Source organism: Arthrobacter sp. PvP023 (assembly GCF_017832975.1).
GTDB lineage: Bacteria > Actinomycetota > Actinomycetes > Actinomycetales > Micrococcaceae > Arthrobacter.
Genome location: NZ_JAFIBI010000001.1, coordinates 229509 through 456978, shown reverse-complemented (window position 1 = coordinate 456978; position 227470 = coordinate 229509). Strand labels below are relative to the sequence as shown.

Below are 227470 nucleotides of genomic sequence, written 5' to 3'. Positions count from 1 at the left end.
GCCCGGAAGGTCTTCGGGAACTAGGTCCGCGGCCGCCTAAATCCGTGGGCGTCCTGCCCAGCGGCGTGCCTTGAGCGCCGCATGGAGTTCCAGCCGGACCATGCCCTTCAGCGGATCCACGCCAAGGACCTGCCGGATGCGGCCCAGCCGGTTGTAGATACTGCTCCGGTGCAGATGCAGCCTAGTGGCGACGTCCTGCACTGAACCGTCATTGTCGTACAGGAGCTCCAGCACGGGCAGGAGCTCACCGTTCCGGTCGTGGTCCTCCAGGATGCGCCAGTAGACGGATCCGGCATCGGCCCAGGCGCCGGCGCCGCCGCCGGCCGAGGCCAGCAGCTGGTAAACACCGGTGGCCCGGCAATCCACCAGTTCGCCCAGCTGGGGATCCACGGCGGCGGCCTGCGCAGCCTGCCTGGACTGCCGGTAGGCGTCTGCCAGTTGGCGCGGCTTGGCGAAGCCTTCGCTTGTTCCGAGGATGATCCGGTGCACCGGCCGCCCGGACCGCTTGGCAAGTTCCAGCTGGTAGTGGACCAGGACCTGCGCATGGGCCGCGCGCCCGGTGGATTCCCGGAACAGGACCACCGCGTGGGTTTCCGTGCCGGCACTGAAGAGCGCCGCGTCCACCCCGATGGTCGCCTGCAGGGCCGAGGACCGGTGGATCAGGGTGGAGGCGATGGGGTCGGATCCCTCCGCCCAGCCGTCGGCGTCGAGCACTGTGACCAGCTGCCACGGGCCGCGACCCTGCACTTCCTTCCACCCGGCCACGGCGGCAACGGCATTGGCTTCACCCCGGCAGGCACTCAGGAACTCCTGCTCCCTGCGGCGCCGGAACTCCGATTCGGCCGTGTTCGACTCCAGGAGCAGCCCGGACAGAAGCTCGAGTTCATCCCGGACGCCGGGCAGCTGGGTGAGGATCGCCGTCGCGCTTTGGTCGTCAATGTCCTGCTGCACCCACAGGTAGCCGACCCGGAAACCGCGGACCAGCAGCGGGACGCAGACGCGTCCCAGCATGCCAAGGTCCTCGTTGGCGGGTACGACGACGGGACGCACCGCCGTCGCGATTCCGTGCGATAGCTGCCACGCCTTCACATCCGCTGGCACGCGTTTGCTGAGCAGGAAGTTCACCCGGACCCGGTCCGCGTGGGACTGGTTGGAGCTGTAGGCGAGCAGGACGCCGTCGAGATCCTCGAGCGACAGTCCACGGCCGAGCTTGACGGCTACCTGCTCCACGAGCTGTTCCACATCCTGCTGGTGCATGGTTGCCACCTTACTGCCCGCTGCCGCCGGAACGTGAACGGACAGCAGGCGACACCTGACGCTTCACGGCTCGACAGATGTCTAGCCGGCAATTTCGAAAAGCCCGGAAACAAGCGGAAGCCCGCCCGCCACCCTGGCGGCATCCTGTCAGCTACCTCACACGCGGATTTATTCTGGAAGTACCAGATTCCCCGCACGTCCGGCCCACAAAGGCCACCAACAATGGAGCCCAAGACATGATTATCGGCGTCCCCAAAGAGATCAAGAACAACGAATTCCGCGTGGCCATCACCGCCGCCGGGGTACACGAATTCCGCACCCACGGCCACACCGTCCTGGTGGAACGCGGCGCAGGCCTGGGCTCCGGCATCACGGACGAGGAATACGCCATCGCCGGCGCCGAGATCGTCACCGAAGCCGATGACGTCTGGGCCCGCGCCGACATGGTCATGAAGGTCAAGGAACCCATCGCCGCGGAATACCACCGCTTCCGCAAGGGCCTGATCCTCTTCACCTACCTGCACCTCGCCGCCGAGCCCGAGCTGACCCGGGAGCTCATCAACTCCGGCGTCACCGCGATCGCCTACGAAACGGTCCAGGAAGGCCGCACCCTGCCGCTGTTGGCCCCCATGTCAGAGGTTGCAGGCCGCCTGTCCGTCCAGGTCGGCGCCACCTCCCTGATGGCTCCGGCCGGCGGCAAGGGCGTCCTCCTCGGCGGCGTCCCGGGCGTCCGCCCGGCCAAGGTTGTTGTCCTCGGCGCCGGCGTCGCCGGCACCAACGCCGCAGCCATGGCCCTGGGCCTTGGCGCGGACGTCACCATCCTGGACATCAACATCAACCGCCTGCGCGAACTCGACGCGCAGTACCAGGGCCGGCTGAAGACGGTCGCGTCCAACAAGTACGAAATCGAAAAGTCCGTGGTGGACGCGGACCTGGTCATCGGCTCCGTGCTGATCCCCGGCGCCAAGGCCCCCAAGCTGGTCACCAACGAACTCGTCTCCCGGATGAAGCCCGGCTCCGTGCTCGTGGACATCGCCGTGGACCAGGGCGGCTGCTTCGAGGACACCCACCCCACGACGCACCAGGAACCCACGTACAAGGTCCACAACACGATCTTCTACTGCGTGGCCAACATGCCCGGCGCGGTCCCGAACACGTCCACCTACGCCCTGACCAACGTGACCCTGCGGTACGGCGTGGCCCTGGCCAACCTCGGCGTCAAGGCCGCGTTCGAGAAGGACCCCGCCCTCGCAGCCGGCCTCAACATCGCAGCCGGCCACGTGGCGCACCACTCGGTCTCCGAAGCGCACAACCTGCCGCTCGTAGCTGACTGGCACGAACTGGTCTCCGCGTAGTCCTTAGTTCGTCCCGCTGCGCTGGACGACACACATCCTCGGCGTGCTCGCTCCTTCGTCGCTTAGACGCACGCTGCCGGATGTCTGTCGTTCAGCGCAGTCTTGGTTAAGCCCTGTCCGTCGCCAGCTCCCGTGCTTTTTCTATTAATTTGAGGACCTCGACCGGGCCTGCCGGGTCTACCGGCAGGGGCAGCGGCGAGGCGGTGCCGCCGTCGTTGATCTTGTCCGCGAGGATCCGGTAGAACTCCGGGTACGCTCCCCGCTCGGTGGGCAGGCGGTCCAGGTGGCCGTCGCGCCCCAGCAGGCCGGCCCAGCCCTTGTCCTCGACGCCGTACTCGGGGTCCAGCGGGCTGCCGCCGGCCACAATGTACGGTTCCTGCGGATCGATGCCGTGCTTGGTGAAGCCGCCCGTCGAGCCCAGCAGCCGGTAGCGGGGTCCCTGCTGGGCGCAAAGCATGTTCATCCAGAGGTGGCTGACCACTCCGGACCCATGCCGCAGGGCCAGGAAGACATCGTCGTCGGTCTTTTCTCCTGGCCTCCGGGCCCTGAGTTCCGCATGAGCGACGGTGGCGGGCCCGAACAGCTGGATGGCCTGGTCGATAAGGTGCGTCCCGAGGTCGAAAAGCACACCGCCGCCGTCGTCCGCCGTGGCGTCCGCTTTCCATGCCTTGGAGACTTCCGGGGACCAGCGCTCAAACCGGGACTCGAACCTGGTCACGTCGCCCAGCACGCCGCTTTCCAGCAAACCCTTCACCGTGAGGTAGTCGCCGTCCCAGCGGCGGTTCTGGAAGACAGTCAGCACCCGGCCCAGTTGCGCGGCAAGCTCCAGAAGTTCCTGCCCTTCGGCGCTTCGCACCGCAAAAGGCTTGTCAACGACGACGTCGAGCCCCGCCTCCAGCGCGGCTTTCGCCAGCGGGTAGTGCGTGGCCGGCGGAGTCCCCAGGACCAGCAGGTCCAGCTCGCCGGCGATCGCCAGGATGTCGTCAGGAGTGTTTACCAGGCGCGCGCCCGGGTAGCTGCCGGCCGCGTCGGACTTCCTCCCGGCGTCGGACGTTGCAATGACGTCCAGGGAGTAGGCCTGATTGGCGGCGATCAACGGGGCGTGGAACACCCGGCCGGACAACCCAAAGCCGGCCACCGCCGTCCGGATCACGGGCTTGCCCTGGCCGGTGCCCGGAGTTGCTTCTGTGGTAATGGAACCAACGCTACCCCCGGAGAGGAGTTACGGGGACGGCGAAGGCCGGCACCCCCGTGTGAAGAGATCACGGAAATGCCGGCCCTGGCGTTAGCGCAGCGTTGCTTTGTTACTTCTTTTCCCAGCCGAGGCTGGTCCAGTCCGGAACCTGGGACAGGCTCTTGAACAGGGACGGGCCGTAGTTTGCCAGGCCCGTGCGGACGAACGAGATCTGCGGTCCGTTCATCACAACACCCATGGAGAAGTACTTGGCCATGTGCTTCCTTTCAACTTCCATGGCCGCCTTGTTGCGCTCGGCGTTGTCCTCGATGCTGCTGAGGGCCTTGATCTCGGCGTCCAGCTCCGCGTCGCCCAAGCCGTTCTCGTTGGTCTTGGAGTCGTAGAACTGCTTGACCGCGTCCGTCGCGTCAGCGCCGACGGTGTAGCCGGAGACGCTCAGGAAGAAGTCGCGGCTTCCCAAAACCTTGCCGAAGTCGGCGGAGGCGCGCTGGTCGATCCCTACGTCCATGCCGCCGGCCTGGAGCTGCTTCTGCAGGGTCTGCACGAACGCCAGGGTGGTGGGGTCGTCGCCGAAGTTGCTGATCTTGAAGGCGGCCGGGACGCCGTCCTTCTCCATGATGCCCGCTGCATTGGGCTTGTAACCGGCATCGGTCAGTACCTTCTTGGCTGCTTCGGCACCGGATTCCGTGGCCGGGTAGTTGTCCTGGTAGTACTTGGAGAACGGCAGCAGCATCATGGAGCCGGAGCTGGTCTCTTCCCAGTTCAGGCCGTTGAAGCGGACCTTGCGCAGCGCTTCGCGGTCCACGGCGGTGAAGATCGCCTTGCGGATGGCGACGTCGGTCATCGGAGCCTTCTGGGCGTTGAGGTTCAGGCCGCCCGCGAACAGCCGCTGGCCGCGGCGGACCTCTGAATCCTTGGTGCCGTCGAGCTGCTTGTACAGCGCGATGGTGTTGGCGGAGACGCCATCGATTTCACCGTTCTTGAACGCTGCAATCTGGGCGCTGGTCTCCAGCTGGCGGAAAACCACCTTGTCCAGCACCGGCTTGGTGCCCCACCACTTGTCGTTCTGCGCCAGGGTCACGGTCTTGGCGGCGCTGTCGTACTGGTCCAGCTTGAAGGGGCCGGCCATCCATTCCGGGTGCATGTCGCCGGTAAAGCCGGTGTTGAAGATTTCCGGCGTATTCACGGCCGGGTGGATCAGGCCCGTGAAAAGGGCATCCAGGGGGAATACCGGCTGGGTGGTGGTGACCACAACTTCCTTGTCGCTGGAACCAGCCTTCACGGAGTCAACGAACTCGTACGCGCCGGAGCTGACGATGTCGATGTCCTTGTTTTCACCCTTGAGCATGTTCCAGGTGTTCTGGAAGGCCTTGACGTCGATCGGCGTGCCGTCGTTGTAGGTGGCTTTCTCGTTCACCTTGATGGTGATGGTCTGCTTGCCGTCTTTGACCTCGCTCTTGACGTCTTCGCAGAAGTCCTTGTTCGGCGTGGCCGTGCCGTCGAAGTCGAAGTTCCAGCAGCCCCAGGTTCCCGCACCATCGATGGGGCGGTGCAGCGCTGTGTTGTCCGCACTGTTGCCGTTGTTGGAAAAGCCGTTGAAGTCCGGACCAATGTTGCCCAGCGGAAGCGTCACGGTGCCGCCCGGTTCAAGGTCCTTGGCGTCCTTGGCGTTGATGCTGATCAGCTTGGTGAGGTCGCTGCCGGCTTCCTGGCCTTTGCCTGCCTCGGGGCCGGAGGAGGTCCCGCCTCCGCCGCAGCCTGTGAGCGCAAGTGCAGCCGTTACGGCGGCCACCCCGCCAATCTTGGTCAGATTCTTCATGGTTTTCCCTTCATTTTTTTGGTGCGAGAGTTGGTGCTTTGGGGGATTCGGGCAAGTCATGGGCTTTCGTGGACAACAAGCATGTCCGCGTCGAGTTCGCCGTCCGGGAAGAAGCAGGCGAACTGCTGGTCCGTCGCCGGCCGGCCGGCGTCTTGGGCCGGCGCCGGGGCCGATCGCGGCGGGGCGACAGTTTCCAGGGGCGGCTCGAGCGTGAGGCATTTTTCCTGCTTCACGGCAGGAAGCGCGGCGAACACCGGGCAGCGGGTGGCGAAGTTGCAGCCCTTCGGCGCATCCAGCGGCGAGGGGAGGTCCCCCTGCAGGATGATGCGTTCGCGGGTCCGTTCCAGCTGCGGGTCCGGCACGGGGATCGCGGACAGGAGTGCCCGGGTGTAGGGGTGGCGCGGGTTGTCGAAGACGCTGTCCACGTTTCCGATTTCCACGATCTTGCCCAGGTACATCACGGCCACGCGGTTGGAGATGTGGCGCACCACGGAGAGGTCGTGCGCCACCATGAGGTAGCTCAGGCCGAGTTCTGCGCGTAGCTTGTCCAGCAGGTTGATGACGCCCGCCTGCACGGACACGTCCAGCGCTGACACGGGTTCGTCGAGGACCACCAGCTTGGGATTGACCGCGAGCGCACGGGCAATGCCGATGCGCTGCCGCTGGCCGCCGGAGAACTGGTTGGGGAAGCGGTTGACGTGATCCGGCTGGAGGCCAACCAGCTCCATCAGTTCCATGATGCGTTTCCGGATCGCGGGCTTGGCCAGGCCGGCGTTCTCGAGCGGCTCGGACAGGACTTCAAAGACCGTGAAGCGCGGATCGAGTGCACCGGTGGGATCCTGGAACACCATCTGGAGTTCCTTGCGCATGGCAGCCTTGGTCCGGGCATCGGACGCCGCCTTGTTGCTCAGCCCGCCGATGGTCACCTCGCCGTCCTGGTCCTTGTGGAACTCCATGATTTCCAGCAGGGTGGTGGTTTTACCGCAGCCGGACTCGCCCACGATTGAGAAGCACTCGCCTTCGCGGATATCGAAGCTCAGCCCGTCCACGGCCTTCACCGTGCCGATCCGACGTTTGATGAGCGAGCCCTTCAGCAGCGGGAAGTGCTTCCGGACATCCCGCAGTTCCAGGACTGTCCTGCGCTCCTGCCGCGGAACGGCATCGAAGCGGGAGACCGGAACGGCCGGGGCCTGGAAAATCTCGTGGACATCCACTTCCGCGCCAAGGGAGTCCGTCTTAATGCAGGCCGCCTTGTGGGCGCCGCTGCCGGCGGGGCCGTTCCCCGCTGCCCGCGGTCCGCTGACCGGCCACAGTTCCGGTTCGCCCTGCAGGCAGGCGTCACTCGCCAGGGGGCACCGGGGCGCGAAGGAACACCCGGTGGGGGTGTGGATCAGGTTGGGCGGAATGCCCTCGATGGGCACCAGCGAGGACTTTTCCGCGACGTCCACGCGGGGCACTGCGCCCAGCAGGCCCATGGTGTAGGGCATCCGTGGGCTGTAGTAGATGTCGTCCACGCTGCCGGTCTCCACCGGCTTTCCCGCGTACATCACCATAATGTCGTCCGCCATGCCGGCCACCACGCCGAGGTCGTGCGTGATCATCACGACGGCGGCTCCGGTCTCTTCCTGCGCGGTGTGGAGCACCTCCAGGACCTGCGCCTGGATGGTGACGTCCAGCGCCGTCGTCGGCTCATCCGCGATGAGCACCCGCGGGTTGTTGGCAATCGCGATGGCGATCATCACGCGCTGGCGCATGCCGCCGGAAAATTCGTGCGGAAACGCCTTCAGGCGGTCCTTCGGGCTGGGAATGCCCACCATGCGAAGGAGTTCGACGGCGCGGGCCTCCTTGGCCTGTTTGCTCATCTTGGGGTGGTGGACCGTCAGCGCCTCGATGATCTGGTGGCCCACCGTGTACACGGGCGTCAGGGAAGAGAGCGGGTCCTGGAAGACCATGGCGATGTCGTTACCGCGGTACCCGCACATGGCCTTGTCACTGAGGCCCAGCAGTTCCTTGCCGTTCAACCGCACCGAGCCGGTGACCTCGGCCGTCGCGGGGAGCAGGCCCATGATGGCCAGGGAGGTCACGGATTTACCTGAACCGGACTCCCCCACGATGCCCAGGGTCTTGCCCGGAAGGAGGTCGAAGTCCACGCCGCGGACCGCGTGGACAACGCCGTTCTCCGAGTTGAACCGGACGTTGAGGTCCCGGACGGACAGGACAGCATCCGCGGGGCCATCACCCGGCGCGTGCAGCCCTGCGACGTGCAGTCGTTCCGCAGTCGTTTCCCTGCTGGCGGTGGTTTCGCTGCTCATTTGATCTTCTTCGCTGTGGTCTTGGGTGTATTGCCCGTCCGGGCCCTGCCCTTTTTGGCGCTGTCCTTTTTGGCGCTGCCCACGGAGCTTGAGCTGGGATCGAACGCATCGCGCAGCCCGTCATTCATCATGGCCAGCGAACCCGTCAGCAGGAACATCACCACCAGCGGAACCCAGAACATCCAGGGAAAGGTGGACACCTGCGACGTGGCTTGGCCTATCAGCACGCCCAGGCTGACATCGGGGACCTTGATGCCGATGCCGATGAAGGAGAAGGCGACCTCAGCCAGGATGGCTCCGGTCACGCCGCGGGTGATGTCCAGGACCAGCAGGGATCCGATGTTGGGCACCAGGTGCCGCCAGACGATCCGGCGGGCGGGGATGCCCATGTACTGGGCGGCCTTGACGAAGTCGCGCTGCATCAGCGACATCGAGAGGGAACGGATGAGGCGCGCGGTACCCATCCAGCTGAAGACGAGCAGGACGATGATCAGCAACAGCCAGCTGGGAAGGTTTTCCTGCAGGCCGTTGCCGCCGCCGCTGGTGGCCACGGCCACCACCAGCAGGGCCGGCATCATGATCAGCGCTTCGAGGATGAACAGCATGACCTTGTCCACCTTGCCGCCAAAGTAGGCCATGGTGCAGCCGTACACAGCAGCGATCAGTACCGACACCAGTCCGACCACCAGGCCGATGAAAATGGAGATCCGGGTGCCTTCCACCGTGAGGGCGTAAAGGTCGATGCCGGCCTGGGACGTGCCCAGCAGGTGATCGGCAGACGGCGGCATGCCAATGTTGAAGGGGTCGATGGTTTCCTTGTCCCACGGGGTGAAATAGCCGCCCACGAAGGAAAACAGCGTCAGGGCGAGGAAGATCAGCAAGCCGGCCACGGCGGTCTTGTTGCGGAGGAAACGCCGCAGGATGATCGCGGATTTGGCGATTACGACGTCGTCGTTCTCGATCCTTGCTTCCTCGGCGACGGCGGCGGGGTCTATCGCGTTCAGGTTGGTCATGGCTACTGCACCCGCACTCTCGGGTCGACAAGGGTGGTGGCGAAGTCCGCGAGGATGGCTCCGATCGCGAAAATCACCGAGCCGTAGGCCAAGGTTGCCGTGGCCGCGTTCACGTCTTGCAGGGCGATCGCGTCGATGCTCCAGGAGCCGACGCCGTGCCAGGCGAAGATCTTCTCGGCAAAAAATCCGCCGGCGAAGATGGCCGGAATGGTGAACGCAATGCTTTGCGCCACCGGGATGAACGAGACCCGAAGGGCGTGGCGGGTGATGGCCTGGTTGCGGGTGAGGCCCTTGGCCCGGGCCGTCCGGACAAAGTCGGCGTTGACGTTGTCCAGCAGGTACTGGCGCTGGGCGATCTGGTAGGTCCCCCAGCCCACGATGGTGATGGCAAACGTGGGCACGGCGTAGTGGGCCAGCATGTCCACAAACTGGACCCAGCCGTTGCCCTCCAGCCCCGGGGTGGAGATGCCGGTGACGAACAGAATCCGCTCGCCGACCGTTTCGTTGATGTTGATGGCACCCAACTGGACCAGGAAGTAGGCGATCGGCGCGGGCACGATGTACACAAGGTAGCTGTACGAGGTGATTGCGCGGTCGGAAAACTTGTACTGCCGGGCGGCGGTGTACACGCCCAGAGCCACGCCGATGATCAGGGTGAGGACGATGGACGCCAGGAACAGCCGGGTGGAAATCCACACGCGGTCACCGAACTCGGCATTGATGAAAGCGCCGTTGGGGCTTCGGCCCCAGTCCCAGCGCGTGACCACTGCCGTCAGCCAGTCAACATAGCGCTCCCACGGGCTCAGCGTCGGGTCAAGGCCCTTAAGGCGGAAGGAGTTTGTCACCTGCTCGGGGGTCGGCCGCGGAATGCGTTCCTGTTCCAGCAGTGCGGGCTGAAGCGTGCTGACAGCGAGGAAGTACCCCGCCGTGGTGGTCAGGAAGATCATGAGCAGGTAGGTGGCTGCCCTTTTGGCGAGGTAACGGAACACGTCTGCCTAGCTCAGGATCGCCGGAGCCAGTTCCGCGCCGCGCAATGACGGCGGCGCTTCGGAGGCGTCGTTCCGGGCGGGTGTCATATCAGCATTCACAGCAGTCGATCCTTCCGTCATCCCCCAACCGGCAGGGGTTCCGCCGCCGATCCGGGATCATGGCCAGCGGGTGTCTGGCCGTCCGCGAGCCCTGGGGCTTTGTCCTTGTGGACTATGTTGCGGGTCACATTCCAGAGGAAACTACCACATATGCGGAGGCCTCCATGGTGCGCTGAAGCGGAAACACGGGCGTCCTGTATCAGATCGTTATGAATAAATCCGGATGATTGATTAGCCCCGTGCAATCCCGGGCGTCGGGTCAACTTTCGTCCGACGTCTTGCCTGTCCGCGGGACGGGGCCGCCGGGACAGCTCACCACGCGGGTGACGAGTTCGCGCCAGGACTCGGCGAGGCGCTCCGGGGCCACCTGGTGCACCCGCACGGCATACAGCAGCCGCTCCGGATCCAGGGTGGAGCTGAGTGACATTGCCATGAGCCAGGGATCCGCGGTCACTCCGGCCGCCCGCAGGAGCATTTCGATGTGCCGGTGCCAGAGCACAGCGGCCGGCACGTCGAAGCGGTTGTACGCGGACGAGTCTGCGGCGCGGGCCAGCTCCCCGTACTCCATGACATAGGCAATCCGCGCAGCACCGAACGCCGCAAGCCGGTCGAGGGGCGGGGCGCCCGGGCCGAGGGGCGGGGGCCCGAACATGAACCGGCCCTGGAACTCGGCCTCCGAGTCGCTGAGCAGCGTCATCATGAGGCCCGCCCGGGAGCCAAACCGCCGGAAGACAGTACCTTTGCCCACGCCGGCGCGCTCGGCCAGCCGGTCCATGGTGAGTCCGTCCGCCCCGCACTCTTCAATGAGTTCCCGGGCAGCCCTGAGCAGCAGTTCCCGGTTGCGGGCGGCGTCACTGCGTTCCGCTTCCCCGCCCCGGGGCGATCCGGAGCGGATTGGGATGAGGCTCACAGATTTTATTCTAGCCCGGGGAATAATATCCGGACCGTAGTCCGTTTAGCTTGAGTGAAGGCACTCACCAGCCTCCACGATCAATAAGCCTGCGGACCCCGCCCGCGGCCGGAAACTAGGAGTTCACATGTCCAAGAGCACCGTACTTACGCTGGTCGGCAGCCTGCGCGCCGAATCCACCAACCAGAAGCTCGCCGAGGCCATCCAGCTGAACGCGCCCGAGCAGGTTGAGGTTGTCATCCACGAAAGCCTGGGCAACATCCCGTTCTACAACGAGGACATCGACGTCGAGGGCCAGGTTCCGGCTGCAGCCGCCGCCCTGCGCGCCGCCGCCAACGACGCAGACGTCCTGCTGCTGGTCACGCCGGAGCACAACGGAACCGTGCCCGCTTCGCTCAAGAACGCCATCGACTGGCTGTCCCGCCCGTTCGGCGCCGGCGCCCTCAACGGCAAGCCCACCGCCGTCGTGGGCACCGCCTTCGGCCAGTACGGCGGAGTCTGGGCACAGGATGAGGCCCGCAAAGCCGTCGGCATCGCCGGCGCCCGCGTCCTTGAAGATGCCAAGCTGGCAGTCCCCGGCTCGATGGTCCGCTTCGCCGAAGTCCACCCCAAGGACGACGCCGAAGTTGTAGAGCAGATCAAGGGTGTCTTCGACGCCCTGGCCAACGCCGGAACAGCCGCCAAAGCTGCCTGACCCACAGCATTCAGCGCACCAGACGCCCTCGGCTGCCGCCGGGGGCGTTTTGCGTCACCATTCCGTGATGGAGCTGACGCAAAACCGTCACTTCGCACATATTCCGTACACAGTTGCACCGCCGTAACGTGGAGACGGGGACGTGCGAGAGCTGGAAGTGCGGTGCGTTCATGATGTTCACGCCTGGGATCCGGGCTTCTGCGGCAGCAGCCGCGTTTCTGCTTCCACTGTGGCTCGGCTCGTGCTCGCTGCCTGTGGCGGCGCCGGATAATACGGCGGTCCGGCCAGGCAGCAGGCCGGAACCACAACCGCTTCCGGCGCCATCTCCGGCCGCCGCCGGCCCGGATGCCACACTCCCGGCAGCCGCCGCCTCCGGACCGGACATCGCAGCGTCAATCCCGGCGGCTACACCCATGACGGGCGGCAGCATCAACCCCCAGGCAGGCACCAACGGCGCCGCGGCCATTGACGGTGCCACCGCCGTATCCACCACCGGCGGCACGGGGCCCGCCGCTCCCGCGCAAGGCGGCCCGGGCACCTCCGGTTCCGGCAGCCTGGCAGCTCCGAAGGAATCCGGCGCGGCAGGCCAGGCGGTGCCGCGAAGAGGGCTCGCCGGCGGGACGCCGGTGTACTTCGTGGCACTGGACGACGGCGGCAGCACCGGCGTGCGGTTCGGCTGCAACGACAGCCTGGTGGCCGTCTTCCACAGCACCGCCGCAGCGGAGGAACCGCTCCGGGCGGCCCTCGGTGTCCTGCTGGGGAGCGGCGACTCCCCGGAGGGGTTGTATAACTCGCTGCACAATTCCACCCTGGATTACGTTTCCGCCTACTTCGACGGCACCACGGTGGTGGTAAACCTGACCGGAACCATCCGGCCCGGCGGCACCTGCGACCTCCCCCGCCTGGAAGCCCAGCTCACGCACACGGCCGTGTCTGCCGTCGGCGCGGCGCGGGCGGAGATCTACGTGGACGGGCAACGGCTGGCGGACGTCCTGAACCTCCGGTGAGCCGGAGGCCGCGGCATCCCGGGCCGTGCCGGACGGGACCGGGCAGTTAGTTCCGCCGAAATAGTTCGTCCATGGCCTCGTGGCTGCGGGCACCGGCCAGTTCGGACCAGTTGCCGTCTCCGAGCACGTCTTCGGCCACCCTGGATACGGTGGCGTACGCAGCCTTCGCGGTGTTGCCGCCGATGCTGATCCGGCGGACGCCGGCGTCGTGCAGTTCCCCCACGGAGGGCGCACCCAGGCCGGCGAGCGCATTCAGGGGCCCGGCAATCCGTCGGGACAGGTCATGGAGCACGTGCAGGTCCTGCACTCCGGGCACGAATATTCCGTTGGCGCCGGCGGCCAGGTACGCGTCCGCACGGCGAATGGTCTCCGTATAGGCAGTGTCCGCAAACCGGCCGGACAGGTAGGTGTCGGTACGGGCGTTGATGAACAGGTCTACGCCCGCTTCCTCCGCCGCACGGCGGACGACGGCGATGCGGCGCGCTTGTTCTCCCACGTCAGTCAGCGGCTCATCGCCGGAGTCCTCGAAGTTGATACCGACCGCCCCGGCCGCCAGGACACTGAGGATGGTTTCCCGCAGCTCTCCGTCGTCGAACGTGCCCCCTGTTTGTGCATACCCGGATTCGATGTCCGCGGTAACCGGCAGCGCCGTGGAGGTAGCGATGCGGCGAAGGGCCGCAATGGCCAGTTCGCGCGGAAGATGGTTCCCGTCCGGAAAGCCGAGGCTCCATGACAGGGCCGAGCTGGAGGTGGCCAGCGCCGCCGCTCCAGCCTCCTCCACCAACCGGGCAGACGCCACGTCCCAGACATTCACCAGCACCAGCGGCGTCGCGCCGTCGTGGAGTGCGTGGAAGACGGCGGCAGGGGATCCCGGGTGACTGTGCGATGTCATGGGTCCATTCCATGCCTTGCGCGGCCCAAGGTAAAGCATTCCGTGACCGCGCCGGAAACTGATCCGGAATCCTTATCAACAAACGTTGCCTACTTGACAACATATGGCTGTATCCTGTGAATGTGACCCACGAAACACTTGATACCGCCGCCGAAGTCCTGCCGGCCGAAGCCATTGACGCAATCGAACGCGCGGCAACGTCCGCCCACCGCCACGATGAACTTTTCTCGGAGCGCGCAGCCAATATCAAGCAGTCCGCGGTCCGCGATGTCTTTGACATCTCCCTCCGCCCGGGCCTGGTGTCACTCGCCGGCGGCAGCCCATACCTGCAGTCCCTGCCGCTGGAACGGCTCGGCCAGACGGCAGCGAAGATCATCGCCGAACAGGGCCTGACTGCCCTCCAGTACGGCAACGGTCAGGGAACCGAAGAGCTCCGCACGCAGATCTGCGAGGTGATGGCGGCAGAGGGAATCCTCGACGCGGATCCTCGGAACGTGGTGATCACTGCCGGTTCCCAGTCGGCCCAGGACGTGGCCACGAAAGTGTTCTGCGACCCCGGAGACGTGGTGCTGGTGGAGGACCCCACCTACGTGGGCGCCCTGAACACCTTCGAGGCCTACCAGGTGGAGGTAGCCACCGTTCCGATGGACGAACACGGCCTGGTGCCGGACCTCCTGGAGGCCCGGATCGCCGCCCTGCAGACCGCCGGGAAGAACGTCAAGTTCCTCTACACCATCCCCAACTTCAACAACCCCTCGGGCATCACCCTGGCTGTGGAGCGGAGGCAGGAAATCGTCGATATATGCCGCAAGGCGAATATCCTGGTCCTGGAGGACAACCCCTACGGACTGCTCCGCTTCGATGGCAAGCCCCTTGCTCCGCTGCGGGCGGCCAATCCCGACGACGTAATTTACATGGGCTCGTTCTCCAAGATCTTCGCCCCGGGGCTGCGGATTGGCTGGGCGCTCGTGCCGGCACACCTCCAGCGCCGCTATTACCTGGCGTCCGAGGCCGTGACCCTCTGCCCTTCGACGCTGAACCAGATGCTGGTCTCGGCCTACCTGCGTGACTACGACTGGAAAGGGCAGATCGAAACCTATCGCGGGCTCTACGCCGAGCGCTGCCAGGCCATGCTCGCCGCCCTGGAAGAGTACATGCCGGAGGGGCTCAGCTGGACCCGGCCCGAGGGCGGCTTCTTCGTCTGGGTAACGCTGCCCGCGGGCGTGGACACGTACCCGCTACTGCGCAAGGCCATCGACGCCGGCGTAGTGTTCATCCCCGGAGCGGCCTTCACGCATTCGGACGAACCGTCCAACAAGCTGCGGCTCGCCTTTAGTGCCGTTCCTCCCGAGACCATCGCCGAGGGCGTGCGGCGGCTCGCGCCGGTCCTGCGGGACGCCATCGCGGCGCTGTAGCCTGAATCAGTACGGCACGCAGCTGGGCATTTTTCATTAGACTGACCGATCCCTTAGGAGCAGGACTATGACCGGAATTATTGTTGTCGGCGTTGACGGCAGTGAGACTGCCATGCGGGCCGCGGAGACAGCACAGGGGCTTGCCGCGTCCCTGGGGGCCACCCTTCACGTGGTGACGGCGTTCGACAGCGACCGCACCGAGGTTTACGGCAGCGGCAGCGACCGGTTCATCGTCTCTGATGCCGGTGAGGCCGAGAAAGTGGCCAAGGACGTTGCGGGACGGCTGAGCACGGAAGGCCTCAAGGTCACCTATTCCGCCGCCCGGGGCAAGCCGGCGGAAGCCCTGATCAAGGAAGCCGAGCGCTTCGAGGCCCGCATGATCGTGGTGGGCAACCGCCGGATGCGCGGGCTCGGCCGGGTTCTGGGCAGCGTCGCCAACAGCGTGGCGCACAACGCACCGTGCGACGTCTACATCGCCAAAACGGACGTGGCCGGCTAGCACTCCTCAGGCTGACCGGGCCGTCTTGAGCATCCTGCGCAGGATCTTCCCGGAGGCGGACTTGGGCACGGCGTCGATGAACTCCACCCGGCGGATCTTCTTGAAGGGCGCCACCCTGGCTGCCACGAAGTCCATGACGCCGTCTTCGTCGAGTGTTTCCCCTTGTCCGCCCGCCTGACGCACGACGAAAGCCATGGGGACTTCCTGGCCGTCGGCGTCGGGCGTTCCGATAACAGCGGCATCCGCGATGCCTGGGTGCGACAGCAGCAGCGCCTCAAGTTCGGCCGGGGCGATCTGGTAGCCCTTGTATTTGATGAGTTCCTTCAGCCTGTCCACAATGGTGACCACGCCGTCGGCCCGGACCGTCGCAATGTCGCCCGTGTGCAGGAAGCCGTCCGCGTCCAGGGTGTCCGCCGTTTCCTCGGGGCGGTTGAGATATCCCAGCATGACATTCGGTCCCCGGCACAGCAGGTGGCCCGGGGCGCTGGTTCCCTCCGCCGGGATGTCGATGTCCTCGCCGGTGGCGGGGTCCACCAGCCGGCATTCCATGTTGGGCACCGTGAACCCCACCGAGCTCACCGGAACGTCCGGGGCATCCACCGGGATCAGGTGCGACACCGGACTCATCTCTGTCATCCCGTACCCCTGCAGCACACGGCAACGGAGGCGTTCGCCGAGCGTCGCGCCGAGTTCCCCGTCGAGCGGCGCGGCACCTGACAGCGTGGTGTGGACGGAGCTGAGATCGTACTCGGCAACGAGCGGGTGTTTGGACAACGCCACTGCCACGGGCGGGGCGATGAACAGGTAGGTGCATTTGTGGTCCTGGATGGTGCGCAGGAACTCGGCGAGGTCGAACCGGGGCATGGTGACCAGGCAGGCCCGCTCCCGCAGCGCGAGGTTCAACAGGACGGTGAGGCCGTAGATGTGAAAGAACGGCAGCAGGGCAAGAAGCCGGTCCTGAGGCTTCACCTTCAGAAGCCCGCGGGACTGTTCCACGTTGGCCACGAGGTTTCGGTGGCTGAGCTTCACGCCTTTGGGCCGCCCGGTGGTACCGGAGGAGTACGGCAGCACGGCCACATGGGTGGCCGGGTCGAAGGAAACGGCAGGGGCCGGCACTCCGGCGGTGAGCAGGTCCTTCAGCGAAGGGTGGCCCGGGGCGCCGTCGAGCACCACGAGCCGGTCCGCCGGGATCCCGGCGCGCTCGGCGGCCTGCTCGGCACCCGGAAGCAGGGCGGACACCGTGAACAGCCACGTTGCAGCGGCATCCTGCAGCTGATGAGTGATTTCATCGGCGGTATAGAGCGAGTTGATGGTGGTGATGGTGGCGCCGGCACGGAGCAGTCCGTGGAAGACGGCAGCGAACGCCGGGACGTTGGGGCAGAGGATCGCGGCAACCCCGTGCGGGCCCAGCCCCTGCGCGGAGACTGCGCCCGCCACGGCGTCAATCTGTTCCAGCAGCTGGCGGTACGTGGTTTCCGCACCGCTGCTGCCGTCCACGACGGCGGTCCGGTCCAGGTCCGCTTCCGTGAGGCCCCCGAAGAGGTACTCATAGACGCTTTGGTCCGGGATAACAACATCCGAAAAGGGGCTCGAGAACACGCAACATCTCCTTTGATCCGCTTCAGCAGCTGGCGGCCATTGACGGCGGCAGCTGGTGCAACTCTAGTTCGGCGTGTCAAGGACGCAGCGTCCCCGGCTTGACCGACGTCACTGTCCCTGGTGGGCAGCCTCACCCGTTTTTCGGCGGAATCACGCGGTTAGCGACGATAAAATTGGAAGGTGCTCGATGGTGCGGACATCCGAGTACCGACGACTTCAGGGGAACATCATTCTTACGCTTCAGCGCCGCCAGCTGGTAGGCCACGACATCCTTCTTGCCCGCCACGGGAACCACATCAGCACCATGCGTGTGGACCGCGCCAATGACCGGGTGATCGCGTTCCTCGACGACGGTTCCACGGACACCGCCCCCAACCTGATCGCGCCCGGCCTGAATCTTCCGGAGACCATCCGAAGCGTCATGCGCGATGACTGGAAGTTCTTTGCGGTGGTTACTGCCTGCGTCACCGGCTTCTCCGGCGCGATGATCGCAGCGGCGGTCGCCCTGAGCGGAATGACGTCCGATCCGGCCCTGGCCCAGATGCTCGCGAACTACCCCGCCTACTAGGCCGCCCGGCACAAAGGAACCCCGCCGCTGCATTCCAGCGGCGGGGTTCCTTTGTTGTTGGCGGTCCCGGTCCGGTGCGGCCTCATCCAGTCCGGTTCGCCCTAATCCAGCAGGAGGGCGGGCTCCTCAAGGATTGCCGCGACGTCGGCCATGAAGCGCGCCGAGAGGTCCCCGTCCACCACACGGTGGTCGAATGAACCGCCCAGGGTGGTGATCCACCGCGGAATGACTTCCCCGTCCAGGACCCACGGCTTCTGCTTGATGGTACCGAACGCCACGATGGCCACCTCGCCGGGATTGATGATCGGGGTGCCGGTGTCGATGCCCAAGGCGCCGATGTTGGTGACCGTCAGGGTGCCGCCCTGCATCTGCGCGGGCTGGGTCTTGCCGGCGCGGGCAGTTGTGGCCAGGTCGTTGAGCGCCAGGGCCAGCTCCTTGAGCGAGAGGTCCTGGGCGTTCTTGATATTCGGCACCATCAGGCCTCGCGGGGTTGCCGCTGCGATGCCCAGGTTCATGAAGTGCTTGACGTGGATCTCGGCCGTGTCGCTGCCGTCAGGGTTGTCCACCCACGTGGCGTTGACGCTGGGGTTGCGGGCGGCGGCCCAGATCACGGCCTTGGCCAGGATCAGCAGCGGGGAGACCTTAATGCCTTCGAAGTCACGCGACACCTTGAGCCGCTTGACGAACTCCATGGTGCGGCTCGCGTCGACGTCCACGAAGATGCTCACATGCGGGGCGGCGAACGCGGACTCCACCATGGCCTTGGCCGTGGCCTTGCGGACGCCCTTGACGGGAATCCGCTCGATTCGCTGGTCCTGGGGCCGGCCCGACTTTCCCCAGAAGGTGTCCGCCTTGTCCACCTCGGCGTCGCGCTGGGCCTGGTAGCTCACCAGGTCTTCCCGGGTGACTTCGCCACGAGCACCGGTGGCGACGACGTCTGCGAGGTCGATCCCGAGGTCGCGGGCGATCTTGCGCACCGGAGGCTTGGCCAGGACCCGGTTGACCAGGCCGCTGATGGTGCCGCCGAGGGTGGGGCGCCCGGAGCTTCCTTCGGGAACCGCCGCGGCGTCGGGGGTCCCGGAGGCGGAAGATGCGCCGGCGTTGATCCAGATGCCCTGGGTCTCGACAGGCTCGGCCAGGGGGGCGGGCTCAACCAGCGCCGGGGCGGCTGCGGCCGGCGCCGGCCGCACCGCCGCGGACGGCGACGCCTTGCGCGGGCGGCGCTTGACGGCGTCGGCCTTGGGACCCGAGCCCACCAGGGGGCCTACGGCCTTGCCGGAGGCGGGTGCAGCCTGCTCGCCTGACGTGCCATTCTCTTGCTCGTCCTGGTCCCCGGAGAGTTTCCCGTACATCGGAGCGTCCGCGGTGGGAGCTGCGGGCGGCTGTGCAGCCGCAGCGGCGGGGGCCACTGGAACCGGCGCGTCCGCAGGCGTGGGGTCGCCGGACACGGCATCGCTCACGCTGATGATCGGAGTGCCGACGTCGACCGTAACCCCCACGGGAACGAGCAGTTCGGTGACCGTCCCCGCAAACGGGGAAGGCAGTTCCACGAGGGACTTGGCCGTTTCGATTTCGCACAGGATGTCATTGATCGCGACGCTGTCACCGGGCTTGACGTTCCACGAAACGATCTCGGCCTCGGTCAGCCCTTCGCCCACATCGGGGAGGTTGAACTTGTTTACGGTCATGGGGTCCTCGGTTTGGAAGGCGTCGTCAGCAGGCAGTCGTCAGTACGCGGTTGTCAGTAGGCAAGGGCGCGGTCCAGCGCCTCGAGGATGCGGTCGATGTCCGGCAGGTAGTCCTCTTCCACCTTGGCCACGGGGTAGGGCATGTGGAAGCCGCCCACACGGATCACCGGCGCTTCCAGGGACAGGAACGCACGCTCGCTCACGCGGGCCGCGATTTCGCCACCGATGCCACCGAACGTTGGTGCCTCATGGGCCACAACCAGACGGCCCGTCTTCTTGACGGACTCGGTGACGGTGTCGAAGTCGATGGGCGAGATGGACCGCAGGTCGATCACCTCCACGCTGTGGCCGTCCTCGGCAGCGGCACCGGCCGCAGCGAGTGCCACCGGAACCAGCGGACCGTAAGCGACCACGGTGGCGTCGGTGCCTTCACGCAGCACGTGGGCCGTGAACGGATCCGCCGACGCGCCGGGCGACTCAGTGTCTACGTCACCCTTGAGCCAGTAGCGCCGCTTCGGCTCAAAGACAATCACCGGATCCTGGCAGTCGACGGCCTGCTGGATCATCCAGTAGGCGTCATGCGGGTTGGAAGGGGTGATGATGCGCAGGCCGGCCGTGTGGGCGAACAGCGCTTCCGGGGACTCCGAGTGGTGTTCAATCGAGCCGATGCCGCCGCCGTACGGGATGCGGATGACCACCGGCACGGTGAGGTTTCCGTTGCTGCGGGCGTGCATCTTGGCCAGCTGGGTGGTGATCTGGTTGAAGCCCGGAAAAACGAAGCCGTCGAACTGGATCTCGCAGACCGGCAGGTAGCCGCTGAGGGCAAGTCCAATCGCGGTTCCGATGATTCCGGACTCGGCCAGCGGGGTGTCCACGACGCGGTCGGCGCCGAATTCACCGATCAGCCCGTCAGTCACGCGGTAGACGCCGCCGAGCGGGCCGATGTCCTCGCCCATGAGCAGCGTGCGCGGGTTGTTGTTCAGCGTCGCGCGGAGGCCCTCGTTGATGGCCTTGGCGATGGTCATGGTGGTCATCGGTTGGCTGCCCCGTCTGTATCTGCCTCGTCTGTACTTGCTTCGTCAGCGAAGCCCGCGCTGTACTCCTCAAACCAGGCCAGCTCTTCGGCTACCAGCGGGTGGGCCTCGGCGTAGGTGTTCGCGAATGCCGTCCGGATATCCGGGGTTTCGAGGTCATGGGTCGTCTTGCGGACGTAGGCGGCGAGCTCGTCGCCGTCGGCCTTGACCTTGGCGAAGAAGGCGTCATCAGCCATGCCCTCGGCGCGGAGGTACTTCTCCAGCCGTTCGAGGGGGTCCTTCGCCCGCCATTGCGCCTCTTCATCGGAGCCGCGGTATTTGGTGGGATCGTCCGCCGTGGTGTGGGCGCCGACCCGGTACGTGAAGGCCTCGATCAGCACCGGGCTCTTTCCTTCACGGGCTCGCTCCAAAGCCCACTCCGTGACGGCATGCACTGCGATAACGTCATTGCCGTCCACCCGGATGCCGGGGAAACCGTAGCCTTTGGCGCGGTCGGCCAGGGGGACACGGGTTTGCACGGTGCTGGGTACCGAGATGGCCCAATGGTTGTTCTGGCAGAAAAAGACCACCGGCGCGTTGTACGAAGAGGCGAAGACCATGGACTCGTGCACGTCACCTTCGGAGCTGGCGCCGTCGCCGAAGTAGACCATGACGGCGGCCTTCGGTTCCTGCGGCTGGCCCGGGGTGGCGTTGGCGGCCGCAAGCTTCTGGTCCCGCTGGATGCCCATGGCGTAGCCAACCGCATGCGGAGTCTGTGCCGCGAGGACCAGCGTGTAAAGGTGGAAGTTGGTGTCCTTGGGGTTCCAGCCGCCATTGGACACCCCGCGGAACTGGCGCAGCAGCTCGGCCAGGTCAACGTTGCGGGTCAGGGCGACCCCGTGTTCACGGTACGTGGGGAAGATGTAATCCTGCGGCTGGCTGGCCCGTCCCGACCCGATCTGGGCGGCCTCCTGGCCGGTCAGCGGCACCCACAGTGCCAGCTGGCCCTGGCGCTGGAGCGCGGTTGCCTCCTGGTCGAACCGCCGGATGGCTGCCATGTCCGCGTAGAACCCGCGCAGCTTTTCAGCGTCGAGTCGGTTTGCGTAGGCGGAGAAGACCGGGTCCTCGCCCAAGGTGCCGTCATGGCCCAGGAGCTGGACCATCCGGGTGGGAGGTTCGCCCAGTGCGGCCTCGGCTTCCGCCTCGAGCTGGTCGTCTACCCCGGTTCCGTCGAACTCGGTAGCGGGCAGATGTGTGGCGCCCATACCGTCTCCTTGCTTGCCGCACCTGAATGCGTCGCAATCTCGCTGGGATATATGCCGGATATGGAATACATTCCTGATCTGGCATATATATTGGCTTACTGTCCCTTACTTTATCCGCAGTAGGCGGACGGAGGTCGTTATGTTAAGCGCTAGGAACGCCGTGGCGGCTTTGTATAGTCTGCACAGAGTTTGAGGAAACGGGTGTTCGCTTCCTCCTCGCCGATGCTTACCCGGACGCCTTCGTTGCCGAACGCCCGCACGGACAAGGCGCGTTCTCCCGCCAGTGCTGCGAAGTCCGCACTGTTTTCTCCCAGATCGAGCCACACGAAGTTGCCCTGGGCATCCGGCACAAACCAGCCGAGCTCGCGCAGCCCGGCCGTGACGCGGTCGCGCTCATCCACCAGTCTTTGTACCCTTTCTACAACCTGGCTGAAGTTCTGCAGGGAAGTGACGGCTGCCCGCTCGGCGATCTGGGATACGGCGAAAGGTGTGGCGGCGACACGCAGATGCTGGGTGAGGTCCGGGTTGGAGACGCTATAGCCCACGCGAAGGCCGGCCAGCCCGTGCGCCTTGGAGAAGGTCCGCAGGACCACCACATTCGGGTACTTGCGGTACATCTCGATCCCGTCCACGGCGTGTTCCGCGCGAACAAACTCCTGGTAGGCCTCGTCGATGACGATGACCACGTCCGACGGGACCGAGCGGATGAACCGTTCGGTTTCTTCCGTTTCAAGGATGGGACCGGTGGGATTGTTGGGGGTGCACAGCAGGATGACTTTGGTGCGCGCGGTGACGGCTGCTGCCATGGCGTCGAGATCGTGGCGGCCGTCGGGCGTAAGCGGGATCCGCACGCTCTCAGCCCCGGCAAGGCCGACGCAGATGGGGTAGGCCTCAAAGGACCGCCAGGCGTAGATGACTTCATCGGCTTTGCCGTCGTCGTTCTGCCCGGCGAAGGTCACCAGGAGCTGGTTCAGGGCGCCGAGGCTGCCGGCACCGGTGACAATGTCCTCGGAAGGGACCTGCAGGAAGTCCGCGAGCGCCCCCCGGAGCTTGGTGCTGAGCGGATCCGGGTAGCGGTTGAAGTCCGTCTGGTCCGCGATGGCCTGCAGCACTGCAGGGATGGGCGGAAGCGGGTTCTCGTTCGAGGACAGTTTGTAGCTGGCAAGGCCCTCGACGGCGGCCGGGGGCTTGCCCGCGGCATATCGGGGAAGCCTGTCCACGACCGGACGTGGCCTGATTCCCCCCGCAGGGTTCTCTGGTGAAGTCATGCCAACTAGCCTACTTCTCCAGTCCTGCCGCTTTCCCGCGCCGTATGAAAGCATGGGGCCATGTTTTCATTCATCTTGCGGGTTCTCATCAACGGCCTGGCTCTCGGGATTGCGAGCTGGATCCTGCCCGGCCTGGACATCTCCACCACCGCAACGACGGAAGCCGTTGCCCAAGGTGGTGTCACGCAGGGAACGGATCCGCTTGGCGTAGTTCTTGCCTACCTTTTCATTGGCCTGATCTTCGGCCTGGTCAATGCGCTGGTACGGCCGATCGTCAGCCTGTTGTCCCTGCCGATCACCATCCTGACACTGGGCCTGTTCACGATCGTCATCAACGCCGCCATGCTGTTCCTGACGTCCTGGCTGAGCAGCTACACCCCCGTGCACTTCACCATTGACTCCTTCTTCTGGACTGCTGTGCTGGCGGCCATCATCATCACGGTGGTATCCCTCGTAGCGGGCAGGATCACCGGCGTCCGGCGCTAAGGTGCGCACGGCGCGCACCAGCACCTGCCCGCCTAGCGGCCGACCCATCTGGCTGCGCCCTGGAGCGGCCTGTCCTGCTGGCGCGCCGTGGGGGCCTTCGGTTCCCGGTTAACCGCAAAGCGGGTGGCTGTCCCCGCCCCTCCCGCGCCAACAACGCCGGCGAGGACCGCCGTGTTCGCGACCAGGGACGGGTTTTCGCTGGCCGACACTGCCCTGGCGCCTTCCTCATAGTTGCCAATGTTGTGACCCGGCCCCAGGTTGAGATCAAAACCCGGCGGCCTGAACACACGGTCAGTCAGCGTAACGGTGACCCTTTCCTTGGTGTCCGGGTTAGGAGTTCCGTCACTACCGGGAACCCAATCCTGGCGGTGTTCGAGGTGGAGGGACGTGATTCCCGGTGCCGGCGAAATCCCGCCCACCGGTGAACCGGCCGTCAGCACATACTTCAGGTCGAATTCGGCGAGGAAGGCCTTGTCACTGCTGAGGTTCATGGCATGTGCCCCGCCCTGGCTGTAGCCCACGGCCACTACCTGATCCCCTTTGGCTGCACCGGCCTGGTGCAACGCCGACAGCACGGCAGCATTCAGGTATTCCGAGCCATAGCCCAGGGCCTCAGCAATCCCGGCCTCATCCAGCGGGTTCGAACCCCCTGCCGGATCCCCGGGCTGGGTGCCGGGGATGATGACGATATACACTTTTCGGCCGTCGGTCTCCACTTGCACCACCTCGATCTTTCCGTGGCCCTCAGCGTCAAGTTCGCGAAGCCTGGCGAGGAGGCCGGCGGGCGAGGTGTCCACCACCACATCCCGGGTGAGTTCCTCGACGGCCGTAACGGGACGCGGCTTGAGGAAGGGAACGGTGCCCTCCGCCAGCCTGCGCATCAACGGGCCAATGGCCAGGAAACTCCGGCCTGCTGCAACCTCGGCCGCCAACGCGCGAGCCAGCTCCGCGGGGGAAATTCCTATCATCAGTGCGAGTGACAAAGGCGCCGCGAGCGCCTCGGCAGCGTCACGGCTCGGCACAAACGTTGTCTTCAGGTCCAGATAGAGCGCAGGCAGGAAGCCCCAGCCGTCGTCCGGCATGCGGATCCCCGCGGCGGCCAATGACTCTGCCGTTTCGTAGTCCCGGCGGCTCGCCCGGACCTGGCTGCTGAGGTGTTGGAGTTCTTCCCTGACGGCGCGGACTGCCTGGCCCCCTTCACCCACCGCAATCAGCGCGGCGGTGCCGCTTGTGCGGGGATCGTTCTCGTAGGGACACAGTTCTTCCCAGATCCGCCGGACCCCGATCTCAACCGCGGCGAGTTCGTCAGCCATGCCGTCAAGTTCAGCCACACCGGCCATGAGCTCTTCCAGTTGAAATCTGATTCCTCCGACTCCGCCGCGGATCCGCATGCTGCCGTCCGTTGCCGGCTCCAGCGGTGGTAGCTGTCCGCCGCTTCCTGAGGGCGCGGCCTCTGCCATCAGTACCCTCCGCCGGGCGTCCGCTGGGATGAGACAGAAACCTGCTGTGAGTGGCGGAGGACAGCTTCATAGGCCGCCATCAGCCGCTCCCGTGCGCGACTCAGCGCGGCCGCCTGCAGCGAGATGGCGGTGCGGTACGCCGCGCCGGCCGGCGACTGCCACTCCGAGAGTTGAACCCGGCGGAAGGCGAGCATCGACGTATCGAGGCGGTGCGCAAAGCCCGCGACGCGCCAGGCCAGCTGCTGCACCTCAAAGCTTCGCGAACCGCAGGTGTTGGCATCCGCTGCAGTGATGCTGCCGCTCATTCCCTTGTCCCCCTGACTTTTGTCGTTCCCCATGGTCGGTAATAACGACGCTACGGAGCGGTGCAGCGGCATGGAACTGCCGGCGTCGGTTATGTGGAAAACGGAGGGCACCCGAACCTGAGGCCCGGCGGGGAGAAGTCACACGGACAGCGCGCTTAAGGGGCAGCGCGACTTCGTGAAAGAATCAGCACATGCCTGAAACTGCCGCCACAGCTGAGACCCGTACGCCCTCCGGACGCCTGGCCCTTGCCGCCTCGCCGGACAAGATCGCCCTAGGCCCGCTGGACGGCCGGTACCAGTCCGCGGTCGCACCGTTGGTGGATTACCTGTCCGAGGCGGCCCTCAACCGGGATCGCGTGGCCGTGGAAGTCGAGTGGCTCATCCACCTGACCAGCAACAACGTCCTCCCGGGCGCCGGTCCGCTGACGTCCGAACAGCAGGACCAGCTCCGCGCCATCGTCACGGAATTCGACTCCGCGTCGGTCACCGAGCTGGCCGACATCGAGGCCGTCACGGTTCACGACGTCAAGGCAGTTGAGTACTACATCGGCCGCAGACTGCCGGCCATCGGCATTGAGCGGCTTACCGCCATGGTGCACTTCGGCTGCACCTCGGAAGACATCAACAACCTCTCCTACGCGCTGGGCGTCAAGGGCGCCGTGGAGGACGTGTGGCTGCCCGCCGCCAAGGCGCTGGTGGCCCAGATCAGCAGGATGGCTGATGACAACCGCAGCGTGCCCATGCTTTCCCGCACGCACGGCCAGCCGGCAACGCCCACCACTCTGGGCAAGGAGCTGGCCGTCATCGCGCACCGCCTGACCCGCCAGCTGGACCGGATCGCCAGGACGGAATACCTGGGCAAAATCAACGGCGCCACCGGCACCTACGCCGCCCACGTCGCTTCCGTTCCCGGCGCGGACTGGCAGCACGTGGCGAAGTCCTTCGTTGAGGGCCTGGGCCTGACCTGGAACCCGCTGACCACCCAGATCGAAAGCCACGACTGGCAGGCGGAGCTGTACGCCGACGTCGCGCGGTTCAACCGGATCCTGCACAACGTGTGCACCGACATCTGGAGCTACATCTCCATCGGCTATTTCGCGCAGATCCCGGTGGCGGGCGCCACGGGTTCCTCCACCATGCCGCACAAGGTCAACCCGATCCGCTTTGAGAACGCCGAAGCCAACCTGGAGATCTCCTCCGGCCTGCTGGACGTGCTGGGCTCCACGCTGGTCACCTCGCGCTGGCAGCGCGACCTCACCGACTCCTCCAGCCAGCGCAACATCGGCGTCGCCTTCGGGCACTCCCTGCTGGCCATCTCGAATGTGGTCAAGGGCCTGGAGCGCCTGGACGTGGCCGAGGACGTCCTGGCCGGCGACCTCGACACCAACTGGGAAGTCCTGGGCGAGGCCATCCAGATGGTGATGCGCGCTGAGGCGATTGCCGGCGTCGAGGGGATGGAAAACCCCTACGAGCGGCTCAAGGACCTGACCCGCGGACAGCGCGTGGATGCCGCCCGGATGCAGGAATTCGTCCAGGGCCTGGGCCTCTCCGCGGACGCCGAAGCCCGGCTGCTGGCCCTGACACCGGGCAAGTACACGGGCATCGCGGACCAGCTGGTGGACCACATCAAATGAGGCTCCTGCTCATTCGCCACGGCCAGACCCCCGGCAACGTCCTGGGGCAGCTGGACACCGCGCACCCGGGACCGGGGCTGACGGAACTCGGCGAACGCCAGGCCGAGGCTCTTTCCCGCGCTCTGGCGAATGAGCGGATCCACGCCCTCTACGCCTCCACCCTGGTCCGGACCCAGATCACGGCAGCGCCGCTGGCGCGGCTCCACGGGCTGGACACTGAGGTGATTGAGGGCATCCACGAGATCGAAGCCGGTGCGCTCGAAAAGCTGACGGACCATGAATCGCACAAGCGGTACCTGGGCACCATATTTTCCTGGGCCGACGGCGACCTGGACCGCCGGATGCCTGCAGGTCCCAGCGGCCGGGACTTCTTCGACCGCTATGACGCCGCGATCGCCGCAGTGGCGGAGCGGGCAAACGGAATCGGGGATTCCGGATCCGTTGCCGTGGTCAGCCACGGGGCGGCCATCCGGGTATGGGCAGGACTGCGGGCAGGCAACATTGAGCCGGACTTTGCCGCGAAGCATGTGCTGAACAACACCGGCATTGTGGCCCTGGAGGGCGATCCCAACGACGGCTGGAAGCTCATCCACTGGGACGACAGCCCCGTGGGCGGCCTGGCTCTGGCCGATCCGGCCGCGGAAGACCCCACCGGCAGAAAGGCCTAGCAGTAGCTCCCCGAGCGCGCCTCCACCCGCCGGCGCAGGGGATGCGGGCGCTGCAGGAGCATCGCGGCCTCTGCCGTGGCCTCCAGTGCTGTGGGGCGCACCGCCGCATGCCTGGCTGTCATCGATCCCAGCAGCGACGCCCATTGTGGACCGAGATGCTGCGGTATGCCGGGGCTCCTCAGCGTCCTTGCGACCAGGGACTCGACGGCCGTCCCGGGAAAGGCCTTGACTCCCGTCAGGCATTCAAGCAGCACCAGCCCCAAGGCATAAATGTCGTCAGCCGGCCGGACTGTCTCGCCGTTGGCCTGCTCCGGACTCATGTACTGAACGGTGCCGGAAGACGTCCCGGGCTCCGGCTCGGTTCCGGCAGGTGCAGCGATGCCGAAGTCGATGATCCGGACAGGACACTTGCGCAGGCGGCTGAGCAGCAGGTTCGCCGGCTTGATGTCACGGTGCACGATCCCGCGCGCATGCAGGTGCCGCAGTCCGGACAGGAGGCCCACCGCCCAAGGAGCTACCTCGCTCCCGGGCACTGGCCCCCAGCGGATTGTTTCCGCAAGGCTGCTGCCGTACACCAGTTCCTGAACCAGGAAGGGGCGGCCTGCCCAGCGGGAATCCGCTGCCCCGGTGCCCTTGTCAACAAATTTCACGAGCGCCGGATGGCGCAATCCCTCCATCAGGACAGCCTCAGCGGCGATACGTTCGCCATTCCGTTTGTCCGCCAGTGCAGCCACTTTAATGGCGACCGGACGGCCGTCACGGTGGTCGGTACCGCGGAACACCTGGGCGGTGGCACCGATGCCTACCCGTTCATGCAGCAGATAGCGTGTGTCCGAACCGGCATCCCATATTTCGGGAGGCTGGCAGCCGCAGTCGCCGGTCATGACCTGCGGATATCGGCCAGAAGGCTTGCGGCGGGTGCCGCGTTTACCCAGGAGTCGAGCTGGAAGCCGCATCGGCACCGCCACACTTCGGGCAGGTCGGCCAGGGCTTCGCCGGCATCGTAGGAGTAGGAGTAGGCCGACATGGTCTGCGCGGCCGGTGTGGACCATTCCATGGCCACGCCGCAGTGCTTGGGCGGGTATCCCGCCGGGCCGGACCCGTCCGAGATACGGGCCGGCTCGGTCATGGTGGCTGCTGGCCCCGTAGTCATTTCCGTCCGCTGGCCCGGTCCGTCAAATCGTGTGAACGTAACCAAGCGAACCCAACTCCCTATGCCAAGCGCCAAACTATCAACGGTCAACCCCCATTAATAGTAAGCATACATATAAGTAGTCAATATAACTAGCTTGTCTAACTACCTATCAGGGATTGCTGCCGTCTTCCGGTTCAATCGCCTCGCGCATGCGCTGGAGAAAAGCGATGACGACGCCGGCCTCCTCCGCGGTCAGCTCTTCCGCCACCGCCATCATCCGGCGGTGCATGGCTCCCAGAGTGGCCCGCACCTCCGTATCGGATTCGACAGTCGGCACTACGATCAACGATCGCCTGTCCGTGGGGTGCGGTTCGCGTCGCACGTGCCCACTGCCCACCAGACGGTCTATCAGCGAAGTGGTGGAGGCGCTGGTAATGCCAAGGAAAGTACTGAGATCCTTGGGAACAACGGCCCTGTTCGAGGCGCGCGCCCGCAGGAGGTAGCGCAGGGCGAGGATGTCCGTCTCCCCCATGCCCATCGAATCCCTGGTCGCCCGGCGCGTTGCCACTTCGGCATTGCGATAGTCACGCAGGGACTGCAATACGGCCGCGCCATGGTCGAACTGCCCGTCGGCGCCGTACCAATAGCCGGATCCGGCACTGCTGTTCAAAGCCATTGGGTAATACTAGCCGATCTGATATCTAGACGGGCTTGATAAATCCTGAAGGCCCGACACCCTGTTCTCCGGACGCTTACCCGCAGGAAACACCGCGGAAACGGCCCCCTCTTAGGCTTATTTTGCATAACCCTTCGGCGAATCGAGGCAGTGATGCAGACCAACCCCCGTCTCAACATCAGGCAGGTCACTTGGGCCAACCCCGTGGGCGCCGACCTGCGTGCGGCACAGCAGGCGGAACTGGACGCCCGCTTCGGCACGAAGGACCACGAACCCGGCCCGCCGCCGTCGGAAGCGGATACCGCCGTGTTCCTGGTGGCCTATGAGAAGAGCTCCGGCCAGCCCGTAGGATGCGGCGGGCTGAGGATGCTGGACTCCACGACGGCGGAAATCAAGCGGCTGTACGTACTGCCCTACACCCGCGGTTCGGGGGTGGCGAGCTCCATCCTCGCAGCACTGGAGGCGCACGCCTACGGCATGGGCGTCACCTCCATCACCGCCGAAGCCGGCTCCGCCCAGCCGGACGGCAGGAACTTCTACCAGAGCTGTGGCTTTGACGAAGTACCGAACTTCGGCCCCTACATCGGCGTTGAGCACTCCTACTGCTACGCCAAGAAGATTGATTCCCACAGCGCCGCCCACACTGCCATGGCCTGACGACGGCAGCGCCTGCCGCTGTCGCCACCTGGCAGACCGTCATACTGCGGCAGGCGGACCGCCGTCGGCTAATCTCGCCTTATGGAATCGGCAGACATTACCTTCCGCACGCGCAAATGGGTGCGACCTGAAGACCTCAATGCGAACGGCACGCTGTTCGGCGAGAGCCTGCTGAAATGGATCGACGAGGAAGCGGCCATCTACGCCATCCTGCAGCTCGGCAACGGCCGCGCAGTCACCAAGTACATTTCCGAAATCAACTTCGTCAGCTCCGCGGTACAGGGAGACCTCATCGAGATGGGGCTGACCGCCACGCGCTTCGGCCGGACATCGCTGACCATGCGCGCCGAAGTGCGGAACATGATCACGCGGCAGAGCATCCTCACCATCGAGGAAATCGTGTTCGTGAACCTCAGCCCGCACGGCAAGCCCGAACCCCACGGCTATACCGAGATCACCTACGACCGCGACCGCATCCCCACCCACCACCTGACCGAGACCCTGGATCAGGACTGACCATTCCGGGGTACCCCGGAAGTTCACGGTGCGTTAAAGCCACGGGCGAACGCTGTTGAGATGCCTGGACAAGACTCGAACGCCGGGGCCGGGTAGTTTATCGAATCGATAGCTATAAACGGCCCGAATCGGCGTTAGCCGCTATAGGCTTGCCGGACAATGCTCCGGTTCCAGTTCAGAAATGGGTCTCAATCGTGCACAAACTCAAAACAATGGTTGCCGCCGCTGTCGCCGTCACCCTTCTAGCCGGCTGCGGTGCCGGCACCGCAGCCCCCGAAACCTCCGGAAATTCCTCCGCCGCCGGGGCCTCGGGCGACACACTGGTGGTGTACACCAACTCCAACGGAGAGGGCCGCGGGGAGTGGCTGACGAAAAAGGCAGCGGACGCCGGCTTCAAGATTGAGATTGTGGGCGCCGGCGGCGCAGACGCGACCAACAAACTGATCGCCGAGAAGAACAACCCCATTGCGGACGTTGCCTTCGGCCTCAACAACATGTACTTCGCCCAGGTCAAAGCAGCCGGTGCGATCGAGGCCTATGAGCCTGCCTGGGCGGGCGAAGTGGATTCCTCGCTCGCAGACAGCGACGACGGCAAGGCCTACTGGCCGCTGGTCAAGCAGGCCATCCTGCTCGGCTACAACTCGGACAAGTTCACCCCGGAGCAGGCACCCAAGGATTGGACGGACCTATGGTCCAAAGACGAGTTCAAAACACGCTACGAGCGGGTCACCGGACTGGGAACCGCCACGGCACAGCTGGTATTCGCCGGTATTCTCTCCCGCTACAAGGACGATTCCGGCGACCTGGGCATCTCCGATGAAGGCTGGAAGCAGGTGGAGCAATACTTCAAGAACGGCAGCCCCGCCGAAGCGAAAACCGATCTCTTCGCCCGTATCGCATCAGGCGACGTGGACATGGGGCAGATGCCGTCGTCCATCGTGGCGGAACGCGAGAAGTCCTTCAAGGTGAACGTCGAAACGGTGGTGCCGTCCGTAGGCGTCCCCCTCGCGGTGGAGCAGGTCGCCCTGGTGAAGGGTACCGACAAGAAAGAACAGGCCCAAAAGTTCATCGACTGGTTCGGCAGTGCCGACGTCCAAGGTGAGTTCGCACAGCAGTTCAACTCCATGCCGGTGAACAAGAGCGCCGCCGCCAAGGCCAAGCCGGAGGTGGTGGAGTTCTTCAACGGACTCAAGCAGCAGGACATTGACTGGAACTTCGTCCAGGAAAACATGGGCTCGTGGGTGGAAAAGATCGAGCTCGAGTACATGACGTAACCCTGCCCTACCCACTTTCTGCAGTCCCACAAGACAGGTTTCCCATGATCCGCTTGGACAACATCGAAGTTGCCTTCGGCGACTTCATTGCCATCCCGCACCTGGACCTCCACGTCCGGCCCGGTGAATTCTTCACGCTGCTGGGCCCGTCGGGGTGCGGCAAAACGACGGCACTTCGGACGTTGGCAGGCTTCATTGAGCCGTCCGCGGGGACGGTCCATGTGGACGGCAAGAACGTCACGCGCCTGGCGAGCGACAAGCGCCAGGTGGGGATGGTCTTCCAGAATTACGCCCTGTTCCCGAGCATGAGCGTGTGGGAAAACATCGCGTTCGGCCTGCGTGTGCGGAAGGAAAAGTCCGCCGAGAGCGACCGCCTGGTGCGCGACATCGCGCGCCGGGTGGAGCTCAGCGATGAACAGCTGGACAAGAACGTGGCGGAGCTTTCGGGGGGCCAGCAGCAGCGGGTGGCCGTTGCCCGCGCCCTGGTGCTTCGCCCCAAGATCCTGCTCCTCGACGAACCGCTGTCCAATCTCGACGCCAAACTGCGCCACCAGCTACGGCAGCAACTCAAGGACCTGCAGAGCGAATTCGGCATCACCACCGTTTACGTGACCCACGACCAGGACGAAGCCCTTGCCATGAGCGACCGCGTGGCCGTCTTCAACAAGGGGGTGGTGGAGCAGGTGGGCACCCCGCAGGACATCTACGACCGGTCGGCCACCGAATTCGTGTGCAATTTCATCGGCGACAGCTCCGCCCTGACCGCGGAGTTCATCGCTGAACTGAACCGGCTCTCGGGCGCCGGGCTCGGCACGGCAGCGAATTCCTACCTGAGGGTGGAAAAAGCGTCGTTGACGCCGCCCGCAGCCGGAGGTTCAGCAGCCGGCAGCACCGCCGTAGGGCTTTCCGGAAAGGTGGTGTCCCGTACGTATCACGGGCTCCACAGCCGCTACGTGGTGCGGAGCCACGGCGCCGACATCCGGCTGCTGGTCAAGGAGGACGGCGGCGTGCATCCCGAGACGGGGGCGCAAACCACTGTGTATGTTCAACCGGGCCACGTGCTGCAGTACCACCCCGATACCGGCGCCGCGCTGGCCGGTCACGATCAGGCAGCGCAGGATCAGGCAGCACAGGACCAGGCAGCGTCCCTCCGATGAGCAGCGCCACACCGGCCAGGAGCATGCTCCGTTCCCCGTTCATCATCATTGTGGGAACGGTCCTGACATGGTTCATCGCGGCGTTCCTCGTCTGGCCCAACGCGAACGTCCTGCTCGAAACCTTCTTCCCCGAAGGAAACTTTTCAGGCCGGGCGGCCGAGAAGCTTTTTTCCTCCCAGCGCGCCATGAAATCCCTGGGCAACAGCTTCCTGCTGGCAGTGGCACTCTCCATCACGGTGAACGTTGTGGGCATCTTCATCGTCCTGGTCACCCATTACTTCAGGATCCGCGGTTCCAGGATCCTCTTCCTGGGCTACGCCACCACGTTCATCTACGGCGGCATCGTACTGGCGGCGGGCTACAAATTCATTTACGGCGACAAGGGAATCGTCACGGCATTCCTGCTGAACATCTTTCCCGGGATGGATTCGGGCTGGTTTTCGGGATTCTTCGCCGTGTTGGCGGTGATGACCTTCGCCACCACCACCAACCACATGCTGTTCGTCGCGAACGCCCTCAAAGGCGTTGACTACCAGACCATCGAAGCGGCCAGAAACCTTGGCGCCTCAACCTGGACCATCCTTCGCCGCATCGTGCTGCCGATGCTGAAGCCCACGCTCTTCGCCGTCACCATCCTGTCCTTCCTGACCGGCCTGGGAGCACTCAGCGCGCCCCAGGTCCTGGGCGGACGCGACTTCCAGACCATCACCCCGATGATCCTCACGTTCACGAACAGCCCCACGTCCCGTGACCTCGCGGCACTACTCGCCGTCATCCTCGGCGCGGCCACCATCCTGATGCTCGCGGTCATGTCGCGCCTGGAAAAGGGCGGCACCTACTTTTCCGTGTCCAAGGTTTCCTCGGCGCTCCAGAAGCAAAAAATCTCCAACCCGGCAGCCAACATTGCCGTCCACGCGGCCGCGTACCTGCTTTTTGCGGTGTACACCCTGCCTGTGGTCCTGATTGTGCTGTTCTCCTTCGCAGACGGCGCCGCCATCCAGACCGGACAGCTCTCACCGGGCAGCCTCACCTTCGACAACTATGTGCGCGTGCTGACCCAGCCCTCCGGCCTGCGGCCATTTGTCATCAGCGTTGTCTACAGCGCGCTTGCTGCGGTCATCGCCGTGGGCGGCCTGCTCTTCGTGGCGCGGATCCTGCAGAAACACAAGAACTGGGTAACGGCCATGTTCGAGTACTTGTTGCACATCCCGTGGATCCTGCCGTCGGCCCTGCTGGCCCTGGGGTTGATCATCAGCTACGACCACCCCAACCCGCTGGTGGGCGGCGCCGTCCTCACCGGGACTACAGTCATCCTCCTGATCGCCTTCGTCACGGTGAAGATCCCCTTCACGCTCAGGATGCTCAAGGCATCGTTTGCGTCGGTGAATTCATCCCTGGAGGAGGCGGCAACCATCATGGGGGCAAGAACGCTTTACGTTTTCCGGCGCATCCTGCTGCCGCTGGTCCTTCCCGCCGCGGCCGCCATCGCCGCCCTCAACTTCAACAGCATGCTGGACGACTACGACACCGCCATCTTCCTGGCCCATCCGCTGGTCCAGCCGCTGGGCCTTGTCATCAAGGCCAACACGGACGGTGCAGAAGGCGTGGACGGTGTTTCCAACACCTTTGTGTACACGGTGCTGCTGATGGTCATCACCGGTCTGACGATGTACCTCGTCTATGGAAGGTCGGGCGGTCGGTCCGGCAAGCGCCGAGGCTCGAAGAGCGGGAAAGGCGGCGGAACCGGCGCTGCTGTCGGCACTGCCGCTCCAGCGGCATCGCCCGTTGTGGAGATAGCGGACGCCAAGGCATCCGCGCCGAGTCCGGTGCCTTAAGCCCAACCCAAAAGACCGCGCCCGACGGCGGTGCGCAACCAGGCGGCCGGCGCCCGCTACGTGGAGCGGTTCAGCCGCCCGGCCACACTAAGGATCCTGTCCCGGAACGGCTGGGCCGATTCGGCCAGCACCAGCCGGGTCATGGCGGAGGACGCCACCCGTAAGGCCTGGCTGCGCAGCACGCGCCGTTTGTTGTACGCCGCGAGCGCCTCCGGAAGCGGCCGCGAGTTGAGCAGCCCGGCGAGGGCAACCGAATCAACCAGGGCCTCGCAGGCCCCGCGCCCAAGGTTGGGTGTCATGCCGTGCGCCGCGTCTCCCACCAGCGCGGCGCCCCCGCGCGCGTAGCTGCGCAGGGCGGGCACAGTCCAGATCCGCTGGGCGAGCGTCCGTTCGGGGGTGGCCGCGGCGAGAACGCGGACGATTCCCGGAGCCTTTCCCGTAAAGCGCCGGCGGGTGACATCCAGTGCCGCGGCAACATCGATGCCGCCGGGCCCCAGGTCCGAGCGGTAGGAGGCATACCAGTAGGTCCGTTGCCGGGAGGCCGGAGCGATCCCGAACAATTCGCCACGGCCCCAGTACTCGCCGCCCGCATCCCCCGCAAGGGGTTCATCGATGATCCCGCGCAAGGCGAGGTAGGGACTGAGCCGCTCCCGGGACCGCGAACCCCACCGTTGCCGGCGGACTCACTATGGACGCCGTCGGCGCCCACCAGGAGCCCGGAGTCGGGGAGCGAGGTCACAGCCGTAAACACCCGGGTGACGGATTCCGGCACAGCAGAGTCCAGGAGCCGAAGCAGGTCAGCACGTGAAACACACCGATCACGCCTGAAACCTCGGCCCGGAACCACACCTTCCCGGACACGTCCCGCAATGCCATGGCGTCAAAAGGGGAGCCTGCCGCCTGAATCTCCGGCAGGATCCCCACGGTTTCGAGCGCCTGCTGGGCCTCCGGCCACATGGCCAGGGACGTTTCCACTGTCGGCAGCGTGTTCCGCTGCTCGTGAACCGTGACGTGGAAGCGACCCGGGTCGAGCGTCGCGGCGAGGGCCAGGCCGGCGATGCCCCCGCCCACGATTGTTATGCCGTGCATTCCCCGAGTCTACGACCGGGGCTGCGTCCCGGGCCCGCTTAGCGGGCCCCGGGCCAGCCGGTGTAGGCCTCCGCCAGATAGGCCCTGCCGTGGCGGGAGGAGACCACTGAGTTGAGCTCACCCAGCTGCCGGGCCCGGGAGAAATCGTCCGCATCCGCCGGCGTGTGCAGCATCGAGGTCATCCAGTAGGAGAACTGCTGTGCCTTCCAGACGCGTTCTAGGGCGCGGTCGCTATAAGCGTCCAACAACACCGTGGAACCGTCCTTGTAGTAGCTTTCCAGGCCTTCGAAGAGGACCTTGACGTCGTGGATGGCCAGGTTCAGGCCCTTGGCGCCGGTGGGCGGGACGGTGTGGGCGGCGTCGCCGGCCAGGAAGAGCTTGCCGTGGCGCATGGGGGCGTGGACGAAGCTGCGGAACTTCAGCACCATCTTGTCGATGACCGGCCCTTCCTTGAGCTCGAAGCCGTTGCCGTTGACCCGGCTGCGGAAGGCGTCCCAGATGCGGTCCTCACTCCAGTTGTTCACGTCCTCGTTGGGATCGCACTGGAAATACATGCGCTGAACGGTTTCGGTCCGCTGGCTGATCAGGGCGAAGCCGTTGTCCGAGTTGGCGTAGATCAGTTCATCGGAGCTGCGGGGCGCCTCGGCCAGGATCCCGAACCAGGCGAAGGGGTACTCGTGGAAGTACCACTTGCGGTCGGCCTCCGGGATCTGGAAGCGGCAGTGGCTGCGGGAGCCGTCCGCGCCGGTGATGAAATCGGCCCGCAGCTCATACTCCACACCGTCGGCGTCCGTGAACCAGATCTTTGGGGATCCTTCGATGTCGTGGATGGTGGTGTCCGTAACGCTGTAGCGGACGTCTCCGCCGTCGGCCTCGCGGCGAGCGGCAAGGTCCATGAACACGTCAGTCTGCGGGTAGAGCCACACCGACTCCCCCACCAGGTCCTGGAAGTCGATCCGGTGGCTCTCGCCGTTGAAGCGCAGCTCGATGCCGTCGTGCCGGTCGCCGTCCCGCAGCACGCGGTCCGAGACGCCGCTGTCCACCAGCATCTTCACGGTGCCGTGCTCCAGGATGCCGGCGCGGACTGTCTCCTGGATTTCCTGGCGGCTCCGGATTTCGATGACGGTGGATTCTATGCCGGACTTGGCGAGCAGATGCGAGAGCATCAGGCCTGCCGGGCCTGCACCCAGGATGGCTACCTGGGTGGTGATGACTGTGCGGGCTGCCATGGTGTTTCCTCGCTTCGTTGCGGGGGCCGGCGGGAGTGCCCGGGGCCTGTTGGATCGTCTGGAAACAGTGTGCGCCCCGATGCGTGATCCGCGTTACAGTGATTCCGTTGAATGGAATCCGGGTCTACTCCCGCAGCTCTGCAGGGCCCTCCGATTCAGCGAGGCGGCGGCCGATGCCGCGGGCGGCTGTCTGCAGGGCCGGGACCAGCGCCTGCAGGCGCACCTCGCGCAAGGGAACCACGACGCCGATCGCGGCCACCGTCCGCTTCTTGCGGTCCATCACCGGAACGGCAATGCCCCAGGTGTCCGGGTCCACCACGCCGGCCAGCTGCGCGTATCCCTGGTGCGCAGCTTCGCCTAGCTGGATGCGCAGTTCTTCCACCGTCAACCTGCCGGCGGGATCCGTGAAACCCGCAAGGTAGTCCGCCTGGACCGCGTGCGGCTGGTTGGCCATCAGGACCAGCCCGGCCGAGGACACGTGCACGGGCATGCGGCCGGCGACCTGCGCCCGGTTCGCCACCGAGCCGCGCCGGGAAAGCCGCTCGACGAAAAGTGCCTCCCAGCCGTCCAGCACCGCAAGGTTCACGTTCTGATTGAGCACCTGCTGTATGTCCTCCATGAACGGCATGGCGGCCTGGCGCAGTTCCAGCGTGGGCGAATTGCGGTTAACGAGCTCCCAGAGCCGCAGCCCCAGTTGCACCGAACCGCCGGCGCCGACGTCGAGCAGCCCGTGTCCGGCCAGCTGGCGCACCAGCCGGTGGGCCGTAGTGAGCGGCAGCCCCGCCCGCGCGGCGAGTTCCGAAAGCGGAAGCACGTTCACACCCTCCGGAAAAGCGGCAATGACGCGGACCACGCGGTCCACCACAGAGTCCCCGGAAACCGAGTTGGCCACACTTCCCCTTCCATTGAATGGTTCGAAGTGTCCCACATAACACTGCCCAGTGGTACAAATCTCAGGGCGGGGAACCTTGGTCCCGGCTTGTTTCACACGGAAACAGAGCGCACTAATCAACTTTTGAGGTAGCAATGTCAACGACGTCGTTGGAAAACAAATCACGCTGGCCCGTCTGGCTCTGCTGGCTGGCCATGGTCCTGGACGGCTTTGACCTGGTGGTGCTTGGCACCGTCATCCCCACGCTCATCAAGACCCACGACCTTGGCTTCGACGCCGTGGGCGCCACCTTTGCTGCGACCATCTCCCTAGTGGGCGTGGGCCTCGGAGCACTGTTCATTGCGCCGCTTTCCGACCGGTTCGGCCGGCGGAACCTGCTGGTTGCCTGCGTTACGTGGTTCTCCATCTTCACCATTGCCGTGGTCTTTGCCCCCAACGTGGCAGTCTTCAGCGCCTTCAGGCTACTGGCCGGCCTGGGGCTGGGCGCCTGCCTTCCCGCCGCTTTGGCCTACATGAACGATTACGCCCCCGCAGGATCCGCCGGCAAGTCCACCACCCGGACCATGACCGGTTACCACGCAGGCGCGGTGGCTACAGCCTTCCTGGCGCTCATGGTCATCCCGGACTGGCGCATCATGTTCGTGGTTGGCGGCCTTGCGGGCTTCGCGCTGGTCCCGTTCCTGTGGTTCAAGCTGCCGGAAACGCTGCCCGCCGTCATCTCCCTTCCGGCACCCGGCAAGGCTGCCGCAAAAGAACCCGCTCCTGCGGTGGAAGACCGCGCCAGCTTCAAGGACCTCGGGCGGAAACCGTACCCGCTCGTGGCCGCCGGTGTGGCCGTGGCCTCGTTCATGGGCCTGCTGCTGGTGTACGGACTGAATACCTGGCTGCCGCAGCTCATGTCGTCCGCCGGCTACACGCTCAGCGCTGGGCTCTCCCTCCTGCTGGTCCTGAACGTGGGCGCCGTGGCCGGCCTGGTCGTGGCCGGCATCCTGGCGGACAAGCACGGAACCAAGAAGATCGTGCTTCTCTGGTTCGGACTCTCCGCCGTGTTCCTGGCAGTACTCAGCGTGAAAATCCAGAACGAGCTGCTCCTGAACGCGGCCGTCTTCGTCACAGGGGTCTTCGTCTTCAGCTCACAGGTGCTGGTGTACGCCTGGGTGAGCCAGCTGTTCCCGCCGCGGCTGCGCGGCACCGCGCTGGGCTTCGCCGCCGGCGTCGGACGCCTGGGGGCCATCCTCGGTCCGGCCGTGACCGGCACCCTCGTTGCGGCCGGAATCGCTTACCCCTGGGGCTTCTACGTCTTTGCCGGCGCGGCCGTTCTCGCCGTTGCAGCCCTCGTCCTGGTCCCGCAGGCGGTCACCGCAGCGGCGAGTAAGCGGACCGCCGTCGGGCCTTCCTAGCGGCTGCCGCGTAACCTACGCTGCCAGGCGCTGCGCGCCGCTCCGTGCCCGCATCCGCCGCCACACGGCGGGGGCAACCACCACGGCAATGCCGACGGCGGCGCCGATGACCGTCTCCACGATCCTGTCCCGCAGCAGCACCTGCGGGGCAGTGGGCGCAGCCAGCAATGTGGCGCTGAGGGCCAGCGGTGTAACGAAGATCTGCGCCAGGACGTACTGGCGTGCAATGAACATCTCGGCGCCGAACTGGCACGCGGCGATCACCAGCACCATCTGCCAGGGCGCAGGATTCAGCAGGAGCACACCGGCCAGCACCACCAGGCCCAGCACGGTGCCTATGATTCTCTGGATGCCCCTCGCCACCCGGTGGCGGGTGGTCCGGCCCACCACCGGAACAACGGCAGCCACCATGGCCCAGTAGTTGTGGCCGAAGCCCAGCCGCTGGCCCACAATGGTGGCCAGTGTGCCGGCCAGACCCGCAGCCACGATGTAGCCCACGGCTTCGAGCCAGGCGGCGCGCTTTTCATCGGGCGTCAGCCGGGCGGGTTCGGGCATGGACCACGGCGTCCGACGGCTCCGCACGAGGCGGGAGGAGATGCCGATCAACAGGCAGAACACGGTGGTGAGGATGGCGACAAGCATGCATTGCCAGAGCGGCGGCTGGTTGGGAATCGACGCGATGGCCGCGAAGGCAAAAATATGGAACAACGAGCCTGCCGGCCGGTGCCGCCACAAGGCAATCACTAGCGAACACGCCCCGGCTACCACCGTGGTGGCAGCCACCTGGGTCCAGGTGCTCGCGGCGTCCGAAAGCCCCAGGGCCCGGCCGGCGCGGGCGGACAGCGTTGCCAGCAGTATGACGAGCAGCATGAGCGAACCGGCGCGCATCTGGATGAAGAGCCGCTTCCGGTGCATCTCCCCGCGACCGTAGATTCCGGTGAAGGCGCCAAAGGAAGCGAAGATTGCCAGGTCGCTGCGGCCTACCAGGACCAGGATGATCAGCGGAACAAAGACACCCACTGCGCAGCGGATCGCGACCTGATGGTCTTTATTGCCGGGAGCAATTGTGAACATCTCGGCAAACAGCTTCACGGGGGTCGCGCCTTTCCATACGGTGCCAGTCTGATGGCGGCAGCGTTGGCGTCCACCCCAAATCCTACGCCCGGGGCATAGGTGACGACGGCGGGCGCGAACGCGCGGACTGGTATTATCATTCGGTTAAATCACCGACTGAACCGAATACCGGAGGACCCATGCTCAAAGGATTCAAGGATTTCATCCTTCGTGGCAACGTGATCGAACTGTCCATCGCCGTCGTCGTCGGCACGGCCTTCACGGCACTGGTCACAGCTTTCACCACCAACATCGTGAACCCGATCATCGCCGCGGCTGGCGGGGTCCACACCGAGGGCCTGGGCTTCCCCATCTGGCCCGGCAATGACAAGACGTTCGTCAACATCGGCGGTGCCATCACCGCTTTCGTGACCTTCCTCATTACCGCGGCCGTGGTCTATTTCATCTTCGTGGCGCCTATGAACAAGATCAACTCGCTGGTGAAGAGCCGGCTGGCCACGGCGGAGCCCGAGGAGGAGCCCATCCCGGCAGACACAGCGCTCCTGGCCGAGATCCGGGACCTGCTGACCCAGCTCGCGGGCAACGACCGGGAGCTCACCAGCGCCGGAACGTCGTCGAAAGAACCCGAAGGTTCACGCTGACGCCGGGGCAGTCAGGCGCTGGCGGCGTCCGCCCGACGGAACCCGCCGTTCCATTTGCCCCGCCGCACGGTGGTGGGAATTCCGGCCGCGGCGAGCCGGACGGAACGGAGCACCCGCGACTGCTCGCCGGGAGTCAGCTCGTGGTAGACCGGCAGGACCACCAGCCTGTCCGCCAGCCGTTCCGTGACTGAGAGGTCTGCGTCGCCGGTGTCCCGGTTCCTGTAGGCCGGCTCCCGGTGGACCGCCGCGATCCCGGTGCCGGCTGTAATGCCGTCGCGCGACAAGCGCTCCAGAAGCTCGTTGCGGGCAACGGCGAACGACGGCAGCACCTCAAGCCAGAAGGACTGGAAATTGCTGGTGCCGTAGTCGGGATCCTTGATGAACCGCAGCCCGCCGATCCGCGCGAGCGCCAGCTGGTAGCTGGCCACGATTTCCCGGCGATGTGCCACGGCTTCCTGCAGCCGCCCGAGCTGGACCAGGCCGATGGCAGCCTGCAGGTCAGTCATGCGGTGATCGGGTCCCGCGCCGCTCCCGGCGTTATCACGAAGGTGCCTGGCTGCGCTTGCCCACCCCTCATTCCGCGTGGTCAGCATTCCGCCCTCGCCGGTGGTCAGGACCTCAAACGAATCAAAGGACCACACGGTCAGTTCGGCGCCCGCTCCCACCGGCTGTCCCTGGTACGTGGAGCCCACACCGCAGGAGGCGTCCTCGATGACCGTGACGCCGAGCGGGTCACACAGCTCGCGGATGGGTTTCAGGTCAACTGGCATCCCTCCCTGGTCCGCCACGATCACCGCCCGGGTGGCCGGCGTGAGGGCCTCCTCGATGGTCCCCCGGGACACATTGCCGGTTCCCGCCTCGACATCGGCAAAGACCGTCCGGGCGCCCAGGCGACTGACGGCGTCTGCGTTCGCTGCTGAGCAGAACGAGGGCAACACGACGTCGTCCTGCGGTTCGACCCCGGCCACGCTGAGCGCCAGGTGGAGCGCGGCGGTGCCGCTGGATACGGCGACGGCGTGCGGCACCTGCTGGGCAGAGCCGAACGCCTCTTCGAACTGCCCCACGCGAGGCCCCTGAACCATGCGGCCCGACGAAAGCACTTGCACGACGGCGTCCGCTTCCTCCTGCCCGAGCCATGGCCTCATCACGCCGATGTGGCTAACCGCACGGTCTTCGCTGATGGTCACCGGGGCCTCCCGCTCGTCAAGAAGAAATAGGTATGCCCTTCCATTCAACGCGCCGCCCGGCGGTGCGGTCACGAGAGTGGCGTACGCGCATTTTTCCGCGGAACACCGCCTTTGCTGCGCGGAATACCCGCTTGGGAACCGCGGTACTGCCCGTGGAGCAGGGCAGTACTTGGTTCGCTTGGCGCCGGACACCCCCGTGTTACCTGCCGGGGGTCCCTGGGTGCCAGCGATCGTGACGCGGTCGCAACGCCATTGAAACAGGGCCCCGCCATGATGTGAGTATGAAGCGCAAGGCACCGTCCCCCGAACCGGCCGACCTGAGCTGCGAAGTTTGCGGCCAGATGCCGGAGCCCACAAAAGCACGGCTGACCCTGGCGAATATCGCCGTTATGCTGCCCATTGAGCTCCTGGTGCACGCGGCTGTAGTGGAGACCCACCTCCCTTACGTGGCCAAGGTCCTTGTCCTTACCCTGACGGCAACAGTGCTGGTGATCTGGGTGGCCGAGCCTTCCGCCGCCCGGATGCTGAGGAGCTGGCTGCACGCTCCCGCCCTGCGGCACCGCAGGCGGCTGAATACCGCACCTGCCCTCTGGCGGGCACGCACCGTGCTGCGCGACCAGCCCGGGTCGCTTCAGAAAATCACCCAGGCGCTGGCCCGGCTGGACACCAACATCCTCAGCATCCACATCCATCCGGTGGCGGGCGGCGTACTCGACGAGTTCGTCCTCTCCGCGCCCGGGAATCTCGGTGAACGTGAGCTCCTGGACGCCCTGCGCGACGGCGGCGGCAGGCATCCGCACGTCTGGCCCACCACGGCCCTGGCCATGGCGGACGGCCAGACCAGGGCACTAAGCCTCGCTGCCCGGATTGCGGGCAACCCGGATGAGCTTCCGCTGGCCGTCGCCGAGCTGCTTTCCGCCAGGATTGTCCCCTCCGCTGCTGAAGGGCGCCGGGAACTCCTGGCCACGGCCGACGCCGGGACGGTGCTGAAAATCCCGACGGCGTGGCACGGACCCGTCACCTTCCACCGTCCCGGCGAACCGTTCACTCCGGCGGAATCGGCGCGGGCCCACCGGCTGGCGGAGCTCGCGGAGATTCTGGCGCATAGCGACAGCCGGTAGTCACAATCGGTAAATAGGCTGCCCCGCGGGCAGCGCGGGGAAAACCCTTGACAGTGGCGGGGCTCACTTCTATCTTTAATTTTGGGATCCCAAAACGGGATCCCAAAACGGGATCCCAAAAGTGACCACCATCCCGGAACCTGGCGCCCCGAGCGGCGTACCCAGAGCCAGGCCTGGACAGTAAGGCCCCGCCGGATCCGGCCGTGGCCAGCCATAACACCAGAGTCTTTCCCCTGCCCGCAATCTTCCCCGTGAAGGAAAAGCTGTGTCTCTTCCAAGTACCGAAACTTCCAGCACCGATCCCACCGCAGTTCAATACCCTGAGGACCAGGCCGGCAAGGACGGCGTGCAACGGCGCACCAACGTCCGCTGGAAGCTCTTCCTGCTGCTCCTCGTCCTGGTGGCCGTCAATTACATCGACCGCGGCTCCATCTCGGTGGCGCTCCCCATCATCCAAAAGGAATTCAACCTCGCCCCCGAACTCGTGGGCCTGCTGCTCTCCGCCTTCTTCTGGACCTATGCCCTGATGCAGATCCCGGTCGGCCTGCTGATCGACAAGTTCGGCCCGCGCAAGGTCATGACCGCTTCCTGCGTGGGCTGGGGCGCCGCAACGGCGGCCTCCGGCATGGCCGGCGGCTTCCTCAGCATGTTCATCGCCCGGCTCGGCATCGGCGTCACCGAAGCCGGTGTCATGCCGGCCGGCGGCAAGCTCAACGCGATCTGGATGCACAAGTCGGAACGCGGCCGGGGCGCCACCATCCTGGACGCCGGCGCTCCGCTCGGCGCCGGGCTCGGCGGCATCCTGATCGCCGGCCTCATCGCCGCCACCGGCAGCTGGCGCAGTTCATTCGTCATCGCCGGCGCCGCCACGGTCCTGATGGGCCTGGCCGTCTGGTGGTACGTCCGGGACAACCCGCGCCAGCACCGCGGAGTCAACGCCGCCGAGGCCGAATACATCGAGGCCTCCCACGCGGCCGAGGACGCCGAGGCCGAGCTGGACGGCAGCAAAGGCAAGCGGGCCCTGCTACCCTACCTGAAATTCCGTTCCTTCTGGGCCATGTGCTTCGGCTGGCTGGGCTTCAACGGAGTCTTCTACGGCCTGCTCACCTGGGGCCCGCTGTACCTCGCCCAGGCCAAGGGCTTCGACCTGAAGACCATCGGCTGGTCCACGTTCGTGATCTTCGGTGCGGGCTTCGTCGGGGAGATCCTGGGCGGCACCCTTGCCGACAAATGGCGGGCAGCCGGCGCCTCCGCCAACCGCGTCATGCGCACGCTGCTGGGCATCTCCAGTGTTGTGGTGGTGGGCGGCCTCGTCGGGGTGACCGTCGTGGCAGACCCGACCACCGCCGTCGTACTCCTCTCCGTGGTGATGTTCTTCCTCCGCTGGGTTGGCCTGTTCTGGAGCATTCCCTCCATCCTGGGCGGCCGGACCAACGCCGGCGTCCTCGGCGGGGCGATGAACTTCAGCGGCAACATCTCCGGCTTCGTCACCCCGATCGCCGTCGGCCTGATCGTGGGCGCCACCGGCTCCTACACCTGGGCGCTGCTGTACTTCGTCGGGTCCGCGATCATCATGGGCGTGTCCGTCCTGGTGCTGGACTACAACAAGCGCCTCCCTGTCTAAGCTGGCAGCCCTAAGCTAGGCACCGCAGCACCCCTCCCGGCGCCGGGAGCGCACTACCCGTCAAGAAACCCGAATGGAGCACCATGCTTACCGCAGAAGAAACCCAGGACAAGGAACGCCCCCTCCGCGAGACCGTCCGGGACACGCTCCGCACCAGGATCTTCGAAGGGCACTACGCTCCCGGCACCCGGCTGGTGGAACGGGACCTGGCAGCCGAGTTCAACGTCTCGCGGCTGCCTGTCCGGGAAGCGCTGCGGATGCTGCGCCAGGAAGGCCTCCTCAGCGACCGGGGCGCCCGCGGTGCCGAGGTCAGCTCGCTCAGCCCCAAGGATGTGGAGGACCTGTTCGACGTCCGCCAGTCGCTGGAGGTACTGGCCTGCCGGCTGGCTGCCCTCCGCGCCACCGGCGAGGACCGTGAGTACCTGGCCGGGCTGCTGGACGAGGCCGAACGCTGCCTCGCCAAGGGCGCCGTCATGGAGGCCCACCGCGCCAACAGCGAATTCCACGATGCCATCACCCGGATCGCGGACAACGGCTTCCTCAGGTCCGCCCTGGAGCCGCTGCAGGGCCGCATGCACTGGCTGTTCCGGCACGTGAGCGACCTGCCCGAACTGATCCGGGAGCACCGGGAACTCTACGCCGCCATCGCCAGCGGCGACCCGGACCGCGCCGCGGCCCAGTCGGCGTCGCACATCGGCAAATACCGCGAACAGTTCCCCGACGACTTCCAGAAAACTGAACCCGCCCTGCACCGGAAGAAAAAATGAAACTCCTCGTCATCAACCCCAATATCAGCGACGACGTCACGGCGCTGATCGAATCGGAAGCCCTGCGCTCCGCCTCGCCGGACACTGAACTGGTGGTCCGCACCGCCGCGTACGGTGTCGAATACATCGAAACCCGCTTCGAGTCCCTCATCGCCGCCGGCGCGGTGGCAGAGGTGATCGCCGAATACGCCGGCGATGCCCCGGACAGTGCCCACGGCGACTCCGGCACGGACCGCATCGACGTGGCACCCATCGACGGGGTCGTCGTCGCGGCCTTCGGCGATCCAGGAATGCCCGCCCTGAAGGAGCTCACGGACGTCCCCGTCATCGGCATCACGGAGGCCGCGCTGTGCGCCGCCGCCCTGCAGGGCCACCGCTTCTCCATCATCGCCATCTCCGACCGGATCCGGCCCTGGTACCTCGACTGTGTGGAGCGCTTCGGCCTCGGCGGCCGGCTGGCCTCCATCCGCTCCATCAATGAGACGCTGAACGGCATCGGCTCCGTGCAGCAGGACTTCAAGGAAACGCTGCTGGCACTCAGCCGGCAGGCCGTCGCGGAGGACGGGGCCGACGTCGTGATCCTCGCCGGCGCGCCCCTCGCCGGCCTGGCCCGCGAACTTAGCGGCCAGATCCCGGTTCCGGTGGTGGACGGCATCTCCGCCGGCATCCGCATGGCGGAGGCCGTCGTCGGACTTCAATCCGGCCCGCACCGGGCTGGTGCCTTCGCGCCGCCGCCCGTCAAGGCCCGCAAGGGACTCTCCGCAAACCTTGACGCCGCCCTGGCCGCCGCACAGACAGAACGCACCGCTTCAAAGAACTAGGAGGACAAAGATGTCCCGCATTCCCGACCTCGTCATCGCCCACGGCACCGTGGTCAACAGCTCCGGCCGACGCAACGCCCACGTGGTGGTCCGCGACGGCCGCGTGGAGCAGCTCATCGACGCCGCGGAACCCGTCCCCGCCGCAGTCCGCACCATCGACGCCACCGGACAACTGGTGATTCCGGGCGGCGTGGACGGCCATTGCCATGTGGCCCAGGTAACCGGCCGCTTCCGCACCCTGGACGACTACCGAACCACCTCCACCGCGGCACTGTGGGGCGGCACCACCACCATCATCGACTTCGGCATTCCCCGCGACGCGCAGGAAACCCCCCTGGCTGCCGTGCTGCACAAGAAGGAGCTGGCGCTGGAATCCCGCTGCGACGTCGCCCTGCACGGCTCCGTGGTCAGCTGGGACGAGACCGTGCCTTGGCAGCTGGAGCAGCTCGCCGCTGAGGGTGTGCGCTCGGTGAAGATGTACACCACCAACCGCGGCACCACCATGGCGGACGGCGATACCATCCTGAAAGTGATGCGCGAGATGGTCCGGCTGGACGGCCTCACCTACATCCACGCCGAACACGACCCCATCATCAGCGACTGCACGCAGCAGCACGCCGACGACGGCAGGATCGGCATCGAACACCTGCACCGGACCCGTCCGGAGCTGGCCGAGGAAATCTCGGTCAAGGAAACCCTGGCCATGGCCGAATACACCAAGGCACCGGTGTACTTCGTGCACCAGTCCACGCCGGGCGCCGTGGACCTGGTCACCGGGGCGCGGGCCCGTGGCCAGGAAGCCTACTCCGAGACCTGCCCGCATTACCTCACCCTCGATGACACGGTGTACGGCTCCGCTTTCCCCGAGTGGTACGCCTGCTGCCCGCCCATGCGCAGCCCCGAAACCGTCGCCGCGCTCAAGGAACGGCTGGCCGACGGTGCCATCCACACTGTTTCCTCGGACCACTCCTGCTACGACCTGTCGCAGAAGCGCGAGCGCACGGACGACATCCGCGCCATGCCGCACGGCCTGCCCGGTGTGGAAACCCGGATGCCGGTCACGTTCACGGCCATGGCGTCCGCCGGCAGTTCGGTGGAGGACTTCGTGGAGGTCTTCGCCGCCGGCCCGGCCCGCATCAACGCCGTTCCCGGCAAGGGAACCATCGCCGAGGGCTTCGACGCCGACCTGGTGATCTTCGATCCCACCGAGGAACGGGTAGTGGACGGCGGGGCACTGCACATGGGCACTGACTTCTCGCCGTTCGACGGCCGGGCACTCACCGGCTGGCCCGCCGTTGTGGTCTCCGCAGGACGGGTGGTGCTCGACGGCGGCGGCTTCCACGATCCCGGCGCCGTGGGGCGTTTCGTAGCCCGGAACGGTTTCCGCGAGCATCTGTCCGCCGCGACAGCTCCCGCCGCAGCCGCCCCGTCCGCAGCAAAGTAGGAGCACCCATGCCTTCTGAAGTACGCAAGACCCGCATCGGCATGATCGTGCCGTCCTCCAACACCTGCCTGGAGCCGCAGAGCTACCGCATCCTGGGCGACCGGGACGACGTCACCATCCATTTCACCCGGATCCCGGTCACCCGGATCGCCCTGGACGATTCCTCGGACAAGCAGTTCGATCCCGCCGTCATGAGGGCTGCCGCCGAACTCCTAGCGACGGCGGACGTGGACGTCATCGCCTGGAACGGGACGTCAGGTTCGTGGCTCGGCGCCGGCCACGACCGCGAACTGGTCGGCGAGATCGTCGACGCGACGGGAATCCCGGCCACCACGTCCACGCTCGCCTATCTGGCGGCTTTCGAGTCCTTCAGCATGGAACGGATCGGGCTCTTCACGCCGTACACGGCGGACGTCAACCACGCCATCATGGCCTCCTACGAGCGAGACGGCATCAAAACCATCGGCCACCGGGCCCTGGGGCTGAGCGACAACGAGTCCTTCGCCCGGGTCACGGACGACGAAATGCGGCCGGGGTCGCTGGAGCTCGCGGCGGCACGGCCGGACGCCCTGGTCTACCTCTGCACCAACCTGTACGGCGCCAACATCGCAGCGGAAGTGGAATCAGAAACCGGCGTACCGGTGCTGGACTCCGTGGCCGTCACTTTGTGGCACTGCCTCAAACTTGCCGGGTCCCCCTTGCTCGCACCGAGGTGGGGCAGGCTGCTCACGGACTGATCCAGCCCGGGCAAGAACCGACGGCGGTCCGTCCACTGGGAGCGGGCCGCCGTCGAACCTTTTTGACTCTGTTGCGCGCTGCCTTCTAGGCGGCAGCCGGCGCGTTCATCCTGACCGCTAGCGCTCCGGGGAGCATGGTCATGCGGACGTGCTTGCCGTCGCCTTCATGGTCGCCGTCGAGCTGGTAGTCGTCGGCGTGTTCAAGGGTGATCTCCACGTCCTTGCCCTGGAAGTACTCCACGGACGTGTCCTTGCCTTTGCCCTTGCCGATCATGCCGGCCACAACGGAGAACCAGCCGAGCTTGCCCCGAGGCGCCAGGACCACCACGTCCAGGAGTCCGTCGTCCACCTTCGCGTCCGGGAAGATCTCCAGGCCGCCCTGGACCTTGCCGCAGTTTCCCACCATGACGCTTCGGACCCGGCGGTGGACCACTGACTTGCCGTCAATGACGATGCTTGCCTTCACGGGTTTGCCCGGAAGGTTCCTGATGCCCGCATCGACGTAGGCCAGCCAGCCCACCTTGTCTTTCAGGTCCTCATTCGTGTCCGCCATGATGGTGGCGTCGTAGCCCACACCGGCCATCACCAGGAAGTGCTGCTCCTTGTCCGGATCGCTCCGGACTGCACGGACCACGTCGATCTTGCGGTCCTCGCCCGTCAGGGCGCCCGCCATGGCGCCTTCAATATCGGTGACATCCATGCCAAGGTTGCGGGCCAGCAGGTTTCCCGTGCCCAGCGGCAGCAGACCCATTGGCGTGGAGGTGCCGGAAAGGACCTCAGCCACGCACCGTACGGTGCCGTCGCCGCCGGCGGCAATCACGACGTCGGCCCCGCGGCTCAGCGCTTCCTTCGCCTGTCCGACCCCCGGGTCGTCCTTGGTGGTTTCGATCCACATGGGCTCATCCCAGCCCGCATCTGCGCAGTGCTTGGCCATCAGGCCGCGAACATCGAAGTCGACGGGCTTGGCCGGGTTGATGATGACGGCGGCGCGCTTGGGGCCGGGACCGGCCTGGGGCGCGGCGTTGCCTTCCGGAGCGTTCGTATTCTCCGGCTCATTGTTGTGCTGGGTCATGGCATCCTTCACGGGCAAATGGTCGGGGGTTCTCCTCATGTGAAGCGTAACTGAAAACAGGGTCTTACTGCCTTGCCGCAACGCGGACCGGACGCCTAGGCTCAGCACCATGAATACCTCTGGGCCGGGGCCGGAAATAACAGAACTCACCGTCCGTGAATGCTGGCGGCACCTTCGCTCCGCCTCCGTGGGACGGCTGGCGGTCATCAGCAATGCCGCGCCGGAAATCTTCCCGGTGAACTACCTGCCGGATGAAGGCACGGTGATTTTCCGGACCGGCCCCGGGACCAAGCTGGACGCTGTTCTCGCCGGGGAGCCGGTGGTCCTTGAAGCCGACGGGCTGAACGTCTACGGAACCATCGCGTGGAGCGTGGTGGTCAAGGGGGTCGCCGAGGCCGTGCAGCCGGGCGAGGACGCTCCTGCCGAAACGCCGTCGCCGTGGCAGGAGGGTGCCAAGGACGTCCTGGTCCGGATCACGCCCAGCGAACTGACCGGGCGCCGCTTTGTCATCGGCCCGCCCACCAAATGGTGGCCGCCCGTGGAGCCGATCACTCCGGGGAACGACGGAATGACCTCAACGGGCTAATGCTTGGCTGAAAGGTCCGCGGAAATCAGCCGGGCCGTCTCAACAGTTTCCTTCCGGACCATCTCCAGGTAGGCCTTGGGATCCGGTTTCGCGGCCACCGACTGCGCCTGCAGGGACACGTTGATCGCCGCCACCACCTTCGTCGGGCCGTGGTACACCGGCGCCGCAACGGACATCAGGCCAAGTTCGAGCTCCTGGTCCAGAAGGCACCAGCCCTGCGCGCGGACCGTGTCCAGCGCGGCCACAAGGTCGTTCGTGGTACCGATGGCCCGGGGAGTGAGCGGCTTGATCTCAGCCTCCGCGAGGTACTGCTTCAGTGCGGCCGGCGGCAGCGCCGCGAGCAGCACGCGGCCCATGGAGGTGGCGTAGGCCGGGAAGCGGGTCCCCACCGTGATGCCCACGTTCATGATCCGACGGGTGGTGACCCGCGCGATGTAGGCGATGTCCTTCCCGTCCAGGACGGCGGCCGACGTCGACTCCCCCAGCCGCAGCGAAAGCTCCTCAAGGTGCGGCTGGGCGAGCTGGGGCAGCGACAGCCCGGACAGGTAGGCGTAGCCGAGCTGCAGCACCTGCGCGGTGAGCGCGAAGGTCTTCCCGTCCGTGCGCACGTACCCCAGCTCCACGAGGGTGTGCAGGAAGCGGCGCGCGGTGGCGCGGGTCAGGTCCGTCCGTGCAGCCACTTCGGTGAGCGTCATCACCGGGTGGTCGGTATCGAAGGCGCGGATCACTGCCAGCCCGCGGGCGAGGGACTGGACGTACTGGTCACTGGCCTGCGGCGCAGAGGAAGGCCTGGGCGCGGTCTCGGCTGCTGCGTCGGTCATGGTTACCAATCCTATTAGCCCGCACCCGCTCCCCCGGGCGCGAACCGGCAGCCAATGACCTCAGATCGGGGCTTTGGGGTCATTGGCTGCCAGTTCGCGCTGGTGGATTAGCGCTCGACGGCGGGGGCTGCCGTGAGGGGGACCGGCACCAGGGCCTGGAGCTCCTCGAGGGTGCAGCCGAACGTTTCGCGGACCTGGACGCCGTCCGGGCCGGTCAGGAACACGGCCTTGTCCGTGTACACGCGGGTCACGCAGCCGACGCCGGTGAGCGGGTAGGTGCAGGCCTCCACGATCTTGGACGCGCCGTCGCGGGTCAGGAGCGTCATCATCACGAACACGTCCTTCGCCCCGGTGGCAAGGTCCATGGCGCCGCCCACCGCGGGGATGGCGTCCGGCGCGCCGGTGTGCCAGTTGGCGAGGTCACCGGTGGCCGAGACCTGGAACGCGCCGAGGACGCAGATGTCCAGGTGCCCGCCGCGCATGATCGCGAAGGAGTCGGCGTGGTGGAAGTAGGACGCCCCCGGCAGTTCGGTCACAGGGATCTTGCCGGCGTTGATGAGGTCTTCATCAATCTCATCACCCTTGGCTTCCGGGCCCATGCCCAGCATCCCGTTCTCGGTGTGGAGCGTGATGTTCTGCTCCGGTTCGAGGTAGTTGGAGACCAAAGTGGGCTGGCCGATGCCAAGGTTCACGAAAGAGCCGGGCTTGATGTCCTTCGCCACCAGCCGGGCGAGGTCGTCGCGGCCCAGGGGCTGCTCGCTGCTCTGGATCGAGCCGGTCTCGCGGCTTGTCTGTGCGCTCATATCAGGCCGCCTTCACTGAGTTGACGCGAACAATGCTGTTCACGTAGATGCCGGGGGTCACGACGTTCTCCGGGTCGAGTCCGCCGGTGGGCACAATCTCGGAGACCTGGACGATGGTGTGTTTGGCGGCGGCGGCCATAATGGGGCCGAAGTTCCGGGCCGTCTTGCGGTACACGAGGTTGCCCATGCCGTCCGCCTTGAGCGCCTTGATCAGGGCGACGTCGGCGTGGATGGGCGTCTCGAAGACCTGGCCGCGGCCGTCCAGGATGCGGGTTTCCTTGCCCTCGGCCAGCATGGTTCCGTAGCCGGTGGGCGTGAAGAAGCCGCCGATGCCGGCTCCCGCGGCCCTGATGCGCTCGGCCAGGTTGCCCTGCGGAACGAGTTCCAGTTCGATCTCGCCGGCCTTGTATTTGGCGTCGAAGTGCCAGGAGTCGGACTGCCGCGGGAAGGAGCAGATCATCTTCTTGACCCGGCCTTCCTTGATGAGCAGCGCCAGGCCCTGGTCGCCCTGGCCGGCGTTGTTGTTCACCACGGTGAGCTCGCGGGCGCCGCAGTCCAGCAGCGCGTCGATCAGTTCAAACGGCTGCCCGGCGTTGCCGAAGCCGCCGATCATCACCGTGGAACCGTCCTTGATGCCGGCGACGGCCTCGCCGACAGTGTCAATGAAATTCAGCATGTTCTTAGCCCTTAGCTCCCGAGGTGACGTTTTCGAGGACGACGGCGAGGCCCTGGCCGACGCCGATGCAGATCGCGGCGACGCCCCAGCGTTCCCCGGAGGCCTGCAGGGACCGGGCCAGGGTGCCCAGGATGCGGCCGCCGGAGGCACCCAGCGGGTGGCCCATGGCGATCGCGCCGCCGTGCCGGTTCACAATTGCGTGGTCGATGCCCCAGGCGTTGATGCAGGCCAGGGACTGCGCGGCGAACGCTTCGTTCAGTTCGACGGCGCCCACCTGGTCCCAGCCGATGCCCGCTTTCGCGAGGGCCTTGTTCGCGGCCTCCACCGGCGCGTAGCCGAAGTACTGCGGATCGTTCGCGTGCGCCCCGCGGCCCGCGATCCGGGCCACGGGCTCCATGCCCAGGATCCCGGCGGCGTTCTCCGACCCGATCCAGGCCGCGGACGCCCCGTCAGAGAGCGGGGACGCGTTCCCGGCCGTGACGGTGCCGTTCTCGGTGCGGAACACGGTCTTCAAACCGGCGAGTTTCTCGGCTGAGGACCCGGCACGGATGCCCTCGTCGCGGACCAGGTCCGTGCCCGGCACCGGCGCCACCAGGTTGTCATAGAACCCTTCATCCCAGGCTGCGGCGGCGAGGTTGTGGGAGTTCGCGGAGAACTCGTCCTGCTGCTCGCGGGTGACGCCGTACTTCTCGCGCAGGCGTTCGGTGGCCTCACCCAGGGAGATGGTCCAGTCCTTGGGCATGGCCTTGTTCACCAGGCGCCAGCCCAGTGTGGTGGAGGCCAGGGTCAGGTCCCCGGCGGGGTAGGGCTTCTCGGTTTTCGGCAGCACCCAGGGTGCACGGGACATCGACTCCGCCCCGCCGATCAGCATCAGCTCCGCGTCCCCGGCGTTCACTTGGCGCGAAGCGATAATCGCCGCGTCCAGCGAGGATCCGCAGAGCCGGTTCACCGTGGTGCCCGGGATGGAAACGGGAAGCCCGGCCAGCAGGGTGCCCATCCGGGCGACGTTGCGGTTCTCCTCGCCGGCGCCGTTGGCGTTGCCGAACACCACCTCGTCGATCCGCTCGACGTCGAGCTTCGGAGCGCGCTTCACGATCTCTCCGATCACGTGCGCGGCAAGGTCGTCCGGGCGGACCCCGGCCAAACCGGAGCCGAACTTCCCAAAAGGCGTGCGCACGGCGTCGTACACAAAAGCTTCATTCATAACTATTCCTTTGATTCTGGCGGGCCCCAACTGGGTAGCAGTTAATGTCGTGAAACTCGTCTTTCACGACATTAACTGCGAGCTAGTTGGGCGAAGTGGGGGTGGTGGGGGTGTCTGCAGCGTTGTCCATTGCTGCGGCGTCCATTTCTTTAAAAACCTGTTGTGCTGTCTTGAAAGCGGTGTTGGCGGAGGGAACTCCGCAGTAAATGGCAGTCTGCAGCAGGATTTCCTTGATCTCGTCCCTGCTCAGGCCGTTGGTGATGGCTGCGCGGATATGCATGGCCAGTTCTTCCCAGTGCCCGTGCGCCACCATGGCGGTGATGGTGACGGCGGAGCGCATCTGCCGGGTCAGGCCCGGCCGGGTCCAAATGCCACCCCAGGCGATGCGGGTGATCATGTCCTGGAAGTCTTCGGTGAAGGAGTCCTTGTTGGCGTTGGCGCGGTCAACGTGCGCGGCACCCAGCACCTCGCGGCGGACCACCATGCCGCCGTCGTAGATTTCCTGGCTGGTGGCACCCGGCTGGACGACCCCGTGCCGTTCCGGGCCGGCGGATCCCCCGCCGGGGGTCCCCGGGCCGGTCACTTGGCCGCTCCGCTGGTTTCACTCCAGGTGATGAGGCTCCGCAGCAGTTCGGCAACATGAGCGGGGGCCTCGAACGGAGCCAGGTGTGCCACTCCCTCCAGTGTCACGGCGTTTGCGGTTCCGCCGCCGGCGGTGATTCCTTCGACGATCTCCTTGGCAAACGACGGCGGCACAACGGAGTCCTCCGCGCCGGCCACCGCCTGGGTGGGAACACGGATACTGCCCAGCTCGGCGCGGACGTCGAAGCCGGCAAGTGCTTCGCAGCAGAAGGCGTAGCTGAAACGGTCGGCATCGCGCAGGGAGTGCAGGAGCCGGCCGCTGAGCTCCGGCTCACGATCCATGAAGCCGGGCGCGAACCAGCGCTCGGCTGAGCCCTGGATCATCACGGGCGTGCCCTGGGTGCGGACGGTCTCCGCGCGCTCCAGCCAGCCTTCGGGCGTGCCGATCTTGGCGCCGGTGCACTGCACCGACAGGCTCTTGAGGCGTTCGCCGTGCTTGATTCCCAACTGCAGCCCGATGGCCCCGCCGAGCGACACCCCGGCGTAATGGAACCTCTCGCCCGGGGCAATCGAGTCAACGAGGTCGACGACGGCGTCAGCCAGTTCGGCGACGTCGAACGTTTCCGTCGCGGCCGGTGACACGCCGTGCCCGGGCAGGTCCCAGGCGACGACGTCGTAGTCGGTCCCGAGCAGGGCGCCGGCCTGGGTCCACAGCAGCGAGGACGTCCCCAGTGACGGGCCCACCACCAGCAGGGGCTTGTCCCCCAGCGGGCGCTGGGGGGAGAGCAGTACTGCCTTGACTGTTGGTCTAGCCACGGGGGTCTCCGTTCAGGTCTGTTTCGGTGGTTGTTCCGGCGGGAATGGCGTAGCCTGCGTCGGCCGGTGGTCCGCCGCTGCCGGCAAACTCGGGGAAAGCGGCCAGGATGCGGCGGGATATTTCAGCGGCCTGCCCCAGGTAGTTGGCAGGATCCAGGAGTTCTTCCAGCCGTTCGTCGGACACGGCGCTGGCGGGAACGGCCTCCCGCAGCAGCCGGCGGTATGTTTCGGACTGCTCGGCGGACGGGGCCTGGAGCGTCCGGTCCACCACGTCCTGGAGCTGCTGCTTGCCGTTTCGGCCGTTCCGCTCATCGAGCAGTGGCGCCACGGCGGCGGACACTCCTTCGCTGAGCAGCAGCGGCCCGGACAGTTCCAGGTTGCGGCGCATGGCATCCGGGAAGACCTGCAGGCCCTCCGCGAGTTCCCGCAGGTGCCCGGCTGCGCCGAGTGCCAGTCGAAGGAGTTGGCGGAAGGCCTGCCATTCGCTGTGCCAGGCGCCGTCGGGACGTTCATCGTTGAAGTTGGCCGCTGCCAGGTGCAGCTGCGCGGCCAGGTTCGGTGCCTGCAGTGCGGCGCTGCGGACCAGCACGGACAGCACGGGGTTCTGCTTTTGCGGCATGGCCGAGGATACTCCGCGCCCGGCGGCCCGGGGTTCGGCGAGCTCTCCCACTTCCGGCCGGCTGAGGAACAGCACATCGCCCGCGATCTTGCCCAGCGCGTCCGTCACCGCTGCCAGGGCATCGCCCAGGGAGGTGACGGCCAGCCGGTTGGTGTGCCACGGTCCCGGGGCTGACGCCAGCCCAAGGTGAGCGGCCAGGTTGCCCGAGAGGTCGAAGGTTGTGTCCACCGACCCCTTGGTCAGCACTGTCCCGGCGGCCAGCGTTCCGGCGGCGCCGCCCGTCTGCAGCGGCAGCTCGACGGCCTCGAGGCGCCGGGCCGCGGCGGCCAGTCCGTGGAACCACTGCGCCGCCTTGAGCCCGAACGTAAACGGCAACGAGTGCTGCGTCAGGCTCCTGCCGACGCACAACGTTTCCGCATGCTGCTCCGCAAGTGCCGCCAGCGCCGTCGTGATCCCGCGAAGGTCGGCGAGGAGCATGGCAACGGCGTTCCTGGCCAGCAGCATCAGCGCCGAGTCCAGCACGTCCTGGCTGGTCAGCGAGGTGTGCACGGCCCCCACAGCGCCCAGATTGTCCGTGTCTAGGGCCTTGACCTGGGCACGGAGGTCAGCCAGCAGCGGGATGACCGGGTTGGCGCCGCCCTGTGCGCGGACGGCGAGGCCGGCCACGTCATAGCGGTCCGCGTCCGCTGCGGAAGCCACCACGGCGGCAGAGCCGGCGGGCGCGAGGCCGGCCTTCTCCAAAACCGACGCCCAGCCGGCCTCAACGGCGAGAATCGCCGCCAGGACCGCCCGGTCCCCCGTCAGCGCCGCCACCAAAGGCGACGCCGACACGGGACTGAGGAGTCCGACGTCGCCGCCGAACACGTCAGGATCATTCACTTGGAGGCACCCTCGAAGTCGAGGAACACGGTTTCGCCCTCGCCCTGCAGCCGGATGTCCCAGGTGAGTCCGCCATCGGCGTCGCGGCGCGCAATCAGCGTGCTGCGGCGCTCCGGGTCCAGGGAGGACAGCAGCGGGTCGGCCGCAAGGGCTTCCTCGTTCTCCGGCAGGTACAACCGCGTGAAGAGCCGGTTCATCAGGCCGCGGGCAAACACGGCCACGGAGATGAAGGCGGCCGCGCCGGGCTCGGTGGGGCCGGGATTAACCGTGGTGAAGGTGTACACGCCGGTGTTGCCCACCGCGCTCCGGCCGAAGCCGGTGAACGTGTAGCCGTCCCGGACCAGCGAACCGGTCCGGTGTACAACCTTGCCCTCGGAATCCGGCTGCCAGATTTCCAGGATCGCGTCCGGGATCGGGTGGCCGGCACCGTCGTAGACAGTGCCTTGCAGGCGGATGGAGCCCGGTGAACCCGGAGCCAGCAGTTCACGGTCCTTTTCGTACGGCAGTGCGTAGCCGTAGAAGGGGCCAACGGTCTGTCCGGGGGTGGGGGTCAGCTTGGTGGGGGTGCTCATCCGACTACTCCTCTTCGCCATCTGTGCCAAACGCTTCGTTTTCGGTCCAGGTCCGCTTGGAGCCCGTCAGGACAATGTCCCACTTGTAGCCAATCGCCCACTCAGGCTTGGTGAGGTCATGATCATAGGTGGCCACCAGGCGGTCACGGGCGTCCTGGTCCACGATGGACTGGTAGATCGGGTCCAGCGGGAAGAGCTGGTCACCGGGGAAGTACATCTGGGTCACGATGCGCTGGGTGAATTCCTGCCCGAACAGCGAGAAGTGGATGTGCGCCGGACGCCAGGCGTTGAGGTGGTTCTTCCACGGGTACGCGCCGGGCTTGATGGTGGTGAAGCTGTAGGAGCCGTCGGCGCCGGTGATGCAGCGGCCCACGCCGGTGAAGTTGGGATCGAGCGGGGCGGGGTGCTGGTCCCGCTTGTGGATGTAGCGGCCGGCCGAGTTGGCCTGCCAGATCTCCACGAGCTGTCCGGCCACGGGACGGCCATCGCCGTCGAGCACGCGGCCTGAGACGAGGATGCGTTCGCCCAGGGGCTCACCGTTGTGCTGGATGGTCAGGTCCGATTCCAGCGCGTGCACGTCCATGTGTCCGAAGGCCGGTGAGAACAGTTCGATGGTTTCCGGATCCGCGTGGTGCAGGTCCTTGGTCGGGTGGCGCAGGACGCTGCTGCGGTACGGTGCGTAGTCCAGCCGGGGCTGGATTTCCGCTTTGGCCCCGTTCCTGAGTGCTTCCGCATATGCTTCGCCGATCGACTTCATCTCGGCGCTGAGGTCCGCCTGCGATTCCGCAGCGGCATCAAGCGGCGCGGAGGTCTTCGGTGCGGCTCCGGTTTCGGCCTGGGGCGCCGCATCCGACACGTCTTCGGTGATCGGGTCAGCGTTGAAAATTTCAAGGTTGATGTCTTCAGGCACAGCAGCCTCCTTTCAGTGGTTGATATTGTTGGTTGGAGATGGTTGGTCTTTTCAGGCGGTGCGGCCCAGCTGGTGCAGGTGGTCGTACTGGACGGCGTGCCGCACCGGCGCGTTGGGCGCACCGTAGCCGTCGTAACCGCCGCGGCGCTCCACCATTTCGAAGAACACGCTGCCCACGGTGGCGGTGTAGAAGTGCAGGAACTCGCCGTCGGCGTCGCGGTCGTACAGCAGGTTGAGGTCCCGGAGCGTGGCCAGGAAGGCGGGGTCGAGGTCGAACCGGGCGTCCAGGTCCTCGTAGTAGTTCGCCGGGATCTGCAGGAAATCCAGGCCCCGGTCCCGGGCCGCACGGGCCGTCTCCACGAGGTCGTCCACGGCGAAGGCGATGTGCTCCTGGTAGGTCTTCCGGTGCGCGGTGCCCGCAACCGCGCCGTCCTGCTGGATCACCGGGGCAAGGTTCAGCACCAGGCGCACGGCACGGTCCGCCGTCAGCATCACCTGGGAGCGCACCAGTCCGCTGGGACTGGGCACCTCCGCGAAAGGCTGCGGTTCCAGGGCCAGGGCGCTGGTGTAGAACAGCACGGCTTCGTCAAAGTGCTGCCACGGCTGGGCGAGGTTCACATGGTCGATCACCGCATTGCGTCCGCCGGCGGCCGGTACCTCCAGGCCTTCGCCAAACTCGCGGGTCCAGGCTGCGGTGCCGTCCGGGCTGCCCTGGCAAAGGAAGATCTCGGTGGAGTCCGGCGCAGCGAAGCCTTGGAACACTTCTTCGTCGGCCTGGCTCTTGCGGGGGACGGCGGGCGCCTTGAGCTGCTGGGCACGCGCCGCGGCGATCACGGGAGAGTCGACGTCGAAGCCGAGGGCGGCAATCGCCGGTGAGGAGTCCCCGGCATCGACCGAAGCCTCATTGATGATCACGCGTGCGTGGCCCATGCTCCACAATTGCACGTCCTTGGTGCGGTGTCTGCCGTTGAATTCGAATCCCAGCTGTCCCAGCACCTTTTCCAGGCCCGCGGTGTCGGCCGCTTTGACCTCGGCGAAGTTGAAGCCGGCCGGTTCTGCCACCTGCGGGAGGGTTGCCAGTTCCATGGGATAACGACGGCGGCCGGCCGCCTGGGTGCCTACGGCACCCGGACCCGCCGGGGTGTTGGCGTCCAGCCATTTGGCGCTCTGCTCCTCCAGCCAGATCAGCGACCGCATGGCGTCCACTGCCGTGCGTTCGACGTCGGACTGGCGGAAGACGTCGTTGAAGACCTCCAGCGAGACCGGTCCGGTGTATCCGGCGCGGACCACGTGGCCCATGAACTTGGCGAGCTCGAACTGGCCCTCGCCCGGGAAGACCCGGTAGTGGCGGCTCCAGGACAGGACATCCATGGACAGCTTCGGGGCGTCGGCCACCTGGACGAAGAAGATCTTGTCCGCACTGAACGCTTCGATGGGCGCCGTGTCCCAGTCCCGGGAAAGGATGTGGAAGGAGTCCAGGCAGGTGCCCAGGTTCGGGTGGTCCACGGTTTCCACCAGGCGGTGGGCGTGCTCGTAGTCGTTGACGTATTTGCCCCAGGCGAGTGCCTCGTAGGCCACTTTCACGCCGTGGTCCCCGGCGAGTCCGGCGAGCCGGGCCAGCTGTTCGGCGCGCAGGGAGTCGTCGTCGATGGTTGCCGTGCCCACGTTGGAGCAGACCAGGATGGTGTCCATGCCCAGGCGGGACATCAGCTTGAACTTGGCCTCGGCCCGGCGGAGGTTGGCGGCGAGGAGGTCCTCGGGAACGCTGTCGAAGTCGCGGAACGGCTGGTAGAGGTCCAGGGTCAGGCCCAGGTCCGCGGCCGTCTTCCGGACGTCCTCGGGGCTCAGGGAGGACGTCACCAGGTCCTGCTCGAAGATTTCGATTCCGTCGAAGCCTGCGATGGCGCATGCCTGCATTTTTTCCTTCAGCGTGCCGGACAGGCACACGGTGGCGATTCCGGTGCGCATCAGGCGGTCACCTCTTCGGCGGCAACGAGTTCCAGGAAATGGGCACGCATGCGGTCCGCGTCGGCCTCGAGGCCGGTGAAGATCCGGAAGGCGTCGGCTGCCTGGCCCACGGCCATGCGTCCGCCGTCCAGTACGTCGCAGCCTTTGGCACGGGCTTCGCGGACCAGTTCGGTGTCGATCGGGCGGTAGACAATGTCCGCCACCCAGTGCCGGGACTCCAGCAGCGACAGCTCCAGCGGCGCGCCCGGGTGGGCGGCCATGCCCACGGGCGTGCAGTGCACCAGGCCGTCGGCGAGCGGCATCAGCTGCGGCAGCTCCGCCGTCGTGCGGGCCGTAACCGTGCTGTCCGGGAAGAACCCGGCCAGTTCGGCGGCGCGTGCGGCGCAGCGGGCGGCGTCAGTGTCCACGAGGTCAAGGTGGCGGACGCCGGCGGTGAGCAGGGCGTACGCGACGGCGGACCCGGCGCCGCCAGCACCCAGCTGGACCACGCGGTCAAGCTTTGCATCGGGCAGTCCGGAGGCGAGGGCGGCCGCGAAGCCGGAGAAGTCGGTGTTGTGGCCGATAAAGCGGCCGTCCCGGAGGGTCACGGTGTTGACGGCCCCCAGGCGGCGGGCGTCCGGCGAAACCTCATCGAGGTGGTCCAGGACCAGCTGTTTGCAGGGGTGCGTGATGTTCAGGCCGTTGAAGCCCATGCGGTGGGCACTCTGCAGGAGTTCGCCCACCGATTCACCCGGGAGGCCCAGCTCCAGCAGGTCGATGGGGCGGTAGAGATACCGCAGGCCCTGCACGTCGCCTTCGCGCTCGTGCATGGGGGGCGTGAGCGACGGCATGACGCCATCACCTACGAGGCCCACCAGATAGGACTCTGCCCGATTGCTCATCCGTATAGCTCCTTTGACAACGGCACTCGGCTTGCCGGGACGCGCTGGGCGCCGGCCGCGGGCCGGGTGATAGGGATTACAGTACAGGAAATGTTCACATCTTGCACTGATGTTCTTATAGCGAACAAGTGGTGTCGCCGGCGACTGCCACTTCGGGCGGTGCGGCTCATCGCTGCGGCAGCCGTGCGGCCAGTTCCGCGGCGGCCTCCTGGAGCACGGGGACAAGGGCCACCAGCTCCTCCGGGCTGAGCCGGAACACGGGTACCGCCGTGGCCAGCGACGCGAAGGCGTAGCCCTGGGCATTGAAGACGGGAACGGCTATGGCGCGCATGCCGAGCTCGTTCTCCTCATCCATGACGGCGTAGCCGCGGCGGCGGACCTGCTCGATCTCGGACCGGAAGGCCTCACGGTCCGTGATGGAAAATTCCGTCAGCGGCTCAAGTTCCAGCTCCTCCACCAGGCGCTTCCGCTCGGCGTCCTCGGCAAAAGCCACCAGCGCCTTACCCACCGACGTGGTGTGGAGGGCGCCAAGGTGCCCGGGATCACTCGTGACGCGGAAGGTCTGCGGTCCGTCCACCTTGTTGACGGTGAGGTGATGGTTTCCGTCGCGGACAGAGAGGATGGTGGCCTCCCCGGTCTTCTCGGTGACCCGGCGAAGGATGGGCAGCGCCGTCCCGGCAAATCCATGGTGGTTAGACACGCGCTGACCCAGCTGGAAGACGCGCAGGCCCAGATGGTAGCGGCGGCCGTCCGGCTCGTAGTCCACAAAACCGTCGCGCGTGAGCGAGCCCAGCAGCCGGTACGTGGTGCTGAAGGGCAGCTCGGCCCGCCGGGACAGCTCCGCCGCACTGGCGCCTCGCGGCTCATCTCCCAGCAGGACCAGGAGGCCCAGGGCCTTGCCCACCATGTCCGTGCGGGAGTCATCCTTGGCTGCCTTGGGCGCCCTTGCCGCTTTAGCCGGCGCTTTCGCCGGCGCTTTCGCCGGCGTTTCCGACAGGGCCTCAGCGGGCGGGCCGGTCACAACGTCCGGCTCTGTGCTTTGATTCACACTCATAACCTGATGTTGCCACATTGTGAGAGCTATTTCTAGATGGTGATCATTTTTCTTGACAAGTGACAGCCCTCACAGCCATCATTGCTATATCGCACAAGTAGCTTCCACCATGTGGCTACTCGTCCGGGTCTTCACATGGACCACCGGCCGCCGCCAGCAGAGCCTCCATCCGGGTCTCCGGCTGGGTCTCCAGCAAGGAAGCGCGGCAGCCGCGAGAATCCTGATCCATCCGCGACAATGTCGTCACACAAAGGAACACCATGAGCCAGACACTCCCGTCCACGACGCCGGGCACCGCTGCACCGGCCGGGACCCCGAAGAAGGCAGCCCTCGCCAGCTTCCTGGGAAGCGCCGTCGAGTACTACGACTTCTTCATCTTCGGTTCCGCCGCCGCGCTGATCTTCCCGCACGTGTTTTTCCCCAGTGCTGATGCCAACGCCGCCATCATGTCCTTCGCCACCTTCGGCTTCGCCTACGTGGCACGCCCGGTTGGCGCCGTCATCCTGGGCCACTTCGGCGACCGTGTGGGACGGCAGAAGGTCCTGATGTTCACCCTGGTGCTGATGGGAGCCTCCACCTTCCTCATCGGCTGCCTCCCCGACTTCAACACGGTGGGCTGGTGGGCTCCCGCCCTGCTGGTGCTTGCCCGTCTCTGCCAGGGCCTCTCTGCAGCCGGCGAACAGGCCGGCGCGTCCTCCATGACTTTGGAGCATGCCCCGGACAACCGCCGTTCCTTCTTCACATCCTGGACCCTCACGGGCACCCAGGGCGGCCAGATCCTCGCGGCCCTCGTCTTCATCCCCGTGCTCGCCCTGCCTGACGAGGTCAAGTACGGCATCGGCTGGCGCATCCCGTTCTGGCTCAGCGCCTTGGTGGTCCTGGTGGCCTTCTTCATCCGCCGCACCCTGCACGAACCGCCGGCATTCGCCGAAGCCCAGAAGTCCGCTGCCATCTCCAAGCTGCCAGTGGCCGACCTGCTGAAGCACCACTGGCGCGATGTCCTCCGGGTTGTGGCCTGCGCCTTCATCGCAGCCGTGTCCACCGTGTTCGGCACCCTGGCCATCAGCTACGCCAAGACCGTGGCCGGCGTGGACGGCACCACCACCCTGTGGCTCGTGGTCGGCGCCAACTTCGTGGCCCTCGGCACCCAGCCGCTGTTCGGCATGCTGGCGGACAAGATCGGCCGCAAGCCGGTGTTCATCTACGGCGCCGTGGCCAGCGCGATCCTGACCCCGGTCTTCCTTCTGAGCCTCGAGTCGGGCAGCGTCCCGCTGATGTTCCTGGCCGCCATCGGCTTCTTCTCCTTCGGCTACGCAGCCTCCAACGCCGTCTGGCCGTCCTTCTACGCCGAGATGTTCAGCACCAAGGTCCGCTTCTCCGGCCTGGCCATCGGCACGCAGCTCGGCTTCCTGATGGCCGGCTTCGCCCCGGCGATCGTGGCTGCCATGGGCGGCATCAAGCCCGGCGGCTGGGTCCAGATCAGCATCTTCACGGCAGTCATCTGCGGTATCGCTGCCATCTCGGCCCTCACGGCCAAGGAATCCTTCAAGACCCCCACCCGGGAGCTCGGCCTGAAGTAGGCGCGTTCCTGCGGAAGCCGCCGTCGTGACCCTTTTTCGAAACGGGACGGGACGGGACACGGCGATTCCCTGAACTTCCGGCCAGTCTCGCGCAAAAGAAGGTCACGACGGCGGTCCGCCCCTCACGGGGGCGGGCCGCCGCAGTTTTACCAGCAGTTTTGAGGCGGTCAGGTGGCCAGCACCTCGGCGAGGTCATACTTGACGGGTTCCTCCAACTGGTCATAAGTGCAGGATTCCGGGTCCCGGTCGGGCCGCCAACGGACAAACTGGGCGGTATGGCGGAACCGTTCGCCTTCCATGTGGTCGTACTTCACTTCCAGCACCCGCTCGGGCCGGAGCGGCACGAAGGACAGGTCCTTGCCCGCGCTCCACCGGCTGCCTTCGGCGTTCCGCGGCGTCCGGCTGCCCTCCTCCTGCTTGGCCCAGGCCCAGGGGTGGCCGTCGAAGTCAGTCACCAGGGGCTGGAGTTCCTCAAAGAGGTCCTTGCGGCGCTGCATCGGGAAGGCTCCCACCACACCCACACTGGCCAGCTGGCCCTCGCCGTTGTAGAGCCCCAGCAGCAGGGAACCGATCCGGTCCGGACCGCTGGTGTGCACGCGGTACCCCGCCAGGACGCAGTCCGCCGTGCGTTCGTGCTTGATCTTGAGCATCACGCGTTTGTCCGGCTGGTAGCTGCCGTCCAGCGCTTTGGCAACAATCCCGTCGAGGCCGGCTCCCTCGAACTGGTGGAACCACTGCTGCGCCGTGCCGTTGTCCTGGGTGGTGGAGGTCAGGTGGACCGGTGCGGAACTGCCCGCGAGGGCCTTTTCCAGCATGCTGCGCCGCTCCGAGAACGGGCGGCCGGTGAGGTCCTCGTCGTCGAGCGCCAGCAGGTCGAATGCGACAAAGCTGGCAGGCGTCCGGGCTGCGAGGAGCTTCACCCGGCTGGCGGCGGGGTGGATCCGCTGCTGCAGGGCCTCGAAGTCCAGCCGGTCACCGGAGGCACCCACCAGGATGATTTCGCCGTCCAGAACGCAGCGGGGCGGCAGGTTCGCCTTCAGTGCCTCCACGAGCTCGGGGAAATAGCGGGTCATGGGCTTGCCGTTGCGGCTGCCGATCTCCACCTCGTCCCCGTCGCGGAAGATGATGGACCGGAAGCCGTCCCACTTGGGTTCAAAGCTCCACTTCGGACCTGAATCCGGGACTTCAGGCAGGGAGCTGACGGCTTTGGCGAGCATGGGCGCGATCGGGGGCATCACCGGCAGTTGCATAACGCCCATTCTTGCCCGGCCGTCCGCTCCGCACCACCCCCGGAGGGCCGGAACCTCCGCAGCAGCATTCCGGAGGCGGACCCCGCTGCTACAGGGCCTTGACCGCCCCCAGCACCTTCGTCAGCGAATCCTTCGCGTCGCCGAACAGGAGCGTGGTCTGCGGTTCGTAGAGCAGTTCGTTCTCGATGCCGGCGAAGCCCGGACGCATGGAACGCTTGAGGAACACCACCTGCCGGGCGTCCCCCACTTCCAGGATGGGCATCCCGTAGATCGGCGAACCGGAGGATGTCTTGGCCGCGGGATTCACCACGTCGTTGGCACCCACCACCAGGGCAACGTCGGCGGTCTTGAATTCCGAGTTGATCTCGGTCATTTCCTTGAGTTCCTCGTACGGCACGTTCGCTTCGGCCAGGAGCACGTTCATGTGCCCGGGCATCCGGCCGGCCACGGGATGGATCGCGAAGTCCACCTGGATTCCGCGCAGCTGCAGGGCCTTGGCCAGTTCCGCTGCGGTGTGTTGCCCCTGCGCCACGGCCAGGCCGTACCCGGGAACGATGATTACCCGCTGCGCGTAGCCCAGCAGCACGGCGACGTCCTCCGCGCTGGAGGAGCGCACCGGGCGCTCACTGACGGCGGTGGACCCCGCCGTCGAACCTCCCCTGAACGCCCCGAACAGGATGCCCGCCACACTGCGGCCCATGGCGGCGGCCATGGCCCGGGTCAGGATGGTGCCGGACGCTCCCACCAGCGTGCCGGCAACAAGCAGCAGCACGTTGCCCAGCACCAGGCCCGAGGCCGCGACGGCCAGGCCGGTGAAGGCGTTCAGCAGTGAAATCACGATCGGCACGTCCGCGCCGCCCACAGGCAGCACCAGGAAAATGCCCGCGGCGAGTCCCAGCACCAGCAGCACCAGGGCCAGAGGCAGCGAACCGGTCAGGACGACGGCGGTGCCGGCACCCACGGCGGCGAGCAGCACCGCGCCCATGATCACTGGCAGTCCGGGGAAGACCACCGGCCGGGTGGTCATGAGTTCCTGCAGCTTGGCGAACGTGACGGCCGAGCCTGCAAAGGACACAGCACCCACCAGCAGGGTGAACGCGATGGCCAGGCGGACCCACGCGTCCTCCGTGTGCGCCAGTTCAAGCAGCGCCACGAGGGCGGCCGCGCCGCCGCCCACTCCGTTGAACGCGGCAACGAGCTGCGGCATCTGGGTCATTTTCACGCGCCGTGCCACGGGGGCGGCCACAACGGAACCCACGGCAATCGCGCCGAGGATCCACGGGATGTTGTCCAGCCGGGCCGAAAGGAACACTGTGACGACGCCCAGAAGGGCTCCGGCGGCGCCCACGAGGTTGCCGCGGCGGGCGGTGCGGGGCGAGTTCAGGCCCATGAGGGCGAGGATGAACAACACGGCGGCCACCAGGTAGAGGAGCCCCGTCCAGGTCGGGTCCAGGATGCTCATCGCGGGCCCGTCCCGTCTTTGCGGCCGCGGAACATCTCCAGCATGCGGTCCGTCACCACGAAACCGCCCACCAGGTTGGTCGTGGCCAGCACGACGGCGAGCAGCGCGACGCCAAGGACCCACGGGTCCGCAGCCTGGCCGGCCACGATGATGGCCCCCACCAGGATGATCCCGTGGATGGCGTTGGCGCCTGACATCAGCGGTGTGTGCAGGGTACTGGATACTTTGGAGACCACTTCGAAGCCCACGAAAACCGCCAGCACGGTGATCGTGAGCAGGCTGATACCGTCCATCAGGCCACCCCTTCGTTGTCGGACCGGCGGTTCCCGGGATCAGCGGGAACCGGTTGGCCCGGAACTGGTTCGCCCGGAAGCGCGGCCAGCGCCTCCGCCGTGGGCCCGTGCCGCACCTCGCCGTCGTGCGTCAGGCACGTGCCGGCCACCACCTCATCACCGAAGTCCAGGGACAGGGTTCCGCCCCGGACCACCAGGGCGAGCAGGTTGGCCACGTTCTTCGCATAGAGCCGGGAGGCGTCGGCGGGCATGGCGGATGCGGCGTCCTTCAGGCCCACCAGCGTCACCGTGCCCTGGCCGTCGGCGGTGTCCACCTGGATATCCCGGCCGGGAACCGATCCCTCCACGTTGCCGCCGGACTCCGCGGCGAGGTCCACCACGACGGAGCCGGGCCGCATTCCCTGCACCATTTCCCGGCTCACCAGCAGCGGGGCCCTCCGGCCGGGGACGGCCGCCGTCGTAATCAGCACATCTGCCTGGGCCACATGCGGTGCCAGGAGCTGCCGTTGCAGGGCTCCGCGGTCCGCACTGAGCTCGCGGGCATAGCCGCCCGCGGCCTCGGCCGTCTCCAGGTCGAGCTTGATGAACGTGCCGCCCATCGAGGCGACCTCGTCTGCCGAGGCGGGCCGGATGTCGTTCGCGGAGACCCGCGCCCCCAGCCGTTTTGCGGTGCCGATGGCCTGCAGGCCGGCCACACCGACGCCGAGCACCAGCACGCGCGCCGGCGGAACGGTGCCCGCCGCGGTCATAAAGAGCGGAAAGAACCTCGGCAGCCGGATGGCCGCTTCCAGTACGCAGCGGTAGCCGGCCACGAGGGCCTGGGAGGACAGTGCGTCCATCGACTGCGCCCGGGATATCCGCGGCACCAGTTCCATCGCGAATGAGGTCACCCCTGCGGCAGCCAGCGCCCGGACCGTGGGCAGTTCGGACGACGGCGATGCGAGCCCGGCGGTGACGGCCCCGCGGCGCAAAGCCGCCGCCGTCGCCGGTTCCAGCGGCCGTACGTGCGCGAGGATGTCGAGTGATCCGGGATCGAGGCCGGGGACGATCCGGGCGCCGGCGCGGACGTACGCCTCGTCGCTGTAGCCTGCCGCGGCTCCCGCCCGGGATTCGACCAGGACCTCAAGGCCCAGGCCAATCAGTTGCTGCACCGTCTCCGGTGTTCCGGCAACCCGCCGCTCGCCCTCACGGTGTTCCCGCGCAATGCCTAGCTTCACCAGCCACTCCCTTTCCAGCGTCATCGCTGTCCCGAGTCATCGCTTCCCCGGGTCGGTACTGGCTAGAGTCTATGCAGAAAGACGCGGCTCCGCCGGTGCTTTCCTCGACACGCGTCTTCCCCGCCGGTAGACATTAACGATGGCTACTATCGGTTTTCACGCATCGCATGAACAGATCAGCCCGGGCCAACTGCTCCAGGACGTCCAACTGGCGGAGCAGGCGGGGTTCGACGCCGCCATGTGTTCGGACCACATTGAACCCTGGTCCGCCCGGCAGGGCCACTCCGGCTTCGCCTGGTCCTGGCTGGGGGCTGCGCTGGCCACCACCTCGCTGCGCTTCGGCGTGGTCACAGCTCCCGGCCAGCGCTACCACCCCGCGATCATCGCGCACGCCTCGGCCACCCTGGCGGACATGTTCCCCGGGCGGTTCTGGATGGCTCCGGGGAGCGGGGAGAACATGAATGAACACATCACCGGTGACGCGTGGCCGGCCAAGGAAACCCGCCAGCAGCGGCTCGAGGAATGCGTTGACGTCATCCGGCGCCTGCACAACGGCGAAGAAGTCACCCATCACGGGCTGGTCACCGTGGAACAGGCACGCCTCTGGGACGTTCCGGAAACCAAGCCGCCGCTGATCGCCCCCGCCATCAGCGTGCAGACAGCCCGGCGTGCGGCGGCCTGGGCGGACGGACTGGTCACCGTCAACCAGCCGCACGCGAAATTGCAGGAGATGCTGGCCGCCTACCGGGACAACGGCGGCAAGGGCAAGGCGGTGCTCCAGATCCACCTGTCCTGGGCGCCGCGGGAAGAGGACGCGGTTTCCACAGCCCTGGACCAGTGGCGGTCCAACGTCTTTGCGCCGCCCATCCCCTGGGACCTGCCCACAGCGGCCCACTTTGACGGCGTCAGCACCGACGTCGGCGAGGATCAGGTCCGCAAGGCCGTCAACATCTCCTCCAGCCTGGACCAGCACGCCACGTGGCTGCAGGAGTACGCGGACCTGGGCTTCGACGAGCTCTACCTGCACTTCGTGGGCCAGCAGCAGAAGCCCTTCATCGAGGCGTTCGCCGAACACGTCCTGCCTCAGCTGCGGGCCGGCAGCGGGACGCAGGCGGTGACGGCATGAGGATCGCCGAGACTTCGGATCTGTGGTGGAAGAATGCCGTGGTCTACTGCCTGGACCCTGAAACCTTTTTTGACGACGACGGAGACGGGACCGGGGATTTCGGCGGCCTGACCCAGCGTGTGGACTACCTTGCGGCCCTGGGGGTCACGTGCATCTGGCTCATGCCGTTCTACCCCTCGCCGGACCGGGACGACGGCTACGACATCACCGACATGTACGGCGTAGACCCGCGGCTCGGCACCCTGGGCGACGTTGTGGAGTTCATCCGGACGGCCAAGGACCGGGGAATGCGGGTGATCGCGGACTTCGTCATCAACCACACCTCGGACAAGCACCCCTGGTTCAGGGAATCCCGGAAGTCCGTGGACAACCCTTACCGCGACTATTACGTGTGGCGGAAGGACACTCCCCCGGACACGTCGGAGCAGGTGGTGTTCCCCGGCGAGGAAACGTCCATCTGGACCCGGGACAAGGCCACGGGCGAGTGGTACCTGCACATGTTCGCCAAGCACCAGCCGGACCTGAACGTCGCCAACCCGAAGGTCCGGGACGAGATCGCCAAGTCCATGGGTTTCTGGCTCCAGATGGGGCTGGACGGATTCCGGCTGGATGCCGTGCCGTTCTTCCTGGAGCTGCAGGGCGTGTCCAAGGAGGATGCGGCCAAGATCGATCCGCACGACTACCTGGCCGCACTGCGCAGCTTCCTGAACCGGCGCAACGGCAGTGCTGTGCTCCTGGGTGAGGTCAACCTCCCCTACAAGGAGCAGCTGAAATACTTCGGCGGGCCGGACGGCAACGAACTGAACATGCAGTTCGACTTCCTGAGCATGCAGAACCTCTATCTGTCCCTGGCCAGGGAGGATGCCCGGCCGCTGGCCAAAACCCTCGCCGCCAGGCCGGCCATCCATCCGGACAACCAGTGGGCCATGTTTGTCCGCAACCATGATGAACTGACGCTGGACAAGCTGAGCGACGAGGAGCGCGCCGAGGTTTTCGCCGCCTTCGGGCCCGACCCGGACATGCAGATGTACGGGCGGGGACTCCGGCGTCGCCTGCCAACGATGCTCGACGGCGATCCCGCCCGGATCCGCATGGTCTATTCGCTGATGTTCTCCCTCCCCGGAACCCCGGTCCTCTTCTACGGCGAGGAGCTCGGGATGGGTGAGGACCTACGGGCGAAGGGCCGCTCCGCCGTACGGTCCCCCATGCAGTGGACTGACACGGCAAACGGCGGGTTCTCCACCGCCCCGGCGGACAAGCTGGTGGCTCGGGTGGTTGACGGCTACTTCGGGCCGAAGAACATCAATGCCGCGCAGGCAAAGCGCGACCCGGACTCGCTGTGGAATTTCATCGCCGCACTCATCCGAAGCTACCGGGAAAGCCCGGAGCTTGCCTGGGGCGACTTCGAGCTCATCAAACAGTCCGATTCCGGCGTTCTCCTGCACAGCTGCACCCGCGCCGGTTCAACGCTGGTCCTGGCGCACAACATGGCCGCGCAGCCGGCCTCCGTCGCGGCCAGGGTTTCCTCGCCGGAAGATCCGGAGGAGACATTCGGCGGTGCCGTCCTGCTGGATCTGCTCGACGGCGACAATGTTCCGCTGGCGGACGACGGTGGCTTCGAACTGGAGCTGGAACGCTACGGCTACCGCTGGTTCCGGATCCAGCGACCCGCCGACAGGCGGATATAGCGCCGGCGGATCTGACGCGGCGTTAGGTTTCCTTCAGCTGGCACGGAGCGCGGAAACAGCCCGGGCGCGGAAAGCTAACGCGGCCATTACCGGGATGAAACGCGGCGGCAACAATGGCGCAGGACACTGGATATGCCGGCAATTGCAGGCAACAGCACAAGCTCCAGCTCAGGAGGCCCGCCATGTTGAAGGAAGCCAAAGCACATGTGACCCGCGTTCGCGCCCTGGACCAGCTGCACCGCGGCGACGAGATCGAAGCCCGCCTCTCGGTGGGCCCCAGCTATGACGACGTGGTGATCCGCCGGGGCCGGGTGCAGGAAACTGCGCCGGGCATCGGGGTCGTATGGATCATGGACCGTCAGACCGGGATGCGCAAGGCGATCAATTCGGACGAATGCAGCATTTGGCGAGTAGCCTGAGCCTCTCAGCCGCCGGCCACGGACTGGATGATCACCACTTCCTGGCCGGCAGCCACTTCAGTTTCCAGTCCCCGCAAGCGCCGGACCTCGTCCCCGTTCACGTAAATATTCACGTAGCGGCGGAGGGCACCGGTCTCGTCCCTCAACCGCCTCGCGAGCACCGGATAATCCCCGGCCAGCGAGTCCAGCAGGAACCCCACAGTCACCGCACCGTCGGCGGGCGTAGTCAGGATGGACTGCCCGCCGGCGAGCGGCTGGAGGACACTGGGCAGCACCACGCTGATGTCAGCCACAACGGACCCTCAAGCGGGTACCGGAGCGCCAGGCACCAGGGCCGCAGACACCACCGCAGCGCGGACGCACAGGACGTCAGGAAGATGTGACGCCACTTCGGTGAAGTGCTCGCCCTCGTCCGGGCTGGCGTAGACAGAGCCACCGCGCGTTCCGAAGTACACCCCGGCCGGTTCTGCGGAATCAACCGAGGCAGCGTCACGGAGCACCGCGTTGTATTCGCCCTGCGGCAGCCCGGAATCAAGGCGTTTCCAGGTCTTCCCGGCATCGTCCGTCCGGTGTACTGCCAGCTTCCCGTCAGGCGGTATGCGTTCGCCGTCGGCTTTAAGCGGGACAACCCACGCAGTGCCTGCGCGCCGCGGATGAGTGAGCATCACAAAGCCAAAATCCGCCGGAAGTCCTTCCGCTATCGACTCCCAGTTCTCGCCGCTGTCATCAGTGCGGTACACCCCGTGGTGGTTCTGGGCGTAAAGCCGGCCCTCGACGGCGGCATCCGCCGCGATCTTGTGCACGCACTGGCCGAACTCAGGGTTGGGATCAGGCATGAAGTACGCAGAGATTCCCTTGTTCCGCGGCTCCCAGGAGGAGCCGCCGTCGAGCGAGCGGTAAACGCCGCCGGTGCTCATGGCAACGTGCACGTTTTCCCCGGACGGATCGACGACGATTGAGTGGGCGGCCGCTCCGCCGTACCCTGCGCCCCATTCGCTGCGGTGCGGATGGTCCCAGAGTCCGCGGTTGAGCTCGAAGTGTTCGCCCCCGTCCGTGGATTTCCACACGGAAATGGGTTCGGCGCCGGCCCAGACCACTCCGGGGCGGGACTCGGCGTCCGGATAAATCTGCCAAATGCGCTCCACTGCGGCGTCAGTGCCGTTCGGGAACTTGATGGCGCCCTGTTCGGGCTCGGTCCACGTCGCCCCGAGGTCATCCGAGTGCGCCACAGTGGGCCCCCAGTGCTCGGAGCGGACACCCACCATGATGCGGGTACGCCCGTCACGGGTGTCGATGCCGATGCTGGGGACTTCGCTCATCAGGAAATGGGGGCCGGACATGGACCATGTCTGCCGGTCCTGGCTGGTCGCCAGCCACAGCCCTTTTTTGGTTCCGATTGCTAGGACATAACTCTGTTCGATGGCCATGCACCCCATGCAACCACTCAGCCCCGGAGGCCGCAATGGTTTTCGCGCGGCGTTATGCGCCCTGCAGGGTCAGTCCACGAATTCAGACTGCGTCTCGATGAAGTCCCAGTCCGCGTTCGTGAGGACTCCCGTAGCGGTGTCCGGGTGCGGTCCGCCCGCCTCGGCAATCCCTTGGAGCACAAACAACGGCATTTCGTCCGCGCGCAGATTCTCGCGCAGCCATTCCTTGCTGGCCAGGTCCAGATCAAGCCACCACATGTAGATTTCCACCGCGGACCACCTCTCCCTATGCGTCAACGTTATTCCGCGGCAAGGGGGTGTACAAGGGTCCAACGGCCGTGGCCGCGCTGTTCAATGAATGCAGGCGGGGCCACAATGGAGTATGTCTCCTGAACGCTTCAGCGGTCCGCCTCCCCTGCTTGTCGGAGTGCTGCCCGGCCAGCACGCAGAAGTGCTGCACTCGGCCACCGGCCTCGCAGAAAAACTGGGCGTTCCGCTGTTGTGCGCCTACGTGGACGAGGCAAGCTACCTGGTCGAGTGGGACCCGGCACGGTCGGCGCACCGGCTGTCCCTGCACCCGGACAAGGACGACGACGACGTCCGGGCCGTGAGCGAAGAGCTCCGCGGGGTCGTGGGGGCCGCATGCGCCACGAAATCGGTGGAGTGGACACTGCGGATACTGTCCGGCGACCCCGCCCGCGCCCTGGGGCGTGTGGCAGCGGAGGCCAACGCCTCCATGATCATTGTGGGAACACCCGAGCGGGGCCTGGGCCACCGCCTCTCGGCGGCCCTCAACGGTTCCGTGGCTGCGTGGCTGACCCACCACCAGGACCGCCCCGTCCTGGTGGTCCCGGCACATATGGGCGCCCACCGGGACACCCCCGAGTGACCGCCGCTCCGGGGAAGGTCCTGCACGGCTACGAGCGCAACTGCAGGGAACTCGAGCACTGGCTGGCCTCCGCGTCCGACGCGGACCTCCGCCGCAGCAGCGACGGCACCCGCTGGACCAATGAGGAGCTTCTGTTCCATATGGTTTTCGGCTACATGGTGGTGCAGGCCCTGCTGCCCCTGGTCCGGATTTTCGGGGTCCTCCCGGCGCCTTTGAGCCGGGGGTTTTCGCGGATGCTGAACGCGGGAACCGCACCGTTCGACGTCGTCAATTACCTCGGATCCAAGGCTGCGGCACGCGTGTACAACCGCAGGCGGATGGCCGCGAAGCTCCGGCGGGTAACGCGCTCCCTTGAGCGGCGGATGCGGCGCGAGACAGTTGCCGCGATGGCCCGCGGCATGTCCTTTCCGGACCGCTGGGACCCGTTCTTCACACCGTGGATGTCCTTGGCAGAGGTCTACGCCTATCCCATCGAACATTTCGACTTCCATGCCACCCAGCTCAGCCTGGGCGGCGGTCCGCCTGAAGAGATACGGGGCAGGAAGACAGGACGAAAGCCCCTGTGAAAGTAAAGCGAAAGTAGTTATTCAAGGTGGTGGCGCTCACCGCTACCGCCAAGTAAGCTGGAGTTCGCAGGAAGATGTTGGACCTGCCCCATAAGCTGCTCCGGAGTGCGTATCCCCCAATAACGCACTCCGGAGCTTTTTAATGTGCAGGCCGGATTCCGGGGATAATCAAGCGAAAAGCGGCGCCGGCCGCCTGCCAGGAGCAAAGCCGTGACCACAGCGCCAATTCCCACGCCGACCGCGGCTGTCACCGCGCCGCTGTATGCCGCAGGCTTTGTCACAGCCTTTGGTGCGCACAGCATCGCAGCCGGGATGGGCGCCCACAGCGGTGATATTGGACTGAGCCTGCTCAACCTGGGTATCCTCCTGGCTGTTTATGACCTCGCCGAAGTGGTGCTGAAACCGGTCTTCGGAGCTTTGAGCGACCGCATCGGCACGAAGCCGGTGGTCGTGGCAGGGCTTTTCGCTTTCGCACTGATGTCTCTGATCGGATTGTGGGGCTCAAACCCCTTGATGCTCGGGCTCGCCCGGATCGGCCAGGGCGCCGCTGCCTCGGCGTTTTCGCCGGCGTCCTCGGCAATGGTGGCGAGGCTTGCCGGCCGCAACGCAGGGACGTATTTCGGCCGCTACGGCTCGTGGAAGAGCCTGGGCTACGTCGCGGGCCCGCTGATCGGTGCCGGCCTGATCTTCCTGGGCGGCTTCACCCTCCTTTTTGCCGCCCTGGCCGTCCTCGCGGCGGCCACTGCCGTGTGGGCGATGGTGACGCTGCCGCAACTCGCTCCTCTACCCCGGCCGCGGTACACGCTGTTGGATCTTGCCCGCCAGATAACGCATCGGAGCTTCCTCGTCCCGACGCTCGTTCTTGCGTCAGCCACCGGAGCCCTTGGAACAGCCATTGGATTCCTTCCCGCGCTGGCAACGCGGCACGGCCTGGATCCCGTGGCGGCCGTGGCCGCCGTCAGCGTGCTGGCACTCGCCTCCGCTGCCACTCAACCCTGGATCGGCCGCCTGCGCGATCAGGGACGGCTCCATGACGGTCCCGGCATGACAGCCGGGCTGCTGCTGACGGCGGCCGGAATCGCCGCGGTGGCGCTGTTTCCGGGGCCGGTCACCATCTTTTGCGCAGCGGCTGCCATCGGCACGGGCATCGGTGTTGCCACGCCGCTGGGCTTCGCGCACCTGGCCTCCACCACGCCGCCCGAGCGTTTGGGACGGACCATGGGATCAGCCGAGCTGGGACGGGAGCTGGGCGACGCCGGTGGTCCCCTCCTGGTTGGTGCCGTGGCTACAGCTTCAGCACTGCCCCTGGGCCTCGGAGTCCTCGCCGCGGCCGTCGCCGCCGCATCCCTGCTCGGCATCGGCAGCATCGGCCGCGGGGCGCCGGCCCAGGAACCGGCCGCCGAACGGTGATATCCGGCCTGACAGCCGCATTTCATACCCCCGGGGGGTACTTGCAATATACCCCTCGGGGGTATATGTTGAGGACATGGACTCAGCAGAAGACGCCGGACCCCTGACTGCGGACGCGGAAACCGTCCCCCAGCATGGCTACACCTCGAACAAAGAGGCATATCTGCGCCGGCTCAAACGCATTGAAGGCCAGGTCCGCGGAATCGCACGGATGGTGGATGAGGACAAGTACTGCATCGACATCCTCACCCAGGTTGCGGCAGTGAACAAAGCCCTGCACGCAGTGAGCCTTGGCCTCGTTGAGGAGCATATCGGTCACTGCGTCGTGGGCGCCGCCTCCGAACCCGACCCGGAACTCCGCGCGGAAGCCATCGACTTCAAGGTCAAGGAGGCCACCGATGCCATCGGGCGCCTGCTGCGGTAGCGGCAATCCCACCCACCACACCATCCGGATGATCCGACCGGGTCAATCCGGTGCCGCCGGCACCACCGGCACCACCGGCACCACCGAGAAAGAGGAGCAAACCATGAGCCCCGTATCCACCACCGTGAACGTGTCCGGCATGACCTGCGGACACTGCGTGTCCTCCGTGAGCGAAGAACTGGAAGCACTGGAAGGCGTGGAAGCGGTGGACGTCGACCTCAACGCCGGCGGCATTTCCACCGTCACCATCACGTCCGAAAAGGCCCTTTCCCGTTCCGAGATCGGCGAAGCCGTAGCCGAGGCCGGTTACCTGGTGGTGGCCAACGAGGCCTGAACCGCACGAACCAATCCAACCCATAGTGAGGACACGCCGTGAGTAACGAGCAACTGCTGCACCAGCCGGGAACCCGGGTCATCGAACTCGATATCGAGGGCATGACCTGCGCTTCATGCGTCGGCCGGGTGGAACGCAAGCTCGGAAAGCTCGACGGCGTCGAAGCCTCGGTCAACCTCCCCCTTGAGTCGGCGCAGGTCACGGTCCCGGCCGGCATCACCGACGAACAGATCACGGCCACCGTAGAAGCCGCAGGCTACAAAGCCCGGGTGCGGCCCCCGCGCTACCCGAGCCGGGGTGGCGAGGCTGAGATTGCGACCGGCTCAACCACAACCGGTGGGACACCCTCGAGCGGCGACGCCGGGGGCATGCGGCAGCATGCGTCTAAGCGAGGCATGAGCGAGCATGCAGAGCATGTCTCCGGTGGTGCCTCGGCTGGTGACCACATGGCCCACGGTGGCGCCGCTGCCCAACTTAAACCGCGGCTCATCGTTGCCGCCGTCCTCACCGTCCCGGTGTTCGCGATTTCGATGCTCCCGGCGTTCCAGTTCGCCGACTGGGGCTGGGTGGCGGGGATCCTGGCATTGCCGGTGGTCACGTGGGCGGCTTGGCCGTTCCACCGCGCCGCGGCCGTCAACGCCCGGCACTTCGCATCCACCATGGACACCCTGGTCTCCCTCGGCGTCACGGCCGCGTACCTGTTCTCCGCCTGGCAGTTGCTGGCCGATCCCCGCATGACCGAACACCCCGGCATGGAGATGGGTACGGGCGGACTGTACTTCGAGGTGGCCTCCGTGGTCACCACTTTCCTGTTGCTGGGCCGCTTCCTGGAAGCCAACGCGAAGCAGAAAGCGGGCGACGCCCTGGAGGCGCTGCTGAACCTGGGCGCCAAGGATGCCACGGTCCTCGTTGACGGCGCCGAGCTCAGGATTCCCGCCGACCAACTCACGGTGGGCGACGTCGTGGTGGTCCGCCCCGGTGAGAAGATCGCGACGGACGGTGTGGTGCTTGACGGTGCCTCTGCCGTGGACGCCTCCCTGGTAACGGGCGAGTCCGTACCCGTCGAGGTGGCTCCGGGCAGTCCCGTCACCGGGGCCACGATCAACACCTCCGGCCGCCTGCTGGTCCGTGCCACCCGGGTCGGTTCCGAAACCACACTGGCCCAGATGGCCCGGCTGGTTGCCCAGGCGCAGACCGGAAAGGCTCCCATCGCCCGCCTGGCGGACCGCATCAGTGCGGTGTTCGTTCCGATTGTGCTGGTCATCGCCGTCCTCACGTTCGTGCTCTGGATCGTCTTCAGCGGACCGGTGATAGAGCCTGCCGAAATCCGCGCGGCGTTCACGGCGGCCGTAGCGGTCCTGGTCATCGCCTGCCCCTGCGCCCTGGGCCTGGCCACTCCGGTTGGTCTCCTCACCGGCACGGGCCGCGGCGCCCAGCTGGGGATCCTGATCAAAGGCCCGCAGGTGCTTGAAGATACCCGCACCGTTGACACGATCCTGCTGGACAAGACCGGCACCGTCACCACCGGCCACCTGGCCGTGTACGGCACGCGGGCCTTCGGCACGCACAGCAGCGCCGAAGTGCTGCGCCTGGCGGGCGCCGTTGAGGCCGCCTCCGAGCACCCTGTGGCCCAGGCCATTGCGGCCGCAGCGCTCTCCGCGGAGCGCAGGAACGACGGCGGCGGGCGGCTTCCCGCCGTCGAGCACTTCCGTTCAGCGCCGGGAGGCGGGGTGTCCGGAAGCGTGCAAGGCCGGCTGGTCATCGCCGGACGCACGGGCTGGCTTCAGGACAACGGCATCACGGTCACGACGGAACAGCAGGAGGCGCTCCGGGCCGCCGAAGAATCCGGTGCCACCGCCATCTGGGTTGCCGTGGACGGGGAACCTGCGGGCATAGTCTCGCTTCGCGACACCATCAAGCCCGGGTCGGCCGCAGCGATTTCCCGGCTAAAGCAGCTGGGCCTCCGGCCGATCCTGCTGACCGGGGACAATGGCGCAGTGGCTGCGCAGGTGGCCGCCGCCGTCGGCATCGCTCCCGAAGATGTGTTCGCCGGGGTGCTGCCGGAGGGCAAGGTCGATGCCGTGCGGAAACTGCAGGACGGCGGTGCAACCGTGGCCATGGCGGGAGACGGCGTGAATGACGCAGCGGCCCTGGCCCAGGCGGATCTGGGGATTGCTATGGGGTCCGGCACGGATGTAGCCATCGAGGCCGCGGATCTGACCGTGATGGGCAATGACCTGGGGCAGGTGGCACAGGCCATCGAACTGTCCCGCCGAACGCTGGCCACTATCAAGGCCAACCTGTTCTGGGCGTTTTTCTACAACGCCGTCGGCATACCCGTGGCGGCACTGGGGTTGCTCAACCCCATGATCGCCGGCGCGGCCATGGCCGCCAGTTCGGTGCTGGTGGTGGCCAACTCTCTCCGGCTTCGCAGCTTCGGCAAGACCGGCGGCCGCCTGGGCGCTTAGGCGGCGCCGAAGCGGACAGCCGCCTTGGCCCGTGCCTTGGCGGCTTCCTCGTCCCGGTCCTTGGCCGGGGCATGTGTCACCAGCGAATCGAGCAGGTGCTGGGTGGCGTGCGCGATCTCGTGCACGGCGCGGTTGAACGCCTCCTCGTTGGCTTTCGACGGCTTGGTGCTGCCACTGATCTTGCGCACGTACTGCAACGCAGCGGCTTCCACCTCGGCCGACGTGGCGTGGGGCTCAAAGTTATGCAGGGTCCGGATATTGCGGCACATAGTCCCATGCTAGGCTCTGGACCGCCTGGGATCGAGGCCCGAAGCCTGTCCGGATACCGCTGGCCCCGCAGCTGCCCTCACGGGTTGGACTGCATGGGGAGCGGTGCCCATCGACAGTGCCGGGGCCGCGGGATAGTTTCTAGGTAATGGATCTTCCGGATGAGCCGGGGGCCGCTGGGGATGCCGATCGGATCGGGTCCGTTGACTGAAGGAGAAAACTAATGGCTATTTGGGGTGCAGACATTGCTCAGCTCAAGGCGCTCGGGACCAAGCTTCAGGCTGGTTCGTCCGAGATCGAGAAGGCCAAGTCGCAGCTGACGAAGGCTCTTGACAGCACCGACTGGAAGGGCCCGGATGCGGAGAAGTTCCGCAGCGAATGGTCCGGCCGCCACGTAACGGACCTGGCCCGGGTGGCCCGGGCACTGGAAGAGGCCGGCAAGCAGGCCAGCAAGAACGCTGCCCAGCAGGAAGAGGCTTCCCGCTAGGGAACGCCTGCCGCCGGCAACGCCGAAACGGATGCCCCGGACGCATAAAGCGCCCGGGGCATCCGCCTCTTAACGCCAAGGCCACCGCCGCGTGGTGCGGTTACGGGACCGGTTCGACATCGTTAGCGTGGTCCAGCGGCGCCGGCACCGGCGCTGCATCGGATCCGCCTGCGGAGGCAGTCCCTGCCCGCGGTCCGCGGAGCTCGTCCACGCGGACCAGGACGACGCCGCCAACAATCAGCACACCGCCGAGGAGCTGGATGGGGCCGGGCAGTTCACCGAGCAGGAGCCACGCCCAGATGACGGCGAAGAGCACCTCGGTGAGCGACACGAACGATGCCACCTTTGAACCGAGCGCCCGCGCAGCCACAATCCCCGAAACGTAGGCGAGGACCGTGGCAAGGATGATCAAGCCGCCCAGCGACACCCACCACGGGGTAACCCACGGCCCCAGTTTGGTGTCCGCCGTGCTGAACGCCATGGGTAGAAGTCCGGTGGCAGCTGCCAGCCACATCACGACGGCGCCCACCATCAGGCCGCCGGATGCCAGGACGATCGGCGGGAGGGTGTCGTTCTCCCTGGCAGTGATGAAGAAGTAGATCGCCAGGCAGACGGCTGCGGCGATTCCCCACAGGACACCGACGACGTCGATCTTCACCGCACCGGTAAGGTCCAGCACCAGGATCAGTCCGCCCAGCGAAAGCAGCGTTCCCGCAATGGTGAGCGGGCGCGGACGCCGCCGGCTCGCGGCCCACAGCCAGAGGACGATGATCACCGGTGCCAGGTACTCCAGCAGCAGGGCAACGCCTACGGAAAGGCGCTCGACGGCGTTGAAGTAGAACAGCTGGCAGGCCGCGACCCCGATGAGCCCGAACAGCAGGATGGTCAACCAGTTGTCCCTCAGCTGGCTCCAGCGGCCGCGCAAAGCGGGCACGGCCGGGATCGCGAGGATGAGGGCTGCTCCGGTCAGGCGTGCGGTCACGGCAGCACCCGGAGTCCACCCGGTTTCAAGCAGGGCCTTGGCAAAAGATCCGGAAAGGCCGAAGACGGCTGAAGAAAACAGCGCAACGCCGAGCCCGGACGCCAGGAAGCCGGAAGCGGGCCGGCGGGCGGCGTCCGGCCGGGAAGCGGCGGCCTTGACGGACGCTTCGTCGCGTTTGCTTACGGCAGGCACGGCTGCCTCCTGTCAGGAGTAAAGTGGGGTAATGGTCATGACATTACGCCCGGTCCCTGTAAGGAGTCAAGATGGTTTTTGCCCCTGACACTGAAGTTGCGCTTCGCACCGTTGTGGGACTGATCAACAGCGCGGCAAACGGCGAAGAACATCTCGCCACGATCGCGGACCTGGACCGCTTCCTTCTGGCCGAAGGCTTCTCCGGCGCGAGGTCACGTGACGCGGCTGAACTGGCCAGCGTCCATAAGTTGCGGAGCCAACTCACCGAGCTGTGGACCATGGATGAGGACGCGGCCGTCGCGACGGTGAACCGCATACTCCGCGAAGCCAATGCCCTTCCGCAGCTGATCAAGCACGATGAATGGGACTGGCACCTGCACGCCACTACCCGCGAGGCACCGCTGGCGGACCGGATGGGCACCGAGGCCGCCATGGCGCTGGCGGACGTAATCCGCAGCAAGGAGATGGACCGGATGCTGGTGTGCGCCGCGGAGGATTGCGACGCCGTAGTGCTGGACCTCAGCCGGAACAGGTCCAAGCGCTATTGCGATACCGGGAATTGCGCCAACCGGGCGCACGTGGCCGCCTACCGCGCACGGAAAGCCGTGTCCTAGGGACGCGTGGCGGAAGGACCGCCGCTGGAGGGAACCGGTGCCGGGGGAAGCCCCGGGAGAATCTAGCGGGGGTCGGCGCCGGGGGCGGCATCCGGCGTACCGGGAGCCTGCGCGTCCGGGCGCGCGGAATAGCCGCCATGGCCGGAGGACTTCCTGGAACTCAGGTTGACGCCGGACCCCTTACCCAGGTGGTCGGCATTGTCCTTGTAGCTCATGGAAAGCATCGCCGCGATGACCAGGGTCACGATGAATGCGATCCCCGCACCCGTGAAGGCGAGATCGAAACGTGGGGACCGGGCGCTGCCGCCGGAGGCGAAGATCAGCACGGCAAAGAAGGCCAGGACAGCCCAGAATGCGGAGAACATGAGGGGTCCCTTGACCGAGGTCCGCAGATTGCGCGGTTCTCCTGGTTTCTGCTGTGCCAAGGTGTTTCCTCCCGTGCAGCACGGCCTGAGCCCTGCCGCTTAAGTCAAGCGATTGTTCTACGCGAAGTAGAACCGTTCCCTACTAGTTTACGGCCTCGCTGGAAACAGACCGCGCATCGTGCCGCAAGGTCAGGGCCGCCAGGATCCAGAGAACGCCCGAAATGATCGCTCCGCCACCCGCCACTCCCAGCAGGGCATGCGCTCCGAGGCTGATGAAGAACGGCAGGGCCGCGGCTGTCCCCAGCCCGATCACGCCGGAGGCAAGCCAGTCACGCGCCAGGACACTGCGTCCGCGGTAGAGGAAACCAAGGCAGAGTTCCGCAGCTCCCAGCAGGCCCAGGCCCAGCGCCGCCAGGACACCGAACACCAGTTCACTGCCAAGGAACGCCACGGCCACACCGGCACCGGTGAGTGCTGCCCCGGCAGCTGCCATGATCTTGCCGGCCGACTGCTTGGCCGCCAAGCCAAACTTCCCGATTCCGCGGATCAGTATTACGCCGGTCGCCAGAAGGTAGAGCCCGCCGGCCCAGCCCATTTCGGAGGCCGACGGCGACGCCCAGAAGACGGTCAGTGCACCGAAGGCAAGGGCAAGCAGGGCCCTGGTGAGCACCGGCTTCCACAGGTCCGCGGCGGGAGCGGTCAGGGCAGCGGGATCGGAAGGAGTTGCGGGGAGGGTCACGGGTCCAGTTTAGTGCGCAGCGGATTCGACCCAAGAACCATCCACTTGTCAGTCCTTGCCCGCAGGCCCAGCGTTACCGCCCGCGCGGACATGTAACCCAGCGAAAAGGCCACCCACAGCCAGGCTAGCCCGGCGGCGCCGTCGACATGGGCGAGCCTGACGGCTGCCAGCAGCGGCAGGTACACCGCGAGGTTCACGACGCCGGCAATCGCCAGGTACTTCGCATCGCCGGCGCCGATGAGGACACCGTCCAGCACAAAAACATAGCCCGCAACCGGCTGTCCGGCGGCGAGCACCCACAGGGCGAGCATCAGTGCGGACTGGACGCCGGCGTCGGACGTGAACAACGCCCCGGCCCACGGGGCCGCAACGGCCAGCAGCACTCCCGTGATCACCCCGAACCACGCACCCCAGCGGATCATGGTCCGGGTCAGGTCCCGCACCGTGGCCGGGTTCGCCGCCCCCAATTCCTTGCCGATCAGGGCCTGGGCGGCAATGGCCAGGGCATCCAGGGCGAAGGCCAGGAAGGTGAAGATGGTCATGGCCAACTGGTGCGCAGCCAGGTTTACCGGGCCCTGCGCCGTGACCACCAGCACGGTCGCGAGGATCGCGATCCTCAGGCTGAGCGTCCGAAGCATGAGCCAGGACCCCACTTTGGTCATGGCACGCAAGCCCCGCCAGTCCGGACGGAGTGAAACCCCGTGATCACGCGCATTCCGCCGGACGATCGCCAGGTACACCAAGGCCATGGCCCACTGGGCAATGCTGGTGCCCACGGCGGAACCGGTCACGGACCAGCCCAGGCCGTAAACCAACGCCAGGTTGAGGAGGACGTTCAGCGTGAACCCGGCAGAGGCCACAGCCAAGGGGGTCCGGGTGTCCTGGAGGCCACGCAGCACGCCGGTCCCTGCGAAAATCAGCAGCATGGCGACGAGTCCGGGCATGGACCAGCGGAGATAGTCCACGGCGAACCGGCGGACGTCGCCCGTCGCGCCCATCAGGTCGACGAGCATCTCGGCACCGGCGAACCCTGCCGCCGCCAGCACCAGGCCCAGGACAAGCGCCAGCCAGACGCCGTCCCGTCCTGCCGCGAGGGCCTTGGGAAGCTTGCCCTCGCCGATGGCCCGGGCAACTGCAGGAGTGGTGGAGTATGCCAGGAACACCATGAGGCCCACGGCCGTGTGCAGCACTGCCGAAGCCAGCCCCACCCCCGCGAGCTGTGACACGCCGAGGTGGCCCACTATGGCCGAGTCCGCCAACAGAAAGAGCGGTTCCGCGATGAGGGCGCCGAATGCCGGCACGGCGAGGCGGAGGATTTCCCGGCCGTTTCGGCTGACAGGAACAGTCCGGGCGGTGGCACGTGAGTCTGGCACGGAGCCAGCCTAGCTGGAGAGACCTGTCACATGTCGACCACATTAGTTGACTCTTCAACCAATCAACTGGCAGGGTTAAGGATTGAAGCTTCAACCGCGTCCAGACGGGCGCCCGGCAATGCCCCCGACCTCGAAATGGTGAGATTCCCATGAACCAGTCCACACTGACAACCACAGCACTTACTATCCTGCGCGTCATAGCGGGCTTCCTGTTCGCAGCCCACGGCTGGCAGAAGTTCAACGAATGGACCATCGCCGGCACCCAGGCTTCGTTCGCCAAGATGGGCGTGCCCGCCGCTGACCTGGCAGCCCCTGCCGTGGCCACGCTCGAGCTTGCGGGTGGAATCGCCCTGATCCTGGGCGTCCTGACGCGCGTCTTCGCAGCCCTTCTCGCCGTGGACATGCTTGGCGCCCTGTTCCTGGTGCACGCCCCCGCCGGCGTCTTTGCCGCAACGGGCGGTTATGAACTCGTACTGCTGCTTGCAGCCGGAGCCTTGGCTATTGCACTGACCGGCGCCGGCAAGCTGGCCGTCGACCGGGCACTGTTCGGCCGCAGCAACTCGAAGCTCCGCGTCCTCGCGTAAGGCGGGAAGCAGCCCAAAAACCATCCCCGCACGACGCCGGGCCAGCCACGCAAGCGGCAGGCCCGGCGTCGCTGTCTGCGAACCGTAAGAGGCAGTCCCCCGCGGGGGGAATACTAACCGGATACGCCTGTCAGCTCGTTGGGCACGTGCGCGAGTTCCGCCGATTTGGCTACCTTCCCCGAGGAAAGGTCCACGGCATGGATCGCGCTGCTTGCAGGCTCCGTGATGTAGGCGGTGGAGCCCTGCACAAACAGCGTGGGGCGCGGGTCCTGCCAGGTTTCCGATTCCTCCCAGGCATCAACTACGGGGATGGTGGACGTGATGCTTCCGGTCAACGGGTCAATGACGCGCAGGGCACCGTCGGTTCCCAGGACCAGGGCCTCGCCCGCGGGACCCCTGCCCAGCGAGCGGAACGAATAGCTCGTACCGAGTTCCACCAGCCGGAGGGCGCCCGTCTCCGTATTGACGAGCGAGACGCGCGTAGGCCGTTCCAGCGCGGCATCCTTATCCACCTTGTAGTCACCCAGGACTACCGGCGACTTGGGGGAACCCGCCTGGTTTCCCATCCGCCCGTAGACGTCGGGGCTGGCCACTTTGGAAATCCTTCCGTCCCGGTAGATCAGCATTCCGTCTTCGCAGCCCACCACGACGGCGTCCGGCCCGGCAACCGCTTCGCCGTGCACGCCGGGGCAGTCCTCGTTGCGTACCAGTTCCGCCCGGTCCTGGCCCGCTCCCGCTGCCAGCACGGCAACCCCCCGCCTCGACTCCTCGTCACCGAGCGTGACGAGGAGTTTGCCCGCCTCAAGCGGTACCGCTACGCCATGGTGGGCTTCCGGGGTCGTGTAGACATCGCTGTCCGGAAGGACACCCGCACCCTCTGCCAGTCCCGCCGGGTCGAAGAGCTCCACCCTTCCGGAACCGTCACTGAAGAGGGCGGTCGTGCCGGAGTGGAAGACGGCGTGGCCGGACTTGCTGGCTTCGAACGAGGCAGCCGTGAGTGACGGCTCAACTGCGTAGGAATGCCCATGATCGCCATGCTTCTCAGTCCACACGCCCGCATCGAACACCCTGAACGCGTTTCCCGTGGACACCAGGACATGCCTGCCGTCGCCCGCGGGGTTCAACCGGTTGAAGCCCGCAAGCTCCGCCTCCCCCACGACCTCCAGTGAGGTGGCGTCGAGCACCGTGATGCCGCCGGAATGGGTCAGTACCAGCCTTGGCGCGGGGCCCTGGACCTCCCGGCTTGCACTGGACGACCCGGCGGACTCCCCGGCGGATGACGCGCCGCCTCCCGCCTGCGCGCCGTCACCGCTCCGCCCCGGGTCCGCGGCGCAAGCGCTCAGGACGAGCGTGGCAACAGCAAGTCCGGCTGCTCCCGGCAAGCCGATCGGGGAAACCCTCGGACCGGACCGCCGCGCCAGGCGAAGCGAGGGAAACGAGGGTTTGGAGTGGCGGCGAATGACGCTATGTGGGCTCTTCATAAACTAAATGATAGTCATTCTCATTAGACTGGCAAATCGGACAGTCGCTTCCGGGTCCACCCACTAGTCCCGCGTGGCGCGCCGCCCCCGCCGCATGTGGCGGGTTCTGCGGCGTTTGTGTCATTCGGACCCGCCGGTATGCCGGGGTCATCAGTAAACTCTCAGCATGAGCGAGACTGCCGCCAATTCAGTGACCCTCCGCTTTCTGGCGGCCCCCATGGACGTCGGCCACAGCGGCTCGGTGGACGCCGGGACGGTACTGGAATGGGTGGACAAGGCGGCCTATGCCGCGGCAGTTGGCTGGGCCAAGTCGTACTGCGTAACGGCCTACGTGGGCAACATCCACTTTGCCGACCCGGTCAACAGCGGGGACATGGTGGAAGTCACCGCCACGATCGTCTATACCGGGCGGTCCTCCATGCATATCCGCACGGTGGTGTCCTCTGGCGATCCCAAAGGCGGGGCGGCCACAATGCGCAGCCAGTGCATGGTGATATTTGTGGCCGTGGGCCCGGACGGTAAACCGGTCCCCGTCCCGCAGTTCGAACCTTCCACTCCGGAGGAGACCGAGCAGCGCGACCACGCCCTGGCGCGGATCAAGGTCCGCGAGGACATCGTCCAGGCCATGAATGCGCAGGAGTACACGGACGCCGGCACGGCGGAACGGGTGGTCCTTCGGTTCATGGCCGCCCCGACGGATGTGAACTGGGGCGGCAAGGTGCACGGCGGCATCGTCATGAAGTGGATCGACGAGGCCGCCTATGTTTGCGCGTCCCGGTATTGCGGCAAAGACACCGTGGCGGTATTTTCCGGCGGGGTGCGTTTCTACCGGCCGCTGCTGATAGGCCACGTCGTGGAAGTGGAGGCGCGCCTTGTGTACACCGGCACCAAGGGAATGCACATTGCGGTGCACGTCCGGTCCGGAGATCCCAAAGGCCGGGAGATGAACCTGACCACCTACTGCCTGACCGTCATGGTGGCCAGGGACGCGGCCGGGAATTCGGTGCCGATTCCGCCTTGGGTGCCGGTCTCGGAGGAGGACAAGCGCCTGCACGCCCACGCCCGGGAACTGCTGGAAATCCGTGGCCGGGCGCCGGGCAACCGGCTGCCCAACCACCTGCTCTCCGCTGGCGGGGTGCAGGAAGGCGCATAGTCGCGCTGGCTAGAAGCCGCCGCCGCCTGCGTCCGCTGCCATGTTGGCGAACCGCGAGTAATGCCCCTGGAAGGCCACCACAATGTCCTTCGTAGGGCCGTTACGGTGCTTGGCAATGAGGATGTCCGCCTCGCCGGCACGCGGCGATTCCTTGTCGTAGACGTCCTCGCGGTGGAGCAGGATGACCATGTCGGCGTCCTGCTCGATGGAACCTGATTCGCGGAGGTCCGAGACCATGGGCCGTTTGTCCTGGCGCTGTTCGGAGCCACGGTTCAACTGTGACAGGGCAATCACGGGCACCTGGAGCTCCTTGGCCAGCAGCTTCAGCGCACGGGAGAACTCCGAAACTTCCTGCTGGCGCGATTCCACTTTCTTGCCGGAGCTCATGAGCTGCAGGTAGTCCAGGATGACCAGCTTCAGGTCGTGCTGCTGCTTGAGCCGGCGGCATTTGGCCCGGATTTCCATGAGCGACATGTTGGGGCTGTCATCGATGAACAGCGGCGCGTCATTCATCCGGCCCATGGTGGTGGCGATCTTGGACCATTGTTCGTCCTTGATGGTGCCCTTGCGGAGGTCCTGGAGGCCTATGGTGGCCTCCGCGGACAGGAGGCGCATGGCGATTTCGTTCCGGCCCATTTCCAAGGAGAACATCACGGTGGCGAGGTTGTTCTTGATGGCCGCGGACCGGGCAAAGTCCAGGGCGAACGTGGACTTACCGACGGCCGGGCGGGCGGCGATGACGATCATCTGCCCCGGGTGCAGGCCGTGTGTGAGCTCGTCCAGTTCGTAGAAGCCCGTGGGCACGCCTGTCATGCCTTCGTCGCGGTGGCCCGAAGCTTCGATCTCGTCCACCGTGGATTCCATGACGTCCTTGAGGACAACGTAGTCCTCAGCCGTCCGTCGTTCGGCCACGGCGTAAATCTCGGCCTGGGCCTGGTTGACGAGGTCTTCCACTTCACCGTCCGAGCCGTAACCCAGCTGGACGATCTTGGTGCCGGCATTGACCAGCCGCCGCAGGACGGCACGTTCGGCAACGATCTCCGCGTAGTATCCGGCGTTGGCGGCAGTGGGTACGGTCTGGATGAGTTCGTGCAGGTAGGCGGGTCCGCCGATCCGGTTGATCTCTCCGCGCTTGGTCAGCTCATCAGACACCGTCACGGCGTCGGCAGGCTCGCCGCGGCCGTAGAGGTCAATGACGGCCTCGTAGATTGTCTCGTGGGCGGGGCGGTAGAAGTCCTGGCCCCGCAGGATCTCAACGACGTCGGCGATTGCGTCCTTGGACAGCATCATCCCGCCGAGAACTGATTGCTCGGCGGGGATGTCCTGGGGCGGCTTGCGGTTGCCTTCGGAACTCCGGGTGCCCTCGATTGAGTCCAGGTGCGTAACTGACAAAGCTGCCGTCCTCCGTTGTGTACCGCGGCGCATCTCTCATTGCCGTCGGTGCTGTGTTGCGATCTGCCATTGGGCTGTCGTGGCGCAGCGGAAGCCCGCTGTGCGGCAGGACAAGTACTACCACCCGGCACTGACAGTCGCGGGACTGCGCCCGCGCCCGCTGTTCCGGCCGCAACCCGGTTATCCCCAACTTGCGGAGGTTATCCACAATTGGGGGTCCGAGTGGGCGTCGGGATCGCCTGCAATATGCTCTTGCGGACTCCCGAAACCAAGTACTAGTGCCCCAAAAACAGGTATCCCGCTACGTTAGTACCCCTTCTCCCGGGCACCAAGCCCACATACATGCACACCTGTGGATAAGTTGTGGACTACCGGCCGCTGCTTGTGCACAGCCTGTGTGGCAACCTGTGGAAAGCAAGAAACTTTGGGCCCCAATATGGCTCTGACGTGCGAAAACGTTGAAAATGGCCTGTGGACGAAAGATTCTTTTTAGGAACGTTCATCCACAGCTTGCAGGTTCCCATTGGGGATACCGGCCAGTAACTCAGGGACAAGTGACGGAGAATATACCCGTCCTGTGATTTAGGCCGCTCCGGGGGGTCGAATTGACGCTTTCCTCGAAGGGCTGTATGCGCAGCCGAGAATATGCTGTGGATAACAGCGAACTGGCATAAGCTCTATTCATGGGCGATGTATTGATAGTTATGCTGCCTGCCCTCATCCTTGTGGCAGTGATCTGGGCGGTTTCCACGGCACTGAAACCCCGGGACACAGGCATCTCGGACGCGGAGCGCTATCAGCTGGAACTGGCCATACGGTCGCAGGCCCACTATGCCGCCCAGGTGCAGGCAGCGACCGCCGCACGGGCACGGGTTGACGCCGCCACCCGGCCAAGCCAGAACGAGCAACAGCAGTCGCAGCAGGCAGACCACGCACGGGCGGCCTTGCGCGCCCAGGCCGGCTCCAGCCCCGGTGTTGGAATGCATGGCTACCAGGGACCGGTCCTCCCCGGCGGCCAATTGAACCCGCAGTTCGCCCTCCAGCTGCAGTCCCTGGCCCGCAACGGCCAGAAACTGCAAGCCATCAAGATGCTGCGGCAGGCAACACACTCAGATCTCCTGACCGCAAAAAATTATGTAGATCGGCTTTAGCAATGGAATCGCTAGTGATCCCCGTCCTGATCCTGCTCATCGTGGGGGCCGCCGTCCTGCTGGTGGCCCGTGCCGTAGGACGCCGCACCGCCGGCGCAACGGGTGCCGCCGCCAAGACAAGCCGCGGCACGCCGTCCGGTGATCCCGTGGAAACGGCCAAGGCCGCAGCAGCCAAACTCACCGAAGACCAGCACCGACGCCTGTACGCCCTGATCGCCCAAGGCCAGGCCATGGCGGCCATCAAGCTCTACTACGAAGCCTCAGGTGAGGGCCTACGGGCCTCCCGCGACGCCGTTGGCGCCCTGGCCGCCCACCCGCAGCCGTTCCGCTCAGCGGCCCCTGAGGCGCCGGAGCATGACGACGACGATGCCCCCGAGCGTTTCCCGTACCGCTACCGCGCGATCGCCAGTAAGGGCGATGTCACGCGGGAGGTCAGCAGCAACATGCTGAATGACGAGATCTACGGCCGCATCCGCACGCTGGCCAGGAGCGGTGACACCGAGGCAGCGGCAACGGCGCTGACCCGGCACTCGGACATTTCCATGAAACAGGCCAGGGAGTTCATTGCGCTGCTCGACGACTGAGCATCCAGCCTGACCACTCAGAAATCGAAGAGCTCGCCGAGCCAGCCTTCCTTCTTCTTGGGCCGCCGTCGGTCGTCGTAGCGGCGGTCGTCATGGCGGGGCTGATCGTATCGGGGCCGGTCCCGGCGGTCGTCATAGCGACGATCATCCGGCCGCCGGTCATCCCGGCGGGGGTCAAGGGTGTTGTAAAGCGGCGGCGGAACAAGTCCGGGAACGGGAGGGGCGGCCGGCGGCACGGGTGCGGCCGGCGTCCCCGGACCCATCAGCTCGGCGGCGCGGTCGATGATCTTGTCGAGCTCGCCGCGGTCAAGCCACACGCCCCGGCACTGCGGACAGTAATCGATCTCCACTCCGCTGCGCTCACTCATTACCAGGTCTACGGAATCCACAGGGCATTTCATGTCCCGCACAACGAGCGGACCCCCGGAAAAGTTCGGAGCAGGCCCGGGCCGGGCGCCCGGCGGCTGGTGCCTAGCGGCCGTTCGAGATGCCGGCCAGGAGCTGTTCAAACGGCAGGGAACCGGCGGCGTCCGGCCTCCGCCGCGGCCGCGAGGCTGTGACAAGCTCCGTAAACTCTTCCGCCGCCCTGTCGATCCGCACCGAAAGGGGCGAGCCGCCGTCGTCCGCGTTTCCCCAGTCCTGGGGCCCGGCGAAGACGCCGGTGGCAGCCGTGCGGGTCCGAAGGTAGCTGAACAAGGGCCGCATGGCATAGTCCAGAACCATCTGGTGGCGGTCGGTGCCGCCGGTTGCCCCAAGGAGGACGGCCTTGCCCTCCAGCGCCTTGGGGTCCAGGACATCGAAGAACGACTTGAACAGGCCGCTGTAGGAGGCGCTGAACACCGGCGTGACGGCGATGATGCCGTCGGAGTCCTCCACGCCGGCAATCACTTCGGCCAGCCGCGGTGGCGCGTAGCCGGTGACGAAGTTGTTGGCAATGTCCACGGCCAGATCACGGAGTTCCACCACATCGATGGACACCTCGTAGCCGGCGGCCCTGAGCCTGCGTTGGCCCGCGGCTGCGAGTTGATCGGCCAGCAGCCTGCTCGACGACGGTACGCCCAGTCCGGCGCTGAGGACGGTTATGCGGCGGGTTTCCACGGTTTACTCCTGAGGTCAACGGTAAATCAAGACTACATGCGTTTGCATCTATCGAGTCAACCTGTCCGCTCCCGCGTTTATTCCACGGCAACGGAACACTGCCGGCGAACCCTGCTGACAAGCGCAGCGGTGTCTGCCAGACTGCCGTCATGGTTGAAAACAAGACGCAGGCAACCGACGCTTCCGTGGAGGACTTCCTTGACGGCGTGGAGAATCCCGCCCGGCAGCGGGACGGCCTGCGGCTCCTGGCCCTCATGAAGGAACACACCGGCGAAACACCCGTGATGTGGGGCCCCGGCATCGTGGGGTTTGGCAGCTACCACTACCGGTATGAGAGCGGCCGCGAGGGGGACACGGTGGCCGTCGGCTTCTCCCCGCGGAAGGGGAGCCTCTCCCTCTATGGCCTGACCTACGCGCCCGAAGCCGCGGAGCTTCTGCCGCGCCTTGGCAAGCACAAGGTCGGCGCAGGGTGCCTCTACATCAACAAACTCGAGGACGTGGATGAAGGCGTGCTGGCCGAACTCATCCGGGCGGGGCACCGGCACTCCACAACCGTGATGCACCAGGAGTAGCCCCCGGCCGCGGCAGGCCGTTTGAACAGCCGGGAATTAAAGAACAAAGGCCCCCTCCTTCGGTTCCAAAAAAGGGAATCCGAGGCGGGGGCCTTCAGCAGTTCAGGACTGCGTAGCGCTCTGGCGGTTGGCCGGAGGGACTACTTGCCTGCGACTACGTCGAGTTCGATCACAGCGGCAACGTCGTCGTGCAGACGGACGTTGGCCTGGTAGGAACCGGTCGACTTGATGTGAGCCGGCAGTTCAACCTTGCGCTTGTCGATGCGGCCGAGGCCGGCGGCCTCAACAGCGTCGGCCACGTCGCCCTGCTTGACGGTGCCGAACAGACGTCCGGTCTCGCCAGCCTTGACAACGAGCTTGACCGGCTTGGCCTGCAGTGCAGCGGCCTGCTTCTGAGCGTCTTCCAGGGAAGCGTGCTCGCGGGCAGCGCGGGCAGCCTTGATGGACTCAACCTGCTTCTCGCCACCCTTGGACCAGGTCAGTGCGAAACCGCGGGGCAGCAGGAAGTTACGTGCGTAACCGTCCTTGACCTCGACAACATCGCCAGCAGCACCGAGACCGGTTACTTCGTGGGTCAGAATGAGCTTTGCCATTTTAGTTAATCCCTTCCTTAGCCGCGGCCAGCGCCGGAGTAAGGCAGCAGAGCAACTTCGCGGGCGTTCTTGATTGCCTGGGCGATTTTGCGCTGTTCCTGCACCGTGACGCCAGTGACGCGACGGGCGCGGATCTTTCCGCGGTCGGAGATGAACTTGCGCAGCAATGCTACGTCCTTGTAGTCGATGACGGTGATGTCAGCGGCCTTCAAGGGGTTGGACTTTGGTTTGGGCTTACGGAGTTCAGCCTTAGCCATCGTGGAGCTCCTATTCTATGGAGCCCGTGGATATTGATCCACGGGATGGTGGTGGTTCGACGGCGGCACTCACCCGGGAGCCGTAAGGCATCCCGGCGGGTTCCGGCACCGGACCTGAATTATTGGTTAGAAGGGAGGTTCGGAATCCGGGCCGTTGCCCCAGCCGCCGCCTGCATTGCTGACACCGGGCGTTGCCCAAGGGTCTTCCTGCGCTGCTGCGGGCTGGTTGCCGCCCCAGTTTCCTCCGGTAGTGCCACCCTGGCTTGCACCCTGGCCGCCACCGAACCCACCGCCGCTGTTGCCGCCGCCGAAGCCACCCTGGCCACCCTGACCGCCGGAGCGCTGGGTGCGGTTGACCTTGGCGTTGGCGTAGCGCAGGCTCGGGCCGATTTCATCGACTTCGAGCTCGATAACGGTGCGCTTTTCGCCTTCTTTGGTTTCGTAGGAACGGCTCTTCAAACGTCCGGAAACGATTACCCGCATACCCTTCGTGAGGGATTCTGCGACGTTTTCGGCTGCTTCACGCCAGACGGACGCGCGGAGGAACAGGGTTTCCCCGTCCTTCCACTCGTTTGACTGGCGATCGAAGGTGCGGGGCGTAGAAGCGATGGTGAAATTCGCTACTGCCGAACCTGACGGTGTGAACCTCAGTTCGGGGTCATTGGTGAGATTACCGATGACCGTAATAGTGGTTTCGCCTGCCATCTACTGCCTCCTTGTTCGTTCCTGCGGGGTAAAGATTGAATGCACGATGCTGAAATTACTCAGCAACGACCTTCTGCTCTTCGGGGCGGGTGATCTTGGTGCGCATGATGGTCTCGTTGAGACTCAGCTGGCGGTCAAGTTCCTTGGCGGTGTCCGGCTTGGCGGTGAAGTTCACCACGGCGTAGATACCTTCAGACTTCTTCTTGATTTCGTAAGCCAGTCGACGACGGCCCCAGATGTCAACCTTTTCGATGGTTCCACCATCGTTGGTGATGACGTTCAGGAACTTCTGAAGCGACGGCTCAACGGTACGCTCTTCGACCTCGGGGTCGATGATTACCATCAATTCGTAAGGACGCATATGTGAACCCACCTCCTTTGGGCTAAGCGGTTACGGCATTTCCGTAACAGGAGGTTCATTTGCGGTGCCGTGCGCATCCGTCCCCAAAACGGAGGCAGGACGCAGCACAGACTTCAATATCTTAGTGCATTTAGGCCGGTTTCGGCGATTCGTGACCGCTTCAGGCTAGTCCCGGGTCCGTGCCGGGCGGAAACGCTCCGGGCCCCTATGTGGAAAAACGAACCGGAACCGGGCGCAGCCTGTTTGTTTGGCTAGAGTATCGACACATGGACACCAGCCCGCTGCCCGCCAGGGTGAAACGAAGCCGGCTGCGGTTTCTTGCCATGGTTATGACCGGGCTGGCGGCCGCTGCGGCCACCGGACTGTCCGGATATTGGGTGGAGGCGCCGGCCGTCGGCTGGGGCAGCGCCGCACTGGTCTACGTGGCCTGGGTCTGGCTTGTAGTGGGACGCCTCGACCCCGCAGGGACCCGCGCCCACGCGACGTCTGAGGACCCGTCCCGCAGCACCACCGACCTGCTCATCCTGGTGGCCAACGTCGCCAGCCTGGCCGCAGTTGCCGCCGTGGTGGTGGACTCGCACAGGTCCGACGGCGGCTCGCGACTGAGCGGCGGCCTCCTGGCCCTGGCGTGCGTCGCGTTGTCGTGGATCCTGGTGCAGACCCTTTTCACCCTGCGCTACGCCGAGCTGTACTACAGTCCCGGGAAGCGCGGCGGATCGGACGCGGGCGGCATAGATTTCAACCAGGACCGGCCTCCGCAGTACACGGACTTCGCCTACCTGGCCACGAGCCTGGGCATGACATACCAGGTGTCCGACACCAATCTGCAGAACCACCTCATCAGGGCCGAAGCGCTCAAACACAGCCTGCTGTCCTATCTCTTCGGCACCGTCATCCTGGCCACCACCATCAACCTGGTGATCGGGCTCGCGTAAGAACCGGCCTGTTGCACGGGCACATACATCCCCGCCTAGGCAGCCGTCCGGAAGAACAGCTCGGTCACCCGGGCCAGCCGGAAGGGGTCTTCGACGCCGCAGAGTTCACGGGCGGAGTGCATGGACAGCAGCGGCACACCTACGTCCACGGTCCTGATACCCAGCCGCGTCGCCGTCAGCGGCCCGATCGTGGACCCGCACGGCATCACGTTGTTCGAGACGAACTCCTGGTACGGGACCCCCGCATCGGAGCACAGCCGCGCCCAGAAGGCGGCACCCGGGCCGTCGGTCGCGTAGCGCTGGTTGGCGTTGATCTTGAGCAACGGGCCGCCGTTGAGCACAGGCCGGTTGACCGGGTCATGGCGCTCCGCGTAGTTCGGGTGCACCGCGTGGCCGGCGTCGGCCGACACGCAGAACGACGCCGCCAGGGCCTGCCGGCGCTGGCTGGCCGACGCCCCGAGGCCGTCCGAGATGCGCACCAAGACGTCTTCGAGGAGCGGTCCGCAGGCCCCCGACCGCGAGTTGGAACCGATCTCCTCGTGGTCGAACGCCGCCAGTACCGCGACGGGGCCCCCGTCCTCCTGGTCTCCGGCCTCGGCATGTGCGATGAGCGCGGCCAGGCCGGCATGGGTGGCGGACAGGTTGTCCAGCCGTCCGGAGGCAAAGAACTCACCCTTGGCCCCGAAAACCGCGGCCGGTTGCGTGTCTGCCACAACGACGTCGTACCCGCCGATCTGTCCCGGATCCACCGGCGCGGAGCCGGGAGCCGCTGCGGTGGCCCGTTCGGCCAGCAGCGCGAGGAGGTCCTCGGCTCCCGGATCGCCGAGCCCAAAGACGGGATTCATGTGCTGCTGCTTGTCCAGCACCAGGCCCTCATTGACCGCGCGATCCAGGTGGATGGCGAGCTGCGGGAACCTCAGCAGCGGACCGGTGGCGGTCAGGCGCTGTGTACCGTCCAGCATCACCAGCCGGCCGGCCAGCTGCAGTTCCCGGTCCAGCCAGGAATTGAGCAGGGGGCCGCCGTAGACCTCCACACCGGCCTGCAGCCAGCCGAATTTTCCCGTGGTGGGCTTGGGCTTGAGTTTGAATGACGGCGAATCGGTGTGTGCCCCGAGGATGTTGAAGCCGGTGGTCGGTCCGGCATTCTTCGGAGTCACCCATGCGATCAGGGCGCCGTCGCGGACCACATAGAACCGCCCCGCCCCACCGCCATTCGTGCCACTGCCGGCCGGCCATGCCGCCAGTTCGTCCAGGCCGGTGAAGCCCGCCTGGTCCAGCCGGCTCGCGGCTTCCTGTACTGCGTGAAAGCTCGACGGCGAGGCGCTGACGTACGCGCCGAGGTCCTGGATGTGGTCTGCGGCAGTGGCGTGGGAAGGCATGGCTCCGAGTCTAGCCGGGACCCGGCGGCCCGCGCCTGAGGCCTTGTCCTAGACCGTGACGTTGAGTCCTGCCGAGTAGCCGGCGGCCACTGAACCGGACATGGTGGCCAACTGGTGGATTCCGCCATCGTCGCCAAACACGTTGTCCGAGGTAAGCGTGGTGTTCGGAAAATTCCGGGCACTGGACTCATATCCTGCCGTTGCGTAAACCTCGTTGCATGCTGCCTCCGTCATGGCGATCTGGGAGACCGCCAGCACCTGGCCGGCAGCCGTGGCATTGCTCATGGACTCGAAGACTTCGAAGTGGATGTGCGGCCAGCGGCCGTTGTAGGCACCGGGGTAGATGGTGGTGAAAGAGACCTGCCCGTTGGCATCCGCTTCCTGGACACCGCGAAGGAAGTTCTCATTTTCAAGTCCGGCGTCGTACATCGAGTATTTGCCGTCCCGGTCGCAGTGCCAGGCGTAGACGGCGGCCCCGGCAAGGGGTTTGCAGCCGCTGGCGTTGTCCAGGAGAGTCAAGGTGACCGTCAGCGGGATGCCTTCGGCCTTGGTGGTGGAGGTCCCGAAGCTGGCGGTGATGTCCTGCCGGACCACGCCGGACGCCTCCAGGACGTTGGGGCCATTGGAACCGTCTCCAGGATAGGGCCCCGCTGTCTCCTGCGGAATTTCCACGCCGCATTCAGCGATGGCACGGGTCAGCGTGGGTGACGCGGAGGGTGTAGCGGACGCAGACGCTGAGGGAGTCGGCGTGGTGGTTGCGGAACTGCTGGCGGCCGCCGTCGTGCTCGCCGTTCCGGAAGCGGACCCGCCGCCGGGAGTGCAGGCTGCCAAGGCGGCGGCCGCTGTGCCGGCACCGAAAAAGAGGCCCAGGGAACGCCGGCTCATCAGGGTGGAGAGGTCGAATTCAAGGCCGCGATCGTGGTCGGGATGGGGTTCGCGGGAAGGTTGCGGTGACGTTGTCATGGACACATCAAACGCTGACGGGCTATGCCGCGCATAGGCCTTTCCTGTGAGCCCGCTGTGCGACTGCCGAGGGTGCGGGGGTCTTCATGGTTCGGGTCTTTACCGGCTCGTGGACGTTTGGACAAAGGTTCCTGATCAGTCCTGTGCCGGCGCATTCCCGCATTGCCTCGATGCCGGCGGCGGCCGCCCTGGTATCCGGAAACGGCCGGGACACGGCCAGCACCGTGCCGTCGGGGGCGATCATCCTGAAACGCACCCCGGCTGCATCGTCCGCGAAAAGTTCAAATTGTCCCGCCATGGTTTCCTTCCGAAGGTGGTCGTGGGGATTCCCATCCATGATGCCCCGCATGCCTTCGACCGGTAAGGGACGAAAGTCCTCTGTTTGGATAAATTCCCGCACGCGGATGCGGGCTCTGCCTGTGGGCGGGTTCACTCCTGCACCACCGGGGACTTTGGGCCCTGTTGTCCGGTCCGGGGATGGGTATCTACTGGGGTTTGGGTCCGGGCCGCCAATGGGTGTCGGCTTGCCAGGAGAACAATCAGGAGAGAGCTATGTCCGGTGCGTTGAAATGGTCCCCGTTCGAATCGGCCCGGTGGCCGTCTGCCCAGGACGGGGCGGGCAGGAAGCCGTCACCGTTCGCTGGCGCGATGGCACGCCCCTTCGAACACCCGGACGCGCCAATGGCCGCGAGCGTCGCGGAAGTCAGTGTCGACGAGTACGTCGACGAGGAGACCCTCGTGGTCCGGGCCCAGATGCCCGGCGCTGATCCCGACAGGGACATTGAGGTTTCAGTGGCCGGCGGAGTGCTGCACATCCGGGCAGGGCGCGACGAGGCCGGCGGCAACTCCGACGGGGACCGCTTTCCTTCCGGACTGAGGTATCGCCGATTCAGCCGCAACCTGCCGTTGCCGGAGGGTGTGACGGACAAGGACATCAAAGTGTCCTTCCGGAACGGCGTCCTGGAAGTCAGGACCCCTCTTCCCGCGGCACCTGGAACCGATGCCGCCGAGAAGCGGCTTCCCATCAGCCGCGATTAGCCCAGCTCCGCCATCAAACAGCAGCCCGACCGGGAAAGAGGCTAACCAACACATGGAACGGGTCCCCTCATGGAACTGAAATCACAGTGGCACCGGCTTGATCCCGCGACCCGCCAGTGGCTCATGGACAATCCCGGGTGCGTTGTGCTGCCCAGGACGATTTCGGCCATCGTCGCCCGGGTTGCGGACGAGCCCGTGGTCCGCGATCAGCACGGTGCCATACAGCTCACCGCGGCAGACGTCAGCTTCATCCGCTCCCGCATTCACGGATCATCCGCCGCAACCGGGGATCATCGTTTCTTCGACGCGGTGCAGCCGGCTCCAAACGGAACGGAGTCCGGTCACCTTGACTGAAGGTGGCCGGACTCCGTTTCCGGGCGGGCTGGGCCCGCTCCTGTTGCGCTAAGCCGCTTCCCGGGCTAGCGCCTTTGAATTACGACGCCGGGCCGGCACTCACGCCGGCTTCTTCCGGTGCGGTCTCTTCCGTAACAGTGCCAGTGGCGCCGAGGCCCTTGCGGTAACGCCAGACACCCACGCCCACCACCACAGCGGCCAGGCCCAGTGAGAGCAGCAGCGACTCCCGCGTGGATTCCAGGATCACCATGCCGATAAGCAGCGCGACGATGCTGGCGATGGCCACCCAGGTCAGGTACGGGAACAGCCACATCTTAAGGGCAAGGTCCTTGGCGGCGGCACCCATGCGCTGGCGGAGGACGAGCTGCGAGGAGGCGATTACCAGCCAGACGAACAGCGCAATCGCACCCGAGGTGTTTACGAGGAACAGGAACACGGTATCCGGGGCGATGTAGTTCAGTCCCACAGTGATGAACCCAACCACGGTTGAGGCCAGCACGGCGGACGCTGGAACGCCGCGGCCGGAGATCCTCGTCCAGGCGCGGGGTGCGTCCCCGCGGCGGGCGAGGGAGAACAGCATGCGGCTGGCGGTGTAGAGGCCGGAGTTCAGGCAGGACAGCACCGAAGTCAGCACCACAATGTCCATGATGGTTCCGGCGCCGGGGATGCCGAACAGTTCGATCACGGCAACGTACGGGCTCTTGGCAACGGAGGCGGAGTTCCACGGCAGCAGGGTGACCACGATGGCGATGGAGCCGATGTAGAACACCAGGATGCGCCAGACAGTGGACTTCACGGCCTTCTTGACGGCGTCCACCGGGTTCTCGGATTCACCGGCGGCAATGGTGGCGATTTCGGCGCCGAAGAAGGAGAACACAACCACCAGGATGCCGGCGAGGACCGCTCCGGGGCCGTTGGGCAGGAATCCGCCGTTGTTGACCAGGTTGTCCAGTCCGGGTGCCGGAACTCCGGGAATCAGGCCCAGGATGGCGGCCACGCCGAAGAGCAGGAACAACACAATGGCGGCCACTTTGATGGAGGCGAACCAGAACTCGAATTCTCCGTACGATTTCACCGAGCCCAGGTTGGTGAGCGTCAGCAGGACCATGAGGACCAGGGCCCACACCCACTGGTCGATGCCCGGAACCCAGCGGTGCATGATGGCCGCACCGGCGGTGGCCTCAATCCCGAGGACGATGATCCAGAACCACGCGTAGAGCCAGCCGATGCTGAATCCGGCCCACCGGCCCAGCGCCTTGTCCGCGTAGGTGGAGAATGATCCGGTTTCAGGATTGGCGGCAGCCATTTCACCGAGCATCCGCATCACCAGGATCACCACAATTCCTGCGGCCATGTAGGCGAGCAGGATGCCGGGACCGGCCTGCTGGATGGCAGCACCGGAACCCACAAAGAGTCCGGCGCCAATCACGCCGGCGATGGCGATCATCGAAAGGTGCCTTGGTTTCAGGGACTTGGAAAGCTGTTGGTCAGCGTGCATGGAAGCGCCGTCCTTCGTTGAGGGTGTGGGCCCCGGGCGACACGGATCACCGTGTTGCAGGCCACATTTCTTTTTCACCCTAGACCCGATGCCGCCGCCCGGATCATGTGCAGTCGAACATTTTGACGTTACCGTAAAGGGAGCTTCACACAATGCAGGGCACCAATACGCAACAGGAGTGACCTTTAGGGCAACTTTGAAATGTGCCCGAAATCTACCTCAGAGTAGCTAATAGTCCGGATTGCTGGGCACCACCAGTCCGGTTTCATAGGCGTAGACCACCGCCTGCACCCTGTCCCGGAGATGCAGTTTGGCGAGGATCCGGCGCACATGCGTCTTCACTGTAGCCTCGGAAAGGAAGAACCTGTGGGCGATCTCGGCGTTGGACAGTCCCTCTGCCATGGCCTCCAGCATCTCCGTTTCCCGGGGCGTCAGTGCCTCCAGCAGGGGGTCCCTCTGCTGCTCTTCGCCGTGCGGGTGCCGGCCCCGGCCGGCTGCCGGAGCGGGGGCGGGGGCGCCTGCTGGTTGTCCTGGGATTGCCGACGGGTTCCCCTCCCGGACATAGGCTTCCAGCAGCCGGCGCGTGACACGGGGCGCCACCACGGCGTCGCCGCTCGCCACCACACGCACGGCACTCACCAGTTCGGCCGGTGCCACATCCTTGAGCAGAAATGCCGAAGCGCCCGCCTGCAGGCCGGCAAAGGCGTATTCGTCGAGATCGAAGGTCGTGAGGATGATCACCTTCGCGTGGGAGCCGGACGAGGTCACCGCCCGGGTTGCCTCTATTCCGTCCAGGACCGGCATCCGGACATCCATCAACACCACGTCGGGGTCCACTTCCCTGACCTGCCGGATCGCTTCCGCGCCGTCGGATGCTTCGCCCACGATCCGAAGATCGTCCTCGCCCTCAAGGATCAGGCGGAAGCCCATCCTTAGCAGCGGCTGGTCGTCCACCAGCAGGACTTTGATCGGTGCATTGCCATTCATGTTTTTCCTTGGTCCCCATTCCAATTCAGAACTGCCCGGACGCGCCATCCGCCGCCGGCAGGGCGTCCGGCTTCCACCGTACCGCCGTAAATGCCGGCCCGCTCACGCATGCCGGTCAGGCCCTGGCCGGAACCCAGCGGTCCGGGGCCGCCCGCCGCTACCCCGGATCCGCCCGGGCCCGCCGCCCCGTGGCCCACGGTACCCCTGCCGTCGTCGAGCACTTCAATGGTGACCGTCCCGCCTGCCCGGACCATGCTCACCTCCACCCGGCTGAGCGCCCGGCCGTAGCGGAGGACGTTGGTGAGTGATTCCTGCACGATGCGGTAGACGGTCAGCTGGAAGGCCGCATCCTCGGGAAGGGCCGGCCCGGTGTGCGAATAGTGCAGCGGCAACCCCGCCGTGCGGAAACCCTCGAGGAGTTTGGCCAGGCTGTTGCCGGCGCTCAGGGGTTGCCTGGGCGCCTGGCCCGCCGGCGACTCGTCGCGCAGGACGCCCAGCACCCGGCGCATGTCTCCCAAGGCGGTGCGTCCGGTCCGGGAAATCTCCGTCAGGACCTCAGCCGCGCGCTCCGGGCTCTTCCTGACCACCACCGCGGCGCCGTCGGACAAGGTGAGCATCACCGTCAGGGAGTGGGCCACGACGTCGTGCATCTCCCGGGCGATCCGGTTGCGTTCGGTGACTGAACCCAGTGCCGCGGTCCGGGCCGCCCAGGCAGCGATTTCCTCTTCGTGTTCCCGCCTCTGCCGGATGGAAATGCCGATACCGGTGGCGATGATGTTGGACAGCGTGATGGTGATGCCGGCAACGATGCCAAAGACCAGCTGCGAATTCTCCGGCGCTGCGGGACCACCGTTGGGAAGGGCGCGTTCCAGCGGTCCCACGAGGGTCAGGAAATACATCAGGGATAGCGGGGCATTTGCCAGCGCCAGCGCCGTGATGGAGAACCGGCGGGACCGCTGGACGGCCAACGCATACAGCGCAAACCACAGCCCCGCGGAAACATTGGAGCCCCAGGGGTGCAGGACGGTGATGCCCACTTCCAGCACGGCTACGGCGGCAACAACGGCCACCGGATGGGACCGCCGGAAAAAGAGGGCCGCGGCGACTGCGGCGAGCAGCGCGGTGGCTGCCCAGCCGCCGTCGAGCCCGGCGTCCACGGCGGTGGGCGTGACCAGCAACAGGTAGCAGAGCACCACCACCGCATCCATGACCCTGGGCCGCCGGTACAGGTAACGGCGGAGCCGGCCGCGTCGGCGGTCGGCGAGTGCGGCAAAGGACGCATCAACCTGGATGGAGGTTGCTGCGTCCCTTGCCGGTGGTTCTTCGTTCATGTGATGAGCCTAGGCGGCCGTACGGCCGCCCTTTCCGCTCAAACGTCCCGCTTCTTGAGCAGGACCATGGCCAGCACTGCCGGGATGACCACCCACGCGCCCAGCACCAGGGCCGCCTGCCAGACCTCGAGGGTTCCGTCCACATGTTCCACGGCAGTCAGGGGCGTCACTGTGTTTCCGGGAAGGTACTTGCGGGCTTCCTCGAAGAAGTCGCCGGGAATGAGCTGGAAGGCGATGGGAGCCACGAAGAACAGGCCCACCAGGCTCATGATGCCGCCCGCGGAATTACGGATGATGCTGCCCAGCGACATGCCGATGGAGGCCACCGCGGCCACATAAAGGCTGTTGACGAGCAGGAGCTTGACCGACTGGGAGCTGGCAAGGTCCAGGCTCAGGCCGTAGTTGTCCAGGATCGGCACGGACACCAGGCCCGCCAGCAGCGTCGAAACCCCCGTCAGGACGAAGGACACCACTACCACCACAAGGAATTTCGCCACGAAGGCCGGCGTCCTCTTCGGTACGGCCGCGAACGTGGAACGCGCCATTCCGGTGGTGAACTCGGAGCTCATCAGCAGGACGCCGAGGGATCCGAGGATCAGCTGGGCAAAAGCGATGCCGGACGTCGGGGCACTCACGGCGATGTCGCCGCCCTGGGCCGCCATCTGGGCCGCGGCTTCCGGGTCCGACGCCATCTGCTCGCGGAACTGGCCGGTGGACCACGCCGCCAGGGCACCGAAGCCCACCATCACCAGCATGGTGGAACCAAGCAGGATCAGTGTGGACAACAGGGTGCGGAACTTGATGAATTCCGAGTTCAGCACCCGCAGGAAACTGGGGCCGGGCCCCGGGGATGCCGAATTGCCGGCCGGGCGTGCGGCCTGCCCGGCGGGACCGCCGGCCTGGGGTCCTGCGCCGCCCTCCGCCCTGCGGCCGGAGGGGTTGGGTTCCAAAGTCGTAGAGCTCATGGCTTACTTCCCTCCGGTCTGCACGGGAGCCGCGGCACCCGTAGTGATAAGCGAGTGGTATTCGACCTCATCCTTGGTCAGCTCCATGTAGGCCTCTTCAAGGCTTGCCTGGAGCGGGGTGAGTTCGTAAATCATGACGTGGTTGTCCAGGGCTGCACGGGCGATCTGGCGCGGATCCAGGCCCTTGACCTCCAGCAGTTCGTGGTCCTGGGCCTCCACCGAAACGCCGGTTCCGGCAAGGAGGTGCATCAGCTGGTCCGGCTCATCGGTGCGGACCCGGGTGCGGCTCGCGCCCTTCCCCGTGATGATGTCCTTGATGGGGGCGTCCGCGATGATTTTTCCGCGGCCGATCACGATCAGGTGGTCCGCCGTCACAGCCATTTCGCTCATGAGGTGGCTGGACAGGAAGACGGTCCGCCCTTCCGAGGCCAGGTATTTCACCAGGTTGCGGACCCACACCACGCCTTCGGGGTCCAGCCCGTTGACCGGCTCATCCAGGATGATGGTCTGCGGATCCCCCAGCAGTGCCGCGGCAATGCCCAGCCGCTGCCCCATGCCGAGCGAAAATCCCTTGACCTTCTTCTTGGCGACGTCGGCAAGGCCGGTCATTTCGATGACCTCGTTGACGCGCTTTTTGGGAATGCTGTGCGTCGCGGCCATGGCGAGGAGGTGGTTGTAGGCCGAACGGCCGGTGTGAACGGCCTTGGCGTCCAGCAGGGCGCCCACTTCACGGAGGGGAGCCGCGTGCTTGGTGAACGAGACCCCGTTGACGGTGACCGAGCCCGACGTCGGCGTATCCAGTCCCATGATCATTCTCATCGTTGTGGATTTGCCGGCTCCGTTGGGGCCCAGGAAGCCGGTCACCCGGCCTGCCTGGACCGTGAAATCCACTCCGCCCACGGCGGTTTTCTCGCCGTAGACCTTGGACAGGCCTCTTGCTTCAATCATGGAAGCGTTCCTTTGCGTAGCTGTGGATGCGGTGACGGCTCTGCTCGTCGCAGCTCCGTTCGTACCACCCACGCTACAGACGCGGTGTTCCCTTTTCGCCGGTCTCAGGGATGATTCAGGGTGGAATCAGGGTAGTCCCAAGGGATGACCAGCAGGCTGCCTACGCCGGGGCCGGGGAGTAGTAGGTCAGCGCTCCGGGGAGCACCGTAAACTCGACGCGGCGCACGCCCGGCATGGCTTCCCCGTCCACGGCCAGTGCCATGGGCGACCCCGCTGCTTCCACCGTCACTTTCGTGGATTCACTCAAGTGCGTGATCCTGGACGTGGCCACGGTGCCCGTCAGGACGGACCACAGGAGCCGGATCCGGGCGAAGGACTCATCGGCAGTGATCATCCGCAGGTCCAGGACACCGTCGTCCATCACCGGACGTACCAGCGGTGCATGGTCGCGGGGGTAGTAGCGGCCCCGGCCTACGTAAAGGATCCATAGCTTGTGGCGGACGCCGTTCACAATCATGGTGGTCGGCGTGCCGGCCGCGAACGTCCGGAACATTGCCACCACCCCGGCCAGCGGTTTGCCGAGGGCCGGCCGGAGCTGTTCCCGCCGGCGCACCAGATTGGGGTAGAGGCCGATGCTCGCCGTGTTGAGCATGGTCCGTTCCAGCTTTTCGGGGGTTCCGGCGAGCCCCCGTTCCACCCGGACGTGCCCCACATCCGCCCGGGCAGCCGAACCGGCGGAAGCAGCCTCCACGGCCTCCTCCAGGGTGGAGGTTCCGGCGTCGCGGGCAAAGTGGTTGAGCGTCCCGCCGGGAAGCACCAGCAAGGGCAAGGAAAGTTCGACGGCGACCGCAGCGGCGGTGCCCACCGTTCCGTCACCGCCCCACACGCCGAGGGCCTTCACTCCGGGCAGGGCAGCCACCGCCCTGATCTCAGCGGCGACGTCCCCGTCCTCGTCAATCTCACGTATATGCGCCAATGGGAATACATCTTGTAAAGCCTTTATGGTTTCCGGTGCATATGAACCGCCCAGCGTGTTAACCGCGATGTTGAGGCCTTCGCCGCCGGGCAGCGCGGCCGCGTTGGCGGGGGTCCGGGCGGTTTCCGGGAAGGGCGGCCGGACGGGCCACCACTTGCGGGTGATCATGGCTGCTCCGGCTCCCAGTGCCGACCCGAACAGTACATCCGAAGGCCAGTGGGCGCCGGTGTGGACCCGGGAGTACGCAACGCCGGCGGCCAAGGGTGCCAGTGCTGCGCCAATGGCCGGCTGCACCAGCCCCACGCCCACGGCAAAAGCCGCCGCGGACGCCGAATGGCCTGATGGCATCGACGAGCTTGTGGGCTGCGGGTTGACGAACCGGAACACGGGAAGATGCTCCGGCAGCGGCCGGGCCCGGGGAAGGAGCGTTTTGAACACCACGTTGGTGACAGCCGATGCGACACCCTGGGCAATCAGCCCATGCAAGGCCGCACGGCGGGGCTTGCCGGGTATGAGGGCCAGCCCTCCGGCCACCCCAAACCAGAGCTTTCCATGATTTGCGGCCGCCGAGAGCCGGCGGAACAGGACATCGTGGTTTCCGCCAGGCAGGTTGGACACGGCTTTGAGTAATGTCCGGTCCAGTCCGGCCACCAGGCCCGGGCCTTTCCTCAGCATCCTTCGCATTTCCCCACCCTACCGCTGACGCTGCGGTTGCCGCGGTTGGCTGCGGTTGGTGGGTGTGGCCTGTACTACTCGTTGCGGAGCGGCGCACCGGGGAGGGGCTTGGCCGCTCCGGCCAGGAGGAGCGCCACCAGGATGGGCACCATGATCGCGAGCAGGGCAAGGTGGATGCCGGTGAGGTCACCGAGGTAGCCGAGGAGCGGCGGTCCCGCCAGGAAGGAGATGTAGCCCAGCGTGGAAACCACCGACACCCGGGCGGCAGCCTTCTTCGGATCGTCGGCTGCGGCGGACATGCCCATCGGGAAGGCCAGTGCCGCGCCGATTCCCCACAGTGCGGCACCGGCCGTGGCCAGCCACACGTTGCCCGCCAGCACAAAGAGGCCAAGGCCCGCGGCGGCCGCGGCCATGCTGGCGCGCAGCACGGCAACACGGCCGTACTTGTCGATCACGAACCCGCCGCAGAACCGCATGGCCGTCATGGCCAGGACGAAGACCGCGAACATCAGTGCGCCGGTGGATTCGCTGGTTCCGAGGCCGTCCACGGAGGCTTTGGCGATCCAGTCGTTTCCGGCACCTTCGGTCAGGGTGGCACCGAGGACCACAACGCCGATCAGCAGCGTGCGGCTGTCCCGCCAGGCGGATGCATCCTTCGGTGCGGCTGCTTCGCCGCTGGCGGGGACCTCGGCAGCATTGTGCGGCAGGAAGTAGCGGGGCGCCACCATGGTCAGGACTGCCACGACGGCGGCAATGACCAGCAGGTGGGCAGGCAGTCCCACTCCAAGACCGGAGAGGCCCGCGCCGATCAGGGCGCCTACGAAGGCGCCACCGCTGAAAGCCGCGTGGAACTGCGGCATGATGGTCCGCTTAAGCCGGTGTTCGACGTCGGCCCCTTCGATGTTCTGCGAAACGTCCCACAAGCCGATGCCAATGCCAAAGAAGAACAACGCCACTGCGGTCCCGGGCACCGATTCGGCCGTCAGCGAGAGGGCGATGCCCACGCCGGCCACCGCAGCCAGGAGTCCGCTGGCGCGGACCGTGTTGGCGGTTCCGATCCGGCCCACCACCCATCCTGCGGTTGGAAGCGCGATCAGTGAACCCACGGCGGTGCAAAGGAGCAGCGTACCCATTTGTCCGGAGGTGACGTGCAGGATTTCGGTGACGGCGGGGATGCGGGCGGCCCAGCTGGCAAACACGAGTCCGTTGATCCCGAAGATCAGGAACGTGGCGGCTGCCGCGGCGTTCAGCTTCTGTGTGGAGACGGCGATGGTCATACATTCACTACTTTCACTGAGAGTTTTCCAAGTTGCGTGAGTTCCTGCGGGCTGAATGACCTGTCCGTGACAATGATGTCCACGGCGTCCAGGGCGGCGACGAGCGCCACGGCGGCGGCGTTCCATTTCGAGCCTGCGCAGGCGGCAATGACCCGGGCGGCGGATTCCAGGCCGGCGCGCTTGACGGCGGCGTCGTCGAGGTCGTGCGCCAGCAGCCCGTCTTTGAGGTTGACCGCGCAGGGGGTCACCACGGCCGTGTCGAAGCGGAGGGAGCGGATGTTGGCCTCGGCCAGCGGGCCCCGGAAGCACAGCTCTCCCGGAATCAGGCTTCCGCCCGGAACCAGCAGGGCGGGGTGATGCCCGGCCTGGCCTTCCGCCGTCAAAGCGTTGAGGGCGGGCAGCGACATGGGCATGAGCGTCAGTTCGCGATGCCGCAGCCGGCGGGCTATTCCGGTTGCGGTGGTTCCGCTGTCCAGCCAGACGTGTTCGCGGTCCTGCAGCAGGTCGGCAACGCCGGCGGCAATCCGGGCCTTGGCATCCTTCCCTTCCAGCTCCCGCTGCCCGTACCCGGGGTTCTCGCCGCGGAGCACCAGGCTCTTGGCTCCGCCGTGCACCCGGCGGAGGACGCCATGGACTGCCAGCGTATCCAGGTCGCGGCGGATCGTCGCCCCGGATGCTCCGCACTCCGCGATCAACTCGTCGACGGTCACCTCTTCGCGGTTCCGCAGCAACTCACCGATCAACCGGTGCCGCTCTTCAGTCCTCATGTTCAAATGCTAACTGAGAATGATCATTTAATCAGAAGTGATGAGCGTATTACTGCCGCCGGAGCCCCAACGCTCTCTCACTTCCTGCCACAAAAACGCCATCGCTCTCTCACCGGTGAGAGAGCGATGGCGGAAAACGTGCAGGAAGTGAGAGAGCGTCCGGCTTTAGCGGGTGACTTCCTCCAGCAACTCCAGCACGTGCCGGTACTGGGCGCCCGTGGCCCGCGTCATGCCCAGTTCGCAGGTCCGGTTGCATGAGGCGTGGGCGGCAGCGCCCATGTCGGCCACTTCCAAGGCCTGTTTCGCGGTGGCAGACGCCGTCAGTTCGGGGTGCAGCATGCCCCGGTCCCCGGCGAACGCGCAGCAGCCCCAGTTCTCCGGGACCTCGACCCGTTCGGCCACGGCTCCGGCAATGGCACCCAAGGCATCATTGAGGCCCATCCGGGTGGACGAACAGGTGGGGTGCAGGGCCAGCGACTCCAGCTTTCCGTGGCCGGGCAGCCGGGGCAGGATCCGTTCCGCGGCGAAGTCGACGGCGTCCACCATCCGCAGGGCCCGCTGCCCTGCTGCGGGTATGTCCGACTCGACCGCCTGGCGCAGGCCCTCGGTGCAGGAGGACGCATCGCAGACGATCGGAAGCTCGCCGTCCCGGGTTGCCTCCCGGAGGGCAGCCAAGGTCTTCTCGCGCATGGTCTTCCGGCCGGCATCCATGCCCTTGGAGGACCAGGGTGTGCCGCAGCACAGTCCGTCAATACCCTCCGGTACGAGGAGCGTGAGCCCGGCCCGGCCGCACAGCTGCTCGAAGCTGTACTGGACACCGCGTCCTTCGGCGTCGGGCCCCGCGCCGGCGGGTCCGAACATGGTCCCCACGCAGGCCGGGAAGTAGACAGCGTCAACCTCGCCCGCCGGCGTCGGACGTTTCCGCACGGAACCGCCGCCCGGCAGTTCGGCGGAATACAGCGGCACGGTGTCTTTGCCGAGCACCGCCCGGGCGGCCTTGTTGGGCGGGGTGATGGCGGCGGCCGGAAGCCTGTCCACCACAGTCAGCGCCAGGGCCGCGCCGCGGGTGACGCCTTCCCAGTGCTTGGCGGCGGCGTTCCAGGCCCCGTTGGCGAGCGGACCGGCGTCGTCCTTCCGCAGTTTCTTCACGAGCGACCCCGTGTTGATGTCCACCGGGCAGGCGGTCTGGCACATCCCGTCCACGGCGCAAGTGTCCACGGACTCGTACTCGTAGTCCTTCTCCAGTGCCCTGACCAGCGCCGTGTCCCCGGCCAGCCGCGCGGATTCGATGGCGCGCAGCGTGACAATCCGCTGCCGCGGCGTAAGGGTGATGTCCTTGCTGGGGCAGACCGGTTCGCAGTAGCCGCAGGAGACGCACCGGTCCACTTCCTCGGCCACGGGCGGCGCCGTCTTGATGTGCCGCAGGTGTGCCAGCGGGTCCTCGTCCATCAGCACGCCGGGGTTGAGCATCCCGGCGGGGTCGAAGAGCTGCTTGATGCTGCGCATGACGTCGTAGAGCTCATCGCCGTACTGCCGGCGGACGTACGGGGCCATGACGCGCCCGGTCCCGTGCTCGGCTTTCAGGGATCCGCCCTCGGCGAGGACCAGGTCCACCATGTCTTCGGTGAAAGCGCTGTAGCGGTCCAGTTCAGCCGTTGTGGCGAAGCCGTCAGTCAGCATGAAGTGCACGTTGCCGTCCTTGGCGTGGCCGAAGATCACGCTGTTGCTGTAGCTGTACTTGTCGAAGAGCCGGATCAGTTCCCGGCAGGTCCGGCCCAGCACCGGGACGGGAACCACAATGTCTTCCAGCAGCGCGGTAGTGCCCTGGGGACGGGCCCCGGCCACCGAGGCGTAGAGGCCCTTGCGCAGCTGCCAGAGCCGTCCGCGTTCCCGGCCGTCGCCGGTGAACCGGGCAGGCGCGGCCAGCCCGAGGCCCTGCAGCACACCCTCGCCGTTGCCCTGGAGTTCCGCCAGGTCCCCGGCGCTGCCGGCGGAATACTCAACGAGCAGGGCGGCATGCTCCCGGACCGCCAGGTCCTGCACGACGGCGGGAGTCCCCTTGAGCGTCTGGCCCACCTTGAGTGACAGCGCATCCATCAGTTCGATAGTTGCGGCTCCCGTTTCGACGAGGGCGGGCAGCGCCGCGTTGGCGGCCTCGAGGTCCGGGAACACCAGCAGGCCCGCGGCGGCGTGCTGGAGCCGCGGGATGGTGCGGAAAACCGCCTCTGCCACGAAACCCAGGGTGCCTTCACTGCCGACGATCAGGTGGGCCATGATGTCCACCGGGGTCTGGAAGTCCAGCAGTGAGTTCAGCCCGTAGCCCATGGTGTTTTTCATGGCGAACTGCTGCCGGATCCTCTGCACGGAGTCCGCGTTGGTCCGGACCCGCCCGGCCAGCCTGGCCAGTCCCTCATAGAGGTCCGGTTCCAGGGCGCGGAGTTTCCGGTCCGCGTCCGGCGCTCCGGTGTCGATCACGGTGCCGGAGGGCAGGACCACGGTCAACGACTCCAGGGTGCGGTACGTGTTGTCCACGGTGCCGCAGTTCATGCCCGAGGAATTGTTGGCCACCACGCCGCCGATGGTGCACGCCGCCTCGCTGGCCGGATCCGGGCCGAACTTCCGTCCGTAGCGCGCCAGCCTCGCGTTGAGCGCCCGGACAGTGACGCCGGGCTGGACGCGGACCCGCGCGCCGTCGTCGAGCACTTCAATGTCCTTGAAGTTGCGGCGGACATCCACCAGCACGCCGTCGGTGACCGCCTGGCCGCTCAGGCTGGTGCCGCCGGAGCGGAGGGTCAGCGGCACGCCTTGGGCGGCGCTGGCGCGCAGCAGTCCGCCCACATCGGCAGCACTGCCCGCCGTGACCACGGCCTTCGGGATCAGCAGGAAATGCGAGGCGTCATGCGCGTTCGCGTGCAGGTCGATAGCCCGGGTCTTCACCTGGGCCGGATCCTTCACCGCCGCGCGGAGGCCGGCCATGTCCAGGGGAGCCATCAGGGGACCATCCAGCCCAGTACGGGGGTGGACTGCAGGAAGATCAGCACGGTGATGAGCGCCAGCAGCCCAATGCTCCAGCCGAGGAGCTTCCGGAAAAGGGTCCCCTCGGCGCCGTCCAGGCCCACCGCCGCCGAGGCCACGGCAAGGTTCTGCAGCGACAGCATCTTGCCCATCACGCCGGCGGAGGAGTTCGAGGCGGCCATCAGCACCGGAGACAGGCCGGTCTGCGCCGCTGCGGTGGCCTGCATCTGGCCGAACAGGGAGTTGGAGGACGTGTCGGAGCCGGTGAGGGCTACGCCGATCCATCCGATCAGCGGTGAGAGGATGGCGAAGAAGCCGCCTGCGGAGGCCAGCGCGAAGCCGAGGGTGGTGGTCTGGCCGGACAGGTTCATCACGAAGGACAGCCCCAGGACGGCGGTGACGGTGACGATCGTCCACCGCAGCTGCACGAGGGTGTCCCGGTAAATGCGCAGGCCCTGTGATGCAGTGACCTTGTACAGCATCATGGTGAGCAGTCCGGAGAACATCAGAAGCGTGCCGGTGGCCTTGAGGTGGTCGAGCTTGAATTTGGTGGCCGCAACCGGCTTGCCGGCCGAATCGGTGATGTCCAGGCCGGGCCACGCGAACGTCACGCTGCCCACCTGGCCGAGCCAGGTCTTGACGAACGGGATCTGGGCCACCGAGAACACCGCGATGATGATCAGGTACGGGGCGATCGCCATCCAGATCTGCCGGGGTTCGGGCCGGGAGTTGTCGGTCGGCACGGTGGTGCCTGAAGCTGCAGCCGTTGCCGGGTGTCCGGCGCCGGAACCGGCCGCCGGCCCGACGGCCGGACCGCTACGACGGGAACCGGCAACGGAACCGACGGCGGCGGTGGCGCGGGCAGCTTCCTGAGCGGTTTCCGGAGCGGTTTCCACGGCACCGCCCATTCCGACGGTTTCCTTCGGCTGCCAGACCTTCAGCATCAGCAGCACGGCGGCCACCGTCACCACTGCGGCAACAACATCGGTGAGTTCCACGGCGAAGAAGTTGGAGGTAACGAACTGGGCCGCGCCGAAAGCGACGCCGGCCACCAGGGCTACGGGCCAGGTCTGCTTCACCCCGCGCCGACCGTCGACGATGAACACCAGCAGCAGCGGCACGATGAGCGCAATGAACGGGGTCTGGCGACCGGCCATCGAGGAGAGGTCGTGCAGCGGCAGGCCGGTGACGCCGTTCAGGGCGATGATCGGGGCAGCCATGGCGCCAAACGCGACAGGAGCCGTGTTGGCCAGCAGCGACACCACGGCCGACTTCAACGGCTTCATGCCGGCGGCCATCAGCATGGCCGCGGAGATTGCCACGGGTGCGCCGAAGCCCGCCAGGGATTCCAGCAGGGCCCCGAAGCAGAACGCGATCAGGATGGAGAGGATCCGCAGGTCGTTTGAGATGGAGCGGATGGTCCGTCCCAGCACTTCGAACCAGGGGGTGGCCACCGTGAGCCGGTAGATCCACAGCGCGTTGACCAGGATCCACAGGATCGGGAACAGGCCGTAGAAGATGCCGGCTGCGGTGGCACTCAGGGCCTGGTTGACGGGCATCTGCCAGCCGACGATGGCCAGGACGAGGGAAAGCGCCAGGCTGGCCAGGGCCGCCTTCGGTGCCTTGACCTTGAAGACGCCCAGGAGGACGAAGAGCAGGACGAGGGGAAGCGCCGCGCAGAGGGCTGAAATCACTAGGGACCCGGCAATGGGGTCGAGGATCTGCTGAAACATGTGTCTCCAGATTGTGTTAGGCGTCACAACACCGTGGCGCCCTACGATTGTCTAACAAGTACACATGATGGTCAAGAGAGACTTGTTGACTTGTCTGGCAAGATTGATGGTGAATCAAGAAACTCTTGGCGGGAATGGAGCACCGGTGGCCGGCCGAATTGCAGCAGTCTCGATCGTTGATGCGATCGCCGCGGACTTGCGGAGCCGGATTTTTTCCGGTGATCTCGGTTCCGGCCAGACCCTCACGGAGACAGAAGTCGCCTCGTCCTATGAGGTGGCACGCCCAACGGCGAAGGCCTCGATCGAGAAGCTCGTCGCAGAGGGACTATTGGACCGCGGGACGCACAAGACCGCCCGGGTGGTGGACCTCGGACCGGACTCGGTGCGGGATATCTACCTGGCGCGCGCCTATTTGGAAAGCGAAGTGCTCCGCAGGCTCGCCCGCACCAGGGACGTGCCGGAAGGGGCCCTGCAGGCCAACCGCGACATCGCTGCGGTGCAGACGGGCGCTCCGCTCGACGTCGTCGAACCGGACATGCGGTTCCACACCAGCCTGATTGACGCCGTCGGCAATGAGCGGATCAGCAGGATGTACCGCTCGCTCGTGGGTGAGGTGCGGCTGTGCATGGTCCGCATCCAGTCCCTGCATCTCCTGGACACCGCGCTGATCCAGGCCGAACACCAGAAGATCCTCGAACTCATCGAGGCGGGCCAGGGGGACGCCGCCGCCGAGCTGCTCGACGAGCACCTTGGGCGGGCACGGGAACGGCTGGTGGCCGCCATGGGAGGAACTGCCGGGCCGGAAGCCGGAGTACGCTCCGAACTACTGCCGGAGTAAACGGCACACCCGCCAGGCCCGCACGCAGCGACGCCTTGGTTAGCGGGCGCGCGCCACGCGCTTCTCGTCCCAGACCGGCTCCGCGGATTCGTACACTTTGCCGTCGGAACCGAACACCAGGAAGCGGTCGAAGGTCCGGGCGAACCAGCGGTCGTGCGTGACGGCCAGGACGGTTCCCTCGAAGTGGTCAATGGCGCGTTCCAGGGCCTCGGCCGAGTGCAGGTCCAGGTTGTCGGTGGGCTCGTCGAGGAGCAGCAGGGTGGCGCCGGACAGCTGCAGCAGCAGGATCTGGAACCGCGCCTGCTGGCCGCCGGACAGGGACTCGTACTTCTGCTCCGACTGGGAGGCCAGGCCGTACCCGTCCAGGGCGCCGGCTGCTGCCTCGCGGCCCAGCCCGGAGCGGTGCTCGTCGCCGCGGTGCAGGATCTCCAGGAGCGTCTTGCCCAGCAGATCGGGGCGGACGTGGGTCTGGGCAAAGAAGCCGGGACGGATGCGGGCGCCGAGTTTCACGGTGCCTTCGTGCGGCACTTCGGCGATGTCGACGTCGGACACCGGCAGGTGCTCCCGCTCGGGATCGGTTCCCCCGGTGGCGAGCAGGCGGAGGAAGTGGCTCTTGCCGGAACCGTTGGAACCAAGCACGCCCACGCGGTCCCCGAACCAGACCTCGGTGGAGAACGGCTTCATCAGCCCCGTGAGCTCCAGCTTCTCCGCGACGATCGCACGCTTGGCCGTGCGGCCGCCCTTGAGCCGCATCTGCACGTTCTGCTCGATCGGGAGCGCCTCGGGCGGGCCGGCTTCGAGGAACTTTGCCAGCCGGGTCTGCGCGGCGTGGTACCGGTTGGCCATGTCTGAGCGGAACGCCGCTTTGTTCTTGTACATGTTGACGAGTTCCTTGAGCTTCACGTGCTCCTCGTCCCAGCGTTTGCGCAGCTCTTCGAAGCGGGCATTGCGGTCCGCGCGCGCCTCCACGTAGGAGCCGAAGCCGCCGCCGTGGATCCAGGCTCCGGCCCCGTTGATGCCCGGCTCGAGGGTCACGATGCGGCCGGCGGCGTTGTTCAGCAACTCCCGGTCGTGGCTGATGAAGAACACGGTCTTCTTGGACTCGTTGAGCTTGGCCTCGAGCCAGCGCTTGCCCGGGACATCGAGGTAGTTATCCGGCTCATCGAGGAGCAGCAGCTCGTCGGGGCCGGCGAAGAGTGCCTCCAGCACCAGCCGCTTTTGCTCGCCGCCGGAAAGGCTCGACGCCGGGCGATGCTGCGCGCGGTCGAACGGCAGTCCCAGCGCGGCCATGCAGACCTCGTCCCAGACGGTCTCGACGTCGTAGCCGCCGGCGTCCCCCCAGTCCACGATTGCCTGGGCGTACTGCATCTGGGTGGGCTCGTCGTCGTGCTCCATCATGGCCATCTCGGCGTCGTCCACGGCGCGGGCAGCGGCCGCCAGGGCGGGCGGCGCCGCGGAGACGAGGAGGTCGCGGACCGTGGATTCATCCCGGACCTGGCCCACAAACTGGCGCATGATGCCCATGTTCCCGGACCGGCCGATCACTCCTTCATCCGGCACAAGGTCGCCGGAAATGATGCGGAAAAGCGTGGTTTTGCCCGTTCCGTTGGGTCCGATCAGCGCCGTCTTGGTGCCGTCCGGGACCTTGAAGGTCACCCCGTTCAGCAGCTGCGTGCCGTCGGAGAGGAAGTAATCAATATTGGAAACGTCAATATGAGCCACGCTTTCAATCTTCCCACGCCGCGTGGAACCGCTATACGGGGCGGCAGCCTCCGTTCGCATCCTGGAAGGTGTCCAGGCGGTGGATGAAGGCGGCCATGGCCTCGCGGGAGATCGGCTCCAGCGGCCGGTATGTTCCGTCGCTCCAGCCCCTGGAGATTCCTGCCTGGCTTGTCCAGGCGATTTCACCATAGAAGGCTGCCAACACGGGTACGTCCTTGAACGGCGAAGCGAGGGGCTCGGTGTAACCCAGTGTGGCCGGCAGCCTGCAGTATTCACCGCTGTACCTGAAGATGAAGGCGGCCATGGCCTCACGGCTCATCGAGGCTCCCGGACGGAACGTGCCGTCCTCCCAGCCGTTGGCCAGCCCTTCCGCCTCGAGCCAGGCGATCTGCTTGTAGAACAGGCTGCCGGTGGGCACATCGGCGAACGGCGACTTCGCCGGCGGAGTGTAGGCAGGGCTGCCAGCAAGCCGGTACATGAAGGCCGCCATGGCCTCGCGGCTGATCGCCTGGTAGGGCCGGTACGTGCCGTCGCCCCAGCCGGTGCTCAGCCCGCTGTCGTACATCCAGATGATGTCCGGGCGGAAGCCTGATCCGCTGATGTCCGTGAAGGGATCCGGGGCCATGATGGTGACACCCGCCGCGTCCCCGGACACGTAATCAATCCGGACCCTGGTGCCGGTGTGGGTCACGAACGTGCTGCCTGCCTGCCAGGCATGGTTCGTCGCGTAATAGCCGTCGAAGGGGATGGTAGACGGCATCAGCAGCAATGAGGAGACGGCTGTGGCTCCGCCGCGCTGGACGATCTTGACGCCCTTGTTGCCGTTCACGGCCAGCCGGGCGTCGTAGCCCACGGGCAGCCGAAGCTCAACGAAATAAACTTCCCCGCTTTTGGGGTCGGTGAATTTCAGGGCCCGATTGGCTTCGGTGCCGGCCCAGGCCTTGAGGGTGTAGCTCTTGCTGCCGGCGGCAATGCCCGTGTTGCGGATTTCGTCGCCTCGGCCGAACCCGCCGGCTTCCCAGTGGCTGGAGCTGATGGTGGGCAGCTCAAACCACCGTGAGGCCCCCATGAGGTCCATCGTGTCGCCGTACTCGCGCACACTGCAGGAGCTGTCCGTGTAGTTGCCGTTGAGGTCCGATCCGACGTCCGACGTGCCGCTCAGGCACTGCAGGCTGTCGGCGTGCATGAGGCCCAGGACGTGTCCAAACTCGTGGGCCACAACGTTGTTGGTGAAGTTGCTCGGCAAGGGCATCAGGATCCGCCCGCCCTGGTTCCCGGCGCTCCAGCCTGCTCCCAGTGCACCCCACGACAGTTCAGTCACGGGCACGAACACAACGAGCGCTTTGTATGACGCATTGACCCAGCCCAGCTCGCGGGTCACGGTGTCCATGATCTCGTAGTACGTCTGGGTGGACTTTGCCGCGGAGGGAACGCCGGTCCGGGTGGAAGCAACGGACATGGAAAGCCGGTTGTTCGACATGGTCTTCCAGAAGTTGCTGGATGCAGTGATCCCGGCTTTTGCGGCATTCAAGTCGATGGCTGCCGTCTGTTCCGCCGTTTTGTCGGCGAGCTTGACGGTCACCAGCGTCACCTGGATGTCACCGGCCCGGGTCAGGCTGCTGGCAGCACCCTGCGGAGTTTCCGCCTCCCGGATGGCCCTGAGGGCCTCGGGTTCGAAGGTGTGATCGGAATGCGGCGTTCCCTCGGCAGTGGACGATACCGGGGGTACGGCAGGGTCCGACGGGGCGGCCTGCGCCGGCAGGGTCACCAGGTTGATCGAGGCCATCGAAAGGAGCAGGGCCGATAGGACGGCGGCCGTCCGGTGAATGAGCTGCATCGGGCGTCAGTGCTTCTTTCCGTGTTCAAAAATCAAGTGCGATAGGCCGCCGCGGGGCGAGCCCTCCCAGAATAGGGTCCGTTTGCTTGCTTTCCGGGCGCACTCGCCAAAAACTGACGGAATCCTGCGCTGAACCTGCGCTAGTGCCGGTTAACCGGCGGCGACCAGGAAGTCTTTGAGCAGCGGACCGGATGTTGTGGCTCCCAGGCCACCCTCTTCGACGAAGACGGCTACGGCGAGGTCGCCGTGCACGGCCACAATCCAGGCGTGCGTCTTGGGCGGGTTTTCATTGCCGAATTCGGCGGTGCCGGTCTTGGCCCCCACCGGTTCCCCCGGCACTGAGGCCAGGAAGCCGGCGTGTCCGGAGGTGACCACAGCGCGCATCATGTCGGCCAAGGCCGCAGCTTCTGCCGCAGTGACCGGTTTCTCCGCAGCTTTCGCGGGAGCAGGCGCGGTGGAGGACAACGACGGCGATGTTCCGGCCGCCGTCGGGTTTCCGGACGCCTCAGGGGTTGCGCTGCCGGCCCCTGCTTCCGGGTTCAGCACGAGGGAAGGGGACACGGGGGAGCCCTTGGCGACGGACCCGGCCATCACGGCGGCAGCCAACGGCGAGAGCAGCACCTTGCCCTGCCCGATCATGGAAGCGGCATGCTCGGTTCCCTCAGCTTCACCAGGGACCGAGCCAAGGAAGGCATCCGCCCCCAGCCCGGGCGCCTCGACGGCAACACCGAGGGAGGTGGCCGCGGATTCGAGCTGGGCTTGGCTGACGGAATCGCGGGCCGCGATGAAGGCGGTGTTGCAGGAGTGCGCAAATGCATCCCGCAGCGTGACGGATCCCAAGGAGTCCTCCGGATAGCCCTCGGCGTTCTTGAACGTCCGGCCGTCCACCGTGAGCGTGGGTGTGCATTCAACCTTGGAGTCCGGCGTCATGCCGTTGCGGATCATGGCCAGCGAATCCACCATTTTGAACGTTGAGCCCGGAGCGTACTGTCCCAGCATGGCGGTGTTGTAGCCGTTGCTGCCCGGTCCCGACGCCGCGGCCAGGACGGCGCCGCTGGAGGGGCGCAGGGCCACGATGGCGGACGCCGGGCCAACATCTGCCAGGACGTCTTCGGCGAGCTGCTGCAGGCGCGGATCCAGCGTGGTTTTCACCGGCGTTCCCGGTTTCATCTCAACCTGGAACAGGATCCGGCGGCCTTGGTTGGGCAAGGCCTGCTTTTCCTCGGCGGTGAGCCCTGCCTTTTCGGCGAAGACCTGGATACCGTCGGTGCCGCGGAGTTGGGCGTCATATTGCTGCTGAAGCCCGCCGGTGCCGGTGGTGTCCCCGGCTTTGAGGGCACCGCCGGATTTTTCGATTTGTTCGGCATTCGCCTCGGCAGCGGTGCCCAGGAGGGCGCGGGCAAACGTGCGGGTTGGCGCCAGCGGCAGGAGGCCGGCGATGGACCTGGCGCCGGGGATCCGGGCGATCTGCTCGTCCGTGATGGTCCGGCCGTCCTGCCGGAGGGTGATGGCTGTGACGAACGCCTCCGGGCCTGCCGCCTGGACCTGCTGCGTGTAGGCGGCTGGATCCACACCCACCAGTTGGGCGAGCTTGGTGGCGGATGCGGCGGGGTCGGCGGGACCCAGTTTGGGCTTGTCGATGCCGACGTTCACCACCGGCCGGTAGGTGACGAGTTTTGCGTCGCCGGCGCCCAGGATATCTGCCCGCTGCGGAGACTCTGTGGCGGCACCGACAACTTCGCCGTCCGCCAGTTCAGGGACCAGCAGGGCCGGCTTCCACACGGTCAGCCATTTGTCACCGGACTTCCTCAGCTCGGCGGAGGCCGTGTACTTCCATTCTCCGGAGCCGATCTTCCAGCTGTAATTCAGCGGGACCGTGGCGGTGTCCTTCTCCAGCGTCAATTCTCCGGCTTCAACGGCCGGTTTGGCGGGATCGAGCGCCTGGAAAACTTCTTTCAGCTGTTCGTTGGCTGCTGCGGCGTCGGCACCTTCAAAGGCGACGGAACCGACGTCCAGCGCCGCCACCGCGGAAGCGAGCTGCTTCGCGGCGTCCTGCGCACCGGCACGGCCGTCGTCGCAGGCCACCAGCGATCCGCCCATGATAAGTCCGACGAGAGCAAGCGAAAGTTTCTGAAAGTTCCCCATCGCGCCATTATGCCCGCAAGCCCGGACAAAGTTCTTGTCACATGGAGCGGGCTGAGAGACCCCCGGCAGGCGGCAAGCAGGCGGCCAGCCGGCGCGGGACGGGACGCCGGCTCACACGGGCCGGATGATCCGGCGCTGTGTCGCCACGGAAATCGCCGCGGTGCGGTTGTCCACGCCGAGTTTCCCGTAGATGTGCACCAGGTGGGTTTTTACGGTGGCCTCGGAAATGAAGAGTTGCCGGGCGATGGCGCGGTTCGGCAGTCCGGTGGCCAGGAGCTGCAGCAATTGGATTTCCCGTGCGGACAGTGCCGGTTCGGGATTGCGGATCCTGCCCATCAGCCGGGCGGCCACCTCGGGAGCCAGCGCGGTCCCGCCCGCCGCGGCGGAGAGGACTGCCTGGCGGATGTGCTCGGGCGGCGCATCCTTGAGCATGTAGCCGCTGGCGCCGGCTTCGACGGCGGCCAGGATGTCGGCGTCGGAATCGTAGGTGGTGAGGATCAGCACCGGCGGGGCGGGAATGCCCGCTTCGCCGGCCTTGATATTCTGTGTGGCCGTGACGCCGTCCATGCCTGCTCCCATTTGCAGGTCCATCAGGACCACGTCCACGGGCTCGCCGAGCGTGCGAAGCCTGGCGAGCTGGGCAAGCGCAGCGGCACCGTCGCCGGCTTCGGCCGCCACGGTGATGCCCTCGAAGTCGCTCAGCATGGCGCGGAGACCGGCGCGGACCACGGGATGGTCGTCCACCAGGAGGATGCGGATTCCGCTCATGCCGGCTCCCCGTTTGCCGGCTTCCCCGCGGCCGCCGCACTGTCCACCAGCGGGAGCCGGATGGCCACCACTGTTCCCTCACCCGGCGCGGATTCGATGTCCAACGTTCCCGCCAGGGCAGTCACGCGTTCCCGGAGGGACCGGAGGCCGTACCCGGAACCGTCCGTCCGCTGCGGGCTGTCCCCGGGTCCCTCCGGCTCCGGCCGGAAGCCCACGCCGTCGTCGTAAATGTCCATGGCCACTTCGGTTCCCATGAAAGACAGGGTCACGACGGCGGTGCTTGCCTTCGCGTGAACCCACACGTTGGCGAGGCTCGCCTGGGCAGCACGCAGGAGCGTGGTGGAGTACGGATTGGACAGCTCAACGGGGGTGCCTTCGAGGTCGAAACGGCACCTAAAGCCGGCCCCGCGTGCCGCCGCTTCGGCCTCGGTCTTTTCACAGAGCCGGCGGAGGCTGCCCGCCAGGGACATCTGCTCTAGTGCCGGGGACTGCAGGCCGCGGACAAAGTTGCGCGCCTCTGCGAGGTTGGCGGACGCAGTCTCCTGCACCGTCCGGAGCCGTTCGCGCGCCGTTGCCGTGTCGCCGTCGTCGAGTGCCTTCTCAGCCGAGCGGCCCATCAGCACGATGCTGGAGAAGCCCTGGGCCAGGGTGTCGTGAATTTCGCGGGCCAGCCGTGCCCGCTCGGTCAGCGTGCCGGCGTCGTGCTGGCTGCGGGCCAGTTCCCCGCGTGTCCGGCGCAATTCCTCGGCCGCCAGCCGCTGGTTCTCCGCCTCAAGGTAGAGCGCCCGGTATGCGAGGCCGGTGATCACGGCGAAGGCTGCACCGAAGACCGGCCCCAGCACCATCGGCAGCTCCAGCGCCGGCCCGGCAGTGCCCCGGTTGTGGAACCAGAGCGCCACCACAACCAGTACGGTGGACGCCGCGATGACCGGCAGGGCCACGCGCCTCGGCAGCACGTGCAGCTGCAGGAAGAAAAGCGGAAAGGCCAGCCAGACGAAGTCCGCGCTGGACCAGATCAGCACCAGCCACAGGACCGAGACCGCGCCAAGCCACCACACCGCATAAGGGCGCGGATCGAAGCGGTTCGTCTCCGTGGAGTGGCGCTTCTCCAACACGGTGCCGATGACGTAGACGGTGGCGAGCAGCAGGGCGAGGGTCAGGCTGAGCCAGCCGGTCAGCCCCGGGCCGGACATCAGGACGCGCACCATGGCCACCAGGAGCAGGACGGCGAAACCCACGTGAAGGCTGACCCTCAGCAGCCGCAGGATGATCGCGGACCCGCTGGATTCACCCGGTGTCAAGACTTGCCTCGCATCAATCCAGCGTATCCTCCAGGGCCCGGGTTTCCCGGCGAAACCGGGCCCCTCGGCCCGAGATCAACCTTTTGGTTGACCCGCGGCTCCACCAGGTGCCTTCGGCTGACCAACCGGCCTGCCGATGTGCAGTGCCGCACGCGGCGGAAGAGTGGAACCAGCACGCCACACCGCCACGAAAGGAAACCCGTGTTTCTCGCCATTCGCGATCTTCGCTTTGCCAAAGGACGCTTTGCCCTGATGGCAGCCGTTATCGCCCTGATCACCTTGTTGCTCGTGATGCTCTCGGGCCTGACCGCCGGTTTGGGAAACCAGTCCACGTCGGCAATCGCCGCGCTGCGGGCCGACCAGATCGTGTTCGGAGCCCCCGCCGGTACTCCGGCCAAGGCATCGTTCACCGAGTCGGAAGTCAGCCGGGACCAGCTGGCCGCCTGGTCCGGACGGGACGGTGTTTCGGGGGTGGCTGCGCTCGGCATCAGCCAGGCCCGCGCCCAGGCCGTTGGCCCCGCCGGAGCCCCGGGCGGCACCGCGAACGTGGCCGTCTTTGGAACCGGCAACGGACTGTCCGGGGACCCGGAGGACGGAACTGTTGTAGTGGGCGAGACCCTCGCTGCGGACCTGCACCTCAGCCGCGGCAGCCTACTGGCAGTAGGCGGGCTGGAACTTGCCGTTGCGGACATCGTCCCGGACGAGTGGTATTCACATACCGGCGTCATCCGGACGTCGCTGAATGACTGGCGGCAAGTGGCCCGCGCAGGCAAGGGGTCCCTCGGCACGGTTCTGGCCGTGACGTTCGACGCCGGCGCCCGGGTGGACGTGGACGCCGCCAATGCGGCGGCCGGGACAGTCAGCGCCACCCGTGAAGGTTCGTTCCAGGCGCTGGGTTCGTTCAAAAGCGAAAACGGTTCGCTGGTGCTGATGCAAGCGTTCCTGTACGGCATCTCGGCCCTGGTGATCGTGGCGTTCCTGACGGTATGGACTGTTCAGCGGACCCGGGACATCGCCGTCGTCAAGGCAATGGGCGGGTCACCGGGATATGTGCTCCGCGATGCGATGGCCCAGGCCGGCATGGTGCTGGCAGCCGGGACGGTCACCGGCGGCGGAGCAGGACTGCTCGGCGGGATTTTTGCGGCACAGGCTGCCCCGTTCCTGGTCACTCCGGCCACCACGCTTGTGCCCATCGCCGGAATCCTTTTCCTGGGCCTCGGCGGATCCGTGGTGGCGGTCCGCGGCGTTACCCGGGTTGACCCGCTCCTCGCCCTCGGCGGCAACTGATTTCTCCTGCCACAGATATATTCCCCGAAAGGAATACTCATTGGACACCCCGCTCAACCTCGTCAACGTCACCCTCGAGTACCCGGACGGAGAGGACACCCTCAAGGCACTGGACCGGGTCAGTCTCGCTGTTGGCGCAGGGGACTTCCTCGCCCTCGTGGGGCCTTCAGGGTCCGGCAAATCATCCCTGCTGGCAGTCTCCGCTGCGCTCATCCGGCCCACGTCCGGCGCTGTGACCATCGACGGCGAGGTGGTCACGGGCCTGCGGGACGCTAATCTGACGGCGCTGCGCCGGGAGAAGATCGGCATCATCTTCCAGCAACCCAACCTCCTGCCGTCCCTGACCTCGGCCGAGCAGCTCGTACTGGCGGACCACCTGCGCGGGAAGCCCCTGATAGCTGCCCGCAGGCGCGCGGCCGAGCTGCTGGACGTGGTCGGACTCGGTACAGTCCGGGACAAACGCCCTCACCAGTTGTCGGGCGGCCAGCGGCAACGCGTCAACATCGCACGGGCCCTGATGGGCCGGCCCAGGGTGCTGCTGGTGGACGAACCGACGGCGGCGCTGGACCACGAGCGGAGCGCCGGCATTGTCCGGTTGCTGCGCGAGGTCACGGACGAATTCAATGTGGCCACGGTGATGGTCACGCACGACACTGACTTCGTGTCACTGACGGATGCGGTGGCCACCATGCGGGACGGGCGGATCCGTTCCCTTCAGCCCTCCGGCAGTGTCACGTCACGGGCTTCGTCGTAGGCATCCCGGGCGTTCAGGATGCTGGGAACATTGGACTCGGCCCATTCCCGGAGGACGGTGAGGGGGCCCAGCAGCGACAACCCCAAATCGGTCAGCTGGTAATCGACCCGTGGAGGGACCTGGGCGTAGACCTTTCGGGTGATCAGCCCGTCACGTTCCAGCGTCCTCAGGGTCTGGGTCAGGACCTTCGGCGTGATCACGTGGACTTGCTTGCGCAGTTCGGAGAAGCGAACGGGACCGTCGGCCAGCACCTGGACCACCAGCGACGCCCATTTGTCGCCGACTCGCTGGAACACAACCCGGGACGGGCACCGCGGATCCATGATGTCCGCATCGGGCGTGGCCACGGGCGTGATGGTATCCATTCGGCACCTCGTTTCTTCTGAGCCTCTAGGTATCCTAGAGATACTGTGAATTCCTACGGTACCCAATACGAGGAGCGGCATGAAAATCGCAGTGTACGGTGCCACCGGGATGGTGGGCGGCCAGATCGTCAAAGAATCGTTGCGGCGGGGCCACAACGTCACGGCCATTTCGCGGACAGGCGCGGCGGTACCCGGCACCACGGCGTGCCGGGCGGAACTGGCAGACGTGCGCACGTTTGCCAGCGTTGCCAGGGATCACGACGCCGTCGTACTGGCCACGGTGCCCAGCCGCACGGGCGGGGATCATGGCGAATGGCTGGCTGCGATGAAGGCAGCCTTCGGCAGTGCCGGCACGACGCGGCTGCTGGTGGTGGGCGGAGCGGGGTCGCTCGAAATCAACGGTGTGCGCCTGTGCGACTCCCCCGACTTCCCAGAGCCCTACCGCTCCGAAGCCCGCAGCATGGCTGCCGCGTACGATGAGATCCGCTCAGCTCCTGAGGCCCTCAACTGGACCATGCTGGCGCCCGCCCCTGTCATGCAGCCGGGCACGCGAAGCGGCAAGTACGTGACAGCGGACAATTCGCCTGCGGGACGGTCCATCACCACCCAGGACTTCGCCGTGGCCATGCTGGACGAACTGGAGGCACCGTCCCACCGCCGCGCCCGTTTCACGGTGGCAAACCCTGAATTAAACATGGACGCGGTCGCCACGGCGCAACCCGTGTCCTGATTGCCTGCCTCCCGGACCCCGCAGCCCTAGAGCCCACAGCCCTAGAGACGGAGCGGGGGGACCCCCAGTCCGAATATGTCCTTAAGGGCATATCTTGCCGCATGAAAGCCTGGCATTCCCGTAACACCGGGCCCGGGGGGTGTGGACGAGGAGCACAGGTACACGCCTGCCAGGGGCGTCCGCCAGGGCACGGGACTGATCACCGGACGCTGGATCAATCCGCGGAGATCCATGAGCCCGGCCGCAAAGTCCCCGCCCACGTAGTTCTGGTTGTATTCCGCCAGCCCGGCCGCCGTCGTCACATGGACCTGGACCACGAGGTCACGGAAGCCCGGCGCAAAACGTTCCAACTGGGCCGTCACCTCCTCCGCCATATCCACCGTTGACCCTGACGGAACATGGCAATAAGTCCACAGGATGTGCCGTCCGTCCGGAGCTCGGGAATCGTCAAACCGTGACGGCTGGGACACCAGGACGTAAGGCCGTTCCGGATGCTTCCCGGAAGCCACCTGGTTTTCAGCCTCGGCCATCTCTGCGCGTGTGCCGCCCACATGGACAGTTCCGGCGTCGGCCAGCCCGGCCGCCTCCCACGGGACAGGTCCGGACAGGATGAAATCCACCTTGCAGGCGGCATTTCCGAAGCGGAACGACTCCAGCGACCGGCGGTATCCGGCCGGCAATTTGTCCCCGGCGAGCCTCACCAGCGCGGGCGGGGCGATGTCCAGGAGTGTCGCCCTGGCCGACGGCAGCTCCGCCAGGGATTCGATCCGCCGGCCGGTTTCCACTGTCCCGCCATGGGCTTCGATGTCCCGCACCATGGCGCGGGCAATGGACGCGGACCCGCCCACGGGGATCGGCCAGCCCTGCGCATGTGCCAGCGTCCCGAGCATCAGGCCCGCCCCTGCGGGTGCCAGCGACGGCAGCCGCCCCACCGAGTGGGCTGCGACGCCGGTCAGCAGGGCGGGCACCAGCTCGTCGCTGAACCTGGCGTTCCACGCCGCAGAGCCCTGCTCCAGTGTCCGGAGGCCGAAAAGCACGGCGGCAAGGGGGTCGCGCGGGATCCGCAGGAGCTGGTTTAGCGTGAAGTCGGCAATGCCGTCCGCCCGGCGCACGAGGGGTGCCATCAGCCGCTTGTAAGCGGGCCCGTCCGGTCCGAGCCCGGCGGCAGTGCGGTCCAGGGAACGGTAGGCCAGTGCAGCCCGGCCGCCGTCCAGGGGCGATCCGAAGGAAAGCTCCGGAGTGACAAGGTCAATCCGTCGGGACAGTTCAAAGGCTTGGAAGAACGGTGAGGCGAGGGCCATCGGCTGGACGGCCGAGCAAATGTCGTGCAGGTGGCCGGGCTGCATGAGTTCCGAGGTCCGGAGACCGCCCCCGGGGGTTTCCGCGGCTTCGAATACGTGCACCTTGAGGCCTGCCCTGGCCATGGTCACGGCAGCGGCAAGTCCGTTCGGACCGGAACCTACGACGGAGACGTCAGGCATTGCCGGCCCGCCGCCAGGGGAGTACCGATGCCGCGGGGTCTGCCGGATTTAGGCGCAGCCAGTCGCGCGCGCCGTTGAACGGGCCTCCCTGCGGATCGTCCAGCGAATGGCGGCGGACCACATCGTAGCCGGGCTCCCGGATATCCCAGGCCACACGGACCATCAGGTAGGCCGTGGCAATCATGTGCAGACCCACCGCCAGTACGTAATAAGGCATGTCGATATTGTGCTGCGTCGGGCCTCCGCTGGTCACCTGTCCCAGGTACATCCACACGGCCGCCCAGTGCAGCCCTTCTATGCCCTGCCAGATGAGGAAGTCACGCCAGCGCGGACGGGCCAGGGCCAGCAGCGGGATCAGCCAGATGACGAACTGGGGCGAGTACACCTTGTTGGTCAGGATAAACGCCGCAACGATCAGGAACGCCAGTTGCGCGAGGCGGGGCCTACGGGGGGCCGTGAGGGCCAGGACGGCGATCAGAACGCAGCTGATGAGGAACAGGTTGAGGGCCAGGGTGTTGATGGCTTCGGGCCCCAGGGGCAGCCACTGCAGGCGTCCGGCCACGAGGTTGTACGCAAACCAGGGTGAGCTGTAACCGGCAGGGCGGTCTTCAGTGAACTGGTAGAAATACTTCCAGCCGGAGGGGTTCATGGCAGCGATGGGGACGTTGACGGCCAGCCAGGCAGCGGCGGCGGCCCCTGCGGTGACCAGCAGCGGACGGATCTTTCCTGTCCTCAGGGCAAGCAGGAGGATGGCACCAAAGACCAGCAGGGGATACAGCTTGGTGGCCGTTCCCAGGCCTATGAAGACGCCGGCCAGCACCAGCCGTTCGCGGGAAAAGAAATACATGCCGACGGCGAGCAGGCCCACCGCCCACATGTCCCAGTTGATCACTCCGGCGAGGATGATTCCGGGGGCCACGGCCACCATCGCCGCGTCCCAGGGCCGGCGCCCGCTCATGCGCGCCGTGGCAAGGACCGTGACAATCCACACAGCGGCGATGAGGGTGGCGTTGACGTCGAAGTAGCCAAGAATGCGGGCGTCAGTGGCGCCCTGTCCGGGGACCAGCATGGCTGTCAGTCCCGCGATAATGCCCATCAGGACCGGATATTCGAACAAACTGCCTTCACTGAAGAAGGGAAAGGTGCCCTCGCCGAGTCCCCGGTTGCGGAAAAGCTCCGGGAAGTCGGAGTAGCAGGTGGAGTAGAACTGGCCCGGCGACTCCCAGCCGTTTACCCGGCAGTAGTTCTTGACCATGATGCTTGCCAGGGCTGCCAGCACGGTGAGGATAATGAGGACGCGTTCAACGGTGAAGAATCCCGGCGAGATGATGCCCGGTGCGGCCCGTTGTCCCATCGGCCCGCCGATCAGCTCGGTGAAGTTCCTGAGCAGGAGATCGCTACGGCTCGGGATGACCAGACGCGTTCTCTTTCGGTGCGCCGGCGGCATTGTCTCCTGCATCCCCCGAGCTTACCGTCGCAGCTGCGCTCCCACAGTCCCGCATACAGCCGCTCCGGCAAACAAAAAGCCCACGCGTCGCCGCGTGGGCTTTTTGAGCATGGATACGGGTCGTTGCCATCGGGTCCTCCTGGATATTTCCGTTCCAGGCTGCAGCGCGGGAGGTTCAGAAACAAGGCCCCGGCCTCAGCGGATGACGCCGCCCATCTGGTGCAGTACGACGTAGACGTCTTCGCGGTTCTGGTCCAGGAGCTGGCCGTTGAACAGCGTCTTGTCTTTCAGAGCTGGCCGCCAGCCAAAGCGCAGGACGCTTCGGAGCAGTTTCAGCATGGTTACCTCCTCCCGTGATGTTGCTCGGCGGCGCCGGCCATGATCGGCCTGCGGGGCGGCAATAGCGGTGATGCTCACGTTGGATCCTTTGATGGTTGATTGCACCCGGAATTGGGCATGACAATTAGGGCCAATTAATTCATTGAATTAATGGAGGAAATTAGGGCATAAGAATGCCCGGTGGATATGCCCCGGACATAAAGACCAAAGCAATTGATGGATTCCGCCAACCGAAGGGTGGCCCCTGGATGCAGCTGCGCCGCAGTCCCCAGCAAGAAGCTGGTTCCGAACTATGGGGTGTTGCGCAAGCTCATGGGCCCGCATGGACGGCTGACTGCCGGGCAGCTTCCCTGCTCGGGAGGCCGGTCAACAGGATTCCGGCCGGGAGGCCGGAATCCGCAGGTCAGGAGGCAGTCAGTCCGTGAAGTGGGCGCGAGGCAGCAGCAAAGGCCGGGAAGGCGGTGATGGTCATCTTCCATCCGCTAGTCAAAGTAATCATTTTCCCAACCTCCTTTTCTGCTATGCCGCGGCCCAGTTGACTCACTGGACGGCGGGCGCCGGTGACCCTGGCAAAACGCACTGGAGTCAGAAATAAAATTACACTATCCTCAGGGTTTTTGACTACTGAATTGAGAAGATTCCCCGAAGTTATTTATAAATCGTCTTTATAGTCCCCAGCGGACTATGGCGGGAGTCTTCTTGTCCCATCCGAGGGTGCAGACTTTCGCGGTCCCCAGGATGAAATGCCGTCCTTCGTGCGGATCCAATCCCAACCAGCGCGCAGTCAGGATCCTGGAGAAGTGTCCGTGGGCCACAATGAGCACGTTGTCCAGCCCGGATTCCAGCACACGCGCCACGATCTTGTCCGCCCGGGCAGCCACTTCCTCCAGGGCTTCACCGTTGGGCACGCCGTGGGTCCAGATCAAGTACTCCGGGTTGTCCTTCCGGATCAGGTCGGAGCTGATTCCTTCGTAATCGCCGTAGTTCCATTCCACCGCGAGGGGTTCCTGTTCGGCGTCCGGGAATCCCGCCAATTCCGCCGTGCGGCGTGCCCGCCGCAGCGGCGAGGTCAGCACCAGGTCGAAGTCGACGGCGTCAAGCACCTTGCGTGCCTCCACGGACTGCTGCTCGCCCTCTACTGTCAAGGGCAGGTCGGTGAGCCCGGTGTACTGGCCGCTCTTGGACCATTCGGTTTCGCCGTGGCGCAGGATCCAGAGCTGGGGGCGGGCAGTGCTGTTGAGTGAAACCACTTATGACTCCTCGGTAGTGGAAAGTTCGACGCCGGCGGCCGGCTGGTGTTCGGCGGCCTCGGGTTGAGCCGCCCACCATTCGCGCAGCCTGGCCTCTGCCGCCGCAGGATCGAGCGGGCCGTGCTCCATACGCTGTTCAAGCAGGAACTTGTAGGCCTTGCCCACCACGGGCCCCGGCTTCAGCCCCAGCAGGGCCATGATCCGGCCGCCGTCCAGGTCCGGGCGGACCGCTTCCAGCGATTCCTGCTCACGCAGTGCCGCGATGCGCGCCTCAAGGTCGTCATAGGCAAAGGACAGCCTGTCCGCCTTGCGCTGGTTGCGGGTGGTCACATCCGACCGGGTCAGCCGGTGCAGGCGCTCCAGGAGCGGCCCTGCGTCCGTAACATACCGGCGGACGGCGGAGTCGCTCCAGCCGGCCTCCCCGTAACCGTAGAAGCGCATGTGGAGCTCGACGAGCCGTGCCACTGCCTTGATGGTGTCGTTGTCGAAGCGGAGGGCCTTCATCCGTTTCTTGGTCAGTTTGGACCCCACCATGTCGTGGTGGCGGAAGCTCACCGCGCCGCCCGGTTCAAAGCGGCGCGTAGCCGGCTTGCCGACGTCGTGCATGAGGGCCGCAAACCGCAGCACAAAATCGGGGCCGGGTACGGCGCCGTCGGAATCCGTCTCCAGGGAAGCGGCCTGCTCCAGCACCTGGAGGGAGTGCTGGTAGACGTCCTTGTGCCGGTGGTGTTCGTCCGCCTCCAGGCGCAGGGCGGAGACTTCGGGGAGGACGAATTCGGCCAGGCCGGTGTCCACGAGGAGGTCGATGCCCACGCGCGGGTGGGCTCCGCAGATAAGTTTCACCAGTTCCTCGCGGACACGCTCCGCGGAAATGATGCTGATCCGTTCCGCCATCTGCGACATCGCCTGCTTGACGTCCCCGCGGACCGCCACACCGAGCTGGGAGGCAAAGCGGGCCGCCCGCATCATGCGCAGGGGGTCATCGGAAAAGGACGTCTCCGGCGCGCCGGGAGTTGCCAGCACGGAGGCGTGGAGGTCCCGGACACCGCCGAAGGGGTCTATCAGCTCCATTGACGGCAGCCGCAGCGCCATGGCATTGATGGTGAAGTCCCGGCGATGCAGGTCATCGGTCAGCGAGGACCCAAACGCCACCATGGGTTTCCGCGACTCAGGATCGTACGCCTCGGCGCGGTACGTGGTGATTTCAATCTGGAAACCGGACTTCCGCATTCCGATGGTGCCGAATGCCTTGCCGATCTCCCAGAAGTTGTCCGCCCACTTCCGGATCAGCGCCAGTGTCTGGTCCGGCGTGGCGTCCGTCGTGAAGTCGAGATCAGGGGAGCGCCGGCCCAGGAACAGGTCACGCACAGGCCCGCCCACCAGCGACAGTTCATGCCCGGCGTCGACGAAGCGCTGCCCGAGCTCCAGGACCACCGGGTCCACCTGGAAATCGACGGTGTGCGGGTCGGACTTTTGATGTGCGTGCGCCATAGTTACTTAAGCTTGTCAGAAAACCACGCCAACAAGCACCAATCGGAGCCGCCTAACCGCGCCGTTACGCCGCGGGTTCGGGAATCCGCGTCATACGCAGTCCACTTTCTTGTCATGTTCCGGTCATCACCAACGGGCAAGAGTCGTTAGAGTGGACTTCATGGCCCATCCCGTACCGAGTGCTCCTGGCAGGAGGACAAACCCACCGTTGCCGTCGGCAATCGGTGCCCATGTCGCGCCCGCCCAGCACCCCGGGCCGGCCTCGCTGCCCACCGTCGAGGAAATCTCCGCCGGCGGCGTTGTCGTTGACACGTCCGACGGCGAACTGAGGGTCGCGATCATCGCCCGCCTTAACCGCGGCGGACGCCTCGAATGGTGCCTGCCGAAGGGCCACCCGGAGGGCAAGGAAAAGAACGAGGAAGCGGCAGTCCGCGAGATCGCCGAGGAAACCGGCATCAGCGGCGACATCCTGGCCCCGCTGGGGAGCATCGACTACTGGTTCACCGTCAGCGGCCACCGCGTCCACAAGACCGTCCACCACTACCTGCTCCGGGCCACGGGCGGCGAGCTGACCATCGAAAACGATCCCGACCAGGAAGCTGTGGACGTCGCCTGGGTGCCCATCCAGGAACTCGCCCGCAAGCTGTCTTTCCCTAATGAGCGCCGTATCGCCGACCTCGCCAGGGAAGTCCTGCCGGAACACCTCTGAGGTCCCGTGACTGATTCCATGAAGCGCCGCCCACGTGCCTAACTGCGCACCCTTGAGACGATGAAGGCCATGTCAGCAGCCAATCCAGCTTCCCCCGAGTCCGGCTCCTCCGATTCCCAGGCCGAATCCCGGACCGCCCAGCACGGAGAGGCCCGTTCCAGCGCCATCATGGCCGCCGGAACCCTGGTCTCGCGCTTCCTGGGCTTCGGCAAGACCTGGATGCTGGGTTTTGCCCTTGGCCTTGGCTCCACGGTCAATGACACCTTCATCAACGCAAACAACCTGCCGAACCTGATTTTCCTGCTGGTGGCCGGCGGCGTGTTCAACGCCGTCCTGGTACCCCAAATCATCAAGGCCAGCAAGGCGCCGGACAGGGGAGCGGACTACATCAGCCGGCTCCTCACCCTGGCTGTCCTGGTCCTTCTGAGCCTGACCCTGCTGGTCACCCTGTTGGCTCCCTGGATCATTGAGCTGACCACCCAGGGGTACTCGGCCGAACAGAAATCACTCGCGGTGTCCTTCGCGTTCTGGTGCCTGCCGCAGATCTTCTTCTACGGCCTGTACGCCCTCCTGACGCAGGTGCTGAACGCCAACGGGGCATTCGGCCCGGCAATGTGGGCACCCATTCTGAACAACATCGTGGCCATTGCCGGCCTGGGCATGTTCATCTGGATCCTCGGACCCAACTTGACTAATCCCCACACGCTGGACAACTGGGGACCCACCCAGACCTTTCTCATAGCCGGATTTTCCACCATCGGCGTGGTGGCCCAGACAGCCATCCTGCTGGTCCCGGTGTTCCGGCTCCGTCTGGGACTCCGGCCCAGGTTCGGCTGGCGCGGGGTTGGCCTGGGGCAGGCCGCGAAGCTGAGCGTCTGGACGCTCCTCACTGCCGCCGTCGGGCAGCTCGCCTTCCTGTACGTCATGCGCATTGCCACGATTCCGGGTACCGAGCGGCTCCGCCTCGAGCGCGCGGGGGACCTCACTGCCGCGGCCACCCTGCCCGGCAACGCAGTGCTGGAGGTGGCCAGCCAGCTGTACCTGCTGCCGCACTCCATCATCGCCCTCTCGCTTGCCACCGTGCTGTTCAACCGCATGACCCGGGCTTCCCAGGACGGAGACCGGGCGGGGCTCCGGGACGCGCTGTCCCACGGGCTTCGCACCATGGCGGTGGCCACGGTCTTCGGGGCGCTGGCACTGTTTGCGCTGGCCGGTCCGCTGGGCATGTTCTTCTCCGGCGGCAAGGTTCAGGACGGCGTAATGCTCGCCCAGACCCTGACCATCCTGGCCCTGAGCACACCGTTCATGAGCGCCAACTTCATGATGTCCAGGGTCTTCTACGCCAATGAGGACGCCCGTACGCCGTTCTACATCCAACTGGTTCTGGCAATCGTCAATGTGGTGGCGGCCTTTGCCATCCAGTTCCTGCCGTATGACCGGATCATCTTCGCCATCGCCATCCTCTACACGGGCGGCAACATCCTTTCCGTGGTTGTGAGCTCGTTCTTCCTCCGCCGCCTCCTGGGGCACCTGGACGGCCCCCGGATCGCCAATTCGTACATCCGGATGGGATATGCAGCGCTAGGTTCCGCACTGGCCGGCGCCGGCGCGCTGTGGCTGATGGGGAGCTACAGTGCCGACGGCTTCGCCTGGAGCGGCAGGATCGAGGCCCTGGTCACCATCGTCGTCGTCGGGCCGGTGATGCTGGTGGCATACCTCTTCCTGCTGAAACTATTCCGCGTCACGGAGCTGCGTGACCTGCTGCAGCCGCTGCTCGGCCGCCTGGGCCGGGGGGTCGCCCCCGCCGCCGCACCGGCGGAACCTGCCCCGGGCACCCCGGCCGGCACCCCCTCCGCCCGGCAACGGACGACGCCGGAACGCGCCACTGTCTCGGTGGACACCGGCCTGATCCCGCGAATTTCCGGGGAATTCGACGCCGCGTCATTCCGTGCGGGACCACAGGTTGAGGAACCGGGGGCGCACCCCGATGTGCAGCAGAGCAGTTCCGCGGGCGAATACCTACCGGCCGAAGAAGTGCCCAACACCGCAAGGGGCGGCATCTTGCGGGAGGAAATCCCGCTACCGGGCCGGCGCACCTTCCAGGGAACCGCCGGGCGCAACCCGCACTTCAGCAAGCGGTCGGAAAGTCGGCGAAAGAAGAAAAGGTGACACCGCCGCGGTCCACCGAGCCTGTCTCACACGGCCGTAACGCACCATCGGCTAGGATCAGAAGCTAACTAGGGTAGTAGTTACAGACCAGAAATTAACCGGCTAACCGGCGTATCCGCTTTCGCATGATTGAGGCGCGGTTCCCCGGACAGTCTAGGAGGAACCCGTGTCCCACCCGATCGATGTTGGATCAGTGCTCGGCGGCCGCTACAAGGTCACCGCCACCGTATTGACCTCACACGACCATGATCTGGTGCTGGATGGCGTTGACCAGGTCCTCAACCGGCCGGTAAGCATCCTCGTTGCGGGTCCGGACAATGCGGAGCAGGTCGCCCAGAGCGCCCGCGAGGTTGCCACTGGGGAGCGGCCCGGAAATGTGCAGATCCTGGACCTTGGCGTCAGCGATTCCACCACCTACCTGATCACCAACCACACGTCTGCTGCCGACCTCCTGGACCTGGTGGTCGCGTCCAACCCGCCCTACGTTGAGCCCTTTTTTACGGACACCCTCGGCAGTGAAATCTTCGGCCAGGCACGGTCCCGCGAACCGGAAACGTATGACGGCCAGTACGACGAAGAAGCGGTCGAGGCCGGCTACATCAACTACGGCAACAACCAGCCGACCGCCCAGGACCGCAAGCAGTCATCCCCGCCGGTGGTCCCCCCGGTAGTTCCGCCACGTGCCGCGCCGGTGCGGCCGGCATCGGCCCCCTCTGTTGGTTCCTCCGGCCCCGATGCCGGCGGTGCGCGTACCGGTGGTGGGCGCGGAACAGGTGCCGGAGTCGCCGGTGCAGCGGGTGCAGCGGCGCTTGCCGCCGGAGCGGCGGCTGCGGCCAAGGAGTCCAAGGATCCTTCCACGGCGCCCCAGGCCACCGCGCCGCAGCGCCCTGTTCCCACCGGAGGCCGTAACACCGAAGCCATCAATACACAGGCTCCGGCTGCGGATTCTCCCAAGGTGTCCCTCTGGGAAAACAGCGACTACGACTACCCGGAGGAGGAGGCACCATCCACCGGGCCGGCCAGGACGGCCCGGGAGCGCATGGCAGCCACCTTCCCGGCATTCGCCGGCGGCGGCGGCCGCGACGAATCGGACGAATACTACGACGACGAAGAGCCTCCTAAGCGCGAGCCCCAGTCAATGCGGTGGCTGGTGGGTGGCCTGCTGGCCGCTGTCCTCGTGGTGGGCCTGATCTTTGCCGTCTCCAACCTGGGAAGCCTGTTCAAGAGCGAACCCCAGGGCAACCCCGCGCCGGGAACCCCCAGCAGCACCTCCCAGCCGCAGACCTCCGGGGCCCCGACTGCCAGCGAGTCATCAGCACCGGTGGCAGGTCCGCCGGCTGTCGAGGGCGTCTCCCGCCTGGGCAACTTTGATTTTGCCGCCACCTATGACGGCGACCTTTCAAAGACGTTCGACGGTAACGGGGCAAGCTACTGGTCTGACATGGAGTTCGCCACGGACAACTGGGGCGGTCTTGCTCCTGATGTTTCCCTGGTCGTGAAGCTGAAGAGCCCCTCGAAGGTCTCTTCCATTACTCTCAGCCAGCTGGGCGGCAGCGGCGGCAACATCAGCGTCCTGACGAATGACAGGCCTTCACTGGAAGGTGCCAAGCAGGTGGGAACCAACAGCTTCACCTCACCGGACCTGACCATGCCGCTATCTGAGCCGGTCACGGCACAGTACGTGATCGTGTCCATCAAGAACCTCCCCAAACTGGCTGCACCCAAGACCCGCTTCGGCTACGGTCTCCGCCTCGCCGAAATCAAGGTTCAGTAGCTTCCCTGCAACCTGGCAGGAACGGGCCCGAAGCACCCTGGATGCCCGGTAACACGGTGTCTCCCGGCCTGGCAAGACGGTACCCTGAGTGGTGGCGTCTTGTTGGTCTGCCTCCATGCCCGGAATATTCAGGATCAACAATGGGTTGTGCCATGTGGCCGGCCAGCAACAGCAGGCGCATCGACAAAGGAAGAGGTTCACCGTTCAGTGAGCACCGCAGAAAACACCGCGTCCCAGGTACGTGATGTCATCATCGTCGGCTCCGGCCCTGCAGGCTACACAGCTGCAGTTTATACGGCGCGAGCCAACCTGAAGCCGCTGCTCCTTGCCGGTTCCGTCACTGCCGGCGGGGAACTGATGAACACCACCGACGTGGAAAACTACCCTGGGTTCCCTGAAGGCATCATGGGTCCTGACCTCATGGAGAACTTCGAAAAACAGGCTGCGCGCTTCGGCACGGAGATCCAGTTCGAGGATGTCACTGCTCTGGATCTCGACGGCGACATCAAAACAGTCACCATCGCCACGGGGGAGACCTTCCAGGCCCGCGCCATTATCCTGTCCACCGGATCGGCCTATCGCGAACTCGGCCTTCCGAATGAGAAGCGACTGTCGGGCCACGGCGTTAGCTGGTGTGCAACCTGCGATGGTTTCTTTTTCAAGGACCAGGACATTGCCGTTATCGGCGGTGGAGACTCCGCCATGGAAGAGGCACTGTTCCTCACTAAGTTCGCCAAGTCCGTCACGGTAGTGCACCGCCGGGACTCGCTCAGGGCATCCAAGATCATGGGCGACCGTGCGCAGGCACACGAGAAGATCAAGTTCGTGTGGAACACGGGTGTCGAGGACGTCCTCGGCGGGGACAAGGTCACCGGCCTCAAGTTGAAGAACCTCGTGGACGGCACCGAGTCCGAACTGGCGGTGACCGGAGTCTTCGTCGCCATCGGAAACGATCCCCGCACCGAACTCATCAAGGACGCGCTGGAGCTCACGCCGGAAGGCACCATCGCCGTTGACGGCCGCAGTTCCAAGACAAGCGTCAAGGGTGTATTCGCCGCCGGCGACGTTGTTGACCCCACGTACCGCCAGGCCATCACCGCCTCAGGCTCGGGCTGCGTGGCAGCTATCGACGTCGAGCACTACCTCGCAGACATCCACGCCTAAACAGCGCACCATTGATCCGAAGGGAAACAACAAGGTAATGAGCAACGCAAAAGACGTAACAGACGCAAGTTTCAGCACGGATGTACTCTCGGCCGACAAGCCGGTCATTGTGGACTTCTGGGCTGAGTGGTGCGGTCCCTGCCGCAAGCTGGGCCCCATCCTGGACGAAATCTCCGTCGAGTACAGCGAGAAGGTCAATGTAGTCAAGGTAAACGTTGACGACAACCCGGCGATCGCTGCCGAATACGGCATCACCTCCATTCCCGCCGTCTACCTGTTCCAGGGCGGCGAGGTAAAGAACACCGTCATCGGCGCCAAGCCGAAGCAGTTCTTCGAGAAGGAATTCGCTGACGTCCTGTCCTAGTAGCCGGACAGCTTCGGGCGGATCACGCGCTGCCCGGGATTCCGGATAGCCATTAGCGGTGGCCGGCACTCATAACGAGTGCGGGTCACCGCTTTCGCATTTAAGACGCGGCACCACGGGCAGGGTACCGGGCAACTCTAGGCACCTACTTTCCAAGCGGGGCAGCCGAATCCTTGGCGGTGAAGCTGATATCAAACTCATATGGGCTGCTTGATTGATATATATTCGCTCCAAGCTGTTTACGCCGTAGGCACTACTTGGGCCTGAGTAGGGGTAGGCGGACCTGCCTCACACTCCGGCCAGCTAGGAGTGGGACAACTGAAGAGCGGGCAAGAGGCCGGCCAACGATGGCCCGAATCCAGGGAGTCGCGGATATTGAGTCTGACCGTGGGCTCGCAGGTGGAGCGGCGAGAGGGACTAGTACTGGCTGGCGATCGAGGACTGTTCGGAGGGTTGCAGGGGCGCAGACGTCCGGCAGGGATTCAGCGCAGTGATTAGAGTGGACGTGGTGCTGTTTCACGTGAAACATTGGAAGTTGGATTCCCCCTTTCTTGCCGTCTCTTTTCGGTGGAATGGCATTTGCTGCCATCGCTGGATTCAATGCCCCTAAGGAATGCCCTGGAGGTCCGGGGGCAAGCGCTCCGAACGTGGGCGGATCATCGATCTCTTGGATCGAACCAAATGCGGGACCGCCAAGCAGTCTCAGGCTCGGACTTTCAGTGTTTCACGTGAAACATTATGGAGAGGGCCAGGGTGCCCGGTCCGAGCCCGCTGCTCACCGTCCATTACGCAGCCAAGCACCCTCCACCACGCAGTCGACTGCCCTCGAGGTCCGAATGAACCGTCATGTCTCGGGGGATCCCGCAGCCACAGCTGCTAAAACCGGCCCGTTCCATGCAGTAAGGGCTCTGAGTGCTATTCAGGTAGGGGTTGCACCGCAGCCAAACAGGCAAGACCGCCGTTGGAACGTGCCGCGAATACTATTCGGCCAGACCTCAAATCCGGCAGATCAGCCCAATGGCGCCTGCCGTCCGAAGTGGCAAGTCGAGGGCTATCCCATGGCCGAAGCGATCCGCCCCGCTTTTCACCCCGACCTTCGACCTGGTTTTTCCGAACATACGCGCTCCCTAGGCGCAGATTCCAGACACTTAATGAGCGGGCGGCAGATTAGACCCAAAATCGATGTTCGGTCGGCGTCAGGAGCCACTCGCGACTGATTGTTTGCAGGGAAACTCGAAGTACACGGTTCGGCCGGAGAAGGCACGCACATAAACCGTCCAAGATCACCAACATAGAATCCACGCAACCTTCGTCTGCTAGGTCCCGGATAGAGCCTGCGGCGGCTGATCAACAGTTCCGAACGTTGAGGCGACTACTGGCATCCTTTTGGCCGAGCACGCCAGAGGTCAACTGCGTTTCACGTGAAACATAGTCGTTCCTTGCACCGCTCATCGACCCGCTGCCGGTGAGCTCAAAGTAGACGGTGCGACAGCGACGTCCCAACACGCATGACACATACGACAAGGATGCATTTGGCCCCACTCGAGCCTTCAGGCTTGCATGGCGCCGCTACCTTCGCGGACGGGTGTCCAGCGCCAAGAGAGGCGGCATGCGATCGCGTGGCTGGAGCAGCCTGGCCAGGGCTGATCCAACGGCAGGAACGTGCTACCCGCAATCCGCCCGCCGAAATACCGTCTTGATCACTCCACCCAAACACCGTGGGACTTCCGCTTCCGCCGCTTCCTGCATCGTTACCAGCGGCATACGCCCGAAGGGGAATGGACGCCACACGCGCTGAAGCAACCGTTTCGCCACAACCTAAAGCTTAGCGAACCGACCCTCCGGCGCAACGACCCGAGGAGCCCCGTTCCGCCATGTCCAGGGGGCAGTCATGTTTCACGTGAAACAGTCCATGCTTCACCGTATTCCCGAGACCAGTAGACCAGACGGTCAACCCGGAACGAATGATCGGAAAGGTTCCACCACGGAACTGTCCTACCCCGAAAGCGAGCAGCCTGGCAAGGGAAGGACGCTGCAAGGCAGTGGCCTATCCGTGCCCACCCAAGCCCCGCTTGGCTACCTGGTAGCCGACCCTTAGTTACCCCTGTTGCGTCCTCCGACGCGGATACCCATTGTCGCCAAGAGACGACCTGCCCGCGGGACCAGGAACATATGTCTAACAGCTCCAAGGAAGAGGCCTCCAATGCCCATTATGTATGCAATATCGCTGGCGGAGGATCGTTCGTTTCGTGACCGATGTACAAAGAAGCGGCCGGCAGCCAAACTCCGCGGCAAGCCCGCCGCAACCCAGTTGGTACGGTCTCCCACATCAGCTGCCGCCGCCTGTTGCGGGCGCGGCGTTTCGGCTGCGGTTCCCGAAGGGGCATTCCCCAGTCGGGGTAGACGTCGGACCGCCGATGTCGATGTCACAACCAACGTCGCTCCTCTCTAACCTCCACGTCGACGACCGCCATGGGCGGGCATGGGGACAACGTAAGGTGCCCCTTCAGCACGGCGGCAACGCCGGCGGTCCGAGCCAGTACGTTGATGGCCCGGGACCCATTACTTCCATAGCGACTGCACGCCCCTGAGCCTGCCCCGCAGCCCTGCAAGGGGGAACCTGGATCGGACCAACCACGACCGGACGACCAGTGATGCACTGTAGATGCGCCCGGATCTGTCCTGGCGGTCACGGCCTCTTTGTGCCTTGGGCACCGGCGTCACTGCGGCCGGCCCGGGTAAGACCACAGTGCCACAGCCTGAGACTGCCACGGTACGACTGGATGCCGCCCCGGCCTCCGGAGGTGTACTTGCGGTGGCACAGGCTCAGATAGTTCGAACATTGGACATTCGCATCCCCTCGCGCGGCCCGACCCTTTGACGGGATTGGTACCCGAGCCGTGACTCATCTGAGTGGGAGTCCGGAGGATGCCACGGCCGGGAGATTGCGAACGGTCGGACACTCCATGAGGAACCACCGGGCCTGGTACGGCATAGGTAGCCATGCCCCTTGGAAGGCACAGTACGGCGGCTGTCGGGGCCGCCGGGCCTGCTTGGATGACTCGCCATACGTTGAAGGGATGGGCAAGACCATCATCCTTTTGGTCCGACGCAATGGCGCAGCGCACAGGCTGAACCAGTAGCGGTGCGGCTCGGCGACAGGCTCGCCAACTCTCGGCCGCCCCTCTACCGCGCGTACAGCCGGATTGCCTTCCGTGCCCGGCCCAACCATCCATGTGGCTCTCGCTTCACGGTTTGGGACATGCTCGCCAATGTCTGCGAGGCACAGGGACACCGTAGTTCCGAAGCCCCGTCACGAACCCGGGGTGTTCTAGTCTCCCTGACCGAGTTGGGAAATCAGTTATCCCCACCGCGCCGCCGATTCTCCACAGAGGTTATCCACAGTGTTGTCCACAAGCGCCCTTGTTGTCGACGAATCGTGACTTTGCACATAGGTTGGGGCCGGGCCCTTGCCCATCCTGCCGTGGCGTGTGTCACGTTCGATGCGAGATGGGAAGCGTCAGGGCGGGGCCACTATGACGCTGCTTAAACGGTCAACAATTGATGCTTTTTTGGCTGAATTCCGCGGAATTTGGCTCACTGGAGAGGTCCGCATCCGGGACCAGCAATGTTTCACGTGAAACCATACAGCCGAGGTGTGTGGCAGTCCGCTTCCACCCCCAATTCCAACCGGCATGCGCGCGTCAAGATGTACCTGAAGTCCAACTGTCAGCTTTGGCTTATCCCCATAGTTATCCACAGGTGCCTACGATGTTATGCACCTTCTTATCCACCGCCCTGACGTCCGACAAAGGCAGTCGACGCTGGCGGACGCTGGCCCCTAGGCCAGCGTGCGAGACTAAACTTGCGTCGGCATCGCTCCCTGGAAACTGCCAAAGCTCAACGTTGAATTATGCGAGTTCGGACAAGCCAGGAACCACTGCGTACGACCGGGGGAGGCCGTGGGCAGACGGTGGACCGAAAGCCGGGCTCCATCCCCACACGGAGCTGTCCCGACAGAAGCACGTATTCCCATTCAAGGTATCCGCAGGGAGGAGCCTGGATGCCGGCGGAATATTGACCATGGGGTACGGAGAAATGGCCACTCAATCGTCGATAGAATCAATCAGCGAAGCGCGTTCTTGTGCTTACGCCATCGGTCAAATGCCGGAGCGTACCCATGATCGGCATCCTCTTGAGTGGTGAGTTGCTAGGACGCTCCAACGAATGGCCGCTGCCACCTCAACCCCCTCCGTCCATCACCAGGCATGGCCTCCTGTTCACGCTCTAACCGGTTCAATGACCAACCCGAATGGTGCTCCGGTTTGCCCGATGGTCCTCAAGAATCCGATGGTTGCTGCGACCCCGGCATGCGACAAGATGAGCTTTGGGCGATGCCCGGGGGAGTCCTAGGACTTGAGCCCTGTGACCGGAAGGCCCCACCGTCGCTCCAAAGATCCGCCACGATCTCAGGTCGACCACCACGACAGCCCTGTGTCAGCCGATGATCCTTTGCGCGGCTTCCAGGGGCTTCTCTCCGGCAATGGATCCCGATCCGGCCTCCGCACCGATTCCGTCCATGCAGAACGGCCACCGCCATCCTTCCCTCACTCGCCACGCAACTACATCACTCGTTCTGGGGGAGCGTGCGCTAACCAGGACGCTTCCTCGTGCACCGATTATGGACGGGAGATTGTGAGCTAATCTGAGTCGCAGATCAGGCGACAGCCGGGGGAGGAGTCGGCGGGCGAGAACGGATATGGGCGAGTGGCTAGTGGTGACGATGGGACCAAGACCTGAACCACCCCGCCCGGCAGGCACCAACTCTGGGCGGCACCAAGCAACTGCCATCGGAGCCCGGCACCTAGCACCGGCGCCTGGCAGCTCAAATATATATGACGACATCGTGCCAGACTGACCGGTCCGGTTTCACGTGAAACATCCTTGGTGCCCGGCCGTGCCACCGGTCGACTAAACAGAGTCTGGCCTGTGCAGTGACAGTCGGATCACCGCGGACCGGTCGGCAGGCCGGCTACACACTGCAGGGTGAAGGCCGAAGATGTCGCCACACCTTCCTGATGGCTGCGAGAGGCTGGAACGAAGCGGGCGAAGCGTATCCGTCATGGGGGAACACCGTCGAAAACGTTCGGCGGCATCAACAACAGAGAGACGGTGCGCACCGAAACCGCCGAACGCCGGCGAGTAACTGAACGAGCGGGGCAGGGGCCATCACCTCGACCACAATCTTCCCGGCGAGTAGCGCGGCAGAACACGCGGTCCTATCCCCAAATCCTTGCTTCTGAGCTCCTGGTTTCACGTGAAACAGGGTCACCGTGCCACGGCCTGGGCCGCACCGGTGGCTGGGCGAGGACCAGACGCTCAACACCTGAGTGCAGCAACTCGGGCGCATACCTGAAGTCACGACGCACATCGGCGCCAGCACCGCAGATCACCTGCCACCACGTACGGCAAATTGCGCTCGATTAGAAAGTTCCTGGAACCTCAGCCGACCTGCCACACATAAACATCGCCCTCCTAAAGCGTCGTAGGCTTGCGGAGCACCATCGCCGCATGCTTGGCCTACGGAATCGGGCTCATCACGCGTGTGCCTTCGCATACTCAAGCCCTATACATCTGAACGAGCGGAACATCAGGGCACAGCTGCGTAGCCGCTACAACAAACACTCCGGGACATCGACTCGATTGTCACCACGTCACCGATTGGGTGTACGGAAACCCAATATCGCGTGCCCGGCAGCGACAATATACCGCCAGATCCTCCCACCGGTCTACGGGCCACGGCTACGTTGCGGTAGAATACCCGATTTGGCAGTCCGAGCGGCAGCGACAGCGGGCCGCCACATCAGCCGCGGACGCCGCCATAAGGCCTAGGGCTCCCAACCTTTGCCAGGTCAGGCTCGTGCCCGCTGCGCGGCCCCAGGGATCTCCTGGGCGGCCTGAGGCGGCAGCACCTCGGCCGCGGGCCGTGAACGGGACAACACCGAGAGCAGCGCGCCACCAGGGCGGCAGAGGTCGTGCCTTCGCCTTATACTGCTTGGATTTGCCCGACTGCCGCCTTCTGGCGACGGAGCGCCGCAACATGGAAACGGCAGTTTCCGGATAGATGCACCGCACCTCGAAGGATTTCACCAACGGGCATTCCGGGTCAGACGCAAATGAAAGGGGCCTGTTTCACGTGAAACAGGCCCCGCACTTTGCTGGAAATCTAGTTTTCGGATCCCGGCGTCAGAACTTCCATAATCCGGTTCAAGTCCTCCACGCTGGCAAACTCAATACTGACACGGCCCTTCCTGGCACCAAGGGATATTTTCACGTTGGTATCGAGACGATCCGACAGGGACGATGCGAGATAGTCCAGCCGTTCATGGCGGGCACCGGGCCGGGGGACGTTGTTCTTAGCAGGCGTTGCCGGGCTCTGGTAAAGAGTCACCGCTTCCTCCGTTGCCCGAACCGACATTCCCTCAGCGACGATCTTCTGGGCCAGGCGTTCCATTGCCGCCGCATCCGGAAGGGCAAGCAGGGCACGTGCGTGTCCCGCGGACAAAACACTCGCAGCTACCCGGCGCTGCACCAACGGCGGCAGCTTGAGCAGGCGCAGCGTGTTCGACACCTGGGGCCGAGAGCGGCCGATGCGGTCGGCGAGTTGTTCATGCGTCGTACCGAAGTCCTCGAGCAGCTGCTGGTATGCGGCCGCTTCTTCAAGGGGGTTCAGCTGGCTGCGGTGCAGGTTTTCGAGTAAAGCATCCCGAAGCAGGTCATCGTCAGTGGTATCCCTGACAATTGCAGGGATAGTTTCCAGCCCCGCGGCCTGCACTGCACGCCAACGACGCTCACCCATGACGAGTTCAAAGGGTTCGCCACCCTTTTCGGTTGAAGTACGGACAACAATTGGCTGGAGAACGCCTATTTCGCGGACGGAGTGGATGAGCTCCGCCATGTCGTCTTCATCGAAGACGGAACGCGGCTGTTTGCGGTTCGGATGGATATCGCCAACCGGAATCTCCGCGAACCTGACTCCGGGGACTTCCACCAGTTCCGGTCCGGCGTCGGTGACTGTAGCAGCTGCTGTCGAGGTGTCAGGGTTCCCCTCAGACTTTTCGGTAGCCGTCTTCCTGGCGGGGGCTGACTTGGCCGCGGTTTTCCGAACCGGCGCCTTCGCTTCAGGAGAGGGCGCCACGCTGGGGGACTTCCTGGGAGCCGGGGGTCCCGATGTGGTTGAGTCGTCCTCGACGGGAATGACCGGGACTGTTGTAGCCGTCTTCCGGGCCTCCGGAAAAAACAGGTCCACTGGACGCGACGGTGCTGCGCCGTTGCCGGATGCGTTAGCCGGAGCGGAACTTGGAATGAGTGCGCCAAGACCGCGACCGAGGCCGCGTCGCTTATCGCTCATGGATAAATCCCTCCAATGGAAGAGCCCGGCAGATCCGGCTCTGGCTAGTGCAATTGTTGAAAATTCTAACGTTCAGCGATTTCCGCTGCGGCTTCCAGATAGGAGAGTGCACCGCTGGAGGACGGATCGTAGGTCATCACAGTCTGCTGGTAACTCGGCGCCTCGGAAATCCTGACCGACCGCGGCACCACAGCGCCGAGAACCTGTTCCGGGAAGTGCTGACGGACCTCGGCAGCTACCTGCGCGGCGAGGTTCGTACGGCCGTCGTACATGGTGAGGAGGATGGTGGACACAACCAGCTCGGCGTTGAGGTGCTTCTGGATCATTTCGATGTTCTTCAGCAGCTGGCTGAGTCCTTCCAGGGCGTAGTACTCGCACTGGATGGGAATCAGCACCTCGCTGGCGGCACAGAAGGCGTTGACTGTCAGAAGGCCCAGGCTTGGCGGGCAGTCAATGAAGATGTAGTCGAGGCGGGCCTCGCCGGCCTTCTGGCGTTCCTTGGCGTAAACGTCAATCGCGCGGCGGAGCCGCTGTTCCCTGGCGACCAACGAAACGAGTTCAATTTCCGCGCCGGCCAGGTGAATGGTGGCGGGTGCACAGATCAGGTTCGCGATGTCGGGGCACTGGGCCACGACGTCCTTGAGCGGTACGTCGTTGATCAAAACATCGTAGATGCTGTCCACGTCCGCGTGGTGTTCAATGCCAAGGGCGGTAGAGGCGTTGCCCTGGGGGTCAATGTCAATAACCAGAACGTTCAGCCCGGCAGCAGCGAGTGCGGCCGCAATGTTGACTGTGGTGGTTGTCTTACCGACCCCGCCCTTTTGGTTCGATACCGTGAAGATGCGGGTCTTCTCCGGCTTCGGGAGCTGCCGGCCGATCAACCGCTCGCGCCGTTTATTTTCGTGGGCCAATTCACGGGCGATGGGGCTCGAGTCATCAATGGAGTCCATGATGTTACCGCTGACCGATCCTGCAGTTTCACGTGAAACTGCGGTGGACTTGGAACGACTTGCAACCGAATTCAGATGATTCCACGAGTCAGTCGGCGCAATCGAGGGCGCGACCATAGCCCGTGCGGACCCCAGGGACACGAACGGGGGTATCCGCTGTGTGGAGGCTTCGCTACTGGTCACTGTGACACACTCACTCTCATTCGGCTTTTTCTGCCGTTCACTAGCCTAACCGCTTCCCCCAAAAGACCCGCGGCACCGGGCCAGCGGCTAGGCAATCTTTTGCGTCTTATTAACGATGATGCGGACTACAGTGGTGGGTTCCTCGAGAAGGTCCTCCCCAACGACCACCACGGATGTCTGAACGCCGCCGAGCTTGCGGATGGCTTTGGCAGCCTTCTCAATCTCTTCCCCGGCGCTGCGTCCCTTGATGGCCACGACTTCACCCTTGCCCGCGAGCAGGGGGATGGTCAGCCCGGCCAGGTTGGACAATGCGGACACAGCCCGGGCGGTGACCACATCGGCATTCACCATACCCACGGCCAGTTCAGCCCGGGTTCGCATCACCGTTACGTTGGTCAGTCCGAGGTCGTCCACGACCTCCTGCAGCCAGATGACGCGGCGTTCCAGCGGCTCAATCAGCGTCAGTTCAAGGTCGGGGCGCGCAATGGCCAAGCACAGCCCGGGCAATCCGGCGCCGCTCCCAACATCAGCGACGTGGCTTCCCTGGGCAATTTCGCGCTCGATGACGGCGCAATTCAGAACGTGGCGGCTCCAAAGCCGCGGCACCTCGCGGGGCCCGATCAGGCCGCGCTCAGTGCCGGAGGTGGCCAGGTGTTCGACGTATCGCTTGGCCAGTTCCAGGCGGTCACCAAAGATCGCCTCGGCCGCCTTGAGTTCCGCGGCAGTAATGTCAACCATGGTCTGCGTCCCGGCGTCTTCAGTCTGCGGAAACAACGATGTGCCTCCCGGCACCTTCGCCTTCAGATTCGCTAACGAAACCCAGATCAGCCACAGCGTCGTGGACGATCTTCCGCTCGTAGGCGCTCATCGGTTCCAGTGCCACAGCATTACCTGATTCCTTCACGGACGCCACTGCGTCCTCTGCAATCTTCTGCAGATGCCCGGCGCGCTCCTGGCGGTAACCGTTGATGTCCAGTACCAGGCGCGAGCGGTTTTCCGTGGCCGACAGGACCGAAAGGCGGGTCAGTTCCTGCAGGGCTTCCAGCACTTCACCGTCGCGGCCAACAAGGCTTTCGAGACCCGCTGATTCTTCCTCGGCCACGATGGAAATGTAGGTCCGACCGTTCCGGACCTCGATGTCGATGTCGCCGTCGATGTCGGCGATGTCCAGCAGTTCCTCGAGGTAGTCGGCTGCGACGTCGCCCTCTTCTTCCAGCCGGCTCGCAGAAGAGCCCTTGCCCGCATCCTGGATCTCATCCTGAGCGTCGTCCTGGTCTTCAATGGCCTCGGCGGAAACGGCGTTTTCGGTGCTATCGACAGACATTACTTCTTCTTCCTGTTCTTACGTTGTGGCTGGATGCGCTGGCCCTTGGCCTCGGCAACTGCGGCAGCAGCGGCAGCTTCAGCCTCGACATCGGCCTTCTTGCCTCCCAGGATGGGCAGGGCCGGAAGGCCCTTGGCGGCACGGCGCTCGGCGAGGGCCTTGGCGGCGGGGGATCCCGGCGTCGGCATGCGGCGGATGACGAAGAACTGCTGCGCCATGGTCCAGAGGTTGGTGGTGGTCCAGTAGATGAGGACACCGATGGGGAAGTTGATGCCACCCACGCCGAAGACGATCGGCAGGATGTAGAGCATCATTTTCTGCTGTCGCATGAACGGGCTGGCCATGGCCTCTTCGGACATGTTCTTGGCCATGATCTGCTTCTGCGTGATGAACTGCGAGGCCGTCATGGCGAGGATCATCACGATCGAGAGGATCCAGACGGCGGTCTGGTTGCCGGCGCCGCCGTGCAGCAGGGACGCCGAAAGCGTGGCCCCGAAGATGCTGGAATCGTCGAACTGCACCACTTGCTCGTGGCTCATCGCCCCGATACCGGCGCCCTTGGTTCGGGCCGCCGTGATGCCGGAAAGCACCTGGAACAGTGCGAAGAAGAACGGCATCTGGATCAGCATGGGCAGGCAGGCCGAGAAGGGGTTGGTCCCGTGCTTCTTGTACATCGCCATCTGTTCCTGCGCCATGGCCTGGCGGGACAGCTGGTCAGTCTTTCCCTTGTACTTGTCCTGCAGCTTCTTCAGGTCCGGCTGCAGGAGCTGCATGCCGCGCTGGGCCTTGATCTGCTTGACGAACACGGGAATCAGGGCGGCACGGATGACCAGCACCAGCCCGATGATGGACAGCGTCCACGTCCAGCCGTTGGCAGCCGGCAGGCCAATGGCACTCAGGCCTTCATGGAAGCCCACCATGATGACTGACACCAGCCACTTGAACGGAAACATGATTGTTTCAAAGAAGTCCATACGATATCCCTATTCGTTAGGCCGCAGTGCGGCCTTCTCCATCAGACTGCGCAGCCAGGTACTTGTCCGGGTTGTTCAGTACAACAATTGTGGGGGTCTGGTTTTCAGGCCAGTGGCGGTGACCGGCGGGGACATGGTCCACACCGCCGGCGTTCCATGGGTGGCAGCGCATCAGGCGCCGGGCCGCGAGCCAGCTTCCCTTGACGGCGCCATGCACCGTGATTGCTTCGAGGGCGTATGCCGAGCACGAAGGAAAGAAGCGGCAGACCTGGCCATACAAGGGCGAAATCACCTTGCGGTAGGTCATCAGCAGCAGAATAAGAAAGTTGCGGGGCAGGTTCCAGAGCGTCCTGCCCACCACGATGGCAGCCGGTTTCAAGAAGCGGACGACGGCGGCAATGGAGTTACGCACGCGGTGTCCCTTCCTGTCTTGATTCACGTGAAACCGCTGACGCGGCCCGAGGAAGGCGGCCGCCCAGCCGTTTCATGGTCGTTTCCAGAGCGGCGTTGTAGTCTGCCAGCAGTTGGTCCCAGCTGGCAGCCGCGGCCGCAGGCAGTGCCCGGACCACAATGGCGAACCCGGTACCGTATTCCTGCAACGACAAAGCGCCGGCTTCCCTCAGTCTCCTCTTAACGAGGTTCCTGACAACAGCGTTCCCAACACTCTTGGAAACGATGAATCCGATCCGGCTTGGTTCGTCAGCAGCAATAGCTACCGTATATAACACTACGTTCCGGCGTCCATTGCGGACGCCGGAACGTACAGTTGTTGAAAAATCGGTTGAGGTCCTCAGACGGTTCCTGGTGGCTAGCACCGTTAAACTCGCAAAGGGATGGTGACCGACGAGTCAGTGTATTTAGGCCGACAGTTCGGTGCGGCCCTTGCCACGACGGGCTGCCAGGATGGCACGGCCGGCACGGGTACGCATACGAAGGCGGAAGCCGTGCTTCTTGGCTCGACGGCGGTTATTCGGCTGAAAAGTCCGCTTGCTCACGTTAGTTACTCCAGTGGATCAAAGGTGCGCCCACCCGATCAAAAAGGGGAAGAACTGGCCGACGCTAAGTTTTGTATGTGCACACGCTGCCCTCGGCTCGTAGGACGCAGAACGTCAGAGAGATTCAAATGAGGTCGAAAAGCGGACACAAAGGACTTCACAACGTTAGGTCAAAATGATCCCCCTAGTCAAACCGGACCGGTCTTCACCACCCTTCGGCGGTTGTGGTTAACCTCTGCCCACAGCCTGTGGATGAAGTGGCTCACAGGGCGTGTTTTCGAACCACAACGGTGTAATTATCCACAAGGCTCTACCCAGCTATCTTCTAGGCTTTTGATCCCCTAGAGTGGCTCAGTAGCCGATTATCCACGCTCTGTGCATAACCCTGTGGATGAAGCCGGAACCAGACCCCTGGTTCGGGACTTGTGGCTGCAGGTAATGCAGGCAAGCAAGTTTGAGGAACTGATTGATGACAGTAGACGAAGCCAACCACGCGAATACTGTCGGAAGTTCCTGGCGGCGGGTTGTGAGTCTTCTGGAGCAGGACCACCGGGTTTCACCCCGGCAGCGCGGCTTCGTGATCCTCGCACAGGCACAGGGCCTTATCGGCTCAACCCTCCTGGTGGCAGTGCCCAATGAACTCACCCGCGAAGTCCTGCAGACCCAGGTCAAAGAAGCACTCGACGACGCCCTGCATAACGTTTTCTCCGACGACATCCGCTGCGCCATCGATGTGGACACCGATCTGGTGCCGCTCCACACCGAACCCGAACCCGCCGTCGAACTTTCCCTCGCGACTGATCCCACCGTGGAACTGAAGCCGCAGCCGATGCTGCCGAGCACGTCCCACGAATTCGGCCGACTCAACCCGAAGTACGTCTTCGACACCTTCGTGATCGGTTCATCGAACCGGTTCGCGCACGCCGCAGCCGTCGCCGTCGCTGAAGCGCCGGCCAAGGCCTACAATCCGCTGTTCATCTACGGTGACTCCGGCCTGGGAAAGACCCACCTGCTGCACGCGATCGGGCACTACGCCCGCCGCCTCTACAGCGGCATCCGGGTCCGCTACGTGAACTCCGAAGAATTCACCAACGACTTCATCAACTCCATCCGGGACGATGAAGGCACCAGCTTCAAGACCACGTACCGCAACGTGGACGTCCTGCTGATCGACGACATCCAGTTCCTGGCCGGCAAGGACCGCACGCTGGAGGAGTTCTTCCACACGTTCAATGCGCTCCACAACAACAACAAGCAGGTAGTCATCACCTCCGACCAGCCGCCCAAGCTGCTCGCGGGATTCGAGGACAGGATGAAGTCCCGCTTCGAGTGGGGCCTGCTGACCGACATCCAGCCGCCGGAACTGGAAACCCGTATTGCGATCCTCCGCAAGAAGGCCCTCAGTGAAGGTCTGTCCGCACCGGACGACGCACTGGAGTACATCGCGTCCAAAATCTCCAGCAACATCCGCGAACTCGAAGGCGCACTCATCCGCGTCACCGCGTTCGCCAGCCTGAACCGGCAACCGGTGGACGTTGCCCTCGCCGAAATGGTGCTCAAGGACCTGATCACGGACGACGGCGCCCAGGAGATCACCTCGGCGCAGATCCTGACCCAGACAGCCGACTACTTCAAGCTCAGCATGGAAGAGCTCTGCAGCAAGTCCCGGACGCGCACGCTCGTGACCGCCCGCCAGATCGCCATGTACCTGTGCAGGGAGCTGACGGACATGTCGCTTCCCAAGATCGGACAGGAACTCGGCGGCCGGGACCACACCACGGTGATCCACGCAGACCGCAAGATCCGTGAACTGATGGCCGAGCGTCGTGTGATCTACAACCAGGTTACGGAGCTGACCAACCGCATCAAGCAGCAGCAGCGGGATTCCTAAGCCGGGCTTCCGCCCCGCACTCTTACCTTATTAACAGGCGCATGTGGATAAGCCTGTGGATACTTAAGGGGACAACCGCGGTTAATGGGCTTAAAACCCTTAAGGCATCTGTGGATCAGCGAAACGGCCAAAAAAGTTGTCCCCATCCACACCCTGTTTAAAACCTGCGTCGCCCACAACGGATGAACAGGGCTTAACCGCGGAATCGTGCCGTGGGACGGGGTTATCCACAGTTTCCACAGCAGTTATTAACACTACTAATCCCAAGAAATTGAAATTCCCTCAAACAACAATCTCGTTCCCCGCCTCACAGAGCCTCGTGGCCTCGGCCCCGAGGGGCCTCCGGGCCGGCCGGGGATGGGGAAATCCTGAATCTTCCGGCTAAGCTGTCAGCAGCGCTCCCATCCTTGGGTCTGTTTGTGGTTCAGCAAGCGCGGACCATGCAGGTTCCGGTGTCCGGGAGCAGGTTTTTCGAGCTCCCTGCGGGAGTTCGCGTTGAAAAAATGGCAGCAGCAATGAAAGGCGGCACCCTTCCGTGAAGTTCAGAGTCGAACGGGACGTCCTGGCAGAAGCCGTCACATGGACCGCCCGGTCGTTGTCTCCGCGGCCTCCGGTTCCGGTGCTTTCCGGGCTCCTCCTCAAAGCCGAAGCAGGCACCGTCAGCCTCTCGAGTTTTGACTACGAAACGTCGGCCCGCCTTGAAATCCCGGCCGACATCAGCGTTGAGGGCACCATCCTGGTTTCCGGCCGCCTGCTCGCAGACATCTGCCGCAGCCTGCCGTCTGCTCCCGTCGACGTCGAAACCGATGGCAACAAAGTCACGCTCACCTGCCGGCGCAGCAGCTTCCACCTGGCCACCATGCCCGAGGCGGAATACCCGCCGCTGCCGGCATTGCCCACCATCAGCGGAACAGTCCCGGGAGATTCCTTCGCGCAGGCCGTATCCCAGGTGATCATCGCGGCCAGCAAGGACGACACCCTGCCGATCCTCACTGGCGTCCGGATGGAAATCGAGGACGACCTCATCACACTGCTGGCCACCGACCGCTACCGTCTGGCCATGCGCGAGGTACCTTGGAAGCCTGTCACCCCGGGAATCTCCACCAGTGCCCTGGTCAAGGCCAAAACCTTGAACGAAGTTGCAAAAACGCTGGGCAACAGCGGTGACATCAACCTCGCCCTGGCGGATGACGACAGCCGGCTCATCGGCTTCGAAAGCGGCGGACGCACCACCACGTCCCTCCTCGTGGATGGCGACTACCCCAAGATCCGCTCACTGTTCCCGGATGCCACCCCGATCCACGCCACGGTGCAGACCCAGGAACTGGTCGAGGCTGTCCGGCGCGTATCCCTGGTTGCCGAACGCAATACGCCTGTCCGGCTGGCGTTCACCGATGGCCAGCTCCAGTTGGACGCGGGCACCGGCGAAGACGCGCAGGCTTCGGAAGAACTTGAAGCCCAGCTGACCGGCGATGAAATCACGGTTGCATTCAACCCGCACTACCTGATTGAGGGCCTGAGCGTAATCGAAACCAAGTTCGTACGCTTCTCCTTCACCACGGCACCCAAGCCCGCCATGATCACGGCACAGGTCGACGCCGACGGCGAAGACCAGGACGACTACCGTTACCTGGTCATGCCGGTGCGCCTGCCCAACTAGGCAGCAGCCGCGGCACCTTCCACCACACCAGCGCAGAAAAGAGCTCCTACCGTGCACATCGGACTAATCGGCCTTGGAAAAATGGGTTTCAACATGCGCGAGCGGCTGCGCAAGGGCGGCGTGGAAGTCACCGGCTTCGATCGCAACCCTGACGTCACGGACGTCGCCACGGTGGACGAGCTCATCGCGGCTGTTCCGGCTCCGCGCGTCATCTGGGTCATGGTTCCGGCAGGCGAGATCACCGACGCCGTCATCACCGAGCTGGGTTCCAAGCTGGACGCCGGCGACTTGGTGATCGACGGCGGGAATTCCCGTTTCACCGAAGACCAGAAGCACGGCGCCGCGCTGGCCGAGAAGGGCATCCGCTTCGCGGACTGCGGAGTGTCCGGCGGTGTGTGGGGCCTGCAGAACGGCTACGGCCTGATGGCCGGCGGCGATGCCGCCGACATTGAACGGGCAATGCCCGCTTTTGACGCACTCCGCCCCGAAGGTGACCGGGCGGATAGCTTCGTCCACGTTGGCGGCGTCGGCGCGGGCCACTACGCGAAAATGGTGCACAACGGCATCGAATACGGGCTTATGCAGGCCTACGCAGAGGGCTACGAACTGCTGGCCGCCAAGGACATCGTCACGGACCTGCCGGGCACTTTCCGCGCCTGGCAGAAGGGAACGGTTGTGCGTTCCTGGCTGCTGGACCTCATGGTCAAGGCCCTGGACGAGGATCCGGGCCTGGCCTCGATCGACGACTACGTCGAGGATTCCGGGGAAGGACGCTGGACCGTGGAAGAGGCAATCGCCAATGCAGTTCCTGCGCCGGCCATCACAGCGGCTTTGTTTGCCCGCTTCTCGTCCCGCGAGGACAACTCGCCGGCCATGAAGATGGTGTCCGCGCTGCGCCACCAGTTCGGCGGGCATGCCACCCGTCCGGCCAAGTAGCGGCACTCCGAGCAGTCCGGGAATCCTGAAGACCGCGTGTACCTAGAAAAGCTCTCGCTGACCGATTTTCGCAGTTATGCCCAGGTGGACCTCACCCTCGAGCCCGGCGTGACAGTACTTGTGGGGTACAACGGCATCGGCAAGACCAACCTCATGGAGGCCATCGGGTACCTTGCTACGCTCAGTTCGCACCGCGTGAGTTCGGACGCCCCCCTGCTGCGCTTCGGTACCGAGCGCGCGCTGATCAGGGCCAAGCTGGTCCGGGGCGGGCAGTCCACTGTGCTGGAGCTGGAAATCAACGGCAGCCGCGCGAACCGCGGACGCATCAACCGCAGCAATCCCGTCCGTGCCCGCGACATCCTGGGCATCTGCCAGACGGTTCTCTTTGCACCGGAAGACCTTGCGCTGGTGAAGGGGGATCCGTCCAACCGCCGGCGTTTCCTCGACGAGTTGCTGGTCAGCCTCATGCCGCGACATTCCGCCACCAGATCGGATTACGACCGCGTCCTCAAGCAGCGCAATGCGCTGCTCAAATCGGGCCGGGCCGGCAAGTTCACTGCCGGCCACGAGGCCACCCTGGATGTGTGGGACCAGCACATGGCCCGGGCCGGCGCCGAGCTGCTTCACGCGCGCCTGGAACTGGTGGAACGGATCCGGCCCCACCTGAAAGCTGCCTATACCCAGCTGACTGACGGGTCCAAGGAGGCGGACGCGATCTACCGGTCCACGCTCCAGGGAATGATGGACGACGACGGCGCCGGTTACGCTGCGGAACCCGCCGCCGTCGAACGCGTTGAGGACCTCCGGTCACTGTCCGTCGATGAACTCACCCAACGCTACGTGCAGGCTTTTGCGGCGTCCCGCCGCAAGGAACTGGAACGGGGCATTTCCCTTGTGGGGCCTCACCGCGACGACGTCGAACTCATCCTCGGCGAGGCGCCGGCGAAAGGGTATGCCTCGCACGGCGAAACGTGGTCCATGTGCCTGTCCCTGCGGCTGGCGTCATACTACGTGATGCTCGACGACGCGCGCACCGGAGGCTCCGCACCGATCCTTATCCTTGACGACGTGTTTGCTGAACTCGACGTCCAGCGCCGGCGTAAACTGGCGGCAATAGTATCCGGTGCCGAACAGGTGCTGGTGACCGCCGCCGTCGACGCCGATATCCCAGAAGAGCTGGCCGGGCGGCGGGTGAAGGTGGTCCCCGGAGGAATCGATGAGTCGGAATCCCGATGAATAAAGATGCTGGCGGCCTGCAGCCGGGCCGCGATCCCGACGACATCGACGCTGCCCAGGCCGCGCTCAACAGGATGCGCGAGGCGGCCGCTGCCCGCGGTGAAATCCGCCGCAAGGCTCCGCTTCCCGGCGGCGCAGCCAAGAAACCGGGACGCAGCAGCGCGGGGACCCGGGGTTTCACCCAGTTCCACGGCACGGGCCGGGACCCGCTGGGCCTGGGCAAAGTGGTGGGACGGCTGGTGGCCGAACGCGGCTGGACGTCACCGGTGGCGGTCGGTTCCGTGATGGCGGAGTGGGGCACCCTTGTGGGACCGGAAATTTCGGCGCACTGCACCCCGGAGAGCTTCACCGACACCACGCTCCATGTGCGGTGCGATTCCACGGCGTGGGCCACCCAGCTGCGCCTGCTCAGCTTCAGCCTCCTGGAGAAGTTCCGGACCGAACTGGGCGAGGGCGTAGTCACCAAGATCCAGGTCCTTGGACCGGCGGCTCCGAGCTGGCGGAAGGGCGGGCGGACGGTCAACGGCCGCGGTCCCCGCGACACGTACGGATAGCGCGGAACACCTTGGCTGCCCCTGCGTCCCCGGCAGCCGCTGGCACGGACTCTTGAAAAATGGCCAAACGGCGTGTAGGGCGCTCCAACGCCCCGTGGGCGTATAGGAACCCAGAACCCGGACCGCTGGAGCCTTGCAGGCGGGGCCAACGGCCTGCCAGCACCATATTCCCGCGCGTTTACGGGCCTGGAATGCGGGATTACGCTCTCCAGCACGGTAGAATCGTGGTAGATAACTGGGCGCCGGTGAAACGTTGACTGAGTCCGTTTTCCGGCGCTTTTTTGCGGCCGGGGCACGGTTCCGACAGCCAACGAAGTAGTCGGCGTCATCAGTGACGTGCCTGTTGGCAGGAGCCTCTTCTATCGGAGACGGTGACGGCCGGCCATACGAATACAGAGGAGTCGAAAGCGCCTGTGGCTAACGACAATGCAGATATCCCGGCAGTGGAACCCGCAGCTGAGGATGCCCGTACACCTGATGCGCCGGCGGAGGCAGCCGAACGCAAGGGGTACGGTGCGAGCGATATCACCGTCCTTGAAGGACTCGAAGCTGTCCGGAAACGTCCCGGCATGTACATCGGCTCCACGGGGCCCCGCGGCCTCCACCACCTCGTGTACGAAGTGGTGGACAACTCCGTGGATGAAGCCCTGGCCGGGTACTGCACCCACATTGAAATTGTTCTGCAGGCCGACGGCGGCGTCAAAGTGGTGGACGACGGCCGCGGCATCCCGGTGGACATGCACCCCACCGAGCACAAACCCACGGTTGAGGTTGTCATGACCATCCTGCATGCGGGCGGAAAGTTCGGCGGCGGCGGATATGCCGTCTCCGGCGGCCTGCACGGCGTGGGCATCTCCGTGGTCAACGCGCTTTCCAGCCGCGTGGACACCGAAGTGCGGCGCCAGGGCCACGTCTGGCGGATGTCCTTCGCCGACGGCGGCAAACCCCAGGGCAGCCTCGTCAAGGGCGAAGAGACGGACCAGACCGGTACGACGCAGACGTTCTATCCCGATGCCAGCATCTTCGAGAGCACGGAATTCGACTTCGAAACGCTGCGTGCCCGCTTCCAGCAGATGGCGTTCCTCAACAAGGGCCTGCGCATCACGCTGACGGATGAGCGCCGCGATGCGCTGGAATCGTCAGAAGACGAGGACCTGGATCTCGATACCGTTCCCACCGAAGGTGAAGTCGCCGCCGAATACCGGACGGTTGTGTACCAGTACGACGACGGCCTGCTGGACTACGTGAAACACCTGAACTCCGGCAAGAAGGTAGACGTTGTCCATGAGGACGTCATCGCCTTCGAAACCGAGGACAAAGAACGGAAAATCGCCTTGGAAATGGCGATGCAGTGGACCAACGCATACTCCGAGAGTGTCCACACCTACGCCAACACCATCAACACGCACGAGGGCGGAACCCACGAAGAGGGTTTCCGTGCCGCCATGACGTCGCTCATCAACCGCTACGCGCGGGAGAAGAACATCATCAAGGAAAAAGACGACAACCTCACGGGTGACGACATCCGCGAAGGCCTCACCGCCGTCATTTCCGTGAAGCTGGCAGAACCCCAGTTCGAAGGCCAGACCAAGACCAAACTCGGCAACTCCGAAGTCAAGGGCTTCGTCCAGCGCGTGGTCACCGACGGCCTGGGCGACTGGCTGGAGCGCAATCCCGGCCCGGCCCGCGACGTCATCCGCAAGGCAATTTCCGCAGCGCAGGCCCGCATGGCCGCCCGCAAGGCCCGCGACAACGCACGCCGCAAGAGCCCGCTGGAGTCCTTCGGCATGCCGGGCAAGTTGTCGGACTGCTCCTCGAAGGACCCGGAGAAATGCGAGGTCTACATCGTGGAGGGTGACTCCGCCGGCGGTTCGGCCAAGCGCGGCCGGAACCCGGAAACACAGGCCATCCTCCCGCTGCGAGGCAAGATTCTGAACGTCGAGCGTGCACGCCTGGACAAGGCCCTCGGCAACAATGAGGTCCAATCCATGATCACTGCCTTCGGCACCGGCATCGGCGAGGACTTCGACCTCGCCAAGCTGCGCTATCACAAGATCGTGCTCATGGCAGATGCCGACGTGGACGGCCAGCACATCACCACCCTGCTGATGACACTGCTGTTCCGTTACATGCGGCCGCTGATTGAGAACGGCTATGTTTACCTGGCCCAGCCGCCGCTGTACCGGATCAAATGGTCCAACGCCCCCCACGATTATGTCTACAGCGACCGCGAACGCGACGCCCGGCTCCTGGCCGGGCAGGCAGCAGGGCGCCGCATTCCGAAGGACAACGGCATCCAGCGCTACAAGGGCCTTGGCGAGATGGACTACACGGAACTGTGGGACACCACCATGGATCCTGACCACCGGACACTGCTGCAGGTCACCATGGACGACGCCCTCGCGGCCGACCAGATCTTCACCGTGCTGATGGGCGAAGACGTTGAATCACGCCGAAACTTCATTCAGCAAAACGCCAAGGATGTCAGGTTCCTGGATATCTAACAGGCCTCCGAACGGCCCGTAAGTATTCTTGAAGCGACATATACCTGAAACGGAAAATATAGACTATGAGTGACGAAACACCCGAGGTTCCCGCGGATTCCGCCGGCCCCGTTGAGCCCGTTTTGGAGGGCGACGTGCTGGTCGACCGCGTGGAGCAGGTGGACCTGCAGACGGAAATGCAGCGCTCCTACCTTGACTACGCCATGGCCGTTATTGTCGGCCGCGCGTTGCCGGACGTCCGCGACGGCCTCAAGCCGGTCCACCGCCGGGTTCTCTACGCCATGTTCGACGGCGGTTACCGCCCGGACCGCTCCTTCAACAAGTGCGCCCGCGTGGTGGGCGAGGTCATGGGCCAGTACCACCCGCACGGCGACACCGCCATCTACGATGCCCTGGTCCGCCTGATCCAGGACTGGACCATGCGCTACCCGCTTGCCCTGGGCCAGGGCAACTTCGGTTCGCCCGGCAATGACGGCGCAGCAGCACCGCGGTACACCGAAACCAAAATGGCTCCGCTTGCCATGGAGATGGTCCGCGACATCGACGAGGAAACCGTCGATTTCCAGGACAACTATGACGGCAAGAACCAGGAACCCACCATCCTGCCGGCCCGCTTCCCCAACCTGCTGGTCAACGGTTCCTCGGGCATCGCCGTCGGCATGGCCACGAACATTCCGCCGCACAACCTCCGCGAGGTTGCCGACGGCGTGCAGTGGTACCTGGCCAACCCGACCGCCAGCCGCGAAGAGCTGCTGGAAGAGCTGTTGCTGCGCATTAAGGGCCCGGACTTCCCGACCGGTGCCACCATCCTGGGCCACAAGGGGATCGAGGACGCCTACCGGACGGGCCGCGGATCCATCACCATGCGGGCCGTGGTGAATGTTGAGGAACTCCAGGGCCGTACCTGCCTGGTGGTCACCGAACTGCCGTACCAGGCCAACCCGGACAACCTGGCCATCAAGATCGCCGAGCTGGTCAAGGACGGCAAGATCTCCGGCATCGCCGACCTTCGGGACGAGACCTCCGGCCGCACCGGCCAGCGGCTGGTGATTGTGCTCAAGCGCGACGCCGTGGCGAAGGTGGTGCTGAACAACCTCTACAAGCACACCCAGCTGCAGGACAACTTCGCGGCCAACATGCTGGCCATTGTCGACGGCGTGCCGCGGACCCTCAGCCTGGATGCCTTCATCCGCCACTGGGTTGCCCACCAGATGGACGTCATCGCCCGCCGGACCCGGTACCGCCTGCGCAAGGCCGAAGAAGAGGCGCACATTCTGCGCGCCCTCCTCAAGGCTCTGGACATGCTGGATGAAGTCATTGCCCTCATCCGCGCATCCAACACCACCGAAGCGGCCCGCGACGGCCTCATGCAGTTGCTGGACATCGACGAGCTGCAGGCCCGGGCCATCCTGGACATGCAGCTGCGCCGGCTTGCAGCGCTGGAACGCCAGAAGATCCAGGACCGGCACGCCGAACTTGAGGCCCTGATTGCGGAGTACAACTCCATCCTCGCCTCGGAGGAGCGCCAGCGCGAGATCATCAGCACCGAGCTTTCCGAGATTGTCGCCAAGCACGGGGATGACCGCCGCACGAAGATCCTGATGGGCTTCGACGGCGACATGTCCATGGAAGACCTCATTCCCGAAGAGGAAATGGTGGTCACCATCACCCGCGGCGGCTACGTCAAGCGCACGCGCAGCGACAATTACCGCTCACAGCAGCGCGGCGGCAAGGGAATCAAGGGCGCCCAGCTGCGCGGAGACGACGTTGTGGAACACTTCTTCGTCACCACCACGCACCACTGGCTGCTGTTCTTCACCAACCTGGGACGCGTCTACCGCGCCAAGGCCTACGAACTCGTGGAAGCGGGACGTGATGCCAAGGGCCAGCACGTTGCCAACCTGCTGGCATTCCAGCCGGACGAGCACATTGCCCAGGTGCTGGACCTCCGCGACTACCAGCATGCCCCGTACCTGGTGCTGGCCACCAAGCGCGGCCTGGTGAAGAAGACCCGCCTGGAGGACTACGACACCAACCGTTCCGCCGGCGTCATCGCGATCAACCTGCGCGACGGCGACGAACTCGTCTCCGCCCAGCTTGTCTCGGAAACCGATGACCTGATGCTGGTTTCACGAATGGGCCAGTCCATCCGATTCACGGCCACCGACGATGCGCTGCGCCCGATGGGCCGTGCCACGTCCGGCGTGACCGGCATGAAGTTCCGCGAGGACGACGAATTGTTGGCGGCCGACGTCGTCAAGGACGGCTCGTTCGTCTTCATCGTCACCGAGGGCGGCTATGCCAAGCGGACCGCAGTGGAGGAATACCGCCTCCAGGGCCGCGGCGGACTTGGTATCAAGGTCGGAAAATACCAGGAAGAGCGGGGCCACCTGGTAGGTGCGCTCATTGTCCAGGAAGAGGACGAAGTCCTCGTCGTCATGGAAGGCGGCAAGGTGGTCCGGTCCTCGGTGGCCGGAGTGCCTGCCAAGGGCCGCGACACCATGGGCGTCATCTTCGCCAAGCCGGACAAGAACGACCGCATCATCGAAGTGGCGCGGAACAGCGAACGCGGCCTGGAGGGTGAGGAGGCCGAAGCCATCGACCCGGAAAACCCGGCAGGAAGCCCGGCTGCGGCCGGGGATGACGTAACGTTGGCTGAAGGTGCCGGATCCCATGGCGGGTCCGCAGAGGCAGATTCAGCACCGGCCGTGGAATCCGACGAGTCATCGGACGACGTTGAGCTGGACGAAGAAAATACCGGAGGTAACGAGTGAGTAATTCCGACTCATATCCCAAGCCGAACAGCAACACTCCCGGCGGGATCAGGCAGCCGGCGTCCGCTCCGCGCGTGAACGCCCCCGTACGTCCCCAGCAGCGGCCTTCGACGCCGGGTGCTCCGGCCCAGCGCCCGGTGGTCCCCGGTCAGCGCCCGGCACAGGGACAGCGCCCCGGCCAGGCACCCCAGGGTCAACGCCCCGGGGCCCCGGCCCAGCGCCCTGCCCAGGGCGGCGCCCAGGGTGCCCCGGGCCTGGTTAAGCCGGCTCCGAAGGCCAAGGTCCGCCGTGCACGGCTTCTCATCAGCAAAGTAGACCCCTGGTCCGTGCTGAAGATGGCCTTCCTGCTGTCGGTTGCCCTCGGCATCGTCACTGTCGTTGCGGCAATCGTCCTGTGGACCGTCCTGGACCTGACGGGCATCTTCGACCAGGTGGATAGCCTGCTGGGAACCCTCGCCGGTTCCGAAGGCGGCGGCTTCGAACTGAAGAAGGTTGCTTCGCTGGGCCAGGTGGCCTCGTTCGCGGTCATCATCGCCGTGGTGAACGTTGTGCTCCTGACAGCCCTGTCGATGCTTTCCGCCGTGCTGTACAACATTTCCGCCACCCTTGTCGGCGGCATCGGTGTGACCCTCACGGACGATTAGTCCGCGGAATTTCGCGGGATTCCACCCGCGAAATGCCTCGATTTGAGATCGGGCCGGGATGTGCTGTAAAGTCATGTCTCGGCCCGATGAGGCATCGGGGCGTATAGCTCAGGCGGTTAGAGCGCTTCGCTGATAACGAAGAGGTCCCAGGTTCAAGTCCTGGTACGCCCACGGAACCTGCACAGGTTTTGGAAATGGTTCGGATAAAACCGGACCGGAACGGGGTGCATGTGAAGAAGTTGCTGGTTGTTGCAGTGGCTGTCGCAGGCGCTTTGCTTTTCAAGAAGGTGCAGGAATCCGAAGCCCGGAAAACGGTCTGGAGCGAATCGACTGACACGGTCGATTAGTTCGGATCCCCGGTCTGGACGCTGGTAAGAAGGCCTCCGGAACTAGGGTATGATTGTCGGGTTGCTTCTTATGGGGGCATGGCGCAATTGGTAGCGCACCTGCTTTGCAAGCAGGGGGTTCGGGGTTCGAGTCCCCGTGCCTCCACCATAAGGAAGGCCCCGGAATGCGGAAACGCAATCCGGGGCCTTTTGCTTTGCCCTCCGTCGTTGCGCTTCGCCTAGTCGTCCATGACAGCCCACGTCGCCGGCTCCACGGAGGCACCATTACTGTTGGAACGGTGACCTTCTTCCTTGCCACCTTGGGCGTGCTCGGCGTGGCCTCATCCGGGCCCCTCATCGCCGCTACACTGGGCGCCACCACTGTCAGTGCGCTGGCCATCGCCTTTTGGCGGAATGCCATCGGAGCCGTCGTGATGGCCACCCCCGTCCTGGTGGGCAATCCCCGGCAGTTCGAAAAGGTGACGCGCCGCGATTTCCGCTGGTCGGCCCTGGCTGCAGTGGCTCTTGCCCTGCACTTCGCGTGTTTCATCACCTCCCTCCAGCTCACGTCCGTAGCCGCGGCCACGGCGCTGGTCTGCCTCCAGTCCGGCTGGATCGCAGTGTTCCAGCTGTTCCGGGGAGTACGCCACCGCTGGCAGGTACTGGTGGGCCTTGGAATGGCGTTCGGCGGCGTTGTCGCCATCACGGGGTTCGACATGGGCACCTCGCCGGATGCCCTGCTCGGGGACGTTCTGGCGGTGGCAGGAGGCGCGCTGGCCGGCCTCTACACGCTGGCGGGCGGCAAGGCACGCGAAACCATGACCACCGGTACCTATACGACGCTCTGCTACGGCATGTGCGCGTCCTTGGTTGCAGTGCTGGCCCTCGCTTCCGGACAGCCGCTCGTGGGCTTTGAGGCGGCCGGCTGGCTGGGGATCGTGGCCATTACCGTGTGCGCCCAGCTGGTGGGGCATACGGCCTTCAACCACCTGCTGGCCACCATGAGCCCGCTGCTGGTTTCGATGATCATCCTGCTGGAGATTCCCGGTGCCGCGGTGCTGGCCGCCGTGTTCCTGGCTGAGACGTTGCCGGGAGGCACCTATGCCGGGCTGGCACTCATTCTGGTAGGGCTCGCCGTCGTGGTGGCCGGGCAGCGGCGCAGGCGGCCCCCGCCGGCCGGCGAAGCCCGCCTGGCGGAGCTGGGAACGGACTGAGCCCCGCTGGTGCTGGTGGGGGCGCCGGGCCTGAGAGCCGGGCTGGAGCTACTGGCCGCCGCGGCGCACGGGCTGGGCGGAGTTCACGGTGTGAATGGCCCGCAGGAGCTTGGCCGGGAAGTACACGGAGAAGAACACCACCATGGGTGCCTTGAGGGCCATCTTCTTGACGTTGTGGGCCTTATAGGTTCGGTCGAACCTGGTCACGTAGTACCGGTAGTCGCGCGGTGAGTCCTCGAGGCGGCGGGCGGACATTCCGGACACCATCTGGGGCCAGTACTGCACGCGCAGGTCATGGTCCGCCAGATGCAGGGACAAATCAATGTCCTCATGCATCTCGTCTTTTTCATCCCGGCAGGTTTCGTCCCGGATGGTTTCCCAGGCTGAACGGCGCAGCGCCATATTAGAACCGAAGAGGAAGTGGTACTGGTGCTTGGCAAGCTTGAGCATTAGCTGGCGCATCTTGTCGTCCGCTTTGAGCCCGAAGCGGCGCATCGGCATGTCGTAATACACCACCGGGCCGGTGGCAGCCTGGACGGCGGGGTCGAGGAAGGCCTTCTGGACCTGTTCCACCCAGTCCGGTTCCACCACGGAGTCTGCATCGATCCGGCCCAGGACATCGCCGGTGGCGTGGTTGAGGCCGAAATTCCGGGTCGGGATGAGGCCCTGGTCCCGATCCTGGCTCAACAGGATGATGGGACTTTCCGGATATTCCTGCTGCATCTGGCGCACTATGTCCGCTGTGCGGTCCTTGGACATGTTGTCCACAACGATGATCTCCGCCGCCGGCACCGACTGGTAGATGGCCGCAATGAGGCACTGCCTGATGACGCTTGCCTCGTTGTATGCCGGTATGACGATGGATACGCCCGGCATAAGCGCAGCGTCGTGCGAGGCATCCTCGGGGGATCTATCGGGTGACATCACCACAAATTTAGCACCCTTGTGGGCCGCAGCCCGGGACTGCGGGTGAAGGTCGGGGAAACAACAGAGGAGGCCCGCACACAAATGTGCGGGCCTCCTCTGTTGTTATGCCGTCCCGTGACGGCCGGTTTCTAGTTCTCGTTTGCCTTGGCGGAACCGTTGTTCATGCTCGAAGCGATGTTCTTCACAGCGGTCTTGGCATCCGTAGCAACCTTGGCAGCCTCGTCCTTGGCATCTTCGGCGGCGTCGGCAGCCTTCGCCGCTGCGTCGTCTGACGCATCGGCAGCGGCGTCCGCTGCATTAACGGCCTTTTCGCCAGCGGTTGCCGTGGCGTCCTTGGCCGCGGCAGTGACGTCGTTGACCGTGGTGGCGGCAACTGGTGCGGGCGTTACCGGCGCGGGGGTCTTCCAAGGATCCTCAACGGGCTTGGACGCCTTCCATGCTGCGACGCCGGCGGCGACGGCTGCTGCGATGACGCCGAAAATAAGAAGTCCGCGGTGCTTCGGCTTCTGCGGCTTGGCCACTTCGCCGGTGACAACCCGGGTGGCCTCTGCTGCTGCGGCCTTGAGTTGGTGGCCTGCGGCCTGGGCCTGATCCTGGATGGAATGCACAACGCCGGAATCCGCAAGCTTCTGGGCGACGGCATCCACGTGCGCCGGTGCGCTTTCGAGCGTGCGGTGCACTGCCTCGGAAGCGTGGCCGATCTGGTCCGAGAGCCTGGGCAGGTATTCCACCACCACGCGGTCGCGGGCCTGGGAGATGACGGGGGTGGCCTTGTCCAGTGCTTCGTGGAGGCGCGGGGTGGCACTGTCCACAACGTCATGGATCTTGGGCGCGAGGTGTGCGAGCCCGTCTTGGATGCGCGGCGTTACGGTGGCAACGCCGTCGGCCAGGTTGTGGGCCGCAGATTTGAGCCCTTCCTGGATCTTCGGGGATGCTGTGTCAATGCCGTGCTGCAGGCGGGGAACCGCCCAGTCCACGGCTGCTTCTACGCGGGGGGCTGCCCAATCCTTGGCGTTCTCTACCGCGCTGCTGACTGACTGCTCCAGGTCACGGGCAATACGATCCGATTTCTTCACAACTACCTCCCGATTAATGTGACGGTTCTGTTGTTAGCCTACGTGGATTGACCTCCACCGGCTATTCTCCAAAGCCGTTTCCGGCCGATTTCACCTAGCGCGGAACTGGTTGGAAGGCCTGATGCCGTGCTGGGCCGACGTGGAACAATGGGCCTATGACTGCCATCGCAACTGCAAAAGCAACCATCCACACCAGCCTCGGCGACATCGTCGTCAACCTCTTCGGCAACCATGCGCCCAAGACGGTTAAGAACTTCGTTGGCCTGGCCACGGGCGAGCAGGCCTGGACCCACCCGGAAACCGGTGAGGACAAGACCGGAACCCCGCTGTACAACGGCACCATCTTCCACCGCATCATCAAGGATTTCATGATCCAGGCCGGCGATCCCCTGGGCCGCGGCGTGGGCGGACCGGGCTACAAGTTCGACGACGAAATCCACCCCGAACTGACCTTCAACGAGCCGTACAAGCTGGCCATGGCCAACGCCGGCATCCAGATGGGCAAGGGCACCAACGGCTCGCAGTTCTTCATCACCACCATCCCCACCGACTGGCTGCAGGGCAAGCACAGCATCTTCGGTGAAGTCGCTGACGAGGAATCCAAGAAGGTCGTGGATGCCATCGAAGGTGTCCGCACCGGCATGGGCGACCGCCCGGTCGAGGACGTTGTTATTAACAGCATCGATGTCGAGCAGCTCTAACCCCTCATGAGCTACGGAATTCCGGCGGCCGAGCCGTCCGCACAGATTCCGGTGTGCCCCCGGCACCCGGACAGGCCTTCCTATGTCCGGTGCCAGCGCTGCGGGCGCCCGGCATGCCCGGAATGCCAGCGGGCGGCCGCCGTCGGATTCCAATGCATTGACTGCGTCAACGAAACAAAACGTACGACGCCGGCAGCCAGGACGGTCTACGGCGGAACCGCCGTCGCCGGCCGGCCCGTGGTGACGTTCGGGATCATCGCGGTATGCGCGCTCGTCTACGTGCTCCAATGGATAGTTCCCAATGACGGGATCTACCAGAATTTCGCTTTCGCCACGGTCTACGCCACCCCCGAGTACGGGGTCTTCGAACCATGGCGCATGCTGACGTCCGCGTTCCTCCATTCCCAGGGTTTCATCCTTCACATCGCGCTGAACATGTACATGCTGTGGATGTTCGGGCAGGCACTTGAACCCCTCCTCGGGCGTATCCGTTTCCTGGCGCTCTACCTGCTGGCTGCGGTAGGCGGATCCGTCGGTTACCTCCTGCTGACGCCGGCCTATACTCCCGGCCAGCAGCTCGCCGGCGTCGTGGGGGCGTCCGGTGCCATCTTCGGACTCTTCGGCGCCATGCTGGTGGTACAGCGCCACCGCGGCGGGGATACGAAGCAGCTATGGGTGCTGATCGCCATCAATGGGGTCATCGGCTTCATCGTCCCCCAGATTGCCTGGCAGGCCCACCTTGGCGGCCTGGTCACGGGTGCTGCCTGCGCCGCAGCCATCGCTTACGCCCCCCGCGGTCCGCGACGCTGGCTCTGGCAGTCGGCAGGCCTTGTGCTCGTGCTGGGCCTGCTAGTCGGGGCCACCGCCTTGCGAATGGCCGGCGCCTAAGCAATTCCCGGGCCCCTTCCGGCCTTTAACCCGACGGTCTGCGACTGCGTGTGCGGACGCCCATGCCGCTGCCTGCGGTCCGCCGCCCTGCGGCCCATCTGCGACCCATTCTGTCGCCCTGGGGCCCATCCGCCGCCCTGCGACCCATTCCGCGTCTCCGCGTGCTTCCCGCTGCCGCACACCAAGCCGCCTGCTTCCCGCTGCCGCACACCAAGCCGCCTGCTGACCCACAACTCCTGGCCTCAGTGGATTTCGGCATGCCAGAACGAACCCTTTCCGTCCGGTGCTGCAGGCGCCAGCCGCCCGCCGGGAAGTTTTCCACAGTGGTTATCCACATTGTTGGTAACTTACATGCGTGTAGTTCAGACCCGCTCCCCCACGGAGCCCTTGCCAGCTGGCGATTATCGACAGGAAGCCGGGAGATTGTCCACATCTGTGGATAAAGATGTTCCTCCGCCCTGTGGTTAAGTGGACAACTTGGCTGGCGGGACGGGTGCTTGACCGGCTAGCGCCAGTGCCGAATCTGTTCGCCGGCCCGTCAACACCCCGCGGCGCAGTAAACGGACTTGCCCGCCGCCCGCTCCAGGGGGCCGGAAGAGCGCCATCGGCGTCTCAATCGCGATCAGTCCCGGAGCCAGTCAACAGGTTATGCACAGTGTTAATAACTCGCCAGATCTCAGCGTGACCAAGGAATTCAGCGGGAGGGCGCCCTCTTTGGCCCGGCGGAGCCAATTATCCCCCGCTTTATCCCCACCTGTGGATAACTTCTGGGGATAGCGTTGTTCGTAAGTGGATAACTCCGCCTCGCGGACGCCGTCGGCTGCAACCGGAGTCCAGGGCGGAGTCAGACCCCCCGCGCAGGCGAATTTCCGATCCCCGGCTGGTTATCCACAGACAATCCACAGTGTTAATAACTTACGACCCCTGTTATTCATCCACTGAGCGAGTCCGCGCAGGCCGTGGCCAGCGGAATTCCCGCGCATCAGTCCCGAAGTTTTCAACACTGTGGATAAGTTTCCCCACAGCTCAGGACAACTCAGCGCCGCTCCGTCCACACGCCCGAGGAGCCCCGCCGGTGGCTATCCACCAGGTGGGTATCAATCATGCCGATCGCCTCCATGAGCGCGTGCATCGTGGTGGGTCCCACGAAGGCGAAACCTTTGCCCCGCAGGGCTTTGGACAGGGCAACGGACTCAGGCGATGTTGTGGGGATCTCCGCGTGGTTCTGCGGTCGTGGCGTCACCGACGGCTGGAAGCTCCAGACGAAGTCCACCAGACCGCCGTCGTCCCGCAGTGCGATGGTGGCGCGGGCATTTGTGATGGCGGCCCTGATCTTGAGCCGGTTCCGGACAATGCCGGCGTCGAGCATCAGGCGTTCGACGTCCTCTTCGGTGAACGCTGCCACCGTGTCGGGCTGAAAGTCGTGGAATGCAGACCGGAAGGCGGGTCGCTTTCGCAGGATGGTGGCCCAGGATAATCCGGCCTGGAAGGCCTCCAAGCTGATGCGTTCGAACAGGCCCTGCTCGTCACGGACCGGCATGCCCCATTCAGTGTCGTAGTACGCCTGGAGCAGCGGGTCCGCCGCAGCCCACGGTGGCCGGGCCAGGCCGTCACTGCCGATGATGGTGCCGCGTTCGTCCGGGGTCATCTGGGGTCCTTAGCTAGTCCTGCACCATGCTGCAGACTCCAGCATATTCAGCGACCGGGAAGGACATGCGCCGGTGACCGCGAAACTCATAGCCGAACGAACACTCTCACATTATGCTGTGGCTCTGATCACAAATTACTGGGAGGTACGTGTGAGGAAAACCAAAATTGCCGTGGCCGGCGTGGCGGGGGTCGTTCTCGGGATGCTCAGCATCCAGGCCCCTGCCGTAGCCGCACCACCTGTTGACGACGGGTCGGGCGGAGCCGCCGCGGCAATCCGGCAGGACAACCGCCCCGGACCGCGGACGAAGGAACTCGTTGAACGGCGGAAGGCAGCTCTTGAAAAGGTGGCCAAGGGGCAGGCGAAAGCCAATGAAGACGGCGTGGTGCAGCTGGCGCCGGACAAGTTCGCCGAGGTAGAGACCGCCAGGCAGGACAAGATCTTCACCATCCTGGCCGAGTTCGGCGACCAAGGCTCGGGGCGGTTCGGAACGACGCCCGGTCCGTTGCACAATACGATTGCGGAACCGGACCGCTCGGTGGACAACACCACGCTGTGGACCAAGGACTTCAGCCCCGCTTACTACGAAGAACTCTTCAATGGCAGCGGCGAATCAATGAAGGGCTACTACGAGGCCGTCTCCAACAATCAGTACTCGGTAACAAATACGGTGACGAACTGGGTCAAGGTGCCCAACAACGGATCCTTCTACGGCGACAACGCCACCGAGGACACGGGCGGCGCATGGGCTTTTGTCCGGGACTCCGGCAACGCGTGGTGGGATTCCCAGCTGGCGGCCGGCAAGACACCGGCTGAAATTGACGCGTACCTTGCACAGTTCGATGTGTGGGACCGCTACGACTTCAACGGGAACGGTAACTTCGATGAACCGGACGGTTACATCGACCACTTCCAGGCGGTCCACGCCGGGGAAGGCGAGGAAGGTGGCGGCGGCACCCTGGGCGAGGACGCAATCTGGTCCCACCGCTGGTACGCCTTCGGCAACCAGTTCGGCTCTGCCGGACCGGAGGGTAACCTCTCCGGCGGCACCCGGATCGGGTCCTCAAAATACTGGCTTGGTGATTACACGACGGAACCCGAGAACGGCGGAGTCGGCGTCTTTGCCCACGAATTCGGCCACGACCTCGGACTGCCGGACTTCTATGACACCACCGGAGCTGCCACCAACAGCACAGCGTTCTGGACCCTCATGAGCTCAGGCTCCTGGTTGGGCCACGGTTCTGCTGCCAATGAAGGGATCGGAACCACCCCGGGCCTGATGGGACCCGAAGAGAAGCTTTTCCTTGGCTGGCTTGACCACAGCACAGTGAATGCGGGCTCCAGCGGTGACTTTGTCCTGAACCCGTCCCAACTTCAGGTTGACGGCAAGGACCAGGCCGTCCGGGTCAACCTGCCGGATAAGACAACCACCACGAACTACACAGCTCCCTCCTCAGGGATCAAGGCATGGTGGACGGGCAGCGCGGACAACCTCAATGAATCCCTGACCCATGCCGTTCCGGCGCAGTCGCGGGTAACCGTTACAGCGAACGCCTGGTACGACATAGAGGCGAACTACGACTACCTCTATGGTGAGTACTCCACCGACGGTGGCAAGACCTGGAATTCAGCGGGACGGGCGCTCAGCGGAGCGGCCGGCTGGGGGCAGCTGCGCTACTCCTATGACGCCGCCGGCCTGGAATCGTTGTTCCGCTTCAGGTACCAGACCGACGGCGGCGTCCACAACCCCGGTGCCTTCATTGACGACATCAGGATTTCGGCCGGAAAGACCGTAATCCTGAGTGACGACGTCGAATCCGGCGCGGGACAGTGGGTTGCCGAGGGTTCGTGGCAACTGAGCAGCGGCTCCGTCACCCGGACCACTGAGCAGTACTACCTCGTGGAGAACCGGGAGTACATGGGGTTCGATGCGACGCTCGCGGAGGGCCCATATGCCTTCACCAAGGGCATCACGGCACCGAACTGGGTGGATTTCTTCAAGTACCAGAACGGCATGCTGGTCTGGTACGTCGACGACTCGTACGCGGACAACAACGTTTCGGCGCACCCCGGCGCCGGTTCGGCGCTGCCCGTGGATGCCCGGCCGGCGCCGCTGAAGTGGTCCGACGGCACGATGCCCGGCAACAGCCGCCAGCCGTTCGACGCGACCTTCGGTTTGGAGGCTACGGATCCGCTGTGCATCGCGAAGGAAGTGCAGACCGGTACCAAGCGCAGTACGTCGATCAGCTCACTTGACGCCTGCGCACCGAGCAGCGCCCCGATTGGAGTGTTCAACGACAGCGACCCGCTGGCCTACTACAGCTCCGACAACCCGTACGGAAGCGTCAAAGTCGCAGGTCACGGCGTGGAGATTTCCGTAACGTCCGACGCCGGCACCGACCTGGCGATTCACGTGCTCAACCCCGGCCAGTAGTGAGCAGCGGCCGGCAATAAACCAGCAACAAAAAAGTCGGACCGGCACAATGTGCCGGTCCGACTTTTTCGTTAAACGCGGGGTGCTTGCCGGGCGGTGCCGGCCAAACGCAAGCCTGGGGCTAGGAACGCCAGCGGGTGGTCATCAAGAATCCGGCGATGGCAATGCCGAATCCGGCCACGATGTTCCAGGATCCCCAATCCCTGACCGGGAGGGCGCCCTCGCTGATGTAGAAGGTGATGATCCACAGCAGCCCGAGGATCATCAGGCCGAACATGACGGGCTTGAACCACACCGCGTTCGGCTTGTATGCCTGCGATACAGAAGCCGGCTTTTCCGCGGCAGCGGTCTTCTTTCGTGGCTTTGACTCGGGCACGGGTCCTCCTCGTCGGGCTGAATCAAGGGCGGAGCCTCCGGCTTGATATCCTGCAGGAAGGAATATGCCGGCGGGGTTGGCGCCCTTGGTCAGGTCTGAATTCTTACTAGCAGCCAATTCTAGCTGTAGTTCAGAACACACCGGCGCCAGTTCAGGCCGCCGATTGAGGAGACCACGTGGTGTTGCTGGAGAAGGAGACGACTGCTGCCGTGCCGGCACGCGGCGTCGGAGTTCTCCGGAAAGTCGTCCAGATCGTTGGTGAGCTGCTGATCACGGTGGGAATCATCCTGCTCCTGTTCGTCGCATGGCAGCTCTGGTGGACCAATGTGGAGTCCGATGCGAAGCAGAGCGAGACGATCCGGAATTTTGCCCAGGAACTGGGCGGTACCCCGGCTCCCGCGGCATCCGATGAGCCTGTCTCCCCGACACCCGCCCCGGCCGACTACGGTCCGCCGAAGGTCGCCGAAGCGCCCGGTCACGGCCAAACCATCGGCATCATGTACATCCCCCGTTTTGGCGCGGACTACACCCGGCCCATCGTGCAGGGAACCTCCACGGATGTCCTGGATACGCTGGGCCTTGGCCACTACAACGACACGGCGATGCCAGGGGCAACCGGCAACTTTGCTGTGGCCGGTCACCGCCAGACCCACGGAGCGGTCCTGGACAACATCCACACCCTGGTACCTGGGGACAAGATCTACGTCCAAACCAGGGACGGGTTCTATGTCTACGTCTTCAGGAACAACCAGATCGTGCTTCCGTCGGCCACGGATGTGCTGCTCCCCGTGCCTACGCAGCCCGCCGCCCGGCCCACGGAGGCTTACCTCACCATGACCAGCTGCAATCCGCGCTTCGGCTCCCAGGAACGCATCATTGCCTATTCCTTGCTGGACCACTGGCAGCCCGCCTCGGCTGGACCACCGGCAGAAATCGCGGCCCAGGTGGCCAAGGCACTAGGGAAGGGCTGACGCCATGTACGGATGGATTTTCCGCCACCTGCCCGGGCCGCTGTGGTTCAGGATTGCTACGTCACTGGTGCTGCTGGCCGGCGTGCTGGTATTGATGGTTCAGCTCCTCTTCCCCTGGATGTCACAGTTCACCCAGTTCACCGACTCAACGATTGGTTTAGTAACTCGACAATGAGCACCACCAAGATCCTGGTCGTAGACAACTACGACAGCTTTGTTTACACCCTGGTGGGCTACCTCCAGGAGCTCGGCGCCGAAACAACGGTGGTCCGAAACGACGACGTCACCCTTGCTGAGGCAATCGAGATGGCGGACGCGCGCGACGGCGTCCTCATCTCGCCGGGTCCCGGCACCCCTGCGGAGGCCGGGGTCTGCATTGACTTGATCAAATGGTGCGGCAGCCACGACAAGCCGATGTTCGGCGTCTGCCTGGGACACCAGGCACTGGCCGAGGCCTACGGAGCCACGGTGACGCACGCGCCGGAGCTGATGCACGGCAAAACGTCCCTTGTTGAGCATGAAGGAGGCAGCGTCTTCGCGGGACTTCCCTCCCCTGTTACTGCCACGCGGTATCACTCCCTGGCCGCTGTCCGCGAAACCATCCCGGACATCCTCGAGATCACAGCCCAGACGGCAAACGGCGTGATCATGGGCCTGCAGCACCGGACGGCACCGCTCTGTGGCGTGCAGTTCCACCCGGAGTCGGTCCTCACTGAGGGCGGTTACCAGATGCTGGGCAACTGGCTCGAATCACTCGGAATGGCCGGCGCGGCCGAGCGGGCTGCCAAACTGAGCCCCCTCATCCAGCACTGACGTCAGCGCGGTACTGAAGGCAGGGCGACTGCCCGTACGGTCCTTCGGGAGGCAACTCATCGGGCGCCGCGGGGCGGCTATCCCCGGGTACGGCTCGTCTCAGTCGGCGTCGGCGTCGGGGTTGGTGTGGGCTTGGGCGCCGGCGCCTTGGCAACAACGATGGCGATGGTTTTGCCCTGCTCCACCAGCGAGTTGACGGCGTCGCTCTGCTCGGTCACCTTTCCCGGTTCAACCTCAGAGTTCTCCACTTCCTTCACGTCGATGCCAAGTCCAAGGTTCTTGAGCGCCGTCTCGGCCTCCGCCCTGGGCAGTCCGCGGAGTTCTGGCATGGCCACCTTGCCGGTGGACACCACGATTTCCACGGTGCTTCCGACCGCGACCGTCTGGCCCGGCGCCGGCTTGGTAGTGATCACGATTCCGGTGGGAACGGTGGCGCTGTTGGCCATGGTGGTTCCGGGGGCGCCGGCGAGGCCGATTTGTCGAAGAACATCCCGGGCCGCTGCTTCGGTCCGCCCCGGCAGGTCGTCCGGGATTTTTACGGCGCTCGGGCCGTCGGAGATGTTCAGGGTCACCTTCGAGTCAGGTTCCATGGCGGTGCCGGCGGCCGGCACCGTGCCGATGGCCGTGCCCTTCGTGATGGTGTCGTGCGGCAGCCTGGTGATCTGCGGGCTCAGCCTGGCGTTGTACAGCCGCTGCAGCGCCTCGGACTCCGTTAGCGCCGAAACGGCCGGCACATCGACCTTCGCCACTGGAGGGGGCGCCTGGTTCATCATGTTGTAGAGCCAGAGGCCGCCGCCGGCCAGGACCAGCAGGGTGAAGATCACCAAGGTGGCGATCCATGTTCGACGGCGGGACTTCTGCCGGGGGGTGCGCTCACGTTCCGGCGGAAACCCGAGGGGAAGATCGCTGGACTCCGAGGGTTCGTAAACCTGCGCGGGAATCGCCTGGTCGTCGCCAAGGGTGTCATGGACGGGCCGGAGCCGGCCGCTCGGTGAATCATCGAGGAAGCTTGCCCCCGTCAGCGAGTACGGCGCGGCAAGGGCCGTCCGTTCCCCGGCCGGGACCGTGTTGTTGGGATCCGTCGGGGCCTCGCCCGCCGCCACCTCGGGAACGGGGATGCCGTTGCGGGCCGCTCGAAGTGCCCGCTGGAAAGCGGCCGCATCCTGGAAACGGTCAGCACGGTTCTTCTGCAGGGCCTTCGAGAGGACGCTGTCCAGGGCTTCCGACACCTCGGGGTTGAGGCTGCTGGCCGGTTCCGGAATCTCGCGGACGTGCTGGTAGGCGACAGATACTGGACTGTCACCGATGAACGGAGGCCGCCCCGTCAGCATTTCGTACAGCAGGCACGCCGCGGAGTACAGATCACTCCGGGCGTCCACGGTTTCACCGCGTGCCTGTTCCGGGGAAAGGTACTGCGCCGTGCCAACGACCGCCTGGGTCTGGGTCATGGTGGCGGACGAATCGGCCATGGCCCGGGCAATCCCGAAGTCCATGACTTTGATGGTGTCCGAGTCTTCGCAGAACATCACGTTTGCGGGCTTGATATCCCGGTGCACGATTCCCGCCCGGTGGCTGTACTCGAGCGCGGAGAGCACGCCGAGAGTGAAGTCGATGGCGTGGTCGATGCTGACTTCCTTCGCCCGGATGAGATCCCTCAGGGTCTTCCCGGACACGAATTCCATCACGATGTAAGGCACCCGGACCGTGTCCTCGGGCCCGCCCGGCACAGCATGGTCCCCGGTGTCGTAGATGGCAACGATCGAAGGATGGTTCAACGCCGCCACGGCCTGGGCTTCGCGCTTGAACCGTGCCTGGAACTGTGGATCCCGGGCAAGGTCCGGGCGCAGCAGCTTGATGGCCACTGTCCGGCCCAGCCGGGTGTCAACGCCCCGGTGGACGTCCGCCATACCGCCGCGGCCGATCAGCTCACCGAGTTCGTACCGTCCGTTGAGGACGCGCTGGGTGTTCACTGGGAGGCTGTCCTCTCTGTGCGACGGGAGACGGGGTGAGTTCGGCACGGTGCGCCTTAGTTCGTCGTCGAGGTGCTCGGGGTGGGCACGGGTTCAGCGGCGAGGTGGTAGGTCACTACGGATCCGGCGGGTACCTTTTGTCCGGCGCCCGGCTCTGAACTGACGAAGGTGCCGGCTTTTTGCCCGGCGCTGCCGGGTACGTCTGCTCCCTTTACCCAGCGCAATCCGGCGTCTTCGATCGCTTTCTGCGCCTGGGCCTCGGAGCTGCCGACGCCGATCGCGGGCACCGAAGACTCCTGGCTCGGGTCCGGGCCCTTGGAATAGGTGACCGTGATGGTCTCGCCCGGGGCTACCGGGCCGGAAGGCTCGATGTTGGTGACCGTGCCCTGCGCTGCGTCGCTGAAGACCGGGTCGCCCTTGACGGTCAATCCCAGGCCGACGAGCTGGCTGCGGACCGTGTTGTACGGCTGGCCCAGGTAGGCATCAGGGATCAGGTTGATGGTTTCCGGGGTCGACTGCGTGGGAGTGGGCGTCGGGCTCGCGCTGCTGGGTGTGGGGCTGGCCGAAGTGGACGTCGGTGAGGCGCTGGTGCTGCTGGGCTTGGCGCTGCTCGACGTGGACGAGGACTCGGCCGGGCCGGACGGGGAGAAGATGCCTGCCTGGGTAAGCAGGACACCCACCAGTGCGAAGAGGACGAGCACGATGAGGGCGATGAGCGGCCACGTCCACGGGCTCCGGCCCTTGCGCTGCGGCTCGTCCACCGGTTCGTCGTAGCGGTCCTGCTCCTCTTCCTGGTCCCAGCTGCGCTGGGCGGCCAGGGCGTCGGCGCGTGACAGTGTTTTGCCCGGACCGGTTGCCCCGGCAGCAGCTCCGGCGGCGAGTCCTGCGGCCGCACCGGCGCCCGCGGCGCCGACCACCGGAAGCGCGGAAGTCGCCGTCGTCGATTTGTCCTTTTCGGGTGATTCAATGACGCCGGTGGCGGCGGTGGGAATGTCCACCGGAGCCGTGATTGGTCCCGTGGCCGCTTCGAAAAGCAGCATTCCGGGAACGGCGGCATGCGCAGCGGCGATGTCACCGTTGCGGATGGCTTCCGCTGCCTCGGACAGCTTGATGGCGTTGGCCGGGCGGTTCTTGGGATCCTTGGCGAGCATGGACATCAGGAGCGCCCGCACCGGCGTCGGCAGTGTTTCCGGCAGCGGCGGCGGCGCGTCATTGACCTGGGCAAGCGCAATGGCGATCTGCGATTCACCGGAGAACGGGCGATGCCCGGTGAGGCACTCGTAGCCGATGACGCCGAGCGAGTAGATGTCCGAGGCGCCGGTGGCGGTCTGTCCGGTTGCCTGCTCCGGTGCGAGGTACTGGGCCGTGCCCATGACCTGACCGGTTTGGGTCAGCGGGACCTGGTCCGCCAGCCGGGCGATGCCGAAGTCTGTGACTTTGACGCGGCCATCCGGGGTGATCAGCAGGTTGCCGGGCTTGATGTCACGGTGCACCAGGCCCTGTGAGTGGGCCACCGAGAGGGCGCGGGCTGTCTGGGCAATCATGGACAGCGTCCGGTCCGGCGAAAGGACCTGTTCGTGTTCGATGATGCTGCTCAGTGGCTGGCCCGGGACCAGCTCCATCACCAGGTACGCCGACCCCTCCTCTTCACCGTAGTCAAAGACGTTGGCGATGCCCACATGGTTCAGCAGCGCCGTGTGGCGAGCCTCGGCACGGAAGCGCTGGAGGAACCCGGGATCGCCCGTGTACTCCTCTTTGAGCACCTTGATGGCGACAATCCGGCCAAGGATAAGGTCCTTGGCCTTCCAGACTTCTCCCATCCCGCCAATCGCAATACGCGTGGTCAGCTGGAATCTCCCGCCGAGGGTGATCCCTGATGTAGGCCTCACTTATTCAACACCGCCTCAAAAATCTTCTTCGCGTTCGGACTGGTTAGCTGTGCACCGGTGGTGATGTCCACGCCCTGCATGACGATGGTCACCGACACCTGGGGGTCGTTGGCCGGGGCGAACCCGGTAAACCATGAATTGTTCAAGCCGTCGGTTCCCAGCTCGGCAGTGCCGGTCTTGCCGGCCACCTGGACGCCCGGCACGGCGGCCCCGCGGCCGATGCCTTCACTGACTACGCTGGTCATCCACTCGGTGATCTGCCGGGAAATCTCCGGGCTGGTGGAGGTCCGCAGAACCTCTGGTTTCGGTTCGCTGATGACCCTCAGGTCCGGGGACCGCACCGTCTTGATCAGGTTGGGCCTCATCTGGACTCCGCCGTTGGCGATGGCGGACGTCATCAGCGCTATCTGCAGCGGAGTAGCCCGCACGTCGCGCTGGCCGATGGCGGACTGGGCGAGCCCTGCCGGGTCCAGCTCCTCCTCCGGGAACGCCTTCTTTGCGTAATCCAGTTTCAGCTGGTCGCCCAGGTCCTCCCCGAAGCCGAACTTCGCGGCCTGGTCGGCTATGGCCTTTTGGCCCAGGTCCCGGGCAATGGACGCGAACGGTGTGTTGCAGGACTGCTGCAGCGCGAAGGCGAAGCTCGCCGTGTTCTGGGTGTAGCAGTTGCCCCCGGCGTAGTTCGGCAGCTTGTACTGGATTCCGGGGAAGCTCATCTCGGCGGGGTTGGGCAGCTCACTGTCCTTGTTGTACTTGCCCGAGCTGAGCGCGGCGGCCGTATCCACCAGCTTGAACACCGAGCCGGGCGCCAAAAGTGCACCGGTTGGCCCGCTGACATTCGGGTTCAGGTTGATCCCGGGAACCTTGTTCAGCTCGTTGAAATTCGCAGCCTCGGCAGCCGCGTCCTGGGTTGCGATCAGGTTGGGATCGTAGGACGGCTTGGAGACCATGGCCAGGATGTCACCCGTTTTCGGGTTCGTCACCACGATGGAGCCGCGCTGGCCGTCTGGAATCAAGTCATAGGCCAGCTTTTGGAGAGCCGGGTCCAGTGTGAGTTCCACCGAGGCGCCCTTCGGCTGGTTGCCGAGGAACAGCTGGCCCACGCGGTCCAGGAAGAGCTGGTCCGAGCTGCCAGCGAGCTGCTCGTTGAGGGAACTTTCCAGACCTGTGACGCCGTAGTTCTTCGAAAAGTACCCCGTGATGCCGGCGTACAGCTCGGGCTCGGTGTAGGTGCGCTGGAACTTGCAGCTTTCCGAGGCGGCAACGGACTGCGCGATGGGTTTTCCGCCCACGATGATGGCTCCGCGGTCGTTGCAGTAGTTCTGTAGGATGGCGCGCTTGTTCCAGGGGTTGGCCTGCAGTTCGTCGGCACCCACCACCTGCACATAGCTGAGGGCGCCGAAGATCAGAGCGAACATGGCCACGGCGGCAATCCATGAATTCCGAATGGCGTGGTTCACAGCTGTTTCACCGCTTCAGTTGGCGCGTCGGGATGGGCGGACGAGGGCTTCCGGCCGGGCTGTTTGGCCGGGCGCGGCGGGGAAGGCGGAACAGGCTTCTGTTCACCGGGCCCTGCACCCTGCGGCATGGGTGTGGTGTCCACCGGGCCACGGGCGGCGTGCGAAATCATTAGCAACAGCCCCACGATGATCCAGTTGGCCAGCAGCGAGGAACCGCCGGCAGCCAGGAAGGGTGTGGTGAGCCCGGTCAGCGGAATCAGCCGCGTCACGCCGCCAATTACCACAAAACACTGAAGCGCGATGGCGAACGACAGGCCGCAGGCCAGCAGCTTCCCGAAGGCATCCCGTGTTCCCAGGGCCGCCCGAAACCCGCGTGTGAACAGCAGCAGGTACATCAGGACGATCGCGAAGAGCCCGATCAGGCCGAGTTCCTCGCCGAAGGAAGCGATGATCATGTCGCTGTTGGCAAACGGGACCAGGTTCGGGCGGCCCTGGCCAAGGCCGGTGCCCACGAGGCCGCCGTTGGCCATGCCGAACAGGCCTTCCACAATCTGGAAGCTACCGCCAAACTGCCGCCCGTACACCTCGTCCGTGAAGGCGTTCAGCCACCCGTCGATGCGGAGGCCAACGTGGGAGAAAACCTTGGAGGCCACGTATCCGCCGCCCAGGATCAGGGCCACACCGATCACTACCCAGCTGATCCGGCTCGTGGCCACGTAGATCATCACAATGAAGAGGCCGAAGAACAGCACGGAGGAACCCAGGTCCCGCTGGAAGATCAGCACTCCGATGCTCACCAGCCAGGCGGTGATCATCGGGCCCATGTCCTTGACCCGCGGGAACTGCAACGGGCCTAGTTTGCGGCCCGCGAGGAGAATCAGGTCCCGGTTGGAGGAAAGATACCCGGCGAAGAATATGGCCAAGGTAATCTTGGCGATTTCGCCCGGCTGGAAGGTCATCGGGCCCAGCTTGATCCAGACACGGGCACCGAGGATTTCGCCGGCGGAAATGCCCGGGATCAGCGGCAGAATGAGCAGGAGCGCACTGGCGGCCAAGGATATGAACGTAAACCGGCGGAGGATCCGGTGGTCTTTGAGGAACCAGATGACCGCGATGGCCACGGCCATGGCAATCAGGGTCCAGCGGAGCTGGTTGTTGCCTGTATCATCCCCCGGGGCATCCAGCCGGTGGATCATGGCCAGGCCCAGGCCGTTAAGGGCCACAACCAGTGGAAGTATAACCGGATCGGCATATTTAGCACGGATCCGCAGCACGATGTGGAAAACGAGGGCGGCGGCAGCGAGCAGGCTGGACTGGAACCAGAAATCCTGGTCGAACGCTTTTTCCTGGTCCACGCCCACCAGGGCATTGGCGCCGATGCCCACGGCCAGGGCAAGGATCAGGAGTACCAGTTCGGTGTTCCTGCGCGGCTTGGGGGTGGGCTCAATCTGTGTCACTTGGCCTCCTCACAAGCTTTGGTGGACGGGCTGGGGGTAGCGGAGGGCGACGGTGATCCGGGGGGCGCCGCCGTGCCGCCGGGAGCCGGCGCGGCGCCCGAAGCGCTCGGGGAGGCAGTGGGCGTCGCTGAGGCGCTGGCGCAATCCTCCGCCGGAGACGTCGTCCCGGTCAGGTCGAGGTTCTTGACGATCCGCTGTGCGTCGTAGAGGTCGCGTGCCGGCACGGTCTGGCGGACCCGCTGCTGCGAGAACTCCGGAAGGTCGGACATGCGGATGTCCGTTACGGTCTCCAGCGTTGAGAGTTGGATTGGTCCCAGACGCTGGGAGACGCCGTTGTAGATGGCAACCCGCGAATCGTATTCGCCGATGTAGTACCGCGTCTGGGTCCAGGCGTAGCCGAGCCACAGTCCGACGCTGAGGATGACGAGCAGGGCCGCCGCCGTGGCGATCGTGACCCAGCGGCGCGGCTTGGCGGCGGGTTTGTATTCGTCGGTTTCCTCGCGGTCCTGATCCGATTTGTGGGTAAGGACGGTCGCGGCACGGCGCGCGACGGTGCGGCCGGCAATCGTGGGAATGGACCCGGATTCGGCAGCGGCGGCGGCGGCGCCGACCAGCTCGTGGGGACGTGTGGAAAGTTCCTCGCGGAGGACGGCTGCAGAGAGGTGCTCGCCCAGATGCGGGTCCGTGGTGGTGCTTGGTTCACCCGGCTTGGCTGCCGGCCCGGAGCCGGCGTCGTCTCCGCCGGAGTCGGTGCCGCCCGTATGTTCGGCAGTTTTCGGCGTGGCGTCCTGCGGAAGCGGGGCCGGGGACGGGGCGTCGGCTGGAGTGGCCGTCTTGTCCGGAGAGTCGGCCTTTGTCGTCTCGTCCGCGCCGGCAAGGGGCGGGACGATCTCGACGGCGGCCGTGCGGACGTCGTCGGGCGTTTGTTCCGCGATTTCGAGCATGACGACCGTGACGTTGTCCGGTGCGCCGGCTTCAAGGGTGAGATCAACGAGCGTTTCGACGCATTCGCGCAGATCCTTGGTTTCGCGGACCGTGCGTTCCACGACGTGTCCCGCAACGTAGTTCAGGCCGTCCGAGCAGAGCAGCCACCGTTCGCCGGGTTCGACGTCAAGGGTGGCCAGATCGAGTTCCGGGCTGGCGTCGACGTCGCCCAGAACCCGCATCAGGACATTTTTGTGCGGGTGGGTTTCCGCTTCCTCGGGGCGCAGCCGGCCTTCGTCGATGAGCCTCTGCACAAAAGTGTGGTCGACGCTGATCTGCTTGAATTCGCCGTTGCGGAGCCGGTAGGCCCGGGAGTCGCCGATGTGGGCGAAGTGCAGTTTGCCTTCCGCCAGGAGGAGCGCGGTGACGGTGGTCCCCATGCCGGCGAGCTTGGGATTGATGTGGACCAGTTCCGACAGGAGGGAGTTTGCGGTCTGGATTTCATCCGCCAGCACGGTCCCGGCATCGCCGTCGTAATTGCCGTGGTCCAGGTGGAGCATGTCCAGTACGGTTGCCGCGGAAGCCACGTCACCACCGGCATGGCCCCCCATGCCGTCCGCCACAATGGCCAGATGGCGGCCGACGTAGGCGGAGTCGTCGTTTTTGGCTCGGATTCGTCCCACGTCAGAGCGGGCGGCGTAGCGCATGATGAGCGGCCGCGTCGGGGTGGAGCCCTTGTCGGCGGGGATTTCCGGGACGGCCACGGCTATGGCCTCAATTCGATGACCGTCTTGCCGATTCTCACGGGGACACCGAGCTCCACCGGGAGGGCTCGGGTGAGCTGCTGATTGGCCAGGTACGTGCCGTTGGTCGAGCCAAGATCCTCGATGAACCAGCGGCTGCCCTGCGGGAAGAGCCGGGCGTGCCGGCCTGACGCGTAGTCGTCCTCCAGGACCAGCGTGGCCTCCTGGGCGCGGCCAAGCAGGATGGGGCTGTCTGCGAGGGGAATGGTGTGGCCCTTAAGCGGACCCTCCGTGACAACCAGCTGGCGGGCCTGCTGTTTCGCGGGCGGCGGGGCGGTTTCGGCCAGTTCGGGGTGCTTGCGTACCTGGCGGGCGGTGGGAGCGCCCATTGCGGCTTTCCTGCCGATCATCAGGTCGCGGCGCATGGCGGACACGATGCTGATGATGAGGACCCAGAGCAGCAGGAGGAACCCGAACCGCAGGGCCGTAATAGTCAGTTCGCTCACGGGCGGCCACCGGAGTTGGCGGGCAAAAGGCGGAAGATGATTTTGGTCCGTCCCATCGTGATGGTGGAGCCGTCGGTAAGGTCGACGCTGCCGACGACCTTGCGTCCGTTGACGTAGCTGCCGTTGGTGGATCCCAGGTCGACGGCCTCTGTAGTGCCGTTCGTGGTGCGGATTTCGAGGTGGCGGCGCGAGACCCCGGTGTCGTCCACCAGAATGTCCGCCTCCGAGGACCGGCCCAGCACGATCGATGCGGCGTTCAGTGAGTAGCGCTGGCCGTCAATGTCCAGGACCGGCTGAAGCCGCACGGGCTGGCGGCTGGGCGCAGCGGGCACGTTGTTCCGCGGCACGGGAGGCGCCGCGGCAGAACCGGAGGCCTTTTCCGTCCTTGAATCGATTTCGAAATCGCCGGCGCGGATTTCGCCGTCGCGCCGGAAGGAAATGCGGACTGAACCCTGAAGTGTGTAGCCCTGGCTGCGTACGTGGTTGATCACCACATCACAGAGTTCTTCGGCCAGGGGCGTGCCCCACTCCTGGGCGCGCTTGAAGTCGTCTTCGCTGAGGCGGACATCAAACACGTTTGGTGCGAGGGTGCGCCCGGCGGCGATGGTGATGGCCTTGTGGTCCACCTCCCGGCGGAGGCGGCTGGCGATTTCCACAGGCTCAACCTGGGCCCGCGAACCGGTGGAGAAGACACCGCGGACGGCCTTTTCGATGCCGCGCTCGACTTTGTCCAGCATTCCCATGGCATCTCTCCTCTCCTGACGGCTGCGGGGCAGCACACGACTCGGAACTCAGTTCACAACACTGCCGGAAGTGCGCCGGGGGCGGGCACTCCTACACCTGATACTACTGGGCGGGGCTGTGAATGACCTTAATGCACAACGCCGGGGCGGGGAGAATAGTTCGGATCGGCTGGGGCCGATCCGGGGCGGACTGCGCCATTCCAAGGGCATATCCGGGGCGCAGAGCGCGGGACGATTCGGCCCGCAGGGGCAGCCGCAGAGCCCGATTGGTGTTTTGCCATGGTTGTCCGTTATGCTTGATCTCGCTGCTTTTACGAGGCTGGCAGTCCGGAAAACGGGCTCCTGTCGGGTGAAAGAAGTTGCGCGCGAGTGGCGGAACGGCAGACGCGCTGGCTTCAGGTGCCAGTGTCCGAAAGGGCGTGGGGGTTCAAATCCCCCCTCGCGCACGCAAATGAAGAGCTCCGGTCTTAGGACCGGGGCTCTTTTGCTTTAACGCGGCCCTTTTTGACGGGACCGTCATTATCCAGCGCATCCCGCCGCCCGCAGCCCGCAGCCCGCCCGCCGCCCGCGGGACCAGCGCCCCTGCTGCTAAACGACAGTTAACTTCGCTGAAACGGCTCGGGCTGATTCCTGAAACAACCGTTCCATAGTGTCGGAGCCTGACGGCCTGCGAGGCCGCCTGCATACCTGACCGCCTCCCGATTTGGAGAAGAAGAATGACGGCTTTCAGTTCGGACAAAGGCGCCCCGCGCCCATCGCGGCGGATGGTGCTGGCAGGGTTTTCATCGGCGGCGCTGGTGGCGCTGACCGGCTGCGGAGGCGGGTCGGGATCCGCCGCCCCGGCTGCCTCAGGCACGGCTTCAGGCGCGGCGGCCGATTTCGGCACCCTGGAGGTGCAGCTGTCGTGGCTGAAGAACGCGGAGTTCGCCGGCGAGTACTTTGCCGACAGCAAGGGCTATTACAAGGACGCGGGTTTCAGCGCCGTCAACCTGATCGCCGGCGGTCCGGGAGGGGCCTCGGCGGAGACCATGGTCCTCTCCGGGAAGGCGCTGGTGGGCACGTCGTCGCCCGTGGGAGTGGCTCCGGTGGTCCTCAACGAGGGAGCGCCGCTGAAGATCATCGGCTCCACCTACCAGAAGAACCCATTCACCATCGTTTCGCTGGCGGCCAACTCGATCACTGCCCCGGAGGACCTTGTGGGCAAGAAGATTGGCGTGCAGGCCGGCGTGAACGAAACACTGTTCGATGCCCTCCTGGAAGTCAACAAGATCGACCCGTCAAAGGTCACCAAGGTACCGGTGCAATACGATCCGCAGCCGTTGCTGAACGGCGACGTCGAGGGGTTCTTCGCGTACCTGACCAACGAAGTGCTCACGCTTGAACTGGGCGGACACAAGACGGCGGTCCTGCCTTTTGCGGACAATGGCCTGCCCTTCGTTGCCGAGAGCTTCGTGGTCACGGACGAGTCCATCAAGGACAAGAGGCCGGAGCTGAAGGCCTTCCTGGCGGCGACCATCAAGGGCTGGAAGGACGCCCTGGCCGATCCGGATGAGTCTGCCCGGCTCGCCGTCGAGGTCTATGGCAAGGAGCTGGGCCTGACCATTGCCAAGGAAAAAGGCCAGGCGGAAGCCCAGAACACCAAGCTCATTGCCACGCCGGAGACGGACAGCAACGGCCTGTTCACGGTATCCAAGGAGCTGATGGACAAGAACATCGAGATCCTCAAGCTCGCCGGCTACGACACCACCGCAGACGCGATCTTTGACCTGAGCCTCCTCGACGAGGTCTATGCCGAGAACCCGGACCTGAAGTAGGACGCATGACTGAAGTGAGCACGGAAGCCGTGGCCGGGGGAATGCTTTCCGGAACCGGCATATCGCTCAGCAACCTGGGCAAGAGCTTCCGGATGGGCAGGAAGAGCGTGGTGGCGCTGGAAGATGCCAACCTGATGACTTCCAAGGGGACGTTCCTCTCCTTGCTGGGACCCTCAGGATGCGGCAAGTCCACCATCCTGCGGATCCTGGCCGGGCTCGAAACCCCCACCACCGGAGACGTGACGGTGGACGGTCACACACCGGCCGAGCTGCGGACCCGGCACGAGCTGGGGATCGCTTTCCAGGATCCCGCGCTGTTGCCCTGGCGGAGCGTGGTGTCCAACATCCGGCTGCCCTTTGAGGTGGCCGGCCTTCCGGTTGACCACGCCATGGTGGACGACCTGGTGGAGCTGATCGGGCTGAAGGGTTTTGAAAAGGCCAAGCCGGCACAGCTGTCCGGCGGCATGCGCCAGCGGGTGTCCATTGCACGTGCCCTGGCGCTCAAGCCGTCGGTGCTGCTGCTCGATGAGCCGTTCGGGGCGCTGGACGACATGACCCGGCAACGGCTGAACCTGGAACTGCTGAGGATCTGGACGGAAAAGCCCGCCACAACCCTGATGGTCACCCACGGCATCGCGGAGGCCATGTTCCTCTCCGATGTGGTGGCTGTGATGAGCGCCCGTCCGGGCCGGATCAAGGAGATCATCACCGTGGACCTGCCGCGGCCGCGGACGCCGGAAATGATGCGGACGCCGGAGTTCCATGCGCTGTGCGACCGGGCCTCCGAACTTCTGTTCGGCGACGCCGGTGCGCCCCCTGAGGAAGAGGAGTCACCGTGACGCGGTCTTTTCTGTTAAGTACGACGGCGGCCCGGCCGCTGCCGCCGTGGGCTGCGGCCGGGATCGGCGTGGCGGCCACGGTCGCGCTCTGGTGGCTGGCGGCCGCGACGGTGCTTTCCGGAGTGGGCGCCAGCACGGACGGATCCGGCGGCGCCGTGCCGACGCCCCCGGAAGTTCTGGGACAGCTGGCGAGTGACGGCGTCGGGTTTTACTGGCCCAACCTTGCCGTGACGATGGCGGAAGCTTCTGCGGGGTACCTGTGGGGGAACGCAGCCGCGCTGCTGCTGTCCGCGACTGTCCTGGTGTTTCCCTCCCTTGAACGGCTGGTCACCCAACTGGCAGTGATCAGCTATTGCCTGCCCATCGTTGCCATCGGTCCGCTGGCCTTCATCGTCATCGGCTCGCCCGCACGGGGGGAATCCTCAGGCACGGCCGTCCTGCTGGCGGGCATCTCGGTCTTCTTCACCACTGTGGTGGGCGCGCTGGCCGCGCTCAAGAGCGCGGACCGGGCAAGCCTGGATCTCGTCGCCGTCTACGGCGGAGGACGGCTGAAGCAGCTGGTCAAGGTACAGCTCATCTCCGCCCTGCCGGGAATCCTGAACGCATTGAAGATCGCCGTTCCGGCCGCCGTCCTGGGAGCCGTCCTGGGCGAATATGTGGGAGGCGTGGACCGCGGGATCGGCCCGGCGCTGGTCAACGCGCAACAGAACCTCGAAATTGCCAGGGCGTGGGGAGTTGCCCTGGTGGCGGGGTTGCTTGCCGGTGCCGGCTATGGCGTGTTTGCGCTGCTGGCTCGATTCGTGACGCCGTGGTCCTCCGGGCGCCGGGCGGCAGGATGACACCGGGATCGGCGGCCGGCCTGGCCGCACTGAAGGGCGCGTGGCGCGCGGTCGTCGGCCTGCTGGTTTCCCTCGCGGTGGTGTTGCTGCTGTGGGTTGCACTGCTGAGGGTTTTCAACATCTCGCCGTTCGTTGGCAAAGGACCGCTGGACGTTTTCAACTTCCTGTTCTCGGTTCCGGCAGCGGAGGCCAACCGGCAGGCAATCCTGCAAAACCTCGGCCAAACCATGGTGGACGCATTCCTGGGCTTCGCCGCGGGAATGGTGGGAGCGGTTGTGATTGCCGGTGTGTTTGTGTTGTTCCGTGGTGTGGAGAACGCCCTGATGCCGGTTGCCATGCTGCTGCGCTCGGTTCCGCTCGTGGCGCTGGCGCCCATCATCATCCTGATTTTCGGCCGCCAGGAACCGGCGGTTGCTGCCATCGGCGGCATCGTGGTGCTGTTCCCCGCGCTGGTGACGATTGTGTTCGGGCTTCGCTCGGCGTCCCCGGCCATGATCGAAGTGATCGATGTCTACGGCGGCTCACGCTGGACTGCACTGTTGAAGGTTGCGCTGCCCTCGTCCCTGCCGGCGTTCTTCACGGCAGTGAAGGTCTCCATTCCGGGGGCGATCACAGGCGCGTTGCTGGCGGAGTGGCTCGCCACCGGCAAGGGAATCGGCTACGCCATCATCTCCGCCGTGTCCCGGGCAAGGAACAACGAGGTGTGGGCATCGGTGGTGGTGATCACGCTCGTTTCGATCATCCTGTACACCGTGGTGGCGCTCCTCGAGGAGGCCATGCTGCGGAGGTCCGGCCGGGCGCCATCGGGATCGGGATAACCGGGCGGCGGGAAGTGGCCTAGCGGCCGGCCCGGAGCCGCCGCCTCGAGTTGGCCAGATGGCTGCGCATGGCAGCCGACGACGACGGCACGTCGCCTTCCGCGATGGCCGCATAGATCGATTCATGCTCATGGACCACCTGGTCGAAGTGGTCGCGGGCGTAGTGTTCGTCGCCGGTCATCAGCCGGGTGCGGGGCATGGCGATCATGGTCTGGCCCAGTGATGCCAGGCAGTCCGAGTAGAAGGGGTTTCCCGACGCGGCGGCGATGGCCTTGTGGAATTCGTAGTCGGATTTCATTGCATGCGCCGGGTGGCCGCTGCTGGATGTGAAGTCCTCCAGCGCTTTCTGCACTACCCTCAGCTGCCGGTCCGTCCGGTTGCGGGCGGCCAAGGCTGCAGCCTCCGCTTCGACGCCCATCCGGAACTCGAGCAGGTGGAGCCGGTCCTCCAGGCTGGTCACCGGCCGGCCGCCGGGGGCCTGCGGATCACCGGCCGGGGGCGGGGTCAGCGCGAAGCTTCCCCGCCCGCGTTCGGTTTCCACCAGCCCCTCTGCCTGCAGCCGGGTCAGGGCTGCCCGGACCACGGTGCGGCTGACGCCGAATTCGCCGATCAGCGTGTTTTCGCTGGGCAGCTTGTCGCCGGGCTGGATGACGCCGTCAACAATGCGCGTGCGAAGGTCGGCGGCGAGGTCCGCGGTCAGGTTCCGGCTCATGCGTTCAAGGTTACGCGCCGAACTCCACGGACTCGGTGGTCCAGGCGCGGGCCTGGTCGCTGAGGGACACGCCAAGGCCCGGGCGGTCCGGAACCAGCATGCGGCCGTTCTTGGTTTCGAGGCGCTCGTTGAACAGCGGGTCGAGCCAGTCGAAGTGCTCCACCCACGGTTCGCGGGGGTAGGCGGCCGCGAGGTGCAGGTGGATTTCCATGGCGAAGTGCGGTGCGAGGCCCAGGCCCCGCTCGTCCGCCAGTGCAGCCAGCCGCAGGAATTGGGTGATGCCGCCGACGCGCGGCGCATCAGGCTGGATGATGTCGCAGCCGTTGGCGTTGATCAGGCCCTTGTGCTCAGCCACGGAGGCCAGCATTTCACCGGTGGCGATGGGGGTGTCCAGGACGTTGGCCAGGTGGGCGTGGCCCTCGAAGTCGTAGGCGTCCAGCGGCTCTTCGATCCAGATGAGGTTGAACTCCTCCAGCTGCCGGCCCATCCGCAGGGCGGTGGCGCGGTCCCACTGCTGGTTGGCGTCCACCATAAGCGGCACGTCCCAACCGATGTGTTCGCGGATTCCGGCCACGCGGCGCAAGTCCTCCTTGCTGTCGGGGAGGCCCACCTTGATCTTGATGCCGCCGATTCCCTCATCGATGGACCGGGTGGCGCGGGCCTTGACCTCATCCAGGGAGGCATTCAGGAAGCCGCCGGACGTGTTGTAGGTCTGGACCGAGTCGCGGTATGAGCCCAGGAGCTTGGCCAGGGGAAGCCCGGCGCGCTTGGCCTTGAGGTCGTAGAGCGCGATGTCGATGGCGGCCAGCGCCTGGGTGGCCACGCCCGAGCGGCCCACGGAGGCGCCGGCCCAGAGCAGCTTCGTGTAGATCTTGCCGATGTCGTTGGGGTCCTCACCAATGATTCCTTCGGCCACCTCCTTGGCATGCGCGTATTGGGCCGGTCCGCCTGCGCGCTTGGAGTAGCTGAAGCCGATGCCGCTGTGGCCCTGCTCGGTGGTGATTTCAGCGAACAGGAACACCACTTCGGTCATGGGCTTCTGGCGGCCGGTGAATACTTTGGCATCGCTGATCGGCACGGCGAGGGGAAGCCTGGCGGTGGAAAGTTTCACATGGCGAATGAGATCTACGGTGCTCATGGCTGCTCCTCGGAATCGGAAAGGGGCATCATCGCCCGCACTTCTTATGCTATAAGTTATCAACTTGTATTACAAGTACAATTAGGGAAGCCGACGGTGATTGGCGTGCCTAGCCCACCAGCCACGCGACCACGAGCAGCGCACCGATGCTCAGCAAGGTGGTGCAGAGGATCACGTCACGCGCCACGGTCATGCCGCGACCGTAGGGGGAGGCGAAGAGGAACACGTTCTGGGCGGTGGGGAGTGCGGCCATGATGACGCTGGCCAGCAGGTGCTGCCCCTCCAGGCCGAAGACAAAGCGGCCAAGGACCCACACGATGAGCGGCATTCCGGCGATCTTCAGGAACGTGGCCACGAGGGTCTCGATGCGGCCATCGTCTTTTTGCAGCGGGGCCCGGCCGGCGAGTGACAGCCCGAAGGCCAGCAGCACCATCGGCACCGCCCCTCCGGCCAGCATGTCGATGGGTTTCTGCAGGAGGTCCGGGGCGCTCCAGCCCGTCAGGGCCACCGCTGCACCCAGTCCTGAGGCGATGATCATCGGGTTGGCGAAGGGCTGAAGGAGAAGCTTCTTCCAGGAGATTTTGGATCCGGAAACCAGGCCCAGCACCGTGAGATAGAACGGCGCCATCACCAGAATCTGCACCAGGAGCACGGGCGCCACGTGCTGCGCGGTTCCGACGGCATAGAGCGACACCGGAATGCCGATGTTGTTCGCATTGGCATAGCTGCTGGCCATGGCACCCACTGCCGTTTCCGCCGCGGGCCGGCGGAAAAACAGGAAACTTGCCAGGCAATAGAGAAGCCCCACTATCGCTGCCGAGAGCAGCGCCAGCGGGGCGTCCGTTCCGAGGGCCGCCCGGATATCGCTGCCGGCCACCACGGTGAACAGCAGTGCCGGGTTGGTGACGTAATAGGCGGTTCGGGTGAGCGCACCCTGGACTTCCGGTCCCAGGATCCGAAAGCGGGCGGCGAAATAGCCCACGGCAATAACGGCAGTGACGATCAATACGCCAGAGACAACGCCGCCCAAAAGTGTGCCCTTCTATACGACGGCGGTGGTGCCGTCGATCCGGCGGTTAAGGTGCCACGGGTTCGCATCCTGCAACGGAGCGGGGAGCAGTTCCTGGGGCAGGTTCTGGTACGCGACCGGCCGCAGGAAGCGGTTGATGGCCAGGGTGCCCACCGACGTCGTGCGGGTGTCCGACGTCGCGGGGAAGGGGCCGCCGTGGACCATGGCATGTCCCACTTCAACGCCGGTGGGCCAGCCGTTGACGATGATCCGCCCCACCTTCTGTTCGAGGGCGGGCAGCAGTTGCGCCGCCGTCGGGTAGTCCTCCTCGGTGAGCTGCAGGGAAGCGGTGAGCTGGCCCTCGATCCGGTTGGCCGCCTGGATCAATTCCTCGGCGGTGGAGTAGCGGATCACCAGGCTGGCAGCGCCGAAGATCTCGGCGTGCAGTACCTGGTTGCCGACGAAGTCCGCGATGCCTGTGCCGAAGATGGTGGGCGCCGGCGCGTTCTCGGTGGGACCGGGGGTGCCCTGGCCGACGACGGTCACGTTGGGGGCGGCGCCGAGCGCCTCGGCGCCGTCGTTCCAGGAACCGGCGATGCCGGCGGTCAGCATGGTCTGGCCGGCACAGGCGGAGACTGCGCGTCCGACGGCGGCAGCCAGTTTGTCGCCTGCCTCGCCGGCCGGGGCGAACAGCAGGCCGGGGGATGTGCAGAGCTGCCCTGAACTTCCGGTGACGGCCGCGACGTACTGCCGGGCGAGTGCGTCGACATCACCCTTGAGGGCGCCGGGGAAGACGAAGACCGGGTTGAGCGAAGACATTTCCGCATAGACCGGGATGGGCTCGGGCCGTGCCGCCGCGGTGCGCATCAGGGCGATGCCGGCGCTTTGCGAGCCGGTGAAGCCCACGGCCTTGATGGCAGGGTCCGCCACGAGGGCTTGGCCGATGCTGCTGCCGGGGCCGTAGATGAGCGAGAAGACGCCCGGGTGCAGACCTGAGTCGCCAACGGCCTTCACGATGGCCTGGCCGACGAGTTCGCCCGTGCCCGGGTGGGCGTTGTGGGCCTTGAAGACCACCGGACACCCCGCGGCGAGAGCCGAGGCGGTGTCTCCTCCCGCCGTCGAAAAGGCCAGCGGGAAGTTGCTGGCGCCGAAGACGGCCACCGGTCCCAGCGGAATCTGGCGCTGGCGGATGTCGGCGCGGGGGAGCGGCGTGCGCTCCGGCAAAGCCGGATCGATGCGGACGCCGCGGAAATCGCCCTGCCTGACCACCGTGGCGAACAGGCGGAGCTGGCCGGTGGTGCGGGCGCGTTCGCCCTGCAGCCGGGCCGCGGGCAGGCCGGTCTCCTGGCCTGCCCGGATGATCAGTTCGTCACCGATGGCCTCGATGTTGTCCGCAATGGCTTCCAGGAAGCCGGCGTGCGTCTCGGGATCGAGGGTGCTGAAGGACGGGTAGGCGTCGGCGGCCGCGGCGGTGGCTGCCTTGAGCTGGTCCTCGGTAAGCAGGGTGTAGGCGGGGTCAAGCTGTTCGTTGCTGGCGGGGTTGAAGCCAAAGGCAGTCTTGCCTTCGCCAGCGACGGCCTGCCCGGCGATCAGGGAATGTCCGGTGAGTGTCATGGTGGTTACTCCTAGGAGACAGTGGATCAGGAGACGGTGGCGATGAGCGCTTTGAGGTCTGCCAGGTCTTGCGGAGCCAGGTTCTGCAGCGGGGGACGGACGCCGCCGGCAGAGCGCCCGATGGCGTCCAGTCCGCCCTTGACGATGGAAACGGAGTATCCCTTGACCCGGTCGCGGATATCCAGGTAAGGAATGACGAAGTCGTTGAGCTTCTTGTTGACGGCCACGCGGTCGTGGTTGCGCACGTCCTGGTAGAAGTCCAGGGCGAACTGCGGGACGAAGTTGTACATGGCGCTGGAGTAGGTGCTCATGCCCAGCTGCAGCAGCGGCAGCGCGAAGGTCTCGGCCGTCGGGAGGCCGCCGAGATAGAAGAGGCGGTCGCCGAGCTTGGCGTAAACGCGGGCGTCGTGTTCGAGGTCGCCCACGCCGTCCTTGAAGCCGATGAGGTTCTCGTGGCGGTCGGCCAGGGCGGCCACGGTGGTGTCCTTATAGATCGCGTTGGCACGGTTGTAGATGATGACGCCGAGCGAGGTGGAACTGCAGACGGCGCTGACGTGCTCGATCAGGCCGGCCTGGTCCGCTTCCGTCAGGTACGGCGGCAGCAGCAGGATGCCCTCCGCACCAGCCGCTTCGGCGGCCTGGGCGTTTTCGATGGCCTGGGCCGTGGAACCGCCGGCTGACGCCAGGACGGGGACTATGCTGCCGACTTCTTCGACGGCGGCGCGGACAACGCGGGCGGATTCAGCCGGCGTGAGGGAGAAGCCTTCGCCCGTGCCGCCGGCGGCGAAGAGCCCGGCCACCGGGTAGCTGGCCTGCCAGGCAAGGTGCTTGCGGTAGTTTTCCTCGTCGAACCGGAGCTGCGAATCGAACGAGGTCACCGGGAAGGAGAGCAACCCGTCTTTGAGAACACTGGCGAGTTCCTGGGGTGAGTGTTTGGCCACGATTGTCCTCCATGTCGGCGCCGCAGCGGTGCGGCAGGTGATGTCTTACCCTTCAGCCTAGGGAGCCGTGTGATGCCTGTCCAAGGCTGTTTTTGTATCCTTTGATGCTTTCAAGGTATCGCTTACCGGCCACCCGTCCCGGGGCAGCCGGACTCAATCGTCCTGGTACCCCAGGACTGCCAGGGTCTGGGACAGGGCGGGGTTGGTGATACTGCGGTTCCAGACGGCGTGCAGCTCCACCGGGTAGTTCGCACTGCCTTCCAGCGGCACGAAGTCGACGCCCTGAACGCCAAGAAGGGAAGTGGAACGGGGGACCAGGGCTACTCCGCGCTTCGCCGCAACCAGGGACACCATAGTGAGGATCTGGCTGACCGTGTGAACCACGTTGGCATGCTGGATTTGGAGCATCCTGACCGCAAGGTCGTAGAAATAGCTGGCCTCGCCGGGTGAATGCATGATGAGGGGCACGTCCTTGAGGTCGTCCTCCCTGACGGGCCGGTTGAGTTCCGTCAGGGGGTGCCCGGACGGCGCAGCAAGCACCATCGTCTCGCGTTGAAGCACGTGCGAAGCAAAAATGTCCCTGTTGATTGGAGGCCGGGCAAGGCCGAGGTCGAGCTCGCCGGATTGCAGCCCGGCGACCTGCTCACCCGTCACGAGTTCCTGCAGGTCGATATCCACGCCGGGCAGCCCTGCCGAAATCTTCTCCAGGAGCGGGCCCAGGATGCTGAAGCCGCTGGCCGCTGTAAAGCCGATCCGTATCAGGCCGGAGCTGCCGGACGCGATTCGTTGTGCCGTGAGGGGCGCACGATCGGCCAGTGCCATGAGCCGCCGGGCTTCCTCCAGGAAAGCCCTGCCCGCGGCCGTCAGGCGGACCTTCCGGTTGTCGCGTTCCAGCAGCTCCGCGCCCACGGTCTTTTCAAGCTTCTGGATCTGGCGGCTCAGGGGCGGTTGGGTCATGTTGAGCCGTTCTGCGGCCCGGCCGAAGTGAAGTTCTTCCGCGACGGCAATGAACCCTGCCAGCTGGTCAAAAGTGAACATTCCTAGTTCCGCAGCGCCCCGAGCCCCGAAATCAATGCCTCCAGGCCCAGGCTGAAGGCGATGTCAGCGGGCTTTTCGTGGCCTTGTTCGGCGAGGCTCTGCACCGCGGCCGTGAAATTGGGCGTGGATTCCGCCATGCTGCCCGGATCGAAGATGTCCGCCGGAGCCGTGACGTCGAAGGCCGAGCCGAAAATGAAGGACTCGAGCGCCACGATCGAGGAGATGATCCGTTCCTCAGGGAAGCCGGCCTCCCGCAGCCCTTCGCTGACCGTCTCGTACATGGCCAGGGTCTGAGGCGCGTCCGTGACTGGCAGGACCGCGATCACCGGGATGAGCGGCGTGTGCTGGGAAAAAACGTCCCGATAGCTCCACGCCCACCGTCGTACGGCTTCGTCCCACGGTCCACGGCCGAACGCGGACACGTCCACGAGGGCCGCGAGATGGTCTTCCACCAGGACCAGCACGTCCCGTTTGGACGTCACGTGGTTGTAAAGGGCCGACGGCGCCACATCCAGTGAGCGGGCCAGTGCGGCCATGGTGAGGCCGTCATAGCCGCTCTTTTCGATCAGCCGCAACGCTGCCGCGGTGATCACCGCCTGGTCTAGTACCGCCGAGGCCGGCCGGCCCGCGCGGCGCTTCGGCTGAGCCGCTGCTTCGCGCGAGTCTGCGGAGGGTTGGGTGTTCTGGCGGGCGGCTGCCGGCATCGTCGGCCTTTCTGCTGGCGGGGTCCCCAGCATTATTCCATTGACCCCTTCCGCGACGGCGACGGAAGCGCTATCATTTTCCTAAATGAATGGTATTCATTTAGTGGCACGCATCACTCCTGCGGCCACAGAGAGGACATCATGCTGGAACTTGACCGCGACGTCGTCGTCGTAGGCGCTGGCCCCTCGGGACTTACCGCGGCCCGCCAACTGAAAAAGGCAGGCCTCAGCGTCGCCGTGCTGGAAGCGCGGGACCGGGTGGGCGGCCGCACCTGGACGGACACCATTGACGGCGCCATGCTGGAAATCGGCGGCCAGTGGGTCTCGCCGGACCAGACCGTGCTGCTGGAACTCCTCGACGAGCTGGGCCTGGAAACGTACTCCCGCTACCGCGAAGGCGAGTCGATCTACATCGGCGCCGATGGCAGGAAGACCCGCTACACCGGTGACTCCTTCCCGGTCAGCGACACCACGGCAGCGGAAATGGACAAGCTGATCGGCCTGCTGGACGGGCTGGCGGCGGAAATCGGACCCACCGAGCCCTGGGCGCATCCCAAGGCCCGGGAGCTGGACACCATTTCCTTCCACCACTGGCTCCGCCAGAACTCCCCGGATGAGGAGGCGTGCAACAACATCGGCCTGTTCATCGCCGGCGGCATGCTGACCAAACCCGCGCACGCATTCTCCGCGCTGCAGGCTGTCCTGATGGCCGCCTCCGCCGGCTCCTTCAGCCACTTGACGGATGAGGACTTCATCCTGGACAAACGGGTTGTGGGAGGCATGCAGCAGGTCTCGCTGCTGCAGGCACGCGAACTGGGTGACGACGTCGTTCTTAACAGCCCGGTGCGCACCATTAACTGGACTGACGAGCGCGACGGCGGCCCGCGCGTCACTGTGGTGTCGGAACGGGCCACGGTGAATGCCCGCTACGTGATCATGGCGGTGCCGCCCAACCTCTATTCGCGGGTCTCCTTCAATCCGCCGCTGCCGCGCCGCCAGCACCAGATGCACCAGCACCAGTCATTGGGCCTGGTCATCAAGGTGCACGCCGTCTACAAGACCCCGTTCTGGCGCGAGGAGGGCCTCTCCGGCACCTGCTTCAGCGCCGGCTCGCTGGTGCAGGAGGTCTACGACAACACCAACCACGGGGATTCCCGCGGCACGCTGGTGGGTTTCGTCTCGGACGAGAAAGCCGACGCCGTTTTTGAGTTGAGCGCCGAAGAGCGCAAGCGCACCATCCTGGAATCCGTCGCGGCCTTCCTGGGCGACAAGGCACTGGAACCCGAGGTGTACTTCGAGTCCGACTGGGGCGCCGAGGAGTGGACGCGCGGCGCCTACGCCTCCAGCTACGACCTCGGCGGCCTGCACCGGTACGGCAAGGACCAGCATCAGCCTGTGGGCCCCATTTACTGGAGCTCCTCCGACCTGGCGGCCCAGGGGTACCAGCACGTCGACGGCGCCATCCGGATGGGTCAGATGACCGCCTCACGGGTTGCCGCCGTCGCCCACCGCGCTTCAGTCACGCAGTAGGAATCCAACGACAGTTCAGAGAGGAACGGCCAGATGCGGTACGTAGTGGGGTATTCAGCAAATGCCAGAGGCCATGATGCCGTAAATCTGGCCGTGTCACTGGCCCGGGGCCGTGGCGCCGCCCTGGACCTGGTGGTGGCCATTCCGGAAGTGTCGCCGTTCAGCGCGGCCCATGCGCCCAAGGCCGGATTCGAAACACTGCTCCATGAGCAGGCCCGGACGTGGCTCGACGAGGCGCTGGCGCTGGTTCCCGCCGATGTCCCGGCGGAAGGGCACGTTCGCACCGGTGAGTCGGACGCGCAGACCCTGATGGATGCGTGCGAGGAGTTCCAGGCGGACATGCTGATCATCGGGGCCACGAGCAACGGGCTGTTCAAGCGGTTCACGATCGGATCCGTGGCCGGTGCGCTGCTCCATGCAGCCACCGTCCCGGTGGCCCTGGCACCCCACGGATACCACCGCAGGGAAGCCCTGACCCGGATCAGTTGCGGACTCGGCGCCCGCCCCGGCGCCGACGAGCTGCTCGACTACGCCGTTTCGATGGCGTTGAACCGTGAGGTGCCCTTGCGGGTGGTGTCCCTTTTGACCCTCGACGACGGCGAGTCGCCGGAGGTCGCCGAAGCGGCCCGGAGCCATGCCGGCGACCGCGTGTCGGCCGCTCTTCTCGGCGGCGAAGCGGGCTCCCGGCCGGCTACGAAGACAGAAGTCGTTGTGGCACAGGGCGGAAGCATCGAGGAAGCCGTGGACCGGCTCGACTGGGAGGACGGCGAAGTCCTGGTGATCGGATCCAGCCGGCTGGCCAGGAGCCGGTCCATCTTCCTGGGCACCACCGCAAATCGCATCCTCCGCGCCCTGCCCGTGCCCATGATTGTGGTCCCGAGCGACTACGCACTGAAGCAAAGAACCCATTCAACGTCGAATGAAACCTCCGGAGAGGCACCATCATGACTACTGAGCACGCGACGTCCGCGACGTCGCAGTCCGACCACAAGGGCATTAGTGCCAAAGGCCTGAAGGCGGGATCGGTAGGGCTGATCGGCGCAGTCGTCATCGGCGTCTCCTGCATCGCCCCGGCCTACACCCTCACCGCAGCGCTCGGGCCAACAGTGTCCGAGGTCGGCGTCCACCTGCCGGCCATCTTCCTGGTGGGATTCATTCCCATGCTTCTCGTGGCGTTCGGCTACCGCGAACTCAACAACGCCATGCCCGACGCCGGCACCTCCTTCACCTGGGCATCGCGGGCGTTCGGGCCGTGGATTGGCTGGATGGGCGGCTGGGGGCTGATTGCGGCCACCATCATCGTGCTTTCCAACCTGGCCGCCGTTGCCGTCGATTTCTTCTACCTCATGCTGGCCCAGCTCTTCAGCAATCCGGAACTGGGCGAGCTGAGCAAGAACCTGCCGCTCAATATCGCCACAACGCTGGTGTTCATTGCGCTGGCGTGCTGGATTTCCTACCGCGGCATGGAGACCACCAAGGGCGTCCAGTATGTGCTGGTGGCGTTCCAGCTCCTGGTGCTCGGCTGGTTTGCGGTAGCTGCGTTCAGCCATGTTGCCAACGGTTCGGCTTTCGATGCCACGGCCATCTCGCCCGACTGGTTCAACCCGTTCGCCGTGGACTCCTTCTCTTCCTTCGCCGCCGGGGTGTCCCTGTCGATCTTTATCTACTGGGGGTGGGACGTCACGCTCACCATGAACGAGGAAACCCGGAACCCGGAAAAGACGCCCGGCCGTGCCGCGACCGTCACCGTCCTGGTCATCGTGATCATCTACATGACCGTGGCGCTCTCCACCCTGGCATTCGCCGGCATCGGCGACACCGGCCTGGGCGCGGGCAACCCCGACAACCAGGGCAGCATCTTCGCCGTCCTCGCCGGACCGGTCATGGGTCCGTTCGCCATCCTGATGTCGCTGGCCATCCTGAGCAGCTCAGCGGCTTCCCTACAGTCCACGTTTGTCTCGCCCGCCCGGACGCTTCTCTCCATGGGCCACTACAAGGCATTACCGGCCAAGTTCGGGCGGATCAGCCCCACCTACAAATCCCCGAGCTATGCCACCATTGCCGCAGCCATCGCCGCTGCAGCGTTCTACGTCATTACCCGGACCACCTCCGAGAACGCGCTGTGGGACACCATCACCGCACTGGGCATGATGATCTGCTTCTACTACGGCATCACGGCACTGGCCTGCGTCTGGTTCTTCCGCGCCCAGGCCTTCAGTGGAGTCCACGCGTTCTTCTTCAAATTCCTGGCGCCGCTCCTGGGCGGGGTCATCCTTCTGGTCATGTTCTTCAAGACAGCCTATGACTCCATGGATCCCGCCTACGGCTCCGGCTCCTCCGTGGGTGGGGTGGGCCTGGTGTTCATTCTGGGCATGGGCGTGATCCTGCTGGGCGTCGTGCTGATGCTGGTGATGTCCAGGCTCCGCCCGGAGTTCTTCAAGGGCCAGGTCCTGGCGCGGGGAATCTGAGCCGCGGGCCAATGGGACCCCAAAGCTCCGGACCATCGTTGAAAGTAAGCAAACTTACTAATAGGCTGGGCTGGCGGGGAACTTCCCCGTTCGACACGAACGAGGTGAATGCATGTCTGACACTGAGAACATCAGCAAAGTCACGAAGATCATCAACGATTCCCACATCGGGATGCTGACCACCATCAACGAAGCAGGCGCGCTGGTCAGCCGCCCGCTGGCCGTCCAGGAAGTCAAGGACGACGGCGACATGTGGTTCTTCACGTCGTCGGAAACTTCCCAGGTGGCGCATGTCCGCGCCGATCCGCGGGTGAACGTGGCCTTCGGCAAGAACACCGAATGGGTGTCCGTGGCCGGCACCGCCGAAATCGTCACCGACAGGCAGAAGATCCACGACATGTGGAACCAGGTGGTCGAGGCCTGGTTCCCCGACGGGCCGGACACGCCTGAGGTTGTGCTCCTGCGCGTTGATTCCGACTCCGCTGAATACTGGACCAGCCCTGGCGGCCGGGCCGCCACGGTACTTCAGTGGGTCAAGTCGAAGGTGACGAACAGCCGCATGAGTGTCGGCGAAAGCGGCACGGTGGACCTGTAGTCCTCACTGCAGTTGCCGGAGGGCCGCCAGCACCTCCGGCAACAGCACGTCGTTCCGGCCCCACACCGGATCCAGGACTTCCACGTACCAGGAATCGGCGAGGAGCAGGGCGAGTGCGTCGTTGGTTTCCTCGGACCAGTCGCGGAGTGCGTCCTCGTCCACCGGGTTCTCACTGGACCCGAGGACGGTGACCACCGCACCGCCGTCGAAAGTTACCGGGACGGCGGCCGCGCTGACCTCGCCCGGGGCGTGGCCAATGGTGATGAGTTCGGACCTGGTGGACAGGGCCACGAGTTCGGCTGCGGCCTCGGCGCTGCAGAAGCCGGTCACATATTGCCTCTGGGAATGGCCGGCATCGCCGCGCATTCCCGGCTGGGATTCCTTGGTGAAGAGGCCGTTCCTGTTGATCTCCGCCAGTTCGGCGGCGATGGGCCGCGTCTCCTCGTCGATGCTGGGTGCAAATGTTCCAGGCTGGTATTCGCTGCGGGATTCGAGCCACCGCGCAGTCAGTTCTCCGGCCGCTTCGAGGGTCGTTGCCTGCCGCCAGACTCCCCGGTCCGATCGCAACCTGCCGTGCTGGTCTCGTGTGTCCGTGACTAAAGGCTCCATTATGGGATGCTACCGCCGCCGCTTCCGGCCTTTCGAATGGTCCCGACACACCAGTTAACGTCGCGGGCCGTTTAGCGCGCCCGCACGCCCGCTGCGGCTTCCGCCCGGCCCAGGGCATGTTCCAGCCGGGTGACGGCGGGAACGTAGCTGGCGGGCTCGACTGCCCGGAGCTGTTCGGCCTCCCGCATGGCCTTGATCAGGGCCGCCGTTTCCGGCCGGCGCACATCTGTCATGTCGGGGTAGTCGATGCAGCACGCGGGATCCAGCTCATAGCGCTGCCATCTACTCAGCACTGTGCGGTGCCGTGCGGCCGCGGCTTCGATCTCCGCCTGTGCGGCTGCATCGTGGAGCCGCGCTTCCTGCCGTGCCATCAGGCGGGGACTCCACACATATGCGGTCACAGCGGTGGCGGTGGCAAGGAGTCCCGCGCCGAGGCCCAGCCACGGCGAGGCCAGGAAGGGTATGAGGACAGCAGGGAACACCACCACCAGTCCGGCGAAGCCGTCCCAGAAGACGGCGTCGGTCATTTGCCCGGCGTCGCGCCTGGCGTGGTACCGCGCCGAATAGACGGCGCCGGCCACGCCGCACACCACGACGGCGGCACAGACTGCTAGCTGTAAGGGCCCCATAGGGACCGATTCCGTGATGACAGACACCGTTCCACCTCCCACGGAACCTGCCCGGGCTGGCTGGTTCCGCTACTTCAATTGGAATCCCGCCGCGCGGGTGCGTCAATGGGCGGACCCTGGTGGGACCTGGCAGAAGCCGGCCTCCCGGCACCGTTCCCGGCCGGGCCGCGCACCGGTAGCCTAGGCTCCATGCGACTAAAAATGTGCAGCATCCACGTCAAGGATCCGGCGGCGGCCCACCACTTCTACACGGAGACGCTGGGTTTTGAAACGCTGATGGCCATGCCCGAATACAACCTGTACATCGTGAAGGACCCCGGTTCCGTCGGAGGTAGTTCGGGATCCGTGGGGCTCCTGCTGGAGCCCAGCGACAATCCCATTGCGGCGACCTACATGAACGGCCTGCACGACGCCGGGCTGCCGGCAATCGTCTTCGGCGTTCCCGATGTCCGGGCCGAGTACAAGCGGCTGGCCGCCCTCGGCATCATCTTCCAGGGCGAACCGGCAGACGGGCCCACGGGGATTTCGGTGGTGCTGGACGACGGCTGCGGGAACTACGTCCAGCTGCACCAGGACTAGTCCGTCATCACCTGGACAGGGAGCCAAGGGACTCTGGACCGGACCCGGAGACCGGCTGGTACTGTGGCCGCATGAGCGCAGCATTGGTACGGCCCAGGAATGGCAAAATGATCGCCGGCGTCTGCGCCGGCCTCGCAGCCCGGTTCGGCGTTTCAAAAGCCCTCGTCCGCATCGGCTTTGTGCTGTTCGGCCTGTTCGGCGTGGGGGAACTGGTCTACATCGCCTTGTGGATCATCATGCCCAAGGAGTAACGCCGCGGTTCATCGGGGAAGCGCTACTGATTCCCGTATGACCAGCGCGCAGTCCAGGACTGCGGGCTCGACCGCCAACACGCGCGCGCTAGCATCGCCCTCTATGGCATCAATGAGATGTTCTGTTGCCCATGCGCCCATCGCGTGGTGGGGCAGTCGTACCGTGGTCAGCGCCGGATCAAGGTTTTCCGCGATGGGTTCCTGGTTGCCGAAGCCCACCACCGACAAGTCGTCGGGAATCCGCACGCCCAGTTCGCTGGCAGCCCGGTACAGGCCCATGGCCATCGGGTCATTGAAGCAGAACACCGCCGTTGGCGGGTCCTCGAGCTGCAGCAGGCGCAGCGCGGCCTGGTGTCCTCCGGCTGCATCGGGCCGTCCGGACTGAACCAGTTCGGCACGGAATTCCAGGCCGGCGTGGGTCAAAGTGTCCTTGAACGCACGCAACCGGAAATCCGTGGCCGGGACGTCATCAATGGTGGTGACCATTCCGATCCTGGTGTGGCCGGCGTCGACCAAGTACTGGACGGCCGTGCGTGCGCCGGCTTCCCTCCCCAGGACCACCGACGGGACGGAGCGGCCGGTGTCCGCGGCGTCCACGAGCACAGCCGGAACGCCCGCAAGGCCGGCTGGCAGGCGAAGCGGACCGCGGTCCGTGGCGGCGTAAACGATGCCGTCCACCCTGCGGTCCAGCAGTGCGGCCACGCCGGATTCCCGGACCTCCTCGGAATCGGTGCCGGCGGACGTAATGACCATGATGTTGTAGCCGCGGCGCCTGGCAGCTTCTTCCGAGCCAAGAATCACACTGCCGGTGTCCGAAGCCGCGGCGAAACTTTCGCAGATCATCCCGATAACCCCGGAACGCCGGGTCCGGAGAGCCTGGGCCAGCCGGTTCGGACCATACCCAAGCCGGCGGGCAGCCTCGTGGACGCGGTCCCGGGTTTCGGCACCCACCCGGGCATAGGCCACGTTGTTGAGGACCTGGGAGACGGTGGTGATGGACACTCCTGCGGCGGCGGCCACGTCCTTGATTCCCGCTGCCTTAGTGCTCATGCATCTCCCGTGTCATCTTGTCCTGAGGCGATTCTATGTCCGGCTCACTCGGCCCGGAGACGGTAGGCGTCACGGGTCACACCTGTTCAATCGTCCGCGGCCGGAGCAGAATGAAGCAACAACATTGGTGGTGATGCCGGTGGCGCTGGTAATCGTGATTGTGTGCACGCTGTTCCTGCTGGTTGCCATCATCCTGGTCATCGTCTGGGGCGGGCGCCCCTTCCGGAGGCCCGCCGACCCTGGTGCCCCGGCTTCCCCCTTACGGCTCTACCTCTGGTGGGCCAACGTGGCAACGGCGGCCGCCCTCGCTTCGGGGATCCTGGTGGCGTGGGCCGGCGGCAGGCTGGCGATGCGCATACTGGCCCTCACCTCGCCGGCATCAGCCCAGGGCCGTCTTACCGAAGCGCAGGCGAACGTCGGATTCCCCACGATCGACGGCAGTATTGCCCTGTTGTTCTTCGGGGGACTGCCGGCAGGCTTCGCCGCGGCTTTCATCTACTTGTTCATCCGCCGCTGGCTCCCCGCCGGCCGCTGGGCGGGCCCCGCGCTGGGGGTGTTGCTCCTCCTGGTCTTCGGAGCCTCCGTGGATCCGCTTCGGGCGGAGAACATCGACTTCGCCATCGTGGGGCCGGGCTGGCTTTCCGTGGCACTCTTTTCGGCGCTGGCCGTCCTGCACGGCGCGGTGGCGGCCGCCGTGGTCGGCGCGTTCAGCCAGCGTCTTCCGCTGCCGTCCGGCCGCGACTGGAAGTACTACCTCCCGCTCGTCGGAGCCATCCTGTTCCTGCCCGTCGGCGTCCTGCTCGGCATCGGTGCGCTGGTTGTCATGCTGTGCTCGTGGCTCGCGCATGTTGGCCGCGCCGGGCGGGAACCTGTGCAAAGGGGTCCGGATGAAGTCCGGTCCCCGCGTGCCCTGCGGCGGGCAACAGCGCTGTCCTGGGGCGGCCGCGCGGCTCTGGGCCTGGCTGCAGTCGCGGCCCTGCCCCCGTTCATCACCGCTGTCGCGTCGATTATCTCGCGCTGATCCTGTCCGGCCCTGCAGCGGAAGTTGCGGGAATGGCCGGTGGCGTGCCGGCGTCGATCGCTGCGGTGAGCGCGGCAAGCACCTCGTCCTGGGCTCCGCCGGCGTCGATGCGGACGAATCCGGGGAACTCGGGAAGGGCGCGGTAGCCCTCGCTAAGGGCCGTCAGTTCCTCAAGCGTTTCGGTGTCCGTGCCGCGCAGGAGGACGCGTTCCAGGGCCTGCTCCGGAGCGACGTCGAAGTGGATCACCAGGTCCGGTTCTGGAAGGCGGCGCAGTAGCCAGCGGAGCAACCGGCCGGGCGGGAGGCCCCGGACGCTGCGCAGTGCGAGCTGGCAATAAAGGTGCCGGTCCATGACCACCAGGCCGGAAAAGTTGCGGGCGCGGGCGTGGGACACCAGAACGTTGACCGTCCGGATGACGCTCTCCAGTGCGTCCGCAAGGCGGGGGTTGAGGGGAATTCCGGAGCGCTTCGACCACTGCGACATATTGCGGCGGCCGGCATGGTTGCGTAGCAGCAGGGCCTTGCCACCGGCCAGGCGGGCGGCTTCCACGGCTGCGCGGGCGGCGGTGGTCTTTCCGGCACCGTCAATTCCGGTGAGGACGATTAGCAGGGGGTGGCTCATTTCGTTTGGGGGCGGGCAGTTCGTGCGGCGGAGGTGCTCCGGCAGTTGATCGGGTGTTGCTCGTTTAACGCGAGGCCGGCCCTGATCGTCCCCCCGCGGAACTTGTTTTCTGTTTGCCTCTCCGATTTCATGTGCCGTTAATGGCGGCGTCCTAGCGTGGTTCCTCAGGCACCATCCGCTAGAAGGGATCCATCATGGCCGATATAGCTGCTGTGCTGGGACGGCTCTCCCCGGACGAGCTCGACGAGCTTCGGGAGATTGGTCCCCAGGGCCACCTCACCAGGCGACTTGTTGATGCCCTGGACAGGGCGGCCGGCGGGTCGGGTGCGGGCCGTGGCTATTACGTGCCCACGGGAAGCGTGAGTGCAACGGGCGGACCCCACCTCGTGCTGCGCAGCGACGTCTCCGCGTGGCTGTTCGGCGGGGGACCGCAGATTCCGCACGGGAACCAAACGGGAGAAGGGACCGACGGGCCCGCACGGCAGGAATCCGACTGGTCGGAACTGCGTCCCGGCGACAAGGTGGCGGTTGTGCGGGGGAAACGCGTCACGGCGTCGGGAATTGTTGATGCCATGACCGAAGACGCATCCACGGTGTGGGTCCTTTTCGAAGGCGTTGCGCCCCGGCGAATGTTCCATCGAGGCGACCCGGACGACCTTCGTCCCGTGCGCTGACCTCCCGAAGGAATCAGCGGCTTACTCGGCCTTGGCGCGGGCTTTCTTCGCGTCCTTCTTGGCCGCTTCATCCTTGACGCGCTGCGCTTCGGCGCGGACGGCGGCGTGCGTGGAGCGCTCGGCGACCAGCCATGCCGGGGGAGCCTGCAGCAGCGCGGTGATTTCCGCCGTCGTGAGTGCTTCTTCGACACCGCCGCGGGCCAGGCCGCTGATGGAAACGTTCAGCTTCTGCGCCACCACCGGGCGGGGGTGCGGTCCGTTGCGGCGGAGTTCCGCCAGCCACTCCGGCGGGTTGGCCTGGAGCTCGGCGAAATCGGCGCGGCTGATGACCGAATCCTGGAACTCCTGGGGTGTTGCGGGCAGGTAGATACCAAGCTTCTTGGCAACGGTGGCCGGCTTCATGGACTGGGAGTTTGCAGAGGTCATGGTTCAAGGGTATCCGGCGGCAGGCCCTTCAGGGCACCAGCAGGGCTCTCCTGCAGCTCTGGCGGTACTGTGAACGTGTGTCCGCTGAAGAAGAATTCCCGCAAGTACCCGCGCCCGCTGAACCGGAAGGGCGCGTGCTGCGCTTCGCCTACGTTGCCGGAGTAACGCCGGGGAAATGGATCAGGCGCTGGGAAGAGCGGATGGCGGATGTTCCGTTGCATTCGTTTATGTCCGACGACGGCGCTCAGCTTTCAGTGCTCCGTGACGGTTCCGCCGACCTCAGTTTCGTCCGCCTGCCGGTGGAGCGCGAGGGCCTGAACGTGATTCCCCTGTATGAGGAGCAGCCCGTGGTGGTTGCTCCCAAGGGGCACGAGATTTCGGTCTTCGAAGAGGTGGCGCTGGCGGATCTTTCCGAGGAGACCTTCCTGGATGTGGCTGAGCTCGGCGGCCCGGAAGTCGCTTTGCAGGTGGTTGCCTCCGGTGCCGGGCTCGTGATCCTGCCGATGTCCGTTGCCCGCCACTTCAACGTCAAGGACACGGTGGCGCGGAAGCTTACCGGCGCACCCACCACGCAGATCGCCCTCGCATGGCCCACTGAGGCCACGCGTGACGCGATGGCCGGGGCCGGGGAACCGGCCATGGATGAAGTGATCGAGGAGTTCATCGGGATTGTCCGCGGACGGACCGCCCAGAGCTCCCGCCAGCCGTCGGCGAAGGTGGAGCCGCCCAAGAAGGAACCGAAACCGGACCGGAGGGGAACCGGCGTCAAGAAGCCCAAGGTTGCGCAGCGCTACGCTCCCAATCCGGACAAGGGCCGCGGCAAGGGATCACGCAAGAAGGGCAAGCGCTAAGGCTCAGGCGGTGCAGGCGTCCTTGAGCGCTTTAACGGATTCCGCCGGAACCTGGTCGCCCGACTCGGCGATCTGGCGCAACGGAGTGGTGATCTCGGAGGGTACGCCGGCGGTCTCGGCGCCGGCCACGAGGCCGCCCAGCAGTTCCTTGTCCTTGACGCTGACAAGCCCGTCCTCCACGAGGGCGCACACCTGTCCCTTGACCTGGTCGGCGGCTGCGGTGGCAACCTGCGAGGCGCCGTCGTTCACAGCCTTTTCGGCGGCGTCCTGGACCTGCCCGCAACCGGTCAGTACAACGATGAGGGCGGTAACGGACAGGGCGGCGAGGCTGGATTTCATGCCTCCAGCGTAACAAGCAGGCCCGTGGGGGTGGTGTCAGGAGTTTTTGTCCAGATAATGGCCGCAAAACCGCGAGTTGCGCACATTATCTGGACAAAAACTCCTACCTTCTGTCAGCCGGTGACGTGATGCCGCGGGCCGCCGGCAGTTAGGTTTCCTGCCCGCGGCCATCGTGACTTATGTGAAGTGACCCTGTTGCGGGCCGCCCCGGCAGCGGATAAAGTGTGAGCCGTGTCACCGGCAGGTGACACATGCTTTTGATCTGCGGCGGGAGAGTCCTGCCGGTACGTTCAGCAGGCGCCGTAGGAGCAAATCCTCCCCAGGAATCTCTCAGGCCCACGTACCGCCGCGGCGAGGCAACTCTGGAAAGTAGTCCGGTCCCCGGGCTCACCGACGGTGCAAGCGGCACGCTGTAACAGCAGGGTCCGCGGAAACTCTCAGGTCACATACAGAGCGGGGAGGAACCCGAATCAACGTGGCGCCCTGCGTCACCTGAATTATGGAGTTCCTCTCGTGACGATTCAGCCGTCCTCTGACACCTATACATGCCCCCGCATCTGCCTGCCCTGCCGCCTCCACGGGGGTCCCCAGCCCGCTCCGCAGCGCCTGGGCAGCTAAGGAAACCCCGACCATGGCCGTTGGTGTCTTTGATCTTTTTTCCATCGGGATTGGGCCTTCGAGTTCGCATACGGTGGGTCCGATGCGGGCTGCCGCGGTGTTCGCCGGGGAGCTTCGGGCGTCCGGGGACCTTGAGAAGGTGGCCGGGTTGCGGGTGGATTTGTATGGTTCCCTTGCTGCGACGGGGCATGGTCACGGGACCATGACGGCGATCCTGCTGGGGTTGGAGGGGTACCACCCGGAGAAGATCCTCCCGGCTGAGGTGGAGGAGCGGCTCGCGGCGATCGCGGAGACCGGGACCCTGGAGCTGGCGGGTGCGGTTTCGCTGCCGTACGGGGTGAAGGACATGGTGCTGCGGCCGTTGACGATCCTGCCGCGGCATACGAACGGGATGACGTTCACGGTCACGGATGCTGCCGGGGAGGTCCTGCATGCGGCGACGTTCTTTTCTGTGGGGGGCGGCTTCATTGTCCGTGAGGGCGAGGAGGACGCGGCGCAGCAGGAGCTGGAGGAGTCGAAGAAGGAGCTGCCGCTGCCGTTCCGGACCGCGGCGGAGCTGCTGGGCCGGTGCCAGTCCAAGGGCCTGTCCATCGGGGAGATCATGTTCGTCAACGAACGCGCTTCCCGGTCCGAGGCGGAGATCCGCGAGGGCCTGCTGCACATCTATTCGGTGATGGAGGAGTGCGTCGCGGTGTCCCTGAAGCGGGAGGGGTTGCTGCCGGGCGGGCTGAAGGTCCGCCGTCGGGCGCCGGACTGGCACGAACGCCTGTTGAAGGAGAACCGCGGCCAGGACCCCGCCTACCGCGATCCGAAGTACTGGCAGGAGTGGGTGAACCTGATCGCGCTGGCGGTCAATGAGGAGAACGCTTCCGGTGGCCGGGTGGTTACGGCGCCGACGAACGGGGCTGCCGGGATCATCCCGGCGGTGCTGTATTACGCGTTGCATTTCGCGCCGGGCATGGACCGGGCCAGCCAGGGGGACCGGGACGATGTGGTGGTGAAGTTCCTGCTCGCTGCCGCCGCGGTGGGGGTGCTCTACAAGGAGCAGGCCTCGATCTCGGGGGCGGAAGTGGGTTGCCAGGGCGAGGTGGGCTCGGCGTCGTCGATGGCGGCCGCTGGCCTGGCCGAGGTGATGGGCGGGACGCCGCAGCAGGTGGAAAACGCCGCGGAGATCGCGATGGAGCACAATCTGGGGCTGACGTGTGATCCGATCGGCGGGCTGGTGCAGATCCCTTGTATTGAGAGGAACGCGATCGCGGCGGCGAAGGCCATCAACGCCGCGAAGATGGCGCTCTGGGGCGATGGCACGCACCGGGTGTCCCTGGACGAGGTGATCGTGACCATGCGCGAAACCGGCAAGGACATGTCCTCCAAATACAAGGAAACCGCGATGGGCGGCCTCGCCGTCAACGTCGTCGAATGCTGACCCGAGCACCTGCTCCAGCACCAAAAAATTGGCCGGCCAACCGGCGCCCGCACAACGGAAAGAGAACTATGACACTGGCACCAGAAGGCCGGAAGATGCTGCGTATTGAGCAGCGCAATGCGGCTACTCCGGTGGAGCGTAAGCCGGAGTGGATCAAAGCCAAGGTCCAGATGGGCCCGGAGTTCGTCCAGCTCAAGAACCTGGTGAAGAAGGAAGGCCTGCACACCGTCTGTGAAGAAGCAGGCTGCCCGAACATCTTCGAGTGCTGGGAAGACAAGGAAGCCACCTTCCTGATCGGCGGCTCCGAGTGCACCCGGCGCTGTGATTTCTGCCAGATCGATACCGGCAAGCCCTCCCCGGTGGACATATTCGAACCCACCAAGGTGGCCCGCTCGGTCCAGGCCATGCAGCTGCGCTACGCCACCGTGACCGGCGTGGCCCGGGACGACCTCGCCGACGAGGGCGTCTGGCTCTACGCCGAAACAGTCCGGAAGATCCACGAACTGAACCCGGGCACCGGCGTCGAACTCCTGATCCCGGACTTCTCCGGCAAACCCGAACACATCGCAGCGATCTGCGACTCCAAGCCCGAGGTCTTCGCGCACAACGTCGAAACCGTGCCGCGGATCTTCAAGCGCATCCGCCCCGCCTTCCGGTACGAGCGGTCCCTGGACGTCCTCACGCAGGGTCGGAACCTGGGCATGGTCACCAAGTCCAACCTGATCCTGGGCATGGGCGAGACCCGCGAGGAAATCTCCGAAGCCCTCCGGGACCTGCACGACGCCGGCTGCGACCTGATCACCATCACCCAGTACCTGCGCCCGAGCGAGCGGCACCTGCCGGTGGACCGCTGGGTCAAACCGCAGGAATTCGTCGACCTCGCCACCGAAGCCGAGGAAATCGGCTTCCTCGGCGTCATGTCCGGGCCCCTGGTCCGCTCCTCCTACCGTGCCGGCCGCCTGTGGGCCACCGCGATGCGCAAGAAGGGCTGGGAAATCCCGGCCGAACTCGCGCACATCGAGTCCTCCGGCAGCACCCGCCAGGAAGCCAGCTCCCTCATCGCAGCACACTCCTGAGAACCATTTGATAGCCAGAGAGGACCAATGATGTTCCCCACCAGGATCGAAATCATCCCTTCAGAGGGAATCGTTGACCGGGTCCGGGCGCACGTGCCCGTGACCACGACGCTCACCGTCACGTGCCTGCCCCACCACGGCATCGAGCGGACCATGCGTGCCGCCGTGCAGCTGAGCGTGCTCGGCTACTCCGTCATTCCGCACCTCGCCGCGCGGAGCGTGCATGACCGCGCAGAGCTCACCGGAATCCTCCGCGACTGCAACGTGGCCGGCATCCGGGAAGTGTTCGTGATCGGCGGAGACCGGAAGCAGCAGGCCGGCCAGTACGGGTCCGCCCTTCCGCTGCTGGAAGACATCGCGCAGTACTCCGGCGGCATGATGCGGGTGGGCGTTGCCGGTTACCCGGAGGGCCATCCGGGGGTTGGCCCGGTGGACCTGCTGGACGCCCTGCTGGCCAAGGAGCACCTGGCCTCGCATGTCGTCACGCAAATGTGCTTCTCCGAGCCGAAGATCCTCGATTACGCTGCACTCCTGCGCCGCGAAGGGGTGCAGCTGCCCGTCTGGGCCGGCGTGGCGGGGTCCGTCCCTCGGACCAAGCTGGTCGCCCTGGCGGCGCAGATCGGCGTCGGAAGTTCGCTGACGTTCCTCAGCCGTAAAGGGCCGCTGGCGCGGAAGCTCCTCAGTGGTGACCGCTATTCGCCGCAAACCCTGGTGGCCGGGCTGGAACGCGAGCCGGGGAACATTGCCGGCATCCATCTGTACAGCTTCAACAACCTTGAGCCGGTTCCCGGCGAGCCGGATCAGGCGTCAACCTCAGCAGCACTCCAGTCCGCTTTGATCCGAGGAGCAGCACGTGACAACTAAGACCGTGACCGCCCGTCAGGAGCCGCATCTGGAGCGGCAGCTCAGCAACCGGCACATCCAGCTGATCGCTATTGGCGGTGCCATCGGCACAGGCCTCTTCATGGGCTCCGGAAAAACCATTTCAGCAGCCGGCCCATCCGTAATATTCGTCTACATGATCATCGGTTTCATGCTGTTCTTCGTGATGCGGGCCATGGGCGAGCTCTTGCTGTCCAACCTGAACTACAAGTCCTTCAGCGACTTCGCGGCGGACCTGCTGGGCCCCTGGGCCGGCTTCTTCACCGGCTGGACATACTGGTTCTGCTGGGTGATCACCGGAATCGCGGACGTCATCGCCATCGCCGGCTACTCGAAGGAACTCTGGCCTGGGCTCCCGCTGTGGATCCCTGGCCTGGCCACCGTGGCCATCCTCCTGCTCCTGAACCTCACCACGGTGAAGGCGTTCGGCGAGACGGAGTTCTGGTTCGCCCTGATCAAGATCATCGCCATTGCGGCGCTGATCCTGGTGGGCCTGTTCATGATTTTCAGCGGATTCCAGTCCGACGCCGGCCCGGCCACCTTCTCGAACCTGTGGAGCCACGGCGGCTTCTTCCCGAACGAATTCATGGGTTTTGTGGCCGGCTTCCAGATCGCAGTGTTCGCCTTTGTGGGCATTGAGCTGGTAGGCACCACGGCCGCGGAGGCCAAGGACCCGGAGAAGAACCTGCCCAAGGCCATCAACTCCATCCCCATCCGCGTGCTGCTCTTCTACGTGGGCGCGCTCATCATCCTGATGTCCGTCACGCCCTGGACCCAGTTCCAGGCCGGCCACAGCCCGTTCATCGCCATGTTCTCGCTGGCTGGACTGGGTGCCGCTGCCACCGTAGTGAACCTGGTGGTGCTCAGCTCGGCCATGTCCTCGGCCAACTCCGGCATATATTCCACTTCGCGCATGGTTTACGGCCTGGCCCAGGAGGGTGACGCACCGTCTGTTTTCGGCGCCCTGTCCCGCCGCAAGGTCCCGCAGAACGCGCTGTTCCTCTCCTGCGTCCTGCTGCTCTCCGGCGTGGTCCTGATGTACGCGGGCCAGGACATCGGCAAGGCCTTCGACATGGTGACCACCGTCTCCGCCGTCTGCTTCGTTTTTGTCTGGTCCATCATCCTGGCCAGCTACATTGCCTTCCGCAGGCGCCGCCCGCAGCTGCACGAGGCGTCCAAGTACCGGATGCCTGGCGGCGTCCCCATGGTGTGGTTGGTCTTCGCCTTCTTCGTCTTCGTGCTGTGGGCCCTGACCACGCAGCCGGACACGCTGCTGGCGCTCCTGGTGACGCCGGTGTGGTTCATCCTGCTCGGCGCCGCCTGGCTGGTGCTCCGCCGCCGTCCCGCGCACCTGGCCCGCTTCGCCACGTTCCAGGCTGAACTAAGCCAGGACATGGAGCCCGAATCCGCCGGGCGGGAACTGGGGGAGGTGAAGAACTGAGCACTGTGGAGCCGTTGAACAGCATGACGTCGGACTCGTCGGCTGCCTCGGGGGAATAACAGGGGCCCCGATGCGACTTGTTCTCTTTGGGGCGCCGACCACCGGCTGCCTCGTGAGAGGACCTCTTTTGCCTACTGCCTTTGTCCCGTTCACCGTCCGTGCCACTGTCCGCGAGGACCACAGGCGCTCTTTCCGCACAGACATCGAGCGGCTCACCTCCAGCCATCGTGGCTGGGCGCCGCTGGACATGGTCAAGTCCACGGATACGCAGGCCCTCCTGCGGGGAGCGGTGCCGAATAGCGTGCACACCGCCACCGATTCGAGCCTGGCCCGTTACCTCCAGGACCGCCTGGTGGCCGACAGCGACATCCACCTGGATCTCGCTGTCAGCATCGAGCGGTAACAGGCGCCTGAGCCCCGGACCATCAGGTCCGGGGCTTTTTGGCACCAAAAATTGAACAACGGGAAGATGGTGTAAGTTGCTCCCGGCTGAACAAAACACCGGAAGGGAGAACGCACTAGTCCATGCTCCGACTGAAACGCCTTGCCGTCTTCTGCCTTTTCGCGACCTGCGTCATCACCGGGCTCTTGTTCTGGGTGCTCCGCCCGTCCGGCCCTGCAGCGTTTTGGAGCCAGTCGGCGCCGCCGCAAGCAGGCGCGAAACTTGCGACGCTGTCCGCGTTCAGCTCCCGAGCCGTGGACATTACTGACAGCACGATTGACGCGGAGTGGCTCGGACGGACCGCGGCGCAGACCAACATACCGGCCCGGGCACTCCAGGCCTACGCGGCTGCTGCGGAGCTCGCCAACATTGCCACACCGGCGTGCCGGATCGGGTGGAATACCGTGGCCTCCATCGGTTTCGTGGAGTCCGCGCACGGGAGTCACGGCGGCGGCAGCTTGTCGAACACCGGGCAGGTGAGCAGGCCCATTATCGGCCCCAGCCTCGACGGCGACAGTTTCGCCGCCATCCCTGACACGGACGACGGAATGCTCGACGGCGACGCCCGCTGGGACCGTGCGGTCGGACCCATGCAGTTCATTCCTTCCACCTGGAAGCTGGCGGGGCAGGACGGGAACGGGGACGGAGTCGCCGACCCGCTGAACATCGACGACGCCGCACTCAGCGCCGCCGCGTACCTATGCGAGGGCGGCCGTGACCTCACCACCGCCCGCGGGTGGACCGACGCGGTGCTCTCCTACAACCAGTCCGACTCCTACGTTCGCCAGGTGCGCGACCAGGCGAAGGCATACGCGGAACAGTCGGGGTCTGCCGGGTAGGTTCGGAATAGTGGCCGGAAGATATCGGTTGAGGCCTGCATGAAGGCAATTACTTACAGCGAATACGGAAGTCCGGACGTACTTGAGTTGACGGAGCAGCCGCTACCCAAGGTCGGGCCGGGAATGGTCCTGGTCAAGGTCAAGGCGGCAGCGGTCAATCCGGTCGATTGGAAGATCATGGCCGGTTACTTGGACCCGGCCATGGACCTGCAGTTCCCGGCCATTCCCGGATGGGACGCGGCCGGCGTCGTCGAGTCGGTCGGCATCGATGCGCCGCATTTCCAGCCCGGCGATGAAGTCATTTCCTATGGCCGCAAAGACTACGTCCACGGCGGTAGTTTCGCTGAGTACATCGCGTTGCCGGAACGGCTCCTGGCCCGCAAGCCCGCATCCCTGACCTGGAACGAAGCCGCAGGACTTCCGTTGGCGGGCCTGACGGCATATCAGGTCCTCAACCGCCTGGACCTCAAGGCGGGGGAGACCGTGTTGATCCATGGCGGCGCAGGCGGCGTCGGGTCCCTGGGTATCCAGATCGCCGCGGCGCGCGGTGCCAAGGTGATTGCGACCGCATCAGAAAAGAACCACGACTTCATCCGGTCGCTCGGTGCCGAGTCCGTCAGCTACGGCGAAGGACTCGCGGACCGGGTCCGCGCACTGCGCCCTGAAGGCGTCGACGTCGTCGCGGACTTCGTGGGCGGCAACCTTGAATCCACGCTGGCTGTCCTTGCTGAGGGAGGCAGGCACGCATCCATCGCGGACAGCGAGGTGGAGCAGCATGGCGGTACCTGGATGTGGGTGAACCCTGTAGGCGCCGAGCTGCAGGAACTCGCCGACCTGGTCGATGAGCGCAAGCTCCGGGTTGAAGTGGCACAAACGTTCCCGCTGGCGCAGGCGGCAGATGCCTTCCGCCTCAACATGGAGGGGCACACCCGCGGCAAGATCGTGATTGCAGTCGACGACGCGTCGTAATTCGGAGGGGCGGCCGGATTCCGGCCGCCCCCCTTCCTTGGGCCGTAGGCTGGGACCCAGCGGGTGAATGACCGGGAGGTTGGAATGTCCGAGACGACAGTTGCCGAGTTGAAAGCCGAACTGGCCGAGCTCGAAGACCCAAGAATGCGCTCAGTCAACGAGAAGCACGGCGATGATCACGGCGTGAACCTCTCCAAGCTGCGTGCCATCGCCAAGCGGCTCAAGATCCAGCAGGGCCTCGCCCGCGAGCTGTGGGCGACGGACGACACCGCGGCCCGGCTGCTCGGGCTGTTGATCTGCCGGCCCAAGGAGTTCGAACACGGGGAACTGGATGCCATGCTGCGCCAGTCGCGGGCGCCCAAGGTGCAGGACTGGCTGGTGAACTACGTGGTCAAGCGGAGCCCGCACGCCGAGGAACTGCGCGTTGCCTGGACTGCGGATTCAGACCCGGTGGTGGCCGGCGCCGGCTGGGCGCTGACCAGCGAGCGGGTCGCGAAGAACCCTGAGGGGCTCGACCTGCCGGGCCTCCTCGACACCATCGAGGCGCAGATGAAGGAGGCACCCGACCGACTGCAATGGGCGATGAACACCTGCCTGGCGCAGATCGGGATCCACCATGCCGCGTACCGTGCCCGGGCGATCGAGATCGGCGAACGGCTCGAGGTGCTCAAGGACTACCCGACGCCGCCGAACTGCACGTCCCCGTTCGCACCGGCCTGGATCAACGAGATCGTGCGCCGGCAGAGCGCGGGCTGATTCCCGGAAGGGCGCCGGTCAGGTCAGGCGGGCGACGCTTCGGCGGGAGGGCCGGAGCGCCGCGCCGTCGGAAAAGAGCTGCGGAGTTGCCTGCTGGATCCGTTGGACATCCTCAAAGACGCCCCGAAGGTGCAGGCGGAGGGAGCTGTCGGCGTCCGTCAGGTTGTTGGCTTCAAGAGCGTCCACCACGGCGGTGTGCTGCTCAATCAGGGTGGCAATGGGCCGTGTATCCAGCAGGCTCAGGCGACGGGCGCGGTCGAGGTGTGCCTTGGCGGAGTTCACGGCAGCCCAGGCGGACTCGTGGCCCGCAAGCCGGAGGAGCTCGCGGTGAAAATCTTCATCCAGGCGGAAGAATTCGTCCACGTCGCTGTTGGCATCAGCCTCCGTTTGGCTTTGGAGGATTCCGCGCAGTCCCGCTATTCCGGCCGCGTCCACCGAAAGGTCGCGCAGGGACGCGCACTCAATGGCCTCGCGGACAAACTGGGCGTCTGACACCCGGCCAAGATCAACGAGAGACACAAAGGAACCGATCTGCGGGTACACCTGCACCAGTCCCTCTTCCCTGAGCAGAATCAGGCTTTCCCGCACCGGCGTGCGGCTGACGCCCAGTTCCTGCGCGAGCTCATTCTCCGAGAGCGGTTCCCCCGGGGGCAGCTGGAGGGAGATGATGCGCCGCCGCAGTGTTTCCAGGGTCTGGTCACGCACGGACTGTCGAGGTTGCTGTCCCTTGCCGTGTTTATCCGATGCCATGACCTCAGTCTATTCTCTTGACACACTAGAATGGTAGTGCTTGTATGGTAGTAGTTAGCGAGGTGCCGCCGGTCACATCGACGGCCCGCCAGCCTTCTTCCTCTGTTCAACCCCCCTTCGTTTTTCATCGCCTGCAAAGGAGCACCAGATGACTGAGAGCATCGCGCCGCCCACCGCCCGGCCGGAGACCACCAAACCCACCCGGGAGCTGGCAAAAGTCGCCGTCTCAGGGTGGCTGGGAACCGCCATGGAATTTATGGACTTCCAGCTGTACTCCCTGGCGGCAGCCATCGTCTTCAACAAGATCTTCTTCCCCGATGTCAGCCCGGTCATTGGCCTCATCGCCGCCATGGCCACTTACGGTGTGGGCTACGTTGCGCGCCTTGCCGGTGCCGTCTACTTCGGCCGCATGGGCGACAGGATCGGCCGCAAGAAGGTCCTCTTCATCACCATCGCCCTCATGGGAGCATCAACAACCCTTATCGGCGTTCTCCCTACCTACGCGATGATCGGCATCTGGGCTCCCATCCTGCTGGTTGCACTGCGCCTGGCGCAGGGCTTCGGCGCGGGTGCCGAGATCGCCGGCGCCACTGTGATGCTCGCCGAATTCGCCCCGGCCCGCCGCCGAGGCCTCATCTCTTCCCTCGTGTGCCTTGGCACGAACTCCGGAACGCTCGCCGCGTCGGCGCTTTGGGCGGTTCTGGTGAGCACCCTTCCGGAGGACCAGCTGCTGAGCTGGGGCTGGCGGATTCCGTTCCTGTTCAGCTTTGTATTGATGATTTTCGCCGTGTGGGTGCGCCGCTCGCTCAAGGAAAGCCCGGTCTTTGAACAGCGGGCAGATGTTGTGGACGGCGTTGCACTTTCCAAGCGCGAAATCGCCGCGGCAGATGAGCTCGCCAAGACCAGCACCATCGAAGCCGCCCTGCACCAGCGCAAGGGCAAGGCCTTCCTGATCGCCCTCGGCCTGCGCTTCGGGCAGGCCGGCAACTCGGGGTTGGTCCAGACATTCCTGGTGGGCTATCTCGCCACTGTCCTGCTGGTGGACAAGAGCGTGGGCACTTCAGCCATCGTGTACGGCTCCCTGCTCGGCTTCCTGACCATTCCGGTCATGGGCTTGCTGGGTGACCGGTTCGGCCGGAGGCCCCTGTACCTCGTGCTGAGCGCGCTCACGGCGCTGTTCGCCATCCCCATGATGCTGATGGTCACCAGCGGAAACACGGGGCTCATCACCATCGCCATGGTCGTCGGGCTGAACCTGGGCGTGCTGAGCCTGTTTGCGATGGAAAGCGTCACCATGGCCGAATTCTTCGGCGCCCGTACCCGCTTCACGCAGCTGGCCCTGGCCAAGGAAATCGGCGGCATCCTCGCCACCGCCATCGGGCCCCTGCTTGCCGCAACCCTCACCGCCATCACCGGCCACTGGTGGCCGCTCGCCGCGATGCTCATCGGCTACTCCCTGATCACCTTGATCTCAGCCTTCGTGGGGCCCGAGGTCCGCGGACGGGACATGGTCCGCCTGGAAGACGCAGTATGAAAGCCGTCGTAGTCCACGGCGCCAACGATCTCCGTATCGACGAACGGCCGGAGCCTGTAGCCGGGCCGGGGGAAGTGGTAATCGACGTCGAGTGGGGCGGGATCTGCGGCTCTGACCTCTCCTACTGGCGCCACGGCGCCTCGGGGACGGCAGCGCTGAAGTCGCCGCTGGTCCTAGGACACGAAGTGGCGGGCCGGATCGCGCAACTGGGCCCCGGTGTCCGCAACCTCGACGTCGGGCAGCCGGTCACCGTACACCCGGCGGAACTGGTGGGCGACGGAACCATGCCGGACCGTCTGACCGGCCGCACCAACCTGTACCCGCAGATCCGCTACTTCGGTTCGGCGGCCTTTGATCCGCACACCGATGGCGGATTCAGCGAACGGAAGCTCGTCAAGGCATCCCAGATCCGGTCCCTGCCGGACGGCGTGGACACCCTTCGCGGAGCCCTCGCCGAACCGCTCGCCGTCGCCATGCACGCAGTCAGCCGGGCAGGATCCCTGGCCGGCCGGGACGTGCTGGTCAACGGAGCCGGCCCCATCGGCTCGCTGGTGGTCGCGGCGGCCAAGTACGCCGGGGCCAGAAGCGTCACTGCCGCCGACATCAACGAGGACTCACTGCGGATTGCCAAGTCCATGGGGGCGGACCACGTCGTCAATGTGTCCGCGGGCAGCCTTCCCGAGGACATGGAGTTGGTCTTCGAGGCTTCCGGAATCCCGGCAGTACTCGGAGGTGTGCTCCGCGCGACTGCCCGCGGCGGAACCCTCGTCCAGGTGGGCAACCTTCCCGGCGCCCCGGCAGCTGCCGCACTCGGCGACCTGGTGACCCGCGAAATCACCTGGATCGGTTCGTACCGTTTCGTCGAAGAAATCAGCGACGCCCTCCGCGCCATGGCGGACGGCCTGGACGTCTCACCGGTCATCACCCACCAGTTCGGCATCGACCAGGCGGAGGAAGCCATGCGCGTCTCGGCAGACCCCGCCTCCGGCAGCAGCAAGGTCATGCTCCGCCTCAGCCCAACTGAGTAGCAGCAGGTGTCGTGATGAGCCCTCATAACGACACCTGCTGCGACCTACTTGCAGATCACATCCCCACCTAAAGGACCAAGCAGTGAAGATCACCGACGCACGGGTAGTGGTTTCGTCGCCAGGACGGAACTACGTCACGCTCGTAATCGAAACCGAGGACGGAATCACCGGCATCGGCGACGCCACCCTCAACGGCCGCGAACTGGCAGTCGCGTCCTATCTCTCCGAGCACCTCTGCCCGTTGCTGATCGGCCGCGACGCGCGCCGGATCGAGGATGCCTGGCAGTACTTCTACAAGGGTGCCTACTGGCGCCGCGGGCCGGTGACCATGACAGCGATCGCCGCGATCGACGTCGCCCTGTGGGACATCAAGGGCAAGGCCGCCGGCATGCCGGTGTACGAGCTGCTGGGCGGCGCCGCCCGCGAAGGCGTGATGGTCTACGGACATGCCAGCGGCTCAACCCTGGAGGACCTCAGCGCTGACTTCCAGCACCACCTGGACCTGGGCTACAAGGCCATCCGCGCCCAGGCCGCCGTTCCCGGACTGGAAAAGACCTACGGAATCGCGCCGGTGGACGGCAGGACCTACGAGCCTGCAAGCGGCAACGTGCCGCAGGAGGACATGTGGGAGACCACCGCCTACCTGGATTTCGCACCGAAAATGATGGCCCACGTCCGCGAACAGTTCGGCTACGGCGTCCACGTCCTGCACGACGTTCATCACCGGCTGACGCCCATCGAGGCCGGCCGCCTGGGCGCTTCGCTTGAGGAGTACCGCCCGTTCTGGATCGAGGACCCGACGCCGGCAGAGGACCAGTCCGCCTTCCGCCTGATCCGCCAGCACACCACCACCCCCATCGCCGTCGGGGAAGTGTTCAACTCCATCTGGGACTGCCAGCAGCTGATCACCGAACGCCTGATCGACTACATCCGGACCTCCGTCTCGCACGCCGGCGGAATCACCCACCTGCGGCGCATCTTCTCCCTGGCCGACCTGTATGGCGTCCGTTCCGGCTCCCACGGTGCCGGGGACCTCTCTCCGGTATCGTTTGCCGCAGCCCTGCACGTGGACATGAGTATCCCCAACTTCGGCATCCAGGAGTACATGGGCCACCGCGACCCCGCAGGTGAGGTCTTCAAGACCTCCTACACCTTCAACGACGGCTACATGCACCCCGGTGAAGCCCCCGGGATTGGCGTGGAATTCAACGAGGAGGCAGCGGCCGCCTTCCCGTTCCAACCCAAGTACCTGCCTATCAACCGCCGCCTCGACGGGTCGGTGCACGACTGGTGAACGATGCAACGCAAGTAAATCGCCGCCAGCCGTTCGACGTCGTCGTCATGGGAGAAATCCTGATCGAGGTGGCCACCGATCTCCCCTTCGGTCACGGTGTTCCGGCGCAACTGGGCATCTCCGGGGACGCGCTGAACGTCGCCGCCGCCGCTTCGGCTGCCGGTGCGCGCGTGGGGCTGCTGGCCGTACTGCCCGACGACGAACTCGGCCAGGCGATCGCCGCCAGAATCCGGGAACTCGGCATTTCCCCCGACTTGCTCAAATTCCGGTCCGGGCAGCAGGGGGTTTACCTGGTGCACTCGGACCCTGAAGGTCAGCGCGAGTTCTCCTACGCCCGCAACGGCAGCGTGGGCTCCACCCTGTCCCCGGACGACGTCGACCCCGTGGTCTTCTCCACCGCGAAGGCAGTGATCGCCGGCGGAATCGCCTGCGCGATCTCGGACAGCTCGCGGGCGGCAGTCCTTAAGGCCTCGGCGCTCTCCCGCCGGTTCATTTTCGACCCCAACTTCCGCCCGCGTTTGGCCAGCACCGAGGGGGCAAGCGCCCTGCTCGCCGAGCTGGCGCCGCGGACCTTCCTGGTCACCCCGTCCTTCCCCGGGGAAACGTCCGCGCTATTGAACTGCGCCTCGCCAACGGAGGCCGCCGGCAAGCTCCGGGACCTGGGCGCGGCGAACGTGGCCGTGACCTGCGGGTCGGAGGGGATCCAGCTTGAGGGCGACCAGCTTTCGGCCTGGGTGGAGGCCATCCCTGCACCGTCGGTAGTGGACCAGACCGGGGCGGGCGACGCCTTCGTCGGGACCATGACCGCCCGAATAGTCCTTGGTGACAGCCTTCCGGTAGCGGCGAGGTACGGCGCGGCCGCCGCGTCGCTGGTGGTGGGCGGCAAGGGCGGCACCGGACTGATCCCCACCTTCGAACAAACCAGCGCACACGCCCGCCGGGCCGGCGAAGGAGAACTGACATCGCACGCCTAAGCAACGCCACGCTCGAAACCCTCGGAACCCGGCAGTCCCTGCTGGCCCGTGAAGCGCTGCGGCCCGGAATCGTGCACCTTGGACTGGGTGCCTTTGCCCGCGCCCACACGGCCGTGCTGACGGAAACCGCCATGCTGTCCGCCGGAGATTTCGGCTGGGGGATCATCGGCGTGACCCAGCGCTCCGACACGGTGGCGCGCCAGCTGGCGCCCCAAGACGGTCTCTTCACCGTCACCGAACGGGGAAGCGGCGCTGCACCGCCCCGGGTCGTATCGAGCATCGTCGAAGTCCTTTCCGGACGGGACAACCCCGGAACGGTGACGGACCGCATTGCAGCGCCCTCGACGTCGGTGGTCACGTTGACCGTCACGGAAAAGGGCTATCGTATCGATCCGCGGACCGGGATCCTCGACTTTGCGGACGAACAGGTGCAGGCGGACCTTGCAGGACAGGCTCCGCAGACCTCCATCGGGCAGATCGCGAGGGGAATCCAGCGCCGCGCCCGCGCGGACGCCGGACCCCTCACCGTGGTCTCGTGCGACAACCTTCCCGGCAACGGGGAACTCACCCGGAGCCTCGTGCACGCCTTTGCCGCCGCTTTGCCCGCCCAAGAGGCCGATCCGCTGGTGTCATGGATGGCGGACAACGTGTCCTTCCCGAGCACCATGGTGGACCGGATGGTGCCGGCCACCACGGCGGGTGACCTTGACGCCGTCGAGCGTGAACTGGGACTCCGGGACGAGGCCGCCGTGGTGGCCGAGCCCTTCCTGCAGTGGGTGATCGAGGACAACTTCGCGTCGCGCCGCCCGCGCTGGGAGGACGCCGGAGCGCTCTTCAGCTCCGACGTTGCCGCCTGGGAAGCGGCCAAGCTGCGCCTGCTGAACGCCAGCCATTCCATGCTGGCGTACCTGGGGCTGGCGACGGGCAAAACCACCATCAGTGACGCCGTGGGGGAGGACGCGTTCCGCACCGCCTGCAGCCGCATGATGGCCGAGGACGCCCTTCCCACGATCAGCCTTCCAGCCGGACTGGACGGCGCAGCGTACTGCGCGCAGGTGCTCAGCCGTTTCGCGAATCCCGCGCTGGGACACACCACCGCCAAGGTGGGAAGCGACGGATCCCAGAAAATCGGACTGCGGCTCTTGACCACGGTCCGCGCCGGCCTGGACGCCGGCCGCGAGCCCCGCTGGACGGCCCTGGCCGTTGCTGCATGGATGCACCATGTGGCCTCAACCCCGACGGCGGAGCTGGACGATCCGCTCGCGCCGGCGCTCCATGCACAACTTCCAACGACGCGCACCGCCGCAACGGTGGTGCCCGCACTGCTCGGCTGCCGCACCATCTTCGACGGCGAACTCGCGGCACACCAGGGGTTTGCCGGCCTCCTCATGCACTGGTACCGCATCATTGACACCCACGGGCTGGACGGCCTGAGAAATGAGATCAACCATGGCTGATGCCACCAGCATCCTGAACGTTTCCCCCGTCATCCCGGTGGTGACTGTCGATGACCCGCGGCACGCTGTTCCCCTTGCCCTGGCACTGGCCGACGGCGGCGTCCGCATCATCGAACTCACCCTCCGGACGGAGAGCGCCCTCACGTCGCTCAAACACATTGCGGACGAGGTGCCCGAGATCCTGGTTGGTGCCGGCACTGTCCTGACTCCGGCCCAGGCCGATGCCGCGGTAGCTGCCGGAGCCCGGTTCCTGGTCAGCCCCGGCGTCACACCCTCCCTGCTGGATCACATGCTGGAGCTGGGCCTGCCGCTCCTGCCCGGCGTGGCCACGGTGGGCGAAGTGATGGCTGTCCTGGAACGGGGACTAAACGCCATGAAGTTCTTCCCCGCCGGACCCGCGGGTGGACCCGAATACCTCGCTGCCATCGGAGCTCCCATCCCGCAGGTGCAGTTCTGCCCGACAGGCGGAGTCAGCCTCAGCTCAGCACCGGCATACCTCGCGCTGCCGAACGTTTCCTGCGTGGGCGGCAGCTGGCTCACGCCGAGGACAGCCATCGAAGACAACGACTGGAAGCAGGTCACCAAGCTCGCGCGGGAAGCTGCCGGACTCGGGTAGCACCGGCCTTCTACGGCTGAGCCAGCACCGGAGGCCTGCCCGCCCAAGCGTAGGGGGCAGTTCCTGAAGGCCACGGGCCTTAAGTGAGGCTTTCTCCGGTGAGGCGGGCGAGGAGGTTGATGAGCTCAGCCTGGAACCGATGGTCGTAGACGGAGGGGTGTGCCTTTTCCCTGTGCTGATGGTGCCAGTAGCCGCCGCTCGTGAGCGCCTCCGGGTCGTCGTTGGCGGCAAGCCATTCCTGGGTGAGGCGACCGAGCCGCAGGTCGTCCGGAGCGCCGGCGCCGCCCATCCTGGTGGGGACCCAGCCGGGGTCCACTGAGTTGGTCAGAACGTCCGGCCACAGCCTGGCAATGGCTGCGGCAAGGGTGGTGATGTAGAGCTTGCTGTCGGAATAGGAGACGCTTTGTGGCTGCGCGCCCTGACGGATGGCGGCAAGGGAGGCGCGGCCGCCGCGGTGCATGCCGCTGCTGAGGTAGACCAGCCGGCGAGGGCGATGGATGAGGGCGGTCAGAAGGTACGGGGCGACGACGTTGACTTGGAAGATGTGCGGGCTGTGGAGCACGCCCGCGTTATGAATCACCGCGTCCACCGGCCCGCTTCGGTTCACTTGGCGGGCGAGGTCGCGTGTTTGCTCGATGTCTGACAGGTCGCCGACTACGCCCGTGGCCCCAAGGTCAAGGAGATCCTGTATCCCGGCCAGCCGTTGGACGCTCCGTGCGTGCACGATGACGTCATGGCCGTTGTCGTGGAGGGACTGTGCGGCAGCCCGTCCAAGTCCGTCGGTTGAGCCGGTGATGAAGATGCGTGCCATCGCCCCTCCTGCGTCAGATAGGTGGTCTCCAACGATAATCCCAACGGGTCAAGGCACAATGGAAGGCATGACCCTTACGACCTTCGCCCTTGTCCGCCATGGCCAGACTGACTGGAATGCGCAGCGCAGGCTGCAGGGATCCACGGACATTCCGCTCAATGACGTCGGCCGCGGACAGGCGCGCGCCGCCGCCGCCGCCCTGTCCGGCCACGAGTGGGACGCGATCGTATCCTCGCCGCTGAGCCGTGCCGCGGAAACCGCCAACCTGATTGCCGACGGGCTGGGCCTCAGCGTGGCCCGGCACGTGCCGGAGCTCACCGAGCGCAGCTTCGGGCCGGCGGAGGGCCTGCAGGCCGGCCCCGAACTTGAAGCCCTGCGCATCCCCGGCGGTTTCCGCGGCGCGGAAAGCGAAGACCAGGCAGCCTCCCGCGGTTTGGCCGCGCTGGAAGCACTGGCCGAAGAGTTCCGCGGCCGCCGCGTCCTGGTGGTTGCCCACGGGACGCTCATCCGCGTGAGCCTCAGCCGTGCCATCGGCCGCACGCTGCAAAGCGTCGACAACGCCGTGCTCAACCTCGCCCACCACCACGCCGTTGACGGCTGGCAGCTGGAGTACTTCAACGGCGAACGGTTCGCAGCTCCAGTCGAGGCCTGAGCCGGGACTAGGGCTGGTAGTACTTTTCCGTCGGAGTGAATCCCACCCGGTCCACTTTCCGGTGGTAATGAACTCCAACCATGCCGCCCAGGACGGAGCCCAGCAGGGCTAACGCGGCGACGGCGATGGCCGCGACAATGCTGGCCGTGCCCAGCGGGCCCTCATTCACGGGCAGCCGAAGCAAGTCGTTGAGCACCATCCGGACATTCAACTGGCCGCCGCCAACAATGCCACCCACTATGGCGACGACGGCTGCTGCCGCAGCCACAATGACCGCCCACAGCCACACCATGAGTCCCTGGCCGACGCCGTTGAACCGCGCCATCCGTCCCGCGACGTAGCCGCCTGAAAAGTAGGCGAAGAGGGGGATCATAAGGAGCAGGGCAGCGCCGGTGACGCCGCCGGGCCAGGACCAAGCCTGCCCGGTGCCTGCGGCCATATCCGCGGCGGTCAGCAGGCCCGTCCGTGTGGACGCCATGGCCAAAGCCGCCAGCAGAACGGCCATCGCGGTTGCAGTCAGCCAGCCGAAGAAGGCCGCACCGATCTTGATGCCGCCGAACCGTTCCTCTTGCCTGGCAACCACCGTTTCGCGGGTGGTAGCTTCCGGAACTGCGGGGAGGGGAGCTTCTTGCTGGGCAGCGGTGTCGTCGAAATAACCCGCGTCCTCGTCGTAGGGGACGGCACCGGAGTCAGGGAGGGACTCGTCCTGGGGGACGGCACCGTCGGGGCCAACCTCGTCAGGTTCGTCGTCGCGTCCGTGCCCGCCATCAGGATCCGTTCCGCCACCCATCACGCGTCCCCGCTTTCAATGACCTAACGGTGGGTATGCCTTAAGGTAATCCCACTCCGGCGCGGTCCACGAGAGGCTTTGGGCCCGGCTCGGCTTCGCTGCAGAACAGGGACGCGCGCCGGTAGAGCGGCAAGCTTCACGCGGCCTGGCGGTTACCGTCCGGAAGGGACCGCGGCGGAGGGCTTGCCGACGCCCCGGTCCTGGCCGGGAGGCGGCTGCCCTGGGCGACCTTGCTGTCGCCGTGGAGGCGGACTCCGTGCCCTATCACGGCCCCCGCTCCGATCTTGGAGTGGCTGCCGATCCGGGCCCGGTGGCCGATCACCGCTCCCTGCCCCACGTACACAGCATCACCGATCACCACTTTGTGGCCGACCCGCGCACGCCGGTCGATCCAGCTGCCGCCGCCCACCCGGCATCCGGCCCCCACCTGGGCGCCGGCCTCCACATAGGCGGTTGGACTGATGAAGGACGACTCGTCCACCTCGGCCCCACGGCCGATCAGGCCGCCGCCGTTGGGGTGCCGGTGGTAGCTGATGACCTTCCCGGCGTCGTCCTCGACTGTTTCGATTTTCCTGCTCATTACCTTCCCGTCAGTCCGCTGCAACTCATAACAGCGGACACTCTTTTAACGCCCGGCGAGCAGCAGGCATTCCTTTCACAAACACGGCATTCCGCCCGATTTTCGGAACATGTGGACCGGTTCCGTGGTTAATCAAAGAAAGGGCGCAGGCTTCCCACGAGGAGGTGGGTGGACCGGGTGGCAGAGGAACTGAGCGCAGGGCACGACGACTTCGCGTATGCGAATCTGGCCGTGCGCGGCCTGCTGCTGGAGCAGATCCTGGCCCGGCAGGCCGGTCCGGCGCTGGTCCTGCGGCCGGATGTGATCACGCTTTCCGCCGGAGGCAACGACCTGGTCTTCCACGGCAGCGATCCGGACAAGCTCGCGGGCATGCTTGACGACGGCGTGGCGCTGCTGAGTTCTTCCGGTGCCACCCTGGTGCTCTTCACCGGACCGGATTGGGGGTCAACGCCGGTGCTCGGCCGCAACCGGAGCAAGGTGGCAGTCTTCAACGAAAACATCCGCGAGATCGCCTCCCGGCATAACGCCGTGATCGCGGATCTCTGGGGACTTCGGGAGCTCCGGGACCCGCGGATGTGGGACCGGGACAGGCTGCACTTGTCCCCGCCGGGTCACTATGCCGTGGCGATGAGGGTGCTCGATGCGCTTGGGGTCCGGCATCCGCTGCAGCCGCTGCAGGCGGGGGACCTGCCGCAGGGCGATTGGCGCCGCGCCAGGGCCGAGGACCTTGTGTGGGCCCGCACGTACCTGCTGCCTTGGGCGTGGCGACGGGTCCACAAGCCTGCCGGTGTTACGGAACCGACCGCGAAGCGGCCTGCCGCTGCTCCGGTCAACAGCTCCGGGCAACCTGCCGTCGTCATGGAGGGCCAGGCGTGAGGGGGGTACAGTCCACGTTGGAGTGTCGCACCGTGAGTGTCGGTGCCCTGCAATAAACTCACCCAGTGGCAGATTCAAGCACCGATGGCAGTGCAAACATGGCGGTGATCCCGGTGCTGGAGGGTCAGACCTGCATTGGCGAGCTGCTTCCGGACGTCAAGGAAATGGTGGGAATGAACTCGCCCGAAGGGGCGCTGCCCGACTCCAACGGATCACCAGACGGCCAGTTGACGCTCTTCTGACCGGCCGCCCGGTGCCGCGGCAGGGCGTCACGCCTGTCGCGTCACGCCCCGCTCACGGCTGCAGCGGGAGGAACAGTACGGTGTAAATCCCCAGCAGGGCGAGGACGACGACGCTCGCGGCGACCGCCGCCGTCGAGCCTATGTGCGGCGGCATGGTCTCCTGCCTGATGCCCCGGACGGCCCGGTGGAACCGGCGTTTCTGGGTGAGATTGATGGCCAGTGCGGTGACGACGGCACCGCCGACGAGCGTCCCGACGAACCAGCCGTGGTGGGGCATCCACCGCAGGAAAACGGACGCAGCGATCACCATGGACAGGGTGGTGCGGCTCCAGGCCAGGTCAGTGCGTTCCGGCTGGAGGCCGGAATCGCCGTGCCATGCGGCGCCGCTTCGGGAAGCCATGCTCAGGCCGGCCGGACGATCACGAAAACCACCATGATGGCCGCCACGAGGGCCCCGCCGATGGCCAGCACCGGGGCCATGAGCGGGAGCGGCATAGGTGCTTTTCGCCGCATGGCGCGTTCCACGTTCACCCACCGGAAGAACGAGCCGCCCCCGATCAGCAACGCCAGGACAAGCAGCAGGACCGAAATGGTCTTGCGCAGTTCGGGACCCAAGAGCTCAGCCATAAAAGCTTCGACCGCAACGCCCCCGGCTAGCAGGGCCAGCGACGTCCGGATCCACGCCAGGAACGTCCGCTCGTTCGCCAGGGTAAACCGCGGATCGGGCTCAGTGCCGCCACGAAGGATCCGGGACGTCAGCCGGCCCCTCGGATCCGGCGCTCCGGTGTTCGAATCTTCTGGCAACGTGAATCCCTCCGCGCGGCAGGTCGCAGCATGCTCCCTCTACTGCGTACCACGTTACCGCCCGCGGGTCAGGCTGCCCCCGACCAGTGCGGAACGGCCGGGGCCCGGCGGGCCGCGGCGTGCTTGCGGAAGCCGTCAACCGGGAACCGCCGGGTGTCGCAGGCCGCGGGGACGGGGGCAGGCGTCGCAGCAGCCGGTGCCTGGGCGGGTGCCGGGACCGAACTGCTAGCAGGGCAGAGGTCGCTGATCAGCCCCATTCCCGCGCACTCGCGGACCGCTTCGATGGCCGCCACCGCCGACGGCTTGTCGCGGTAGGCGCCTGACACGGCAAGCTCGGCTCCTTCCGGCGTCGTCAGCCGGAAGCGGTACTGCAACTCTGCATCGACGAAAACTTCAAACTTGCCGGCCATAATTAATCCTTCCGGTCTGCGGAGCCGGCCCGCCGGCAGCTTCGCCGCGAAACGGGCCGAACGCATCTCTGCGAACAACGTCCGCTGGTCTGGTCGAACGATCAGAATTGATCGGTTCATCAAGTGCTTCAAGTCTGTCGCGGCCCCTTGTAGGCTCACAAGACCGATCAAGTTAAGCCCACGTAAAATGCATGCAACGGATTGCCACTCCAGGGCCGCAGCATGTCCCGGCACAAACCGAGGAGCTCGCTATGACCACACTGTCGGATCGACCCAACACCGCCTTGCTGGTGATCGACGTCCAGAACGGGGTGGTGGCCGATGTGCACCAGCGCGACGCCGTCGTCGCCAACATCGCCACCCTCGTTGACAAAGCGCGGAGCGAAGGCGTCCCGATCGTCTGGGTCCAGCACTCGAGTGGGCAACTGGCGAAGGGAAGCGATGCCTGGGAGCTCGTGCCGGAACTGAAGCGGCAGGAACCGGAACCGCTGGTGCACAAGTCGTTCGCGGACTCCTTCGAGGACACCGACCTGGAAGACGTACTGGCCGGAGCAGCAGTCGGGCGCCTGGTGGTGACCGGCGCGCAGACGGATGAGTGCATCCGGTCCACCATCCACGGCGCCTTTGTCCGCGGCTACGACGTGACCCTCGTTGGTGACGCGCACACCACGGAGGACCAGAGCGAGTGGGGTGCCCCGCCGCCGGACAAGGTCATTGCGCACACCAACCTTTACTGGAAATACCACACGGCTCCCGGCCGCACCGCTGCGGTTGAGGACAGCAAGGATGTAACTTTCGCGGGCTGAGCCGGTCAATCCGGAAGAATAGGTCCCGGCAACAGGCCTCTTGGCGAGGCCGCGGGATCGAGTCTGGTGGAGCTGTGGTGGAAGTTGACGTCGTCGTGGTCGGCGGAGGGGCGATGGGATCCGCTGCCGCGTGGCAGCTTGCCCGCCGCGGCAGGTCCGTTGTCCTCCTGGAGCAGTTTGAACAGGGGCATCACATCGGCGCCTCCCACGGCGCGACCCGCAATTTCAACATGGCCTACGCCGAGCCCGACTACCTGGACCTGGTCACCGAGGCCAAGGACCTCTGGGACGAGCTCGAGGGTGCAACGGGCACGCAGCTCCTGGACCTCGTGGGCCTGGTGAACCACGGCAACGTCCGGCGGCTGCGGGACGTTCGTTCGTCGCACGCCGAGCGGGGCATTGAGAGCCACTTCATTCCGGCGGCAGAGGCGGCGGAGCGCTGGCGGGGCATGAACTTCAGGGGTGACGTCCTGGTGGTGCCCGGCTCGGGACGGGTCCGCGCCGCCGACGCGCTGCTGGCGCTGCGCCAGGCCGCCGAGGCGCACGGCGCCCGCTTTGAATACTCGACGCCGGTCCGCGACATCCGCGTTGACGGCGACCGCGCCGTCGTGGTCATTGACTCCGGCGAGATCACCGCGCGCCGTGTGGTGGTCACCGCCGGCGCGTGGACCGGCAAGCTTCTCGGGAACCGGGTCACGCTGCCGGGGCTTGTGGTCACGCAGGAGCAGCCGGCACACTTCACGCCGCTGGACGACTCACTGGCCTGGCCCAGCTTCAACC

The 227470-nt window shown here is 65.5% G+C and carries 220 protein-coding genes, 3 tRNA genes, 1 pseudogene and 1 riboswitch (2 of these 225 only partly in view); of the genes and pseudogenes, 104 read left to right on the top strand and 120 right to left on the bottom strand.

Annotated elements, in window-relative coordinates; all coding sequences use genetic code 11:
- Positions 1 to 24 carry the 3' end of an FAD-binding protein gene (locus tag JOE31_RS02170; RefSeq protein WP_245198917.1) on the top strand. 1326 nt of this gene lie to the left of the window's left edge, so only the last 24 of its 1350 coding nucleotides appear in the window; its start codon lies off the left edge, out of view; the stop codon is at positions 22 to 24.
- A gap of 12 nt (positions 25 to 36) precedes the next feature.
- Here the strand turns inward: JOE31_RS02170 and JOE31_RS02165 are convergent, their stop codons facing one another.
- Complete coding sequence (locus tag JOE31_RS02165) at positions 37 to 1257, bottom strand: PucR family transcriptional regulator (RefSeq protein WP_209741928.1); 1221 nt, start codon at positions 1255 to 1257, stop codon at positions 37 to 39.
- 236 nt (positions 1258 to 1493) lie between these two features.
- Between JOE31_RS02165 and ald the strand changes: the two genes are divergently transcribed.
- Positions 1494 to 2612 (top strand): alanine dehydrogenase, encoded by a 1119-nt coding sequence (gene ald / locus JOE31_RS02160; RefSeq protein WP_209741927.1) that lies wholly within the window; start codon positions 1494 to 1496, stop codon positions 2610 to 2612.
- Between the two features lie 106 nt (positions 2613 to 2718).
- On the opposite strand, the gene JOE31_RS02155 is transcribed toward ald, so the two are convergent.
- The 6 genes from JOE31_RS02155 to JOE31_RS02130 all read right to left on the bottom strand — a co-directional run bounded on the left by JOE31_RS02155 (position 2719) and on the right by JOE31_RS02130 (position 10949).
- Positions 2719 to 3765 carry a Gfo/Idh/MocA family oxidoreductase gene (locus tag JOE31_RS02155; RefSeq protein WP_307864353.1) on the bottom strand — a complete coding sequence of 349 codons (1047 nt, stop codon included), beginning with the start codon at positions 3763 to 3765 and terminating at the stop codon, positions 2719 to 2721.
- Positions 3766 to 3916: 151 nt separating this feature from the next.
- Complete coding sequence (locus JOE31_RS02150; RefSeq protein WP_209741926.1) at positions 3917 to 5626, bottom strand: ABC transporter family substrate-binding protein; 1710 nt, start codon at positions 5624 to 5626, stop codon at positions 3917 to 3919.
- A gap of 56 nt (positions 5627 to 5682) precedes the next feature.
- Positions 5683 to 7938: an ABC transporter ATP-binding protein gene (locus tag JOE31_RS02145; protein WP_209741925.1), complete on the bottom strand. Its 2256-nt coding sequence runs from the start codon at positions 7936 to 7938 to the stop codon at positions 5683 to 5685.
- Complete coding sequence (locus JOE31_RS02140; RefSeq protein WP_209741924.1) at positions 7935 to 8951, bottom strand: ABC transporter permease; 1017 nt, start codon at positions 8949 to 8951, stop codon at positions 7935 to 7937. Before JOE31_RS02140 ends, JOE31_RS02145 begins: the two co-directional genes overlap by 4 nt.
- Positions 8952 to 8953: 2 nt before the next feature.
- On the bottom strand, positions 8954 to 9940 hold the full coding sequence (locus tag JOE31_RS02135; protein WP_209741923.1) for an ABC transporter permease: 987 nt from the start codon (positions 9938 to 9940) through the stop codon (positions 8954 to 8956).
- Positions 9941 to 10298: 358 nt separating this feature from the next.
- Positions 10299 to 10949 carry a TetR/AcrR family transcriptional regulator gene (locus JOE31_RS02130; RefSeq protein WP_209741922.1) on the bottom strand — a complete coding sequence of 217 codons (651 nt, stop codon included), beginning with the start codon at positions 10947 to 10949 and terminating at the stop codon, positions 10299 to 10301.
- Between the two features lie 127 nt (positions 10950 to 11076).
- Here JOE31_RS02130 and JOE31_RS02125 point away from each other — a divergent pair, with 127 nt between their 5' ends.
- Both JOE31_RS02125 and JOE31_RS02120 read left to right on the top strand, forming a co-directional pair.
- On the top strand, positions 11077 to 11643 hold the full coding sequence (locus JOE31_RS02125; RefSeq protein ID WP_209741921.1) for an NAD(P)H-dependent oxidoreductase: 567 nt from the start codon (positions 11077 to 11079) through the stop codon (positions 11641 to 11643).
- A gap of 413 nt (positions 11644 to 12056) precedes the next feature.
- Positions 12057 to 12650, top strand: a complete 594-nt coding sequence (locus tag JOE31_RS02120) for a GerMN domain-containing protein (RefSeq protein WP_209741920.1) — start codon at positions 12057 to 12059, stop codon at positions 12648 to 12650.
- A gap of 46 nt (positions 12651 to 12696) precedes the next feature.
- Here the strand turns inward: JOE31_RS02120 and JOE31_RS02115 are convergent, their stop codons facing one another.
- Positions 12697 to 13542, bottom strand: a complete 846-nt coding sequence (locus tag JOE31_RS02115; protein WP_209741919.1) for an isocitrate lyase/phosphoenolpyruvate mutase family protein — start codon at positions 13540 to 13542, stop codon at positions 12697 to 12699.
- Positions 13543 to 13664: 122 nt separating this feature from the next.
- Here JOE31_RS02115 and JOE31_RS02110 point away from each other — a divergent pair, with 122 nt between their 5' ends.
- Positions 13665 to 14957, top strand: a complete 1293-nt coding sequence (locus JOE31_RS02110) for a PLP-dependent aminotransferase family protein (protein ID WP_209741918.1) — start codon at positions 13665 to 13667, stop codon at positions 14955 to 14957.
- 67 nt (positions 14958 to 15024) lie between these two features.
- Complete coding sequence (locus tag JOE31_RS02105; RefSeq protein WP_209741917.1) at positions 15025 to 15456, top strand: universal stress protein; 432 nt, start codon at positions 15025 to 15027, stop codon at positions 15454 to 15456.
- A 6-nt stretch (positions 15457 to 15462) separates the two neighbouring features.
- Here the strand turns inward: JOE31_RS02105 and JOE31_RS02100 are convergent, their stop codons facing one another.
- Complete coding sequence (locus JOE31_RS02100) at positions 15463 to 17055, bottom strand: AMP-binding protein (RefSeq protein WP_209741916.1); 1593 nt, start codon at positions 17053 to 17055, stop codon at positions 15463 to 15465.
- A 187-nt stretch (positions 17056 to 17242) separates the two neighbouring features.
- Between JOE31_RS02100 and JOE31_RS02095 the strand changes: the two genes are divergently transcribed.
- Positions 17243 to 17623: a hypothetical protein gene (locus tag JOE31_RS02095; RefSeq protein WP_245198915.1), complete on the top strand. Its 381-nt coding sequence runs from the start codon at positions 17243 to 17245 to the stop codon at positions 17621 to 17623.
- Positions 17624 to 17724: 101 nt separating this feature from the next.
- Here JOE31_RS02095 and JOE31_RS02090 read toward each other — a convergent pair whose 3' ends face one another.
- From JOE31_RS02090 to JOE31_RS02075, 4 genes are all read right to left on the bottom strand, one after another.
- Positions 17725 to 19311, bottom strand: coding sequence for a dihydrolipoamide acetyltransferase family protein (locus JOE31_RS02090; RefSeq protein ID WP_209741915.1), 1587 nt, complete (start codon positions 19309 to 19311; stop codon positions 17725 to 17727).
- Between the two features lie 53 nt (positions 19312 to 19364).
- Entirely contained in the window at positions 19365 to 20345 is a 981-nt protein-coding gene (locus JOE31_RS02085; protein WP_209741914.1) for an alpha-ketoacid dehydrogenase subunit beta, read from the bottom strand.
- Positions 20342 to 21589 (bottom strand): pyruvate dehydrogenase (acetyl-transferring) E1 component subunit alpha, encoded by a 1248-nt coding sequence (gene pdhA / locus JOE31_RS02080; RefSeq protein WP_209741913.1) that lies wholly within the window; start codon positions 21587 to 21589, stop codon positions 20342 to 20344. Before pdhA ends, JOE31_RS02085 begins: the two co-directional genes overlap by 4 nt.
- 149 nt (positions 21590 to 21738) lie before the next feature.
- Positions 21739 to 22857: a histidinol-phosphate transaminase gene (locus JOE31_RS02075; RefSeq protein WP_209741912.1), complete on the bottom strand. Its 1119-nt coding sequence runs from the start codon at positions 22855 to 22857 to the stop codon at positions 21739 to 21741.
- Positions 22858 to 22917: 60 nt separating this feature from the next.
- Here JOE31_RS02075 and JOE31_RS02070 point away from each other — a divergent pair, with 60 nt between their 5' ends.
- The gene (locus JOE31_RS02070; RefSeq protein WP_209741911.1) at positions 22918 to 23343 is read left to right on the top strand and encodes a phage holin family protein; all 426 of its coding nucleotides are present in this window, start codon (positions 22918 to 22920) and stop codon (positions 23341 to 23343) included.
- Positions 23344 to 23375: 32 nt separating this feature from the next.
- On the opposite strand, the gene JOE31_RS02065 is transcribed toward JOE31_RS02070, so the two are convergent.
- Positions 23376 to 24803: a hypothetical protein gene (locus tag JOE31_RS02065; protein WP_209741910.1), complete on the bottom strand. Its 1428-nt coding sequence runs from the start codon at positions 24801 to 24803 to the stop codon at positions 23376 to 23378.
- Complete coding sequence (locus tag JOE31_RS02060; RefSeq protein WP_245198912.1) at positions 24803 to 25108, bottom strand: hypothetical protein; 306 nt, start codon at positions 25106 to 25108, stop codon at positions 24803 to 24805. The genes JOE31_RS02065 and JOE31_RS02060 overlap by 1 nt, the downstream gene beginning before the upstream one ends.
- Before the next feature lie 191 nt (positions 25109 to 25299).
- Between JOE31_RS02060 and purB the strand changes: the two genes are divergently transcribed.
- Both purB and JOE31_RS02050 read left to right on the top strand, forming a co-directional pair.
- Positions 25300 to 26742 (top strand): adenylosuccinate lyase, encoded by a 1443-nt coding sequence (gene purB / locus JOE31_RS02055; protein WP_209741909.1) that lies wholly within the window; start codon positions 25300 to 25302, stop codon positions 26740 to 26742.
- On the top strand, positions 26739 to 27410 hold the full coding sequence (locus JOE31_RS02050) for a histidine phosphatase family protein (RefSeq protein WP_209741908.1): 672 nt from the start codon (positions 26739 to 26741) through the stop codon (positions 27408 to 27410). The genes purB and JOE31_RS02050 overlap by 4 nt, the downstream gene beginning before the upstream one ends.
- Here the strand turns inward: JOE31_RS02050 and JOE31_RS02045 are convergent.
- From JOE31_RS02045 to JOE31_RS02035, 3 genes are all read right to left on the bottom strand, one after another.
- Entirely contained in the window at positions 27407 to 28294 is an 888-nt protein-coding gene (locus tag JOE31_RS02045) for a serine/threonine-protein kinase (RefSeq protein WP_209741907.1), read from the bottom strand. The two genes, JOE31_RS02050 and JOE31_RS02045, sit on opposite strands and share 4 nt — an antisense overlap.
- Positions 28291 to 28563, bottom strand: a complete 273-nt coding sequence (locus JOE31_RS02040) for a hypothetical protein (RefSeq protein WP_245198911.1) — start codon at positions 28561 to 28563, stop codon at positions 28291 to 28293. Before JOE31_RS02040 ends, JOE31_RS02045 begins: the two co-directional genes overlap by 4 nt.
- A 151-nt stretch (positions 28564 to 28714) precedes the next feature.
- Positions 28715 to 29221: a MarR family winged helix-turn-helix transcriptional regulator gene (locus JOE31_RS02035; protein ID WP_209741906.1), complete on the bottom strand. Its 507-nt coding sequence runs from the start codon at positions 29219 to 29221 to the stop codon at positions 28715 to 28717.
- Between the two features lie 153 nt (positions 29222 to 29374).
- Between JOE31_RS02035 and JOE31_RS02030 the strand changes: the two genes are divergently transcribed.
- The 5 genes from JOE31_RS02030 (at position 29375) to JOE31_RS02010 (ending at position 34660) form a co-directional block, all read left to right on the top strand.
- Positions 29375 to 29878 carry a GNAT family N-acetyltransferase gene (locus tag JOE31_RS02030; RefSeq protein ID WP_209741905.1) on the top strand — a complete coding sequence of 168 codons (504 nt, stop codon included), beginning with the start codon at positions 29375 to 29377 and terminating at the stop codon, positions 29876 to 29878.
- Between the two features lie 81 nt (positions 29879 to 29959).
- The gene (locus JOE31_RS02025; RefSeq protein ID WP_209741904.1) at positions 29960 to 30394 is read left to right on the top strand and encodes an acyl-CoA thioesterase; all 435 of its coding nucleotides are present in this window, start codon (positions 29960 to 29962) and stop codon (positions 30392 to 30394) included.
- Positions 30395 to 30606: 212 nt separating this feature from the next.
- A complete protein-coding gene (locus JOE31_RS02020) occupies positions 30607 to 31668 on the top strand; it encodes an extracellular solute-binding protein (RefSeq protein WP_245198909.1) in 1062 nt (353 codons plus the stop codon).
- A 44-nt stretch (positions 31669 to 31712) separates the two neighbouring features.
- Positions 31713 to 32825 carry an ABC transporter ATP-binding protein gene (locus tag JOE31_RS02015; RefSeq protein WP_209741902.1) on the top strand — a complete coding sequence of 371 codons (1113 nt, stop codon included), beginning with the start codon at positions 31713 to 31715 and terminating at the stop codon, positions 32823 to 32825.
- Positions 32822 to 34660: an iron ABC transporter permease gene (locus JOE31_RS02010; RefSeq protein ID WP_209741901.1), complete on the top strand. Its 1839-nt coding sequence runs from the start codon at positions 32822 to 32824 to the stop codon at positions 34658 to 34660. Before JOE31_RS02015 ends, JOE31_RS02010 begins: the two co-directional genes overlap by 4 nt.
- Positions 34661 to 34716: 56 nt before the next feature.
- Here the strand turns inward: JOE31_RS02010 and JOE31_RS21780 are convergent, their stop codons facing one another.
- The 4 genes from JOE31_RS21780 to JOE31_RS01995 form a co-directional block, all read right to left on the bottom strand.
- Entirely contained in the window at positions 34717 to 35286 is a 570-nt protein-coding gene (locus JOE31_RS21780; RefSeq protein ID WP_307864352.1) for an FAD-dependent monooxygenase, read from the bottom strand.
- Between the two features lie 109 nt (positions 35287 to 35395).
- Positions 35396 to 35749 carry an NAD(P)-binding protein gene (locus JOE31_RS21775; RefSeq protein WP_307864351.1) on the bottom strand — a complete coding sequence of 118 codons (354 nt, stop codon included), beginning with the start codon at positions 35747 to 35749 and terminating at the stop codon, positions 35396 to 35398.
- A 38-nt stretch (positions 35750 to 35787) separates the two neighbouring features.
- The gene (locus JOE31_RS02000) at positions 35788 to 36978 is read right to left on the bottom strand and encodes a 4-hydroxybenzoate 3-monooxygenase (protein WP_209741900.1); all 1191 of its coding nucleotides are present in this window, start codon (positions 36976 to 36978) and stop codon (positions 35788 to 35790) included.
- Between the two features lie 124 nt (positions 36979 to 37102).
- The gene (locus JOE31_RS01995) at positions 37103 to 37870 is read right to left on the bottom strand and encodes an IclR family transcriptional regulator (protein ID WP_209741899.1); all 768 of its coding nucleotides are present in this window, start codon (positions 37868 to 37870) and stop codon (positions 37103 to 37105) included.
- A 134-nt stretch (positions 37871 to 38004) separates the two neighbouring features.
- On the opposite strand from JOE31_RS01995, the gene JOE31_RS01990 reads away from it, so the two are divergent.
- Positions 38005 to 39270 (top strand): aromatic acid/H+ symport family MFS transporter, encoded by a 1266-nt coding sequence (locus JOE31_RS01990; RefSeq protein WP_209741898.1) that lies wholly within the window; start codon positions 38005 to 38007, stop codon positions 39268 to 39270.
- 15 nt (positions 39271 to 39285) lie between these two features.
- Here JOE31_RS01990 and JOE31_RS01985 read toward each other — a convergent pair whose 3' ends face one another.
- Entirely contained in the window at positions 39286 to 40362 is a 1077-nt protein-coding gene (locus JOE31_RS01985) for an FUSC family protein (RefSeq protein ID WP_209741897.1), read from the bottom strand.
- Positions 40363 to 40523: 161 nt separating this feature from the next.
- Between JOE31_RS01985 and mscL the strand changes: the two genes are divergently transcribed.
- Positions 40524 to 40985 carry a large conductance mechanosensitive channel protein MscL gene (mscL, locus tag JOE31_RS01980; RefSeq protein WP_209741896.1) on the top strand — a complete coding sequence of 154 codons (462 nt, stop codon included), beginning with the start codon at positions 40524 to 40526 and terminating at the stop codon, positions 40983 to 40985.
- Between the two features lie 11 nt (positions 40986 to 40996).
- Here mscL and JOE31_RS01975 read toward each other — a convergent pair whose 3' ends face one another.
- A complete protein-coding gene (locus JOE31_RS01975; RefSeq protein ID WP_209741895.1) occupies positions 40997 to 42172 on the bottom strand; it encodes a DegT/DnrJ/EryC1/StrS aminotransferase family protein in 1176 nt (391 codons plus the stop codon).
- A gap of 281 nt (positions 42173 to 42453) precedes the next feature.
- On the opposite strand from JOE31_RS01975, the gene JOE31_RS01970 reads away from it, so the two are divergent.
- The 6 genes from JOE31_RS01970 to JOE31_RS01945 all read left to right on the top strand — a co-directional run bounded on the left by JOE31_RS01970 (position 42454) and on the right by JOE31_RS01945 (position 48686).
- Positions 42454 to 43293 carry an ACT domain-containing protein gene (locus JOE31_RS01970; protein ID WP_209741894.1) on the top strand — a complete coding sequence of 280 codons (840 nt, stop codon included), beginning with the start codon at positions 42454 to 42456 and terminating at the stop codon, positions 43291 to 43293.
- A gap of 265 nt (positions 43294 to 43558) precedes the next feature.
- A complete protein-coding gene (locus JOE31_RS01965) occupies positions 43559 to 44917 on the top strand; it encodes an MFS transporter (protein WP_209741893.1) in 1359 nt (452 codons plus the stop codon).
- 83 nt (positions 44918 to 45000) lie between these two features.
- Positions 45001 to 45684, top strand: a complete 684-nt coding sequence (locus tag JOE31_RS01960; RefSeq protein ID WP_209741892.1) for a GntR family transcriptional regulator — start codon at positions 45001 to 45003, stop codon at positions 45682 to 45684.
- Positions 45681 to 46505 carry an aspartate/glutamate racemase family protein gene (locus JOE31_RS01955; protein WP_209741891.1) on the top strand — a complete coding sequence of 275 codons (825 nt, stop codon included), beginning with the start codon at positions 45681 to 45683 and terminating at the stop codon, positions 46503 to 46505. The genes JOE31_RS01960 and JOE31_RS01955 overlap by 4 nt, the downstream gene beginning before the upstream one ends.
- Positions 46506 to 46515: 10 nt before the next feature.
- The gene (locus tag JOE31_RS01950; protein WP_209741890.1) at positions 46516 to 47949 is read left to right on the top strand and encodes an amidohydrolase family protein; all 1434 of its coding nucleotides are present in this window, start codon (positions 46516 to 46518) and stop codon (positions 47947 to 47949) included.
- Positions 47950 to 47957: 8 nt separating this feature from the next.
- Positions 47958 to 48686, top strand: a complete 729-nt coding sequence (locus JOE31_RS01945; RefSeq protein WP_209741889.1) for an aspartate/glutamate racemase family protein — start codon at positions 47958 to 47960, stop codon at positions 48684 to 48686.
- Between the two features lie 85 nt (positions 48687 to 48771).
- Here the strand turns inward: JOE31_RS01945 and JOE31_RS01940 are convergent, their stop codons facing one another.
- The gene (locus JOE31_RS01940; RefSeq protein WP_245198908.1) at positions 48772 to 49758 is read right to left on the bottom strand and encodes a diacylglycerol kinase family protein; all 987 of its coding nucleotides are present in this window, start codon (positions 49756 to 49758) and stop codon (positions 48772 to 48774) included.
- Between the two features lie 109 nt (positions 49759 to 49867).
- On the opposite strand from JOE31_RS01940, the gene JOE31_RS01935 reads away from it, so the two are divergent.
- A complete protein-coding gene (locus JOE31_RS01935) occupies positions 49868 to 50344 on the top strand; it encodes a pyridoxamine 5'-phosphate oxidase family protein (protein WP_209741888.1) in 477 nt (158 codons plus the stop codon).
- Here the strand turns inward: JOE31_RS01935 and JOE31_RS01930 are convergent.
- The 12 genes from JOE31_RS01930 to JOE31_RS01875 all read right to left on the bottom strand — a co-directional run bounded on the left by JOE31_RS01930 (position 50341) and on the right by JOE31_RS01875 (position 62129).
- Positions 50341 to 51165, bottom strand: a complete 825-nt coding sequence (locus JOE31_RS01930; RefSeq protein ID WP_209741887.1) for an IclR family transcriptional regulator C-terminal domain-containing protein — start codon at positions 51163 to 51165, stop codon at positions 50341 to 50343. The two genes, JOE31_RS01935 and JOE31_RS01930, sit on opposite strands and share 4 nt — an antisense overlap.
- 107 nt (positions 51166 to 51272) lie before the next feature.
- Positions 51273 to 51968 carry a 3-oxoacid CoA-transferase subunit B gene (locus JOE31_RS01925; protein ID WP_209741886.1) on the bottom strand — a complete coding sequence of 232 codons (696 nt, stop codon included), beginning with the start codon at positions 51966 to 51968 and terminating at the stop codon, positions 51273 to 51275.
- A gap of 1 nt (position 51969) precedes the next feature.
- Positions 51970 to 52644 carry a 3-oxoacid CoA-transferase subunit A gene (locus tag JOE31_RS01920; RefSeq protein ID WP_209741885.1) on the bottom strand — a complete coding sequence of 225 codons (675 nt, stop codon included), beginning with the start codon at positions 52642 to 52644 and terminating at the stop codon, positions 51970 to 51972.
- Positions 52645 to 52648: 4 nt separating this feature from the next.
- Complete coding sequence (locus JOE31_RS01915; protein WP_209741884.1) at positions 52649 to 53848, bottom strand: thiolase family protein; 1200 nt, start codon at positions 53846 to 53848, stop codon at positions 52649 to 52651.
- 82 nt (positions 53849 to 53930) lie between these two features.
- Entirely contained in the window at positions 53931 to 54431 is a 501-nt protein-coding gene (pcaC, locus tag JOE31_RS01910; protein ID WP_209741883.1) for a 4-carboxymuconolactone decarboxylase, read from the bottom strand.
- The gene (locus tag JOE31_RS01905) at positions 54428 to 55246 is read right to left on the bottom strand and encodes an alpha/beta fold hydrolase (protein WP_209741882.1); all 819 of its coding nucleotides are present in this window, start codon (positions 55244 to 55246) and stop codon (positions 54428 to 54430) included. The genes pcaC and JOE31_RS01905 overlap by 4 nt, the downstream gene beginning before the upstream one ends.
- Positions 55239 to 56729 (bottom strand): lyase family protein, encoded by a 1491-nt coding sequence (locus tag JOE31_RS01900; RefSeq protein ID WP_209748064.1) that lies wholly within the window; start codon positions 56727 to 56729, stop codon positions 55239 to 55241. The genes JOE31_RS01905 and JOE31_RS01900 overlap by 8 nt, the downstream gene beginning before the upstream one ends.
- Before the next feature lie 11 nt (positions 56730 to 56740).
- Positions 56741 to 57316 carry a protocatechuate 3,4-dioxygenase subunit alpha gene (pcaG, locus tag JOE31_RS01895; RefSeq protein ID WP_209741881.1) on the bottom strand — a complete coding sequence of 192 codons (576 nt, stop codon included), beginning with the start codon at positions 57314 to 57316 and terminating at the stop codon, positions 56741 to 56743.
- A gap of 4 nt (positions 57317 to 57320) precedes the next feature.
- Positions 57321 to 58172 carry a protocatechuate 3,4-dioxygenase subunit beta gene (pcaH, locus tag JOE31_RS01890; RefSeq protein WP_374100875.1) on the bottom strand — a complete coding sequence of 284 codons (852 nt, stop codon included), beginning with the start codon at positions 58170 to 58172 and terminating at the stop codon, positions 57321 to 57323.
- A gap of 105 nt (positions 58173 to 58277) precedes the next feature.
- The gene (locus JOE31_RS01885; RefSeq protein WP_209741879.1) at positions 58278 to 60194 is read right to left on the bottom strand and encodes a bifunctional sugar phosphate isomerase/epimerase/4-hydroxyphenylpyruvate dioxygenase family protein; all 1917 of its coding nucleotides are present in this window, start codon (positions 60192 to 60194) and stop codon (positions 58278 to 58280) included.
- Positions 60194 to 61075 carry a shikimate dehydrogenase gene (locus JOE31_RS01880; RefSeq protein ID WP_209741878.1) on the bottom strand — a complete coding sequence of 294 codons (882 nt, stop codon included), beginning with the start codon at positions 61073 to 61075 and terminating at the stop codon, positions 60194 to 60196. Before JOE31_RS01880 ends, JOE31_RS01885 begins: the two co-directional genes overlap by 1 nt.
- Positions 61076 to 61241: 166 nt before the next feature.
- A complete protein-coding gene (locus tag JOE31_RS01875) occupies positions 61242 to 62129 on the bottom strand; it encodes an IclR family transcriptional regulator (protein ID WP_374100794.1) in 888 nt (295 codons plus the stop codon).
- A 260-nt stretch (positions 62130 to 62389) separates the two neighbouring features.
- Here JOE31_RS01875 and JOE31_RS01870 point away from each other — a divergent pair, with 260 nt between their 5' ends.
- Complete coding sequence (locus JOE31_RS01870) at positions 62390 to 63709, top strand: MFS transporter (RefSeq protein ID WP_209741877.1); 1320 nt, start codon at positions 62390 to 62392, stop codon at positions 63707 to 63709.
- A gap of 167 nt (positions 63710 to 63876) precedes the next feature.
- Here the strand turns inward: JOE31_RS01870 and JOE31_RS01865 are convergent, their stop codons facing one another.
- The 4 genes from JOE31_RS01865 to JOE31_RS01850 all read right to left on the bottom strand — a co-directional run bounded on the left by JOE31_RS01865 (position 63877) and on the right by JOE31_RS01850 (position 67931).
- Entirely contained in the window at positions 63877 to 64959 is a 1083-nt protein-coding gene (locus JOE31_RS01865; protein ID WP_209741876.1) for an ATP-dependent DNA ligase, read from the bottom strand.
- Between the two features lie 88 nt (positions 64960 to 65047).
- Entirely contained in the window at positions 65048 to 66421 is a 1374-nt protein-coding gene (locus tag JOE31_RS01860) for an NAD(P)(+) transhydrogenase (Re/Si-specific) subunit beta (RefSeq protein ID WP_209741875.1), read from the bottom strand.
- Positions 66418 to 66714 carry an NAD(P) transhydrogenase subunit alpha gene (locus JOE31_RS01855; protein WP_209741874.1) on the bottom strand — a complete coding sequence of 99 codons (297 nt, stop codon included), beginning with the start codon at positions 66712 to 66714 and terminating at the stop codon, positions 66418 to 66420. The genes JOE31_RS01860 and JOE31_RS01855 overlap by 4 nt, the downstream gene beginning before the upstream one ends.
- Complete coding sequence (locus JOE31_RS01850; RefSeq protein ID WP_307864350.1) at positions 66714 to 67931, bottom strand: Re/Si-specific NAD(P)(+) transhydrogenase subunit alpha; 1218 nt, start codon at positions 67929 to 67931, stop codon at positions 66714 to 66716. Before JOE31_RS01850 ends, JOE31_RS01855 begins: the two co-directional genes overlap by 1 nt.
- 139 nt (positions 67932 to 68070) lie before the next feature.
- On the opposite strand from JOE31_RS01850, the gene JOE31_RS01845 reads away from it, so the two are divergent.
- The 3 genes from JOE31_RS01845 to JOE31_RS01835 all read left to right on the top strand — a co-directional run bounded on the left by JOE31_RS01845 (position 68071) and on the right by JOE31_RS01835 (position 71164).
- Positions 68071 to 69057: a TIGR03885 family FMN-dependent LLM class oxidoreductase gene (locus JOE31_RS01845; RefSeq protein WP_209741872.1), complete on the top strand. Its 987-nt coding sequence runs from the start codon at positions 68071 to 68073 to the stop codon at positions 69055 to 69057.
- Positions 69054 to 70745: an alpha-amylase family protein gene (locus JOE31_RS01840; RefSeq protein ID WP_209741871.1), complete on the top strand. Its 1692-nt coding sequence runs from the start codon at positions 69054 to 69056 to the stop codon at positions 70743 to 70745. Before JOE31_RS01845 ends, JOE31_RS01840 begins: the two co-directional genes overlap by 4 nt.
- A gap of 182 nt (positions 70746 to 70927) precedes the next feature.
- A complete protein-coding gene (locus tag JOE31_RS01835; protein WP_209741870.1) occupies positions 70928 to 71164 on the top strand; it encodes a hypothetical protein in 237 nt (78 codons plus the stop codon).
- A gap of 5 nt (positions 71165 to 71169) precedes the next feature.
- On the opposite strand, the gene JOE31_RS01830 is transcribed toward JOE31_RS01835, so the two are convergent.
- From JOE31_RS01830 to JOE31_RS01820, 3 genes are read right to left on the bottom strand one after another with little or no spacing between them, the layout of a single operon-like run.
- Positions 71170 to 71457: a MoaD/ThiS family protein gene (locus JOE31_RS01830; RefSeq protein WP_209741869.1), complete on the bottom strand. Its 288-nt coding sequence runs from the start codon at positions 71455 to 71457 to the stop codon at positions 71170 to 71172.
- Positions 71458 to 71466: 9 nt separating this feature from the next.
- A complete protein-coding gene (locus JOE31_RS01825; protein WP_209741868.1) occupies positions 71467 to 72600 on the bottom strand; it encodes a sialidase family protein in 1134 nt (377 codons plus the stop codon).
- A gap of 60 nt (positions 72601 to 72660) precedes the next feature.
- On the bottom strand, positions 72661 to 72861 hold the full coding sequence (locus JOE31_RS01820; protein WP_209741867.1) for a hypothetical protein: 201 nt from the start codon (positions 72859 to 72861) through the stop codon (positions 72661 to 72663).
- A 112-nt stretch (positions 72862 to 72973) separates the two neighbouring features.
- On the opposite strand from JOE31_RS01820, the gene JOE31_RS01815 reads away from it, so the two are divergent.
- From JOE31_RS01815 to JOE31_RS01790, 6 genes are all read left to right on the top strand, one after another.
- The gene (locus JOE31_RS01815) at positions 72974 to 73480 is read left to right on the top strand and encodes a universal stress protein (protein ID WP_209741866.1); all 507 of its coding nucleotides are present in this window, start codon (positions 72974 to 72976) and stop codon (positions 73478 to 73480) included.
- Complete coding sequence (locus JOE31_RS01810; protein WP_209741865.1) at positions 73477 to 74046, top strand: DinB family protein; 570 nt, start codon at positions 73477 to 73479, stop codon at positions 74044 to 74046. The genes JOE31_RS01815 and JOE31_RS01810 overlap by 4 nt, the downstream gene beginning before the upstream one ends.
- A gap of 210 nt (positions 74047 to 74256) precedes the next feature.
- Complete coding sequence (locus tag JOE31_RS01805; RefSeq protein WP_209741864.1) at positions 74257 to 75456, top strand: MFS transporter; 1200 nt, start codon at positions 74257 to 74259, stop codon at positions 75454 to 75456.
- Positions 75457 to 75532: 76 nt separating this feature from the next.
- A complete protein-coding gene (locus tag JOE31_RS01800) occupies positions 75533 to 75880 on the top strand; it encodes a metal-sensitive transcriptional regulator (RefSeq protein WP_209741863.1) in 348 nt (115 codons plus the stop codon).
- Between the two features lie 103 nt (positions 75881 to 75983).
- On the top strand, positions 75984 to 76214 hold the full coding sequence (locus tag JOE31_RS01795) for a heavy-metal-associated domain-containing protein (protein ID WP_144406497.1): 231 nt from the start codon (positions 75984 to 75986) through the stop codon (positions 76212 to 76214).
- A 38-nt stretch (positions 76215 to 76252) separates the two neighbouring features.
- The gene (locus tag JOE31_RS01790; protein ID WP_209741862.1) at positions 76253 to 78682 is read left to right on the top strand and encodes a cation-translocating P-type ATPase; all 2430 of its coding nucleotides are present in this window, start codon (positions 76253 to 76255) and stop codon (positions 78680 to 78682) included.
- Here JOE31_RS01790 and JOE31_RS01785 read toward each other — a convergent pair.
- Positions 78679 to 78951: a DUF2277 domain-containing protein gene (locus JOE31_RS01785; RefSeq protein WP_043485658.1), complete on the bottom strand. Its 273-nt coding sequence runs from the start codon at positions 78949 to 78951 to the stop codon at positions 78679 to 78681. The two genes, JOE31_RS01790 and JOE31_RS01785, sit on opposite strands and share 4 nt — an antisense overlap.
- Before the next feature lie 221 nt (positions 78952 to 79172).
- Between JOE31_RS01785 and JOE31_RS01780 the strand changes: the two genes are divergently transcribed.
- Positions 79173 to 79436, top strand: a complete 264-nt coding sequence (locus JOE31_RS01780; RefSeq protein WP_011691158.1) for a hypothetical protein — start codon at positions 79173 to 79175, stop codon at positions 79434 to 79436.
- A gap of 100 nt (positions 79437 to 79536) precedes the next feature.
- Here the strand turns inward: JOE31_RS01780 and JOE31_RS01775 are convergent, their stop codons facing one another.
- Positions 79537 to 80523 (bottom strand): DMT family transporter, encoded by a 987-nt coding sequence (locus JOE31_RS01775; protein WP_209748059.1) that lies wholly within the window; start codon positions 80521 to 80523, stop codon positions 79537 to 79539.
- A 158-nt stretch (positions 80524 to 80681) separates the two neighbouring features.
- On the opposite strand from JOE31_RS01775, the gene JOE31_RS01770 reads away from it, so the two are divergent.
- Positions 80682 to 81224: a CGNR zinc finger domain-containing protein gene (locus JOE31_RS01770; RefSeq protein WP_209741861.1), complete on the top strand. Its 543-nt coding sequence runs from the start codon at positions 80682 to 80684 to the stop codon at positions 81222 to 81224.
- A gap of 62 nt (positions 81225 to 81286) precedes the next feature.
- On the opposite strand, the gene JOE31_RS01765 is transcribed toward JOE31_RS01770, so the two are convergent.
- The 3 genes from JOE31_RS01765 to JOE31_RS01755 all read right to left on the bottom strand — a co-directional run bounded on the left by JOE31_RS01765 (position 81287) and on the right by JOE31_RS01755 (position 83701).
- Positions 81287 to 81649, bottom strand: coding sequence for a hypothetical protein (locus tag JOE31_RS01765; RefSeq protein WP_209741860.1), 363 nt, complete (start codon positions 81647 to 81649; stop codon positions 81287 to 81289).
- Between the two features lie 82 nt (positions 81650 to 81731).
- Complete coding sequence (locus JOE31_RS01760; protein ID WP_209741859.1) at positions 81732 to 82328, bottom strand: hypothetical protein; 597 nt, start codon at positions 82326 to 82328, stop codon at positions 81732 to 81734.
- Complete coding sequence (locus JOE31_RS01755; RefSeq protein ID WP_209741858.1) at positions 82325 to 83701, bottom strand: MATE family efflux transporter; 1377 nt, start codon at positions 83699 to 83701, stop codon at positions 82325 to 82327. Before JOE31_RS01755 ends, JOE31_RS01760 begins: the two co-directional genes overlap by 4 nt.
- A 149-nt stretch (positions 83702 to 83850) precedes the next feature.
- On the opposite strand from JOE31_RS01755, the gene JOE31_RS01750 reads away from it, so the two are divergent.
- Positions 83851 to 84285, top strand: a complete 435-nt coding sequence (locus JOE31_RS01750) for a DoxX family protein (RefSeq protein ID WP_209741857.1) — start codon at positions 83851 to 83853, stop codon at positions 84283 to 84285.
- A 113-nt stretch (positions 84286 to 84398) separates the two neighbouring features.
- Here JOE31_RS01750 and aztD read toward each other — a convergent pair whose 3' ends face one another.
- Positions 84399 to 85766 (bottom strand): zinc metallochaperone AztD, encoded by a 1368-nt coding sequence (aztD, locus tag JOE31_RS01745; RefSeq protein WP_209741856.1) that lies wholly within the window; start codon positions 85764 to 85766, stop codon positions 84399 to 84401.
- 166 nt (positions 85767 to 85932) lie between these two features.
- Between aztD and JOE31_RS01740 the strand changes: the two genes are divergently transcribed.
- On the top strand, positions 85933 to 86919 hold the full coding sequence (locus JOE31_RS01740; protein WP_209741855.1) for an acyl-CoA thioesterase: 987 nt from the start codon (positions 85933 to 85935) through the stop codon (positions 86917 to 86919).
- A gap of 9 nt (positions 86920 to 86928) precedes the next feature.
- Here JOE31_RS01740 and dnaB read toward each other — a convergent pair whose 3' ends face one another.
- Entirely contained in the window at positions 86929 to 88311 is a 1383-nt protein-coding gene (gene dnaB, locus JOE31_RS01735; RefSeq protein WP_209741854.1) for a replicative DNA helicase, read from the bottom strand.
- A gap of 683 nt (positions 88312 to 88994) precedes the next feature.
- Here dnaB and JOE31_RS01730 point away from each other — a divergent pair.
- Together JOE31_RS01730 and JOE31_RS01725 are read left to right on the top strand one after the other, a co-directional pair.
- Complete coding sequence (locus JOE31_RS01730; protein ID WP_209741853.1) at positions 88995 to 89462, top strand: hypothetical protein; 468 nt, start codon at positions 88995 to 88997, stop codon at positions 89460 to 89462.
- Between the two features lie 2 nt (positions 89463 to 89464).
- Entirely contained in the window at positions 89465 to 90046 is a 582-nt protein-coding gene (locus JOE31_RS01725; RefSeq protein WP_209741852.1) for a hypothetical protein, read from the top strand.
- A 17-nt stretch (positions 90047 to 90063) separates the two neighbouring features.
- Here the strand turns inward: JOE31_RS01725 and JOE31_RS01720 are convergent, their stop codons facing one another.
- Both JOE31_RS01720 and JOE31_RS01715 read right to left on the bottom strand, forming a co-directional pair.
- Positions 90064 to 90447 carry a zf-TFIIB domain-containing protein gene (locus JOE31_RS01720; protein ID WP_209741851.1) on the bottom strand — a complete coding sequence of 128 codons (384 nt, stop codon included), beginning with the start codon at positions 90445 to 90447 and terminating at the stop codon, positions 90064 to 90066.
- Positions 90448 to 90517: 70 nt separating this feature from the next.
- On the bottom strand, positions 90518 to 91144 hold the full coding sequence (locus tag JOE31_RS01715) for an FMN reductase (RefSeq protein ID WP_209741850.1): 627 nt from the start codon (positions 91142 to 91144) through the stop codon (positions 90518 to 90520).
- A gap of 149 nt (positions 91145 to 91293) precedes the next feature.
- Between JOE31_RS01715 and JOE31_RS01710 the strand changes: the two genes are divergently transcribed.
- Positions 91294 to 91716, top strand: a complete 423-nt coding sequence (locus JOE31_RS01710) for a DUF1801 domain-containing protein (RefSeq protein WP_209741849.1) — start codon at positions 91294 to 91296, stop codon at positions 91714 to 91716.
- A gap of 140 nt (positions 91717 to 91856) precedes the next feature.
- On the opposite strand, the gene rplI is transcribed toward JOE31_RS01710, so the two are convergent.
- The 4 genes from rplI to rpsF all read right to left on the bottom strand — a co-directional run bounded on the left by rplI (position 91857) and on the right by rpsF (position 93632).
- Positions 91857 to 92309: a 50S ribosomal protein L9 gene (rplI, locus tag JOE31_RS01705; protein ID WP_043479709.1), complete on the bottom strand. Its 453-nt coding sequence runs from the start codon at positions 92307 to 92309 to the stop codon at positions 91857 to 91859.
- Positions 92310 to 92326: 17 nt separating this feature from the next.
- A complete protein-coding gene (rpsR, locus tag JOE31_RS01700; RefSeq protein WP_003800144.1) occupies positions 92327 to 92566 on the bottom strand; it encodes a 30S ribosomal protein S18 in 240 nt (79 codons plus the stop codon).
- Positions 92567 to 92692: 126 nt separating this feature from the next.
- Entirely contained in the window at positions 92693 to 93271 is a 579-nt protein-coding gene (locus tag JOE31_RS01695; protein WP_209741848.1) for a single-stranded DNA-binding protein, read from the bottom strand.
- Between the two features lie 55 nt (positions 93272 to 93326).
- Entirely contained in the window at positions 93327 to 93632 is a 306-nt protein-coding gene (gene rpsF, locus JOE31_RS01690; RefSeq protein ID WP_011693941.1) for a 30S ribosomal protein S6, read from the bottom strand.
- 266 nt (positions 93633 to 93898) lie between these two features.
- Here rpsF and JOE31_RS01685 point away from each other — a divergent pair, with 266 nt between their 5' ends.
- Positions 93899 to 94567: a DUF1345 domain-containing protein gene (locus JOE31_RS01685; protein WP_209741847.1), complete on the top strand. Its 669-nt coding sequence runs from the start codon at positions 93899 to 93901 to the stop codon at positions 94565 to 94567.
- 35 nt (positions 94568 to 94602) lie between these two features.
- Here JOE31_RS01685 and JOE31_RS01680 read toward each other — a convergent pair whose 3' ends face one another.
- The 3 genes from JOE31_RS01680 to JOE31_RS01670 are packed head-to-tail and all read right to left on the bottom strand — an operon-like array spanning position 94603 to position 97246.
- Complete coding sequence (locus JOE31_RS01680; RefSeq protein ID WP_209741846.1) at positions 94603 to 95946, bottom strand: M18 family aminopeptidase; 1344 nt, start codon at positions 95944 to 95946, stop codon at positions 94603 to 94605.
- A gap of 48 nt (positions 95947 to 95994) precedes the next feature.
- On the bottom strand, positions 95995 to 96909 hold the full coding sequence (locus tag JOE31_RS01675) for an intradiol ring-cleavage dioxygenase (RefSeq protein WP_209741845.1): 915 nt from the start codon (positions 96907 to 96909) through the stop codon (positions 95995 to 95997).
- Between the two features lie 22 nt (positions 96910 to 96931).
- Positions 96932 to 97246 carry a DUF1508 domain-containing protein gene (locus JOE31_RS01670; protein ID WP_245198906.1) on the bottom strand — a complete coding sequence of 105 codons (315 nt, stop codon included), beginning with the start codon at positions 97244 to 97246 and terminating at the stop codon, positions 96932 to 96934.
- Between the two features lie 215 nt (positions 97247 to 97461).
- Between JOE31_RS01670 and JOE31_RS01665 the strand changes: the two genes are divergently transcribed.
- Together JOE31_RS01665 and JOE31_RS01660 are read left to right on the top strand one after the other, a co-directional pair.
- A complete protein-coding gene (locus tag JOE31_RS01665; protein WP_209741844.1) occupies positions 97462 to 97947 on the top strand; it encodes an Hsp20/alpha crystallin family protein in 486 nt (161 codons plus the stop codon).
- Between the two features lie 69 nt (positions 97948 to 98016).
- Positions 98017 to 98301, top strand: coding sequence for a hypothetical protein (locus JOE31_RS01660; RefSeq protein WP_209741843.1), 285 nt, complete (start codon positions 98017 to 98019; stop codon positions 98299 to 98301).
- 79 nt (positions 98302 to 98380) lie between these two features.
- Here the strand turns inward: JOE31_RS01660 and JOE31_RS01655 are convergent, their stop codons facing one another.
- From JOE31_RS01655 to JOE31_RS01610, 10 genes are all read right to left on the bottom strand, one after another.
- The gene (locus JOE31_RS01655; protein ID WP_209741842.1) at positions 98381 to 99799 is read right to left on the bottom strand and encodes an amino acid permease; all 1419 of its coding nucleotides are present in this window, start codon (positions 99797 to 99799) and stop codon (positions 98381 to 98383) included.
- A gap of 228 nt (positions 99800 to 100027) precedes the next feature.
- Positions 100028 to 100786, bottom strand: coding sequence for a response regulator transcription factor (locus JOE31_RS01650; RefSeq protein ID WP_209741841.1), 759 nt, complete (start codon positions 100784 to 100786; stop codon positions 100028 to 100030).
- Positions 100783 to 102117, bottom strand: a complete 1335-nt coding sequence (locus JOE31_RS01645) for a sensor histidine kinase (protein ID WP_209741840.1) — start codon at positions 102115 to 102117, stop codon at positions 100783 to 100785. The genes JOE31_RS01650 and JOE31_RS01645 overlap by 4 nt, the downstream gene beginning before the upstream one ends.
- Before the next feature lie 38 nt (positions 102118 to 102155).
- Positions 102156 to 103082: an ABC transporter permease gene (locus tag JOE31_RS01640; RefSeq protein ID WP_209741839.1), complete on the bottom strand. Its 927-nt coding sequence runs from the start codon at positions 103080 to 103082 to the stop codon at positions 102156 to 102158.
- A 3-nt stretch (positions 103083 to 103085) separates the two neighbouring features.
- On the bottom strand, positions 103086 to 104030 hold the full coding sequence (locus JOE31_RS01635; protein ID WP_209741838.1) for an ABC transporter ATP-binding protein: 945 nt from the start codon (positions 104028 to 104030) through the stop codon (positions 103086 to 103088).
- A 160-nt stretch (positions 104031 to 104190) separates the two neighbouring features.
- Positions 104191 to 105690, bottom strand: coding sequence for a bifunctional phosphatase PAP2/diacylglycerol kinase family protein (locus JOE31_RS01630; protein WP_209741837.1), 1500 nt, complete (start codon positions 105688 to 105690; stop codon positions 104191 to 104193).
- Between the two features lie 65 nt (positions 105691 to 105755).
- Positions 105756 to 106958, bottom strand: a complete 1203-nt coding sequence (locus tag JOE31_RS01625; protein ID WP_209741836.1) for an MFS transporter — start codon at positions 106956 to 106958, stop codon at positions 105756 to 105758.
- Positions 106955 to 107725, bottom strand: coding sequence for a DeoR/GlpR family DNA-binding transcription regulator (locus JOE31_RS01620; RefSeq protein WP_209741835.1), 771 nt, complete (start codon positions 107723 to 107725; stop codon positions 106955 to 106957). Before JOE31_RS01620 ends, JOE31_RS01625 begins: the two co-directional genes overlap by 4 nt.
- A 165-nt stretch (positions 107726 to 107890) precedes the next feature.
- Positions 107891 to 110716, bottom strand: coding sequence for an FAD-binding and (Fe-S)-binding domain-containing protein (locus JOE31_RS01615; RefSeq protein WP_209741834.1), 2826 nt, complete (start codon positions 110714 to 110716; stop codon positions 107891 to 107893).
- On the bottom strand, positions 110716 to 112473 hold the full coding sequence (locus JOE31_RS01610) for an L-lactate permease (protein WP_209741833.1): 1758 nt from the start codon (positions 112471 to 112473) through the stop codon (positions 110716 to 110718). Before JOE31_RS01610 ends, JOE31_RS01615 begins: the two co-directional genes overlap by 1 nt.
- A 145-nt stretch (positions 112474 to 112618) precedes the next feature.
- On the opposite strand from JOE31_RS01610, the gene JOE31_RS01605 reads away from it, so the two are divergent.
- A complete protein-coding gene (locus JOE31_RS01605) occupies positions 112619 to 113311 on the top strand; it encodes a GntR family transcriptional regulator (protein WP_209741832.1) in 693 nt (230 codons plus the stop codon).
- 39 nt (positions 113312 to 113350) lie between these two features.
- On the opposite strand, the gene JOE31_RS01600 is transcribed toward JOE31_RS01605, so the two are convergent.
- The 5 genes from JOE31_RS01600 to JOE31_RS01580 form a co-directional block, all read right to left on the bottom strand.
- Complete coding sequence (locus tag JOE31_RS01600) at positions 113351 to 115033, bottom strand: ABC-F family ATP-binding cassette domain-containing protein (protein ID WP_209741831.1); 1683 nt, start codon at positions 115031 to 115033, stop codon at positions 113351 to 113353.
- Between the two features lie 31 nt (positions 115034 to 115064).
- On the bottom strand, positions 115065 to 116870 hold the full coding sequence (locus JOE31_RS01595; RefSeq protein ID WP_209741830.1) for an S-layer homology domain-containing protein: 1806 nt from the start codon (positions 116868 to 116870) through the stop codon (positions 115065 to 115067).
- 150 nt (positions 116871 to 117020) lie between these two features.
- On the bottom strand, positions 117021 to 119015 hold the full coding sequence (locus tag JOE31_RS01590) for a penicillin-binding transpeptidase domain-containing protein (RefSeq protein ID WP_209741829.1): 1995 nt from the start codon (positions 119013 to 119015) through the stop codon (positions 117021 to 117023).
- Positions 119016 to 119126: 111 nt separating this feature from the next.
- Positions 119127 to 119783: a response regulator transcription factor gene (locus tag JOE31_RS01585; RefSeq protein ID WP_209741828.1), complete on the bottom strand. Its 657-nt coding sequence runs from the start codon at positions 119781 to 119783 to the stop codon at positions 119127 to 119129.
- A complete protein-coding gene (locus JOE31_RS01580) occupies positions 119780 to 121084 on the bottom strand; it encodes a sensor histidine kinase (RefSeq protein WP_209741827.1) in 1305 nt (434 codons plus the stop codon). The genes JOE31_RS01585 and JOE31_RS01580 overlap by 4 nt, the downstream gene beginning before the upstream one ends.
- 201 nt (positions 121085 to 121285) lie before the next feature.
- Here JOE31_RS01580 and JOE31_RS01575 point away from each other — a divergent pair, with 201 nt between their 5' ends.
- Both JOE31_RS01575 and JOE31_RS01570 read left to right on the top strand, forming a co-directional pair.
- On the top strand, positions 121286 to 122371 hold the full coding sequence (locus tag JOE31_RS01575; RefSeq protein ID WP_209741826.1) for an FtsX-like permease family protein: 1086 nt from the start codon (positions 121286 to 121288) through the stop codon (positions 122369 to 122371).
- A gap of 40 nt (positions 122372 to 122411) precedes the next feature.
- On the top strand, positions 122412 to 123125 hold the full coding sequence (locus JOE31_RS01570) for an ABC transporter ATP-binding protein (protein WP_209741825.1): 714 nt from the start codon (positions 122412 to 122414) through the stop codon (positions 123123 to 123125).
- Here the strand turns inward: JOE31_RS01570 and JOE31_RS01565 are convergent.
- On the bottom strand, positions 123086 to 123490 hold the full coding sequence (locus JOE31_RS01565) for a helix-turn-helix domain-containing protein (RefSeq protein ID WP_209741824.1): 405 nt from the start codon (positions 123488 to 123490) through the stop codon (positions 123086 to 123088). The genes JOE31_RS01570 and JOE31_RS01565 overlap by 40 nt on opposite strands.
- A 79-nt stretch (positions 123491 to 123569) precedes the next feature.
- Between JOE31_RS01565 and JOE31_RS01560 the strand changes: the two genes are divergently transcribed.
- The gene (locus JOE31_RS01560) at positions 123570 to 124220 is read left to right on the top strand and encodes an NAD(P)-dependent oxidoreductase (RefSeq protein WP_209741823.1); all 651 of its coding nucleotides are present in this window, start codon (positions 123570 to 123572) and stop codon (positions 124218 to 124220) included.
- 41 nt (positions 124221 to 124261) lie between these two features.
- On the opposite strand, the gene JOE31_RS01555 is transcribed toward JOE31_RS01560, so the two are convergent.
- The 5 genes from JOE31_RS01555 to JOE31_RS01535 form a co-directional block, all read right to left on the bottom strand.
- Positions 124262 to 125701 carry an NAD(P)/FAD-dependent oxidoreductase gene (locus JOE31_RS01555; RefSeq protein WP_209741822.1) on the bottom strand — a complete coding sequence of 480 codons (1440 nt, stop codon included), beginning with the start codon at positions 125699 to 125701 and terminating at the stop codon, positions 124262 to 124264.
- Positions 125694 to 127160, bottom strand: a complete 1467-nt coding sequence (locus JOE31_RS01550) for a glycosyltransferase family 87 protein (protein ID WP_209741821.1) — start codon at positions 127158 to 127160, stop codon at positions 125694 to 125696. The genes JOE31_RS01555 and JOE31_RS01550 overlap by 8 nt, the downstream gene beginning before the upstream one ends.
- Positions 127161 to 127343: 183 nt before the next feature.
- On the bottom strand, positions 127344 to 127565 hold the full coding sequence (locus tag JOE31_RS01545; protein ID WP_209748696.1) for a hypothetical protein: 222 nt from the start codon (positions 127563 to 127565) through the stop codon (positions 127344 to 127346).
- 587 nt (positions 127566 to 128152) lie between these two features.
- Positions 128153 to 128737 (bottom strand): histidine phosphatase family protein, encoded by a 585-nt coding sequence (locus JOE31_RS01540; RefSeq protein WP_011693977.1) that lies wholly within the window; start codon positions 128735 to 128737, stop codon positions 128153 to 128155.
- Complete coding sequence (locus JOE31_RS01535) at positions 128738 to 130228, bottom strand: CCA tRNA nucleotidyltransferase (protein WP_209741820.1); 1491 nt, start codon at positions 130226 to 130228, stop codon at positions 128738 to 128740. It lies immediately after the preceding gene.
- Positions 130229 to 130388: 160 nt separating this feature from the next.
- On the opposite strand from JOE31_RS01535, the gene JOE31_RS01530 reads away from it, so the two are divergent.
- The 5 genes from JOE31_RS01530 to trxA all read left to right on the top strand — a co-directional run bounded on the left by JOE31_RS01530 (position 130389) and on the right by trxA (position 136408).
- Positions 130389 to 130937 (top strand): NUDIX domain-containing protein, encoded by a 549-nt coding sequence (locus JOE31_RS01530; RefSeq protein WP_011693979.1) that lies wholly within the window; start codon positions 130389 to 130391, stop codon positions 130935 to 130937.
- 69 nt (positions 130938 to 131006) lie between these two features.
- Complete coding sequence (murJ, locus tag JOE31_RS01525; RefSeq protein WP_209741819.1) at positions 131007 to 133106, top strand: murein biosynthesis integral membrane protein MurJ; 2100 nt, start codon at positions 131007 to 131009, stop codon at positions 133104 to 133106.
- A gap of 166 nt (positions 133107 to 133272) precedes the next feature.
- Positions 133273 to 134880, top strand: a complete 1608-nt coding sequence (locus JOE31_RS01520) for an ABC transporter substrate-binding protein (RefSeq protein WP_209741818.1) — start codon at positions 133273 to 133275, stop codon at positions 134878 to 134880.
- Between the two features lie 207 nt (positions 134881 to 135087).
- Positions 135088 to 136044 (top strand): thioredoxin-disulfide reductase, encoded by a 957-nt coding sequence (gene trxB / locus JOE31_RS01515; protein ID WP_209741817.1) that lies wholly within the window; start codon positions 135088 to 135090, stop codon positions 136042 to 136044.
- A gap of 37 nt (positions 136045 to 136081) precedes the next feature.
- On the top strand, positions 136082 to 136408 hold the full coding sequence (gene trxA / locus JOE31_RS01510; RefSeq protein WP_011693983.1) for a thioredoxin: 327 nt from the start codon (positions 136082 to 136084) through the stop codon (positions 136406 to 136408).
- A gap of 6226 nt (positions 136409 to 142634) precedes the next feature.
- On the opposite strand, the gene JOE31_RS01505 is transcribed toward trxA, so the two are convergent.
- From JOE31_RS01505 to rpmH, 8 genes are all read right to left on the bottom strand, one after another.
- The gene (locus tag JOE31_RS01505) at positions 142635 to 143819 is read right to left on the bottom strand and encodes a ParB/RepB/Spo0J family partition protein (RefSeq protein ID WP_209741816.1); all 1185 of its coding nucleotides are present in this window, start codon (positions 143817 to 143819) and stop codon (positions 142635 to 142637) included.
- Positions 143820 to 143884: 65 nt separating this feature from the next.
- Positions 143885 to 144952, bottom strand: a complete 1068-nt coding sequence (locus tag JOE31_RS01500) for a ParA family protein (protein WP_307864349.1) — start codon at positions 144950 to 144952, stop codon at positions 143885 to 143887.
- A gap of 87 nt (positions 144953 to 145039) precedes the next feature.
- Positions 145040 to 145690: a 16S rRNA (guanine(527)-N(7))-methyltransferase RsmG gene (gene rsmG, locus JOE31_RS01495; protein ID WP_209741815.1), complete on the bottom strand. Its 651-nt coding sequence runs from the start codon at positions 145688 to 145690 to the stop codon at positions 145040 to 145042.
- Between the two features lie 19 nt (positions 145691 to 145709).
- Positions 145710 to 146276, bottom strand: coding sequence for a R3H domain-containing nucleic acid-binding protein (locus JOE31_RS01490; RefSeq protein WP_043479784.1), 567 nt, complete (start codon positions 146274 to 146276; stop codon positions 145710 to 145712).
- On the bottom strand, positions 146276 to 147250 hold the full coding sequence (yidC, locus tag JOE31_RS01485; protein WP_209741814.1) for a membrane protein insertase YidC: 975 nt from the start codon (positions 147248 to 147250) through the stop codon (positions 146276 to 146278). The genes JOE31_RS01490 and yidC overlap by 1 nt, the downstream gene beginning before the upstream one ends.
- 16 nt (positions 147251 to 147266) lie before the next feature.
- The gene (gene yidD, locus JOE31_RS01480) at positions 147267 to 147662 is read right to left on the bottom strand and encodes a membrane protein insertion efficiency factor YidD (RefSeq protein WP_209741813.1); all 396 of its coding nucleotides are present in this window, start codon (positions 147660 to 147662) and stop codon (positions 147267 to 147269) included.
- A complete protein-coding gene (gene rnpA, locus JOE31_RS01475; RefSeq protein ID WP_209741812.1) occupies positions 147655 to 148065 on the bottom strand; it encodes a ribonuclease P protein component in 411 nt (136 codons plus the stop codon). The genes yidD and rnpA overlap by 8 nt, the downstream gene beginning before the upstream one ends.
- 42 nt (positions 148066 to 148107) lie before the next feature.
- The gene (rpmH, locus tag JOE31_RS01470; protein ID WP_003800212.1) at positions 148108 to 148245 is read right to left on the bottom strand and encodes a 50S ribosomal protein L34; all 138 of its coding nucleotides are present in this window, start codon (positions 148243 to 148245) and stop codon (positions 148108 to 148110) included.
- 469 nt (positions 148246 to 148714) lie between these two features.
- On the opposite strand from rpmH, the gene dnaA reads away from it, so the two are divergent.
- The 12 genes from dnaA to JOE31_RS01410 all read left to right on the top strand — a co-directional run bounded on the left by dnaA (position 148715) and on the right by JOE31_RS01410 (position 161984).
- Complete coding sequence (dnaA, locus tag JOE31_RS01465; protein WP_209741811.1) at positions 148715 to 150136, top strand: chromosomal replication initiator protein DnaA; 1422 nt, start codon at positions 148715 to 148717, stop codon at positions 150134 to 150136.
- A gap of 535 nt (positions 150137 to 150671) precedes the next feature.
- Positions 150672 to 151796 carry a DNA polymerase III subunit beta gene (gene dnaN, locus JOE31_RS01460; RefSeq protein WP_209741810.1) on the top strand — a complete coding sequence of 375 codons (1125 nt, stop codon included), beginning with the start codon at positions 150672 to 150674 and terminating at the stop codon, positions 151794 to 151796.
- Between the two features lie 51 nt (positions 151797 to 151847).
- Positions 151848 to 152732 (top strand): phosphogluconate dehydrogenase (NAD(+)-dependent, decarboxylating), encoded by an 885-nt coding sequence (gene gnd / locus JOE31_RS01455; RefSeq protein WP_209741809.1) that lies wholly within the window; start codon positions 151848 to 151850, stop codon positions 152730 to 152732.
- A gap of 36 nt (positions 152733 to 152768) precedes the next feature.
- Positions 152769 to 153968, top strand: coding sequence for a DNA replication/repair protein RecF (gene recF, locus JOE31_RS01450; RefSeq protein WP_209741808.1), 1200 nt, complete (start codon positions 152769 to 152771; stop codon positions 153966 to 153968).
- Complete coding sequence (locus JOE31_RS01445) at positions 153965 to 154522, top strand: DUF721 domain-containing protein (protein WP_011689876.1); 558 nt, start codon at positions 153965 to 153967, stop codon at positions 154520 to 154522. The genes recF and JOE31_RS01445 overlap by 4 nt, the downstream gene beginning before the upstream one ends.
- 413 nt (positions 154523 to 154935) lie before the next feature.
- The gene (gyrB, locus tag JOE31_RS01440) at positions 154936 to 157026 is read left to right on the top strand and encodes a DNA topoisomerase (ATP-hydrolyzing) subunit B (protein WP_209741807.1); all 2091 of its coding nucleotides are present in this window, start codon (positions 154936 to 154938) and stop codon (positions 157024 to 157026) included.
- Between the two features lie 65 nt (positions 157027 to 157091).
- A complete protein-coding gene (gyrA, locus tag JOE31_RS01435; RefSeq protein ID WP_209741806.1) occupies positions 157092 to 159800 on the top strand; it encodes a DNA gyrase subunit A in 2709 nt (902 codons plus the stop codon).
- Positions 159797 to 160444, top strand: coding sequence for a DUF3566 domain-containing protein (locus tag JOE31_RS01430; RefSeq protein WP_209741805.1), 648 nt, complete (start codon positions 159797 to 159799; stop codon positions 160442 to 160444). Before gyrA ends, JOE31_RS01430 begins: the two co-directional genes overlap by 4 nt.
- 97 nt (positions 160445 to 160541) lie before the next feature.
- Positions 160542 to 160615, top strand: a tRNA-Ile gene (locus JOE31_RS01425).
- 23 nt (positions 160616 to 160638) lie between these two features.
- Complete coding sequence (locus JOE31_RS01420; RefSeq protein ID WP_245198902.1) at positions 160639 to 160791, top strand: DLW-39 family protein; 153 nt, start codon at positions 160639 to 160641, stop codon at positions 160789 to 160791.
- A 72-nt stretch (positions 160792 to 160863) separates the two neighbouring features.
- Positions 160864 to 160939: transfer RNA gene (locus JOE31_RS01415), tRNA-Ala, on the top strand.
- A 130-nt stretch (positions 160940 to 161069) separates the two neighbouring features.
- Entirely contained in the window at positions 161070 to 161984 is a 915-nt protein-coding gene (locus JOE31_RS01410) for a DMT family transporter (RefSeq protein WP_209741804.1), read from the top strand.
- 48 nt (positions 161985 to 162032) lie between these two features.
- Here the strand turns inward: JOE31_RS01410 and JOE31_RS01405 are convergent, their stop codons facing one another.
- Together JOE31_RS01405 and JOE31_RS01400 are read right to left on the bottom strand one after the other, a co-directional pair.
- Positions 162033 to 162908: a glycosyltransferase family 2 protein gene (locus JOE31_RS01405; protein ID WP_011689881.1), complete on the bottom strand. Its 876-nt coding sequence runs from the start codon at positions 162906 to 162908 to the stop codon at positions 162033 to 162035.
- Between the two features lie 131 nt (positions 162909 to 163039).
- Positions 163040 to 163987 carry a hypothetical protein gene (locus JOE31_RS01400; protein WP_209741803.1) on the bottom strand — a complete coding sequence of 316 codons (948 nt, stop codon included), beginning with the start codon at positions 163985 to 163987 and terminating at the stop codon, positions 163040 to 163042.
- A gap of 155 nt (positions 163988 to 164142) precedes the next feature.
- Between JOE31_RS01400 and JOE31_RS01395 the strand changes: the two genes are divergently transcribed.
- Together JOE31_RS01395 and JOE31_RS01390 are read left to right on the top strand one after the other, a co-directional pair.
- Positions 164143 to 164688 carry a peptidylprolyl isomerase gene (locus JOE31_RS01395; protein ID WP_011689883.1) on the top strand — a complete coding sequence of 182 codons (546 nt, stop codon included), beginning with the start codon at positions 164143 to 164145 and terminating at the stop codon, positions 164686 to 164688.
- Between the two features lie 6 nt (positions 164689 to 164694).
- Complete coding sequence (locus tag JOE31_RS01390; RefSeq protein ID WP_209741802.1) at positions 164695 to 165576, top strand: rhomboid family intramembrane serine protease; 882 nt, start codon at positions 164695 to 164697, stop codon at positions 165574 to 165576.
- Between the two features lie 1036 nt (positions 165577 to 166612).
- Here the strand turns inward: JOE31_RS01390 and JOE31_RS01385 are convergent.
- On the bottom strand, positions 166613 to 167224 hold the full coding sequence (locus JOE31_RS01385; RefSeq protein ID WP_209741801.1) for a DNA-3-methyladenine glycosylase I: 612 nt from the start codon (positions 167222 to 167224) through the stop codon (positions 166613 to 166615).
- A gap of 151 nt (positions 167225 to 167375) precedes the next feature.
- Between JOE31_RS01385 and JOE31_RS01380 the strand changes: the two genes are divergently transcribed.
- Positions 167376 to 169658 carry an immune inhibitor A domain-containing protein gene (locus JOE31_RS01380; RefSeq protein ID WP_209741800.1) on the top strand — a complete coding sequence of 761 codons (2283 nt, stop codon included), beginning with the start codon at positions 167376 to 167378 and terminating at the stop codon, positions 169656 to 169658.
- 121 nt (positions 169659 to 169779) lie between these two features.
- On the opposite strand, the gene JOE31_RS01375 is transcribed toward JOE31_RS01380, so the two are convergent.
- Complete coding sequence (locus JOE31_RS01375; protein WP_209741799.1) at positions 169780 to 170034, bottom strand: cell division protein CrgA; 255 nt, start codon at positions 170032 to 170034, stop codon at positions 169780 to 169782.
- A 176-nt stretch (positions 170035 to 170210) separates the two neighbouring features.
- Between JOE31_RS01375 and JOE31_RS01370 the strand changes: the two genes are divergently transcribed.
- The 3 genes from JOE31_RS01370 to JOE31_RS01360 are packed head-to-tail and all read left to right on the top strand — an operon-like array spanning position 170211 to position 171818.
- On the top strand, positions 170211 to 171005 hold the full coding sequence (locus tag JOE31_RS01370) for a class E sortase (RefSeq protein ID WP_209741798.1): 795 nt from the start codon (positions 170211 to 170213) through the stop codon (positions 171003 to 171005).
- Positions 171006 to 171009: 4 nt separating this feature from the next.
- Complete coding sequence (locus tag JOE31_RS01365; RefSeq protein WP_209741797.1) at positions 171010 to 171180, top strand: hypothetical protein; 171 nt, start codon at positions 171010 to 171012, stop codon at positions 171178 to 171180.
- Positions 171177 to 171818, top strand: a complete 642-nt coding sequence (locus JOE31_RS01360; protein ID WP_209741796.1) for an aminodeoxychorismate/anthranilate synthase component II — start codon at positions 171177 to 171179, stop codon at positions 171816 to 171818. The genes JOE31_RS01365 and JOE31_RS01360 overlap by 4 nt, the downstream gene beginning before the upstream one ends.
- 77 nt (positions 171819 to 171895) lie before the next feature.
- On the opposite strand, the gene pknB is transcribed toward JOE31_RS01360, so the two are convergent.
- Genes pknB through JOE31_RS01325 form a run of 7 tightly spaced genes read right to left on the bottom strand, consistent with a single transcriptional unit; the run spans position 171896 to position 181507 of the window.
- Positions 171896 to 173788, bottom strand: coding sequence for a Stk1 family PASTA domain-containing Ser/Thr kinase (gene pknB, locus JOE31_RS01355; RefSeq protein ID WP_307864348.1), 1893 nt, complete (start codon positions 173786 to 173788; stop codon positions 171896 to 171898).
- 56 nt (positions 173789 to 173844) lie between these two features.
- Positions 173845 to 175677, bottom strand: coding sequence for a protein kinase (locus tag JOE31_RS01350; RefSeq protein WP_209741794.1), 1833 nt, complete (start codon positions 175675 to 175677; stop codon positions 173845 to 173847).
- A complete protein-coding gene (locus JOE31_RS01345; protein WP_209741793.1) occupies positions 175674 to 177134 on the bottom strand; it encodes a penicillin-binding protein 2 in 1461 nt (486 codons plus the stop codon). The genes JOE31_RS01350 and JOE31_RS01345 overlap by 4 nt, the downstream gene beginning before the upstream one ends.
- Complete coding sequence (locus JOE31_RS01340) at positions 177131 to 178591, bottom strand: FtsW/RodA/SpoVE family cell cycle protein (RefSeq protein WP_209741792.1); 1461 nt, start codon at positions 178589 to 178591, stop codon at positions 177131 to 177133. The genes JOE31_RS01345 and JOE31_RS01340 overlap by 4 nt, the downstream gene beginning before the upstream one ends.
- Complete coding sequence (locus tag JOE31_RS01335; RefSeq protein ID WP_374100791.1) at positions 178588 to 180279, bottom strand: PP2C family serine/threonine-protein phosphatase; 1692 nt, start codon at positions 180277 to 180279, stop codon at positions 178588 to 178590. The genes JOE31_RS01340 and JOE31_RS01335 overlap by 4 nt, the downstream gene beginning before the upstream one ends.
- A 2-nt stretch (positions 180280 to 180281) precedes the next feature.
- Positions 180282 to 180764, bottom strand: a complete 483-nt coding sequence (locus JOE31_RS01330; RefSeq protein ID WP_209741791.1) for an FHA domain-containing protein — start codon at positions 180762 to 180764, stop codon at positions 180282 to 180284.
- Positions 180761 to 181507 (bottom strand): DUF3662 and FHA domain-containing protein, encoded by a 747-nt coding sequence (locus JOE31_RS01325; RefSeq protein WP_209741790.1) that lies wholly within the window; start codon positions 181505 to 181507, stop codon positions 180761 to 180763. The genes JOE31_RS01330 and JOE31_RS01325 overlap by 4 nt, the downstream gene beginning before the upstream one ends.
- A gap of 363 nt (positions 181508 to 181870) precedes the next feature.
- Between JOE31_RS01325 and JOE31_RS01320 the strand changes: the two genes are divergently transcribed.
- The 5 genes from JOE31_RS01320 (at position 181871) to JOE31_RS01300 (ending at position 185817) form a co-directional block, all read left to right on the top strand.
- Positions 181871 to 181953: transfer RNA gene (locus JOE31_RS01320), tRNA-Leu, on the top strand.
- A gap of 270 nt (positions 181954 to 182223) precedes the next feature.
- Positions 182224 to 183321 (top strand): ABC transporter substrate-binding protein, encoded by a 1098-nt coding sequence (locus JOE31_RS01315; protein WP_209741789.1) that lies wholly within the window; start codon positions 182224 to 182226, stop codon positions 183319 to 183321.
- A 5-nt stretch (positions 183322 to 183326) separates the two neighbouring features.
- Positions 183327 to 184160, top strand: a complete 834-nt coding sequence (locus JOE31_RS01310; protein WP_209741788.1) for an ABC transporter ATP-binding protein — start codon at positions 183327 to 183329, stop codon at positions 184158 to 184160.
- Positions 184157 to 184999: an ABC transporter permease gene (locus JOE31_RS01305; RefSeq protein ID WP_209741787.1), complete on the top strand. Its 843-nt coding sequence runs from the start codon at positions 184157 to 184159 to the stop codon at positions 184997 to 184999. Before JOE31_RS01310 ends, JOE31_RS01305 begins: the two co-directional genes overlap by 4 nt.
- Positions 184996 to 185817 (top strand): ABC transporter permease, encoded by an 822-nt coding sequence (locus JOE31_RS01300; protein ID WP_209741786.1) that lies wholly within the window; start codon positions 184996 to 184998, stop codon positions 185815 to 185817. Before JOE31_RS01305 ends, JOE31_RS01300 begins: the two co-directional genes overlap by 4 nt.
- Positions 185818 to 185836: 19 nt before the next feature.
- Here the strand turns inward: JOE31_RS01300 and JOE31_RS01295 are convergent, their stop codons facing one another.
- The 7 genes from JOE31_RS01295 to JOE31_RS01265 all read right to left on the bottom strand — a co-directional run bounded on the left by JOE31_RS01295 (position 185837) and on the right by JOE31_RS01265 (position 192973).
- Entirely contained in the window at positions 185837 to 186529 is a 693-nt protein-coding gene (locus JOE31_RS01295) for a FadR/GntR family transcriptional regulator (protein ID WP_209741785.1), read from the bottom strand.
- 10 nt (positions 186530 to 186539) lie between these two features.
- Positions 186540 to 187667, bottom strand: a complete 1128-nt coding sequence (locus JOE31_RS01290; RefSeq protein ID WP_209741784.1) for a mandelate racemase/muconate lactonizing enzyme family protein — start codon at positions 187665 to 187667, stop codon at positions 186540 to 186542.
- A gap of 109 nt (positions 187668 to 187776) precedes the next feature.
- On the bottom strand, positions 187777 to 188697 hold the full coding sequence (locus JOE31_RS01285; protein ID WP_209741783.1) for an AEC family transporter: 921 nt from the start codon (positions 188695 to 188697) through the stop codon (positions 187777 to 187779).
- A gap of 12 nt (positions 188698 to 188709) precedes the next feature.
- Positions 188710 to 190290 (bottom strand): aldehyde dehydrogenase (NADP(+)), encoded by a 1581-nt coding sequence (locus JOE31_RS01280; protein WP_209741782.1) that lies wholly within the window; start codon positions 190288 to 190290, stop codon positions 188710 to 188712.
- Between the two features lie 26 nt (positions 190291 to 190316).
- On the bottom strand, positions 190317 to 191231 hold the full coding sequence (kdgD, locus tag JOE31_RS01275; protein ID WP_209741781.1) for a 5-dehydro-4-deoxyglucarate dehydratase: 915 nt from the start codon (positions 191229 to 191231) through the stop codon (positions 190317 to 190319).
- Between the two features lie 153 nt (positions 191232 to 191384).
- Positions 191385 to 192269 (bottom strand): LysR family transcriptional regulator, encoded by an 885-nt coding sequence (locus tag JOE31_RS01270; RefSeq protein ID WP_209741780.1) that lies wholly within the window; start codon positions 192267 to 192269, stop codon positions 191385 to 191387.
- 2 nt (positions 192270 to 192271) lie between these two features.
- A complete protein-coding gene (locus JOE31_RS01265) occupies positions 192272 to 192973 on the bottom strand; it encodes a TetR/AcrR family transcriptional regulator (RefSeq protein WP_245198898.1) in 702 nt (233 codons plus the stop codon).
- Between JOE31_RS01265 and JOE31_RS01260 the strand changes: the two genes are divergently transcribed.
- The 4 genes from JOE31_RS01260 to JOE31_RS01245 all read left to right on the top strand — a co-directional run bounded on the left by JOE31_RS01260 (position 192944) and on the right by JOE31_RS01245 (position 197566).
- Entirely contained in the window at positions 192944 to 194503 is a 1560-nt protein-coding gene (locus tag JOE31_RS01260) for an NAD(P)/FAD-dependent oxidoreductase (RefSeq protein WP_280872516.1), read from the top strand. The two genes, JOE31_RS01265 and JOE31_RS01260, sit on opposite strands and share 30 nt — an antisense overlap.
- 33 nt (positions 194504 to 194536) lie before the next feature.
- The gene (locus JOE31_RS01255) at positions 194537 to 195451 is read left to right on the top strand and encodes a universal stress protein (protein ID WP_209741777.1); all 915 of its coding nucleotides are present in this window, start codon (positions 194537 to 194539) and stop codon (positions 195449 to 195451) included.
- A complete protein-coding gene (locus tag JOE31_RS01250) occupies positions 195448 to 196971 on the top strand; it encodes an APC family permease (protein ID WP_011689913.1) in 1524 nt (507 codons plus the stop codon). The genes JOE31_RS01255 and JOE31_RS01250 overlap by 4 nt, the downstream gene beginning before the upstream one ends.
- 112 nt (positions 196972 to 197083) lie before the next feature.
- Positions 197084 to 197566 carry a pyridoxamine 5'-phosphate oxidase family protein gene (locus tag JOE31_RS01245; protein ID WP_209741776.1) on the top strand — a complete coding sequence of 161 codons (483 nt, stop codon included), beginning with the start codon at positions 197084 to 197086 and terminating at the stop codon, positions 197564 to 197566.
- Between the two features lie 3 nt (positions 197567 to 197569).
- Here the strand turns inward: JOE31_RS01245 and JOE31_RS01240 are convergent, their stop codons facing one another.
- Together JOE31_RS01240 and JOE31_RS01235 are read right to left on the bottom strand one after the other, a co-directional pair.
- A complete protein-coding gene (locus JOE31_RS01240; protein WP_209741775.1) occupies positions 197570 to 198175 on the bottom strand; it encodes a hypothetical protein in 606 nt (201 codons plus the stop codon).
- 71 nt (positions 198176 to 198246) lie between these two features.
- A complete protein-coding gene (locus JOE31_RS01235; RefSeq protein WP_209741774.1) occupies positions 198247 to 198831 on the bottom strand; it encodes a hypothetical protein in 585 nt (194 codons plus the stop codon).
- A gap of 162 nt (positions 198832 to 198993) precedes the next feature.
- On the opposite strand from JOE31_RS01235, the gene JOE31_RS01230 reads away from it, so the two are divergent.
- Both JOE31_RS01230 and JOE31_RS01225 read left to right on the top strand, forming a co-directional pair.
- On the top strand, positions 198994 to 199383 hold the full coding sequence (locus tag JOE31_RS01230) for a VOC family protein (RefSeq protein WP_209741773.1): 390 nt from the start codon (positions 198994 to 198996) through the stop codon (positions 199381 to 199383).
- A gap of 71 nt (positions 199384 to 199454) precedes the next feature.
- Positions 199455 to 199634 carry a PspC domain-containing protein gene (locus JOE31_RS01225; RefSeq protein WP_209741772.1) on the top strand — a complete coding sequence of 60 codons (180 nt, stop codon included), beginning with the start codon at positions 199455 to 199457 and terminating at the stop codon, positions 199632 to 199634.
- Positions 199635 to 199643: 9 nt separating this feature from the next.
- On the opposite strand, the gene JOE31_RS01220 is transcribed toward JOE31_RS01225, so the two are convergent.
- A complete protein-coding gene (locus JOE31_RS01220; RefSeq protein WP_209741771.1) occupies positions 199644 to 200684 on the bottom strand; it encodes a LacI family DNA-binding transcriptional regulator in 1041 nt (346 codons plus the stop codon).
- Positions 200685 to 200811: 127 nt separating this feature from the next.
- Between JOE31_RS01220 and JOE31_RS01215 the strand changes: the two genes are divergently transcribed.
- Positions 200812 to 201705 carry a hypothetical protein gene (locus JOE31_RS01215; protein ID WP_209741770.1) on the top strand — a complete coding sequence of 298 codons (894 nt, stop codon included), beginning with the start codon at positions 200812 to 200814 and terminating at the stop codon, positions 201703 to 201705.
- On the opposite strand, the gene JOE31_RS01210 is transcribed toward JOE31_RS01215, so the two are convergent.
- Positions 201692 to 202327, bottom strand: a complete 636-nt coding sequence (locus JOE31_RS01210; protein WP_245198896.1) for a thymidylate kinase — start codon at positions 202325 to 202327, stop codon at positions 201692 to 201694. The genes JOE31_RS01215 and JOE31_RS01210 overlap by 14 nt on opposite strands.
- Before the next feature lie 194 nt (positions 202328 to 202521).
- Here JOE31_RS01210 and JOE31_RS21410 point away from each other — a divergent pair, with 194 nt between their 5' ends.
- Entirely contained in the window at positions 202522 to 203001 is a 480-nt protein-coding gene (locus tag JOE31_RS21410; RefSeq protein WP_245198894.1) for a hypothetical protein, read from the top strand.
- A gap of 21 nt (positions 203002 to 203022) precedes the next feature.
- On the opposite strand, the gene JOE31_RS01200 is transcribed toward JOE31_RS21410, so the two are convergent.
- The gene (locus JOE31_RS01200) at positions 203023 to 203427 is read right to left on the bottom strand and encodes a DUF5997 family protein (RefSeq protein ID WP_209741769.1); all 405 of its coding nucleotides are present in this window, start codon (positions 203425 to 203427) and stop codon (positions 203023 to 203025) included.
- Between the two features lie 77 nt (positions 203428 to 203504).
- Here JOE31_RS01200 and JOE31_RS01195 point away from each other — a divergent pair, with 77 nt between their 5' ends.
- Positions 203505 to 204278, top strand: a complete 774-nt coding sequence (locus JOE31_RS01195) for a LysR family transcriptional regulator substrate-binding protein (protein WP_209741768.1) — start codon at positions 203505 to 203507, stop codon at positions 204276 to 204278.
- A gap of 3 nt (positions 204279 to 204281) precedes the next feature.
- Here JOE31_RS01195 and JOE31_RS01190 read toward each other — a convergent pair whose 3' ends face one another.
- Positions 204282 to 204617 (bottom strand): hypothetical protein, encoded by a 336-nt coding sequence (locus JOE31_RS01190; RefSeq protein WP_209741767.1) that lies wholly within the window; start codon positions 204615 to 204617, stop codon positions 204282 to 204284.
- A 258-nt stretch (positions 204618 to 204875) separates the two neighbouring features.
- A riboswitch (glycine riboswitch) is annotated at positions 204876 to 204973 on the top strand.
- 275 nt (positions 204974 to 205248) lie between these two features.
- On the opposite strand from JOE31_RS01190, the gene JOE31_RS01185 reads away from it, so the two are divergent.
- The 8 genes from JOE31_RS01185 (at position 205249) to JOE31_RS01150 (ending at position 213066) form a co-directional block, all read left to right on the top strand.
- Positions 205249 to 206661, top strand: coding sequence for an L-serine ammonia-lyase (locus JOE31_RS01185; RefSeq protein ID WP_209741766.1), 1413 nt, complete (start codon positions 205249 to 205251; stop codon positions 206659 to 206661).
- A gap of 68 nt (positions 206662 to 206729) precedes the next feature.
- Positions 206730 to 207737: a lipoyl synthase gene (lipA, locus tag JOE31_RS01180; RefSeq protein ID WP_209741765.1), complete on the top strand. Its 1008-nt coding sequence runs from the start codon at positions 206730 to 206732 to the stop codon at positions 207735 to 207737.
- A 27-nt stretch (positions 207738 to 207764) separates the two neighbouring features.
- Complete coding sequence (locus JOE31_RS01175; protein WP_209741764.1) at positions 207765 to 208601, top strand: methylenetetrahydrofolate reductase; 837 nt, start codon at positions 207765 to 207767, stop codon at positions 208599 to 208601.
- On the top strand, positions 208591 to 210060 hold the full coding sequence (gene cycA, locus JOE31_RS01170) for a D-serine/D-alanine/glycine transporter (protein ID WP_209741763.1): 1470 nt from the start codon (positions 208591 to 208593) through the stop codon (positions 210058 to 210060). Before JOE31_RS01175 ends, cycA begins: the two co-directional genes overlap by 11 nt.
- A gap of 127 nt (positions 210061 to 210187) precedes the next feature.
- The gene (locus JOE31_RS01165; protein WP_245198892.1) at positions 210188 to 210463 is read left to right on the top strand and encodes a hypothetical protein; all 276 of its coding nucleotides are present in this window, start codon (positions 210188 to 210190) and stop codon (positions 210461 to 210463) included.
- A gap of 122 nt (positions 210464 to 210585) precedes the next feature.
- Positions 210586 to 211341 (top strand): lytic transglycosylase domain-containing protein, encoded by a 756-nt coding sequence (locus JOE31_RS01160; RefSeq protein WP_209741761.1) that lies wholly within the window; start codon positions 210586 to 210588, stop codon positions 211339 to 211341.
- A gap of 39 nt (positions 211342 to 211380) precedes the next feature.
- Complete coding sequence (locus JOE31_RS01155; RefSeq protein ID WP_209741760.1) at positions 211381 to 212310, top strand: NADP-dependent oxidoreductase; 930 nt, start codon at positions 211381 to 211383, stop codon at positions 212308 to 212310.
- An 84-nt stretch (positions 212311 to 212394) separates the two neighbouring features.
- Complete coding sequence (locus JOE31_RS01150; protein ID WP_209741759.1) at positions 212395 to 213066, top strand: DNA alkylation repair protein; 672 nt, start codon at positions 212395 to 212397, stop codon at positions 213064 to 213066.
- 18 nt (positions 213067 to 213084) lie between these two features.
- Here JOE31_RS01150 and JOE31_RS01145 read toward each other — a convergent pair whose 3' ends face one another.
- Positions 213085 to 213816, bottom strand: a complete 732-nt coding sequence (locus JOE31_RS01145; protein ID WP_209741758.1) for a GntR family transcriptional regulator — start codon at positions 213814 to 213816, stop codon at positions 213085 to 213087.
- Between the two features lie 148 nt (positions 213817 to 213964).
- On the opposite strand from JOE31_RS01145, the gene JOE31_RS01140 reads away from it, so the two are divergent.
- The 6 genes from JOE31_RS01140 to eda all read left to right on the top strand — a co-directional run bounded on the left by JOE31_RS01140 (position 213965) and on the right by eda (position 220719).
- Positions 213965 to 215350 (top strand): MFS transporter, encoded by a 1386-nt coding sequence (locus JOE31_RS01140; RefSeq protein WP_209741757.1) that lies wholly within the window; start codon positions 213965 to 213967, stop codon positions 215348 to 215350.
- Complete coding sequence (locus tag JOE31_RS01135) at positions 215347 to 216378, top strand: L-idonate 5-dehydrogenase (protein WP_209741756.1); 1032 nt, start codon at positions 215347 to 215349, stop codon at positions 216376 to 216378. The genes JOE31_RS01140 and JOE31_RS01135 overlap by 4 nt, the downstream gene beginning before the upstream one ends.
- Before the next feature lie 82 nt (positions 216379 to 216460).
- On the top strand, positions 216461 to 217672 hold the full coding sequence (gene manD, locus JOE31_RS01130) for a D-mannonate dehydratase ManD (protein WP_209741755.1): 1212 nt from the start codon (positions 216461 to 216463) through the stop codon (positions 217670 to 217672).
- A gap of 47 nt (positions 217673 to 217719) precedes the next feature.
- Entirely contained in the window at positions 217720 to 218646 is a 927-nt protein-coding gene (locus JOE31_RS01125; RefSeq protein WP_209748048.1) for a PfkB family carbohydrate kinase, read from the top strand.
- Between the two features lie 71 nt (positions 218647 to 218717).
- Positions 218718 to 220103, top strand: a complete 1386-nt coding sequence (locus JOE31_RS01120) for a mannitol dehydrogenase family protein (protein WP_209741754.1) — start codon at positions 218718 to 218720, stop codon at positions 220101 to 220103.
- Positions 220096 to 220719: a bifunctional 4-hydroxy-2-oxoglutarate aldolase/2-dehydro-3-deoxy-phosphogluconate aldolase gene (gene eda, locus JOE31_RS01115; RefSeq protein WP_280872510.1), complete on the top strand. Its 624-nt coding sequence runs from the start codon at positions 220096 to 220098 to the stop codon at positions 220717 to 220719. The genes JOE31_RS01120 and eda overlap by 8 nt, the downstream gene beginning before the upstream one ends.
- A gap of 79 nt (positions 220720 to 220798) precedes the next feature.
- On the opposite strand, the gene JOE31_RS01110 is transcribed toward eda, so the two are convergent.
- The gene (locus JOE31_RS01110; protein ID WP_209741752.1) at positions 220799 to 221530 is read right to left on the bottom strand and encodes an SDR family NAD(P)-dependent oxidoreductase; all 732 of its coding nucleotides are present in this window, start codon (positions 221528 to 221530) and stop codon (positions 220799 to 220801) included.
- A gap of 58 nt (positions 221531 to 221588) precedes the next feature.
- On the opposite strand from JOE31_RS01110, the gene JOE31_RS01105 reads away from it, so the two are divergent.
- The gene (locus tag JOE31_RS01105) at positions 221589 to 222182 is read left to right on the top strand and encodes a histidine phosphatase family protein (protein WP_209741751.1); all 594 of its coding nucleotides are present in this window, start codon (positions 221589 to 221591) and stop codon (positions 222180 to 222182) included.
- Between the two features lie 7 nt (positions 222183 to 222189).
- On the opposite strand, the gene JOE31_RS01100 is transcribed toward JOE31_RS01105, so the two are convergent.
- Together JOE31_RS01100 and JOE31_RS01095 are read right to left on the bottom strand one after the other, a co-directional pair.
- Positions 222190 to 222972: a hypothetical protein gene (locus JOE31_RS01100; protein ID WP_209741750.1), complete on the bottom strand. Its 783-nt coding sequence runs from the start codon at positions 222970 to 222972 to the stop codon at positions 222190 to 222192.
- Between the two features lie 136 nt (positions 222973 to 223108).
- On the bottom strand, positions 223109 to 223552 hold the full coding sequence (locus tag JOE31_RS01095; RefSeq protein WP_209741749.1) for a DapH/DapD/GlmU-related protein: 444 nt from the start codon (positions 223550 to 223552) through the stop codon (positions 223109 to 223111).
- A 165-nt stretch (positions 223553 to 223717) separates the two neighbouring features.
- Here JOE31_RS01095 and JOE31_RS01090 point away from each other — a divergent pair.
- Together JOE31_RS01090 and JOE31_RS01085 are read left to right on the top strand one after the other, a co-directional pair.
- Positions 223718 to 224428 (top strand): annotated as a pseudogene (locus JOE31_RS01090) (SGNH/GDSL hydrolase family protein); the annotation flags it as partial.
- 65 nt (positions 224429 to 224493) lie between these two features.
- On the top strand, positions 224494 to 224670 hold the full coding sequence (locus JOE31_RS01085) for a hypothetical protein (RefSeq protein ID WP_209741748.1): 177 nt from the start codon (positions 224494 to 224496) through the stop codon (positions 224668 to 224670).
- A gap of 52 nt (positions 224671 to 224722) precedes the next feature.
- Here the strand turns inward: JOE31_RS01085 and JOE31_RS01080 are convergent, their stop codons facing one another.
- From JOE31_RS01080 to JOE31_RS01070, 3 genes are all read right to left on the bottom strand, one after another.
- Complete coding sequence (locus tag JOE31_RS01080) at positions 224723 to 225070, bottom strand: DUF202 domain-containing protein (protein ID WP_209741747.1); 348 nt, start codon at positions 225068 to 225070, stop codon at positions 224723 to 224725.
- A gap of 2 nt (positions 225071 to 225072) precedes the next feature.
- Entirely contained in the window at positions 225073 to 225474 is a 402-nt protein-coding gene (locus tag JOE31_RS01075) for a YidH family protein (protein ID WP_011689945.1), read from the bottom strand.
- Between the two features lie 68 nt (positions 225475 to 225542).
- A complete protein-coding gene (locus JOE31_RS01070; protein WP_209741746.1) occupies positions 225543 to 225884 on the bottom strand; it encodes a DUF1508 domain-containing protein in 342 nt (113 codons plus the stop codon).
- A gap of 251 nt (positions 225885 to 226135) precedes the next feature.
- Here JOE31_RS01070 and JOE31_RS01065 point away from each other — a divergent pair, with 251 nt between their 5' ends.
- On the top strand, positions 226136 to 226690 hold the full coding sequence (locus JOE31_RS01065) for a cysteine hydrolase family protein (protein ID WP_209741745.1): 555 nt from the start codon (positions 226136 to 226138) through the stop codon (positions 226688 to 226690).
- A 77-nt stretch (positions 226691 to 226767) separates the two neighbouring features.
- On the top strand, positions 226768 to 227470 hold the 5' portion of the coding sequence (locus tag JOE31_RS01060) for an FAD-dependent oxidoreductase (protein ID WP_209748046.1). The gene runs 398 nt beyond the window's last position; 703 of the gene's 1101 nt are visible here — the first part of the coding sequence; its start codon is at positions 226768 to 226770; its stop codon lies off the right edge, out of view.

Coding starts and splice junctions, on each gene's coding strand:
- JOE31_RS01140 (WP_209741757.1), top strand. CDS start 213,965: ATGACTGAGAGCATCGCGCCGCCCACCGCCCGGCCGGAGACCACCAAA.
- ald (WP_209741927.1), top strand. CDS start 1,494: ATGATTATCGGCGTCCCCAAAGAGATCAAGAACAACGAATTCCGCGTG.
- JOE31_RS01080 (WP_209741747.1), bottom strand. CDS start 225,070: ATGGCTTCCCGAAGCGGCGCCGCATGGCACGGCGATTCCGGCCTCCAG.
- pcaG (WP_209741881.1), bottom strand. CDS start 57,316: ATGAGCACCCCCACCAAGCTGACCCCCACCCCCGGACAGACCGTTGGC.
- murJ (WP_209741819.1), top strand. CDS start 131,007: ATGTCAGCAGCCAATCCAGCTTCCCCCGAGTCCGGCTCCTCCGATTCC.
- JOE31_RS01125 (WP_209748048.1), top strand. CDS start 217,720: ATGGGAGAAATCCTGATCGAGGTGGCCACCGATCTCCCCTTCGGTCAC.
- JOE31_RS01245 (WP_209741776.1), top strand. CDS start 197,084: ATGTCTGACACTGAGAACATCAGCAAAGTCACGAAGATCATCAACGAT.
- JOE31_RS01360 (WP_209741796.1), top strand. CDS start 171,177: ATGAGCACCACCAAGATCCTGGTCGTAGACAACTACGACAGCTTTGTT.
- JOE31_RS01190 (WP_209741767.1), bottom strand. CDS start 204,617: ATGAAATCCAGCCTCGCCGCCCTGTCCGTTACCGCCCTCATCGTTGTA.
- mscL (WP_209741896.1), top strand. CDS start 40,524: ATGCTCAAAGGATTCAAGGATTTCATCCTTCGTGGCAACGTGATCGAA.
- JOE31_RS01585 (WP_209741828.1), bottom strand. CDS start 119,783: ATGAGCGGAATCCGCATCCTCCTGGTGGACGACCATCCCGTGGTCCGC.
- JOE31_RS01155 (WP_209741760.1), top strand. CDS start 211,381: ATGAAGGCAATTACTTACAGCGAATACGGAAGTCCGGACGTACTTGAG.
- JOE31_RS01840 (WP_209741871.1), top strand. CDS start 69,054: ATGAGGATCGCCGAGACTTCGGATCTGTGGTGGAAGAATGCCGTGGTC.
- JOE31_RS01885 (WP_209741879.1), bottom strand. CDS start 60,194: ATGCGCACCGGAATCGCCACCGTGTGCCTGTCCGGCACGCTGAAGGAA.
- JOE31_RS01185 (WP_209741766.1), top strand. CDS start 205,249: ATGGCCGTTGGTGTCTTTGATCTTTTTTCCATCGGGATTGGGCCTTCG.
- JOE31_RS01730 (WP_209741853.1), top strand. CDS start 88,995: ATGGGCGATGTATTGATAGTTATGCTGCCTGCCCTCATCCTTGTGGCA.
- JOE31_RS01240 (WP_209741775.1), bottom strand. CDS start 198,175: ATGGAGCCTTTAGTCACGGACACACGAGACCAGCACGGCAGGTTGCGA.
- JOE31_RS01490 (WP_043479784.1), bottom strand. CDS start 146,276: ATGTCTGTCGATAGCACCGAAAACGCCGTTTCCGCCGAGGCCATTGAA.
- JOE31_RS01935 (WP_209741888.1), top strand. CDS start 49,868: ATGAATACCTCTGGGCCGGGGCCGGAAATAACAGAACTCACCGTCCGT.
- rpsF (WP_011693941.1), bottom strand. CDS start 93,632: ATGCGTCCTTACGAATTGATGGTAATCATCGACCCCGAGGTCGAAGAG.
- JOE31_RS01100 (WP_209741750.1), bottom strand. CDS start 222,972: ATGGGTGGCGGAACGGATCCTGATGGCGGGCACGGACGCGACGACGAA.
- JOE31_RS01385 (WP_209741801.1), bottom strand. CDS start 167,224: ATGACCCCGGACGAACGCGGCACCATCATCGGCAGTGACGGCCTGGCC.
- JOE31_RS01395 (WP_011689883.1), top strand. CDS start 164,143: ATGACTGCCATCGCAACTGCAAAAGCAACCATCCACACCAGCCTCGGC.
- JOE31_RS01660 (WP_209741843.1), top strand. CDS start 98,017: ATGGAACTGAAATCACAGTGGCACCGGCTTGATCCCGCGACCCGCCAG.
- gyrA (WP_209741806.1), top strand. CDS start 157,092: ATGAGTGACGAAACACCCGAGGTTCCCGCGGATTCCGCCGGCCCCGTT.
- JOE31_RS21410 (WP_245198894.1), top strand. CDS start 202,522: ATGGCCGATATAGCTGCTGTGCTGGGACGGCTCTCCCCGGACGAGCTC.
- JOE31_RS01625 (WP_209741836.1), bottom strand. CDS start 106,958: ATGACCATCGCCGTCTCCACACAGAAGCTGAACGCCGCGGCAGCCGCC.
- JOE31_RS01955 (WP_209741891.1), top strand. CDS start 45,681: ATGAAACTCCTCGTCATCAACCCCAATATCAGCGACGACGTCACGGCG.
- JOE31_RS02085 (WP_209741914.1), bottom strand. CDS start 20,345: ATGACCACCATGACCATCGCCAAGGCCATCAACGAGGGCCTCCGCGCG.
- JOE31_RS01845 (WP_209741872.1), top strand. CDS start 68,071: ATGGCTACTATCGGTTTTCACGCATCGCATGAACAGATCAGCCCGGGC.
- JOE31_RS01920 (WP_209741885.1), bottom strand. CDS start 52,644: ATGCTGAATTTCATTGACACTGTCGGCGAGGCCGTCGCCGGCATCAAG.
- JOE31_RS01825 (WP_209741868.1), bottom strand. CDS start 72,600: ATGGGGTGCATGGCCATCGAACAGAGTTATGTCCTAGCAATCGGAACC.
- JOE31_RS01315 (WP_209741789.1), top strand. CDS start 182,224: ATGACGGCTTTCAGTTCGGACAAAGGCGCCCCGCGCCCATCGCGGCGG.
- JOE31_RS01680 (WP_209741846.1), bottom strand. CDS start 95,946: ATGCCTTCCCACGCCACTGCCGCAGACCACATCCAGGACCTCGGCGCG.
- JOE31_RS01615 (WP_209741834.1), bottom strand. CDS start 110,716: ATGGCTCCCCTGGACATGGCCGGCCTCCGCGCGGCGGTGAAGGATCCG.
- JOE31_RS01800 (WP_209741863.1), top strand. CDS start 75,533: ATGGACTCAGCAGAAGACGCCGGACCCCTGACTGCGGACGCGGAAACC.
- JOE31_RS01065 (WP_209741745.1), top strand. CDS start 226,136: ATGACCACACTGTCGGATCGACCCAACACCGCCTTGCTGGTGATCGAC.
- JOE31_RS02075 (WP_209741912.1), bottom strand. CDS start 22,857: ATGACTTCACCAGAGAACCCTGCGGGGGGAATCAGGCCACGTCCGGTC.
- JOE31_RS02065 (WP_209741910.1), bottom strand. CDS start 24,803: ATGGCAGAGGCCGCGCCCTCAGGAAGCGGCGGACAGCTACCACCGCTG.
- JOE31_RS01110 (WP_209741752.1), bottom strand. CDS start 221,530: ATGGCACGCATCTTCATCACCGGCTCAACCGACGGACTTGGACGGGCT.
- JOE31_RS01720 (WP_209741851.1), bottom strand. CDS start 90,447: ATGAAATGCCCTGTGGATTCCGTAGACCTGGTAATGAGTGAGCGCAGC.
- JOE31_RS01675 (WP_209741845.1), bottom strand. CDS start 96,909: ATGACAACGTCACCGCAACCTTCCCGCGAACCCCATCCCGACCACGAT.
- JOE31_RS01970 (WP_209741894.1), top strand. CDS start 42,454: ATGAAGCGCAAGGCACCGTCCCCCGAACCGGCCGACCTGAGCTGCGAA.
- JOE31_RS01145 (WP_209741758.1), bottom strand. CDS start 213,816: ATGGCATCGGATAAACACGGCAAGGGACAGCAACCTCGACAGTCCGTG.
- JOE31_RS02095 (WP_245198915.1), top strand. CDS start 17,243: ATGGTGCGGACATCCGAGTACCGACGACTTCAGGGGAACATCATTCTT.
- JOE31_RS01665 (WP_209741844.1), top strand. CDS start 97,462: ATGTCCGGTGCGTTGAAATGGTCCCCGTTCGAATCGGCCCGGTGGCCG.
- JOE31_RS02060 (WP_245198912.1), bottom strand. CDS start 25,108: ATGAGCGGCAGCATCACTGCAGCGGATGCCAACACCTGCGGTTCGCGA.
- JOE31_RS01405 (WP_011689881.1), bottom strand. CDS start 162,908: ATGTCACCCGATAGATCCCCCGAGGATGCCTCGCACGACGCTGCGCTT.
- JOE31_RS01310 (WP_209741788.1), top strand. CDS start 183,327: ATGACTGAAGTGAGCACGGAAGCCGTGGCCGGGGGAATGCTTTCCGGA.
- JOE31_RS01645 (WP_209741840.1), bottom strand. CDS start 102,117: ATGAACGAAGAACCACCGGCAAGGGACGCAGCAACCTCCATCCAGGTT.
- JOE31_RS02150 (WP_209741926.1), bottom strand. CDS start 5,626: ATGAAGAATCTGACCAAGATTGGCGGGGTGGCCGCCGTAACGGCTGCA.
- JOE31_RS01860 (WP_209741875.1), bottom strand. CDS start 66,421: ATGAGCATCCTGGACCCGACCTGGACGGGGCTCCTCTACCTGGTGGCC.
- JOE31_RS02035 (WP_209741906.1), bottom strand. CDS start 29,221: ATGGCTTTGAACAGCAGTGCCGGATCCGGCTATTGGTACGGCGCCGAC.
- JOE31_RS01870 (WP_209741877.1), top strand. CDS start 62,390: ATGAGCCAGACACTCCCGTCCACGACGCCGGGCACCGCTGCACCGGCC.
- JOE31_RS01210 (WP_245198896.1), bottom strand. CDS start 202,327: ATGAGCCACCCCCTGCTAATCGTCCTCACCGGAATTGACGGTGCCGGA.
- JOE31_RS01595 (WP_209741830.1), bottom strand. CDS start 116,870: ATGCAGCTCATTCACCGGACGGCCGCCGTCCTATCGGCCCTGCTCCTT.
- JOE31_RS02015 (WP_209741902.1), top strand. CDS start 31,713: ATGATCCGCTTGGACAACATCGAAGTTGCCTTCGGCGACTTCATTGCC.
- JOE31_RS01785 (WP_043485658.1), bottom strand. CDS start 78,951: ATGTGCCGCAATATCCGGACCCTGCATAACTTTGAGCCCCACGCCACG.
- JOE31_RS01770 (WP_209741861.1), top strand. CDS start 80,682: ATGGTTTTTGCCCCTGACACTGAAGTTGCGCTTCGCACCGTTGTGGGA.
- JOE31_RS01930 (WP_209741887.1), bottom strand. CDS start 51,165: ATGACCGACGCAGCAGCCGAGACCGCGCCCAGGCCTTCCTCTGCGCCG.
- JOE31_RS01105 (WP_209741751.1), top strand. CDS start 221,589: ATGGAAGGCATGACCCTTACGACCTTCGCCCTTGTCCGCCATGGCCAG.
- JOE31_RS01150 (WP_209741759.1), top strand. CDS start 212,395: ATGTCCGAGACGACAGTTGCCGAGTTGAAAGCCGAACTGGCCGAGCTC.
- JOE31_RS02145 (WP_209741925.1), bottom strand. CDS start 7,938: ATGAGCAGCGAAACCACCGCCAGCAGGGAAACGACTGCGGAACGACTG.
- JOE31_RS01990 (WP_209741898.1), top strand. CDS start 38,005: ATGTCAACGACGTCGTTGGAAAACAAATCACGCTGGCCCGTCTGGCTC.
- JOE31_RS01590 (WP_209741829.1), bottom strand. CDS start 119,015: ATGGGGAACTTTCAGAAACTTTCGCTTGCTCTCGTCGGACTTATCATG.
- JOE31_RS02105 (WP_209741917.1), top strand. CDS start 15,025: ATGACCGGAATTATTGTTGTCGGCGTTGACGGCAGTGAGACTGCCATG.
- JOE31_RS01945 (WP_209741889.1), top strand. CDS start 47,958: ATGCCTTCTGAAGTACGCAAGACCCGCATCGGCATGATCGTGCCGTCC.
- JOE31_RS02120 (WP_209741920.1), top strand. CDS start 12,057: ATGACGGGCGGCAGCATCAACCCCCAGGCAGGCACCAACGGCGCCGCG.
- JOE31_RS02040 (WP_245198911.1), bottom strand. CDS start 28,563: ATGACTACGGGGCCAGCAGCCACCATGACCGAGCCGGCCCGTATCTCG.
- JOE31_RS01655 (WP_209741842.1), bottom strand. CDS start 99,799: ATGCACGCTGACCAACAGCTTTCCAAGTCCCTGAAACCAAGGCACCTT.
- JOE31_RS01750 (WP_209741857.1), top strand. CDS start 83,851: ATGAACCAGTCCACACTGACAACCACAGCACTTACTATCCTGCGCGTC.
- JOE31_RS01555 (WP_209741822.1), bottom strand. CDS start 125,701: ATGCCTGACGTCTCCGTCGTAGGTTCCGGTCCGAACGGACTTGCCGCT.
- JOE31_RS01160 (WP_209741761.1), top strand. CDS start 210,586: ATGCTCCGACTGAAACGCCTTGCCGTCTTCTGCCTTTTCGCGACCTGC.
- JOE31_RS01365 (WP_209741797.1), top strand. CDS start 171,010: ATGTACGGATGGATTTTCCGCCACCTGCCCGGGCCGCTGTGGTTCAGG.
- JOE31_RS01915 (WP_209741884.1), bottom strand. CDS start 53,848: ATGAATGAAGCTTTTGTGTACGACGCCGTGCGCACGCCTTTTGGGAAG.
- purB (WP_209741909.1), top strand. CDS start 25,300: ATGCCTGAAACTGCCGCCACAGCTGAGACCCGTACGCCCTCCGGACGC.
- JOE31_RS01620 (WP_209741835.1), bottom strand. CDS start 107,725: ATGAGGACTGAAGAGCGGCACCGGTTGATCGGTGAGTTGCTGCGGAAC.
- JOE31_RS01950 (WP_209741890.1), top strand. CDS start 46,516: ATGTCCCGCATTCCCGACCTCGTCATCGCCCACGGCACCGTGGTCAAC.
- JOE31_RS01505 (WP_209741816.1), bottom strand. CDS start 143,819: ATGAGCGATAAGCGACGCGGCCTCGGTCGCGGTCTTGGCGCACTCATT.
- JOE31_RS02050 (WP_209741908.1), top strand. CDS start 26,739: ATGAGGCTCCTGCTCATTCGCCACGGCCAGACCCCCGGCAACGTCCTG.
- JOE31_RS02000 (WP_209741900.1), bottom strand. CDS start 36,978: ATGGCAGCCCGCACAGTCATCACCACCCAGGTAGCCATCCTGGGTGCA.
- JOE31_RS01390 (WP_209741802.1), top strand. CDS start 164,695: ATGAGCTACGGAATTCCGGCGGCCGAGCCGTCCGCACAGATTCCGGTG.
- JOE31_RS01250 (WP_011689913.1), top strand. CDS start 195,448: ATGACTACTGAGCACGCGACGTCCGCGACGTCGCAGTCCGACCACAAG.
- JOE31_RS01280 (WP_209741782.1), bottom strand. CDS start 190,290: ATGACACTCACCGGACATTCCCTGATCGCCGGGCAGGCCGTCGCTGGC.
- JOE31_RS02115 (WP_209741919.1), bottom strand. CDS start 13,542: ATGACATCGCACAGTCACCCGGGATCCCCTGCCGCCGTCTTCCACGCA.
- JOE31_RS01695 (WP_209741848.1), bottom strand. CDS start 93,271: ATGGCAGGCGAAACCACTATTACGGTCATCGGTAATCTCACCAATGAC.
- JOE31_RS01880 (WP_209741878.1), bottom strand. CDS start 61,075: ATGAGCAATCGGGCAGAGTCCTATCTGGTGGGCCTCGTAGGTGATGGC.
- JOE31_RS01070 (WP_209741746.1), bottom strand. CDS start 225,884: ATGGCCGGCAAGTTTGAAGTTTTCGTCGATGCAGAGTTGCAGTACCGC.
- JOE31_RS01255 (WP_209741777.1), top strand. CDS start 194,537: ATGCGGTACGTAGTGGGGTATTCAGCAAATGCCAGAGGCCATGATGCC.
- JOE31_RS02030 (WP_209741905.1), top strand. CDS start 29,375: ATGCAGACCAACCCCCGTCTCAACATCAGGCAGGTCACTTGGGCCAAC.
- JOE31_RS02090 (WP_209741915.1), bottom strand. CDS start 19,311: ATGACCGTAAACAAGTTCAACCTCCCCGATGTGGGCGAAGGGCTGACC.
- JOE31_RS02125 (WP_209741921.1), top strand. CDS start 11,077: ATGTCCAAGAGCACCGTACTTACGCTGGTCGGCAGCCTGCGCGCCGAA.
- JOE31_RS02165 (WP_209741928.1), bottom strand. CDS start 1,257: ATGCACCAGCAGGATGTGGAACAGCTCGTGGAGCAGGTAGCCGTCAAG.
- JOE31_RS01795 (WP_144406497.1), top strand. CDS start 75,984: ATGAGCCCCGTATCCACCACCGTGAACGTGTCCGGCATGACCTGCGGA.
- JOE31_RS01740 (WP_209741855.1), top strand. CDS start 85,933: ATGAGCGAGACTGCCGCCAATTCAGTGACCCTCCGCTTTCTGGCGGCC.
- JOE31_RS01635 (WP_209741838.1), bottom strand. CDS start 104,030: ATGATTGAAGCAAGAGGCCTGTCCAAGGTCTACGGCGAGAAAACCGCC.
- dnaA (WP_209741811.1), top strand. CDS start 148,715: ATGACAGTAGACGAAGCCAACCACGCGAATACTGTCGGAAGTTCCTGG.
- JOE31_RS02010 (WP_209741901.1), top strand. CDS start 32,822: ATGAGCAGCGCCACACCGGCCAGGAGCATGCTCCGTTCCCCGTTCATC.
- JOE31_RS01960 (WP_209741892.1), top strand. CDS start 45,001: ATGCTTACCGCAGAAGAAACCCAGGACAAGGAACGCCCCCTCCGCGAG.
- JOE31_RS01220 (WP_209741771.1), bottom strand. CDS start 200,684: ATGAGCACTAAGGCAGCGGGAATCAAGGACGTGGCCGCCGCCGCAGGA.
- JOE31_RS01630 (WP_209741837.1), bottom strand. CDS start 105,690: ATGCGAAGGATGCTGAGGAAAGGCCCGGGCCTGGTGGCCGGACTGGAC.
- JOE31_RS01685 (WP_209741847.1), top strand. CDS start 93,899: ATGGACACCAGCCCGCTGCCCGCCAGGGTGAAACGAAGCCGGCTGCGG.
- JOE31_RS01710 (WP_209741849.1), top strand. CDS start 91,294: ATGGTTGAAAACAAGACGCAGGCAACCGACGCTTCCGTGGAGGACTTC.
- JOE31_RS01530 (WP_011693979.1), top strand. CDS start 130,389: ATGGCCCATCCCGTACCGAGTGCTCCTGGCAGGAGGACAAACCCACCG.
- JOE31_RS02140 (WP_209741924.1), bottom strand. CDS start 8,951: ATGACCAACCTGAACGCGATAGACCCCGCCGCCGTCGCCGAGGAAGCA.
- eda (WP_280872510.1), top strand. CDS start 220,096: ATGGCTGATGCCACCAGCATCCTGAACGTTTCCCCCGTCATCCCGGTG.
- JOE31_RS01135 (WP_209741756.1), top strand. CDS start 215,347: ATGAAAGCCGTCGTAGTCCACGGCGCCAACGATCTCCGTATCGACGAA.
- JOE31_RS21775 (WP_307864351.1), bottom strand. CDS start 35,749: ATGCACGGCATAACAATCGTGGGCGGGGGCATCGCCGGCCTGGCCCTC.
- JOE31_RS01290 (WP_209741784.1), bottom strand. CDS start 187,667: ATGAGCACCGTAGATCTCATTCGCCATGTGAAACTTTCCACCGCCAGG.
- JOE31_RS01565 (WP_209741824.1), bottom strand. CDS start 123,490: ATGGATACCATCACGCCCGTGGCCACGCCCGATGCGGACATCATGGAT.
- JOE31_RS01650 (WP_209741841.1), bottom strand. CDS start 100,786: ATGAATGGCAATGCACCGATCAAAGTCCTGCTGGTGGACGACCAGCCG.
- JOE31_RS01265 (WP_245198898.1), bottom strand. CDS start 192,973: ATGCCGGCAGCCGCCCGCCAGAACACCCAACCCTCCGCAGACTCGCGC.
- rplI (WP_043479709.1), bottom strand. CDS start 92,309: ATGGCAAAGCTCATTCTGACCCACGAAGTAACCGGTCTCGGTGCTGCT.
- JOE31_RS01640 (WP_209741839.1), bottom strand. CDS start 103,082: ATGAGCTCTACGACTTTGGAACCCAACCCCTCCGGCCGCAGGGCGGAG.
- JOE31_RS01875 (WP_374100794.1), bottom strand. CDS start 62,129: ATGAGTGTGAATCAAAGCACAGAGCCGGACGTTGTGACCGGCCCGCCC.
- lipA (WP_209741765.1), top strand. CDS start 206,730: ATGACACTGGCACCAGAAGGCCGGAAGATGCTGCGTATTGAGCAGCGC.
- JOE31_RS01325 (WP_209741790.1), bottom strand. CDS start 181,507: ATGGGAATGCTGGACAAAGTCGAGCGCGGCATCGAAAAGGCCGTCCGC.
- JOE31_RS01300 (WP_209741786.1), top strand. CDS start 184,996: ATGACACCGGGATCGGCGGCCGGCCTGGCCGCACTGAAGGGCGCGTGG.
- rpsR (WP_003800144.1), bottom strand. CDS start 92,566: ATGGCTAAGGCTGAACTCCGTAAGCCCAAACCAAAGTCCAACCCCTTG.
- JOE31_RS02070 (WP_209741911.1), top strand. CDS start 22,918: ATGTTTTCATTCATCTTGCGGGTTCTCATCAACGGCCTGGCTCTCGGG.
- JOE31_RS01230 (WP_209741773.1), top strand. CDS start 198,994: ATGCGACTAAAAATGTGCAGCATCCACGTCAAGGATCCGGCGGCGGCC.
- JOE31_RS01200 (WP_209741769.1), bottom strand. CDS start 203,427: ATGACCTCTGCAAACTCCCAGTCCATGAAGCCGGCCACCGTTGCCAAG.
- pdhA (WP_209741913.1), bottom strand. CDS start 21,589: ATGGGCGCCACACATCTGCCCGCTACCGAGTTCGACGGAACCGGGGTA.
- JOE31_RS01815 (WP_209741866.1), top strand. CDS start 72,974: ATGTCTCCTGAACGCTTCAGCGGTCCGCCTCCCCTGCTTGTCGGAGTG.
- JOE31_RS01420 (WP_245198902.1), top strand. CDS start 160,639: ATGGTTCGGATAAAACCGGACCGGAACGGGGTGCATGTGAAGAAGTTG.
- JOE31_RS01835 (WP_209741870.1), top strand. CDS start 70,928: ATGTTGAAGGAAGCCAAAGCACATGTGACCCGCGTTCGCGCCCTGGAC.
- JOE31_RS01865 (WP_209741876.1), bottom strand. CDS start 64,959: ATGCAACTGCCGGTGATGCCCCCGATCGCGCCCATGCTCGCCAAAGCC.
- JOE31_RS01925 (WP_209741886.1), bottom strand. CDS start 51,968: ATGAGCGCACAGACAAGCCGCGAGACCGGCTCGATCCAGAGCAGCGAG.
- JOE31_RS02020 (WP_245198909.1), top strand. CDS start 30,607: ATGGTTGCCGCCGCTGTCGCCGTCACCCTTCTAGCCGGCTGCGGTGCC.
- JOE31_RS01725 (WP_209741852.1), top strand. CDS start 89,465: ATGGAATCGCTAGTGATCCCCGTCCTGATCCTGCTCATCGTGGGGGCC.
- JOE31_RS01225 (WP_209741772.1), top strand. CDS start 199,455: ATGAGCGCAGCATTGGTACGGCCCAGGAATGGCAAAATGATCGCCGGC.
- JOE31_RS01175 (WP_209741764.1), top strand. CDS start 207,765: ATGATGTTCCCCACCAGGATCGAAATCATCCCTTCAGAGGGAATCGTT.
- JOE31_RS01610 (WP_209741833.1), bottom strand. CDS start 112,473: ATGTTTCAGCAGATCCTCGACCCCATTGCCGGGTCCCTAGTGATTTCA.
- yidC (WP_209741814.1), bottom strand. CDS start 147,250: ATGGACTTCTTTGAAACAATCATGTTTCCGTTCAAGTGGCTGGTGTCA.
- JOE31_RS01780 (WP_011691158.1), top strand. CDS start 79,173: ATGGCTATTTGGGGTGCAGACATTGCTCAGCTCAAGGCGCTCGGGACC.
- JOE31_RS02045 (WP_209741907.1), bottom strand. CDS start 28,294: ATGACCGGCGACTGCGGCTGCCAGCCTCCCGAAATATGGGATGCCGGT.
- aztD (WP_209741856.1), bottom strand. CDS start 85,766: ATGAAGAGCCCACATAGCGTCATTCGCCGCCACTCCAAACCCTCGTTT.
- JOE31_RS01855 (WP_209741874.1), bottom strand. CDS start 66,714: ATGGACGGTATCAGCCTGCTCACGATCACCGTGCTGGCGGTTTTCGTG.
- JOE31_RS01295 (WP_209741785.1), bottom strand. CDS start 186,529: ATGAGCCGGAACCTGACCGCGGACCTCGCCGCCGACCTTCGCACGCGC.
- JOE31_RS01095 (WP_209741749.1), bottom strand. CDS start 223,552: ATGAGCAGGAAAATCGAAACAGTCGAGGACGACGCCGGGAAGGTCATC.
- JOE31_RS01560 (WP_209741823.1), top strand. CDS start 123,570: ATGAAAATCGCAGTGTACGGTGCCACCGGGATGGTGGGCGGCCAGATC.
- JOE31_RS01270 (WP_209741780.1), bottom strand. CDS start 192,269: ATGTTCACTTTTGACCAGCTGGCAGGGTTCATTGCCGTCGCGGAAGAA.
- JOE31_RS01535 (WP_209741820.1), bottom strand. CDS start 130,228: ATGGCGCACGCACATCAAAAGTCCGACCCGCACACCGTCGATTTCCAG.
- JOE31_RS01445 (WP_011689876.1), top strand. CDS start 153,965: ATGAATAAAGATGCTGGCGGCCTGCAGCCGGGCCGCGATCCCGACGAC.
- JOE31_RS01550 (WP_209741821.1), bottom strand. CDS start 127,160: ATGCAGGAGACAATGCCGCCGGCGCACCGAAAGAGAACGCGTCTGGTC.
- JOE31_RS01940 (WP_245198908.1), bottom strand. CDS start 49,758: ATGACCCAGCACAACAATGAGCCGGAGAATACGAACGCTCCGGAAGGC.
- JOE31_RS02025 (WP_209741904.1), top strand. CDS start 29,960: ATGGAATCGGCAGACATTACCTTCCGCACGCGCAAATGGGTGCGACCT.
- rsmG (WP_209741815.1), bottom strand. CDS start 145,690: ATGGTTGACATTACTGCCGCGGAACTCAAGGCGGCCGAGGCGATCTTT.
- trxA (WP_011693983.1), top strand. CDS start 136,082: ATGAGCAACGCAAAAGACGTAACAGACGCAAGTTTCAGCACGGATGTA.
- JOE31_RS01670 (WP_245198906.1), bottom strand. CDS start 97,246: ATGGATGGGAATCCCCACGACCACCTTCGGAAGGAAACCATGGCGGGA.